General features: G+C 72.0%; 208 protein-coding genes, 2 pseudogenes and 1 riboswitch (2 of these 211 cut by a window edge). Of the genes and pseudogenes, 123 read left to right on the plus strand and 87 right to left on the minus strand.

What is annotated here, in order from left to right; all coding sequences use genetic code 11:
- Positions 1–3: the 3' end of an endonuclease/exonuclease/phosphatase family protein gene (locus DEJ49_RS34180; RefSeq protein ID WP_150187698.1), read on the plus strand. Its footprint begins 882 nt before the window's first position; the window shows 3 of its 885 coding nt (coding positions 883–885); its start codon lies off the left edge, out of view; it ends in the stop codon at positions 1–3.
- A 1-nt stretch (position 4) separates the two neighbouring features.
- Here the strand turns inward: DEJ49_RS34180 and DEJ49_RS34185 are convergent, their stop codons facing one another.
- The 3 genes from DEJ49_RS34185 to DEJ49_RS34195 form a co-directional block, all read right to left on the minus strand.
- Positions 5–478 carry a hypothetical protein gene (locus DEJ49_RS34185; protein ID WP_150187699.1) on the minus strand — a complete coding sequence of 158 codons (474 nt, stop codon included), beginning with the start codon at positions 476–478 and terminating at the stop codon, positions 5–7.
- Complete coding sequence (locus tag DEJ49_RS34190) at positions 475–1,266, minus strand: alpha/beta fold hydrolase (RefSeq protein ID WP_150188666.1); 792 nt, start codon at positions 1,264–1,266, stop codon at positions 475–477. The genes DEJ49_RS34185 and DEJ49_RS34190 overlap by 4 nt, the downstream gene beginning before the upstream one ends.
- 89 nt (positions 1,267–1,355) lie before the next feature.
- The gene (locus DEJ49_RS34195; RefSeq protein WP_411757219.1) at positions 1,356–2,129 is read right to left on the minus strand and encodes an NPP1 family protein; all 774 of its coding nucleotides are present in this window, start codon (positions 2,127–2,129) and stop codon (positions 1,356–1,358) included.
- 179 nt (positions 2,130–2,308) lie between these two features.
- Between DEJ49_RS34195 and DEJ49_RS34200 the strand changes: the two genes are divergently transcribed.
- The 4 genes from DEJ49_RS34200 (at position 2,309) to DEJ49_RS34215 (ending at position 6,616) form a co-directional block, all read left to right on the plus strand.
- Positions 2,309–2,722 (plus strand): hypothetical protein, encoded by a 414-nt coding sequence (locus DEJ49_RS34200; RefSeq protein ID WP_223833111.1) that lies wholly within the window; start codon positions 2,309–2,311, stop codon positions 2,720–2,722.
- Positions 2,723–2,838: 116 nt separating this feature from the next.
- Complete coding sequence (locus DEJ49_RS34205) at positions 2,839–3,033, plus strand: antitoxin (protein WP_150175109.1); 195 nt, start codon at positions 2,839–2,841, stop codon at positions 3,031–3,033.
- 77 nt (positions 3,034–3,110) lie between these two features.
- Positions 3,111–3,725 carry a hypothetical protein gene (locus DEJ49_RS34210; protein ID WP_150187700.1) on the plus strand — a complete coding sequence of 205 codons (615 nt, stop codon included), beginning with the start codon at positions 3,111–3,113 and terminating at the stop codon, positions 3,723–3,725.
- A 155-nt stretch (positions 3,726–3,880) separates the two neighbouring features.
- Complete coding sequence (locus DEJ49_RS34215) at positions 3,881–6,616, plus strand: discoidin domain-containing protein (protein WP_150187701.1); 2,736 nt, start codon at positions 3,881–3,883, stop codon at positions 6,614–6,616.
- Position 6,617: 1 nt separating this feature from the next.
- On the opposite strand, the gene DEJ49_RS34220 is transcribed toward DEJ49_RS34215, so the two are convergent.
- On the minus strand, positions 6,618–7,508 hold the full coding sequence (locus tag DEJ49_RS34220; protein WP_150187702.1) for an alpha/beta fold hydrolase: 891 nt from the start codon (positions 7,506–7,508) through the stop codon (positions 6,618–6,620).
- A gap of 80 nt (positions 7,509–7,588) precedes the next feature.
- On the opposite strand from DEJ49_RS34220, the gene DEJ49_RS34225 reads away from it, so the two are divergent.
- A complete protein-coding gene (locus DEJ49_RS34225; protein ID WP_150187703.1) occupies positions 7,589–8,116 on the plus strand; it encodes a MarR family winged helix-turn-helix transcriptional regulator in 528 nt (175 codons plus the stop codon).
- A gap of 117 nt (positions 8,117–8,233) precedes the next feature.
- Here the strand turns inward: DEJ49_RS34225 and metE are convergent, their stop codons facing one another.
- Entirely contained in the window at positions 8,234–10,558 is a 2,325-nt protein-coding gene (metE, locus tag DEJ49_RS34230; RefSeq protein ID WP_150187704.1) for a 5-methyltetrahydropteroyltriglutamate--homocysteine S-methyltransferase, read from the minus strand.
- A gap of 161 nt (positions 10,559–10,719) precedes the next feature.
- Positions 10,720–10,939: riboswitch (cobalamin riboswitch) on the minus strand.
- Between the two features lie 479 nt (positions 10,940–11,418).
- On the opposite strand from metE, the gene DEJ49_RS34240 reads away from it, so the two are divergent.
- Entirely contained in the window at positions 11,419–12,201 is a 783-nt protein-coding gene (locus DEJ49_RS34240) for a GNAT family N-acetyltransferase (protein WP_150187705.1), read from the plus strand.
- A 37-nt stretch (positions 12,202–12,238) separates the two neighbouring features.
- On the opposite strand, the gene DEJ49_RS34245 is transcribed toward DEJ49_RS34240, so the two are convergent.
- The 4 genes from DEJ49_RS34245 to DEJ49_RS34260 form a co-directional block, all read right to left on the minus strand.
- On the minus strand, positions 12,239–14,401 hold the full coding sequence (locus DEJ49_RS34245; RefSeq protein WP_150187706.1) for a PI-PLC domain-containing protein: 2,163 nt from the start codon (positions 14,399–14,401) through the stop codon (positions 12,239–12,241).
- Between the two features lie 126 nt (positions 14,402–14,527).
- On the minus strand, positions 14,528–15,325 hold the full coding sequence (locus tag DEJ49_RS36180) for a hypothetical protein (RefSeq protein WP_190329543.1): 798 nt from the start codon (positions 15,323–15,325) through the stop codon (positions 14,528–14,530).
- A 173-nt stretch (positions 15,326–15,498) separates the two neighbouring features.
- Positions 15,499–16,710 (minus strand): hypothetical protein, encoded by a 1,212-nt coding sequence (locus DEJ49_RS34255; protein WP_150187707.1) that lies wholly within the window; start codon positions 16,708–16,710, stop codon positions 15,499–15,501.
- 84 nt (positions 16,711–16,794) lie between these two features.
- Positions 16,795–17,337, minus strand: a complete 543-nt coding sequence (locus tag DEJ49_RS34260) for a GNAT family N-acetyltransferase (RefSeq protein ID WP_223833112.1) — start codon at positions 17,335–17,337, stop codon at positions 16,795–16,797.
- Positions 17,338–17,398: 61 nt separating this feature from the next.
- Here DEJ49_RS34260 and DEJ49_RS34265 point away from each other — a divergent pair, with 61 nt between their 5' ends.
- Positions 17,399–18,352, plus strand: a complete 954-nt coding sequence (locus tag DEJ49_RS34265; protein ID WP_150187708.1) for a LysR family transcriptional regulator — start codon at positions 17,399–17,401, stop codon at positions 18,350–18,352.
- 52 nt (positions 18,353–18,404) lie between these two features.
- Here the strand turns inward: DEJ49_RS34265 and DEJ49_RS34270 are convergent, their stop codons facing one another.
- Positions 18,405–19,055 (minus strand): TetR/AcrR family transcriptional regulator, encoded by a 651-nt coding sequence (locus DEJ49_RS34270; RefSeq protein WP_223833113.1) that lies wholly within the window; start codon positions 19,053–19,055, stop codon positions 18,405–18,407.
- On the minus strand, positions 19,052–19,996 hold the full coding sequence (locus tag DEJ49_RS34275) for an alpha/beta fold hydrolase (RefSeq protein ID WP_150187709.1): 945 nt from the start codon (positions 19,994–19,996) through the stop codon (positions 19,052–19,054). Before DEJ49_RS34275 ends, DEJ49_RS34270 begins: the two co-directional genes overlap by 4 nt.
- 119 nt (positions 19,997–20,115) lie before the next feature.
- On the opposite strand from DEJ49_RS34275, the gene DEJ49_RS34280 reads away from it, so the two are divergent.
- The 5 genes and pseudogenes from DEJ49_RS34280 to DEJ49_RS36635 all read left to right on the plus strand — a co-directional run.
- Positions 20,116–20,868 (plus strand): HAD family hydrolase, encoded by a 753-nt coding sequence (locus tag DEJ49_RS34280; RefSeq protein WP_223833114.1) that lies wholly within the window; start codon positions 20,116–20,118, stop codon positions 20,866–20,868.
- Positions 20,856–22,076, plus strand: coding sequence for an acyl-CoA dehydrogenase family protein (locus tag DEJ49_RS34285; RefSeq protein WP_150187710.1), 1,221 nt, complete (start codon positions 20,856–20,858; stop codon positions 22,074–22,076). Before DEJ49_RS34280 ends, DEJ49_RS34285 begins: the two co-directional genes overlap by 13 nt.
- Positions 22,073–22,843 carry an SDR family oxidoreductase gene (locus DEJ49_RS34290; protein ID WP_223833115.1) on the plus strand — a complete coding sequence of 257 codons (771 nt, stop codon included), beginning with the start codon at positions 22,073–22,075 and terminating at the stop codon, positions 22,841–22,843. The genes DEJ49_RS34285 and DEJ49_RS34290 overlap by 4 nt, the downstream gene beginning before the upstream one ends.
- Positions 22,844–22,994: 151 nt before the next feature.
- On the plus strand, positions 22,995–24,152 hold the full coding sequence (gene pstS, locus DEJ49_RS34295) for a phosphate ABC transporter substrate-binding protein PstS (protein ID WP_190329544.1): 1,158 nt from the start codon (positions 22,995–22,997) through the stop codon (positions 24,150–24,152).
- A gap of 93 nt (positions 24,153–24,245) precedes the next feature.
- Positions 24,246–24,538: pseudogene (locus tag DEJ49_RS36635) on the plus strand (DNA-binding transcriptional regulator); the annotation flags it as partial.
- A gap of 48 nt (positions 24,539–24,586) precedes the next feature.
- Here DEJ49_RS36635 and DEJ49_RS34305 read toward each other — a convergent pair.
- Positions 24,587–25,825, minus strand: coding sequence for a cytochrome P450 (locus tag DEJ49_RS34305; RefSeq protein WP_150188674.1), 1,239 nt, complete (start codon positions 25,823–25,825; stop codon positions 24,587–24,589).
- Between the two features lie 240 nt (positions 25,826–26,065).
- Here DEJ49_RS34305 and DEJ49_RS34310 point away from each other — a divergent pair, with 240 nt between their 5' ends.
- Positions 26,066–26,404, plus strand: a complete 339-nt coding sequence (locus tag DEJ49_RS34310; protein ID WP_411757220.1) for an SCO0607 family lipoprotein — start codon at positions 26,066–26,068, stop codon at positions 26,402–26,404.
- Between the two features lie 84 nt (positions 26,405–26,488).
- Here DEJ49_RS34310 and DEJ49_RS34315 read toward each other — a convergent pair whose 3' ends face one another.
- Positions 26,489–28,144 carry a hypothetical protein gene (locus tag DEJ49_RS34315; protein ID WP_150187711.1) on the minus strand — a complete coding sequence of 552 codons (1,656 nt, stop codon included), beginning with the start codon at positions 28,142–28,144 and terminating at the stop codon, positions 26,489–26,491.
- A 541-nt stretch (positions 28,145–28,685) separates the two neighbouring features.
- Positions 28,686–29,642 (minus strand): hypothetical protein, encoded by a 957-nt coding sequence (locus DEJ49_RS34320; protein WP_150187712.1) that lies wholly within the window; start codon positions 29,640–29,642, stop codon positions 28,686–28,688.
- A gap of 241 nt (positions 29,643–29,883) precedes the next feature.
- Here DEJ49_RS34320 and DEJ49_RS34325 point away from each other — a divergent pair, with 241 nt between their 5' ends.
- The 9 genes from DEJ49_RS34325 (at position 29,884) to DEJ49_RS34365 (ending at position 39,096) form a co-directional block, all read left to right on the plus strand.
- The gene (locus tag DEJ49_RS34325; RefSeq protein ID WP_150187713.1) at positions 29,884–30,267 is read left to right on the plus strand and encodes a ferredoxin; all 384 of its coding nucleotides are present in this window, start codon (positions 29,884–29,886) and stop codon (positions 30,265–30,267) included.
- Positions 30,268–30,399: 132 nt separating this feature from the next.
- Positions 30,400–31,149, plus strand: a complete 750-nt coding sequence (locus DEJ49_RS34330; RefSeq protein ID WP_150187714.1) for a class I SAM-dependent methyltransferase — start codon at positions 30,400–30,402, stop codon at positions 31,147–31,149.
- Complete coding sequence (locus DEJ49_RS34335) at positions 31,146–32,270, plus strand: FecCD family ABC transporter permease (protein ID WP_150187715.1); 1,125 nt, start codon at positions 31,146–31,148, stop codon at positions 32,268–32,270. Before DEJ49_RS34330 ends, DEJ49_RS34335 begins: the two co-directional genes overlap by 4 nt.
- The gene (locus DEJ49_RS34340; RefSeq protein WP_150187716.1) at positions 32,271–33,110 is read left to right on the plus strand and encodes an ABC transporter ATP-binding protein; all 840 of its coding nucleotides are present in this window, start codon (positions 32,271–32,273) and stop codon (positions 33,108–33,110) included. It begins immediately after the preceding gene.
- Positions 33,107–34,135, plus strand: a complete 1,029-nt coding sequence (locus DEJ49_RS34345) for an ABC transporter substrate-binding protein (protein ID WP_150187717.1) — start codon at positions 33,107–33,109, stop codon at positions 34,133–34,135. The genes DEJ49_RS34340 and DEJ49_RS34345 overlap by 4 nt, the downstream gene beginning before the upstream one ends.
- Positions 34,132–35,298: a pyridoxal-phosphate dependent enzyme gene (locus tag DEJ49_RS34350; protein WP_150187718.1), complete on the plus strand. Its 1,167-nt coding sequence runs from the start codon at positions 34,132–34,134 to the stop codon at positions 35,296–35,298. Before DEJ49_RS34345 ends, DEJ49_RS34350 begins: the two co-directional genes overlap by 4 nt.
- Positions 35,295–36,551 (plus strand): ATP-grasp domain-containing protein, encoded by a 1,257-nt coding sequence (locus DEJ49_RS34355; RefSeq protein ID WP_150187719.1) that lies wholly within the window; start codon positions 35,295–35,297, stop codon positions 36,549–36,551. The genes DEJ49_RS34350 and DEJ49_RS34355 overlap by 4 nt, the downstream gene beginning before the upstream one ends.
- Positions 36,548–37,882, plus strand: coding sequence for an MFS transporter (locus tag DEJ49_RS34360; protein ID WP_150187720.1), 1,335 nt, complete (start codon positions 36,548–36,550; stop codon positions 37,880–37,882). The genes DEJ49_RS34355 and DEJ49_RS34360 overlap by 4 nt, the downstream gene beginning before the upstream one ends.
- A 14-nt stretch (positions 37,883–37,896) precedes the next feature.
- Positions 37,897–39,096: an acyl-CoA dehydrogenase family protein gene (locus DEJ49_RS34365; protein ID WP_150187721.1), complete on the plus strand. Its 1,200-nt coding sequence runs from the start codon at positions 37,897–37,899 to the stop codon at positions 39,094–39,096.
- Positions 39,097–39,104: 8 nt separating this feature from the next.
- Here DEJ49_RS34365 and DEJ49_RS34370 read toward each other — a convergent pair whose 3' ends face one another.
- Positions 39,105–40,304 carry an alpha/beta hydrolase gene (locus tag DEJ49_RS34370; RefSeq protein WP_190329546.1) on the minus strand — a complete coding sequence of 400 codons (1,200 nt, stop codon included), beginning with the start codon at positions 40,302–40,304 and terminating at the stop codon, positions 39,105–39,107.
- Positions 40,305–40,326: 22 nt separating this feature from the next.
- Positions 40,327–41,253: an alpha/beta hydrolase gene (locus DEJ49_RS34375; RefSeq protein ID WP_223833117.1), complete on the minus strand. Its 927-nt coding sequence runs from the start codon at positions 41,251–41,253 to the stop codon at positions 40,327–40,329.
- Between the two features lie 145 nt (positions 41,254–41,398).
- Here DEJ49_RS34375 and DEJ49_RS34380 point away from each other — a divergent pair, with 145 nt between their 5' ends.
- The 7 genes from DEJ49_RS34380 (at position 41,399) to DEJ49_RS34410 (ending at position 49,313) form a co-directional block, all read left to right on the plus strand.
- A complete protein-coding gene (locus DEJ49_RS34380; RefSeq protein ID WP_190329547.1) occupies positions 41,399–42,010 on the plus strand; it encodes a SigE family RNA polymerase sigma factor in 612 nt (203 codons plus the stop codon).
- The gene (locus DEJ49_RS34385; RefSeq protein ID WP_150187722.1) at positions 42,007–42,321 is read left to right on the plus strand and encodes a hypothetical protein; all 315 of its coding nucleotides are present in this window, start codon (positions 42,007–42,009) and stop codon (positions 42,319–42,321) included. Before DEJ49_RS34380 ends, DEJ49_RS34385 begins: the two co-directional genes overlap by 4 nt.
- A 236-nt stretch (positions 42,322–42,557) precedes the next feature.
- On the plus strand, positions 42,558–43,472 hold the full coding sequence (locus DEJ49_RS34390; protein ID WP_150187723.1) for a LacI family DNA-binding transcriptional regulator: 915 nt from the start codon (positions 42,558–42,560) through the stop codon (positions 43,470–43,472).
- A 54-nt stretch (positions 43,473–43,526) separates the two neighbouring features.
- Positions 43,527–44,525, plus strand: coding sequence for an oxygenase MpaB family protein (locus DEJ49_RS34395; protein ID WP_150187724.1), 999 nt, complete (start codon positions 43,527–43,529; stop codon positions 44,523–44,525).
- A complete protein-coding gene (locus DEJ49_RS34400) occupies positions 44,507–46,744 on the plus strand; it encodes a serine/threonine-protein kinase (RefSeq protein ID WP_150187725.1) in 2,238 nt (745 codons plus the stop codon). Before DEJ49_RS34395 ends, DEJ49_RS34400 begins: the two co-directional genes overlap by 19 nt.
- 71 nt (positions 46,745–46,815) lie before the next feature.
- Positions 46,816–47,469, plus strand: a complete 654-nt coding sequence (locus tag DEJ49_RS34405) for a VOC family protein (protein ID WP_223833118.1) — start codon at positions 46,816–46,818, stop codon at positions 47,467–47,469.
- 272 nt (positions 47,470–47,741) lie between these two features.
- Positions 47,742–49,313 (plus strand): phytoene desaturase family protein, encoded by a 1,572-nt coding sequence (locus DEJ49_RS34410; RefSeq protein WP_223833119.1) that lies wholly within the window; start codon positions 47,742–47,744, stop codon positions 49,311–49,313.
- Here the strand turns inward: DEJ49_RS34410 and DEJ49_RS34415 are convergent.
- Together DEJ49_RS34415 and DEJ49_RS34420 are read right to left on the minus strand one after the other, a co-directional pair.
- Positions 49,304–50,044: a DUF4239 domain-containing protein gene (locus DEJ49_RS34415; protein WP_150187727.1), complete on the minus strand. Its 741-nt coding sequence runs from the start codon at positions 50,042–50,044 to the stop codon at positions 49,304–49,306. The genes DEJ49_RS34410 and DEJ49_RS34415 overlap by 10 nt on opposite strands.
- Positions 50,045–50,071: 27 nt before the next feature.
- Positions 50,072–51,433 (minus strand): hypothetical protein, encoded by a 1,362-nt coding sequence (locus DEJ49_RS34420; protein ID WP_150187728.1) that lies wholly within the window; start codon positions 51,431–51,433, stop codon positions 50,072–50,074.
- A 146-nt stretch (positions 51,434–51,579) separates the two neighbouring features.
- Here DEJ49_RS34420 and DEJ49_RS34425 point away from each other — a divergent pair, with 146 nt between their 5' ends.
- Both DEJ49_RS34425 and DEJ49_RS36190 read left to right on the plus strand, forming a co-directional pair.
- Positions 51,580–53,007: a lipase family protein gene (locus tag DEJ49_RS34425; RefSeq protein ID WP_150187729.1), complete on the plus strand. Its 1,428-nt coding sequence runs from the start codon at positions 51,580–51,582 to the stop codon at positions 53,005–53,007.
- Positions 53,008–53,043: 36 nt separating this feature from the next.
- The gene (locus tag DEJ49_RS36190; protein ID WP_190329548.1) at positions 53,044–54,510 is read left to right on the plus strand and encodes a hypothetical protein; all 1,467 of its coding nucleotides are present in this window, start codon (positions 53,044–53,046) and stop codon (positions 54,508–54,510) included.
- A 35-nt stretch (positions 54,511–54,545) separates the two neighbouring features.
- Here DEJ49_RS36190 and DEJ49_RS34430 read toward each other — a convergent pair whose 3' ends face one another.
- On the minus strand, positions 54,546–55,310 hold the full coding sequence (locus DEJ49_RS34430; protein WP_150187730.1) for a 1-acyl-sn-glycerol-3-phosphate acyltransferase: 765 nt from the start codon (positions 55,308–55,310) through the stop codon (positions 54,546–54,548).
- Positions 55,311–55,419: 109 nt separating this feature from the next.
- Here DEJ49_RS34430 and DEJ49_RS36195 point away from each other — a divergent pair, with 109 nt between their 5' ends.
- Both DEJ49_RS36195 and DEJ49_RS34440 read left to right on the plus strand, forming a co-directional pair.
- Positions 55,420–55,713: an acyl carrier protein gene (locus DEJ49_RS36195; RefSeq protein WP_190329549.1), complete on the plus strand. Its 294-nt coding sequence runs from the start codon at positions 55,420–55,422 to the stop codon at positions 55,711–55,713.
- Entirely contained in the window at positions 55,710–56,927 is a 1,218-nt protein-coding gene (locus DEJ49_RS34440) for a beta-ketoacyl-[acyl-carrier-protein] synthase family protein (RefSeq protein WP_150187732.1), read from the plus strand. The genes DEJ49_RS36195 and DEJ49_RS34440 overlap by 4 nt, the downstream gene beginning before the upstream one ends.
- A 43-nt stretch (positions 56,928–56,970) precedes the next feature.
- Here the strand turns inward: DEJ49_RS34440 and DEJ49_RS34445 are convergent, their stop codons facing one another.
- Entirely contained in the window at positions 56,971–57,309 is a 339-nt protein-coding gene (locus DEJ49_RS34445; RefSeq protein WP_150187733.1) for a VOC family protein, read from the minus strand.
- A gap of 165 nt (positions 57,310–57,474) precedes the next feature.
- Between DEJ49_RS34445 and DEJ49_RS34450 the strand changes: the two genes are divergently transcribed.
- A complete protein-coding gene (locus DEJ49_RS34450) occupies positions 57,475–58,587 on the plus strand; it encodes a nitronate monooxygenase (protein WP_150187734.1) in 1,113 nt (370 codons plus the stop codon).
- Complete coding sequence (locus DEJ49_RS34455) at positions 58,584–60,170, plus strand: acyl-CoA synthetase (protein WP_150187735.1); 1,587 nt, start codon at positions 58,584–58,586, stop codon at positions 60,168–60,170. Before DEJ49_RS34450 ends, DEJ49_RS34455 begins: the two co-directional genes overlap by 4 nt.
- An 8-nt stretch (positions 60,171–60,178) precedes the next feature.
- Here DEJ49_RS34455 and DEJ49_RS34460 read toward each other — a convergent pair whose 3' ends face one another.
- The gene (locus DEJ49_RS34460; RefSeq protein WP_150187736.1) at positions 60,179–62,602 is read right to left on the minus strand and encodes a penicillin acylase family protein; all 2,424 of its coding nucleotides are present in this window, start codon (positions 62,600–62,602) and stop codon (positions 60,179–60,181) included.
- A gap of 118 nt (positions 62,603–62,720) precedes the next feature.
- Between DEJ49_RS34460 and DEJ49_RS34465 the strand changes: the two genes are divergently transcribed.
- Positions 62,721–64,232, plus strand: a complete 1,512-nt coding sequence (locus DEJ49_RS34465) for an acyl-CoA synthetase (RefSeq protein ID WP_150187737.1) — start codon at positions 62,721–62,723, stop codon at positions 64,230–64,232.
- 17 nt (positions 64,233–64,249) lie between these two features.
- Here the strand turns inward: DEJ49_RS34465 and DEJ49_RS34470 are convergent, their stop codons facing one another.
- Positions 64,250–64,618, minus strand: a complete 369-nt coding sequence (locus tag DEJ49_RS34470; protein WP_150187738.1) for a helix-turn-helix transcriptional regulator — start codon at positions 64,616–64,618, stop codon at positions 64,250–64,252.
- Positions 64,619–64,745: 127 nt separating this feature from the next.
- Between DEJ49_RS34470 and DEJ49_RS34475 the strand changes: the two genes are divergently transcribed.
- The gene (locus DEJ49_RS34475) at positions 64,746–65,606 is read left to right on the plus strand and encodes an ANTAR domain-containing protein (RefSeq protein ID WP_150187739.1); all 861 of its coding nucleotides are present in this window, start codon (positions 64,746–64,748) and stop codon (positions 65,604–65,606) included.
- Between the two features lie 21 nt (positions 65,607–65,627).
- Here the strand turns inward: DEJ49_RS34475 and paaK are convergent, their stop codons facing one another.
- A complete protein-coding gene (gene paaK, locus DEJ49_RS34480) occupies positions 65,628–66,911 on the minus strand; it encodes a phenylacetate--CoA ligase PaaK (RefSeq protein ID WP_150188679.1) in 1,284 nt (427 codons plus the stop codon).
- Positions 66,912–67,132: 221 nt separating this feature from the next.
- Here paaK and DEJ49_RS34485 point away from each other — a divergent pair, with 221 nt between their 5' ends.
- Entirely contained in the window at positions 67,133–67,978 is an 846-nt protein-coding gene (locus tag DEJ49_RS34485) for an alpha/beta fold hydrolase (protein ID WP_150187740.1), read from the plus strand.
- Positions 67,979–68,028: 50 nt separating this feature from the next.
- Complete coding sequence (locus tag DEJ49_RS34490) at positions 68,029–68,676, plus strand: chorismate mutase (RefSeq protein ID WP_411757221.1); 648 nt, start codon at positions 68,029–68,031, stop codon at positions 68,674–68,676.
- 45 nt (positions 68,677–68,721) lie between these two features.
- On the opposite strand, the gene DEJ49_RS34495 is transcribed toward DEJ49_RS34490, so the two are convergent.
- The 5 genes from DEJ49_RS34495 to DEJ49_RS34515 form a co-directional block, all read right to left on the minus strand.
- A complete protein-coding gene (locus DEJ49_RS34495) occupies positions 68,722–69,060 on the minus strand; it encodes an STAS domain-containing protein (RefSeq protein ID WP_150187741.1) in 339 nt (112 codons plus the stop codon).
- Complete coding sequence (locus DEJ49_RS34500; RefSeq protein ID WP_150187742.1) at positions 69,057–70,361, minus strand: PP2C family protein-serine/threonine phosphatase; 1,305 nt, start codon at positions 70,359–70,361, stop codon at positions 69,057–69,059. The genes DEJ49_RS34495 and DEJ49_RS34500 overlap by 4 nt, the downstream gene beginning before the upstream one ends.
- Positions 70,361–71,164: an alpha/beta fold hydrolase gene (locus DEJ49_RS34505; protein WP_150187743.1), complete on the minus strand. Its 804-nt coding sequence runs from the start codon at positions 71,162–71,164 to the stop codon at positions 70,361–70,363. Before DEJ49_RS34505 ends, DEJ49_RS34500 begins: the two co-directional genes overlap by 1 nt.
- Before the next feature lie 78 nt (positions 71,165–71,242).
- On the minus strand, positions 71,243–71,416 hold the full coding sequence (locus tag DEJ49_RS34510) for a CsbD family protein (RefSeq protein WP_150187744.1): 174 nt from the start codon (positions 71,414–71,416) through the stop codon (positions 71,243–71,245).
- A 131-nt stretch (positions 71,417–71,547) separates the two neighbouring features.
- Positions 71,548–71,913: an STAS domain-containing protein gene (locus DEJ49_RS34515; RefSeq protein ID WP_150187745.1), complete on the minus strand. Its 366-nt coding sequence runs from the start codon at positions 71,911–71,913 to the stop codon at positions 71,548–71,550.
- Positions 71,914–72,142: 229 nt separating this feature from the next.
- On the opposite strand from DEJ49_RS34515, the gene DEJ49_RS34520 reads away from it, so the two are divergent.
- The 3 genes from DEJ49_RS34520 to DEJ49_RS34530 all read left to right on the plus strand — a co-directional run bounded on the left by DEJ49_RS34520 (position 72,143) and on the right by DEJ49_RS34530 (position 74,588).
- Positions 72,143–72,589, plus strand: a complete 447-nt coding sequence (locus tag DEJ49_RS34520; RefSeq protein ID WP_150187746.1) for an ATP-binding protein — start codon at positions 72,143–72,145, stop codon at positions 72,587–72,589.
- Positions 72,590–72,639: 50 nt separating this feature from the next.
- The gene (locus DEJ49_RS34525) at positions 72,640–73,506 is read left to right on the plus strand and encodes a SigB/SigF/SigG family RNA polymerase sigma factor (RefSeq protein ID WP_150187747.1); all 867 of its coding nucleotides are present in this window, start codon (positions 72,640–72,642) and stop codon (positions 73,504–73,506) included.
- Positions 73,507–73,629: 123 nt separating this feature from the next.
- Positions 73,630–74,588 (plus strand): IS5 family transposase gene (locus tag DEJ49_RS34530; RefSeq protein WP_411757222.1). Its coding sequence is split into 2 segments (ribosomal slippage): positions 73,630–74,055 and positions 74,058–74,588, totalling 957 coding nucleotides; the frame shifts between segments, so codons are not numbered across the junction.
- Between the two features lie 15 nt (positions 74,589–74,603).
- Here DEJ49_RS34530 and DEJ49_RS34535 read toward each other — a convergent pair.
- Entirely contained in the window at positions 74,604–76,217 is a 1,614-nt protein-coding gene (locus tag DEJ49_RS34535; protein ID WP_150187749.1) for an acyl-CoA synthetase, read from the minus strand.
- 210 nt (positions 76,218–76,427) lie between these two features.
- Here DEJ49_RS34535 and DEJ49_RS34540 point away from each other — a divergent pair, with 210 nt between their 5' ends.
- The 7 genes from DEJ49_RS34540 to DEJ49_RS34570 all read left to right on the plus strand — a co-directional run bounded on the left by DEJ49_RS34540 (position 76,428) and on the right by DEJ49_RS34570 (position 83,075).
- Positions 76,428–77,252: a crotonase/enoyl-CoA hydratase family protein gene (locus DEJ49_RS34540; RefSeq protein WP_150187750.1), complete on the plus strand. Its 825-nt coding sequence runs from the start codon at positions 76,428–76,430 to the stop codon at positions 77,250–77,252.
- Positions 77,253–77,354: 102 nt separating this feature from the next.
- The gene (locus DEJ49_RS34545; RefSeq protein ID WP_150187751.1) at positions 77,355–78,317 is read left to right on the plus strand and encodes a Zn-ribbon domain-containing OB-fold protein; all 963 of its coding nucleotides are present in this window, start codon (positions 77,355–77,357) and stop codon (positions 78,315–78,317) included.
- Positions 78,318–79,382, plus strand: a complete 1,065-nt coding sequence (locus DEJ49_RS34550; RefSeq protein WP_150187752.1) for a thiolase domain-containing protein — start codon at positions 78,318–78,320, stop codon at positions 79,380–79,382.
- Between the two features lie 4 nt (positions 79,383–79,386).
- Complete coding sequence (locus DEJ49_RS34555) at positions 79,387–80,553, plus strand: thiolase domain-containing protein (RefSeq protein WP_150188681.1); 1,167 nt, start codon at positions 79,387–79,389, stop codon at positions 80,551–80,553.
- A gap of 111 nt (positions 80,554–80,664) precedes the next feature.
- Complete coding sequence (locus DEJ49_RS34560) at positions 80,665–80,907, plus strand: DUF397 domain-containing protein (RefSeq protein WP_150187753.1); 243 nt, start codon at positions 80,665–80,667, stop codon at positions 80,905–80,907.
- 105 nt (positions 80,908–81,012) lie between these two features.
- Entirely contained in the window at positions 81,013–81,963 is a 951-nt protein-coding gene (locus DEJ49_RS34565; protein WP_150187754.1) for a universal stress protein, read from the plus strand.
- A 611-nt stretch (positions 81,964–82,574) separates the two neighbouring features.
- Positions 82,575–83,075: a hypothetical protein gene (locus DEJ49_RS34570; protein ID WP_150187755.1), complete on the plus strand. Its 501-nt coding sequence runs from the start codon at positions 82,575–82,577 to the stop codon at positions 83,073–83,075.
- A gap of 121 nt (positions 83,076–83,196) precedes the next feature.
- On the opposite strand, the gene DEJ49_RS34575 is transcribed toward DEJ49_RS34570, so the two are convergent.
- Complete coding sequence (locus tag DEJ49_RS34575; protein ID WP_150187756.1) at positions 83,197–84,213, minus strand: GlxA family transcriptional regulator; 1,017 nt, start codon at positions 84,211–84,213, stop codon at positions 83,197–83,199.
- 102 nt (positions 84,214–84,315) lie between these two features.
- On the opposite strand from DEJ49_RS34575, the gene DEJ49_RS34580 reads away from it, so the two are divergent.
- Positions 84,316–84,954, plus strand: coding sequence for an HD domain-containing protein (locus DEJ49_RS34580; RefSeq protein ID WP_150187757.1), 639 nt, complete (start codon positions 84,316–84,318; stop codon positions 84,952–84,954).
- Between the two features lie 42 nt (positions 84,955–84,996).
- Here DEJ49_RS34580 and DEJ49_RS34585 read toward each other — a convergent pair whose 3' ends face one another.
- From DEJ49_RS34585 to DEJ49_RS34605, 5 genes are all read right to left on the minus strand, one after another.
- The gene (locus tag DEJ49_RS34585) at positions 84,997–86,103 is read right to left on the minus strand and encodes a hypothetical protein (protein WP_150187758.1); all 1,107 of its coding nucleotides are present in this window, start codon (positions 86,101–86,103) and stop codon (positions 84,997–84,999) included.
- Positions 86,104–86,244: 141 nt separating this feature from the next.
- Positions 86,245–86,979 (minus strand): endonuclease/exonuclease/phosphatase family protein, encoded by a 735-nt coding sequence (locus DEJ49_RS34590; protein WP_150187759.1) that lies wholly within the window; start codon positions 86,977–86,979, stop codon positions 86,245–86,247.
- A gap of 120 nt (positions 86,980–87,099) precedes the next feature.
- Positions 87,100–87,345 (minus strand): hypothetical protein, encoded by a 246-nt coding sequence (locus DEJ49_RS34595; RefSeq protein ID WP_150187760.1) that lies wholly within the window; start codon positions 87,343–87,345, stop codon positions 87,100–87,102.
- Positions 87,342–88,709, minus strand: a complete 1,368-nt coding sequence (locus DEJ49_RS34600) for a nitrate/sulfonate/bicarbonate ABC transporter ATP-binding protein (protein ID WP_223833120.1) — start codon at positions 88,707–88,709, stop codon at positions 87,342–87,344. The genes DEJ49_RS34595 and DEJ49_RS34600 overlap by 4 nt, the downstream gene beginning before the upstream one ends.
- A gap of 101 nt (positions 88,710–88,810) precedes the next feature.
- The gene (locus tag DEJ49_RS34605; RefSeq protein ID WP_223833121.1) at positions 88,811–90,328 is read right to left on the minus strand and encodes an ABC transporter permease; all 1,518 of its coding nucleotides are present in this window, start codon (positions 90,326–90,328) and stop codon (positions 88,811–88,813) included.
- Between the two features lie 411 nt (positions 90,329–90,739).
- Between DEJ49_RS34605 and DEJ49_RS34610 the strand changes: the two genes are divergently transcribed.
- The 4 genes from DEJ49_RS34610 (at position 90,740) to DEJ49_RS34630 (ending at position 95,588) form a co-directional block, all read left to right on the plus strand.
- A complete protein-coding gene (locus DEJ49_RS34610) occupies positions 90,740–91,417 on the plus strand; it encodes a response regulator transcription factor (protein WP_150187762.1) in 678 nt (225 codons plus the stop codon).
- Positions 91,407–92,873: a sensor histidine kinase gene (locus DEJ49_RS34620; protein WP_190329550.1), complete on the plus strand. Its 1,467-nt coding sequence runs from the start codon at positions 91,407–91,409 to the stop codon at positions 92,871–92,873. The genes DEJ49_RS34610 and DEJ49_RS34620 overlap by 11 nt, the downstream gene beginning before the upstream one ends.
- A gap of 82 nt (positions 92,874–92,955) precedes the next feature.
- Complete coding sequence (locus DEJ49_RS34625; RefSeq protein WP_150187764.1) at positions 92,956–94,137, plus strand: LCP family protein; 1,182 nt, start codon at positions 92,956–92,958, stop codon at positions 94,135–94,137.
- The gene (locus DEJ49_RS34630; RefSeq protein ID WP_223833122.1) at positions 94,125–95,588 is read left to right on the plus strand and encodes an FtsW/RodA/SpoVE family cell cycle protein; all 1,464 of its coding nucleotides are present in this window, start codon (positions 94,125–94,127) and stop codon (positions 95,586–95,588) included. Before DEJ49_RS34625 ends, DEJ49_RS34630 begins: the two co-directional genes overlap by 13 nt.
- Here the strand turns inward: DEJ49_RS34630 and DEJ49_RS34635 are convergent.
- From DEJ49_RS34635 to DEJ49_RS34650, 3 genes are all read right to left on the minus strand, one after another.
- The gene (locus DEJ49_RS34635; RefSeq protein ID WP_223833123.1) at positions 95,493–95,936 is read right to left on the minus strand and encodes an NUDIX hydrolase; all 444 of its coding nucleotides are present in this window, start codon (positions 95,934–95,936) and stop codon (positions 95,493–95,495) included. The two genes, DEJ49_RS34630 and DEJ49_RS34635, sit on opposite strands and share 96 nt — an antisense overlap.
- Positions 95,937–96,042: 106 nt before the next feature.
- On the minus strand, positions 96,043–98,034 hold the full coding sequence (locus tag DEJ49_RS34640) for an N-acetylmuramoyl-L-alanine amidase (protein WP_150187765.1): 1,992 nt from the start codon (positions 98,032–98,034) through the stop codon (positions 96,043–96,045).
- A 326-nt stretch (positions 98,035–98,360) separates the two neighbouring features.
- Complete coding sequence (locus DEJ49_RS34650; RefSeq protein ID WP_150187766.1) at positions 98,361–98,633, minus strand: hypothetical protein; 273 nt, start codon at positions 98,631–98,633, stop codon at positions 98,361–98,363.
- Positions 98,634–98,737: 104 nt separating this feature from the next.
- On the opposite strand from DEJ49_RS34650, the gene DEJ49_RS34655 reads away from it, so the two are divergent.
- The 3 genes from DEJ49_RS34655 to DEJ49_RS34665 are packed head-to-tail and all read left to right on the plus strand — an operon-like array spanning position 98,738 to position 100,548.
- Positions 98,738–99,418 carry a class I SAM-dependent methyltransferase gene (locus DEJ49_RS34655; RefSeq protein WP_150187767.1) on the plus strand — a complete coding sequence of 227 codons (681 nt, stop codon included), beginning with the start codon at positions 98,738–98,740 and terminating at the stop codon, positions 99,416–99,418.
- A gap of 7 nt (positions 99,419–99,425) precedes the next feature.
- On the plus strand, positions 99,426–99,881 hold the full coding sequence (locus DEJ49_RS34660) for a DinB family protein (protein ID WP_150187768.1): 456 nt from the start codon (positions 99,426–99,428) through the stop codon (positions 99,879–99,881).
- Positions 99,882–99,933: 52 nt separating this feature from the next.
- The gene (locus DEJ49_RS34665) at positions 99,934–100,548 is read left to right on the plus strand and encodes a putative immunity protein (RefSeq protein WP_150187769.1); all 615 of its coding nucleotides are present in this window, start codon (positions 99,934–99,936) and stop codon (positions 100,546–100,548) included.
- A gap of 75 nt (positions 100,549–100,623) precedes the next feature.
- Here DEJ49_RS34665 and DEJ49_RS34670 read toward each other — a convergent pair whose 3' ends face one another.
- Both DEJ49_RS34670 and DEJ49_RS34675 read right to left on the minus strand, forming a co-directional pair.
- The gene (locus DEJ49_RS34670) at positions 100,624–101,457 is read right to left on the minus strand and encodes an alpha/beta hydrolase (protein ID WP_150187770.1); all 834 of its coding nucleotides are present in this window, start codon (positions 101,455–101,457) and stop codon (positions 100,624–100,626) included.
- Positions 101,458–101,590: 133 nt separating this feature from the next.
- Positions 101,591–102,787, minus strand: coding sequence for an ROK family transcriptional regulator (locus DEJ49_RS34675; RefSeq protein ID WP_150187771.1), 1,197 nt, complete (start codon positions 102,785–102,787; stop codon positions 101,591–101,593).
- A gap of 199 nt (positions 102,788–102,986) precedes the next feature.
- Here DEJ49_RS34675 and DEJ49_RS34680 point away from each other — a divergent pair, with 199 nt between their 5' ends.
- From DEJ49_RS34680 to DEJ49_RS34705, 6 genes are all read left to right on the plus strand, one after another.
- On the plus strand, positions 102,987–104,546 hold the full coding sequence (locus DEJ49_RS34680; RefSeq protein WP_150188685.1) for a sugar ABC transporter ATP-binding protein: 1,560 nt from the start codon (positions 102,987–102,989) through the stop codon (positions 104,544–104,546).
- Complete coding sequence (locus DEJ49_RS34685) at positions 104,543–105,547, plus strand: ABC transporter permease (RefSeq protein ID WP_223833124.1); 1,005 nt, start codon at positions 104,543–104,545, stop codon at positions 105,545–105,547. The genes DEJ49_RS34680 and DEJ49_RS34685 overlap by 4 nt, the downstream gene beginning before the upstream one ends.
- Positions 105,544–106,554, plus strand: a complete 1,011-nt coding sequence (locus DEJ49_RS34690; protein WP_150187772.1) for an ABC transporter permease — start codon at positions 105,544–105,546, stop codon at positions 106,552–106,554. Before DEJ49_RS34685 ends, DEJ49_RS34690 begins: the two co-directional genes overlap by 4 nt.
- Positions 106,551–107,765: an ABC transporter substrate-binding protein gene (locus DEJ49_RS34695; protein WP_150187773.1), complete on the plus strand. Its 1,215-nt coding sequence runs from the start codon at positions 106,551–106,553 to the stop codon at positions 107,763–107,765. The genes DEJ49_RS34690 and DEJ49_RS34695 overlap by 4 nt, the downstream gene beginning before the upstream one ends.
- Positions 107,766–107,839: 74 nt before the next feature.
- On the plus strand, positions 107,840–108,658 hold the full coding sequence (locus DEJ49_RS34700) for a sugar phosphate isomerase/epimerase family protein (RefSeq protein ID WP_223833125.1): 819 nt from the start codon (positions 107,840–107,842) through the stop codon (positions 108,656–108,658).
- 59 nt (positions 108,659–108,717) lie between these two features.
- Complete coding sequence (locus tag DEJ49_RS34705) at positions 108,718–111,858, plus strand: ThuA domain-containing protein (protein ID WP_150187775.1); 3,141 nt, start codon at positions 108,718–108,720, stop codon at positions 111,856–111,858.
- Positions 111,859–111,928: 70 nt separating this feature from the next.
- On the opposite strand, the gene DEJ49_RS34710 is transcribed toward DEJ49_RS34705, so the two are convergent.
- Positions 111,929–113,116, minus strand: coding sequence for an aminoglycoside phosphotransferase family protein (locus DEJ49_RS34710; protein WP_150187776.1), 1,188 nt, complete (start codon positions 113,114–113,116; stop codon positions 111,929–111,931).
- Between the two features lie 234 nt (positions 113,117–113,350).
- Here DEJ49_RS34710 and DEJ49_RS34715 point away from each other — a divergent pair, with 234 nt between their 5' ends.
- Positions 113,351–114,844, plus strand: coding sequence for a hypothetical protein (locus tag DEJ49_RS34715; protein ID WP_150187777.1), 1,494 nt, complete (start codon positions 113,351–113,353; stop codon positions 114,842–114,844).
- 42 nt (positions 114,845–114,886) lie between these two features.
- On the opposite strand, the gene DEJ49_RS34720 is transcribed toward DEJ49_RS34715, so the two are convergent.
- From DEJ49_RS34720 to DEJ49_RS34730, 3 genes are all read right to left on the minus strand, one after another.
- Complete coding sequence (locus tag DEJ49_RS34720; protein WP_150187778.1) at positions 114,887–116,323, minus strand: PP2C family protein-serine/threonine phosphatase; 1,437 nt, start codon at positions 116,321–116,323, stop codon at positions 114,887–114,889.
- A 414-nt stretch (positions 116,324–116,737) separates the two neighbouring features.
- Positions 116,738–117,382, minus strand: coding sequence for a response regulator transcription factor (locus DEJ49_RS34725; RefSeq protein ID WP_150187779.1), 645 nt, complete (start codon positions 117,380–117,382; stop codon positions 116,738–116,740).
- Positions 117,383–117,460: 78 nt separating this feature from the next.
- Positions 117,461–118,807, minus strand: a complete 1,347-nt coding sequence (locus tag DEJ49_RS34730) for a sensor histidine kinase (RefSeq protein ID WP_223833126.1) — start codon at positions 118,805–118,807, stop codon at positions 117,461–117,463.
- 100 nt (positions 118,808–118,907) lie between these two features.
- Here DEJ49_RS34730 and DEJ49_RS34735 point away from each other — a divergent pair, with 100 nt between their 5' ends.
- The 3 genes and pseudogenes from DEJ49_RS34735 to DEJ49_RS37050 form a co-directional block, all read left to right on the plus strand.
- Positions 118,908–119,393, plus strand: a complete 486-nt coding sequence (locus tag DEJ49_RS34735) for a hypothetical protein (RefSeq protein ID WP_150187781.1) — start codon at positions 118,908–118,910, stop codon at positions 119,391–119,393.
- Between the two features lie 356 nt (positions 119,394–119,749).
- A complete protein-coding gene (locus DEJ49_RS34740) occupies positions 119,750–120,208 on the plus strand; it encodes a hypothetical protein (protein WP_150187782.1) in 459 nt (152 codons plus the stop codon).
- Positions 120,209–120,805: 597 nt separating this feature from the next.
- A pseudogene (locus tag DEJ49_RS37050) lies at positions 120,806–121,624 on the plus strand (GAF domain-containing sensor histidine kinase); the annotation flags it as partial.
- Here the strand turns inward: DEJ49_RS37050 and DEJ49_RS34750 are convergent.
- Positions 121,606–122,313 carry a response regulator gene (locus DEJ49_RS34750; protein WP_411757260.1) on the minus strand — a complete coding sequence of 236 codons (708 nt, stop codon included), beginning with the start codon at positions 122,311–122,313 and terminating at the stop codon, positions 121,606–121,608. The pseudogene DEJ49_RS37050 and the gene DEJ49_RS34750 overlap by 19 nt on opposite strands.
- A 180-nt stretch (positions 122,314–122,493) precedes the next feature.
- Entirely contained in the window at positions 122,494–122,958 is a 465-nt protein-coding gene (locus DEJ49_RS34755; protein WP_150187783.1) for a Crp/Fnr family transcriptional regulator, read from the minus strand.
- Positions 122,959–123,158: 200 nt separating this feature from the next.
- Here DEJ49_RS34755 and DEJ49_RS34760 point away from each other — a divergent pair, with 200 nt between their 5' ends.
- Positions 123,159–123,671, plus strand: coding sequence for a flavodoxin domain-containing protein (locus DEJ49_RS34760; RefSeq protein WP_150187784.1), 513 nt, complete (start codon positions 123,159–123,161; stop codon positions 123,669–123,671).
- A gap of 19 nt (positions 123,672–123,690) precedes the next feature.
- On the opposite strand, the gene DEJ49_RS34765 is transcribed toward DEJ49_RS34760, so the two are convergent.
- Positions 123,691–124,899: a cytochrome P450 family protein gene (locus DEJ49_RS34765; RefSeq protein ID WP_150188687.1), complete on the minus strand. Its 1,209-nt coding sequence runs from the start codon at positions 124,897–124,899 to the stop codon at positions 123,691–123,693.
- Positions 124,900–125,136: 237 nt separating this feature from the next.
- Positions 125,137–125,850, minus strand: coding sequence for a TetR/AcrR family transcriptional regulator (locus DEJ49_RS34770; RefSeq protein ID WP_150187785.1), 714 nt, complete (start codon positions 125,848–125,850; stop codon positions 125,137–125,139).
- Between the two features lie 129 nt (positions 125,851–125,979).
- Here DEJ49_RS34770 and DEJ49_RS34775 point away from each other — a divergent pair, with 129 nt between their 5' ends.
- The gene (locus DEJ49_RS34775) at positions 125,980–126,933 is read left to right on the plus strand and encodes an NAD-dependent epimerase/dehydratase family protein (protein WP_150187786.1); all 954 of its coding nucleotides are present in this window, start codon (positions 125,980–125,982) and stop codon (positions 126,931–126,933) included.
- Between the two features lie 77 nt (positions 126,934–127,010).
- Here the strand turns inward: DEJ49_RS34775 and DEJ49_RS34780 are convergent, their stop codons facing one another.
- The gene (locus DEJ49_RS34780) at positions 127,011–128,252 is read right to left on the minus strand and encodes a PucR family transcriptional regulator (RefSeq protein ID WP_150187787.1); all 1,242 of its coding nucleotides are present in this window, start codon (positions 128,250–128,252) and stop codon (positions 127,011–127,013) included.
- A 471-nt stretch (positions 128,253–128,723) separates the two neighbouring features.
- Here DEJ49_RS34780 and DEJ49_RS34785 point away from each other — a divergent pair, with 471 nt between their 5' ends.
- From DEJ49_RS34785 to DEJ49_RS34855, 15 genes are all read left to right on the plus strand, one after another.
- The gene (locus DEJ49_RS34785) at positions 128,724–130,199 is read left to right on the plus strand and encodes a DUF6801 domain-containing protein (RefSeq protein WP_150187788.1); all 1,476 of its coding nucleotides are present in this window, start codon (positions 128,724–128,726) and stop codon (positions 130,197–130,199) included.
- Positions 130,200–130,231: 32 nt separating this feature from the next.
- On the plus strand, positions 130,232–131,260 hold the full coding sequence (locus DEJ49_RS34790; RefSeq protein WP_150187789.1) for an ABC transporter ATP-binding protein: 1,029 nt from the start codon (positions 130,232–130,234) through the stop codon (positions 131,258–131,260).
- Positions 131,257–132,054: an MlaE family ABC transporter permease gene (locus DEJ49_RS34795; protein ID WP_150187790.1), complete on the plus strand. Its 798-nt coding sequence runs from the start codon at positions 131,257–131,259 to the stop codon at positions 132,052–132,054. The genes DEJ49_RS34790 and DEJ49_RS34795 overlap by 4 nt, the downstream gene beginning before the upstream one ends.
- Positions 132,055–132,057: 3 nt before the next feature.
- Positions 132,058–132,888: an MlaE family ABC transporter permease gene (locus DEJ49_RS34800; protein ID WP_150187791.1), complete on the plus strand. Its 831-nt coding sequence runs from the start codon at positions 132,058–132,060 to the stop codon at positions 132,886–132,888.
- Positions 132,885–134,213, plus strand: coding sequence for an MCE family protein (locus DEJ49_RS34805; protein ID WP_150187792.1), 1,329 nt, complete (start codon positions 132,885–132,887; stop codon positions 134,211–134,213). Before DEJ49_RS34800 ends, DEJ49_RS34805 begins: the two co-directional genes overlap by 4 nt.
- Positions 134,210–135,244, plus strand: coding sequence for an MCE family protein (locus DEJ49_RS34810; RefSeq protein ID WP_223833127.1), 1,035 nt, complete (start codon positions 134,210–134,212; stop codon positions 135,242–135,244). Before DEJ49_RS34805 ends, DEJ49_RS34810 begins: the two co-directional genes overlap by 4 nt.
- Before the next feature lie 35 nt (positions 135,245–135,279).
- Entirely contained in the window at positions 135,280–136,317 is a 1,038-nt protein-coding gene (locus tag DEJ49_RS34815) for an MCE family protein (RefSeq protein WP_150187794.1), read from the plus strand.
- On the plus strand, positions 136,317–137,408 hold the full coding sequence (locus tag DEJ49_RS34820; RefSeq protein WP_223833128.1) for an MCE family protein: 1,092 nt from the start codon (positions 136,317–136,319) through the stop codon (positions 137,406–137,408). The genes DEJ49_RS34815 and DEJ49_RS34820 overlap by 1 nt, the downstream gene beginning before the upstream one ends.
- 23 nt (positions 137,409–137,431) lie before the next feature.
- Positions 137,432–138,556: an MlaD family protein gene (locus DEJ49_RS34825; protein WP_150188688.1), complete on the plus strand. Its 1,125-nt coding sequence runs from the start codon at positions 137,432–137,434 to the stop codon at positions 138,554–138,556.
- A complete protein-coding gene (locus DEJ49_RS34830) occupies positions 138,556–139,767 on the plus strand; it encodes an MCE family protein (RefSeq protein ID WP_150187796.1) in 1,212 nt (403 codons plus the stop codon). The genes DEJ49_RS34825 and DEJ49_RS34830 overlap by 1 nt, the downstream gene beginning before the upstream one ends.
- On the plus strand, positions 139,764–140,276 hold the full coding sequence (locus DEJ49_RS34835) for a hypothetical protein (protein ID WP_150187797.1): 513 nt from the start codon (positions 139,764–139,766) through the stop codon (positions 140,274–140,276). The genes DEJ49_RS34830 and DEJ49_RS34835 overlap by 4 nt, the downstream gene beginning before the upstream one ends.
- Complete coding sequence (locus tag DEJ49_RS34840) at positions 140,273–140,791, plus strand: hypothetical protein (protein WP_150187798.1); 519 nt, start codon at positions 140,273–140,275, stop codon at positions 140,789–140,791. Before DEJ49_RS34835 ends, DEJ49_RS34840 begins: the two co-directional genes overlap by 4 nt.
- Before the next feature lie 11 nt (positions 140,792–140,802).
- Positions 140,803–141,336, plus strand: a complete 534-nt coding sequence (locus DEJ49_RS34845; RefSeq protein WP_150187799.1) for a hypothetical protein — start codon at positions 140,803–140,805, stop codon at positions 141,334–141,336.
- A 171-nt stretch (positions 141,337–141,507) separates the two neighbouring features.
- Positions 141,508–142,011 (plus strand): hypothetical protein, encoded by a 504-nt coding sequence (locus tag DEJ49_RS34850; protein WP_317850478.1) that lies wholly within the window; start codon positions 141,508–141,510, stop codon positions 142,009–142,011.
- 10 nt (positions 142,012–142,021) lie between these two features.
- Positions 142,022–142,603 (plus strand): hypothetical protein, encoded by a 582-nt coding sequence (locus tag DEJ49_RS34855; protein WP_150187801.1) that lies wholly within the window; start codon positions 142,022–142,024, stop codon positions 142,601–142,603.
- A gap of 23 nt (positions 142,604–142,626) precedes the next feature.
- Here the strand turns inward: DEJ49_RS34855 and DEJ49_RS34860 are convergent, their stop codons facing one another.
- Entirely contained in the window at positions 142,627–143,751 is a 1,125-nt protein-coding gene (locus tag DEJ49_RS34860; protein ID WP_150187802.1) for a DUF6801 domain-containing protein, read from the minus strand.
- A gap of 96 nt (positions 143,752–143,847) precedes the next feature.
- Complete coding sequence (locus tag DEJ49_RS36200; RefSeq protein WP_190329551.1) at positions 143,848–145,059, minus strand: DUF6801 domain-containing protein; 1,212 nt, start codon at positions 145,057–145,059, stop codon at positions 143,848–143,850.
- 571 nt (positions 145,060–145,630) lie between these two features.
- On the opposite strand from DEJ49_RS36200, the gene DEJ49_RS34870 reads away from it, so the two are divergent.
- Positions 145,631–146,608 (plus strand): DUF6801 domain-containing protein, encoded by a 978-nt coding sequence (locus DEJ49_RS34870; RefSeq protein WP_190329697.1) that lies wholly within the window; start codon positions 145,631–145,633, stop codon positions 146,606–146,608.
- A 42-nt stretch (positions 146,609–146,650) separates the two neighbouring features.
- Here the strand turns inward: DEJ49_RS34870 and DEJ49_RS34875 are convergent, their stop codons facing one another.
- On the minus strand, positions 146,651–147,664 hold the full coding sequence (locus DEJ49_RS34875) for a WxL protein peptidoglycan domain-containing protein (protein WP_150187804.1): 1,014 nt from the start codon (positions 147,662–147,664) through the stop codon (positions 146,651–146,653).
- A 73-nt stretch (positions 147,665–147,737) separates the two neighbouring features.
- The gene (locus DEJ49_RS36205) at positions 147,738–148,844 is read right to left on the minus strand and encodes a DUF6801 domain-containing protein (RefSeq protein ID WP_190329552.1); all 1,107 of its coding nucleotides are present in this window, start codon (positions 148,842–148,844) and stop codon (positions 147,738–147,740) included.
- Positions 148,845–149,273: 429 nt separating this feature from the next.
- On the opposite strand from DEJ49_RS36205, the gene DEJ49_RS34885 reads away from it, so the two are divergent.
- The 10 genes from DEJ49_RS34885 (at position 149,274) to DEJ49_RS34930 (ending at position 170,415) form a co-directional block, all read left to right on the plus strand.
- A complete protein-coding gene (locus DEJ49_RS34885) occupies positions 149,274–156,941 on the plus strand; it encodes a type I polyketide synthase (protein WP_150187805.1) in 7,668 nt (2,555 codons plus the stop codon).
- 26 nt (positions 156,942–156,967) lie between these two features.
- Positions 156,968–161,941, plus strand: a complete 4,974-nt coding sequence (locus DEJ49_RS34890; RefSeq protein WP_150187806.1) for a type I polyketide synthase — start codon at positions 156,968–156,970, stop codon at positions 161,939–161,941.
- Entirely contained in the window at positions 161,938–162,246 is a 309-nt protein-coding gene (locus tag DEJ49_RS34895) for an acyl carrier protein (protein ID WP_150187807.1), read from the plus strand. Before DEJ49_RS34890 ends, DEJ49_RS34895 begins: the two co-directional genes overlap by 4 nt.
- A 92-nt stretch (positions 162,247–162,338) precedes the next feature.
- Positions 162,339–163,115, plus strand: coding sequence for an alpha/beta fold hydrolase (locus DEJ49_RS34900; protein WP_190329553.1), 777 nt, complete (start codon positions 162,339–162,341; stop codon positions 163,113–163,115).
- Entirely contained in the window at positions 163,112–164,317 is a 1,206-nt protein-coding gene (locus DEJ49_RS34905; protein ID WP_150187809.1) for a glycosyltransferase, read from the plus strand. Before DEJ49_RS34900 ends, DEJ49_RS34905 begins: the two co-directional genes overlap by 4 nt.
- Complete coding sequence (locus tag DEJ49_RS34910) at positions 164,296–165,384, plus strand: class I SAM-dependent methyltransferase (RefSeq protein WP_223833129.1); 1,089 nt, start codon at positions 164,296–164,298, stop codon at positions 165,382–165,384. The genes DEJ49_RS34905 and DEJ49_RS34910 overlap by 22 nt, the downstream gene beginning before the upstream one ends.
- 1 nt (position 165,385) lies before the next feature.
- The gene (locus tag DEJ49_RS34915; protein ID WP_150187810.1) at positions 165,386–166,678 is read left to right on the plus strand and encodes a lipase family protein; all 1,293 of its coding nucleotides are present in this window, start codon (positions 165,386–165,388) and stop codon (positions 166,676–166,678) included.
- A gap of 23 nt (positions 166,679–166,701) precedes the next feature.
- On the plus strand, positions 166,702–167,964 hold the full coding sequence (locus DEJ49_RS34920) for a lytic murein transglycosylase (protein WP_150187811.1): 1,263 nt from the start codon (positions 166,702–166,704) through the stop codon (positions 167,962–167,964).
- Positions 167,939–168,766: a mycofactocin-coupled SDR family oxidoreductase gene (locus DEJ49_RS34925; protein ID WP_150187812.1), complete on the plus strand. Its 828-nt coding sequence runs from the start codon at positions 167,939–167,941 to the stop codon at positions 168,764–168,766. The genes DEJ49_RS34920 and DEJ49_RS34925 overlap by 26 nt, the downstream gene beginning before the upstream one ends.
- 17 nt (positions 168,767–168,783) lie before the next feature.
- Entirely contained in the window at positions 168,784–170,415 is a 1,632-nt protein-coding gene (locus DEJ49_RS34930; RefSeq protein ID WP_150187813.1) for an amidohydrolase, read from the plus strand.
- 16 nt (positions 170,416–170,431) lie between these two features.
- Here the strand turns inward: DEJ49_RS34930 and DEJ49_RS34935 are convergent, their stop codons facing one another.
- The 5 genes from DEJ49_RS34935 to DEJ49_RS34955 all read right to left on the minus strand — a co-directional run bounded on the left by DEJ49_RS34935 (position 170,432) and on the right by DEJ49_RS34955 (position 175,063).
- The gene (locus DEJ49_RS34935) at positions 170,432–170,641 is read right to left on the minus strand and encodes a hypothetical protein (protein WP_150187814.1); all 210 of its coding nucleotides are present in this window, start codon (positions 170,639–170,641) and stop codon (positions 170,432–170,434) included.
- Positions 170,642–170,670: 29 nt separating this feature from the next.
- Positions 170,671–172,569 carry an ATP-binding protein gene (locus DEJ49_RS34940; RefSeq protein WP_190329554.1) on the minus strand — a complete coding sequence of 633 codons (1,899 nt, stop codon included), beginning with the start codon at positions 172,567–172,569 and terminating at the stop codon, positions 170,671–170,673.
- 363 nt (positions 172,570–172,932) lie between these two features.
- Positions 172,933–173,391, minus strand: coding sequence for a hypothetical protein (locus DEJ49_RS34945; protein ID WP_150187816.1), 459 nt, complete (start codon positions 173,389–173,391; stop codon positions 172,933–172,935).
- 91 nt (positions 173,392–173,482) lie between these two features.
- A complete protein-coding gene (locus tag DEJ49_RS34950; RefSeq protein ID WP_150187817.1) occupies positions 173,483–174,391 on the minus strand; it encodes a PDR/VanB family oxidoreductase in 909 nt (302 codons plus the stop codon).
- A gap of 21 nt (positions 174,392–174,412) precedes the next feature.
- A complete protein-coding gene (locus tag DEJ49_RS34955; protein WP_190329555.1) occupies positions 174,413–175,063 on the minus strand; it encodes an MSMEG_1061 family FMN-dependent PPOX-type flavoprotein in 651 nt (216 codons plus the stop codon).
- A gap of 66 nt (positions 175,064–175,129) precedes the next feature.
- Here DEJ49_RS34955 and DEJ49_RS34960 point away from each other — a divergent pair, with 66 nt between their 5' ends.
- Positions 175,130–175,777, plus strand: a complete 648-nt coding sequence (locus DEJ49_RS34960) for a TetR/AcrR family transcriptional regulator (RefSeq protein WP_150187818.1) — start codon at positions 175,130–175,132, stop codon at positions 175,775–175,777.
- A gap of 18 nt (positions 175,778–175,795) precedes the next feature.
- Here the strand turns inward: DEJ49_RS34960 and DEJ49_RS34965 are convergent, their stop codons facing one another.
- On the minus strand, positions 175,796–176,566 hold the full coding sequence (locus tag DEJ49_RS34965; RefSeq protein WP_190329556.1) for a response regulator: 771 nt from the start codon (positions 176,564–176,566) through the stop codon (positions 175,796–175,798).
- Positions 176,567–176,674: 108 nt separating this feature from the next.
- On the opposite strand from DEJ49_RS34965, the gene DEJ49_RS34970 reads away from it, so the two are divergent.
- Together DEJ49_RS34970 and DEJ49_RS34975 are read left to right on the plus strand one after the other, a co-directional pair.
- Positions 176,675–178,282, plus strand: a complete 1,608-nt coding sequence (locus DEJ49_RS34970; RefSeq protein WP_150187819.1) for a sensor histidine kinase — start codon at positions 176,675–176,677, stop codon at positions 178,280–178,282.
- Positions 178,279–179,478, plus strand: coding sequence for a PP2C family protein-serine/threonine phosphatase (locus tag DEJ49_RS34975; protein WP_150187820.1), 1,200 nt, complete (start codon positions 178,279–178,281; stop codon positions 179,476–179,478). Before DEJ49_RS34970 ends, DEJ49_RS34975 begins: the two co-directional genes overlap by 4 nt.
- Positions 179,479–179,484: 6 nt before the next feature.
- On the opposite strand, the gene DEJ49_RS34980 is transcribed toward DEJ49_RS34975, so the two are convergent.
- Complete coding sequence (locus DEJ49_RS34980; RefSeq protein ID WP_150188692.1) at positions 179,485–179,916, minus strand: ATP-binding protein; 432 nt, start codon at positions 179,914–179,916, stop codon at positions 179,485–179,487.
- A 193-nt stretch (positions 179,917–180,109) separates the two neighbouring features.
- Here DEJ49_RS34980 and DEJ49_RS34985 point away from each other — a divergent pair, with 193 nt between their 5' ends.
- On the plus strand, positions 180,110–181,450 hold the full coding sequence (locus tag DEJ49_RS34985; RefSeq protein ID WP_150187821.1) for an APC family permease: 1,341 nt from the start codon (positions 180,110–180,112) through the stop codon (positions 181,448–181,450).
- 28 nt (positions 181,451–181,478) lie between these two features.
- Here the strand turns inward: DEJ49_RS34985 and DEJ49_RS34990 are convergent, their stop codons facing one another.
- The gene (locus DEJ49_RS34990) at positions 181,479–181,925 is read right to left on the minus strand and encodes a DUF2000 domain-containing protein (protein WP_150187822.1); all 447 of its coding nucleotides are present in this window, start codon (positions 181,923–181,925) and stop codon (positions 181,479–181,481) included.
- Positions 181,926–181,975: 50 nt separating this feature from the next.
- On the opposite strand from DEJ49_RS34990, the gene DEJ49_RS34995 reads away from it, so the two are divergent.
- Positions 181,976–182,827 (plus strand): helix-turn-helix domain-containing protein, encoded by an 852-nt coding sequence (locus DEJ49_RS34995; RefSeq protein WP_150187823.1) that lies wholly within the window; start codon positions 181,976–181,978, stop codon positions 182,825–182,827.
- Here DEJ49_RS34995 and DEJ49_RS35000 read toward each other — a convergent pair.
- Entirely contained in the window at positions 182,752–183,540 is a 789-nt protein-coding gene (locus DEJ49_RS35000) for a VOC family protein (RefSeq protein WP_150187824.1), read from the minus strand. The two genes, DEJ49_RS34995 and DEJ49_RS35000, sit on opposite strands and share 76 nt — an antisense overlap.
- Before the next feature lie 88 nt (positions 183,541–183,628).
- Positions 183,629–183,886: a DUF6199 family natural product biosynthesis protein gene (locus tag DEJ49_RS35005; RefSeq protein WP_150187825.1), complete on the minus strand. Its 258-nt coding sequence runs from the start codon at positions 183,884–183,886 to the stop codon at positions 183,629–183,631.
- 209 nt (positions 183,887–184,095) lie between these two features.
- Here DEJ49_RS35005 and DEJ49_RS35010 point away from each other — a divergent pair, with 209 nt between their 5' ends.
- From DEJ49_RS35010 to DEJ49_RS35020, 3 genes are all read left to right on the plus strand, one after another.
- Entirely contained in the window at positions 184,096–184,695 is a 600-nt protein-coding gene (locus DEJ49_RS35010) for a flavodoxin family protein (RefSeq protein ID WP_150188693.1), read from the plus strand.
- 4 nt (positions 184,696–184,699) lie between these two features.
- On the plus strand, positions 184,700–185,683 hold the full coding sequence (locus DEJ49_RS35015) for an SDR family NAD(P)-dependent oxidoreductase (RefSeq protein WP_150187826.1): 984 nt from the start codon (positions 184,700–184,702) through the stop codon (positions 185,681–185,683).
- 168 nt (positions 185,684–185,851) lie between these two features.
- Entirely contained in the window at positions 185,852–186,829 is a 978-nt protein-coding gene (locus DEJ49_RS35020) for a phospholipase (RefSeq protein WP_223833131.1), read from the plus strand.
- 12 nt (positions 186,830–186,841) lie between these two features.
- Here the strand turns inward: DEJ49_RS35020 and DEJ49_RS35025 are convergent, their stop codons facing one another.
- On the minus strand, positions 186,842–187,231 hold the full coding sequence (locus DEJ49_RS35025; RefSeq protein WP_150187827.1) for a VOC family protein: 390 nt from the start codon (positions 187,229–187,231) through the stop codon (positions 186,842–186,844).
- Positions 187,232–187,356: 125 nt separating this feature from the next.
- Between DEJ49_RS35025 and DEJ49_RS35030 the strand changes: the two genes are divergently transcribed.
- From DEJ49_RS35030 to ligD, 6 genes are all read left to right on the plus strand, one after another.
- Complete coding sequence (locus DEJ49_RS35030) at positions 187,357–188,229, plus strand: LysR family transcriptional regulator (protein WP_150187828.1); 873 nt, start codon at positions 187,357–187,359, stop codon at positions 188,227–188,229.
- A 131-nt stretch (positions 188,230–188,360) separates the two neighbouring features.
- Positions 188,361–188,543: a hypothetical protein gene (locus tag DEJ49_RS35035; RefSeq protein WP_150187829.1), complete on the plus strand. Its 183-nt coding sequence runs from the start codon at positions 188,361–188,363 to the stop codon at positions 188,541–188,543.
- Positions 188,540–189,313 carry a hypothetical protein gene (locus DEJ49_RS35040; protein ID WP_150187830.1) on the plus strand — a complete coding sequence of 258 codons (774 nt, stop codon included), beginning with the start codon at positions 188,540–188,542 and terminating at the stop codon, positions 189,311–189,313. Before DEJ49_RS35035 ends, DEJ49_RS35040 begins: the two co-directional genes overlap by 4 nt.
- Positions 189,310–190,236, plus strand: a complete 927-nt coding sequence (locus tag DEJ49_RS35045) for a DUF6895 family protein (protein WP_150187831.1) — start codon at positions 189,310–189,312, stop codon at positions 190,234–190,236. Before DEJ49_RS35040 ends, DEJ49_RS35045 begins: the two co-directional genes overlap by 4 nt.
- Positions 190,237–190,283: 47 nt before the next feature.
- On the plus strand, positions 190,284–191,324 hold the full coding sequence (locus tag DEJ49_RS35050; protein WP_223833132.1) for a serine hydrolase domain-containing protein: 1,041 nt from the start codon (positions 190,284–190,286) through the stop codon (positions 191,322–191,324).
- A 5-nt stretch (positions 191,325–191,329) separates the two neighbouring features.
- Entirely contained in the window at positions 191,330–192,283 is a 954-nt protein-coding gene (ligD, locus tag DEJ49_RS35055) for a non-homologous end-joining DNA ligase (RefSeq protein WP_150188696.1), read from the plus strand.
- Positions 192,284–192,315: 32 nt separating this feature from the next.
- Here the strand turns inward: ligD and DEJ49_RS35060 are convergent, their stop codons facing one another.
- Positions 192,316–192,891, minus strand: a complete 576-nt coding sequence (locus DEJ49_RS35060; RefSeq protein WP_150187832.1) for a hypothetical protein — start codon at positions 192,889–192,891, stop codon at positions 192,316–192,318.
- 170 nt (positions 192,892–193,061) lie between these two features.
- On the opposite strand from DEJ49_RS35060, the gene DEJ49_RS35065 reads away from it, so the two are divergent.
- Together DEJ49_RS35065 and DEJ49_RS35070 are read left to right on the plus strand one after the other, a co-directional pair.
- On the plus strand, positions 193,062–193,910 hold the full coding sequence (locus tag DEJ49_RS35065) for a hypothetical protein (RefSeq protein ID WP_150187833.1): 849 nt from the start codon (positions 193,062–193,064) through the stop codon (positions 193,908–193,910).
- Positions 193,911–194,071: 161 nt separating this feature from the next.
- Complete coding sequence (locus tag DEJ49_RS35070; RefSeq protein WP_150187834.1) at positions 194,072–195,124, plus strand: Ku protein; 1,053 nt, start codon at positions 194,072–194,074, stop codon at positions 195,122–195,124.
- Between the two features lie 6 nt (positions 195,125–195,130).
- On the opposite strand, the gene DEJ49_RS35075 is transcribed toward DEJ49_RS35070, so the two are convergent.
- Positions 195,131–196,318: an epoxide hydrolase family protein gene (locus DEJ49_RS35075; protein ID WP_150187835.1), complete on the minus strand. Its 1,188-nt coding sequence runs from the start codon at positions 196,316–196,318 to the stop codon at positions 195,131–195,133.
- 105 nt (positions 196,319–196,423) lie between these two features.
- Between DEJ49_RS35075 and DEJ49_RS35080 the strand changes: the two genes are divergently transcribed.
- On the plus strand, positions 196,424–197,008 hold the full coding sequence (locus DEJ49_RS35080) for a CGNR zinc finger domain-containing protein (protein WP_150187836.1): 585 nt from the start codon (positions 196,424–196,426) through the stop codon (positions 197,006–197,008).
- Between the two features lie 25 nt (positions 197,009–197,033).
- Here the strand turns inward: DEJ49_RS35080 and DEJ49_RS35085 are convergent, their stop codons facing one another.
- The 6 genes from DEJ49_RS35085 to hemC all read right to left on the minus strand — a co-directional run bounded on the left by DEJ49_RS35085 (position 197,034) and on the right by hemC (position 203,058).
- Positions 197,034–197,588 (minus strand): GerMN domain-containing protein, encoded by a 555-nt coding sequence (locus tag DEJ49_RS35085; protein ID WP_150187837.1) that lies wholly within the window; start codon positions 197,586–197,588, stop codon positions 197,034–197,036.
- Positions 197,585–199,102 (minus strand): sensor histidine kinase, encoded by a 1,518-nt coding sequence (locus DEJ49_RS35090; RefSeq protein ID WP_150187838.1) that lies wholly within the window; start codon positions 199,100–199,102, stop codon positions 197,585–197,587. Before DEJ49_RS35090 ends, DEJ49_RS35085 begins: the two co-directional genes overlap by 4 nt.
- Complete coding sequence (locus DEJ49_RS35095; protein ID WP_150187839.1) at positions 199,099–199,863, minus strand: response regulator transcription factor; 765 nt, start codon at positions 199,861–199,863, stop codon at positions 199,099–199,101. Before DEJ49_RS35095 ends, DEJ49_RS35090 begins: the two co-directional genes overlap by 4 nt.
- Positions 199,864–199,936: 73 nt before the next feature.
- Positions 199,937–201,172: an acyltransferase family protein gene (locus DEJ49_RS35100; protein WP_150187840.1), complete on the minus strand. Its 1,236-nt coding sequence runs from the start codon at positions 201,170–201,172 to the stop codon at positions 199,937–199,939.
- 32 nt (positions 201,173–201,204) lie between these two features.
- Positions 201,205–202,020 (minus strand): SGNH/GDSL hydrolase family protein, encoded by an 816-nt coding sequence (locus tag DEJ49_RS35105; RefSeq protein WP_150187841.1) that lies wholly within the window; start codon positions 202,018–202,020, stop codon positions 201,205–201,207.
- A gap of 102 nt (positions 202,021–202,122) precedes the next feature.
- Complete coding sequence (hemC, locus tag DEJ49_RS35110) at positions 202,123–203,058, minus strand: hydroxymethylbilane synthase (protein WP_150187842.1); 936 nt, start codon at positions 203,056–203,058, stop codon at positions 202,123–202,125.
- Between the two features lie 263 nt (positions 203,059–203,321).
- On the opposite strand from hemC, the gene DEJ49_RS35115 reads away from it, so the two are divergent.
- Positions 203,322–203,795, plus strand: a complete 474-nt coding sequence (locus tag DEJ49_RS35115; RefSeq protein WP_150187843.1) for a GNAT family N-acetyltransferase — start codon at positions 203,322–203,324, stop codon at positions 203,793–203,795.
- Positions 203,796–203,839: 44 nt separating this feature from the next.
- Here the strand turns inward: DEJ49_RS35115 and DEJ49_RS35120 are convergent, their stop codons facing one another.
- From DEJ49_RS35120 to DEJ49_RS35135, 4 genes are all read right to left on the minus strand, one after another.
- Positions 203,840–205,372 (minus strand): MFS transporter, encoded by a 1,533-nt coding sequence (locus DEJ49_RS35120; RefSeq protein ID WP_150187844.1) that lies wholly within the window; start codon positions 205,370–205,372, stop codon positions 203,840–203,842.
- A gap of 12 nt (positions 205,373–205,384) precedes the next feature.
- Positions 205,385–206,917 carry an MFS transporter gene (locus tag DEJ49_RS35125; protein WP_150187845.1) on the minus strand — a complete coding sequence of 511 codons (1,533 nt, stop codon included), beginning with the start codon at positions 206,915–206,917 and terminating at the stop codon, positions 205,385–205,387.
- A 100-nt stretch (positions 206,918–207,017) separates the two neighbouring features.
- Positions 207,018–207,611 carry a sigma-70 family RNA polymerase sigma factor gene (locus DEJ49_RS35130; RefSeq protein ID WP_150187846.1) on the minus strand — a complete coding sequence of 198 codons (594 nt, stop codon included), beginning with the start codon at positions 207,609–207,611 and terminating at the stop codon, positions 207,018–207,020.
- A 98-nt stretch (positions 207,612–207,709) separates the two neighbouring features.
- The gene (locus DEJ49_RS35135) at positions 207,710–208,438 is read right to left on the minus strand and encodes a hypothetical protein (protein WP_150187847.1); all 729 of its coding nucleotides are present in this window, start codon (positions 208,436–208,438) and stop codon (positions 207,710–207,712) included.
- Positions 208,439–208,668: 230 nt separating this feature from the next.
- Between DEJ49_RS35135 and DEJ49_RS35140 the strand changes: the two genes are divergently transcribed.
- Complete coding sequence (locus DEJ49_RS35140; protein WP_150187848.1) at positions 208,669–209,520, plus strand: alpha/beta fold hydrolase; 852 nt, start codon at positions 208,669–208,671, stop codon at positions 209,518–209,520.
- Positions 209,521–209,601: 81 nt separating this feature from the next.
- On the opposite strand, the gene DEJ49_RS35145 is transcribed toward DEJ49_RS35140, so the two are convergent.
- From DEJ49_RS35145 to DEJ49_RS35155, 3 genes are all read right to left on the minus strand, one after another.
- Positions 209,602–210,855: a cation:proton antiporter gene (locus tag DEJ49_RS35145; RefSeq protein WP_150187849.1), complete on the minus strand. Its 1,254-nt coding sequence runs from the start codon at positions 210,853–210,855 to the stop codon at positions 209,602–209,604.
- 4 nt (positions 210,856–210,859) lie between these two features.
- A complete protein-coding gene (locus DEJ49_RS35150; protein ID WP_150175229.1) occupies positions 210,860–211,345 on the minus strand; it encodes a cation:proton antiporter regulatory subunit in 486 nt (161 codons plus the stop codon).
- A gap of 87 nt (positions 211,346–211,432) precedes the next feature.
- Positions 211,433–212,977, minus strand: a complete 1,545-nt coding sequence (locus DEJ49_RS35155; RefSeq protein WP_150188697.1) for an ATP-dependent DNA ligase — start codon at positions 212,975–212,977, stop codon at positions 211,433–211,435.
- Between the two features lie 240 nt (positions 212,978–213,217).
- Between DEJ49_RS35155 and DEJ49_RS35160 the strand changes: the two genes are divergently transcribed.
- Positions 213,218–213,631 (plus strand): SsgA family sporulation/cell division regulator, encoded by a 414-nt coding sequence (locus DEJ49_RS35160; protein ID WP_150175230.1) that lies wholly within the window; start codon positions 213,218–213,220, stop codon positions 213,629–213,631.
- Positions 213,632–213,652: 21 nt separating this feature from the next.
- Here DEJ49_RS35160 and DEJ49_RS35165 read toward each other — a convergent pair whose 3' ends face one another.
- From DEJ49_RS35165 to DEJ49_RS35175, 3 genes are all read right to left on the minus strand, one after another.
- Positions 213,653–214,666, minus strand: coding sequence for a Gfo/Idh/MocA family protein (locus tag DEJ49_RS35165; RefSeq protein WP_150187850.1), 1,014 nt, complete (start codon positions 214,664–214,666; stop codon positions 213,653–213,655).
- A 17-nt stretch (positions 214,667–214,683) separates the two neighbouring features.
- Positions 214,684–215,883: a D-alanyl-D-alanine carboxypeptidase family protein gene (locus tag DEJ49_RS35170; RefSeq protein ID WP_150187851.1), complete on the minus strand. Its 1,200-nt coding sequence runs from the start codon at positions 215,881–215,883 to the stop codon at positions 214,684–214,686.
- 91 nt (positions 215,884–215,974) lie between these two features.
- Positions 215,975–216,466, minus strand: a complete 492-nt coding sequence (locus DEJ49_RS35175) for a glutathione peroxidase (protein WP_150187852.1) — start codon at positions 216,464–216,466, stop codon at positions 215,975–215,977.
- A gap of 97 nt (positions 216,467–216,563) precedes the next feature.
- On the opposite strand from DEJ49_RS35175, the gene DEJ49_RS36210 reads away from it, so the two are divergent.
- Positions 216,564–216,719, plus strand: a complete 156-nt coding sequence (locus DEJ49_RS36210; protein ID WP_190329557.1) for a hypothetical protein — start codon at positions 216,564–216,566, stop codon at positions 216,717–216,719.
- A gap of 27 nt (positions 216,720–216,746) precedes the next feature.
- On the opposite strand, the gene DEJ49_RS35180 is transcribed toward DEJ49_RS36210, so the two are convergent.
- Positions 216,747–217,592: an ABC transporter permease gene (locus tag DEJ49_RS35180; protein ID WP_150187853.1), complete on the minus strand. Its 846-nt coding sequence runs from the start codon at positions 217,590–217,592 to the stop codon at positions 216,747–216,749.
- A 145-nt stretch (positions 217,593–217,737) separates the two neighbouring features.
- On the opposite strand from DEJ49_RS35180, the gene DEJ49_RS35185 reads away from it, so the two are divergent.
- The 3 genes from DEJ49_RS35185 (at position 217,738) to DEJ49_RS35195 (ending at position 220,323) form a co-directional block, all read left to right on the plus strand.
- Positions 217,738–218,823, plus strand: coding sequence for an S-(hydroxymethyl)mycothiol dehydrogenase (locus DEJ49_RS35185; protein ID WP_150187854.1), 1,086 nt, complete (start codon positions 217,738–217,740; stop codon positions 218,821–218,823).
- Positions 218,823–219,479, plus strand: coding sequence for an MBL fold metallo-hydrolase (locus tag DEJ49_RS35190; RefSeq protein WP_150187855.1), 657 nt, complete (start codon positions 218,823–218,825; stop codon positions 219,477–219,479). Before DEJ49_RS35185 ends, DEJ49_RS35190 begins: the two co-directional genes overlap by 1 nt.
- 130 nt (positions 219,480–219,609) lie before the next feature.
- Entirely contained in the window at positions 219,610–220,323 is a 714-nt protein-coding gene (locus DEJ49_RS35195; protein ID WP_150187856.1) for a DUF2470 domain-containing protein, read from the plus strand.
- On the opposite strand, the gene DEJ49_RS35200 is transcribed toward DEJ49_RS35195, so the two are convergent.
- Positions 220,288–220,575, minus strand: coding sequence for a YkvA family protein (locus DEJ49_RS35200; protein WP_150187857.1), 288 nt, complete (start codon positions 220,573–220,575; stop codon positions 220,288–220,290). The two genes, DEJ49_RS35195 and DEJ49_RS35200, sit on opposite strands and share 36 nt — an antisense overlap.
- A 54-nt stretch (positions 220,576–220,629) precedes the next feature.
- Here DEJ49_RS35200 and DEJ49_RS35205 point away from each other — a divergent pair, with 54 nt between their 5' ends.
- Positions 220,630–221,244: an isochorismatase family protein gene (locus DEJ49_RS35205; RefSeq protein WP_150187858.1), complete on the plus strand. Its 615-nt coding sequence runs from the start codon at positions 220,630–220,632 to the stop codon at positions 221,242–221,244.
- On the opposite strand, the gene DEJ49_RS35210 is transcribed toward DEJ49_RS35205, so the two are convergent.
- The gene (locus DEJ49_RS35210; protein WP_223833133.1) at positions 221,231–222,604 is read right to left on the minus strand and encodes a HEAT repeat domain-containing protein; all 1,374 of its coding nucleotides are present in this window, start codon (positions 222,602–222,604) and stop codon (positions 221,231–221,233) included. The genes DEJ49_RS35205 and DEJ49_RS35210 overlap by 14 nt on opposite strands.
- An 85-nt stretch (positions 222,605–222,689) precedes the next feature.
- Positions 222,690–223,271 carry a snapalysin family zinc-dependent metalloprotease gene (locus tag DEJ49_RS35215; RefSeq protein ID WP_150187859.1) on the minus strand — a complete coding sequence of 194 codons (582 nt, stop codon included), beginning with the start codon at positions 223,269–223,271 and terminating at the stop codon, positions 222,690–222,692.
- 232 nt (positions 223,272–223,503) lie between these two features.
- Between DEJ49_RS35215 and DEJ49_RS35220 the strand changes: the two genes are divergently transcribed.
- Positions 223,504–224,277, plus strand: a complete 774-nt coding sequence (locus DEJ49_RS35220; protein ID WP_223833134.1) for an SDR family NAD(P)-dependent oxidoreductase — start codon at positions 223,504–223,506, stop codon at positions 224,275–224,277.
- Positions 224,278–224,305: 28 nt separating this feature from the next.
- Here the strand turns inward: DEJ49_RS35220 and DEJ49_RS35225 are convergent, their stop codons facing one another.
- Positions 224,306–225,547 carry a lactonase family protein gene (locus tag DEJ49_RS35225; RefSeq protein ID WP_150187860.1) on the minus strand — a complete coding sequence of 414 codons (1,242 nt, stop codon included), beginning with the start codon at positions 225,545–225,547 and terminating at the stop codon, positions 224,306–224,308.
- Between the two features lie 294 nt (positions 225,548–225,841).
- Here DEJ49_RS35225 and DEJ49_RS35230 point away from each other — a divergent pair, with 294 nt between their 5' ends.
- Positions 225,842–225,849: the beginning of a TNT domain-containing protein gene (locus tag DEJ49_RS35230; RefSeq protein ID WP_150188700.1), read on the plus strand. 676 nt of this gene lie beyond the right edge of the window; only the first 8 of its 684 coding nucleotides appear in the window; it begins with the start codon at positions 225,842–225,844; its stop codon lies beyond the right edge, outside the window.

The following is a 225,849-nucleotide window of genomic DNA, read 5'->3' on the forward strand; positions in this document are numbered from 1 at the left end:
TAGCCTAGTCCTCCTCGTCCGCCTCGTTCACGTCGTTCTTGGACGCGCGGCGCCCCCTCGTGACGGCGAGGACGCTGCCCGCGACGGCGATCACCGCGATGGCCAGGGCGATGCTGATCCCGCCCTGCGTGTCCCAGTACACGTCCTCCAGGCTGATCAGCAGCGCCGCCTCGTCGACGACGAGCGCGAGCCCCACTCCGTAGGCGAGCCCTATCCAGGCGCGCGCCCGCGCGGAGCGTTCGGCGAGGCCCGCCGCGCCCACTCCCGCGAGCAACAGGATTCCCCACACGTAGTGGTGGATGTGCACCCCGCCGGCCTGCATGTCGCCGATCCCGGCCGCGTCGATGTGGATGAGCCAGGTGAGCAGCCGCATCCCGCCGAAGGTCAGGGCGAACCCCCACCAGGCGAGGATGAAACCGCGGCGCTTCGGCGAGATGCCGGGCAGCAGACGCAGCCAGGGAGAACGGTGGGACGTCATCCGGGCTCTCCTGCCGTGGACTGCTCGCTCGTGAACCCCTCGCTCGTGTACTGCTCGCTCGTGAACTTCTCGATCAGCGCGGCGAGGGCGTCCGGCGCGCCGTAGTGGGCCGCGTGGGCGGCGCCCGGGATGTCCCGCGCGTACCCGTCGGCGACGAGATCCGCCACGCGCCGCGTCCATGCGACGGAGGCGATGGTGTCACCCGCCCCCCGTACGGCGAGGGTGGGCGCGCGGACCCGCGACAGGTTCACCTCGAATGCCGCGGCCGCGTCCCGCAGCGCGTGCCGGAAGGAGGCCGCGCAGCGCAGCGGACCCGTGACGAGGTAATCGAACCCGGCCAGCGCGAGCAGGCCGAGGGGCTCTCTGGGGGCGTCGGCGACGAGCCGCACGCATTGCCGGGCACCGGAGGCGCCCGGGTCGAGCGCGGGTCCGACCAGCACGAGGTGGCTCACCAGGCGGGGGTGGCGGGCGGCCAGGGCGGCGACCACCTGGCAGCCGACCGAGTTCGCCACGAGGACGACGGGCCCCGGCGGCAGGGCACGCTCCAGGCCGTGCGCCAGAGCGTCCGCGAGCCGTCCGACGTCGGGCGCGCGGCGTACGACGGACCGCGAGCGCCCGTTGCCCGGCAGGTCGGGCACGAGGACGCTCGCGCCGCCCGCGGCCAGCCGGCGCGCGAGCGGCACGAAGTAGCGGCCCGAGAGCCCGAGTCCGTGGACGAGCACGAAGGCCGGGCGGCCCTCGCGCGGAGGAGGCCCGTACCTGCGGGCGTAGAAGCCGACGTCAGTCATGTGATCCACATGCCCACGATCGCTTCTCGTATCGCCCAAAAGGGATGACACGCCTAAAACCTTCGAGGGGCGGTCGGCCTCCCGGTGTCTCAGGCGTTGACGTCGAAAGGCACGCCCGACGGCAGGGCCGCGGCCAGGTGACCGGGGAAGCTCGCGTCCTTGAGCCCGAAGGTGGCGCTGCCGAAGTCGTGGGCGCTCAGCTTGTCCCGGAGACCCGCCGGGTAGCCGTTCCAGCCGACCAGGGCGGGGAACTGCCAGGCGCCGCGGTGGTTCTCGGGCGGCTCGTCGCCCGCGGTCGCGGCGCGGAAGCAGTGGGTCCCGATGCCGTCCTTGTGGTAGACGACCTTCGGATGCGTGCCGTCCCAGCGGATCTGGTCGCGCGAGTGGACGCGGAACTTGCCGTGGGCCGAGGTGGCGACGTACTCGGCGCGGCCGTCCTTCACCCACACCACGACGTGCTCCCAGTCGTGCCGGTGGCCGCCGAGGCCGCTGCCGGCCACGGCCTGGTCCTTCTCGAAGTAGAGGCCGTACATGACGGCGCACCAGCCGTTGTTGCACTTGGTGCGGGAGTAGCCGTTGGTGTTGGCGAGGTCGCTCGCGTCACGGCACTGGCCGTTGACGGCACCGCTCGGCTTGAGCCCGCCGTTCACCGTTCCGTCGGGTCCGATGGCGGGCGTCGGATAACAGCCGTCGCCGTCGTAGTCGTACGCGGGCTGGAACGTCTGCTCGGTGCCGTCGGCGTTCGCGGGCAGGGCCTGTGGCGGCGCGGCGAGAGCTGGTCCGGCGAAGGCCACGACCAGGGTGAGGGCGCCGCCGACGGACAGGGAGGCGCGGCGGATCGCTCTGCTCGACTTCAGCTTCATGGGGGGTCTCCTCGGGCGCTGCGGGACGGCCGTGGGTGGCTCGGGCAGCCTTGTCATGCCCGCAACATCTCCCGGTCACGCGTACGAGGAGTTACGCGTATCCGTACGGGAGTTGACGCATGGGCATGGGGGCCGGGAGTCTCGCGCGGGGGACACGTCGGCCTTCGAGGGGGAATCAGGTGGTCTACGCACAACCGATGGCGCGGGCGGTCGTGGAACCGGCCCTGCGCGAACTGATGCAGCAGTGCGCCGACGGCCGCGAGCACTCCGCGACGGTCACGCTCGGCGGGGACGGCTTCGACATGCACGCCCACGTCCGCGTGCGTGCGACCGCTCCCGGCCGGTTCGAGGTCGCGCTCGCCTGCTGGGTCGCGAACAAGGACACGGCTCGGTACTTCGGCGACAGCCCGCCGAGCCGTGACGAGGCCCGGCTGCCTCCGGAGGGCACGGCCACACCGGACGGGTCGCTCACCGCCCGGGTGATCGGCCACCTGGCCACCCGCCTGGAGGCCGTCGACGCCCCTCGCCCGGACCGCGACGGCCACCTGGCCATCACCGTCCCCGAGGCCGCCCCTCGCGGGGGCACGGACTGAGGAAAAGGTTCACGTGTTCGAATCGCGTTGGCTCCACAGGATGCGGATCCGGCCTCGCGCCCTGAATCTGGAGGAGCAGGGGAGGAAAGCGAAGAGTCGAGAGGCAGGTACAGCCCATGTCGGTCATGGACAAGCTCAAGCAGATGCTCAAGGGGCACGAGGACAAGGCCGGGCAGGGAATCGACAAGGCAGGGGACTTCGTCGACGACAGGACCCAGGGCAAGTACTCCAGCCAGGTCGACACCGCCCAGGACAAGCTCCGGGACCAGTTCGGCTCGGACCGGTCCCAGCAGGACCCGCCGCAGAGCTAGGCGGGCGGCGCATTCGAACACGGTGCGGGCCCCCGGTCCGCCGCGTCCTTCGTGGGGCACGGCGGACCGGGGGCCGCGTGCGCTTCGACGGGTGGATCGCGGGACTCGGCACCAGTTCCGGCGTGCGGCTCGTCGTCGGTCACTGGCCGGTGTCCCCGCTGGGGCCCTTTGCCGACGTCATGGTGGAGCACGCCGACGGCCGCCGCGTGCTGCTCGCGCCGTCGCTGCGGGTCGCGGAGTTCGTCGCCGCCACCTACCGCTTCGACGACATCGCCATCTGGCCCGTGACCGTCGACGCCGGGCAGGGGCGGGAAGAGTGGACCGTGACCGCGGGGCCGCTGCGGCTCGCCTTCGAACCCGGGTCCTCCACGGCGCTCGGGCACCTGCTGCGCCTGGTCCCGGGCCGTCTCGCGCGGAGCCCCGGCTGGGCCGCCCTGTGCGACGTGCCGGCCCGTCTGCTGATGCCGGGCGTACGGACGCGCGGCAGCGCGGGCGGAGGGCGCCGCGAGTGGTACGCCGCCAGGGACCTGCGCACCCTCACCTCGGCGCGCGCGTCATGGGACGGGCAGGACCTGGGCGCACTCACCGCCGTGGACCCCCCGGTCCGCTTCGGCTTCGGGTCCGTGCCCCGCAAGCCCTCCCTGACCCGCGTCGTCACCACGGTGGAACTCCCGGACACCCAGCACCCGTGACGGACCGAATGAGCGCTCACGCGTGACCGCGCACGCCCTCACACGTTCTCCATGTCTTCGAGACTTGACCGAGAACACGCATCTATTGACGTGACTCGTTCAGGAAATTTATGGTCCCTGGACCCTCGCAAGGCGAACCAGAGTGACGGAGAACAATGACGTACTCCCTTGGTGCGCGGCCCCGCGCCGCCCGAATGACCGCGGTGCTGCTGGCCGGAACCCTCGTCGCCTCGGTGCCGTCGGTCGCCGCGAGGACGGCCGCGGACGGTGACACGACATCCGCCGCACAGTGCCGCACGGGCGACGGCTGGACCCTCGGCACCACCACCCGCGCCGATGCCAAGGACACCCACCACGCCTTCGTCGGCAACGGCTACCTGGGGCAACGCGTACCGCCCAACGGCGCCGGATACACCGACAGCGAGGCCAAGACGGGGTGGCCGTTGTTCACCCCGCGCTACGACGGATCCTTCGTGTCCGGGCTCTACGCGCACAACAAGAAGACCGCCGAGAACCGTCAGGCGGTCGCCGCCCTGCCCAACTGGACCGCCCTCACGGTCAGCACGGGCGGAGCACACGGCGATACCTTCAACTCTTCTACGCCGTCCGGCCGCATCTCCGACTACAGCCAGTCGCTCCTCCTGCACTGCGGTGTCGTCCGTACGTCACTGACCTGGACGGCCGTCGACGGGCGCCGCACCGACCTCGTCTACGAAGTGCTCGCCGACCGCACCAACCCACACGTCGGGGCCGTCCGGATGAGGATGACCCCGCACTGGAGCGGCAAGGCCACCGTCACCGACATGCTGGACGGCCGCGGCGCCCGGCGGATCCGGCAGACCGGCGGCGGCGACCGGACCGGCGGACACCGCCACGGTTCCCGGACCACGCCGAGCATGGACGTCGCCTTCCGCACGGACGGCACGAAGGTCGACGGAGCCGTCGCCTCCACGCTCCGCGCCGACCAAGGGGTCCGCGGTGCCAAGGCGCAACTGGCAAAGCGCGCAGCGAATCTGACGTCGCGCCAGGGCATCGCCCTGCCGGTCCGGCGCGGACAGTCGTACGACTTCACCAAGTACGTCGGGATCGACACGGGCCTGACCTCCCGCGCACCCCGCAAGGATGCCACCGCCGCCTCGCAGCGAGCCGCCGGCCGCGGTTGGCAGACCATGCTGCGCTCCCACACCGCCGCCTGGGCCGAGCTGTGGCGCGGCGACATCGAGGTGCGCGGGCAGCGCGAGATGCAGTCATGGGTGCGGTCCGCGCAGTACGGACTGCTCGCCAACACCCGCGAAGGCGCCGCAAACAGCATCGCGCCCGCGGGTCTGACCAGCGACAACTACGCCGGCCTCGTCTTCTGGGACGCCGAGACCTGGATGTACCCGGGCCTGCTCGCCACCCGCCCCGAACTCGCCAGGTCCGTGGTCGACTACCGCTACCGCACTCGCGCGGGAGCCCGCGAGAACGCCCGCAAGTTCGGCTACGAAGGGCTCTTCTACCCCTGGAACAGCGGCAGTTCGGGCAACCTCGCCGAGGAGTGCCACAGTGTCGCCCCGCCGCACTGCCGCACCCAGATCCACCTCCAGTCCGACATCTCCCTCGCCACCTGGCAGTACTACCTCGCCACCAAGGACACACACTGGCTGCGCGAGCGCGGCTACCCGGTCATGAAGGGCATCGCCGAGTTCTGGGCGGGCCGCGTCAGCCGCAACGAGGACGGCAGCTACTCGATCAAGGACACGGCAGGGCCCGACGAGTACAGCAACGGCGTCGACGACGCGGTCTTCACCAACGCGGGCGCCGTCACCGCCCTGCGCCACGCCACCCGCGCCGCCGAACTCGCGGGCGAGCGGCCCCCGGCCCAGTGGCGGACCATCGCCGACCGCATCCGCATCCCGTACGACGAGGGACGCAAGGTCTTCCAGCAGTACGACGGCTACAAGGGCAGCACCATCAAGCAGGCCGACACCGTCCTCCTGATGTACCCGCTGGAGTGGAAGATGCCCGAGGGCGCGGCGGCCGCCACCCTCGACTACTACGCGCAGCGCACCGACCCGGACGGCCCGGCCATGACCGACTCGGTGCACGCCATCGACGCCGCCGGGATCGGTGAGCCGGGCTGCTCCACGTACACCTACCTGGAGCGCTCCATCAAGCCGTTCGTCCGCGGCCCGTTCGCGCAGTTCTCGGAGGCCCGCGGCGACAAGGCGGGGGCCTCGGACCCCCTGTCGGGCTCGCCCGCGCACGACTTCCTCACCGGCAAGGGCGGTTTCCTGCAGACCTTCACCAACGGCCTGACCGGCATGCGGATGCGCGAGAACAGCCTCCACCTCGACCCGATGCTGCCCCCGCAGCTCGACCGCGGCGTCACCCTGCGCGGCCTCGCCTGGCAGGGGCGCACGTACGACATCGAGATCGGCGCCCGCCGCACGACCGTCCGCCTCACCGACGGCGCGCCGATGACGCTTGACACCCCGCAGGGCAAGCGGGCCCTCGGCATGGGCAGCCCGGTCGTCCTGGAGACCCGCCGCCCGGACCTGACACCCACCACCAACGCGGCCCGCTGCACCACCGCCACGGCCTCCTCCGAGCAGCCCGGCATGTACGCGGGCGCCGCCTTCGACGGCAACTCCGCGACCGCCTGGGTCCCGGACGGCGCGAATGGCCGCCTCACCACGGACCTCGGCGAGCCGGTGCGCGTCAAGAAGGCCACGCCCACCTGGAGCGACACGAAGCCTGCCGCCCATGGCGTCGAGGTCTCCCTCGACGGGCGGAACTGGCACCGGGTGGAGGCGGACGACCCGCGGCTCGCACGGTACGTGCGGGTGACGGTACGCGGCGAGGAGGGCGCGAAGAAGCACCCGGGAGTCGCGGAGCTGACGGTCAATTAGCTCAGGCTCGTGTCGGTTCCGGAGCGGACCTGCTCCAGAACTCGACCAGGGCGGCGGCGAGTTGCTCGGGGGCCTCCTCCGCGATGTGGTGGCCGGACTCCACGGGGCCCCCGGTCGGCGGTGCTTCCGCCCAGTCGCGCCAGACGTCCAGTACGTCGCCGTAGAGATCGACCATGTCGTCGCGGGTGGCCCACAGCACCTGCAGAGGGCACGCGATGCGCCGGCCGGCCCGCCGGTCGGCGTCGTCGTGTTCCCGGTCGACACCGAGCCCCGCCCGGTAGTCCTCGCACATGGCGTGCACGGTGGCCGGGTCGTGGATCGCGCGCCGGTAGTCCTCGTACGCCTCGTCGCCCATGTGCTCGGACGTGGCCTTGTACCAGGCGTCGGGGTCGGCGTTGATGACGCGTTCGGCGGGCTTGTCGGTCTGCCCGAGGAAGAACCAGTGCCACCAGCTCGCGGCGAACCTCGCGTCGCAGCGCCCCAGCGCCTCGCCGATGGGGACGGCGTCGAGGACGCTCAGAGCGGACACGGCCTCGGGGTGATCCAGGGTGAGGCGCGTCGCCACGTAGGCGCCCCGGTCGTGCCCCACCACGGCGAACCGTTCGTGCCCGAGTCCGCGCATCACCGCGAGGCAGTCACGCGCCATGGCGCGCTTGGAGTACGGGCCGTGCCGCTCGTCGGTCGGCGGCTTCTCGGAGCCTCCGTAGCCCCGCAGGTCCGGGCAGACGACCGTGTACCCGGCCGCGACCAGCAGTGGGGCGACGCGGTGCCAGGTCGCGTGGGTGCGGGGATGGCCGTGCAGGAGCAGCACCGCGGGCCCGGCGCCGCCGTGCCTGACCCGCAGTCGCACGCCGTCGCCCTCGCGCCGCGTCAGCTCGAAGTCGTCGAACACATGACCTCCTGTGTCTCAACCGGTGCCTCGAACACCGTAGGGGCGGACGAGTACCCACCAGGGGAGGGTAGAAAGGACTCATGGTCGAACCCGGGAAGTGTCCTGAGGACGCGGACGACGTCGACGCGGTGACGCGGGCGGTCCTGACGGCGTCGAGACTGCTGATCGCCGTGTCGGCGCGGTCCCTCGCGCAGGTCGAGGAGCGGGTGACGCTCCCTCAGTTCCGTATGCTCGTCGTACTTTCGACGCGCGGGGCCACGAAACTGGTCACGCTCGCCGAGCACTTGCGGGTGGCGCCGTCGACCGCCATGCGGATGGTGGACCGGCTCATCGCGATGGGCCTGGCCGACCGGCAGGTCAATCCCCGCAACCGCCGTGAGACGTTGCTCCGGGTCACCGAGGAGGGGCGGCGGACCGTCGAGACCGTCACCGCCCGGCGCAGGGAAGAGGTCACGGCGATCGTCGAGCGGCTCGCACCGGAGCAACGCGGGGCTCTGGTCGCGGCGTTGACCGCGTTCAACGAGGCCGGCGGCGAGCCGCCGGTCGCGGACACGGACGGCAGGGAATCGCATCCGCTCGGCTGGGCGGAGGCGACGACCGGGGCCTGAGAGCCCGTGTCATCAGCGCGGACAGGTCAGCGCCGGTGGCCCAGCGGGCGATGAGCGAGCGATACGAGCCATGGGGGTGTGCGGCGCTCCGGTTCGAGCCGGAGCGCCGCACACGCGTCAGGACGCGCTCGTCCCGATCTCCGCGCGGACCGTCCTGGCCGCCGCGACCAGGTTCTCCAGCGACGCGCGGGTCTCGGGCCAGCCACGCGTCTTCAGGCCGCAGTCCGGGTTGACCCAGAGCCGTTCGGCGGGGATGGCGTCGAGCCCCTTGCGCAGCAGCGCGGCCGCCTCATCGGCGCCGGGGACGCGCGGGGAGTGGATGTCGTACACGCCGGGGCCCGCCTCGCGCGGATAGCCGTGGGCGGCGAGTTCGCGCGCCACCTGCATGTGCGAGCGGGCCGCCTCCAGGCTGATGACATCGGCGTCGAGGTCGTCGATGGCCTGGACGACATCGCCGAACTCCGCGTAGCACATGTGCGTGTGGATCTGCGTGTCCGGCCGTACGCCGCTGGTGGTGAGGCGGAAGGACTCGGTGGCCCAGGCCAGGTAGGCGGGGTGGTCGGCGGCGCGCAGGGGCAGCGTCTCGCGCAGCGCGGGCTCGTCGACCTGGATGACGGAGGTGCCGGCGGCCTCCAGGTCGTCGACCTCGTCGCGCAGGGCGAGGGCGACCTGGCGCGCGGTGTCGCCGAGCGGCTGGTCGTCGCGGACGAACGACCAGGCGAGCATGGTGACGGGACCCGTGAGCATGCCCTTGACGGGCCGGTCGGTGAGGGAGTTGGCGTACGTCGTCCAGCGCACCGTCATCGCCTCGGGGCGCGAGATGTCACCGGCGAGGATCGGCGGGCGCACATAGCGGGTGCCGTACGACTGGACCCACCCGTGCTGCGTCGCGAGATAGCCGGTGAGCTGTTCGGCGAAGTACTGCACCATGTCGTTGCGTTCGGGCTCGCCGTGCACCAGGACGTCGATGCCGGTCTTCTCCTGGAACGCGATCACCTCCTGGATCTCGGCCTTGATGCGCTCCTCGTACTCGGCGCCGTCGATCCGCCCGGCCCGCAGGTCGGCGCGGGCCGCGCGCAGTTCGCCGGTCTGCGGGAACGAGCCGATGGTCGTCGTCGGCAGCAGCGGCAGGCCGAGTGCCGCGCGCTGGGCGGCGGCCCGCTCCGCGTACGGCTGGGAGCGCCGTGCGTCGGCGTCCGTGACGGCGCCGGCGCGGGCGCGGACGGCCGGGTCGCGGGTGATGGGGGAGCCGGCCCGCGACGCCAGGTCGGCGCGGTTCGCGGCGAGTTGGGTGGAGATCGTGTGGGTGCCGCGGGCCAGGCCGCGGGCGAGCGTCACGATCTCGGTGGTCTTCTGCCGGGCGAACGCCAGCCAGCGCAGGATCTGTGGCTCGATGTCCCGTTCGAGGCCTGTGTCGAGGGGGACGTGCAGGAGGGAGCAGGACGCGGCCACGTCGACCCGCTCGGCGAGGCCGAGCAGGGTGCCGAGGGTGGACAGGGACTTCTCCAGGTCGTTGACCCAGATGTTGCGCCCGTTGACGACACCGGCGACCAGGCGCTTGCCGGGCAGCCCGCCGACGGAGGCCAGCGCTTCGAGGTTGGCGGCGGCCGCCTCCGTGAAGTCGAGGGCGAGCCCGTCGACGGGAGCCTTCGCGAGGACGGGGAGGGCGTCGCCGAGCCGGTCGAAGTACGACGCGACGAGGAGCTTGGGGCGGTCGGTCAGGGCGCCGAGGTCACGGTAGGCGCGCTCGGCCGCGTTGAGATCGGCGGGCGTGCGGTCCTGGACGAGGGCGGGTTCGTCCAGCTGGACCCATTCGGCGCCCGCCGCGCGCAGGTCGGCGAGCACCTCCGCGTACACCGGGAGCAGCCGGTCGAGCAGCGTCAGCGGGTCGAAGTCGGCGGGGACCCCGGGCGCGGGCTTGGCCAGCAGCAGATACGTGACCGGCCCCACGAGCACGGGCCGCGCCGTCAGCCCCAGCGCACGGGCCTCCTCGAACTCGGCCACCTGCTTGGAGGAGTCGGCGGTGAACACGGTTCCGGGCCCCAACTCGGGCACGAGATAGTGGTAGTTGGTGTCGAACCACTTCGTCATCTCGAGGGGCGCCACGTCCTGCGTGCCGCGCGCCATCGCGAAGTAGCCGTCGAGGGCGTCCGCGTCGACGGCGGCGCGGTGCCGCTCCGGGACGGCGCCCACCATCACGGTGGTGTCCAGAACGTGGTCGTAGTACGAGAAGTCGCCGGTCGGGACTTCGCCGATGCCGGCGTCGGCGAGCTCACGCCAGTTGGCGCGGCGGAGGTCGGCGGAGGCGGTTCGGAGCGCGTCGGCGGTGACGCGGCCCTTCCAGTAGCCCTCGACGGCCTTCTTCAGTTCGCGGTTCGGGCCCTGGCGGGGGTAGCCGTACACGGTGGCCCGTGCTGCCGCGGCTGCGGTCCTGGTGGTCACGGAGATCTCCTTCGCGAGATGAATCCCTGAGATCCCGGGGACGGGACGAGAGCGCGAAGGGTGACGCACCCGACGGGTCCGGGAACGCGCGGGGCGCGGCCGTCCGTCAGATGTGTTCGCCGACCCGCCCTCGAGGTCACCGGGATATCCGCGCACGAATGGTTCGGGCACGGACAGCGGGCAGGTCTTCGGACTCGCGGGCACGTCCTCCGGGGAGGACACCTACTGGCCGTCGCTTCCCAGGACCGTTCGTCGGTCCCAGTGCATGTGACGGCGGTCGTTCCCGCTCACCGCTGCGGGGCAGTCCCGGATTTCCACCGGGTTCCCTCTTGCGACGCTCCCGTCTGGCGGACGGGGCGAACCAGCTGCACTGATCACCTTACGGCGCCGTCCGCGGGCGGACCGGGTCGCGGCCGGCATTCGGAAGGTGAGGTGGAACACGTGCGCGACAGGCTTCGGTCACGGTGCGGGCGGGAAGGCGGCGAGCCGCCGGCGGACGGCCCGAATCGACCGACGGGCCGGGCCGGGGCACGGCAAGCTACGGGGATATGAACCACCACCACGACGAGGACGCTCCCCCCGACGGACCGGCCACCCGGAACGACCGCGCCGCCCGGGGCGACCGCGCCGCCCGGGGCGACCGCGCCGCCCGGGGCGACCGCGCCGCTCGGGGCGACCGCGCCGCTCGGGGCGACCGCGCCGACCAGCCCGGCCGCGCCGACCAGCCCGGCCGCGCCGCCCAGCCCGGCCGCGCCGACCAGCCCGGCCGCGCCGCCCAGCCCGGCCCCGCCGACCAGCCCGACCGCGCCGACAACTCCGTCCTCCTCGACCTCTCCGACCCCTCCAACCTCCTCGACCGGATGGAGAGGAACCTCGCCGAGCACGCCTGCCACCTGCACCGGGACATGCCCGGCGCCACCGTCGTGGAGACCGACGACCTCCTGATCGCCGACAGCGGCCTGAACGACGACACGTTCAACGTCGTCGCCCGCGCCCGTTTCACCGCCGACACCGCCCCCGCACGCGTCGCCGTCACCGCACGGGCGCTCGCCGCGACGGGCCGCCCCTTCTCCTGGTGGGTCGGCCCGACCTCGACACCGCCGGACCTGTCCGCCCGCCTGACGGCCGCCGGCCTTCCCGCCGCGGAACAGGAGACGGCGATGTGGGCACCCCTGGACGAGCTGCCGCCGCCGTCCGCCCCACCCGGCCTGGACATCCAGCACGTGACGACACCCCGTCAACTCGACGACTACGCCACGGTCCTCGCCGCGAACTGGACCCCGCCCGCCGAGACCGTGCGCCGCTTCCACAGCCGCGCCGCCGCGCGGGCACTCGCCCCGGACTGCCCGGCCCGCTTCCTCGTCGGCTACGCGGCGGGCCGACCGGTCTGCTCCGCCGAGGTGTTCGCGTACGCGGACGTCGCCGGGCTCTACAACATCAGTACCCTCACCGCACACCGAGAACGCGGCTATGGCGGGGCGATCACCCTCGCCGCGCTCCACACCGCCCGCGACCGCGGCCACACCGTCGCCGTGCTCCAGGCCTCGCCCGACGGTGAGCCCGTCTATCGCCGCCTGAACTTCCGCGCCTGCGGCGGCTTCACCGAACACGCCCTGCTCCCCGAAGCCCACCGCCCACAATGACCCCCCGCCCCCGGCTCCTCACCAAGCTCGAACGCCCCTAGTCGTCGCGTGCGTGCAGGCGTTCTCTGTTGAGGTGGTCGACCGCGCCCAGTGCGTCGCCGATCGTCGCGAAGTCGACGGCGACGAAGTTGACCGGGCGGCCGCGCTCCTTCTGGCAGCGGTGGGCCCGCTCCAGGATGAAGTCGCGTTTGTTGACGACGGCGGCGTCGAGGCGGCTGCCGCCCATGTCGGTGATGAAGTGGTTCAGCAGGAACAGCCGCTTGCCGGTGCCGCCGCGGTGCGGGACGCAGTTCATCTGTTCCGGTGCGGTGTACGCGAACGGGGTCTCCATGCCGTACCGGTAGAAGTTCCGGTACCAGGGTGCCGGTCCGTCGGCCTGTTCGGCGAAGACCACCAGGCGGCGCCCCGAGTCGATCATCTCGCCCAGGGTGGGCCACGGACGGTCCGGGTCGGCGTCCGGGGTGAACAGCAGCCGGTCCAGTCCCGCCCGGCGGAACGCCTCCCGCGTCTGTTCGCCGTCGATCGCGTCCTGGACGATCAGGGTGACCACTTCACCGGGGTGCTCGTCCAGCCAGGTGCCGATCTCGCGCAGCGTGTCCACGAGGGGGATCGCGCCGGCCCGGCACACCGCGTGGCACAGCCACATGCCGGGGCGCGGCGGGTTGGCGCGCTCGGCCAGGCGGGTGATCTGCTCCTTCATGTCGGGCGGGAAGTCCGCCTCCCGGAGCCGTTCGGACACCTCCTCGGGGGTCTCCCACGTCTGGGTGTCGATCAGGAGGCCGCGGGCCCCCGCGTCCAACTGCGCGACGATGTCGGGGTCCTGGAGCGGGCCGATGAACCGGTCGGCGGTCGTCGACATGGCGTTGTGCGTGGCCAGGAAGGCGACCTGGTCGTACGGCCTGTCGCAGAGCGACTCCGAGCCGAGGCACAGCTCGCGGGCGTCCTTGCCCGCCGCCAGCGGGGCGAGCACCGCGCCCACCACCGCGACGGCCACGAGGGCGCCGCCCGCCGTGCCGAGGACCGCGCTCCGCCGCCGCCCGGTCAGCCGTGCCCCGCGCCGCGCCACGACCTTCTCGTACGCCCACGGCGCCCCGGCCAGGACAAGACCCGCGACCAGCGGGAGCGCCGACGTGATCAGACCCACCGAGAGGAGTGCGTCGGCGGCACCGTGCTGCACGTCGTCCAGGAGCCGGCCCACGGAAGGCGGCCAGCTCGACGGCGGGCGCGCCATCAGCTCCCCGACCTGCCACCGCGCCACGGCGAGGACCACGGCCGACAGCGCACCGCCCGCGGCCAGCGCCGTGCCGACACGGCGCACCCGTACCGCCCAGGACGCCGAGCCGGTGAAGACCAGCACGCAGCCCGCTCCGAGGGCGAGCACGCCCGCGATGCCCTGGACCCATCCCAGCGCCAGCCTGGTGAAGTACCGGGCCTGCTCGGCCGCGCCCAGGTCGACGCCCGCCGCCTTCAGGTCCGGTACGACGTTCCAGCGGCCGTCGTCCGTGAGGGCCGACAGGTCCGACGCGGCGCCGGGCACCCGGTCGCCCAGCGCGTACGGCCCCACCGCGGCCAGCGCCGAGGCCACGTCTCCGGAGCCGAGCGACGCCTCCACCTGAGGGCGCAGGGCCGCGCGCCGGTCCTCCGGGACGGCTCCCATGAGCCACTCCGCCGCCTGCCGCGCCGCGGCGGGTTCGAGGCGCAGCTCGGGGAGGTTGTCGGGGCGGTGGCCGCGGGAGATGTCGTCCAGAGCGGCCGTCAGCTCCCGCGTGAACGCGGCGAAGTCGGGCGATTCGCGCCCCTGCGCGGAGGCGACCAGGTCCCCGAGGTAGATCTCGGCGAAGCTGCCGATGTTCGTCAGGACGGGCCGCAGGTCGACGGAGAGACGCAGTCGCGGCTCCTGCCCGCGCAGATACGCCACGGCGTGACCGATCTGTTCGTCCACCAGGGTGCGCAGGGTCGCGGGCGGCAGCACGTTCTTCAGGTTCGCCGTCACCTGCGCCTCGGGCACGGGCAGCCGGCCGAGCAGATCGCGGGTGACGCGTGCCGTCGCGGGGTCGACGAGCACCTCGTCGTACAGCCGGTCGTACGCGCCCTGCTCGTCCAGCACGGCCTGGTAGAAGACCCGGTTCAACACCGTCGCGCGGGCACTTCCGGCGAGGACGAGGACGACGGTGGACAGGGCCAGCACACCCCAGGCCACGGGCCGCAGCCCGGACCGCCATCTTCTCCACCACGGTCCGGCGGCGGTATTGTCCCTGCTCTCCGCGTCGCTGCCACTCACGAAACGATCATCCTCCGGCCCGGGACGCGGCGCCACACCGACCCTTCAGTCCAGGCACTCCCTCGCCCGGCGGCCCGCTCCACTGAGCAGATCGACGCGCTGGCCGTCCCCTTCCTTGAGGACGTAGAGCGTGCCGTTCTCGGGCGTCCAGTCGCGCGGCACGAGGAAGACGCGGTCCCCGGAGACGTGGAACAGGCGCAGCCCGCCGTACTCGTACGCGTACTGGCTCCCCTTGTCGGTGACGCGCCGGAAACAGCTGCCGCCGCCGCGGATCATCAAGTCCTTCTCGCTGAAGACGACGACGGCGGGGAACTCGCCGCGCAGCGTCCGCTCGGTCAGCTCGGCGCGGCCCCGGCCCGCGATCGCCGCGTACGACGACACGGCCCAGAACAGCGAAAGCACGCAGATGAAGAGGGTGAGCCCCCACAGGCGCAGGTCCCGGCGTTCGCGTGTGCGGGCGTACGCGTTGAGCGCGAAGCCGCCGATCGCCGTGAGCGGGAGCAGCAGGTCGAACAGCCAGGGACTGAGCGGATACAGCGGTACGAGGGCGAGCGGGACGGCCCAGGCGAACCGCAGCACGCGGGTCGCGCGGGCCAGCCGTTCCGGTTCGCCCGCGGTCCAGCGGAGCAGCCCGAGCGTGCCGAGCGCGATACCGGCCGCGAGCCAGGCCGGGAGGTACAGGGCGCCGACGCTGCGCAACAGGTAGTCGCTGGTGGAGAGGTGGAAGACGGTGTCGCGCAGTCCGAGCGCCTTGGTCTCGGCGTCCGTGCTCGCCCAGCCGAAGTAGAAGAGGACGGCGGTGAGCAACGTGACGAGGGATCCGACGGCACCGAGAATTTCCACCCAGCCGATGTGGGGGGCGGAGGGGGTTGGGAGTGGGCCCGGGGCGGGTTCCGGGTCAGGGTCGGGGGTTGGGTTCGGGTCGGGGGGTGGGCCCGGGTCGGGGGTGGGGCTCGGCGCGGGGGAGGGGTCGGGATCAGGGACGGGTTCCGGGTTCGGCGTGGGGGCGGGGTCGGTCATGGGGCGGGTGTGGGTGTGGCGGTGGGGACGGGGGACCTGGACGAGAGGGGAGGTGCCGGAGGCTGCGGGATTCCGGCCCACGTGATCGTGAACGCCGCCCGGCGGGTCACCCTCGCCCCGTTCTTCGTCACGAGCGTCACGTCGATCACCGTCGGGCGGCGGCCACCGAACCCGTCCGGGCCCGGCAGGTCGACGGTGACCGTACCGTCCTTGCAGCACTTCTCCCTGGCGTTCTCGTCCCCGTAGGGCGTCAGGACCAGGGGTTCCCGGAGCTCGGCGGCGCGCAGTTCCACGGTCCTGGGCACATCGGGCCACGTGCCGTAGAGGCCGACCGACTCGCCGGGCGCGACACTGCGCTCCGTGGCCGCGATCTTGTTGCCGCAGGCCGCGGTCCCCGCCGGAGCGGACCGGAGCGCCACCTGCTCGGCGGGATGCCGCCGGTAGTACGCGACGAAGCGCCGCAGGACAGCGAAGGCGTCACCGTCCTTGCAGAGGTACTCGCTGGTCCCGGGCCGGTAGCCCGCCGCGCGCAGCCCCGCTTCGGCGCGGATGGCGATGGCCAGGCCGGTCCGCTCGCCGTGCGCGGCCTTGCAGATGCCGGCGAGCCCTTCGATGACCTTCCAGGCCTGCGGGGTCGCCGAGTTGTCGGGCCGTTTCTCGGGGTCGGTGGCGCTGTCGTACGGCAGTTGGCACTCGCCCCGCTGAAGCAGGTCGTACATGCTGTCCGGCTCCGGCGCGTCGTCCGTGTTCGGTGACTTGGGGCCCCACGGCAGCCAGCCGGGAGGTGTCCCGCCCCCACGATTGCCGCCCCCGCCCCCGCCATCGCCTCCGCCGCCCGCTCCGGCGGCCCCGCCGTCGCCCCCGTCCGAGCCGCCGGTCTGCCAGGAGCCGCTGGACGACCCGCCGGTGCCCCCCGTACCCCCGTCCGTACCACCGCCCGACGTCCCGCCCGCCGTGTCGCCCCCGCCCGAACCGCCGCTCCCGCTGCCGCCCGACGTGTCGGCACCACCGCCACCGGTGCTCGTCCCCGTACTCGTGTCCGAACTGATGCCACCGTCGGGGGAGCCGCCACCGCCTCCCCGCGCCCCGCCGCCGGGCGATGCGACACCCCGTATCCCGAAGAACAGCCCCACCACCAGGACGAATCCGACGACGGCGAAGGCCCAGGGCGGTACGCGGTCGGCACCTGAACCGAAGCGAACAGCCATGACGGCACCCCCGTTTCGCTTCCTTTCATGATGCTGCGGAGGGGGGCAGTCCGGAGTGTTTTCGGGCGACCGGGCCCGCGCGGCTCAGCGGTGTGCCGGGCGCCAGTACAGCGCGGGGTCGGGGTGGTCGACGAAACCCAGGTTCCGGTACAGCGGCTCGCCTTGGGCGGACGCGTACAGGTCGACGCGGGAGGCACCCCGCGTACCGAACCAGTCGAGCAGCGCCCGCATGATGGCCCGGCTGTGCCCACGCCGCCGGTACGCGGGGTCCGTGACCACGCCGATCACGTGGCCGACCCGGCCGGTGACGCTGTGCGGGCCGGGAAACCACTGCTCGACGGTGCCGATGCCGCACGCCGCGAGTCCGTCCGCGCCGTCCGCGCCGTCCGCGCCGTCAACGACGACGATGCGCGCGGCGTCGGCCGTCAGCTGCTGCTGCAGCACCGAGGCGAGGTTGCGGCGCCAGTCGCCCTCGACCGGCGTGGTCCGGAAGTACTCCTCGTCGCGGGTCGCGAAGAGCAGCGACCGCAGACGTACGAGTTCGGGAATGTCCGCCTCCACGGCGCGGCGTACGCCGGTGAGGCCGGTGCCGGGCATGGTGAGTTGTTGTCCAGTGGGCTGGTTCATGACCACCAGCGTTCAGTAAGGGTCTTAGCCACCACAACCCTTACGTTCTATGCTCCCGGTCATGGGACATAGAAACGCCGATACCGATGCCGATACCGGCGCCGGCGCCGAGGTCACCCCCTCCCTCGACCTGAACCAGCTCCGCACCTTCCTCGCCGTCTACCGCTCCGGGTCCTTCACCGCGGCCGCCCGCCTCCTTGGCCTGTCGCAGCCCACGGTCACCGCGCAGATCCGGTCCCTGGAGCGCAGGCTCGACCGGGAACTGTTCGAGCGGCTTCCGCGCGGCGCGGCGCCCGCGCCCTTCGCGGACGAGCTGGCGGCCCGCATCGTCGACCCGCTGGACGCGCTCGCCGAGGTCGCGGGCCACGCCGACGACAGCTCCGCGGAACCCGTGCACCTGGCGGGACCGGCGGAGCTCCTCTCCCACTGCGTACTGCCGCGGATCGCGCCCCTGGTGGAGAAGGGCGTGGTGCTGCGCGTCGCGACCGGCCTGACGGACGACCTCCTGGAGGAACTGCGCGCGGGCCGGCACGACCTGCTGATCGCCACGGCCCGCCCCCGCGGCCGGACGTTGGCTTCCGTGCCTCTCGCCGACGAGGAGTTCGTCCTGGTCACCTCCGCGGTCTGGGCGGAGCGGATCGGCGGGGCGGCGCGGTTCGCCGTCGACGGCCCCGCGGTGCTGCACGGCGTCCCTCTCGTGGCGTACGCCGATGACCTGCCCATCGTCCGCCGGTACTGGCGGCACGTCTTCGGCAGGCGCCTGGTCTGCAAGCCCGCCGTCACCATGCCGGACCTGCGCGCGGTCAAGGCGGCCGTCGTGGGCGGCGCGGGCTTCAGCGTGCTGCCCCGCTACCTGTGCGCCGACGAACTGGCGTCCGGCGCACTGGTCCTGCTCAACGACCCGGACGACCCGCCCATCAACACGGGGTACCTCGTCCAGCGCCCCGGCTCCTCGGACAACCCGCACGTGGCGCTGGTCAGGGACCACCTGCTGGAGTCCGCGCGCGGCTGGTAGCCACGGGTGCCCGAAGAGGTCCTCCACGCATCACCGGGGTACGCGGCCGCGATCAGTCTTCGGCGTCCCGCAGTTGCAGCCCGTTCTCCCAGATCGTGTTGAGCGTCGTGACGAGTCGCTCGTACGGGATGCGCTGCCCGAGCACGAACACCATGTACGCCATGCGGCTCACCATGACGGACAGGGCGTGCGCGGTGACGAGCGGGTCCAGGGACGTGTCGGCCCGGCCGCTCTCCTGAAGGGTGCGGATGAGCTTGGCGTTGCGCCGGGCGAACGCGTTGCCCCGCTCGATGCGCAGCGCCATGAACTGCTCGTCCACCTGGGCGACCTGCTCGAACAGTGCCATGAGGCGGGCGTTCTTCTTGTACGCCCGCAGGTATTCGCGGTTCGACGCGTCGATGAGCTTCCGGGGGTCGGTGATGCCGGTGCGCTCGCGCAGGTGCGGGTGGAGCATCTCCTCCTGCACCTGCTCGACCAGCGCCTGGAAGATCTCTTCCTTGCTGTTGAAATACGTGTAGAACGACCCGGAGGCGACGTGGGCCGCTTTGGAGATGTCCGTGATGCGGGCGTCCAGGTACCCGTCGCGCTCGAACACCTCGCGCGCGGCGGCGATCAGTGCGGTGCGCGTCCTGACGCCACGGGCGCTGCGGGGCGTGATCGGTTGCTTCTGGCCGCCGTCCGCGGCCGGGGCCTGGGCCGTCACTTCTCGACCTGGGAGAGGAAGTCGAGGAGCGCGGCGTTGACCTCGTCGGGCCGCTGCTGCTGGATCCAGTGGCCGCCGTCCTCAAGCACGACGTGGGCGCGCTGATCGGTCAGCATGTGGCCGTGGTCCTTCGCCGGCATGAACTGGCCGACGGGATCCTTGGAGCCGGTGAGGAACAGCGAGGGCTGGGTGACGCGGCGGTCGGCCAGGTGCTCGGTGAGCTCCCAGTTGCGGTCGAGGTTGCGGTAGTAGTTGAGGCCGCCGGTGAAGCCGGTGCGCTCGAACGACTCGACGTAGTAGGCGAGTTCCTCCTCGCTGAGCCACGGCGGGGGCGACGACGGCTCGTCGTGCCGCTCGGCCCACCGGGCGGAGTAGATCTCCTTCGCGACGAGCGTCCTGCGCACGTTGCGGCCGAGGGCCGCGTCCGCCGCGCCGGGCTCCTGGAACCAGACCATGTAGAAGTCGTCGCCGAGCCGCCTGCGCAGGATCGGGATCGGGGGCGCCGGGGCGCGCCGCGTCAGGGGCACGCTCATCCCGGCCACCGCGCGCACCCGCTCCGGGTGGGCCAGGGCCATCTGCCACACCACCATGGCGCCCCAGTCGTGCCCCACGAAGACGGCGTCGTCCGCGCCCGCGTCGTCGAGGACCGCCGACAAGTCGCCGCAGAGCGTCAGGATGTCGTACGCGTCGACGTCGGCGGGCCGCGAGCTCCCACCGTATCCCCGCATGTCGGGGACGAGGACGCGGTATCCCGCGCTCGCCAGCGCGAAGACCTGGTGCCGCCAGGAGAACGCCAGCTCGGGGAAGCCGTGGCACAGGACCACCGGGGGCCTGCCCGGCCGCCCCTCGCCGTGGTCGAAGACGCGCAGCGTGATGTCGCCCGACGTGACCTCGCGCGTCGCGACGCGCTCCCACTCGGCGAGGGTGACGTGTGTCGGCATGGGCAGAACCTCCGTGGTCCGCGCTTCGAACTTGACGTTGAGTTCAATGTACAAGGCGGGGCCGCCCTTGCGGGGCGGGGCTTTCCGCACTCTTGAACCTGAACCCGGATTCAATTACGTTGACGGAACCGGAGGCGAGCGAAGGCGCGGTGGCGATGACGGCGGGTGGAGTGGACGTACGGGTGCGCACTGCGGTCCTGTTCGACTTCGGCGGGGTGCTGACCACCAGCGTGGTCACCGCGTTCGAGGAGATCGGCACCGAACTGGCCGACGATCCGCGGCTGTTGCTCCGGCTCTTCTCGAAGGACGAGGAGAGCGGCGCCCTGCTCGTGGCGCACGAGGAGGGCCGCATCGGAGAGCCGGAGTTCGAGAACGGCCTCGCGGCCCGGCTGCGGGACCACGGTGTAGCCGTCGAAGGCCCCGGCCTGGTGCGCCGCATACAGACCCGGCTGCGTCCCGACCCCGGCACGATCGCCCTCGTGGCGGCGTTGCGGACCGAGGGGCGACGCGTCGGCCTGCTCTCCAACTCCCTCGGGGACCACTGCTACGACGGCTTCGACCTGCCCGCGATGTTCGACGCCGTCACGGTGTCCGGGGACATCGGCGTACGCAAGCCGTCCCGCCGTGCCTACGCCATCGCGTGCGAGCGTCTCGGCGTACGGCCCGAGGACACCGTGATGGTCGACGACCTGCCGCAGAACATCGTGGCGGCGGAACGGCTCGGCATCGCCGGGGTCGTCCACCGCGACGCGCCCACGACCGCGGCGCAGCTTGCCCGGCTCCTCGCGCCGGCGCCCGGCGCCGGTGCTGACGTCGCTGCACCAGGATTGCCAGACACACGACCGCTGGAGGACGACCCGTGTTCGACGTGACCGACAGGGCCAAGGAGTACCAGGAGCGGCTGCTCGCCTTCATGGACGAGCACGTCTACCCCGCGGAGGCGGTGTACGAGGCCCAGATGGCGGAGTCGGGCGACCCCCACTTCCACCCGCCGGTCCTCGAACAGCTCAAGGCCGAGGCGCGGAAGCAGGGCCTGTGGAACCTCTTCCACCCGCACCCCGAGTGGGGCCCGGGCCTCACCAACCTGGAGTACGCGACGCTGGCCGAGATCATGGGCCGCAGCGCGCACCTCGCCCCCGAGGCCACCAACTGCAACGCGCCGGACACCGGCAACATGGAGGTCCTCACGCTCTTCGGCACCGAGGAGCACAAGGAGAAGTGGCTGAAGCCGCTGCTCGCCGGCGAGATCGCTTCCGCGTTCGCCATGACCGAGCCCGCCGTCGCCAGCTCCGACGCCCGCAACATCGAGATGCGGATGGTCCGCGACGGCGACGACTACGTCCTCAACGGCCGCAAGTGGTGGACCTCCAACGCCCTGCACAAGAACTGCCGGGTGCTCATCGTCATGGGCAAGACCGACCCGGACGGGCCGAGCCACCGCCGGCAGAGCATGATGGTCGTCCCGCTCGACACCCCCGGCGTCACCGTCCTGCGCAACCTCCCCGTTTTCGGCTACCAGGACCGCGAGGGCCACGCGGAGGTGCTCTTCGAGGACGTACGCGTTCCCGCCACGGCGCTCCTCGCGGGCGAGGGCGACGGCTTCATGATCAGCCAGGCGCGGCTCGGCCCCGGACGCATCCACCACTGCATGCGCACGATCGGCATGGCGGAGCGCGCGCTGGACCTGATGATCGACCGCGCCCAGTCGCGTACGACGTTCGGGGCGCCGCTCGCCGACCGGGCGAACATCCAGGACTGGATCGCCGAGTCCCGCGTCGAGATCGACATGGCGCGGCTGCTGACCCTCAGGGCCGCACACCTGATGGACACCGTCGGCAACAAGGAGGCGCGGACGGAGATCGCCGCCATCAAGGTCGCCGCTCCCGAGGTCGCGCTCAAGGTCGTCGACCGGGCCATCCAGGTGCACGGCGGTGGCGGCGTCAGCGACGACTTCCCGCTCGCCAGCATGTACGCCCACCTGCGCACCCTGCGGCTCGCGGACGGTCCCGACGAGGTGCACAAGCGGGCCATCGCCCTGCGCGAACTGCGCCGCCGCGAGAACGAGCGGAGCGGCCGGTGAGCGCGCCGCGTGCCGGGCAGGGGTCCCTGGCCGGGAAAGTCGCCGTCGTCACCGGCGCCTCGCGGGGCATCGGACTCGCGGCGGCCGCCGCGCTGCGCGACCGCGGCGCGCGGGTCGTGGTCACCTCGCGCAGCGAGGAGCGCGACAAGGAGGCGGCGTCACGACTCGGCGACGGGGTGGCCGGATTCGGGGCCCACGCCACCGACGAGGAGGCCGCGCGTGCCTGTGTCGAGCACACCGTCGCGACGTACGGCAGCCTCGACATCCTCGTCAACAACGCCGGTACGAACCCCGCGTACGGTCCGGTCGTCGATCAGGACCACGGGCGCTTCGCCAAGACGATGGACGTCAACCTCTGGGCGCCGATCCTGTGGACGTCGCTCGCGGTGAAGGCATGGATGGGCGAGCATGGCGGCTCCGTCGTCAACACCGCATCCATCGGTGGCCTCACGGTCGCCCAGGACGTCGGCATCTACCACGTCTCCAAGGCGGCACTCATCCACCTCACCAAGCAACTCGCCTTGGAACTGGCCCCCAAGGTCCGCGTCAACGCCATCGCACCCGGAGTGGTCCGCACCAGGCTCGCCGAGGCGTTGTGGGAGGAGAACGAAGCGAAGGTCGCCGCGGCCACGCCCCTCGGACGCATCGGCGAACCCGAGGACCTGGGCGAGGCCGTGGCCTTCCTCGCCGGGGAGGGCGCCCGCTGGATCACGGGGGAGACCCTCGTGGTGGACGGCGGCCAGCTCCTCGGCGGCGGCCCGTTGTAACGCGCCGCTGTGACGTTCCGGCTACCGCTCGCCCTCCGTACCGCTTGACGTCGCCCGATGTTCGCCCCCGCGTCACCCGCCCGCGCGGTGGCGGGTGCGAGCATCTGGGGTCAGGCCGAGATCCATTCCGCGGTACCCCGAGGGGACAACGTTGCAACGCCCACGTCCAGGACGTACGTACCACCACGGAGGGAGAGCGCGCGCCGCGGTCTCCCTCACCGCTCTGCTGTCGCTGTCCCTGACGGGATGCGGTGTCGCGGGGCTCGGGGGCGACGGTGACGACGGAGGTGGTGACGCGGGCGCCGGTGCCGCGGCCGTCGCGGGGATCGACTGCGCCGCCGCGGGCAAGGTCCAGGGGACCGGCTCGAGCGCGCAGCAGAACGCGATGAAGTACTGGATCAAGCACTATCAGCGCGCGTGCCCGAAGGTGCGGATCGCGTACAACCCGATCGGGTCGGGCGCGGGCGGCGCGCAGTTCCTGCGGGGCGCGACCGCGTTCGGCGGCTCCGACAGCGTACTCAAGCCCGATGAGGTCGAGCGCTCCAGGGACGTCTGCCGGGGCGGGCGCGCCATCGACCTGCCCATGGCCGGCGGCCCCATCGCGATCGGCTACGACGTCCCCGGCGTCGACGGCCTGGTGCTCGACGCCCTCACCCTCGCCAAGATCTTCGACCGGAAGATCACCGTGTGGGACGACCCGCTGATCCGGCGGCTCAACCCGGGCACCGACCTCCCTTCGATGCCCATCCGACCCGTGCACCGGTCGGACGACTCCGGCACGACGCAGAACTTCCAGGCCTACCTCGCGGGCGCGGCCCCCACGGCGTGGCCCCACCTGGTGGCCAAGTCCTGGCAGGGGAGGGGCGGCGCGTCCGCGAGCGGGTCGAGCGGGGTCGCATCGGAGGTGACCTCCGGCGTCGGAGCGATCGGGTACTTCGAGCTGTCCTTCGCGCGCGCCCGCCAGATCAAGACGGTGAGCATCGACACGGGCGCGCCCGCCCCGGTCGCGCCGACGCCCGCGACGGCGTCGAAGGGCATCGCGGCCGCGGAGGTCGCCGGCCGGGGCAAGGACATGAAGCTGAAGTTCCGCTACGGCGCGTCGACGCCGGACGCGTACCCGATCGTCCAGGTGACGTACGAGATCGTCTGCGACAAGGGAAACCAGCGGGCGACCCTGCCCGCGCTCAAGTCCTTCCTCACCTACACGGCGAGCAGGGTGGGCCAGAAGGACCTGTCACGCCTGAACTACGCACCGCTGCCGGAGTCGGTCGCGGGCCAGGTGCGGGACGTGGTGGACACGCTCTCCTGACGCGCGCCGGGCGTCGGGGCGCGGGCCGGCGCGATGCGGCCTCGGCCGCCGCAGCTGAGACCGCCCGCCCCGCCACCCGCACTCTCAGGCGACCGCCGTCCCCTGCGCGACATGGAGGCGCTCTCCGCGGCCGGTGTCCCCGTCTATGCCGAGCGCGGCCGGAACGGCGGGTTCGCGTTGCTGCCCGACTTTCGGGCGGCCCTCACCGGACTGAACCCTCGGCTCGGCGCTCGCATCGGCCATGCACAAAGTGTTCGACACGGTGGACCCGATCGGCCTGGTCACCGTGCGCGGCCAGGGTTACCTGTCGGCCGTGCGTGGCGGCGCCGACCGCACGTACCCGCTGTCCCGGGTGCGGGTTCGCCGAGGCGCTCGACGAACCCGCGCCCGGAGTGGCAGCGCACCTCCCTGCGCGACCGCGCCGCCGCCGCGCTCTACGCGCCGTCCGCCTCACCCCACGTCACAGGGAGTTCGTGAACGCCGTAGATGTTCATGCCCTCCCGCAGGGGCACGTCCTCCGGTGCCGCGGCGAGGCGCAGGGTCGGGAAGCGGGTGAGCAGGGACGGGAAGGCGACGCGCATCTCGACGCGGGCCAGTTGCTGGCCCAGGCACTGGTGGATGCCGTGGCCGAAGCCGAGGTGACCGGTCGCCTTGCGGTGCAGGTCGAGCCTGTCGGGGTCGGGGAACCTCGCCGGGTCCCGGTTCGCCGCCTCCATCGACAGGGTGACGGACTCGCCCTTTCTGATGAGTCGCCCCTCGACCTCCACGTCCTCCAGCGCCGCGCGGAGTCCGGTCTGGGCGATGGTGGCGTACCGCATCAGTTCCTCGACGGCCTGATCGACGAGGCCCGGATCCGCGCGCAGGGCGGCCAGTTGGTCCGGGTTGGACAGCAGGGCGAACGTGCCGAACGCGATCATGTTGGCCGTGGTGTCGAGCCCCGCGCCGAGCAGGAACCCGCCGATGCCGGTGAGTTCGTCGTCCGTGAGGTCGCTTGAGGTCAGGTCGCTGAGGAGGTCGTCGGTCGGCGCGGCGCGCTTCTCCAGGACCAGCTTCCGCATGTACTCGTCCATCGCGACCATGGCCGCCGCGCGCTCCTCCTCCGTGGAGCTCAGTGTCATGGACGTCGCGACGTGTCGCTGAAACATGTCCTGGTCGGCGTGGGGCACGCCGAGCAGTTCGCAGATCATGAGCGCGGGAATGGGCCGCGCGTACGCCTCCATGAGGTCGACGACCGGCCCCCGGCGCTCCATCGCGTCCAGATGCTCGACGGTGATCTGCTCCACGCGTTCCGTGAGCAGCCGCATGCGGCGCACGGTGAACTTGCCGGCAAGCAGCCGTCGGTAGCGCGTGTGTTCGGGGGCATCGAGCCCGGTCATGTCTCCCGTGGGTGCGGGCGGCAGCTCACCGGTGAAGCCCGTGGCGAAGGGCATGTGCAGCAGTTCGTAGCGCGAGCTGAAACGTGTGTCTCCCAGGATCGCGCGGACGGCGGCGTGACCGGTGGCCAGCCAGCCCACGTGTCCGTCGGGGTATCGCAGGCGCGTGAGCGGCCGCTCCTCGCGCAGGCGCGTCAGCTCGGCGGGCGGATCGAACGGGCAGCTCTTGGTGCGGGTCGTGGGGAAGGCGGCCACGGGGGCATCCGGGGTTTCGGGGCCGGTCGACGGGTCGTTCTGCATGGTGCTGTTCTGCATGGTGCGTCCCCTCCAGTGCGTACGGCAGTGCAGTGGCGCCAGCATGACACAGGAGTGGCGCTATGTGGCGCCAGTATGAGCCAAAGTGACTCGGTGTGGCGCAGAGGGGTGGGGTGCAGGGTTGATCGAGTACGACGGGCGCGGCGGCTGAGTACTCGTACTCATGATTCGTCCCCCTTCGCCCGCGCACCCTGGACACGCAACCCCGATGAGAGGAAGACGACTGTGCACAGCAGCATTCGCGTTCGCCCGGCCTCCCGCGCGTCCGGCAGGCGGTCGGCGCGGTCCCTCGTGGTGCTCGCGCTGACGGGCGCGGCGGCCGCAGCGGTGCTGACCGGCTGTTCCATGGAGGACGCGGTCTGCGGCGGCGGCGAGTATCCGGTCCTGCACGTGGGCAGCGGCGGTTCCGCGTGCCAGCCCGACGGGGAGGATCCGCCGAAGGGCTACGCCCGCTACCCGGAGGGCAAGGTCCCGGAGCATGTCGGGGACAAGTGGGACGAGTACTGGAACGACCACACGCTCGACGAGAACGGAAAGATCGTCAAGTTGAAGGACGGCCAGTGAGCGTCCGCCGGACACGGTGCTCGCCCCGACCGCGAGGCACCGCGGTCGGGGCGAGTCGTGTGACGCCTCAGGTGGCGACCGCGCTCACGATTCCGCTGAGATGAACTGACTGTCGGGAGTCTCGGGAATGTCGTCGGAGGCGGGCGCAGTGGTGGCGCCCGTGACCCCTATGGCCTCGGTGGCGTCCTCCCGCACGCTCTCGGGGGACGAAGCAGGCGACGCGCCCTGTCCGGCAGTGACGGCACCGTCGCCGCCGCCCGCGGACTCCAGCCACGGGATGGCGTACACGTTGGTGCGAGCGGGTTGCCGGGCGGCCGCCAGCGCCAGCTGTTCGGCCCGGGCCGACGGGGGGCCGTCGGTCGGTGGCGAGTACGGCACCAGACTGCTCAGCCAGGCGACGATCTGCATGCCCGGGACCGTGAGTGTCGTGCCGTCGAAGGACGACGCGAACCGGCGGGTCGACGAACTGTTCTGGTAACTGCCGGACAGTGAGAAAGGACCGATGCCGACGCTGCTGCGAATCGACGTGGCCTGCGTGGCCCGCTGAAGGTCCGTGGTTCCCCAGTCCGCGCTTATCTTGATGTCCCTGGCCACGATGAAGGCGGTGGGCAGCAGGGAGAAGATTCCCTCGTTCTTGTCGCTGATCTCGCCGGTCGAGTAATCCCCCGGCCTGCGGCCCGCCGTGCTCCAGCCGCGCAAGGACGTCAGGGAAGTGTCGAGCCAGCGGCGGCGAATTTCTATGCGCCCGAAACGGAAGGAGATGTTCATGTTCGACGTCTCGGTGTGCAGGCTGTACTGCGTCCTTTCCGTTGTGCCCGCTGCGCCCACGCGCCACAGACCGAGATTGATTCCGCCGCCCGCGCCATAGCGGGAGAAACGTGATTCTTCGTTGATGCGGAGCCTGTTGGACGTCAGCGTCAATGCGGTGAAGTTCGTGGCGCCGGATTCGGCGAACCAGTTGCCCGGGAACGCCTCGCACAGATGCCAGAAGATGTTGGCGTCCACGAGGCTGCCCCGCCTGGTCTGCAGGTACGTCTGCCGCGCCCGCGAGAAGATCCCGGCGAGGCTCGACTGCTGGAACTGCCCCAGGGTGGCGAGGGCGCTCTCCACCACGCCGGGACTCGCTGCCTGAAGGTCCTGGTAGGCGAGGTCCACGGGTGCCTTGAGCACCGGCGCGAGGATGGCCCACTTGCGCTGGTCCTCGGGCTTGCTCAGGTCGTACTGGAGGAAGTTCGTCGTGTAGCTGAGCAGTGCGGCGTTGTACAGCTGGAACTTGTTCTTGTAGTTGCGGTACAGCGGGGAGTCGACTTTCACCGTGACGGGAAGGCCGTCCTGGTCGAAGTCCTGGCCGTCCACGAAGAGCAGGTTGAACGCCCTGTCGTACGCCCGCTGGCCTTCGGGGTCCGCGGGCGGCGGATTCACGTTCGCGCGGACGATCTCGCCGTAGACGTTGTCGGTGCTGACGCCGCCGACCGCGTAGGCCGGTGTCAGCAGGGGGACGGGATCCACCAGGGTCGCGAAGTTCTCGCTCGCCGCGACGGAACCGGTCGGATTGTTCGGGGACCACGGGTTCGCGAACTGCGCCGGGTCAACGGGATTTCCGGGAAGTTGCAGCGACATATAGGTCTGTGCGCGCCGCAGAATGGGCTGTCCGCCACCAATGCCGGAAGGAGTGGTGGTGAGTGCGTCGAAGATCGCGTCGTAAATTCCTTGGAGCAACTGTTTCTGATCGATGGTCATGGGCTGCCCCCCTATATTGACCACCGCCGGATGGGCCCGGGATGTTAGTGATGTCCTACTCCCGCCGCACAACAGCGTCAATGAGCCAAGGAGCGCGCGGGAAGGACGTTCCGCATTCGACTGGATTGTGGCCAGAAAGGTTTTGCAAGGACGGTTCAGGACGGGTTCCCAGGGGCCCTGCGGCCTGTCGGGGGTCCGTGTGTGCGAGTGAGGCCGTGCGGGCGCCGCGCGGGGAGTGGGTGCGTGGGCGGGAACTTGCCACGCGTGGAGGCGAGGAGCCGGTGACGGCTCGTCCTGGCGGCTTGCCGCGAGCCGGTCGGCCGCGGCCGCGGCCGCGGAAATAGGTTCGACGCGTGGGTGTGAGGGTCCCGTCAGCGGGCACTCGATGGGTGGGCCCCGCCGTGTCTCCCCCGTCGCGGCGGGGCCTGCCGAGTCTCCGGGGGTTCCGCGTCGGGGCCGTGGGTGGTGGGCATGAGTGGTGCCCGCCCCCGGGGGATGTCGGGGCGGGCACCGGTCTCCGGGCCGCTTGCGCGGCGTCGCGTCAGCCGAACTTCACCGAGCTGATCCTGTTGTCGAAGCCGATGGTGGCCAGGTCGGCCACGTCACCGTTGATGACCTTGGACGCTCCGGTGCAGCCCGGACCCGACCAGATCTTCGCCGAGCCGTCGAGCGAGATCGACGAGGTCACCTTGGGTCGTGCGACGTTCTGGCAGCCCTTGCCCGCGATGCCCTGGGCCGGGCCGTTGTCCGAGAAGTTCGCGTCGTCGAAGAGGATGGCGCTGGTGGCGGGCGCCTGCCGCGTGTCGTCGGTGTCCGTCGGGTCCTCCTGGCCCGCGGGCCGACCGGACTTCGAGCCGTCGGGCTGTACGCCGAACCATGTGCCGCCGACGCCCTGCCCGTTGGTGTCGCCCGGCTTGGTGTCCTTGCTGAAGCGGTAGACCGGCCAGCCGCCGATGGTGACCTGGTGGGTGCCGTCGTCACGGGTGATGACGCCCACCTGCGACCGTGCCACACCCTGGACGAAGATCTTGCCGCCAGGGTCCACGAGGACGGGCGGCCACGTGGTGGCGCAGGCGCCGTTGCAGTTCGACCGGGAAGGCGACGCGGTGTCCTTGTCGAAGCGGTAGAGGGTCAGGCCGGACCCGTTGACGACCACCGGGTCGAGGGCGCCCGCCCGGCCCGCCGAGAGCTGGACCCACTTGCGCTGCACGGGTTTGGTCGCGGGCTTTCCGGGCGGGTTGGCCCAGTCCCCGGTGTTCTCGGGAGCCCGGTTCTGCCGCGCGGTACCGGACTTGAGGGCGAGTTCCATGGAGTCGGACGTGTCGCGCGCCGCCTCCGTGCCCGCGCTCCTGGCGCCCGGTCCGCCGTCGTCGCCCCCGCCGCACGCGGACAGGAGCAGGGCTCCCGCCGCGGCGAAGGACGCCAGCAGCACGGCCTTCCGGCGGTGCGTGCCGCTCGCCGTGTCGCTGCTCGCACGGGTTCCGGTCGTGTCGTTCATCGCATCTCCTCGGTCGGGTCCTTGAGCGGGTGTCGCTGACCCGCTCGGCCTTTCGAGACGTGAGTACGGGGCCCGGGCGCGCCCCCGTTCAGCCCGGACGGGACCGAGACCAAACCGAGACATTGTCTAAAGTGTGATCTCTTCCGGTAGTTGACCAGCTCTGTGAAGCGAGGGGCCGGTAGCGCGGGGTTTCGTTCGCCGCTCGACGGCTACTCGTCCGGGACTGAAGGGAGGGGTCCCCGTGACAGTCACGACAGCCCCGCCACATGTCCAGGAGCAGTTCAGCCACGAGGACCTCGTCCGCTACCTCGAGGACCGCTTCGCCTGCGCCCAGGCCTGCGACGACTGCGCACGCGTGTGCCTCGTGCGCGAGGGCCCGGCCGAGCCGGGCGGGGCGCCCCGCCTCAACACCGCCTGCGCGGACGTGTGCGAGGCGACGTCCCGTGTCCTCGCCGAACAGAGCGACCAGGACGAGCAACGCGTCCGCATGCAGGTGGAGTGGTGCCGAGCGATCTGCCTCCAGTGCGCATCGCTCTGCGACCTGCACCCCGCGTCGGCCGCCGCCGCGGAAGCCTGCCGCCGCTGCGCGAAGGCATGTGACGCCTTCCTGACCACACTGGGCTGAGCCCCCCCCGGGCAGAGCCGCCCCCAACCGGTCGGTGTGGGCCGGGAACCAGAAGCGGTTCCGGCCCGACCACTGTTCCAGAGTCCCCGCGCGGCCGCGCGTACCCACGCTCTGGAACGAGGTAGCAGCCCCATGAACTGGTACGAGGACGACGATTTCTGGTCGGACTTCGCCGAGACCATGTTCTCCGAGCGCAGGCGCGCGGAGGTCGAGGCCCTCGTCGGCGGATCCCCGCTGCTCCGCTTCCCGGCCGGGAGCCGGGTCCTCGACCTCTGCTGCGGTCCCGGTCTGTACCTCGTGCCCCTGGCCCGCGCCGGGAGCACCGTCACCGGGGTCGACCTCAGCCCCGGCATGCTCAAGCGCGCCGACGCCGCGTGCGAGGCGGCGGGCGTCGATGTCCGCCTGGTACGAGGGGACATGCTGACGCACGTCGAGCCGGAGACGTACGACGTGGTGCTGAACCTCTTCACCTCGTTCGGCTACTTCGACGACCCGCGGGACAACGAGCGCGTGCTGCGCAACGCCCACGACTCGCTCGTGCCGGGCGGGCGGCTGCTCATCGACGTGATGGGCAAGGAGGTCCTCGCGGGCTGGATCGGCCGGCCCCAGGTCGTCGACCTCGACGGCGGCGCGTACGTGCTGCAGCGCGACACCGTCCTCGACAGCTGGACCCGGCTGCGCACCGACTGGACGCTGGTCCGGGACGGGGAGGCGCGCGCCGCGTCGATCACCTCCTTCCTCTACAGCGGGGCCGAGCTGAGCGCCCTCTTCGAGGCGGCCGGCTTCACCGACGTGCGCTGTTACGGCGACTTCGACGGCGGCCCGTACGACAACCACTCGAAGCGGCTGATCGTGACCGGCACCCGCCCTGAACTCTCATGACCGAGGCGACATCCGCGGCACCGCCCGCGGGCCGCGCCGCCCGCTCGCCGGGCACATCACGTCAGAACCACGACCAGCAACCCCCGGGCCGCGGGCGGCTGTTGACCACACTGACCGCACTCTCCGTGACACTGGTGGTCTCCGTCCTGGCCGGTATCGCGCTGGGACCGACCGTCGTACCGCTCGGTGACGTCGTGCACTTCCTCACCGCCGCCCTCACGGGAGGCACCATCGACGCGGACGACGCGTCGGGGTACGCCATCGTCTGGCACGTGCGCACGCCCCGGGTCCTGCTGGCCGCGGTCGTGGGAGCCGGACTGTCCGTCGTGGGCGTCGCCATCCAGGCGCTGGTGCGCAACGCCCTCGCGGACCCGTTCGTGCTCGGCATCTCGTCCGGCGCCTCGGTGGGCGCCACCGCCGTCGTCGTGTTCGGGATCTTCGCGGGACTCGGGGTGTACGCCCTCTCCGCCGCCGCCTTCCTCGGCGCTCTCGGCGCGACCGTACTGGTGTATCTGGCCGCGCGCGGACCGCTCGGCCTCACGCCGCTGCGGCTGGTGCTGACCGGCGTGGCGCTGGCGTACGGCTTCCAGGCGCTCATGAGCGTGCTGGTGTTCCTCGCACCGAACGGGCAGGCCGCGCGGACCGTGCTGTTCTGGCTGCTCGGCAGCCTCGGCTCCGCGACCTGGGAGTCCCTGCCGCTCGTGACGGCGGCGGTCCTCGTCGCGGTCGTCGTACTGCTTCGGCACAGCCGGTCGCTCGACGTCCTGTCGCTCGGCGACGAGACCGCGGCCAGCCTCGGCGTGGACGCGGACGCGCTGCGCCGCGGCCTGTTCGTGCTCACCGCGGCCGTCACCGGGCTCATCGTCGCGGTCAGCGGCGCGATCGGCTTCGTCGGTCTCGTCCTGCCGCACGTGGTGCGGATCTGGGTCGGCTCCACGCACCGGCGCGTCCTCGCCGTCGCGCCACTGGCCGGCGCCTGCTTCATGGTGTGGGTCGATCTCGTGGCCCGCACCGCCTTCGCCCCCGAGGAGCTGCCGCTCGGGGTGATCACCGCGCTGATCGGCGTACCGGTGTTCGTCGTCCTGATGCGCCGCCGCGGCTATCTCTTCGGAGGCCGGTAGATGGTCCTCTCCCTCCGCGACCTGACCGTCGAGGCGGCCGGACGCGCCCTCGTCGACCGGCTCAGCCTCGATGTGCCCGCCGGTTCGATCGTCGGACTCGTCGGCCCCAACGGCAGCGGCAAGTCCACCGCACTGCGGTGCGTCTACCGCGCGCTGAAGCCGACATCCGGGGTCGTGCTGCTCGACGGCACCGACCTGACGTCGCTGAAACTGCGCGACAGTGCCCGGTCCGTCGCCGCGCTGACCCAGGAGAGCCACACCGAACTCGACTTCACCGTCGAGGAAGTGGTCGCCCTCGGCCGAGCCCCGCACGCACAGGGCAACCACCCCCTGACCGCCCGCGAACGGGAGCTGTGCGGCGAGGCGATGGACCGGCTCGACGTCGCCCACCTCGCCGACCGCAGCGTCCTGAGCCTCTCCGGCGGCGAGCGCCAGCGCGTCCTCGTGGCGCGCGCCCTCGCGCAGGAGCCCCGCCTCCTGGTCCTCGACGAGCCCACCAACCACCTCGACGTACGCCACCAGGTAGAACTCCTGTCCTTCCTGCGCGGCTCCGCGCTGACCGTGTTGACGGCCCTGCACGACCTGAACCTCGCGGCGCAGGTCTGCGACCGGATCGCCGTGCTCGGCGCGGGATGCCTGGTCGCCGCCGGTGACCCGGCCGAGGTGCTCACCCCGGAGCTGGTGCGCAAGGTGTTCGGCGTGGACGCGGTCGTCGTACCGCATCCGCGCACGGGCCTCCCGCAACTCCTCTACGACCTCGCACCGCCCCCGCCGCTCCCCGGCATCCCCGCAGACATCCCCGCACCGGCTTCCCCGTCCCCGGAAGGACCCCACTCGTGACCCGACCCCCGTTCCCCCGAGCCCTCGCCGCCGGGCTCCTGGCCACCGGGCTCCTGCTGACCGGCTGCGGCGCCGAGGTCGAATCGGCGGCGGGCGGCAAGCCCGGCACCGGCTCCGGCAAGGGCGCCGACACCGTCACCGTCTCCAACTGCGGCAAAAACGTCACGTACATCCGCCCGGAGCGCGCGATCGCCTACGACGTGAGCGGCGCGGAGAAGATGTTCGCCCTCGGCCTCGCGGACCGCATGCGCGGCTACGTCATGAACAAGCTCGGCGACCCCTCCATCAAGGGCTCGCCCTGGCGGGAGAAGTACGCCGAGGTCGACCGCCTCGGCAACGAACGCATCACCCGCGAGATCGTCGTCGACGCGAAGGCCGACTGGGTCCTCGCCGGCTGGAACTCCGGCTTCAGCGAGGAACGCGGCATCACCCCCGCCCTCCTTGACAAGGTCGGCGTCGCCAGCTACCTGCACACCGAGACCTGCTGGGACTACGGAAACAAGAGCGTCGACACCTCGCCCCTCCAGGCGCTCTACACGGACCTGGACAACCTCGGGAAGATCTTCGGCGTCGAGAAGCGCGCCGACAAGCTCGTCGACGAACTCAAGGAGCGGGTCGCCGCGCTGAAGAAGACGTGGCCCGCCAAGGGCGACCCGGCCAAGGTGTTCGTCTACGACTCCGGCACCGACCAGCCGTTCACGGCCGGCCGGCACGCCGCACCCGACGACATCATCACCGCCGCCGGCGGCACCAACGTCTTCGGGGACCTCGACAAGGGGTGGACGACGGTGGGCTGGGAGCCGGTCATCAAGGCGAAACCCGACGTCATCGTGATCGTCGACTACGCCGACCAGCCCGCGAAGGACAAGATCGCCTACCTCAAGAAGCTGCCGAGCCTGAAGTCCGTTCCGGCGGTGCGGAACAACCGCTTCCACGTCATGTCGTACGGCGATGTCGTCAGCGGCCCCCGCAACGTCGCGGGCGCCGAGGACCTGGGCCGCTACCTGCGTTCGGTCGGGCGGTGACGGCGACAGTGACCCCCACGCACACCGTCACCGCCCCGGTCCACGACCACATCACCGACGCGATAAAGGCCCCGGACCTGCTGCGCCTGTCCGACAACGTCGTCCTCGCCCGCTTCGAGACCCTCAAGGTGTACGCCGCCCTCGGCGCCGTCCGCACGCTGCTCGAACGCGGAACCGTCACACCGGGACAGACCCTCGTCGACAGCTCCAGCGGCATCTACGCGCTCGCCCTGGCCATGGCCTGCCACCGCTACGGCCTGCACTGCCACATCGTCGCCTCCACCACGGTCGACGCCACGATGCGCGCCCAGCTGGAGGTGCTCGGCGCCACCGTGGACCAGATGCCGCCCTCGGAGGACCTGCGGCTCGACCAGGAGGGCAGGGTCCGGCGCGTCCGCCGGCTGCTGGCCGAGCGGCCCGGCATGCACTGGATGCGGCAGTACCACGACGCCGTCCACTACACCGGCTACCGGGAGTTCGCCGCGCTCGTCGACCGCGCGCTGCCCGGCGTACCGCTGACCGTCGTCGGGGCCGTGGGCACGGGATCGTCGAGCGGCGGCCTCGTCGAGGCGCTGCGCGGACGCGACCGTGACGTACGCCTGCTGGGCGTGCAGCCCTTCGGCAGCGTCACGTTCGGCAGCGAGCGGTTCAGCGACCCCGAGGCGATCATCGCCGGGATCGGCAGCTCCATCCCCTTCGACAACGTCCACCACGACCTGTACGACACCCTCCACTGGCTCGACTTCCGGCACGCCATGGCGGGTGCGGTGGGACTGCTGCGCGACCATGCGGTGTTCGCCGGTCTCTCGACGGGTGCGGGGCACCTGGTCGCGGGCTGGGAGGCCGCGCGCGACCCCGAGCGCACCCACCTCGTCATCGGCGCCGACACCGGACACCGCTACACCGACCGCGTCTTCGCCCGCCACCGCGAGGCACTCGACCCGCGCACGCTGAAACCGCACCAGATCACCGACCTCGCGGACCTCACTCCGCCCTGGTCGGCGATGGAGTGGAACCGGCGCCGGTACGAGGTACGGGGTGGCGACGGCGGGGGAGGCGTACCCGCGCCGACCAAGGCGCAGCTCGTACGGGAGACACATCCGCTCATGCTCGCGGGCGACGGCCCGCTCGGGGCAACGCACCAGGAGGACCAGGCACGATGACCATCGCCGCACTCGAAGCTCTCACCTTCGGCCTGGGCCGCCTCGTCGAGGCCGCGGACGCCGCCGGGCACCGCCTGTGCCTGCTCACCGGCGACCGCGACGTCTACCGTCACGAACTCGCCCACCTCGCCCCCGGGGCACTCGACATCGTCGACGTCGACACCGACGACGCCGGAGCCTGCGCGGCCGCCCTGTCGGCCATGCCCGACCTGAGCGGGCTCATCAACTCGACCGACACCTGGAGCGTGCCCGGCGCCGACCTCGCCGCCAAGTTCGGCCTGCCCGGGCCCGACCCGAGCGCGGTCCGGCTCCTGCGCGACAAGAGCCGGGTGCGCGCGCTCCTCCACGAGCGGGGCCTGAGCGGCAGCCGCGCCGTGGCCGTCCCGGCGCCGACCTCCTCGGCCACCGCCACGGCGGCCGCCGCCGAGATCCTCCGCGAAGTCGGCCTGCCCGCCGTCCTGAAGGACTCCGCGGGCACGTCCTCCCGCAACGTATGGCCGGTGCGGGACGAGCGGCAGTTGCACGCCGCGCTCAGCGAAGCCGCCCAACGCCCCTTCAACGGGCGGCTGTTCGCCGAGCGTTTCTTCTCCGGGCCGGTCTACAGCGCGGAGACCCTCGGCTGGGAGGGCGAGACGAAGCTGCTCGGAGTCCTGAGCCGCCAGATGTCACCCGAGCCGTCCGTCCGCGAGGAGGCGGCGGCGTTCCCCGTGGCCTTCCCGCTGCCCGAACTCGCCCGCATCGAGGAGTGGGTAGGACGCGTGCTGGCCGCCGCGGGCCACGACAGCGGCTTCGCGCACGTGGAGTTCGTCCTCACCGCGGACGGCCCGGAGCTGGTGGAGATCAACCGCCGCATCGGCGGCGCCCTCGTCGGCGAGGCCCTGTGCCGCGCCCTGGGCACCAACGTGTACGAGGCCCTGGTCGACACGGCGCTCGGCCGCCGCCCCGCGCTCCTCGACGCGGTGTCGACCGGGTACGCCCCGGAACGGGCCACGGCCTTCGTGCTCGTCTACCCCGACCGCCCCGGCACCCTCACCGGCTGGACCGGCCTCGACGGTCTGGCGGCGTTCCCCGGTTCGCCCGAGTGGTACCCGACGGCGGTCCCGGGGCGGCGTGTGGAGCACCTGAGCGACCAGCGCGGATGCACGGGAATCGTGCTGGCCGAGGCCGAAACCGCGGAACTCGCCCTGCACAGGGCGCTCAGCGCGGCCGGCAGCATACGGCCGACCGTCGTGGGCGACGACAACCGAGGATGAACCCGTCACCCCACCAGCCGACACCGACACCGACACCGAAACCGAGGCCGAGGCCGAGGCCGACGCCGACGGGCCTGGCACAGTTCACCCACTTCACCGCTCCCCAGTACTTCCTCCTCGTCGGCTCGTTCCTCATCCCCTTGGGCAGCTTCGCCGTGCTGCCCTTCACGTCCGTCCTGCTGCACGAACGGCTGGGCATGGGGCTCGGCACCGTCGGCGTGGTGCTGGCCGTCGCCTCGTTCGTGCAGTTCTCGGGCGGTGTCGTCGGTGGGGCCCTGGCCGAACGCATCGGCCTGCAGCCCACCATGCTGCTGGCCCTGGTGATCCGCACGGCGGGCTTCGCCGTGTTCCTGCCGGGGCTGAGCCGACCCGCGTGGGCGGTCGCCGCGCTGTTCCTCGTCTCCGTCGGGGCCGCGCTCTACCTGCCCGCCAACAAGGCGTACCTGGTCACGGGGGTGGGGGAGGAGCGGCGCGCGCCGCTCCTGTCCGCGAGCAGCTCGGCGCTCAACGCGGGTATCGCACTGGGCCCTCTCGCGGCCGCGCCCTTCGTCCTGACGGCGTCGGCGGGGCTCTTCACGGCGGTCGCCGTGCTGTTCGGCCTGATCACGGCGGGGCACGCGCTGCTCCCGCAGGCGACAGCGCGAGCGACCCCGGAGGCAGCACCCTCCGAGGACGACCAGGATGAGCGTGAGCGGCCGACGGAAGGGCCGACCCTCCTCCCCTTCGCGATCACCGTGCTGAGCGTGTACGTCTTCATGTTCTTCCAGCACTACCTCGCGCTGTACGCGGTGGGCAGGACATCGACGCTCTTCTACGGCCTCGTCCTGGCCCTCTACGCCCTCCTCCTCGTGGTCGCCCAGCCCCTCCTCTCGGACTGGATGGCCCACCTGCCCTACCTGCGCGCCCTACGCATCGGTTTCACCGCGCTGGCCGCGGGCATGGCGGCGCTGGCGCTCGGCCACCCCGCCGCGATCCTCGGCGGGGCGCTGCTCATCTGCGTCGGCGAGGTCGTCCTGTTCCTGAAGAACGACCTGGAAGCCCTCGCGCGGTCCACCCGCTCGCCCGCGGTCGTCTTCGGCCGGCAGCGCCTGGCGGCGGGGATCGGCGCGTTCGCCAGCGGGATCGCCGGGGGAGAGGGGTACGCGTGGGCCGAACGCGCCGACCGCGCGGGCCTGTTCTGGCTGGCGGTGGCGGCGCAGTGCGTGCTGCTGCCACCGCTGTTGCTGCGTGCCCTGCGCGGACCCATTCCCTATTTCTGCAACGGGTTCTACTCTGTGCGCCGTCGGGTCCGGGACCGAGCGAGCCGAGCCGGCCGAGCGTCGAGCCAGTAGAGCCTGGAGGGGCAGTGCACCTCGAATACACGCCTGAACAGCAGCAGTTGCGCACGGAGCTGCGTGCGTATTTCGCCGAGCTGGTGCCGGACGACTCCTCTGCGCGGTACCGCGAACCGGCCGCCCAGAAACGGTTCTACCGGGAGACCGTCCGCCGCCTGGGTTCGGACGGCTGGCTGGGGGTCGGCTGGCCCGAGGAGTACGGCGGGCGCGGGCTCTCGCCCATGGAGCAGTTCATCTTCTTCGACGAGGCGGCGCAGGCGGGCGTACCGCTGCCGTTGATGGCGCTGAACACCGTGGGGCCGACGATCATGCAGTTCGGCACGGACGAGCAGAAGGCGTACTTCCTGCCGCGGATCCTCTCCGGTGAACTCGACTTCGCCATCGGCTACAGCGAACCCGACGCCGGCACGGACCTCGCCTCGCTGAAGACGAAGGCGGTGCGGGAGGGCGACGAGCAGACCGGCCACTACACGGTCAACGGACAGAAGATCTGGACGACCAACGGCGACACGGCGGACTGGGTCTGGCTGGCGGTCCGCACGGCCACCCCGGAGGAGGGCGTCCCGCTGCACAAGGGCATCACCATGCTCCTGGTCCCCAGGAGCGACCCGGGCTACTCCTGCACCCTGATCAACACCCTCGCCTCGCACGACACGACCGCCAGCTACTACGAGAACGTCCGCGTCCCCGTCTCCCGCCGCGTCGGCGAGGAGAACAAGGGCTGGCGCCTCATCACGAACCAGCTCAACCACGAACGCGTCACGCTCGCCGCGCACGGCACGATGGCGATCCGCGCCCTCCACGACGTCCAGCGCTGGGCGATGGACACCAAGCTGGCCGACGGCCGCCGCGTCATCGACCTCAACTGGGTCCGCGGACGCCTCGCGAAGACCCACGCGAGGCTCGACGCGATGAAACTCCTCAACTGGCAGATGGTGAACGCGGTCCAGGAAGGCACCCTCACCCCCCAGGACGCCTCCGCGGTGAAGGTCTACGGCTCGGAGGCACGCCGCGACGCGTACGCCTGGCTGATGGAGGTCGTCGCCTCGGCCGGCGCCCTGAAGGAGGGCTCGTCGGGCGCGGTCCTCCACGGCGAACTCGAACGCGGCTACCGCTCAGCGGTGATCTTCACCTTCGGCGGCGGCAACAACGAGATCCAGAGGGAGATCATCTCCTGGATCGGGTTGGGGATGCCGCGGGTGCGCCGCTGAGACGATGATCAGGTGTCGCCGAGGAGGTGGCGGCGGAAGAACGCGCTGAGGTGCGTGGCGGCGATCCGGCGCTGCTCCGGCTCGGTCAGCTGCCTGGCCGGCGCCCCGCCCTCACGACCCGTGCACTGCCCGGGGTGTCCCTTCACCGGCGTGGCGTCGTCGAAGGCCGCGACCTGGCGGCTCTGAGGCGACCACTGCGTGTTGAAGTAGTTGTGGTTCGCGCCGGGGACCGCGTAGCGGTGGAAGCCGTGCCGGTTCCCCTTGGCCGCGTCGGCCGCGAACGAGAGCGCCTCTTCGCCGACCTGTCCGTCGCAGGTTCCCCGGAAGACGGCGAAGGGAGTCTTGGTGATCGTGTAGGCGGACATGTCCTCCGTCATCACGTTGTAGGCGGGCGCCAGCGCTGCCACCGCCTTGACCTCGACGCCCTTCGGCCACTGCTTCCGGTGGCTGTCGGCCGCCTGCCAGGTGGCCCCGGCTCCCGCCCTGGAGTGCCCCATGACCCCCACGTTGCCCATGTCCACGTGGTGGGCGAAGCCGACGCGGCGGGCGGCTCCGGTCGCCGGGTCGGTGAACTTCCCGGCGAGCTCACCCGTGCCCTCGGAGCTGAGCCGCTGCCACATGCGCAGATGCCGGTTGATGAGATCCGCCCGCGCGGCGGCGTTGTCGTCCCCCGTCACGGAGGAGGCGTTGATGCCGTTGCCGCCGGCCGAGACCACGACGAACCCTTGAGCGGCCAGCTTGCGGCCCAGGTAGTCGTATCCGCGCATGCTGGGCAGGGCGGGCGTTCCCTTCGCACAGGGCCAGGCGGTCAGTTTGGCGTTGGCGGCTTCGTACGCGGCATCGTCGCCCCTGGCTTCGGCGGCGGTGCGTGCCGCCTCGGCCTTTCGGTCGGCGCAGGTGTCGTGCAGGCCGTGGAGCAGCACGATCAGTGGGTGCCGCCCCGTGCCGAGGTCGGCGGGGTAGTGCACCACTCCCGTCAGTTCGGCTGGTTCGCCCGTCCGTGGCAGGTGCCAGGCCTTGTCACCCAGGTCGTAGCGGACCGTTCCGGTGCCTCCGGACGAAGGTGCCGCATCGGGTTTCCTCACCTCGTTCGGGGCCGCGGCACCGGTTGCGGCCGTGTATGTGAAGGTTGCCGCCGCGGCGGACAGGACCGCCGCCGACAGGCCCAGCAGACGGGCCGAAGTTCTCTTGCGCTTGTGTCGCTGCACTGTTTCTCCCTGGTTGCTTCCGTCAGCGGGCGGCGGCGTAGGAATCCACCACGAACGTGATGACCCGGTCCTGCAACGCGGCCCCGGAGGCGCCTTCCCGCTTGATCATGTCCGTTCCGTGCCGCTCGCCCTTACGGATGACCAGCTCCTTCTCGCGGGCGGCGGAGGCCGCGTAGACCTCACGGACCTGCTTCTCGACGTTGCCTTGCATGTCACCGGGCGACGCCACGAGCAGCGTCGGGACGTCCAGCCTCTTCACGGCCGCCACGGCGTCCACCCCGGGGCCGCACCGGGCGGGCGAGGACATCATCAACAGGCCCACCACCCGCAACGGCGTATCCGCCCCGGCGACCGCCGCCGTCGTCCCGCCGCACGACGCCCCCGCCAGGAACACCTTCTTCGCACCGAGGCGCCGCAGTTCCGCGAGACCGGCGCGGGCGTCCCGGTCGATGTGCTCGTTCCCGGCACGCTTCTCGGACGCACCGTGATTGCGGTACTCGGGGATCACCACGTGGTAGCCGCGCTCGGCGAGCTGCCGCCCGATGTCGACGAACGAGCAGATGCTGTAACCCTGCTCGTGATCCAGGAGAACGCCGTCGGGCCCGTCCCCCAGGACCAGTGCCGACAGATGCGCCCCGTCGACGGTCGTCAGCGTGGTGGCTCTGTTCCGCAGGTCCTTGGGCACGCACGCGTTGACGCGATGTCCGCGGGCCGTGCGCACCGTGGTGTCGGGCCAGCTCGGCTCGTACGAGACGGGCTCGTGGTCCGGCGGCGCGGCGGGAGCGCTGCTCCGCGCCCCGGAGAGCGGCGGAGGGGTTGATGCCGGGCCTCCCGCCTCCGGGCGGTCGGGCCCGGACCCGCCGGCCGGGCCCGCACAGCCCGACAGCAGTCCCAGACACGCCAGCGTGGCGGCAGCGGCAGCTCTGAATTTCAGTACGGTCTTCCTCACGCCTTGACAGACGTGCGGCCCCGCCCGGGGTTGCAGGCCGTGGCGAGTGATGTTGCACCGTGCGGTGAACTGCAACCTGTCGGCGCTCCATACGTCCTCTCTTTGTAGAGGACACTTTTGGAACTCCTGGAACTCGAGGGCGCTGATGGCTGCCGTATCCGCCTGTGAAGGTGCTTTCCCGCGCGGCCGGTGGCGATGGCTGCTGGCCCGGCTCTCCCAGGACCGCGACAGACCGGACGTCAGGGGCCGGGACCGGCTGTCCGGCACGGCATCGGAAGAGGTCGACAGGCTCTACCGCGACCGCAGGCTCGACCTCGTGCGCCTGGCCGTCCTCCTGGTCGACGACGTCCCCACGGCCGAGGACGTCGTCCAGGAAGCCTTCGCGGCCCTGTACCGGCGCCACGGCACATCGCTCGACGACATCGCCGATCCCGAGGCCTACATACGGCGCAGCGTGGTCAACACCTCCAGGGACGTGCTGCGCAGGAGGCGCACCGTGCGCGCCTACATCCCGCCGCGGATCCTCCCCGCACCACCACCGGAAGACGAGGTCCTCCTCAAGGAGGAACACCAGGAAGTGCTGCGAGCACTGAGACTGCTCACCGTGCGCCAGCGGGAGGTCCTCGTCCTCAGGTACTGGTCGAACATGTCCGAGGCGGACATCGCGGCAACCCTGGGTCTGTCTCGGGGCGCGGTGAAGTCGACAGCGAGCCGGGCACTCACGGCCCTGGCCAGAAGACTGGAGGAGACGCCATGACGGCCATCGAGGACCGCCTTCGCGCCGCACTGCATGCCAGGACCGACCAAGTCACCACCCTCCGCCCGGACCTCTCGCCACTGGCCCGCCCACACGCACGGACGGTCACCCACCCCCGCCTGCGCAAGGCCGCGGTGGTCCTGCTGGCCGCAGCAGTGACGGTCGTCCTCCTCATGCTGCCGCGACTCCTCTCACAGGACGCCCCGTCAGCCCCCGCCGACACTCCGCCACCCGCCGCCCCGAGCATCAGCACGTCGCCGACACCCGCCCCCTCCCCACCGGACGAGTCACCTGGACCTGCCGCACCGTAGGGCGCTGGAACACCGACGTACGGCTGCGGCGCATGACGGCGGACGGGCGCACGCTCGGCAAGGCGGTCGTCCCCGTACGGGCTCCCGGGCGGGAGGTCGTCTGCGCGGACGTCCCGGACGACCTCGCTGCCCGGGGAGAGCGTGACGATCGGCGTACGCGGATGGGATGCCGTGGGTCCCCGTGGCGGACCGGATGTCGCCGCCGTCAGGGCGGCCCTGTTCGCGGTGGAGCCCGCATGAGTGAGCAGCGGCTGACCATCCGGGACGTGGCGGCGCGGGCCGGGGTCTCGCGCGCCGCGGTGTCCCTGGCCTTCAACAACAAGCCGGGGGTGTCGGAGGCGACCCGGGCCCGGATCATCGAGGTCGCCCGCGCGATGGGCTGGGAGCCCAACCGCTCGGCACGCGCGCTCAACAAGCAGGGGACGGGCACGATCGGGCTCGCCATCAGCAGACCCGCACGCCAACTCGGCCTCGAACCCTTCTACATGGAGTTCATCTCCGGCCTGGAGAGCGTGGTGTCCGATCACTCGGGCGGGCTGCTCCTGCGCCTGGTGAAGAGCCTCGACGAGGAGATCGAGCTGCAGCGCCACTGGTGGCGGTCGGGCCAGATCGCCGGTTCCGTCCTGGTCGACTTCCGTGAGCACGACCCGCGTGTGCCCGTGCTGTCGCAGCTCGGGCTGCCCGCGGTCGCCGTCGCCCACCCCTCGCTGATGGGCCCGTTCACCTCCCTCTGGACCGATGACACCACCGCCGTCACCGAAGCGGTGCGCTACCTCGCCGCGCTGGGGCACCGCTCCATCGCCCGGGTCGGCGGCACGGCCGAGCTCGGGCACAGCGTCATCCGCGGGGCCGCTTTCGGCGCGGCCGTGGCGGATCTGGGGCTGCCGGAGGGGCGCCAGCTGGCCACGGACTTCTCCGGGGACGCCGGGGCCCGGGCGACACGCTCGCTGCTGGCCTGGGACGATTCGCAGCTGTGCAAGCTGACCCACCCGACGCTCTCCGCGATGAGCCACGACATCCACGCCTTCGGTGCGGACGTCGCCCGGAGCCTGTACGAGGTCCTGGCGGGCGGCCGGGTGGCCGCGCACCAGGTGCCGACGCCGGCCCTCACGCCGAGGGGGTCGACGGGGCCGCCGCCCGGGCGAGAATGAGGGAACCGGTCACGTGCAGGGCCGGGCCGTCAGCCGTCAGGAGTTGGTCGCACCATGCCGGAGCGCGCACACCCGCGTACGTCCATATCCGCGCCCGCCCCCTCACCCGCCCCGTCACCCGGCTCCTCACCCGACCGTGACCCCGGGCTGTTCGGCCCGTCCTCCGTGACCTGGCAGGCGCACGCCGACCCGATGATGTGGGTCGCCGGGATCAGGGCCCTCTACCTCCAGGCCCTGCATCCCCGCGCGGTCCGCGGCGTCATGGAGAACTCCGACTTCCGCAAGGACGCGTGGGGCCGCCTCATGCGGACCGCCAACTTCGTGGGCACGACCACCTACGGGACGAGCGCGGTGGCCGAGAAGGCGGGCGCCCGGGTCCGGAAGATCCACACCATGCTCGGGGCGACGGATCCCGAGACGGGGGAGCGGTACGGCGTCGACGAGCCCGAGCTGCTGCTCTGGGTGCACTGCGCCGAGATCGACTCCTACCTCCACGTCGTACGCCGCTCGGGGTTCCGCCTCACCGACGCGCTGGCCGACCGGTACGTCGACGAACACCGGCAGAGCGCCCGCCTCGTGGGCCTCGACCCCGCGGACGTACCGGCGTCGACGGGGGAACTCGCCGCGTACTTCGAGGACATACGGCCACGGCTCGCCGCCGGGCCCGACGCGCGCGCCGTCGACGACTTCCTGCAGCGCCCGCCGACCCACGCCCTGCTCATTCCGGCGCGCGAACTGCTGTGGAGGCGTGTGGCGAACCTGGCGTACGCCTCCCTGCCGCCGTACGCCCACGAGCTGTACGGCAGGGCGGCCCCGCCACCCGCCGCGGTGACCCGCAGGCTCGTCCTCACCGGCACCGTCCTGCGCGCCGTCCCCAACCGTGTGCGCTGGCAACTCCCGCCCAAACACATCCTGCGCGCCATGGCGCGACTCGGCCCCGGCAGCCGCCCGGCCCCGTACAAACTCCACAGACGGGACGCCATACTGGGCGGGGCGGGGAGGGCGCGGCGAGGCGACGGGGGCGACAACACGAGATGGCGGACACCAGGCTGATCCAGGGCCGCTACCGGCTCCTGGATCTGATCGGGCGCGGCGGCATGGGCGAGGTCTGGCGGGCCCGCGACGAGTCGCTGGGCCGCCAGGTCGCGGTCAAATGCCTCAAGCCGGTGGGGCCCCAGCACGACCAGGCGTTCACGCGCGTGCTGCGTGAGCGCTTCCGGCGCGAGGCGCGCGTCGCGGCCGCGCTCCAGCACCGGGGCGTCACCGTCGTCCACGACTTCGGCGAGCACGACGGCGTCCTGTACCTGGTGATGGAACTCCTCGACGGCCGCAACCTCAGCCAGCTCATGGAGGACAACAAACAGCACCCCCTGCCCGTCGAGGACGTCGTCGAGATCGCCGACCAGGTCGCGGGCGCCCTCGCGTACACCCACGAACAGGGCATCGTCCACCGCGACCTGAAGCCCGCGAACATCATGCGGCTCGCCGACGGCACGGTGAAGATCTGCGACTTCGGCATAGCCCACCTCGGTGCCGACATCGGCTTCACCTCCCGGCTGACCGGCACGGGCATCGCGATGGGCACCCCGCACTACATGTCGCCCGAGCAGATCAGCGGCGACCCCGTCGACCAGCGCAGCGACCTCTACTCCTTCGGGTGCGTGCTGTACGAGATCGCCACGGGCGCCCCGCCCTTCGACATGGAGGACGCCTGGGCCGTCCTCGTCGGCCACCGCGACACCACACCCGCGCCGCCCCGCAGACACCGCGACGAACTGCCCGCGTACTTCGACCGCATCGTCCTCGACCTGCTCGCCAAGGAGCCCACGAGCAGGCCGCACGACGCGCGGGAGCTGGGCCGCCGCATCGCCGCGGGACGCACGTCGATCACGTACGTCCCGACCGTCGCGACGCCACCCGTCCGCCGCGCCGACCCCCTGGTCCCGCACGAGCCGCGCCTGCCCTCCTGGACCCGGGGCATGACCACAGGACACAAGGCCGGCGGCGCGTCCGTGCTGCGCACCACCCCGCCCGACGCGGCCGCAGGCCTCACGGGCGAGTGGATCCCCCGACGTGACGCGCGTCGCACCGCGGCCCCCCGCCCCACCGAACGCCCCACACCCGCGCCCGAACTGGTGGCCACCCTCACCAACCGCCACAACGCCGGACTGAGCCTTGGCCGGCTCGGCCGCTGGGCGGAGGCGGGCGAGGTGCACCGCTCCGTCGCCGCCGAACGCGAGCACGCGCTCGGCCCCGACCACCCCGACACGCTCGCCAGCCGGTACGAGGTCGGCTTCACGCTCAGCCGCACCGGCCGCGCCTCCGACGCCCTGCGCGAGTACACCCGCGTCGCACAGGGCCGGGAGCGCACGCTCGGCCCCGAGCACCCGGACACGCTCGCCGCACGCCAGGAGATGGCGTACGTGCTCGGCCAGCTCGGACGGCACTTCGAGGCCCACCAGACGTACACCGCGGTGCTCGCCGTCCGCGAGCGCACGGCGGGCCCCGACCATCCGGACACGCTGCGCTGCCGCCACAACCTCGCGTACAACCTGAGCCGCCTCGGCCGCCTCGAGGACTCCTACCGACTCGCGGAGGAAGTGGCGGAGGCCCGCGTGCGAGTCCTTGGCCAGACCCACCCCGACACACTGGTCACGCGTTACGAAGTGGCTTACGCACTGGGCCAGTTGGGCCGCTGGCAGGAAGCCCTGGCAACCTACCGGGAGGTCGCCGACGCGCGCGAGCACGCCCTCGGCCCCGACCACCCCGACACGCTCACCGCCCGCTACGAAGTCGGCATCAGCCTCGGCCGGCTCGGCCGCAGCGGCGAGGCTCTCGACCTCTACCGCCACCTCATCGACGACCGCACCCGCGTCAACGGCCCCGCCGACCCCGAAACGCTCCGGGCCCGCCACGGCCTCGGCGTCAACCTCGGCCGCCTCGGCCGCTGGGAGGAGGCCCTCGCGGAAGCCCGCGACGTGTGCGCCATCCGCGAACGAGTCCTGGGCCCCGACCACCCCGACACCCTCGTCAGCCGCCGCGAGGTAGCCGTCGGCCTCGGCTGGCTCGGCCGCTGGACCGACGCCCTCACGGAGTACCGCAGAGTGGCCACATCCCGCGAACACGTCCTGGGCCCCGACCACCCCGACACCCTGGCCAGCCACAACGACGAGGCCCACTGCCTGGAACAGCTGGGACGGGGCGCGGAGGCGGTGGAGGTGTACCGGAGGGTGGCTGTGGTGCGGCAGAGGGGGGCGGGTGGGGGGCGGTGACCGCCCCGGAGCGGGGCTGCGAGGATGCGGTCGTGGAGCGGATAGTGAGTCGACTGGAAGCATCTGAGGCCGTGAGCAGTCACGGGTGGCGCTACGTGCTGGGCACCCTGCAAGCCTCCGTGCCTGTGGGGACGTTGGTCGACGCGATCAGTCTGGCGGCGGATGCTGCCGCCGCGTGCGGCGACGATGCCGATCGCCATCTCCGTGTTGATGTCCGCGCCGACATGGCGTTCCTCACCCTTCAGTCACTGGACCACGCGGCGGTGACCACCCGGGACGTCGAACTCGCACGTCGCATCTCTTCCGCCGCCGACCGGGCGGGGTTCCCGCTCGGGCCCGGCATCGGCACGGAGGCACCCCGCTCGGTCCAGGTCGTGGAGATCGCGATCGACGCCCTGAGCATCTCCGGGATCCGGCCGTTCTGGAAGGCGGTGTTGGCCTACGCCGACGAGGCCGGCGCGGACGGTCCGGAGGATCCGCTGGTCGACCCGCTCCGACAGGGCCCCGCCCTCTGGTTTCAGCAGATGGACCGCGCACGTCCGCAGCGCAATCGCCTCCACCTGGACGTCAGCGTCCCGCACGACGAGGCACCACGCCGCGTCGAGGCCGCGCTGGCGGCGGGCGGCCGACTCGTGTCCGCGAGCCGCGCCCCGGCCTTCTGGGTCCTCGCTGACCAGGAGGGCAACGAGGCATGTGTCACCACGTGGCAGGGGCGGGACGGCTGACGCGACGTGATGACATCACGCTGTCGGCCGGTCGGCAGCATGATCATCGCGAACGGGGAGGCGCCGTCGCCGCGCGCCGACGTCATCAGTCCGATGCCGTCGAGGCCGGGCAGCATCACGTCGAGGATCCCTCCGAGCCGAGCCCGGCTCAGCCGACACCGTCCGACCCTGCATCACCGGTCCCGCGGTCCGGCCGCAGCCGTGTATCAGCCAACACTCAACCCACCCGGAACGTCAGCCCACCCCGTGCCACGAAGATGCTAGGAAGAGCCATGCCCGATCGTGATGCGTACGACGCCGTCATCGTCGGTGGTGGCCACAACGGTCTTGTCGCCGCCGCCTATCTCGCCCGCGCCGGACGATCCGTGCTGCTCCTGGAGCGGCTCTCCGGAACCGGGGGCGCCGCCGTCTCCAGCCGGCCCTTCCCCGGGGTCGACGCGCGGCTCTCCCGCTACTCGTATCTCGTCAGCCTGCTGCCCAAGAAGATCGTCCGGGATCTCGACCTCAACTTCAGGGTCCGCACCCGCACCGTGTCCTCCTACACCCCGACCGAGCGCGGCGGCCGTCCCACCGGGCTCCTCGTCGGCGGTGGCGACGCCCGCACCCGGCAGGCCTTCGCGCGGCTCACCGGCGGACAGCGCGAGTACGACGCCTGGCGGGAGTTCTACGCCATGACCGGCGAGGTCGCCCGCCGCGTCTTCCCCACGCTCACCGAACCCCTGCCGAGCCGCGCCGAACTGCGCGCCCGTGTCGACGACGACACCGCCTGGCGCACCCTCTTCGAAGAGCCCATCGGCACCGCGATCGAAGAGCGCTTCGCCGACGACCTGGTGCGCGGCGTCGTCCTCACCGACGCCCTCATCGGCACGTTCGCCGACGCCCACGACCCGTCCCTGCGACAGAACCGCTGCTTCCTGTACCACGTCATCGGCGGCGGCACCGGCGACTGGAACGTGCCCGTCGGCGGCATGGGCGCCCTCACCTCCGCCATCGCCGACTCGGCGCGGATGTCGGGCGCGCGGCTGCGCACGGGGTGCGAGGTCACCCGGATCGACACGGACGGGCGGCGCGCCGAGGTGACGTACCGGACGGAGGGCGTCGAACACAGCGCCTCCGCACGCCACGTCCTGGTCAATGCTTCGCCTGAAGCCCTCGCGGGGTTCCTCGGCGACGAGGCGCCCGAGCCCGCCGAAGGCGCCCAGTTCAAGGTCAACATGCTGCTCGAACGGTTGCCGCGGCTCCGCGACACCTCCGTCGACCCGCGCGAGGCCTTCGCCGGGACCTTCCACATCGCCGAGGGGTACGAGGAGTTGGGGGCCGCGTATGCCCAGGCCGCCGGCGGTACGCTGCCCGCCGCGCCGCCCTCCGAGATCTACTGCCATTCGCTCACCGACCCCACCATCCTCGGGCCCGACCTCGTCGAACGCGGCTGCCAGACCCTCACCCTCTTCGGTCTGCACACACCCGCACGGCTCTTCGCCGGCGACAACGACACCGCGCGCGCCGAACTCCTGAAGTCCACCCTCGCCCAGCTCGACGCGCACCTCGCCGAGCCGATCGCCGACTGCCTGGCCCTGGACGCGCAGGGCCGCCCCTGCATCGAGGCGAAGACCCCGCTGGACCTCGAACGGGACCTCCGGCTGCCCGGCGGCAACATCTTCCACCGCGACCTGGCCTTCCCCTACGCCCAGGAGGGCACGGGACGCTGGGGCGTGGAGACCCGGCACGCCAACGTCCTGCTGTGCGGCGCGGGCGCGGTGCGCGGCGGCGGTGTCAGCGGCGTCCCCGGACACAACGCCGCGATGGCGGTGCTGGAGGCGCAGCCGGAGGCCGGTCAGAAGTAGCGCGTGAACGGGGTCGCGTCCACGGCGAACAGGCCGTCGAAGGGGCTGTCCAGCTGGTAGATGAGCAGGACGGTGAAGGTGATCAGGCCGGACAGGCCCATCACCATCACGACATGCGTGAAGCTGCGCTGCACGCCGAACATGAACATGAAGGCGATGGTGAGGACGCCGCCGACGATGAGGCCGAACCAGAGCACGGGTGACAGCTGTTCCTCCGCGTCGGCCTCACGTCCGCGGCGTGCCTCGTCCAGGGTGCTCAGCTGCGCCAGCGTCTCCTGTCCCGTGGCCTGTTGGGCCGGCGTGGCATCGGCCGGCACCTGGCCCGTTGCGCGCACCTGGTCGAGCAACCGCCAGCCCGTCGTGCCGATCGGGGCGCCCTCGGCCATGGCGGGCCACTCCGTGTCGGTGACGTGCCGGATGTACGACTCGATCTGGCCGCGCATCCGGTCGGCCTGCCCGGCGGGCAGACCCGCCGCGAGCAGATGGATCTGGTGCGCGGCGCTGGCCTCGGTGGCGGTGTGGTCCTCGGCGCCGGAGCGGGCGTCCCACACCGACACCAGGGAGAGGCCGAGGACGAGGGCGTACAGGACGCCGACCATCATCGAGATGTACTCGGCGACGTCCTCGCGGGGTTCGTCGTCGGGTCCGGGCGGCCAGAACCGGTGTTTGAGCAGGACGACCGCCGCGGCGAGCAGGGCGACGCCCAGGACGATGGCGAAACTCAGGATCATCGGCAGTCCCGATTCGTTGCGGCACGGTCAGAGTCTGCGCGAGCCGAACACGGCGGCCGCGATGGCTGCGGGGAGCAGGATGAGGAACAGCGCGCTCAGCATGCCGAGCCCCGTGGGGGTGCGGTCTCTCCGCATGAAGCGGCCGGCCAGGGAGCGCCGGGGTTCGGCAGGGCGCTGGGTACGTCGTGGGGGGCGTGACGTGTTCTTCTTCGGCGGCTGAGCCTGCTGCCGGGCCACGCCCGGTGGCACCGCCACGGCCCCCGGTGGCAATCCACCCGGCGGCACGGCCGCGGCCCCTGGTGGGACGGCCCCTGGCGGCACGGCGCCCGGTGGCACCGCGCCAGGCGGCAGCCCCGCCCCGGGCGGCGGCGCGGGGCCCACGGGACCGGGCACCGTCGCCGCGATGCCCGGCGGAGGCGGTGGCAGAGGGAAGAGCGCGATGAGGGGAGGCCCGGGGAGGGGTGGGGCGGCGGGTGGTCGCTCCGGGGGCAGCCCGACGGGCGGGCGCCGCGGTGGCGCGGGCACGGGCCGGGGAGGCCGCGGCACGTGAGCGGCGGGCGGGGGCGGCGCGCGGAGCGTGAACCGCGCCGAGGAACGAGCCGTGAGCCGCGGTGGCGCCACGGCACCGCCGCGCACGTCGAGCGTACGGATCAGGTCGCTGCCGTCGGCCTGCCCCCGGCTCTCGTACGTACCGGGCGCGCGCCGCACCGAAGCGACACACGTGGCCCGCGCGCCGGGGGCGAGGTGGGCGACGACCGGCTGCGGGGAGCCTCCGCAGCCGATCCGTTCCGCGGGCAGCGCCGGATCCGAGACCCGTACGCCGTGGACGGGCCTGTTGCCGTGGTTGGCCACGACATAGCGGACCTCCGCCCGGTCGGGTCCCGTCACGCGCGCCGTCTCCGTCAGGCCGAGGGCCGCGCCGACCCCGGCGTACCCCGAGCGTGCGGTCGCCTGCACCATCGCGCGCAGGTAGGGCTGCTGTCCGACCGCCCGTACGTCGCCGACCCAGGCCCCGGGCCGCGCGGGCGCGGTCGCCGTGCAGTACGCCACGCGCAGTCCCGCCAGCATCGGCACGCGGTCGAGTCCGCCGGGGCAGCGGATCGCGGCGCCGGGCATGGCCGGGTCGTGCACCCGTACGTCGTGCAGGTCGGCACCGCCGCGGTTGGTCAGGCGGTACGACTTCACGACCGCGGCACCGGTCCGGATACCGGGTTCGAGAGCGCCCAGGCCGGGGCGGGTGTTGACCGTGACCTCCAGGGCGAGCCCGTTGGCCGTGGGGCCGTCGGCGGCGGAGGGCCCGGCGGCCGACCAGCAGCTCCCGGTCAGGAGAAGGCCGGTCAGCAGCCATCGCGTCCGCGTCGCTCCCGCACCCTCTCTTCCGATGATCACACCGGGATGCTGGTACGGGACGTCCCGGCCGTCGACCCCGGCACGCGCGCACGCTCGGTGATTCACCTGAGCGGCGGCAGCGGCCCTGCCGACCGGCACGCGGGCAGGTCTACTGCTGGGAGTGGCCCTCAGAGAAGGTGGCGGGGATGACAACCGAGGCAGTCGACGCGATGGCCGAACGGGGAGAACCCGTACAAGAGCAGCACCCCGTACCGCAGGCCCAGTCGGAGCAGACCGATCCCGAACTGCTCATCGCCGCATCGGTCCTCCTCGCGGACGCCGCACTCGCCGCCCGCAGGACCGGCGCCGATCTCACCGCCGCCGGGGCGAGCTGGCGGGTCGGGCTGCAGGCGCTGCGGCGCCCGGCGTGGGCCGTCGGCAGCGCGCTGTCCGCGGCCCGCGCGATGACGAACCCCTCGGGGCTCGGGCTCGCCGCCAACGGCGGTCTGGTCGGCGAGACCGTGCGGTCCCTGGGCGCGGTGGCGCGCCGGCGGCCCGCCTGCGTCGCCATGGCCGTGGACGCCTTCGCGATGCGCATCGAGGCCGCCGCCCGTGAACACCCGAGCCTCGCGGCGCCGCTCGCCAAGCGGTTCACCGAAGCCGTCGTCGCGGGCCGCAGGATCGAAGCGCTGCGCGCCGCCCGCGACCTGGTGGAACTCCTCGGCGTCACCCGCACCCTGACCACCATCAGTCCCGTGGTCATGGAACTGCTCGCGCTGGCCGGACTGCTCGACGAGAACCCGACCAACGACAGCTTCGCCTGGGTCACCCTCTCCGGCGGAGTCCCCACCACCGACCCGCTGCTCGGCCTGCCCTCCGTACTGATCAGGCACCTCAACCCGGGCCCGGGGCGCGCCGAACGCTGTGACGCCGACGCGATGCTGGCCCGCGTCCTGGCCCGGTCCGGCAACGACATCGTCCGCTACATCGACGACATCTCCGCCCTCGGCAACCACGGACTCGCCCTGCTGCGGCGGATCGCCTGCACGGACGGCGCCACGCGGTACGTACTGCTGCTGCCCGGCACCAGCTTCGGACGGCTGAGCAACAGCACCCCGCAGGATCTCGTCGGGGCCTTCGACGCGCTGCTGCGCACCGACACCACGTACAGCCGCTCCGCGCGGCAGATCCTCGTGCGCGCGGGCGTGCCCGAGGGCGCCGAGCTGATGATCGTCGGGCACAGCCTGGGCGGCATCACCGCCATGAACCTGGCCTGCGACCTCGACTTCGTGTCCACGTACCGGCTCACCCACGTGGTCACCGTCGGCTCGCCCATCGACACCAAGCGACCCGTCGACCCCACCACGCAGGTCGTCAGCCTCGTCAACGAACACGACGTGATCCCCGGCCTCGACGGGCGCGGCCCCGCCTCCGCCAACGACACCCCGGCCAGCTGGGTCGAGTGCAGCTGGCTGGACGAGACGTACGACTATCCGCTCTCGCACGCCCCGCAGGCGTACGCCGACACCCTGCGCAGGGGCGAGGTGCCGCACCGCGACCGCGTCAACGAACTCATCACCCGCTACGACGGCGAGATCGTCGGCAGCCAGCCCTACCTGGTGCGCGACAAGTGACGCCGCGGGCCAGCAGACCCCCGAGGGAGACCGGCGATGAACGCCAGTGACACCACGACCGATTCCCGCCGCCCGCCGAAGGCCTGGCCCCTGGAGAGCGCGCTGATCAGCGCCGCGCTGGCAGCCCAGCGCGTGTCCTGGATCGACGCACCGGCCCGCGCCCTCGGACTCAGGCCCTTCACCCGGCAGCACCTGACCCGGCAGGTCCTGACGCAGTTGCGGCGCACCGCGGGCGGACGGCCGACCCGGCTGCGCACCGCGTTCGGCACCTTCCTGATGCCGCTGAACGCCGACGACGCCAGGGGCCTGATCGACCGGGCCGAAGAAGCCGGCGCCCGGGGCACGGTCACCGCCCTCACCGCGGAGGGGCGCCGCCTGCGGGTGACGCCGCACGCGGCGCTGCCCGTCACCCTCACCGCGGTGCGCGTCCAGGTGCGGGAGGCCGTCGCCCAGGAGGCCGCCGAGATCTTCGCGGCGCGCCGCACGGACGGCGGCGTGGCACGCGACGACTGGTGTGCGCTCACCGCGCGCCTCGCGCGGCGGATCGTCCTCGGGGACTCCGCCGCCGACGACAGCCTCATCAGCGCCATCCTTGACGCCGTGGCCCAGGCGGCGGACGGCACCGAGTACGCCGCCCGTGCGGCCGCGCTGCGCCGGCGTCTCGACGCGTACGTCCATGCCGTGCAGTCGGGCGGACTCACGGGGGCGGTCCGCGACGACGGCGGCGAGGACGCCACGGACGACAGCCGGGACGCCGTCGTCGAGCACGTCCTCGAAACCCTCACCCGGGCCCTCGCCGACACCGTGCCGCAGGCCCTCGCGCTGCTGACCGTGCAGCCGCCGACGCCCGCCACCGACCGCACCGAGCGGGCCGTCGGCGAGGCCCTGCGCCGCTATCCGCCGCTGGCCGCCAGCCTGCACGAGATCCGCGCCCCCTTCACCTGGCACGGCATGGCGATCGACGCGGGCACCGAGATCCTGTGCGCCACCGCATGGCTGCGCGACCTGGACGAGGCGCAGGGACACGGCAGCCACGACCCGTCTACCTCCCTGTGCGCGGCGCCGGGACCGTGCGCCGCCGCCGAACTCGCCGTCCTCACCGCCACCGAACTCGTCCGCGCCCTCACCCGGCACGCCGAACCCGTCGTCCTCGCGCCGCACCTGACCCCCGACGCGCTCCCGGCCGACCTGCCCGCCGCCTCCCTGCGCCTCGCCCTCGCGGACGACGCGGAAGCGGCAGCCGACCTGGCGGCACGCCCCGTGGTCGACGGGTACGTGGCGCCCGCGGCCGGGCAGAGCCCCGCCCACTACGCCGCGGTCACCGAGGCGGGCGCCTGCAGCCTGGAGGAGCACGCCAGGAAACTCACCGACTGCGCGCGCCAGTCCGGCTGGAACCACGACGCGTTCGGTGAACAGTGCCGGATGACGCTCCTCGCCCACGCCGAGCGCTGCACCCAGGCGGCCGCCGACGCCCGTAGGGCCGCCGAGTGGCTGGCGAGCTGACCTTTGATCTCTGACGGCTGACGGCGGTCTGACCTCTACCGGAACGGCGTCGTCCTGCGCCGCCGGTCCCGGTCCACCATGCCCTGGACCGTGAACCACACCTCGTCGCACAGCTGTCGCGCGGCCGCCGCACGGGCGGCGAAGGACGCGGCGCCCGCCGGGGCGGGGACGGGTTCGCCGATGCTGATCCGCCACTTGAAGGGCAGCGGCAGCGGTGTGGTGACGGGGAAGTACGGCAGGCCGAAACGGCGGGCCAGCGACCGGATCTCACCGAGTTTCGGCAGTGTCTCCTCGGCGCCCACGATCGACACGGGCACCACCGGTACGCCGGTCCGCACCGCGGTCACCGCGAAAGCGGGGCTGAAGGGTCGCAGCCGGTAGCGCTGCGAGAAGGACTTGCCGACCCCGTCGAGCCCCTCCGGGAACAGCGCGACGAGGTGACCCGCCGCCAACCGGTCCCGGCCCAGCGTCGGATCGTCGGTGAAGACGCCGTGCCTGCGGGCGTACGCGGCCACGGCCGGCAGCCGGAACACCACGGGGGAGGCGTACACGTGCACCGGCCTGCGCAGCTCCCGGTACAGGAGCTTGTGCAGGACGAACGCGTCCAGACCCCAGGCGCCCGAGTGGTTGGCGACGATGAGCGCGGGTCCCGAGCGCGGGATGTGCTCCAGGCCCGACATCTCGACGCGGAGGTAGTCGTCGGCGAGCCACCCCAGCACGCCGTCCAGCAGGTCGATGCCGACGTCGTCCAGCAGGCCGGTCGGGGCGTCGGTCCGCGATCCCGCATGCGCTTCGGTCACAAGATCCCACTTTCAGCTGAAAATGGGTCACCGCAAGACTAAAGGTGCCATTGAGGTGGTCTCTCTTCCTAGCGCCCGATTTCCGGGCGCCGTTCCGGAAAGGCCCGCCATGAGTACCTCTGCGTCACCCGCGACCGCGGATCTGATCACCGGCCTGCTCATCGACAGGTTCGACGTCGACCCGGCCGCCGTGCGCCCCGACGCGCGGATGACCGAGCTGCTCGTCGACTCGCTGATGGTCGTCGAGATGGCCATCGCGCTCAAGGACGAACTGCGTGTCGAAGCCACCGAGGACGAGCTGCGGGAGCTCACCTTCGCCGAGTTCGCCGCTCGCGTCGACGAACGCCGCATCGATGAACGTCGCGTCGACGAACGCCGCCTCGACGAGCGCTGCGCCGGATGACGCGGGACGCGGCCGTCGCCGTGACCGGTCTCGGCCTGGTCACCGCGGCAGGGCACGACACGGACAGCACCTGGGCCGCTGTCCGGGCCGGGCGGGCGACCGCCGGGCCCGACCCGGAACTGCGGGACCTGCCGGTCTCCCTGAGCTGCCGCGTCGACGGCATGGACGCGCTGCGCCCCCGGCAGCCCGGTACCGCGCACCTCGACCCCGGGGCCCGGATGGGGCTCGCGGCCGCCGCCCAGGCACTGGACGCCGCCAAGCTCGACCCCACGGAGTGGGACGCGACCCGCGTCGCCGTCGTCACCGGCTGCGGCCTCGGCGGGATGCACACCCAGCGGACCGCCACGTCCCGCCTCGCGTCGGACGGCCCGGAGCGCGTCTCCCCGTACTTCCTGACGGGCTACCTGCCCAACATGGTGTGCGCCGCCATCGCCCTGCACCTCGGCGTCACCGGGCCGACCCTGAACGTCGCGACCGCGTGCGCCTCGGGGGCCACCGCCCTCGGCACGGCCCGCGACCTGCTCGCCTCGGACCAGTGCGACATCGCCGTGGTCGTCGGCGCCGACGCGGCCGTCACCCCTCTCGTCGTGACCGGCTTCTCCCAGCTCCGCGCGCTGTCCGACGCGCGCTCGCGCCCGTTCGACCGGGCCCGCGACGGCTTCGTCATCGCCGAGGGCGCGGGCGCCCTGATCCTGGAGCGCCCCGAGCACGCGGCCGCCCGCTCCGCGCCCCGGCTCGCCCGCCTCATCGGATACGGGGCGAGCAGCGACGCCCACCACCTCGTGGCTCCGCACCCCGACGGGCACCACGCCGAGCGGGCCCTGCGCGCCGCGCTCGCCGAGGCGGGCGTCGCCCCCGACGACGTCGGCCACGTCAACGCACACGGCACCTCGACACCGCGCGGCGACGCGATGGAGGCGACGCTCCTGGCCCGGGCCCTGCCGCACCGGCCGCCCGTGACCTCCGCCAAGGGCAGCCTCGGTCACACGCTCGGCGCCGCCGGAGCCATCGAGGCCGCGCTGACGGTCCTCGCACTCCGCGAGGACCTCGTCCCGCCCACGGCCGGGCTCACCGACCAGGACCCGGCACTCGACATCGACGTGGTCGCAGGCCGTGCGCGGCCTCTGTCCGCGTCCTCGTCCTCGGACATCGCGGTGAGCAACTCGTTCGGCTTCGGCGGGCACAACGCGGTCGTGGTCCTGGCAAGGGAGTGAGCGCCTGTCCGTGAACTCTGCGCCTGCCCGTGAACGTGAACGCCTACGGCGCGCCGCCGAGACCGATCTCGTTCCCGTCGGGATCGCGGTACGTCGCCTTGCGGACGCCGTTCGCGTACGTCTCCCGGCGGGTCGGAGCGAGGCCGCGGCCCGCGATCTGCGCGACGCGCTCGTCGAAGTCGCCGACGAAGACGGTCAGCCGGGCGTGGCCCGCGTGGTCGGGGAGGTGCTCGATGTACAGGTAGCGGTGTTCCGCGAGCTCCCAGACGGCTTCGACGTCGTTCGGCACGAACGCGGGAGGGCCGCCCAGCACGCGTTCGTACCATGTCAGGGCCGACGCGAAGTCGCTGACCGGAATGCCGGAGAACAGATCGAGGGACATGCGGCCATCGTAGGAAGAGCCGGTCCCGGCCGCGTCGCGGCGCGCGGGGTCGGGGGATCGACGGGTGTCGGGGAAAAATCCCGGGAAACCCGGTGGATCCCATCGATCTGACACTGCATCAGAAAATCTCTTCCCTCGTCCGGATCGCTGCGGCATCCTGCGCCCATGCAGACGGAGTTGAGCAGGAGACTGGGAGTCGAGTACGCCATCTTCGGTTTCACGCCGTTCCCCGCGGTGGCCGCCGCCATCAGCAGGGCGGGCGGGTTCGGGGTGCTCGGCGCGGTCCGCTACACGGCACCCGATGAGCTGGCCAGGGACCTCGACTGGGTGGAAGAGCACGTCGACGGGAGGCCCTATGGACTCGACGTCGTCATGCCGGCCAAGAAGGTCGAGGGCGTCACGGAGGCCGACGTAGAGGCGATGATCCCGGAGGGGCACCGCCAGTTCGTGCGGGACACCCTCGCCAAGCACGGCGTGCCCGAGCTCGCCGAGGGCGAGGCGTCGGGCTGGCGCATCACCGGCTGGATGGAGCAGGTCGCACGCAACCAGCTCGACGTCGCCTTCGACTACCCGATCAAACTCCTCGCCAACGCGCTCGGTTCACCCCCGGCCGACGTCATCCGCCGCGCGCACGACCACGACGTCCTCGTCGCGGCGCTCGCGGGAAGCGCCCGGCACGCCCGCAAGCACGCGGACGCGGGCATCGACATCGTGGTCGCCCAGGGGTACGAAGCGGGCGGCCACACCGGTGAGATCGCCTCCATGGTGCTCACCCCCGAGGCCGTCGACGCCGTCGCGCCGCTGCCCGTGCTCGCCGCCGGGGGCATCGGCAGCGGACAGCAGATCGCGGCCGCGCTCGCGCTCGGCGCGCAGGGCGTGTGGCTCGGGTCGCTGTGGCTCACCACCACGGAGGCCGACCTGCACTCGCGCGCGCTGACCCGGAAGCTCCTCGCGGCCGGTTCCGGCGACACGGTCCGCTCGCGCGCCCTCACCGGCAAGCCCGCACGCCAGTTGCGCACGGAGTGGACCGACGCCTGGGACGACCCGCAGGGCCCGGGGACGCTGCCGATGCCGCTGCAGGGGCTGCTGGTCGCCGAGGCCGTCTCGCGCATCCAGAAGTACGAGGTGCGGGAGCTGCTCGGCACCCCGGTCGGGCAGATCGTCGGCCGGATGAACAGCGAACGCAGCGTCCAGGCCGTCTTCGACGATCTGACGCGCGGCTTCGAGCGGGCCGTCGACCGTGTCATCCGTATCGCGGGAAGGGAAGGCCAGTCGTGAGCACACCTTCGACAGGGAGCACACCTTCGACGGGGAGCACGCCCCCGAACGGCTTCTGGGCCCAGGCGTCGGCCGCTCCCGGCCGCACCGTCCTCGTGGCGCCCGACGGCGAGGAGTGGACGGCGGGTCGGCTGCACGGCGCCGCCAACCGGCTGGTGCACGGCCTGCGGGCCGCGGGCCTCGAGCGCGGGGACGCCTTCGCCGTCGTGCTGCCCAACGGCGTGGAGTTTCTCACCGCGTACCTGGCCGCGTCCCAGGCGGGCTTCTACCTCGTCCCCGTCAACCATCACCTGGTCGGCCCCGAGATCGCCTGGATCGTCGCCGACTCCGGCGCCAAGGTGCTCATCGCCCACGAGAGGTTCGCGGACGCCGCGGTGGCGGCGGCCGACGAGGCGGGTCTCCCCGCGACCCACCGCCACGCCGTCGGCGACGTGCCCGGCTTCCGCCCCTACGGCCAACTCCTGGACGGACAACCCGAGTCCGCGCCGAAGGACCGCACGCTCGGCTGGGTCATGAACTACACCTCGGGCACGACCGGCCGCCCGCGCGGCATCCGCCGCCCCCTGTCCGGCAAGCTCCCCGAGGAGTCCTACCTCGGCGGTTTCCTCGGCATCTTCGGCATCAAGCCCTTCGACGGCAACGTCCACCTGGTCTGCTCGCCGCTCTACCACACGGCCGTCCTCCAGTTCGCGGGCGCCGCCCTGCACATCGGCCATCCGCTGGTCCTCATGGACAAGTGGACACCCGAGGAGATGCTCCGCCTCATCGGCGTGCACAAGTGCACGCACACGCACATGGTGCCGACCCAGTTCCACCGCCTGCTCGCGCTGCCGGAGGCGACACGCGCCGCGTACGACGTGTCGTCGATGCGGCACGCCATCCACGGCGCCGCGCCCTGCCCCGACCACGTGAAACGGGCGATGATCGACTGGTGGGGCGAGTGCGTCGAGGAGTACTACGCGGCGAGCGAGGGCGGCGGGGCCTTCGCCACCGCGCAGGACTGGCTGAAGAAGCCGGGGACGGTCGGAAAGGCATGGCCCATCAGCGAGTTGGCGGTCTTCGACGACGACGGCAACCGCCTCGGCCCCGGCGAGCTCGGCACCGTCTACATGAAGATGTCCACCGGCGGATTCTCGTACCACAAGGACGAGTCGAAGACGAAGAAGAACCGCATCGGCGACTTCTTCACCGTCGGCGACCTCGGCCTCCTCGACGAGGACGGCTATCTCTTCCTGCGCGACCGGAAGATCGACATGATCATCTCGGGTGGGGTCAACATCTACCCCGCCGAGATCGAGTCGGCGCTCCTCACCCACCCCGCCGTCGCGGACGCCGCCGCCTTCGGCATCCCGCACGACGACTGGGGCGAGGAGGTCAAGGCCGTCGTGGAGGTCACCGAGGACCGGACCGGCGACGACGCCCTGGCCGCCGAGATCCTCGCCCACTGCGAGCACCACCTCGCCGGCTACAAGCGCCCCAGGAGCGTCGACTTCATCGAGACGATGCCCCGCGACCCCAACGGCAAGCTGTACAAGCGACGGCTGCGCGAGCCGTACTGGGAGGGGCGGGAGCGCGCCGTGTAGCCGAAAGCTCAGCGGCGCTCGCGCACCCGCACCACCTCCAGCTCCGGATCGCGGAGGATGTCCTTCTCGCAGAAGCGCGACGTCACCCAGCGCTCCTTTCCGTACAGGCGCGTCTGGTCGCTGTAGTGCGGCGAGGTGGGGTCGGAGGACTGGGAGTACGACAGGAGGGTGCGGGCCTCGGGGCAGCCGCCGGAGTTCCAGCCGACCGCCTGGATGTGGCTCGACCCGTGGGCGACCTCCGTGTAACCCGCCTTCTTGTCCCAGTTCGCCTCGATCTTGTTCCAGACGCCGAGGGACTCGGTGCCGCCGGAGACCGGGATGCGCTCGCCGCTCCGCACGACGTACTGGTTCGCGCCGAGCGGGGCGGCCACGTCGGCGCCCGCCGCGGTCAGCTCGGTCACCGCGTCGGCGAGCGCGGTGCGGAAGCCGGGCAGCGACGTGTCGAGGGTGTTCGGGGTGCGCACGGGGTCGGCCGCCGAGAACGGCACCTTCCACAGCTGCGCATTGGGCACGGTCGCCGTCAGCTTGCGCCAGAACCGGTCGAAGAGAAGGGCGCCGCGGCTGTCGGTGTCCATGCGGCGGTCCCAGCGGGCCAGGGCCTCGCAGGCCTTGCGTACGTCAACCGCCGTGCCGTCGCTGCCCGTTGCCGTGCCGCCGGGCAGAGCCGCGCACGCCTTCGCCGTGTCGTCCACCGCGAGATCGGCGGCCGGGACGCGGTTCGCGAACTGCTGGCGCTGGAGGTCCCGGACGGTCAGGTCCCCCTTCTCCGCCATCGCCGCCACGTCTTCGACGGCGCCGCGGGTGCGCATCGAGCGCTGGGTGCCGATGGTGCCGAAGATCCGCTCGTAACCGGTGATCGGCTGGTCGGCGTTGGTCAGCCAGGCGCTGTCGTTGGAGTTCTCCGCGTACGGGGCGTCCTTGAGGGTCGGCATCCGGGACGGGCCGAAGATGCCGGGCTGCACCGCGTCCTTGTCCGAGCCGAGCGCGCACGCGCCGCGCGATCCGTCGAGGACGGCGACACCCGAGGCCGGGTAGGTGACCTTGCCGAGCGGCGTGCTGCACCGTTCCGCGAGGTCGTCGGTGATGCGGGGAAGCACCTGCGACTGGCTGAGCAGCGAGTGGCCGTGCCGGTCGGCGGCGACGGTGTTCACCCAGGGCAGCCCCTGCGTCTCGCGCAGGGACTTGAGGATGCCCGCGGTGGAGCGTGCCTTCCCGAAGCCGAGGTCGGTGTCGCTGCCGCGCAGGTTGACGGCGTTGGGGTCGTTGAGCGCGTACGCCGTGGTCGAGGACCAGGGCAGCGGGAGCTGGGCGCCGAGGCCCGTGACGACCGGGCCGTAGCGGGTCCAGTACTGGGTGCGGGTCACCGGGACGCCGTCCTTGACGGGCACCGTGACCGTGCGCTTGGTCATCTTCCTGCGCTTGCCGTCCACCAGATAGACGGTCGGGTCGGACGGGTCAAGCGTCAGCTGGTGCAGGTTCAGGGTGACGCCGGTCGCGACCGTGTGGCTCCACGCCACGTCGCCGTTGAAGCCGATGTTGACCACGCTCGTGCCGAGCAACGAGCCGCCGGAGACGTTCAGTTCGCCGGGTATGGTCTGCTGCGACTGCCAGAAGCGGCGGCCGCCCTGCCAGGGGTAGTGCGGGTTGCCGAGCAGCAGCCCCCTCCCATGTGCGGTGGTCTTTCCGCTGAACGCGACGGCGTTGGAACCCATGTCGGCGTCCTGCGAGGAGAACAGCTCGCGGGCCGCCTCCGCGGTGCGCCGCGGGTCGGGGGCGGCCTTCTGGGCGGGTGTTCCCGGTTGCGTGGCGGTCGGCGGTGCGGCGGCCGTGATGCCGTCGATCCCGCGGCCCTGCCCGCCGAGCACCTGCACGGCGAAGCCCTGCCGCGCCACGTCGAGCGCGCTGATCGGGCGCACCCAGTCGGCCTTCGCGCAGGCCGGGTCGGTGACGCGGTTCTGCTTCAGCCAGGCGTTGTAGCCCGCGGCGAACCCACGCATCAGCTCCTTCGTGCGCCGGCTCGGCCCGGCGGGTGCGGGCTGCGCGAGGAGCTTCTCCACGGTCCCCGCCTCCCGCACACCGCGGAAGTACAGGTCGCTGCCGAGGTTCGTGGACGCCGACGACAACGCGGAACCGGGGGAGGCGTCGGGCCCGAAGTGCCGCGAGCGTTCGCCGCGTATGGTCACATAGCCGTCCGCGAGCGTGCACACCTGGTCGGCGGCCTGCGCCCAGCCGGTGCCGAAACCGAGGTTCGCGTAGTCCTCGGCGAGGATGTGCGGGATGCCGTACTCGGTGTAGCGGATGGTGGCGTGCAGGCCGCCGCCCGAGGGGCGGGCGTCCTTCGGCGCGGCGCCCGCGCCGGACGACGGGAGCAGGGCCAGTGCCGTCAGCAGGGTGATTCCCACGGCCGTCGTGCGTCTCGTGCGGATGCGCATCGTGCCTCCCAACAGGGGTTCGGGAAGGGGCGGTTGAGCGTACCAAGCGGTCGGTCACTTTCCCCTGCCGCGGAACGGATCTCTTGACCCGGCCGGTGCGGGGGCCGAGGATCACGCCATGACGGGTGTACGCGACAGTACGGTCGACGGAGTCCTCGGGCGCAGCGCGCGCCGCACACCACGGCGCACGGCGCTGCGCTACGGCGAGCGGTCGTGGACGTACGAGGAACTCGACGCGGCCGTGTCGCGCGCCGCCGGTGTCCTGCGCGACAGCGGCCTGGCGCGCGGGGACCGCGTCGGCGCCTACGCCCACAACTCCGACGCGTACCTGATCGGCTTCCTCGCGTGCGCGCGGGCCGGTCTGGTCCACGTGCCGATGAACCAGAACCTGACCGGCGACGACCTCGCGTACCTCGTCCGGCAGTCCGGCTGCTCCCTCGTCCTCGCCGACCCGGACCTCGCGGGCCGCCTGCCGTCCGGCGTACCGGTTCTGCCGCTGCGGGACGCGGACGACTCACTGCTCACGCGGCTCACGCACGCGTCGGCGTATGCCTCGTACGAAGATGACGGGCCCCGGGCCGACGACCTGGCGCAGCTGCTCTACACGTCGGGCACGACGGCCCTCCCCAAGGGCGCGATGCTCTCGCACCGGGCGCTCGTCCACGAGTACGTCAGCGCGATCACCGCCCTGGACCTCAAGGAGACCGACAGGCCCGTCCACTCGCTGCCGCTCTACCACTCGGCGCAGATGCACGTCTTCCTCATGCCGTACCTGGCCGTCGGGGCGGAGAGCACCATCCTCGACGGGCCCGACGCCGAGCGGATCTTCGACCTCGTCGAGGCCGGCCGCGCCGACAGCCTCTTCGCGCCGCCCACGGTGTGGATCGGCCTCTCGCGGCACCCGGGTTTCGCGGACCGTGACCTCCGGGCGTTGCGCAAGGCCTACTACGGCGCGTCGATCATGCCGGTGCCGGTCCTGGAGCGGCTGCGCGCCAGGCTGCCCGAGCTCGCCTTCTACAACTGCTTCGGGCAGAGCGAGATCGGCCCGCTCGCCACCGTCCTCGGGCCCGACGAGCACGCGGGACGGATGGACTCGTGCGGGCGGCCCGTGCTCTTCGTCGAGGCACGGGTCGTCGACGAGGACGGCCACGAGGTGCCCGACGGCACCCAGGGCGAAGTCGTCTACCGGTCACCGCAGTTGTGCGAGGGCTACTGGGACAAGCCGGAGGAGACCGCGGAGGCGTTCCGCGACGGCTGGTTCCACTCGGGGGACCTCGCGGTGCGGGACACCGAGGGGTACTTCACCGTCGTCGACCGCGTGAAGGACGTCATCAATTCGGGCGGAGTCCTCGTCGCGTCCCGACAGGTCGAGGACGCGCTCTACGAGCACGCGGGGGTCGCGGAGGCGGCGGTGATCGGGCTGCCGGACGAGCGCTGGATCGAGGCGGTCACCGCCGTCGTCGTACGGGGCGACGGGGGCGTCACGGAGGACGAACTCATCACCCACGCACGGGAGAAGCTCGCCCACTTCAAGGCGCCCAAGAGGGTCCTCTTCGTGGACGAGCTGCCGCGCAACGCCAGCGGGAAGATCCTCAAGCGGGAACTGAGGGACCGTTTCGCCGCGGGGTGAGCCGTGACCTCGTCAGATCACGCGCTCGCGTGGTGCCGGCCGTCGTCCTGCCCGGAGGGAGCGGCCTGCGCCGAGTCGGTCCGGTCCGCCTCGTCGTGCACGAGCAGGGAGAGCAGGGAGGCCACGGCCAGCCCCGACTCCGCCGGGTGGCGCAGCACTTTGCCGGGATCGATCTGGTACGTGTTGGTTCGTCCCTCACGGGTGTGGGACAGGTAACCGTCCTGCTCCAGGTCCGCGATGATCTTCTGGACGGCCCGGTCGGTGAGTCGGCAGTGGGCGGCGATGTCACGGATGCGGGCGTTGTGATTGTCGGCGATGGCCGCCAGCACGCGCGCGTGGTTGGTGAGAAACGTCCATCCGGTATGAGGCTCGGGCACTCCATCCATGGCTCAACCCTAGTGCCTCGCATTCATGCTTACAAAAACACGTACTCGATTTCATGTATTAGTTGACGTACGTGTCCCCGGGCGTGCAGCCTGGGAGCAGCGGAAGGCAGCGAGGTGAGGAGAGGCCATGCCGGAGCCCGCGTCCACTCGGCGGCCCTTCGGGAACGAGGATGGCGAGCACGTTCAGGGCAGCCGCATCCCGACGGCCTCGTCGCCACGGGACGGCAGTGACGTGAGCGGCAGAAGGAGTCTCGTGGTGCGCGGGGAGCTGGACCTCGACACCGGTCAACGGCTCCGGACGGATCTGTACCGCGCGCTCGCCGACACCGCCGCCGGACTCGACCTGGACCTGCGCGGCGTGGACTTCTGCGACTGCTCCGGCCTGAATCTCCTGCTCGGCCTGCGTCAGCACGCGGTCCACCAGGGCAAGACCGTGGTCATCCGCCACAGCAGTCCCGTCGTGGACCGACTCCTCGAACTGACCGGCACCCGCAGCCTGTTCACGCCCCCCGAGCCGGAACCGGAGCCCGAGCCGGAGTCGCGGCCCGAGTCGGAGCCAAGGCCCGAGCCCGTGGCGACGCCCCGCCCGGTCGTGCACGAGGCGAACCGGCCCGAGGGCTCCGACCAGGAGCTGCAGATCGTCGTGGCCCAGCTGCGCCGGGCCATGCGGACCCGGCCCACCATCGACCTGGCCAGGGGCATCCTGATGTCCACGTTCAACCTGAGCGCCGAGGCCGCCTGGGACGCGCTGGTCACGGCCTCGCAGAACACCAACACCAAGCTGCACGTGCTGGCCGGGGACGTGGTCGGCACCGTCAAGGGGGCCGCCCTGCCCGACACCGTGCGCAAGCAGCTCGACGCCGCGATCACCAAGGCGAGCCGGGCGCACGCCGCCCGCCCCGCGCACACGGCGCCGCGGGCCGAGTCGCTGCCCGATCTCGCCGTGTCCGCGGTCGACCCCAGCCCTCCCGCCGACGGCGTGCCATGACTGGCCGTACGGCCGAAGGCGTCAGTCCCGCAGATCCACGATCCGCTTGAACTTGCCCACCGACCGTTCCAGCGTCTCCGGTTCGACGATCTCGACACCGACCGAGACGCCGATCCCGTCCTTCACCGCCGCCGCGATCTCGCGGGCCGCGGCCTCGCGCCGCTCCGCAGGTGTGTCCGCGCGTGCCTCGGCCCGCACGGTCAGGGCGTCCATGCGGCTCTCGCGCGTCAGCCGTAGCTGGAAGTGCGGGGCGATGCCCGCCGTGCGCAGCACGATCTCCTCGATCTGGGTGGGGAAGAGGTTGACCCCCCGCAGGATCACCATGTCGTCGCTGCGGCCCGTCACCTTCTCCATGCGCCGGAAGATCCGCGCCGTACCGGGCAGCAGCCGCGTCAGGTCCCGTGTCCGGTAGCGGATGACGGGCATGGCCTCCTTGGTGAGCGAGGTGAACACCAGCTCGCCGCGCTCACCGTCCGGCAGCACCTCGCCCGTGATCGGATCGACGACCTCCGGGTAGAAGTGGTCCTCCCAGATGTGCAGCCCGTCCTTGGTCTCCACGCACTCCTGCGCGACGCCGGGACCGATCACCTCCGAGAGCCCGTATATGTCCACGGCGTCGATGGCGAAGCGCTCCTCGATCTCGCGCCGCATCTCCTCCGTCCACGGCTCCGCACCGAAGATGCCGACTCGCAGGGAGGTCGTCCGGGGATCGACGCCCTGCCGCTCGAACTCCTCCAGAAGCGTGAGCATGTACGAGGGCGTCACCATGATGATCTCGGGGCGGAAGTCCTGGATCAGCCGGACCTGGCGCGCCGTCATGCCGCCCGACGCGGGGATCACCGTGCAGCCCAGCCGCTCCGCTCCGTAGTGCGCGCCCAGACCGCCCGTGAACAGGCCGTACCCGTACGCCACATGCACCTTGTCCCCGGGGCGGCCGCCCGCGGCGCGTATCGAACGCGCCACCACGTCCGCCCACATGGACAAGTCCTGCTCCGTGTACCCGACGACCGTCGGCAGGCCCGTGGTGCCGCTCGACGCGTGCAGGCGGCGCACCTCGGACTGCTCCACCGCGAACATCCCGAAGGGGTAGTTGGCCCGCAGGTCGTCCTTGGTGGTGAACGGGAACCGCGCGAGGTCGGCGAGCGAGCGGCAGTCGTCGGGACGCAGCCCCGCCTTGTCGAACGCCGCCCGGTAGAACGGGACGTTCTCGTACGCATGCAACAAGGTGTCCTGGAGGCGCTCCAGCTGCAGGGCTGCGAGCTCGCGCGGGCCGAGCCGTTCGGCCGCGTCCAGCAGTAGCGGCATACGCGTCATAGGGAATGCTCCCGTCCTGAACGGGCGACCGATCATTCGGTCGTCGATCTTCTGTGGAGCTCAGTAATCCAGGCCGGGAGGTGGGCGTCAAGGGATCTCGCAGACCGGCTTGAGCTGCGGCGCGAGGCCGCGGGCGGCGGCATGGGCCACCGTCATGGGCCACGGCGCGACAGCGTTGCCCGGGCGGCACACGAGATGTGATGATCACCTCCATGCCGACATTCAGCGCGTACGACGGGACGGAGCTCGCCTACCACGAGAAGGGGGACGGCGAGCCCCTGCTGTGCCTGCCGGGCGGCCCCATGCGCGCCTCCGCCTACCTCGGCGACCTCGGCGGACTCACCGCGCACCGGCGCCTGATCCTGCTCGACCTGCGCGGCACGGGCGACTCCGCGGAGCCGGACGACCCGGCGACGTACCGCTGCGACCGGCTCGTCGACGACGTCGAGGCGCTCCGCGAACACCTCGGGCTCGACCGGGTCGACCTGCTCGGGCACTCCGCGTCCGGCAACATCGCCACGCTGTACGCGGCCCGCCACCCGAAGCGGGTCCGCACCCTCGTCCTGGTCGCCCCGGCCACGCACTCCCTGGGCCTCACCGTCACCGACCGGGACCACCGCGCGGCGGCGGCGCTGCGCGCGGACGAGCCCTGGTACCCGGCCGCCGAGGCCGCGCTCGACAAGCTCGCTGCCGGCGGCAGCGTCGCCGAGGTGGCGGACGCCCTCGCGCCCCTCGCCTACGGACGCTGGGACGCGGCGGCGCGGGCGCACCGCGCGGCGAGCGCGTCGGAGAAGAACGCCGAGGCGGCGGCCGCCTTCTACGGCGACGGCGCGTTCGACCCGGCCGCCACCCGCGCGGCCCTGACGGAGCTGGCCGCGCCGGTGCTCGTGCTCGCGGGGGAGTGGGACGGGGGCCCGAACCCCGCACACGCCGAGGAGCTCGCGGGCTTCTTCCCGCACGGCGTACGCCAAGTGCAGCCCCGTGGAGGGCACTTCCCGTGGCTGGACGACCCGGAGTGGTTCGTGCGGCGCGTCGCGGGGTTCCTCGCACAGGACTGACGCACAGGACTGATGCGACCGGCTGGACCATGACCCCCAGGGGAGACGACGTGCGAAACGCCACATCCGTCCGCCGCGCACCGGCCACCGGTGTGCTGACCGCCGCACTGCTCACGGGTCTGCTCGCGGGTCCGCTCATGGGCGGTGGCACGGCTGCCGCGGCGCCCGCGCAGCCCTCGGCTGCGACGCCTGCCGCCCGCGCCTCCGCTGCCCCGTACGCCCAACTGCGCCCCCTCGCCGACCTGTCCGCGCGTCGCCTCGCCACCGCCGACCTCGTCGCCGCCGCCAAGTACGGCACGGACAGCCCCATCGACGACCCGGCCCGCGAGCGGCAGGTCCTGGACGCCGTGGCCGCGCAGGCGGCGGAGGCGGGCGCCGACCCGGAGGCGACCGTCCGCATCTTCCGGGACCAGATCGAGGCCAACAAGGCCGTCCAGCGAGGGCTGTTCCGCCGCTGGGACGCCGACCCGTCGCAGGCGCCCACCGAACGCCCCGACCTCGCCGAGGTCCGCGAGGAGATCAACCGCGTCAACGGCGAGCTGGTACGGTCCGTCGCCACATCCCCGGCCGCGCGCTCGGCGCCGTACTGCAAGGGAGTGCTGACCGCCGCGGCCGCGCACGTGCGGCACGAGAGGCGACTCGACGCGCTGCACTCCGTCGCCCTGGGACGCGCGCTGCCGTCGGTCTGCGCCGGCTGACCGGACGGCGTGCGGCGCGTGCCATCCGGTCAGCCGGCCCGGGCCCTAGAGGCGTGTGGCGGAGGCGACGTCCTCGTGGAGCGCGAAGATCTGGTCGAGACCGACGATGCGCAGGATCCGCAGGGTGTTGGCGGGGACGGCCGCGAGGGCGATGTCCGCGCCCGCCGCCTGGGCGTGGTTGCGGGCGGCCAGCAGGGCGGTGATGCCGCTGGAGTCGCAGAAGTGCATCGCGGCGAGGTCGAGGACGAGGCGGCCGCCGGGGCGCAGGCCGACCGTGGGGAGCGCGTCGCGCAGCTCGGGGGCGGTGTGGTGGTCGAGGTCGCCGATGATCGCCAGGACAGGACCCGTCGCGGAGTCACCGGTGATGATCTTCAGTGGGCTCATGGTGTGATCTTCGTCGTCGCGCTTTCCGTCGTTGAGGTCGGTGCGGATGCTCCCAGTGCGAGCAGGGCCGTGTCGTCGTCCAGGCCTGCGCCGAGGCCCGTCAGCAGATCGGTGAGCGCGCCGACGACGTCTCCCGCGGAGGTGCCGGCGTGCTCGGTGGTGAAGGCGCGCAGTGCCTCGTCCCCGAAGAGGTCCGTGCGGTCGGCGCCGGTGCGGGCCTCGGTGACGCCGTCGGTGTAGAGGAGCAGCGTGTCGCCGGGCGCGAGGGTGGTCTTCGCGGCCGTGAAGCGCGGGTCGGGCAGCGCGCCGACGAGGAGGCCGCCCGGTGTCGGGAGATAGTCCGCCGTGCCGCCGCCGCGCAGGACGAGGGCCGGCGGGTGGCCCCCGGACGCCAGCTCCACGGAGACGTACCCGGAGACGGGGTCCGGGTCGAGGACACCGAAGATGACGGTGCAGAAGCGCGGGTCGTCGCCCGAGTACCGGTCGTGGAGGACCTGGTTGAGCGTGGTCAGCGCGGCCACGGGGTCGGGGTCGTGCAGAGCCGCGGCGCGCAGCGTGTACCGGGTCAGCGAGGTGACCGCGGCCGCCTGGGGGCCCTTGCCGCACACGTCGCCGAGGAAGAAGCCGAAGCGTTTGCCGTCCAGTGGGAAGACGTCGTAGAAGTCGCCGCCGAGCTGGTCGGGGGACGCGGTGTGGTAATACGTGGCCGTCTCGACGCCGGGAATCGGCGGCAGGGACGACGGGAGCAGCGACTCCTGGAGCACGGCGAGCGCCTGCTGCAGCCGGGCCCGGTCGGCGCGAGCCTGCCGCGCGGACTCCTCGGCGGCCCTGCGGCTGCGCAGCAGCTCCGTCTCGTAGGCGCGGCGGTCGGTGGCGTCGAAGACGGTGATGCGGGTCAGCAGCGGCGTGCCGGTGCTGCCGTACTTGACGACGGCGGAGACGAGGACCGGCCTGCGGCTGCCGTCGGCCTGCTTGACCTCCAGGGCGACTCCGCTGATCTCGCCCCGCAGGCGCAGCAGCGGCGCGAAGTGCGTCTCGTGGTACAGCCTGCCGCCCACCGGCAGCAGGTCCGTGAACCGCAGCCGGCCCACCACCGCTTCCCGGTCGAGCCCCAGCCAGTCGAGCAACGTGCCGTTGATCTTGACGATGGTGCCGTCCATCAGCGTGGACAGGTACCCGCACGGCGCGTTCTCGTACAGTTCCTCGGCGCTGTCCTCCAGGAGGGCGGCGAACGCCGAGTCCGAGGTGGTACCGCCGTCGGCTGCGTCGGCGTCCTCGGGGCCGGTTCCCGTGCGGCACATCATCCGAGGCCTGCCAGGAACGCGGTGATCGCCGCGTTGGTCGCCTCGGGCGAGGACAGGTGCGGGCAGTGCCCGGTCGCGTCGAGGGTGACCAGCTTCGACGAGGGGACCGCACGGTGTACGTAGGCACCGACCTCGCGCGGCGCGATCGCGTCCTGCGAGCACTCCAGGACGAGCGTCGGGACGCGGACGCTCGACAGCTCGTTCCTGGCGTCCGAGAGGAACGTGGTCCGGGCGAAGACCAGGGCCATCTCGGGATCGGTGGCGCAGAAGCTGTTCTTGAGCTCCTCGCCCAGCTCGGGCCGCTCCGGGTTGCCCATGATGAGCGGGGCCATCGCCGCGGACCAGCCCAGGTAGTTCGCCTCCAGGGACTCCAGGAGCTCGTCGATGTCCTCCTCGCTGAAGCCGCCGCGGTAGCCCTCCTCGTCGATGTACCGAGGGGACGGGGCGACCATGACGAGGGCCTTGATGCGCTCGGGGGCCTGCCTGGCGGCCAGGACACCGATCATGGAGCTCACCGAGTGGCCGACGAACACGGCGTCGCGCAGGTCGAGCCGCTCGCACACCTCCACCACGTCCTGGGCGTAACCGTCCAGCGAGCCGTACCGCTCCGCGGAGAACGCGGAGCGGTCCGACCGGCCCGCGCCCACATAGTCGAACAGGACCACCCGGTAATGCGGCTCCAGGGCGGGCACCGTCAGGCGCCACATGTTCTGGTCACAGCCGAAACCGTGGGCCAGCACCACCGTCGGCCCTTGCGGGTTGCCCGTGACGGTGACGTTGTTCCTATGGATGATGTCCATGACTTCCATGATCTCAGACACCCGGAAGGGGCGGCCCCTTCAGCGGGGCCGCCCCAACGGCGTCGAACGGTGCTGCGGTCAGTGCTTGCCGATGTCCTTGGTCTTCTCCTTGGCCTGGCGCGCGTCGCCCTTCATCTGGTCGGCGCGGCCCGACGCGGTGAGACGCTCGTTCCCGACAGCACGGCCGGCCGCTTCCTTCGCGGCACCCTTGGCCTGCTCGGTCTTGGCCTTGGCCTTCTCGTCGGCGGTCATGATCGCTCACGCTCCTTGGCATCGACATCATGTGCTGAAGATCCGCATGGCCGCTCAGCGCCGCGTCAAACATCGACGACGCACATTCGTTCAGCGTCAGTCGTCAGTCGTCAGTCGTCAGTCATCGTCCGTCATCCGTCGAGGAGCTTGTTCAGCTGCCGCAGACCGTCCTCGTGCGTGTCGGCGAGAACCAGGATGTCGATGACACCCGTGATCTCGAACAGGCGCTGAATGGCGCTGTGCAAGGGGCCGCAGAGGACGAAGGGGCGCTGCGCCTGCTCGTGCTCGGCGCGCGCCAGCAGGATCAGGTTGAGCAGGGCGCTGTCGGCGAAGGTCAGCTCGGCGAGGTCGAGCAGGGTGGCCTCGGTGCCGCTCTCGGTCCGGGCGCGCTGGAAGGCGGCGGTGACCTCGCTCCCGTTCTCGAGGTCGATGTCGTGGCGCAACGTGACGACCGCCACCCGATCCTGTCTGGCGAGTTCGATGCTGTTGAGGGACATGCCCCGACCTTGTCATATGCCGTAGCCGGGTGAGAATGGAGCGGTCCTTTCACCGGGTACGCCAGGCCGCGGGCGGAGGGGACCGGCAGGACGCCGTTTCACTGTTGTGAACGTGTTTTCCCCTTGTCGGATATAGGGGGTGTGCGGGCAGTGGGGTCGGGCATGCGAACACAAGGAACGGTGCGATGCGGTCGCGTTTGCACGTGTGCAGGGAAAGGATCAAGGCTTCATGAGCGCTCCCGAGATGCCCGACACAGTGCGGACGACCTGCGCTCAGGCTCGCGCGGAGGTGGACGCGGCGCTGCGGACGGTGAGTCAGGGGATGCCGGGCGCGCAGGCTCGGCGGGTGAACGAGGACGCGCTGCTGGTGGTCAGTGAGTTGACGGCCAACGCGATGCGGCACGGCGGAGGCCTCAGGGGTTTCGCGGTCCGCGTGCGGGGGACCGCTCTGCTGATCTGCGTGAGCGACCGCAGTGAGGAGGTGCCGGTGCACGTGCCCCACGATCCGGCCAGGCCCGGCGGCTTCGGCTGGCTGATGGTCCAGCGCCTCAGCTCGAGCGTCACGGTCGAGAGGGGGGACGGAGGCAAGACCATCGTCGCCGCTCTGGACCTGTCTCCGGAGCCGGGCCCGAATTCTTCGAAAAACTGTACGCGTGAGACGCGATCGACGGGGTAACCGTGCCGCTGCGGGGGTAAACAGCCGAGCTGAACAAGGAGCGGAACGCCATGATTACCGTGACGCAGGGGCAGACGCAGGACACGGCCACCCGTGCCGGGGAGGACCTCGTCGAGCGCGCGTACACGGACCCCTCCTCCATCGCGCCGAGGGATGCGCGTGAAGTCGGCAAGCGGTTCTTCGACCGCCTGACGCAGCTCGAGGAGGGCACGCACGAGTACCAGTACGTGCGCAACGCGCTGATCGAGATGAACCTCTCGCTGGTGCAGTACGCGGCATCGCGCTTCAAGCACCGCGGCCAGCAGGAGATGGAAGACATCATTCAGGTCGGCACCATCGGTCTGATCAAGGCGATCGACCGGTTCGAGCTCACCCGTGAGGTCGAGTTCACTTCCTTCGCCGTTCCGTACATCACAGGGGAGATCAAGCGGTTCTTCCGCGACACCTCGTGGGCCGTGCACGTGCCGCGCCGGCTCCAGGAAGCACGTATCGAGCTGTCCAAGGCCACGGAGGAGCTGCGCACCCGGCTCGGCCGCATGCCGTCCACGGCCGAGCTCGCGGAGCTGATGCAGCTGGAGCCCTCGGAGGTCGCCGAGGCGCAGAAGGCGTCCAACGGCTACAGCGCGGTCTCCCTGAACGCCGCGGTCAACGGCCAGGACGACGAGTCCGACACGATGCTGGCCGACTTCATCGGCATCGACGAGGAGTCCTTCGAACTCGTCGAGAACTTCCACTCCCTCGCCCCGCTCATCGCGGACCTCGACGAACGGGACCGCACGCTCATCCACCTCCGCTTCGTGGAGGAGCAGACCCAGCAGCAGATCGCGGACACCCTGGGCTGCTCGCAGATGCACGTGTCCCGGCTGCTCTCCCGCGTCGTGAGCAAGCTCCGCGCGGGCCTGCTGACCACGGACTGATCCGCAGACCGCTCCGCGGCTCACCCCCCCCCCGCCACGACGATGGCCCTCACCCGACCGCAGCGGTCGGGTGAGGGCCATCGTCGTGTGCTAGGCGCTGTTTCTCGGATCTGCTGACGTGACATGGGTGTTGGGGCCAGGCTGGGTGTATGGGCCGTGGGGATTTTAACGAATGCGGAGTGGGATCGTCTGGAGTCACTCCTGCCTCGTGGTGGTACGCGTGGAGGCCGGTGGAGTGACCACCGGCGGGTGATCAACGGCGTCCTGTACCGGGTGAGGACGGGCGTGCAGTGGCGAGACCTGCCCGAACGGTTCGGGCCGTGGGAGACCGTCTACAAACGTCATCGTCGCTGGTCGGCGGACGGAACTTGGAAGATGCTGCTGTCTCGCGTCCAGGCCGCTGAGGATGCCGGGGGCCGGATCGACTGGGACGTCTCGGTGGACTCCACCGTGGTGCGGGCACACCAGCATGCTGCCGGCGCGAGGAAAGCCCCGCCGGCCCCGCCCCCTCAAAAGGGGGCGGGCCAGGGTACGAATCAGGGCGATCCGGTGCTGCGGAAACTGGCCGTCCGGCTGACGGACGTGGTCCGCTCGGCGAATGCCTGGGACGCTCCCGCGGCGGCTTCACCACCAAAATCCATCTCGCCGCCGACGGACGATGCCGCCCCCTCACGGTCGTCCTGACACCCGGACACTACGGAGACGGCCCTCAGCTCGAGCGGGTGCTGGGGCAGATTTCCGTGCCCCGCAGCGGTGTTGGGCGGCCCCGCAGCCGGCCCGATCACGTGCTGGCCGACAAGGCCTACACCTCCCGGAAGAACCGCCGCTACCTGCGACGACGCGGAATCCGGCACACCATTCCCGAACGTCTCGACCAGCAAAGACACCGCCAGAACCGGGGCTCCCGCGGCGGGCGGCCCACCGGATTCGACAGCGAGCGCTACAAGAAACGCAACACCGTCGAACGCGCCATCAACCGCCTCAAGGGCTTCCGCGCCGTCGCCACCCGCTACGAGAAACGCGCCTATATCTACCTCGGCACCATCACCCTCGCGGCCCTCACCATCTGGCTCCGCACATGATCCGAGAAACAGTGCCTAGCCCTCGGCGGCCACCGCCTTGGCCCAGCGGTAGTCCGCCTTGCCGCTGGGGGAGCGCTGGATGTGGTCCGTGAAGACCACGGAACGCGGGATCTTGTAGCCGGCGAGCAGGGCGCGGCAGTGGGTCTGCACCGCCTCAAGGTCCAGCGGGGCCGCTCCGTCCCTGAGCTGGACGACGGCGGCCACATGGCTGCCCCACCGCTCGTCGGGGACGCCCGCGACGAGCGCGTCGTACACGTCGGGGTGCGACTTGAGCGCCTGCTCGACCTCCTCCGGATACACCTTCTCGCCGCCAGTGTTGATGCACTGCGAGCCGCGGCCGAGCACGGTGACGATGCCGTCCTCGTCGACCGTCGCCATGTCGCCGAGCAGCACCCAGCGCTCCCCGTCCCTCTGGAAGAACGTCTCCGCTGTCTTCCTCGGGTCGTTGTAGTAGCCGAGCGGCACGTGGCCGCGCTGGGCCAGACGCCCCGGCTCGCCCACCGGCACCGGCTCGTGCGTGACCAGGTCCACCACCTGCGTGCGCTCGTTGACCTCGAGCCGGAAGCCCTTCTCCGGGCCCGAGTCGTCGGTCGCCTTGCCGTTGGAGCCCGACTCGGAGGACCCGAAGTTGTTCAGGAGCAGCACGTCCGGCGCGAGCTCCTGGAACTGGGCGCGGACGGTCTCCGACATGATCGCCCCGGACGAGGAGACGCTGAACAGGGAGGACAGGTCGGTGCCCTTGAGCGGGCCGCGCAGCGCGTCGATGAGCGGCCTGAGCATCGCGTCGCCGACCAGGGAGACGCTGGACACCCGCTCCTTTTCGATGGTGCGGAGCAATTCCTCGGGGACGTACTTGCGGTGCAGGGCGACGCGCTGCCCGTAGTTGAAGGCGATGAACGACGTCAGCGTCGACGTGCCGTGCATCAGCGGGGGCGCGGGGAAGAACGTGATGCCGGGCCCGCCCGCCGCGACCCGCTCGGCGAGCTCCTCGGGCCGCTTCACCGGCTCGCCCGCGGGCTCCCCGCCGAAGAGCCCGGCGAAGAACAGGTCCTCCTGGCGCCACATGACGCCCTTGGGCATGCCCGTCGTGCCGCCCGTGTAGATGATGAAGAGGTCGTCGGCGGAGCGGGGCCCGAACCCGCGCTCCGGCGACCCCGCCGCCTCCGCGTCGGCGAACGCCACCACGTCGAGCGCGGGGGCGTCGGCGGGCGGTTCGCCGACCCGCACCAGGTGCCGCAGCTTCTCCGTGCGCGGCAGCGCCGCCGCGACCCGCTCGGTGAACTCGGCGTCGAAGACGAGCGCCGCGAGGTCCGCGTCGCGGTAGAGGTAGACCAGTTCCTCCTCCACGTACCGGTAGTTCACGTTGACCGGTACGAGGCGTGCCTTCAGGCAGGCGAGGACCGTCTGCAGGTACTCGACGCCGTTGTACAGGTGCAGGCCCAGGTGCTCGCCGGGGCGCAGACCGCTGTCGACGAGGTGGTGGGCGACGCGGTTGGCGGCCGCGTCCAGCTCGGCGTAGGTGAGGCGGCGTTCCGCTCCCGTGCCGGGGTGGTCGATGTAGACGAGCGCCTCGCGGTCGGGGACCACGTCGACGACCGACTCGAACAGGTCGGCAAGGTTGTACTCCACCGCACTCCTCCTGACCCCGGCGTCCACTCTGACGTCTCGCTTGGCGGTCATCAGAGCAGAGGGGCCCACAAGTGGGAAGGGTCCCCGCGGAAGAAAACTGACTGAGTGTCAGAAAACTATTGAACTGGCTCCCCGGCTACTGCAACCTGTTCCGGGTCTGCAGCCGACAGGCCGGCCGCGCGGGCGGCCGTCGACGGAGGGAGCACGGCCATGGGTGGGACGGAACGCGGTACGGAACGTGGGACGGAACATCTCTCCGTGCGGCGCGAGGGCGCCACACTGATACTCACGCTGAACAGGCCCGAGGCGAAGAACGCGCTGTCGATCGCGATGCTCGTCGGCCTGTACGACGGCTGGGTCGAGGCCGACGAGGACGACGGGATCCGCTCCATCGTGCTCACCGGCGCCGGCGGCTCCTTCTGCGCGGGCATGGACCTCAAGGCCCTCGCCGGCAAAGGCATGGAGGGCGAGCGGCACAGGGACCGGCTCAAAGCCGACCCCGATCTGCACTGGAAGGCGATGCTCCGCCACCACCGCCCCCGCAAACCCGTCATCGCCGCCGTGGAGGGGTACTGCGTGGCGGGCGGCACGGAGATCCTGCAAGGGACCGACATCCGGGTGGCGGGGGAGTCGGCGACGTTCGGTCTCTTCGAGGTGAAGCGCGGCCTCTTCCCCATCGGCGGCTCGACCGTACGGCTGCCGCGGCAGATCCCTCGTACCCACGCCCTGGAGATGCTGCTCACCGGGCGGCCCTACGCGGCGGCGGAGGCCGCGGCGATCGGCCTCATCGGGCACGTCGTGCCGGACGGCACGGCCCTGGACAAGGCCCTCGTCATCGCCGAGCAGATCAACGCGTGCGGGCCGCTCGCCGTGGAGGCGGTGAAGGCGTCCGTGTACGAAACCGCCGAGATGACCGAGGCGGACGGCCTCGCGGCCGAGCTCAAGCGGGGGTGGCCGGTCTTCGACACGGCCGATGCGAGGGAAGGTGCTCGCGCTTTTGCGGAGAAGCGGGTGCCTGTTTTTCGGCGTGCGTAGGTCGTTCTTCTTCTGCGGGTCCGCTGTGGCTGGTCGCGCAGTTCCCCGCGCCCCTTTCAGGGGCGCCCCTTCCCCTCGTCACCCGGAAACGGAGTCCCCGTCATGACATCCGTCCCCTCACCAGAAGTGCTGCGTGCTCCCCTCGTCGTCGAGTTTCCCTTCACGCGCTCGCTCGGGCCCGTGCAGAGCGCGTTCCTCACCGGGCTGCGCGAGCGCACCGTGCTCGGCGTGCGGACCGGCGACGGCCGCACCCTCGTCCCGCCCGTCGAGTACGACCCCGTGACCGCCGAGGAGATCCGCGACCTCGTCGAGGTCGCCGCCACCGGCACCGTCACCACCTGGGCCTGGAACCACGAGCCGCGCCGCGGCCAGCCCCTGGACACCCCGTTCGCCTGGGTCCTCGTCCGGCTCGACGGCGCCGACACCGCCCTGCTCCACGCACTGGACGCGCCCGGCCCCGACGCCGTCCGTAGCGGCATGCGGGTCCGGGTCCGCTGGGCCGCGGAACGCGTCGGCGCCATCACGGACATCGCCTGCTTCGAGCCGTACGAGGGAGAGGCGGCGCAGGCCGGGACCGCACCGCACACCGGCGCGTTCGACGACCCCGTCACCGGCATCGTCGCGGCCGCCCGGCTCGACTACACCTACGCGCCGGGCCGCGCCCAGTCGGCGTACATCCACGCCCTCTCCGACCGGCGGACCGTCGGCGAGCGGTGCCCGTCCTGCCGCAAGGTGTACGTTCCGCCGCGCGGCGCCTGCCCCACGTGCGGGGTCGCCACGGCGGAGCGCGTGGAGGTCGGGCCGCGCGGCACCGTCACGACGTACTGCATCGTCAACATCAAGGCGAAGAACCTCGACATCGAAGTCCCCTACGTCTACGCGCACATCGCCCTCGACGGCGCCGACCTGGCCCTGCACGCCCGTATCGCGGGCATCCCCTACGACGAGGTCCGCATGGGGCTGCGCGTCGAACCCGTCTGGACCGAGGGCGGCCGCTACCCCGACCACTACCGGCCCACCGGCGAACCCGACGCCGACTACGACACGTACAAGGAGCTGGTCTAGATGGCGCCCCACGAACGGCGGCAGGTCGCCGTCGTCGCCTTCGGGCAGAGCGACCACCTGCGCACCACCGACGAGCTCTCCGAGGTCGAGATGCTCATGCCGGTGCTGCACGAAGTCCTCGCCGCGACCGGCCTGAAGACGAGCGACATCGGCTTCACCTGCTCCGGCTCGTCGGACTACCTCGCGGGACGCGCCTTCTCCTTCACGATGGCGCTCGACGGGGTGGGCGCCTGGCCTCCGATCTCCGAGTCGCACGTCGAGATGGACGGCGCCTGGGCCCTGTACGAGGCCTGGGTGAAACTGCAGACCGGCGAGGCCGACACCGCGCTCGTCTACTCCTACGGCAAGTCCTCGCCCGGCTCCGTGCGCGACGTGCTCACCCGGCAGCTCGACCCGTACTACGTCGCCCCGCTCTGGCCCGACTCCGTGGCCCTCGCCGCGCTGCAGGCCCAGGCGCTCATCGACGCGGGCGAGACCGACGAGCCCGCACTCGCCGGGGTCGCGAGCCGGAGCCGTACGGCCGCCGCCGCCAACCCGCACGCACAGCTGAAGGGTCCGGTCGCGCAGGGCGAGTACGCCGTACGCCCCCTGCGCACCGGCGACTGCCCGCCGGTCGGCGACGGCGCGGCCGCCGTGATCCTCGCCGCGGGGGAGCGGGCCCGGGAGCTCTGCGAGCGGCCCGCGTGGATCCGCGGCATCGACCACCGCATCGAGGCGCACGGACTCGGCGTGCGCGATCTCACCGACTCGCCGTCGACCCGCCTGGCCGCCGAACGCGCCGGAGTCTTCGAACGGCCCGTCGACACGGCCGAGTTGCACGCCCCCTTCACCTCGCAGGAAGTCGTCCTGCGCAAGGCCCTGAGCCTGGCGGACGACGTCGCCGTCAACCCGTCCGGCGGCGCCCTCGCCGCCAACCCCATGATGGCCGCCGGACTCATCCGGATCGGCGAAGCCGCCGCACGCATCCACCGGGGCGACTCGGACCGGGCCGTCGCCCACGCCACGTCAGGACCCTGCCTCCAGCAGAACCTGGTCGCCGTCCTGGAAGGAGAGACCCGTGTCTGAGGCCGTGTCCAAGGAACCCGTGGCGGTCGTCGGGGTCGGCCAGACCAAACACGTGGCCGCACGCCGTGACGTGTCGATCGCGGGCCTGGTCCGCGAAGCCGCGCAAAGCGCCTTGCGGGACGCCGAGTTGACCTGGGCGGACATCGACGCCGTCGTCATCGGCAAAGCGCCCGACTTCTTCGAGGGCGTCATGATGCCGGAGCTGTACCTCGCCGACGCGCTCGGCGCCGTCGGCAAACCCATGCTCCGCGTCCACACGGCGGGCTCCGTCGGCGGCTCCACGGCGCTCGTCGCCGCGAACCTCGTCGCCGCGCGCGTCCACGGCACCGTCCTCACCCTCGCCTTCGAAAAGCAGTCGGAATCCAACGCGATGTGGGGCCTCTCGCTGCCCGTGCCGTTCCAACAGCCGCTGCTCGCGGGCGCGGGCGGCTTCTTCGCCCCGCACGTGCGCGCGTACATGCGGCGCACCGGCGCCCCCGACACGGTCGGCTCCCTCGTCGCGTACAAGGACCGCCGCAACGCCCTGAAGAACCCGTACGCCCACCTCCACGAGCACGACATCACCCTGGAGAAGGTCCAGGCGTCGCCCATGCTCTGGGACCCCATCCGCTACTCGGAGACCTGCCCGTCGTCCGACGGCGCCTGCGCGATGATCCTCACCGACCGTGCGGGCGCGGCCCGTTCGCCCCGGCCGCCCGCCTGGATGCACGGCGGTGCCATGCGCAGCGAGCCGACGCTCTTCGCGGGCAAGGACTTCGTGTCGCCGCAGGCGGGCAAGGACTGCGCGGCCGACGTCTACCGGCAGGCCGGCATCGCGGACCCGCGCAGGGAGATCGACGCCGTCGAGATGTACGTGCCGTTCTCCTGGTACGAGCCGATGTGGCTGGAGAACCTGGGTTTCGCCGAGGAGGGCGAGGGCTGGAAGCTCACCGAATCCGGCGTCACGGAGCTGGACGGCGACCTGCCGGTCAACATGTCGGGCGGCGTCCTGTCCACCAATCCCATCGGCGCCTCCGGCATGATCCGCTTCGCCGAGGCGGCACTTCAGGTGCGCGGCCAGGCGGGCGAACACCAAGTGGAAGGCGCCCGCAAGGCACTTGGGCACGCCTACGGAGGCGGCTCGCAGTTCTTCGCCATGTGGCTCGTCGGAGCCGAACCGCCCACCGGCTGACGGCACCCGCCGGCGCCGGACGGACCGAGGACCTGCCGCCGCGGCCTGTCCGGCGCCCGGAGCGAAAGCTAGGCTGACGGCCGGACCGACGCATTCGGGAGGAGCACGGACGTGGCCGACAGCACCACTCAGCAGCATCCGCTCGCGGGCTGGGACAAGCCGGAGCTCGACCTCAGCACGGCGGACTGGCGATCGAGCAGCGAGGGGCGCGGAGACGTCGAGATCGCCTTCGTCGAGGGCTTCATCGCCATGCGCAACAGCGACCGCCCGGAGAGCCCTTCCCTGATCTTCACCCCGGCGGAGTGGGGAGCCTTCGTCCATGGCGCCCGGGAGGGCGAGTTCGACCTGACGTAGCACGCGGACACCGACACGGCACGCGGCCGCGACGGCCTTTGGTCCCTGTCGATCACGTGACCTTCGACTCTCGCCGCGCGCCCCGGACTGCACAAGGCTGAAGCCATGAGCAGCGAACCGGTCGGCAGCGTGAGCAGTGGGTCCGTGAGCGGCATCGAGCCGGACGGCGGTGGGCCCGTCGTCGTGGCCGTGGACGGTTCGCGCGGCAGCGGCCGCGCCCTGGAGTGGGCGCTGGCCGCCGCCGCGCTGCGCCACGTGCCGCTGCGGATCGCGCACGTACGGGGATACGACGTGCCGCTGGTCGACGGCCCCTTCGCCGCCATCGTCGAGCGCGGTGAGAGCGACCCGGTGGTGGACTGGGCCCGCGAGTCCGTCGTGGGCCGGGCCGGTCTGCCCGAGCTGGAGTTCGTCACGGTGGACGGCAGCCCCGGACGCGAGCTGCCGAGGCTCGGCGCCGGGGCGGACCTGCTGGTCCTCGGCTCCCGCGGCAGGGGCGGCTTCGCCAGCCTGCTGCTCGGCTCGAACGGCCTGGCGTGCGCGCGCGAGGCGCCCTGCCCGGTGGTGGTCGTGCCGCGCCCCGCGGAGCACGCGGCGCCGGACGCCGGAGCGCGTGTGGTCCTCGGCCTGTCGGCGCCCGCGCCGGACGAGCACTCCGTCGCGTTCGCCTTCGCGGAGGCCGGGCGGCGCGGGGCGAGGCTGCAGGTCGTCGCCGCGTATCCGTGGCCGGTGCTCAGCGCCACGCCAGCCGGAGAGTTCGTGATGAAGGCCGTCGCGGACGAGGAGACGGAACGGGACTACACGGACCTCACGGGCGAGGTGCTCACCCCGTACCGCGAACGCCACCCCGACGTCCCGGTGGACGTGTCCATCGCCCCGGGCGACGCGGCCCGCCACCTCGTGGACGCCTCACACGCCGCCGACCTCGTGGTGGTAGGCCGCCACCGCCGCCGACTCGCCCCCGGCCGCATCCTCGGCTCGGTCACCCATGCGGTACTGCTGCACGCGGCGTGCCCGGTGGCGGTGGTACCGCCGGAGACTCCGGGGGAGAACGGCTAGCTCGTGGTCGGGGGCCCGGGCGCGGGTCCGCTGTGGCAGCGTGCTCAAGGGCACCATCATCTCTCCGCCCGAGGTCGACCGGAACTCGTCGGTCAGGAGCCGCGCGAGCCGCTTCTGGGCGCCCGCGTCCGGCCGCGAGGAGCCGGGGGCTGTCCGCGAGGAGCCCGCCGATCACCTCGCGACGTCGCCAGGCACGAAGAAGCGCTGGAGCTCGGTCAAGCAGGGCGACGAAGCCGTCACCCACGGTGGCACGGAACGGCACGGAACCCGGACCACGCGTCGGACGCCTGGCTTACAGCGGCTACGACAGCGTGGCGCGGCTCGGCGTACAACGGCTGGCCCCGCCAGGCGGTCAACCCGGGTGGCTCAGCCGGGAGTTCGACAGGGCCGACCAGCAGGCAACGCGTCGAGGCCACCGCGCCCGTGGCCGGTACGGAACCCTCGGTCACCGGGGCTCCACCTTTCGAGGGGCCCCCGAGCCGTGCCCGGGTCACGTTCCGCGCGCCGGAGCCGGCCGGCGTCGCTCCGTCGCTGGTCGGACAGTCCGCCGCCGTCCCCGGACGCGGCCGCCCCCGCGCCGGAACGCCCCGTAGGCCACGTACCATGGGCGCATGTCCTTCCTCCGCCGCCGCAGCTCCGCCACTCCCGCGGGCCCGGACTTCGATGTCCTGGCCATGGACCCCGGTGACTGGCCCGGCAACCTCGGCGCGGGCCTCCTGCCCGCCCCCGACGGCAGCTGCCAGGGCGTCTTCCTGCGCTACGACCTGTTCGGCGGCCGCGGCCCCGCGATGATCATCGGTAACCTCCCCGAGGGGTCGCCCGCGCGCGAGACCGCGGAGGGCGAGGTCCCCTTCGAGGTGGCCCAGCTGCTGCTCGCCCTGGAGAACGACGAGGACGTCACGGTCGTGTCCAGCGAGGACGTGCCGGTGATGCAGGGCGACAACCTCCTCATCGTGCGCCGCCTCAAGCTCTCCGAGAGCCGGATCTCCTGCGTGCAGTTCGACCGCAGCGACAACGTCCTGGTGACCATCGCCGCCTGGGACCGGCCGATCACCGACGACCTGTACGCACTCCTGAAGCCGCTGCCCGCCGAGCTCTTCCAGCAGGGCTGACAGCGCCGGGTACGCCGCCGACTGGGACCCCTCGGCGACCGGCTCGCCGTACGAGGCGAACTCGCCGACAACGGGCTGAGGTTCGAGGCCCAGCTCCGCTGAAGGTGCGTGCGGGGGAGCGTTACGTCTTCGGTGCCTGATCCGGGATCTCCTGTGCGGGCGAGGCTTCGTGTCCGTGCGCGGTGGTGAAGCGGCTGCGGTACTCGCTCGGGGTCGTGCCGAGGTGGCGGGCGAAGGCGCGGCGGAGCGTCTCGTCGCTGCCGAGGCCGCTGCGCCGGGCGGCCGCCGTGACGCTGTGGCCGTCCAGGAGGAGCTGCTGGGCGTGGTCGAGGCGGACCTGTTCGACCCAGCGGGCCGGTGTGGTGTCGAACTCGGTCTTGAACAGCCGGGCGAGGTGCCGGGTGCTGACGGCGGCGGACGCGGCCATGGCGGGCAGGGTGTGCTCGCCCGCCGGGTCGGCGAGGACGGACGCGGTCAGCGAGCGGAGCACGTCGTTGCGCGCGGGCGGGGTCGCGAGGGCCGTGGAGAACTGTGACTGCCCGCCGGGGCGCTGCATGAAGACGACCAGCTCGCGCGCGATCGCGCGGGCGGCGTCCGCTCCGTGGTCGTCCTCGACGAGGCCGAGGGCCAGGTCGATGCCCGCGCTGATGCCGGCGGAGGTGACGTACCGGCCGTCGCGGATGTGCAGGGCGTCCGGCTCCACCGTGACCTGCGGGTGGCGGCGGGCGAGTGTCGCCGCGTGCCGCCAGTGCGTCGTGGCGCGGCGCCCGTCGAGCAGGCCGAGCGCGGCGAGGACGAAGGCGCCGCTGCACACCGAGGCGACCCGCGCCGCCTGCCCGGCGAGGCTTTCGGCGGCTGTCAGTATGTCGTCGTCGAGGGGCTGGAGCGCGAGCCGGTCCGCACCCGCGATCACGACGGTGTCCGGTGGGCCGACCTGCGCGGAGCCGACCTCGTCCGCCGCGATCGACCCGGCCAGCGAGAGCCCCGAGGACGTCGTGACGTCGCCGCCGCGCGGCGACACCAGCACCGTCTCGTAGGGAAGGCCGAGCCGTTCTGCCTGGTGGAGCACCTCGACGGGACCGCTGACGTCGAGCAGCGTCACGCCGTCGAAGACCAGGAAGGCCACGCGGTGCGTCATGTCTGAATCTGTGGGGCGGGTGGCTGTATGGACATGGCTACACGGTAGGGCATCGGGCGAAGGTGGAGTCATCCACCGAGCAGGCAAGGGAAGGCGCATCTCATGACCGAGACGATCGCGGGCATCCGGATCCCCGACAGCACCCTGGCGAAGGAGGCGACGGAGCTGGTGCGCGACGCGGCAGCGCCGCTGCTGTTCGACCACTCCCGGCGCGTCTTCCTGTGGGGGTCGCTGCGGGGCCGGGAACAAGGGCTGGCCTTCGACCCGGAGCTGCTCTACGTGGGAGCGATGTTCCACGACCTGGGACTGACCGAGCGCTTCCGCCGCACCGACCAGCGCTTCGAGATCGACGGCGCGGACGAGGCCCGCCGCTTCCTGCACGGGCACGGCATCACGGACGAGCGGGCGGACCGCGTCTGGACGGCGATCGCCCTGCACACCACCCCCGAGATCCCGCTGCACATGGCCCCCGAGGTGGCCCTGGTGACCCGAGGCGTGGAACTGGACGTCCTGGGGATCGGGTACGACGCCGTCACCGACGAGGAGCGCGCGGGCGTGGTCGCGGCGCACCCGCGCCCGGACTTCAAGAACCGCATCCTCGCCGCGTTCGCCGACGGCATCAAGGACCGCCCGCGGACCACCTTCGGCAACGTCAAGGCGGACGTGCTGGCCCACTGCGTGCCCGGTTTCGAGCGCGGCGACTTCGTGGAGGTCATCAAGGGCTCCGCCTGGCCGGAGTGACGGACGGCGGGCCTCCGTGCGGAGCCCGGCGGGCGTGGTGGGTCAGGCCGCGCCGTCGACGGGCAGCCCGCTCCGCCGCACGCCGTCGGTCATGCGATGCGTCGGTCCCGCGCAGCCCGTCGCGGCGGGCTGCGCGGCGGTCCGTACCAGTTCCGCGTACGCGCAGCGCAGCGCGACCAGTGACTCCTGGGCGTCGCGGTAGGCGTCCGCGTCCGCCCCGCGCCGGTGCGCGAGGGTGCGCACGGCGGCGCTGCGGCGGTCCAGGGTCGACAGCCACGCGCGGTGCCGGGCGGCGAGATGCCGGCGCTGCTGGCACCGGCTGCCGGCCCCCATGCGGCCGCCCATGCCGAGGACGGCGTCGGCGGCGAGCAGCACCGGCGGCTCCAACGCCTCTTGCGCGGCCAGCGAGGAGAGCACCGCGCACTGCTGCCCGGACGCGGGTGCCAGGCCCAACTTCAGTGCGCTGGAACGCAGTTGTCCATGCAGGGTGTGCTGGATGCGGGTCATGCGGCGCAGCGCGACGGAGACGGAATGGTCTCCGGGAGAGCGGCCCGCAAGTGTCTCCGCGAGCCGGAACAGCCAGATCCCGTGGGCCTCCAGACGCACCGTGGCCAGCATGAGCCGGTCCAGGCGGGACAGCGGCCGGTCCGCCGCCGACCAGCGCACGATCGGCACGAGGGATTCGGTGCGGGCCAGTTGGTCGACCGGCAGGGCCCGGCCCGGCTTGCGCAGCGGCGCCCAGTTGAAGAGCGCCAGGGTGGGCAGCCCGACGAGCCGGGAGAAGTCGCTGCGGTGGGCCAGGGACGTCCACAGGGCGAGGAACTGGTCGTTCGCCACACGTGTGGCCCCGGTGGACGCCGGGTCGAGCTCGGTCCACCCGCAGGCCGCCACGATCACCGCAAGACGCGCCGCCGCCGCTCTGGCCCGGTGCTCCGACAGCCGTGCGACGCGGAGACGCAGCGCGGGCAACTCGGTCGTCCGGCAGGCCTCTTCGACGAGAAGGCGGGCCTCCTCCCGGCACGGAGCGGCGCCGGCCGCGTGGGCCAGCGCGTCCAGAGCCGTCCAGCCTCCGGCCAGGTGGGACGCGGGGAGCCGGTGCGGCAGGAAGCCGTGGACAAGCGGGTTGTCCGTGTCCGAGAGGGAGGTCATCGGGGCACCCTTTCTCACGGTGACGGATGATCTTCGGCTACACCTTGATCGTCACAGTCCGGAGCGCTCGATCGCCGCGCCAAAAGTCCTCAAGGCGGGGGCCTTTGGCCCTCTGGCTCCTCCGGACGGCTTCGTGGACGCTCACCGGACGGACCGCAGTCCGGTGAGGACCGGCCGGTGGTCGCTGCCCAGGTCCGGGAGGACCGTCGCCCCCGTCGGCGCGAGGCCGCGCACGAGGACGTGGTCGAGCCGGACGACGGGGAACGCGGCGGGCCAGGTGAAGCCCTGGCCGTGGCCCGACCCGCCGCCGCCCGCCGGGCGCAGTCCGCGGGTCAGCGGGGCGAGCCCCCGGTCCCGCAGGCTGCCGTTGAGGTCGTCGAGGACCACCACGTGTCGCGTACGGTCCCGTGCCACCCGCTCGGCCGGCCGGGCGGCGCTCGCGTCACGCCGCCGCACGGTGAAGCCGTCGCGGAAGGTGACGCGTACGGACGGCACCCGCACCGCGTACACCGCCGTGTCGCCGACGGGCGTGCGGGCGACGGCCCGGATGGCGTGCGGCCAGGCACCGCCCAGGTCGAGCCTCTCGACTCCGCGCAGCGGATACCGGGACCACAGGCCGAGCGTGTTGCCCGCCGCGTGGTGCGGATAGGCGCCGTGCAGCTCCCGCTCGTACGTCTTCAGGGCGCCGTGGTTCGGCCTCGGCGTTCCGCTCCTGCTGGCGTGGGCGGCGGTGCGCCGTTCCCGCAGCCGTTCCCGCAGCCGTCCCCGCAAGGGGGTCGACGTCGGCGGCGACCGCACCGCGCCACGCGACGTCGCCCGCGACATCCTCGCCGCCGACGCCGATGTGGTGGCTCTGCAGAAGGTGCCGACCAACACAGCGCGGTCTCCACCAGACTCCCCAGGTGCCCCGGCGTGTTGGGCACCACGCCAGGGAAGACCAGGAGCACGGTGAGGAGCAGGGCGGCGAGGGCGTTGCGCGTCGTCGGTGCCGCCCTCTCAGAAGTCGCCGCTGCCGGCGCGCCGACCCACCACGCTCCGACAGACCGGGCTCCGACGGACTACGCCCCGCCCGACCGCGCCCCAGCCCGCCAGAGCGAACGCCACCGCCGTGACCGACGCCCCGAGCAGCACGCCGCAGAGCAGCTGCGCCGTCCCGGGCACCGGCGCGGTCACCGCGGCCAGCAGGACGGCGGAGACCGCGACGAGGGCGACGGCGACCCGCAGGGACTCGCGCGACGTCATCGCTTGTCCCCTGCCGCTTGTCCTGCCGCTTGTCCTGCCGCGTGTCCCGCCGCGTGGTCCTCGCGCGGCAGCAGCAGGACGCGGTCACGGGCGTCGTACTCGAAGAGCTCGGCGTAACGCCCCCACGTGATCGCGGTGTTGAGCTGCTGCCGCGAGGCCCGCTCCGAGGAGCTCGCGCACAGCCGTTCCGTGACGTGGTGCTCGCGCAGCCGCCCGCTGCCGGACGCGATGAGGAGCGTACGCATGGTGGCGATGAGCGGGACGTTGGCCAGCACCGCCGCGGCGAAGAGGCGCTTGCGGGTGAGGATGTCGGCGCGGGCGAAGCCGCTGCCGGTGGTGGTGAGCCGCAGCTCGCCCGCCCTGATCCGGGCGTAGGCGAGCGTCTCCGCCGCCTCCACCAGCGGCATCAGGTCGTCGACCGCGTAGTTCAGCGCGTCCGCGAGCGAGGGGAGGTCCACCGAGCCGCCCCGGCCGTCGAGCTCTTCCAGGAGTCCGGTGAGCTGCTCCACGTCGGCGTGCGGCAGGGGCGCGGCGGCCCGGAGCGGGTCGTGCGTGCCGAGGGTGGGCGGGAGTTCGGCCCGTTCGCCGGTCAGGGATTCGTACGCGTCCTCGATGAGCGCTTCGAAGCCGCGGGTACGGCGGTTGCGGGGGCGCGGGAGGTCCACCCGCAGCTCGACCTCGATGGTGCCGGGGTCGGTGCCGAGGATCAGGATGCGGTCGGCGAGCTGGACGGCCTCCTCGATGGAGTGGGTGACCAGGAGAGCGGTACGGGTGGCGCTGCCGGGGCGGGTGAGCAGTCCGGTGAGCTCGTGCCGGAGGGTCTGCGCGGTCAGTACGTCGAGGGCGGAGAACGGCTCGTCCATCAGCAGCACGTCCGGCTCGACGACCAGGGCGCGGGCGAAGCCGACCCGCTGGCGCATGCCGCCGGAGAGCTCCTTCGGGTAGGCGTTCTCGAAGCCGTCGAGGCCGACCATGTCGATGCCCGCGAGGGCCCGTTCCCGGCGCGCGATCGGGTCGACGCCCTGCGCCTGGAGGCCGAGTTCGACGTTCTGCTGCACCGTGAGCCACGGCATGAGGGCGAACGACTGGAACAGCATGGCCGTGCCCGGGTTGGGGCCGTTCACCGGCGTGCCGCGGTAGTGGACCGTGCCTGCGGACGGGGCGCGGAGACCCGCGATGTGGCGCAGCAGCGTCGACTTGCCGGAACCGGATGTGCCGAGGAGCGCGACGATCTCGCCCTCGCGCACGGTCAGGTCGATGTCCTGGAGGACCGGCAGCACGCCGCCGTCGGGGGAGGTGAAGTGCTTGTGCAGTCCGCGGACGGTGATGACCGCGGGGTCGGTGACGGCTGAGGTGGTGTGCACGGAATCGCTCCTCGGCGACGGGGTGAGGGAGTGGTGGAGGCGGCAGTGGCGCCGCATGCGCAGCCGGTGCGCTCGGGCCCGGTACGGGTGGCGGCGCGCCGTCACAGCGCGCACCGCTGCTGCGCGAACCGGTAGAGGCGGCGCCACAGCAGCCGGTTGATGACGACGACGTAGACGCTCATCAGGACGGCGCCCAGGAAGTTGCGGGCGAAGTCGCCCGAGTCCGTGGCCTGCGTGATGTAGGTGCCGATGCCGACGGCGGTCAGCGTCGTCGTGCCGTAACTGACGAGTTCGCCGGGGATCGACGCGTTCCAGGCGCCGCCGGACGCGGCAAGCGCACCCGTCGTGTACGACGGGAAGACCGCGGGCAGGATGAACTTCCTCCAGCGCAGCCACCCGCGCAGCCCCAGGTCGTCCGAGGCCTCGCGCAGATCACCGGGGATGGAGCTCGCGCCGGCGATCACGTTGAACAGGACGTACCACTGGGCACCGAGCGCCATCAGCGCGATGGCACCCCAGTTCAGCGAGATGCCCGAGGCGCCGAGCACCACGACGGCGAGCGGGAACAGGAAGTTGGACGGGAAGGAGGCGAGCACCTGGACGATCGGCTGGGCGATCCGGTTGACCCTCGGGTTCATGCCGATCCAGGCGCCGACCGGCACCCAGACGAGCGTGGAGAACACCACGAGGATCATCACGCGGCCGTACGTGACCAGCGCGAGCCAGGCCGCGTGCCCGATCTCGCCGACCGGGACGTTGTCCAGGATGTACGTGCAGGCCTGCCACAGGACGGCCGCGACCGCGACGCCGTACAGCACATGGAAGACGGTGTCGGCGCGCTTGCGGCGCACCGGGTCGTGGTGCAGCCGCCCGGGGCTCGTGCCGAGGACACGCATGGCACGGTCGAGCCGCTCACCGGCCGGCCGCGCCATGCGGCCGAGCAGCGAAGGAACCGTGGAGCGGCGCAGCAGGGCGAGGAACCGGCTGCGGGGCTGTTCGGCGAGCTCGCAGTCCTCCGTGCGGAACCGCTCCGCCCAGGCGGTCACCGGCCGCCAGAAGAAGAAGTTCACGGACACGACCATCACGACCATGACGACGACGGCGAGCGCGACCCGCGTGCCTTCGCCGTTGTCCAGGGCCTGCGCGACGTAGGAGCCCACGCCCGGCAGCCCGTTGTCGCGGCCGTTGACGCTGATCGTCTCGGAGGCGGACAGCGCGAACCAGGCGGCCCCGAAGCTGATCATGCCGTTCCAGACCTGGGCGATCATGCCGCTGGGCACGTCCACCTTCCAGAACCGCTGCCAGCGGGTGAGGCGCATCAGCCGGGCCGCCTCGTCCAGCTCCGTGGACTGGGTGATGAGGGACTGGTAGAAGGCCATCGTCATGTTCCACACCAGCGCGGTGAACACGGCGAAGACCGAGGCGAGTTCGAGGCCCAGGGCGGAGCCGGGGAACAGCGCGATGAAACCGGTGACGGTGATGCTGAGGAAGGTCAGGACCGGCACCGACTGCAGGATGTCGATGACCGGCACGATCACCTTCGCCACACGCCGCGAGCGGGCCGCCCACGTGCCGAAGACGAACGTGAACAGCACGGCGGGCACGAGCCCGGCGAACATCCGCAGCGACGCGCACGGCGCCGCGGGAGGGGAACTGACGGAACTTGGACATGGGAAACCCGAATGCTCTGCGGGCACGACGGCGCTACGGCGTGGGCGGCTCGGCGGCACGGCGCGGAGGACACCGCGCGCGGAAGGGCCCGGGGGGAAGGAAGGGAAGCCCGCCGCGACGGTGTACGAGTACGTCAGACGGCGGTCCGCCGCTGCTGTCCGGCGGTGACGACACGCAGGGAGCAGCGGGACACGCGACTGGGAGGGTCGCCGTAGAGCACAACGACCACCTCCTCACATCCTCGGGCAGCGCGTTTCTCGCACCGGCCCCCAAAGGATCGCGCCATGACGCTGAAGACAACCTGAGCGACCTGAACGCCTCTTCAGCTCCGGGGCCGGTGGATATGTGATATTTGCACCGTGAAGATCCTGGTCATCGAAGACGAGCACGCACTCGCCGACACCCTGCGCCGTGCCATCTCCTCGGACGGCCACTGGGTGGACGTGGCCCACGACGGACACACCGGCCTCGACCTCGCGCTGACCGGTGGCTACGACGTGATCGTGCTGGATCTGATGCTGCCGGGGCTCAGCGGCCTGGAGGTCTGCCGCAGGCTGCGCGTCCACGACGAGCACGCCCTCGTCCTGATCCTCACCGCCAAGGACAGCGAGTACGACGAGGCCGACGGGCTCGACGCGGGCGCGGACGACTACCTCACCAAGCCGTTCTCCCTCGTCGTGCTCCTCGCCAGGCTGCGCGCCCTCGGCCGCCGCGCCGGGCGCGAGCGCCCCGCGACCCTCCAGGTCGGCGACCTGACCCTCGACGTCGTCGCCCGGCTCTGCAGGCGCGGTGAGCAGACGGTCGAGCTGACCGCCAGGGAGGTCGAGGTGCTGGGCTGTCTGCTGGCGGCGGACGGTGGCACGGTCTCCAAGCAGGACATCCTCGACGAGGTGTGGGACTCGCCGGCCGACCTCGACCCCAACATCGTCGAGGTGTACGTCAGCTCGCTGCGCAAGAAGGTCGACGCGCCCTTCGGCCGGCACACCATCCGCACGGTGCGGGGCATCGGCTACCGGCTGGCTCCCGATGTCCCCTGACGGCACCCGTGCGGCCGGTGCCGCCCGCGGGCTCCGCGGCCCCCGCCGCATCCGCGGCCTCCGCCCCCGCATCCCCCGCACCCTGCGCGGCCGGGCCACCGCCGCCGCCGTCCTCATCATGGTCGTGGCCCTCTCCATCGGTGGCGGCTGGCTGTACGTCACCCTGCGCGGCAACCTGATCGACAACGCGGGCGCCCGCACCGAACTCGCCGCCCGCCAGGCCGCCGCGGACATCGCGGCCGGGCAGGGACGCCCGCACGGCGACCTGCCGGAGCCCGACGGCGGCGTGGACGCCGTGCTCGTCCTCGACGACCGGGGGCGTCCGCTCGCCAGCACCGCCCCGCACCCGGCCGCCCGCGCCGCCGTCCTCGCGGCGTTCCGCCCCGGCCGCGGCGAGGACTCGGCCGTACGGGATTTCGCCGCCGCCCCCGCGCTGGCCAGCCACACCAGCGTCGTCGCGGTCGTCCGCACCCCCTCGCCGGGCGGTGACGGCGACCTCTACGTCTACGCGCTGACCGTCCTCGACGCCGTCGCCGACGCCGAACGGGCCCTCGGCGTCACCGTCCTCGTCGGCGGCCCGCTGGTCGCCCTGCTCACCGGACTCATCGCCTGGACGGTGACCGGCGCCGCGCTGCGGCCCGTCGAGTCCATGCGCGAAGAGCTCGTCGCCGTCTCCGCGGACCGGCTCAGCCGCCGCGTCCCCACGCCGGGCGGCCAGGACGAGATCACCCGGCTCGCCGAGACCGTCAACGACACCCTGGAACGCCTCGAGCACTCCGTCACCCGGCAGCGCCAGTTCGTCGCCGACGCCTCGCACGAGCTCCGCAACCCCATCGCCGCCGCCCGCGCCGAACTCGAACTCGCCCTCCTCAACAAGCCCGACCCCGCCACGGCGGCCTCCCTCGCCCAGGCACTCGACTCGACCGTACGACTGGAGCACATCGCCGCCGACCTCCTGCTCCTCGCCCGCCTCGACGCACAGCAGCCGCCGAACACGGAGCTCGTCGACCTGTCGCTGCTCGCGGCCGAGCTGATCGCCCGGCGCCGTTCGGCACGGGTTCCGCTGCTCCTCGTACCCGCCGACGACCCGGTCCTCGTACGCGCCGATCCCGGACAGCTGAAGCGGCTGCTCGCGAACCTCCTGGACAACGCCCAGCGGTTCGCCGACTCCGAGGTACGCGTCGGCACGGCGAAGGACCCGGCCACCGGCACAGCCCTCCTCGACGTGACCGACGACGGGCCAGGCATCCCGCCGGAGGCGACGGAGGAGGTCTTCAACCGGTTCACGCGGCTGGAGGCGGACCGCAACCGGGCCAGCGGCGGCACGGGCCTCGGCCTCGCCATCGCCCGCGAGATCGCCCGCGCCCACGGCGGGAGCCTGCGGGTGGAGCCGAGCGGGCGCGGCGCGCGCCTGGTCCTGCGCCTGCCGACGGCGGACACCGCGCCGCGACCGTGAGGCCGTTCCTGAAGCCGCCTTCCTGAAGGCCTCTTCCGTCTCCTCAGGATCCGTTCAGGAACGGGCGTTCAGGATCGTCCCCATGCCCCAGCACCGAGCCGCAGGACCCCGCACCCGACGCCGTCGCGCGCGCCGCCTCTCTCGCCGGGCCAGGCTCGGCCGCACGCTGCTGGTCCTCACCGGTGTCCTGGTGCTGTGCGGCGGCGCCGCAGCCTGGTACCTGTACCGCGAGATCGACAGCATCGGCTCCTCGTCCGCCCTCGGCGCCGACGCACCCAAGTCGAAGGACGGCTCGACGAACATCCTGCTGATGGGCCTCGACACGCGGAAGGACCAGAACGGGGACGACCTCCCCAAGGATGTGCTGAGGAAACTGCACGCCGGGAACTCCGACATCGGCGGCTACAACGCCAACACGCTGATCCTCCTGCACGTCCCGGCCGACGGCGGCAAGGCCAAGGGCTTCTCCATCCCGCGCGACGACCTCGTCGACATACCGGGGTACGGCAAGGACAAGATCAAGAAGGCGTACGGGCTCGCGAAGGCGGCCAAGGAGGACGAGCTGCGCGGCGAGGGCGTCACGGACGCGCACGAGCTGGAGCACGCGGGCCGTGAGGCGGGCCGGCAGTCCCAGATCCGCACCGTGCGCGACTTCCTGGGCGTCCCCATCGACCACTTCGCCGAGGTCAGCCTCTCCGGTTTCTACCGCCTGGCCGACGCGCTCGACGGCGTCGAGGTCTGCCTCAACCACCCGGTGAAGGACCGCTACTCTGGCGCCGACTTCCCCGCGGGCAGACAGGAACTCGACGGGCAGCAGGCACTCGCCTTCGTACGCCAGCGGCACGGCCTGCAGCGGGGCGACCTGGACCGCACCCGCCGCCAGCAGGCGTTCCTCGCCTCCGCCCTGCACCAGGTGAACAGCGTCGGCACCCTCACCAACCCGGCACGCCTGCTCGACCTGAAGAACGTCGCCAAGGACAACGTCGTCCTCGACGAGGGCTGGGGCGTCTTCTCCTTCGTCCGGCAGGCCAAGAACCTCACCGGCGGCAAGGTGGAGTTCACGACCCTGCCGGTGGAGAGCTTCGCCAGGCACAACGGCGAGGACGTGAACATCGTCGACCGCGACCTGGTGCGCGAGAGGGTGCGGCAGGCCACGAAGGAGACCGGCGACAAGGGCGCCAAGAACTCCGGCGACCAGGGCGAGAAGAAGTCCGATGACCGTTCCCCGAAGGTCGCGGGGGGCGGTGTGCCGTGCGTGGACTGAACGCCCCCGGCGCCGGTCCGCACGCCCTCGACGCCCGCCGCACCGAGGCGCTGCTGCTCGCCTTCGCCCTCGCCGTCGTCGTCTACGGCTACGCGTCCGCGGGCCTCGCCATGACGGGCACCCCGCCCGCCCGGCTCCTCCACTTCGCCGTCTCCCAGCTCTGCCTGGCCGCCGCCGCCCATCTGGCCGTCCGCAGATTCGCCCCCCACGCCGACCCGCTGATCCTGCCGCTCGCGTTCCTCCTCACCGGCCTCGGCCTTGTCCTGATCCAACGCCTGGACCCCGCCTACGCCGCGCGTTTCGACTCGGCGCCCGCGAGCGGCGGGCAGCTCGTGTGGACCGTCCTCGCGGTGGCCGCCACGATCGCCGTGCTGTGGGCGCTGCGGGACTACCGGCAGCTGCAGCGCTATCCCTACGTCACCATGGCGGCCTCCATGGCCCTGCTGATGGCGCCCGCGTTCTTCCCGGGGGACACCTACGGTGCCAAACGATGGGTGTACCTCGGCCCGCTCTCGTTCCAGCCCGGCGAGTTCGCGAAGGTCAGCATCGTGGTGTTCTTCGCGGGCTTCCTGGTCCTCAACCGCGACGCCCTGTCCTGCACAGGACGCCGCATGCTCGGCATGACGCTGCCGTACGGCCGGCAGATCGGGCCGATCGCCGCGGTGTGGCTCCTGAGCCTGCTGGTGCTGGTCTTCGAACGCGACCTGGGTACGTCATTGCTGTTCTTCGGCGTGTTCGTCGCCATGCTCTACATCGCGACCGAACGCACCAACTGGGTAGCGTGCGGGATCGCCATGACCCTGGTGGGCGCCGTCGCCGTCGGCGCCACCGAACCGCACGTCAAGGGCCGGGTGATGGCCTGGCTGCACCCCTTCGACATCTACCTGCCCGCCGATCGGCGCCCGCCGGGCCTGATCTCGGACCAGGCCGCGCAGGCGCTGTTCAGCTTCGGCAGCGGCGGCGTCACGGGCAGCGGCCTGGGGCAGGGGCACCCGGAACTCATCGGCTTCGCAGGGCGCAGCGACTTCATCCTCACCACCGTCGGCGAAGAGCTCGGCCTCGCCGGAGTGATGGCGGTGCTGCTGCTCTACACCCTGCTCGTCGCGCGCGGCTTCCGTACCGCCCTCACCTGCGGCAACCCGTTCGGGAAACTGCTCGCGGCGGGCCTGTCCCTGGTGATCGCGTTCCAGGTGTTCATCATCGTGGCGGGAGTGACCGGCCTGATGCCGTTCACCGGCAAGGCGCTGCCGTTCCTCGCCCAGGGCGGCTCGTCGATGGTCGCCAACTGGCTGATCGTCGCGCTGCTCCTGGCCATCAGCAACCAGGCCCGCAGGGACCTGTACGAGTCGTCCCCGTCAGATGTGGGCGCCGATCATGCCGAGCCCGTCGACCGCGGCCGGGGACAGCACCGACTCGTCCAGACCGGACAGCGGCAGCCAGGCGACGTCTGACGTGGCGCCGTCGGCCTCGGCGACCTGGACGGGACCCGGCGCCAGTTCGACCACGTAGAAGAGCCCCACCAGATGCCAGCTCACCCCGAGCCTGCGCGCCGAGTACGTCCGGGCGTCCACGAGCCGCGCGCCGACGAGTTCCAGCCCCGTCTCCTCGCGCAGTTCGCGCGCGAGCGCCTCCTCCGGCTGCTCGCCCGGGTCGACGCCGCCGCCGGGCAGATGCCACAGACCGGGTTCGAACACGGGGGACGCGGCCGAGAGCCGGGTCAGCAGGAGCTCGTCCCGCTCGGCCGCGACGGCGTACGCCGAGACACGTGAACGCACCTGATTGCTCGCCTGCTTGCCCACCCGTGCACCTCCGGAGTTCCCGCCCGCGCCATGTGACCGCTCCAGATCGTACGTCGGGTCCGGAACCGCCCCCACGCGGCCCCGGACCCGACGGTGTGCGGCGCGGTTACTTGCCCGACCGTGCCACCTGGACGTCGGCCGCCCGCACGTAGCCGACCCGGTGCCCGTACTGGATCACGTAGTACATGTCCTTGCCGCGGACCACCTTGTGCGGCGCGGTGTCGAACGTGGGGGAGTAGAAGTACTCGCCCGGCACCTTGTCACCGACCACGTACTTCTGACCCGCGAGGATCTTGTACGGCAGCGGCGAGACGCTCTGCACCGGCACACCGGCCGGGTAGGCCTCCTTCTCGGGGTACGCGCGCCCGTACACCGGCACTTCGCTCGCCCCCGCCTTCGGCGTCACCACGAGGCCCTTCGCGTCGACCGCCGTGGGCTGCTTCTTCGGGTTCTTGAACCAGGCCTTCTGGCCGAGGTACCAGACGGCCGTCCAGTCGCCCTCGCGCCCGGCGACCGCGTACTGCTGGCCGGTGGAGAGCCGCGCCCCCGTGTCGTTCACGTCGATCGTGGAGGCCTGGCCGCCGGGACGCTTGCCGATGTCCTTGATCAGCGGCGCGTCGTCACGGGGCTCGGTGTGGACGCGCACCGCCGCCGAACCGTGCGGCACGCACTTCTCGCCGGGCTTGACGCATCCCGTGTACTCGGGCTGGTTCTTGGAGTACTGGGGCGCCACCGTCACCACTCCTCCCTCCGGCCCCGCGGTGCGGTGGAACGGCTTGCCGAGCAGCGTGAAGTAGTGCTGCCAGTCCCAGTACGGGCCCGGGTCCGTGTGCATGCCCGGGATCGACGACGTCACGGTGCCCTGGACGTTGTCGTGGCCGAGGATGTGCTGCCGGTCCAGCGGGATGTCGTACTTCTTCGCGAGGTACTTCACCAGCCGCGCCGACGAGCGGTACATCGCCTCCGTGTACCAGGTGTCGGGGGCGGTGAGGAAACCTTCGTGCTCCAGACCGATCGACTTGGCGTTCACGTACCAGTTGCCCGCGTGCCAGGCGACGTCCTTGGCCTTCACGTGCTGGGCGATGTGTCCGTCGGTGGAGCGCAGGGTGTACTGCCACGACACGTAGGTCGGGTCCTGCACCATCTTCAGGACGCCCTCCCACCTGCCCTCGGTGTCATGGATGACGATCGTGTCGATGCTCTGGCTCTTCGGCCGGTCCGACAGGTCGTGGTTGCCGTAGTCCGGGTTGCCGTTGGGGTCCTTGAACTCCTCGTACGGCGCCGGGATCCACTCGCACGACACGGTCTTCGGGCACTCCGTCTCGCCCTTGGGCGCCTTGCGCAGACCCGCGCGCTCCAGCTGCGCCGCGTCGGGCCGCAGCCCCGGCTCCGGCGCAAGGGTCACTCGCTGGCCCGCGTCCGTGGTCCGCTGCTCGCCGTCGCGGATCACCGCGAACACGTCGTTGGCGTACGTGGCCGCGGTGGCCTCGTCGTCCGCGCCGGAGAAGCGGGCCACGGCGCCGTACCAGTCGGCGGGATCACTGCTCAGCGGCTTGCCGAGCTTGCGCTGCGCGGCCGCGAGCAGGGCGGCGCCGCCCTCGACGTTCGCCGCCGGGTCGGTGCGCAGGTCGGCGGCGGACCGGCCGCTCAGCTCGGCGGCGCGCGGCAGCGTCTTGAGGCGGGCGGGGAGTTCGGACTCCTCGGGGATCTCGGCCTTCGGCGGGGGAGCCGGGCGCGAGGTGTCGCCGCGTGGGTCCTCCGTGCCCTCGCTGTGGTGCGGGGCCGAGGCCAGGGCGGTGCGGGCGTCGGTGAGGTGCATGGGGCCGTAGCCCCCGGTGACGCTGGCCGCGCCGCCGTGGGCGTCCCACCGGGACTGCAGGTAGGAGACGCCGAGCAGCACGCTCTGGGGCACGTGGTACTCGTCGGCGGCCGCGGCGAACGCTCCCTGCAGCCGGTCCGGAGCGGCCTGTTGGGGTGCGCCCGGTGACGGGGCCGCGCCGAGCAGCGGAACCAGCAGGCCGGCCGACGCGAGGGCGCCCGCCGTCCTGACGGTGCGTCTGCGCGCGGACGGCGTACGGGCGGTGTCGGATCCTCGCAATGCAGCCTCCTGGGACTTCTGGGCCGGTGAAGCGTGACGGGGCGTGCGGGGCCGGGCGTGCGTCAGTGGTACCGGCTCTCCGACGATCCGTCAATCATGCCCAGGGGCCGGAATTACGCATGTCAGCGCTGGTCCTGATGGGTCAAGGGCGAGGTACGGACAAGTTTTCGCATGCGGCGGCCCCACCGCCTGCGGTGCGTCAGTGGCGTGGACCAATGATCTCCCGACGCGGCCAGTCCGCGAGGTCCCGCGGCAGTTGCCGGTCGTGCGTCGCGACCACGACCGCGGCGCTCGTGACGCGGAGCGCATCCGTGATACCCCCGGACTCATCTGATGTCCCCGGCCCACTCGAACCGGGCCCGGCCGTCAGGACCCGGGCGGTACGTCGACCGGCCGCCGGCACCGAATTGCCCCAGCTCGGTCGGCAGAGCGACGCCCGCGGTGACCTCCTCGCGCGTCCAGCCGGTGATGTCGAGCAGCAGCCCGTCCAACGGGCCGCCCACCAGCTCCGCATAGGACTTGCCCGGGCGCGGGCCCGGTCGCTCGTGATCCTGGCCGTAGACCCGGCCGCGCAGCAGCTGTTCGTCGTCGCTGTCCATGCGGACCACCCTCCCAGCCGCCACTGACAGCGGCCCCCGTCGGCCATTTCGCAGATCCGCAATTTTTCTTGCCGGAGCGAAACGGTGCTGCGGAAGCTGGCGACATGGACGCCACCGAGAACACGACCGACAACACCGCCGACAGCGCTCACGAGTTCTGGGAGCGGCACTACCGCACCCACCAGGACTGGGGCACCCGCGTCAACCCGTTGCTCGCCGAGACCGCCGCGCCGCTCCTACCCGGCACCGCCCTGGACCTGGGGTGCGGTGCCGGAGGCGACGCCCTCTGGCTGGCGCGGCAGGGCTGGCACGTCACCGCCGTGGACATCTCCGGCACGGCCGTGGAGCGGCTGCGCGAACGCGCGCGCCATGCCGGTGTCGCCGAGCGGATCACCGCGCAGCGGCACGATCTCGCCGGAGGGTTCCCGACGGGCCGCTTCGACCTCGTCTCCGCCCAGTACTTCCACACCCCGTTCCCGCTGCTCCGCACCCACGTCCTGCGTGCCGCCGCGCTCGCCCTGCGCCCCGGCGGGCTCCTCCTGATCGTCGACCACGGCTCCACGGCGCCCTGGTCCTGGAACCAGGACCCCGACGCCCACCACCCGGCCCCGGAAGAGGTGGCCGCCGATCTGGGCCTCGACCCGACGCGCTGGCCGGTGCTGCGGGCGGAGGCGTCCCGGCGCCGGGCCACGGGCCCCGCGGGCGAGACCGCGACAGTCGTCGACCACGTCCTCCTCATCCAGTCCACCGCCGGACTCCTCCGGCCCGCCACGGAATCGGAGTGACGACTCCATGCCGACGGACGACGACGAGAAGACGATCCTCCGGAACGTCCTCGACCAGCTGCGGAACTCGATCGCGGACAAGGTCGACGGCGTGCCGGAACCACAGGTCCGCACGGGCGGAGTCCCGTCGGGCACGAGCCTGCTCGGACTGCTGAAGCACCTGGCGTCCGTCGAACGGTTCTACTTCCTCGGCGAAGAGCCCGCCGACTGGCAGGCGACCATGAGGCCGTCCGCGGAGGACACGGTCGAGAGCTTGCGGGCCGAGTACCGGAAGACCGTCGAGCGGGCGAACGTGATCATCGACGCCTGCCCGGACCTGAAGCTGCCTGCTCCCCGTGCCCGCCGCCGGGGCCCCGTCCCGTCGATGCGGTGGGTCCTCGTCCACATGATCGAGGAGACCGGCCGCCACGCGGGCCACGCGGACATCCTGCGCGAGCGGATCGACGGAACCACCGGCCGCTGAGAGGCGGGTGAAGGCGGATGAAGGCGGGTTGCGGGCAGGTGAAGATGGACGCATGGCAGGGGAGAGCGGAAAGAGCGGAACAGCAGCCAGGGACGGCGCGAGTGCGACGGAGGTCGACCTCGGCACACAGGACCTCCGCGAGGTCACCGCGTTCGCCGCGGCGTGTGCGGCGGAGGTGCTCGCGGTCTTCGAGGCCGACCGGCCGGACGACGCGCGCCCGCGGGACGCGATCGACGCGGCGAGGGAGTTCGCCGGGGGAGGCGAGCGCGGAAAGCGCCTCCGCGACACCGCCTGGGCGGCGCTGAAGGCGGCCAAGGAAGCGGAGGCCGGGCCCGCGCAGGAGGCGGCGCGTGCGGCGATGGCCGCGGCCGGAGCCGCCTATCTGCACCCGCTGGCCAAGGCCACCCAGGTCAAACACATCCTGGGAGCGTCGGCCCATGCGGCGCGTGCGGCCGAGCTCGCGGCCGGGGACGACAGGACCGTCGGAGCCGAGCGTGTCGAGCGGGCGGCGCGCCGGGCGACACCGGCCGTCGTCGACGTACTCGCACGCTATCCGGCGGCACCGGCCGGCGGGGGACGGGTGGGCGAGCTGATCCGCGAACTGGACGCGCACCTGCGCCCTGGGTGTGGCGGCGGAGGGGGCGGTGTCCCCGGGCCTCATCTGTAGCCCCTGGGGAAGATCGTTCTGGTCTCCCCCGTCCAGTCGGGGCTCTTTCGTGCCCGAGGCCGCGCCCCGAACCCGTCAGACGAAACGCCGTACGAACGCGAGCGCCACGTCCGCGACCTCACGCCACCTGCTGTCGAGCGTCAGCGCATGGTCCCTTCCGTGCAGCTCGACGATCTCCGTGACGCCCGGATTGCGCTTCTGCCGCTTGTACGCGCCGCTGGCGAGCGCCCACGGAATCGCGTTGTCCTTGCCGCCCGAGATGACGAGCAGCGGGCCGCGCTGCGGATTGCGGCAGTCCACCTTCACCTCCGTGCGGGGGTTGAAGTTGGCGAGGGCCGCCTGCATGGGCGGGGCGCACGGCGCGGGCACGGCGTACCGCTCGTAGATGGAGCGGGCCTCCTCCTCGCTGACTGCGTTGGCGTAGGCGTAGCGGAACTGCTGGTACGTCAGAGGCTTCGCGCGCTTGCGGTCGGCGGGGTTCGCGATCATCGGGATCAGCGAACGCACCGTCGTCAGGGGCATCGCGAGGACGCCGCGGAACGGCGCCGGGTCGATGGCCACCGACGCCGCCGAGAGGCCCCGGCCCGCGAGGATCTGCGTGAGCAGCCCGCCGACGGAGTGCCCGATCACCACGGGCTTGCGCTCCAACGTGCCGATGAGGCCCGCCAGATGGTCGGCGACCTGCCCGACCGTGCGGCCCGCGATGGTCTCGGGGTACTGCCTGGCCTCGGTCGTCGTCGCCGCTTCGCCGGGCCACGTCAGGGCGACCGGGGCGAACCCCGCGGCCTCGAAGTGCGGCAGCCAGTGGTCCCAGCTGCTCGCCAGCATCCACAGGCCGTGCACGAAGACGGCCGGTGTGCGGTCGGAGGAATTGGCCCGGTCGATCTGCTCTGCGTCGGTTGCGGACATACCCAGACGCTACGGTCACCGGCGCCGTGCGGTCAGGGGGATTCGACGGTGTTGGCCGATACTGCCGCCCGCCCTGCCGGATCGCACCGTCACGGGTGGGACGCGTGTGTCCGCGGAGGGACCCCTACGGGTGTCAGCGCGCCGCGCCCGACAGGACGCGGTCCACCTGCCGCGGCGAGAGCGCGTGCTCGACCGCGAGGATCCCCGCACCGATCGCCGCCGCGTTCTCCCCGGTACGGCTCGGCTCGATGCGCAGCACATGCGTGGCCAGCGGATGCGAGCGGCGGTAGACGGCCTCCCGGACGCCCGCGAGGAGCTGGTCGTGGACGGCGGCGAGCGCCCCGCCGACGACCACCGTGTCCGGGTTGAAGAAGTTCACCAGGCCGGCGAGCACCTCGCCGACCGCACGGCCCGCCTCACGGACCATGCGCACGGCGTCACGGTTGCCCGACTTGACCAGACGTACGACATCGCTGCCCGACGTGGCATCCAGGCCGAGCGCCGACAACCTGCGGGCGAGCGCGGCGCCACCCGCGACCGCCTCCAGGCAGCCCGTGTTGCCGCACCGGCAGGGATCCTCCACATCACCGACCCGGATGTGCCCGATGTCGCCCGCACTGCCCTGCGCCCCTCGGTGCAGCCTCCCGTCGGCGACGATGCCGCAGCCGATGCCCGTGCCCACCTTGATGTACAGGAGGTAGCGGGTGTCCGGAAAGGCGCGGCGCTGCTCGGCCAGCGCCATCACGTTCACGTCGTTGTCGACCAGGGCCCGCGGGCCGAACCGGTCGGCGAAGAACTCGGGGATGGGGAACTGGTGCCACCCCGGCATGATCGGCGGATCCACCGGCCGGCCCGTGGAGAACTCGACGGGCCCGGGCACGCCGACACCGATCGACTTGAGGCCCCCCGCGTCCCGCCCCGACTCCTTGAGCAGGGTGCGCAGCGTCCGCTCCACGTGGCCGAGAACGGCCTGCGGCCCGTCCGCGATGGACAGCGGGTCCTCGCGCAGCGCCAGCGTCTCGCCGCCGATGTCCATGAGCGCCACCCGGCAGTGCGACGCGCCCAGGTCCACGCCCGCCACCGCGTGCTCGCGGGTCCGCAGCCGGAGCCTGCGCGGCGGCCGCCCGCCCGTCGAGCCGCCGTCGGCCTCCTCCGCGAGGAAGCCGTGCGCGATGAGCGCGTCCACGCGCTGCGAGACCGTCGACCGCGCGAGACCGGTCAACCGGGCGATGTCCGCACGCGTCTCCGCCGCACCGGTGCGCAGCAGGGCGAGCACCTCACCGGGCGAGGACGGCACGGCTGCGGGCAGATGATCCGGCGCTCCAGACATGCCGCAACCTTAGGGACGACTTTCGCTGCTCACAAGGCCGATGCTGTTCGATCGCCGACCTAAGTACCCGTCAATTGCCGCACACAGAAACGCGCTTGAGCCCTTGACAGGTCAAAGCGCGCTCATCACATTGCTCTGCAGACCGCTGCCGAAGGAGCCGAGGGTGCAGGCGATACAGGCAAGCCAGGTGAACCGCACGATGCTGACGATGCGCGGAGTGTCCAAGAGCTTTCTCGGGGTGCGCGTGCTGCACGGGGTCTCACTCGATCTGGCCGCGGGCGAGGTGCACGCCCTCGTCGGCGAGAACGGCGCGGGAAAGTCGACCCTGATGAAGATCCTCGCCGGCGAACACATACCGGACGAGGGCACGATCACGCTCGACGGCACGGAGCACGCCTTCACGCATCCCGCGCAGGCGCAGGCCGCCGGAATCGGCATCATCCACCAGGAGTTCGCGCTCCTCGCCCACCGCACCGTCGCCGAGAACGTCTTCCTCGGCCGCGAGCCCACCCGCCGCGGCCTCGTCGACCGCCGCACGATGGAGACACGAACGGCCGCCCTGCTCGACGAGGTCGGCGTACCGGGCATCACGCCGCGCACGTACGTCCGTGACCTGTCCGTCGCCCGCCAACAGACCGTCGAGATCGTCAAGGCGCTCGCCTCCGACGTGCGCGTGCTGGTCATGGACGAGCCGACCGCTCCCCTCGCCGACCACGAAGCGGGCCTCCTGCACGCGCTCGTACGCCGCCTCGCGGACCGGGGACTCGGCATCCTGTACATCTCGCACCGCCTGCGCGAGGTCTTCGACCTGTCGCAGCGCATCACGGTCCTCAAGGACGGCCGCCACGTGACGACCGTGCCCACCGCGCGGACCGACACCGACCAGGTCGTACGCGCCATGGTCGGCCGCGAACTGAGCGCCTACTACCCGCCCCGCGCCCGCCCCGAAGACATCGGCGACGTCCGCCTGAGCGTCCGCGGCGGCGGCAACGGCCGCCTGTCCGGCATCGACCTCACCCTGCGCGCGGGTGAGGTCACCGGCGTCGCGGGACTCCAGGGCTCCGGCCGCACTTCCCTGGCCCGCGCCCTCTTCGGCGCGGCGCCCTTCACCGAGGGCACCATGACCGTCGACGGCACCGCCCTGCGCCCCACGTCACCGCGCCGGGCCATCCGCGCGGGCATCGCCCTGGTCACCGAGGACCGCAAGGCCGAAGGCCTCGCCCTGCGCCAGTCCGTACGCGACAACGCCCTCCTCGTCACCCGCGCCGTCCCCGACCGGAACAGGCCGCCCGCCGCCCGCGAGCCGACCGCACTCCTCGAACGCGTCCGCCTGCACGCACGCGGCCAGGACCAGCAGACCCAGTACCTCTCCGGCGGCAATCAGCAGAAGGTCGTCATCGCCAAATGGCTCGCCGCGCGGCCCCGCGTCCTGCTCTTCGACGAGCCGACCCGCGGCGTCGACGTCGGCGCCAAGGCCGCCATCCACACCCTCGTCCGCGACCTCGCCCGCGAAGGCCTCGCCGTCCTCATCGTCTCCTCCGAACTGCCCGAACTCATCGGCATGAGCGACCGGATCCTCGTCATGGCCGACGGCCGCATCGCAGGTGAACTCCCGCCGGGCGCCGCCGAGGAGGACGTCATGCGCCTCGCCACCGGACACCCCGAGGCACCCCCGGCACCCGGCGCGCCCCCACCGGCCCGTGGCCCCACCCCGCCCCCGCCCGCGCCCGGCAGATCCGCACAGGAAGGAGCCGCATGACCGGCACCGCCGTCGCGCCGCCCCCCACCGTGAAACCGAGCGTCCGGCACCACCGGAGCCGGCTCGCCGACCCGGCCGTCGGCATCTGGCTCGCGGCCGCCGCCGTCACCGCACTCGGCTGGATCGTCGTCGCCGCCCGCGGCGGAGACTTCCTCACCCTCGCCAACATCGTCGGCATCCTGCAGAACTGCGTCGCCCTCGGCCTCGTCGCCGTCGGCCAGACCGCCGTCATCCTCACCGGCTCCCTCGACCTGTCGGTGGCCTACCTCATCAGCCTCGGCACGCTCGTCGCCGCCACCACCATGGAGGACGGCGGCGTCGTCACCGCGGTCCTCGCCGTCCTCGCCCTCTCGGCGGCCGTCGGCCTCGCCAACGGCCTCATCGTCACCGGACTCAAGGTCAACGCCTTCATCGCCACCCTCGGCACCGCCTTCATCCTGCGCGGCTGGATCGAGGACAACTACACAGGCCCCGCGGGCAAGGTCACCGTCTCCTTCCAGCACCTCGGCTACGACCGCATCGGTCCCTTCCCCGTCTCCCTCTTCCTGCTCCTCGCGGTCGCCGCCGCACTCTGGCTGATCACGCGCCGCACCCGCTTCGGCCACCACCTCTACGCCACCGGCGGCGACGAGCACGCGGCACGCCTCTCCGGCGTCCGCACCCGCCGCACCGTCGTCGCCGCGCACGTCCTGTGCTCGCTGTGCGTGGGCGCCGCCGCGCTGTTCCTCGCCGCACGCCTCGGCTCCGGCGCCCCCTGGGCCGGCACGGAGGCCCGCTACGACCTGGAGTCGATCGCCGCCGTCGTCCTCGGCGGCACGGCGCTCGCGGGCGGCCGCGGGGGAGTGGTCGGCACCCTGGGCGGCGTCCTCGTCCTCGCCGTCCTGGACTCCGTCTTCAACCAGCTCGGCGTCGATCCGTTCTTCAAGAACGTCGTCCGCGGCGTCGTCATCATCGCCGCCGTCGCCCTCTACGCCCGGCGCGGCAGCAGGAGGCCCACATGACCACGGCCACGGCGACCGGCGCGACGTACCAGCGCGTGGTCCGCTCCCTCGGCACCGGCGCTCCGGTCTACGCGCTCCTCGCGGTGCTGCTCGTCCTCCTCGCGGTCACCGACATCGGCTTCTACGAACCCGACCGCTTCCTCGCCTTCGTCAAACGGGCGGCGCCCCTGGTGATCCTCGCGGCGGGCCAGTACCTGGTCATCGTCTGCGGCGAGTTCGATCTGTCCGTGGGGGCGATCGTGACCGCCGGGGTCGTCGCGGCCGCCGAGGTCTACGGCTCGTTCCCCGGCGCGCCCTGGTTGCTCATCACCGCCGGACTGCTGCTCGCGGGAGCGCTCGCCGGGCTGCTGAACGGCCTGATCACCACCTGGCTGCGCGTCCCGTCGTTCATCACCACGCTCGGCATGATGCTGATCCTCGAAGGAGCCGTCTTCTACTGGACGGGCGGCTCGCCGCACGGCCAACTCCCGCAGGACTTCCGGCAGCTGGGCCGCGGCACCGCGCTGGGTTGGCTGCCCTGGGCCGTCGTCGCCTGCCTCGCCGCGGGCGCCCTCGCGGTCCTCCTCATGCGCTCCGACTTCGGCCGGACGCTCGTCGCGACCGGCGACAGCGAACGCACCGCGGCCCTGTCGGGCGTACGCGTGCACCGGGCCCGCGTCATCGCCTTCGTCCTCTCCGGGGTGGCCGCCGCGCTCGCCGCCGTCCTCGTCGGTGGCTTCTCCGGCGTCTCCGCGCAGGCAGGGCGAGGGTACGAGTTCGAGGCGATCACCGCCGTGGTCCTCGGCGGCGTCGTGCTCGGCGGCGGCCGCGGCAGCGTCGTCGCCGCGATGGCCGGCGCCTTCTCCCTGCAGGCCCTGTTCACCCTGCTCAATCTGCGGGGCGTGTCTGGCGCCCTGGAGTCCACCGTCCAGGGCGTCATCGTCATCGCCGCCGTCGGCATCGGTGCCGCCGACTGGTCCCGGCTGCGCCGTCGTCGTACCCACTCCTCGGGAGGGACACCCACATGAACCCCCGCACGGTCCGCAGACGCATGCTCGCCCCGGCCGCCGTCCTGCTGTCGGGCGCCCTGCTCGCCGCGTGCTCCAGCGACACCCCGCTCGACGCGCCCGCCGCCGCGAGCGGAAGCACGGACACCGATGGCGACAAGCCGTCCGAGTTCTTCGAACGGTCCGAATACAAACGGCAGATGGCGCTCGCCCGCGAGACCCCTCGGGGCCCGGCGGGCAAACCCTGGGAGCAGATGCTCGAACCACAGATGACCAGCACCGCCCAGTACGAGAAGAAGGGTTCGGGCGGCGTGCACCTCTGCTTCTCCAATGCGGGGGTCTTCAACCCCTGGCGGCAGGTCGGCCTCAAGACCATGAAGGCCGAGGTGAAGCTGCACGAGAACATCTCCGACTTCACCGTCCTCGACGCGCAGGGCAAGGACGACAAGCAGATCTCCGACATCCAGGAACTCGCCGGGAACAAGGACTGCGACGCCCTCATCGTCTCCCCGAACACCACCGCCACTCTCACCCCCGCCGTGAAGGAGGCCTGCGGCAAGCTGCCCGTCATCGTCTTCGACCGCGGCGTCGAGACGGACTGCGCGGTCACCTTCGTCAACCCGATCGGCGGGTACGGCTACGGCGCGGTCGCCGCCGACTTCCTCGTCGACGAGGTCGAGCCGAAGGGGAAGATCCTCGCCCTGCGGATCTCACCGGGAGTCGACGTCCTCGAAACCCGCTGGTCCGCGGCGAAGCTCGCCTTCGACAGGAGCCGACTCGACGTCGCCGACGTGAAGTTCACCGACGGCGACCCCGCCAAGACCAAGTCCATCGTCGCCGACGCCATCTCCCGGCACGGCTCCATCGACGGCGTGTGGATGGACTCCGGCGCCACCGCGGTCGCCGCCGTCGAGGCCTTCGAGGACGCGGGCGTCGACGTACCGCCCATCACCGGCGAGGACCAGCAGGACTTCCTGGAGGCCTGGAAGGAGAAGAAGCTCACCGCCATCGCCCCCACCTATCCGACCTTCCAGTGGCGTACGCCCGTCATCGCCGCCCTCCGCGTCCTGGACGGCAAGCCGGTCCCCAAGGAGTGGAAGCTGCCGCAGCCCACCGTCACGCAGGCCAACCTCGACGAGTACCTCCGCGACGACATGCCGCCGCTGCACTACGCCATGTGCGGCTGCCGGAAGCTGCCCGGCTACCCCGAGGACTGGGGAGGGAAGAAGTGACGCCGACGGACGGGCCTCAACCGCGCTCCACAGTCTGGAAGTTGGGCGCCAACCCCTGGATCTGGCACTCACCCGTGACCACCGACGCACTCGCCGAGACCCTTCCCCGCCTCGCCGACTGGGGCTTCGACTGCGCGGAACTCCCGCTGGAGAACCCCGACGACTGGAACCCCGCCGCCGTCGCCAAGGTCCTGGACGCCACCGGCATCTCCCCGGCCGCCGTCGTCGCGGTCATGTCCGACGGCCGCAACCTCGTCCGCGCCGACCCGGTCACCGCCCGCACCACGCAGGACTACCTCCGCCGCTGCGTCGACGCGGCGCACGCGGTCGGCGCCCCCGTGGTGGCCGGACCCGTCTACGCGCCGGTCGGCCGCACCTGGCGCATGGACCGCACCGTGCGCGCGGCGGCCTACGAGGAGTGGCGGGCCAACATCGCCCCCGTCGTCGCTTACGCGGCCCGCGCCGGGGTCCGCATCGCCGTCGAGCCCCTCAACCGGTACGAGACGAGTCTGCTCAACACCGTCGCCCAGACCCTCGACGCCCTCGAAGGCCTCCCCGGTGACGCCATCGGCATCGCCCTGGACACGTACCACCAGAACATCGAGGAGCACTCCCTGCCCGAGGCCGTGGCCGTCGCGGCGGGGCGCATCGTCCACGTCCAGGTGTGCGCCAACGACCGCGGCGCGCCGGGCGCCGACCACCTCGACTGGCCCGGCTTCCTGGCCGCGCTGCGGGCGGCCGAGTACCGGGGCGCCCTGTGCATCGAGTCGTTCACCGCCCACAACGACGCCATCGCGGTCGCCGCCTCCGTCTGGCGGCCCCTGGCCCGCGGTCAGGACGAGCTCGCCACGGACGGCCTGCGCTTCCTGCGCCGCACCCTCGCGGCCCTCTGAACACTCCGCGTCTTCCGGCATCCGGCACACCCGTTCCGACCACACAGAGAGGACCACTCATGAGCTGTCATGCTCGTGACACACAAGGTCTCAGGGGTCCACGAAGAGCGGTCGTCGCCCTGGCCGCCGCCCTGCTCCTCACCGTGGCCTTCCTGCCCGGCGCCGGAGCCACGGCCGCCGACAGGGCCCCCGCCTTCCGCGCCCTGCTCTTCACCAAGGCCGTCGGATACGTCCACGACTCCATCCCCGCCGGCGTCCAGATGGTGCAGGAGCAGGCGGCGACGGAGAACTTCGAGGTCGTCCGGACCGACGACGCCACCGTCTTCGACGACGCCAAGCTCAAGGACTTCGACGTCATCATCATGCTGCAGAACTCCGGCATGGTCTGGGACACCGAGGCGCAGCGCGACGCCATGAAGAAGTACGTGAAGAGCGGCAAGGGCGTCGTCGCCCTGCACAACACGCTCGACATGGGCGTCGAGGACTCCTTCCCCTGGTGGGACGAGCTCATCAACGCGGGCGCCCACATGCCCGCCCACTCCCCGGGCGTCCTCAAGGGCACCGCCAAGGTCGCCGACCGCGCCCACCCCTCCACCAAGGGCCTGCCGGAGCGCTGGGAGCGCCCGGAGGAGTGGTACAACTTCGACAAGAACCCCCGAGGCGACGTCCACGTCCTGGTGACCGCGGACGAGACGACGTACGACCCGGGCGGCTCCGCGATGGGCGCCGACCATCCCATCTCCTGGTGCCGCAACGCCGAGGGCGGCAAGGTGTGGGCCACCGCCATGGGCCACGACAAGGCCTCCTACAGCGAGCCCGCCTTCCGCGAACACGTGCTCGGCGGCATCAAGTGGGCCGCGGGCAACGCTCCCGGCGACTGCGGCGGCACCGTCTGGTCCGGCTACGAGAAGACCGCCCTGGACGACAACACCGCCGACCCCATGGAGCTCGACGTCGCCAAGGACGGCAAGGTCTTCTACGTCCAGCGCAGCGGCGAGGTGAAGATCTTCGACCCGAAGACCCACGCCACCACCACCGCGGGCAAGCTCGACGTGTACACGGGCGGCGAGGACGGCCTGGTCGGCATGGAGCTCGACCCCAAGTTCGCCACCAACCGCTGGATCTACCTCTACTACGCGCCCGCCAAGGCCACCGACGACGTCAACCGACTCTCCCGCTTCACGGTCAGGAAGAACAACACCCTCGACCTCACCAGCGAGAAGAAACTCCTCGACGTCCCCGCCTACCGCGACCGCACCTTCCCCGAGCCGGGACACACCGGCGGCGCCGTCGAGTTCGGCCCCGACCGCACCCTCTACCTCGGCGTCGGCGACGACACCCCGCCCAACCTCGACCCCGCCTGGCAGGGCTACGCCCCCCTCGACTGGCGCCCCGGCAAACAGATGCTGGACGCCGCCCGCACCGCGGGCAACACCAACGACCTGCGCGGCAAGATCCTGCGCATCAAACCCAAGGACAAGGGCGGCTACACCATCCCCAAGGGCAACCTCTTCCAGCAGGGCACGCCCAAGACCCGCCCCGAGATCTACGCCATGGGCTTCCGCAACCCGTTCCGCTTCACCGTCGACCCCCGGACGGGGTACGTGCACGCCTCCGACTACGGCCCCGACCGCGGCGGCCCCACCACGGAACGCGGCCCCGAGGGCCTGGTCGAGTACAACGTCATCAAGAAGGCCGGCAACTTCGGCTGGCCCTTCTGCCACGGCAACAACCAGGCCTACGCGCCCTACGACCCCGACACCCAGAAGGCGGGCCCCAAGTTCGACTGCGCCAAGCCCGTCAACCCGTCACCCAACAACACGGGCCTGAAGGACCTGCCGCCCCTGGAGCAGCCCGAGATCTGGTACGGCTACGGCACCTCCCAAGAGTTCCCCGAAATGGGCTCCGGCGGCTCCGCACCCATGAGCGGACCCGTCTACCACTACGACGCGAAGAACCCCTCCACGACGAAGTTCCCCGCCTACTTCGACGGCGCGAACTTCTTCTACGAGTGGGCACGCGACTCCGTGAAGGAGATCCGCTTCGACCAGGACGGCAAGCTGCTCAAGATCAACGACTTCCTCAAATCGGCGAAGTTCGCCAAGCCCATGGACATGACCTTCGGCCCCGACGGATCGCTGTACGTCCTGGAGTGGGGCAGCGAGTTCGGCGGCGGCAACAACGACTCCGGGCTCTACCGCGTCGACTACGCACAAGGCCAGCGCATCCCGCTCGCCAAGGCCAAGGCGTCCGCCACCGACGGACCCATCCCGCTGAAGGTCGACTTCTCCAGCACGGGCAGCACCGACCCCGACGGCGACGCCCTCGGCTACGCCTGGGACTTCGACGGCGACGGCACCTACGACTCGACGGAACCCAACCCCTCCCACATCTACACGACCAAGGGCGACTACAACGCCCAGCTCAAGGTCACCGACTCCACGGGCAAGTCCGGCTACGCCAACGTCCCCGTCACCGCAGGCAACACCGCGCCCAAGGTGACGATCGAGACGCCCGTCCACGGCAAGCTCATCGACTTCGGCGACAAGATCCCGTACAAGGTCACCGTGACCGACCCGGAGGACGGCACCGTCGACTGCTCGAAGGTGACGGTCAACCCGGCACTCGGCCACGACGACCACGAGCACCCCACCACCGACCTCCCCGGCTGCGAGGGGACCGTCGACACCGGTGACCTCGGCGGACACCCCGAGGGCGCCGACCTCACGTACGTCCTCAACGCCAAGTACACCGACAAGGGCGGCGACGGAGTCAGCGCCCTGACCGGGTACGGCCGATCCGTGCTGCAGCCCAAGCACAAGCAGGCCGAGTACCGCGACGACCAGTCGGGGACGCGCGTCGTCCCGCAGGAAGGGGCCGAGAACGGCAAGCGCGTCGGCGACATCAGCAACGGCGACTGGATCGCCTTCGACCCGATGAGCGTGGAGGGCATCGGCAAGGTCGCGTACCAGCTGTCCTCGCCGTACGGCGTCGGCTCCATCGAGCTGCGCGCCGACGCACCCGACGGCAAGCTGCTCGCCACGACCCCCGTCCCCGACACCGGGGGCTGGGACACCTACCGGTCGACACCCGCCGTCCCGGTCGAGGCCCTGACCGGAACCCACAAGCTGTACCTGGTGTTCACGTCGCCCCAGGACAACTCGTTCGACGTCGACGCGGTGCGGTTCTCGGCGCCCTAGTCGTCCCGGCCACAAACGAAGGGTCCGCGGTGCGCCCCTGTCCAAAGCGCACCGCGGACCTGTTTCCCCGTCAGCGAGTGCCGACCGCCGCACGCACGGCCCGGCGGGCCAGCTGGCAGTCGTCGTGCAGCCGCCTCAGCAGCAGCCGCTGTTCCTCGCCGGACGGCGCAGCACCGGGATGGGCCGGGCCCGGTGCCGCCGGGGCCGCGTCGTGCATCGAACGCTGCACGGCCGTTTCGTACGTACGGATCTCCCTGGTCAGGACCAGCATCAGGTTGACCAGGAACGCGTCACGCGCCGCCGGGCCCGCCGCCTGCGCCAGCTGACTGATCTCGCGCCGCGCCACCGGGGCGTCCCCGAGCACCGACCACAGGGTCGCCAGGTCGTACCCCGGCAGGTACCAGCCGGCGTGCTCCCAGTCGACGAGGACGGGCCCCGGAGGCGAGAGCAGGATGTTCGACAGCAGGGCGTCGCCGTGGCAGAACTGCCACATCGCCTGGTGACCCTGGCCCTGATGCGCGACGGAGTGCGCGATGCCGTGCAGCAGCTTCTGCAGGTCGCCCATGTCGCGGTCCGTCAGCAGGCCCAGCTCGTGGAAGCGGGTGATGCGCTTGCCGTAGTCCATCGGCTTGCCGAACATCTCGGCCGGCGGCCGCCACTGGTTGAGGCGGCAGATGGAGCTCAGCGCCGCCCGGATGTCCGGACGCGGCGGGGACTCGATGGGATGCCGGTGCAGCGCCGCCACCCGTCCGGGCATTCGCTCGATCACCAGTGTGCAGTCGTCCGGATCGGCCGCGATGAGCCGCGGCGCACGGACCGGCGGGCGGTGCCGGACGAATGAACGGTATACCGCTATTTCGTGCCTGATCCGCTCCGCCCAGCCGGGCGAGTGGTCCAGCAGACACTTGGCGACGGCGGTGCTGCGCCCGGTCGTGCCGACGAGCAGCACGGTGCGACCACTTCTGCGGAGCACCTGCACCGGATTGAACTCGGGGCAGATGCGGTGCACCGAGGCGATCGCGGTGCGCAGTTGCGCCCCCTGGGGGCCGGACAAGTCGAGTCTCCCGCTGAGCGTTTGCGTGCCGGCGCCCGGCATGCGGGGCGTGCGGCCGACGCCCAGCGGCGCGCCCGCGGGGCGCACCGGCTCCAGATAGGGACCGTTCCCCGACGACGGGGTCACCTCGCGGCTCCGGTGGACCGGGGGACGCGGGTGCAGCGGCCGGGGCGGGGCGGACACGGAGGACGATGCTGCGTACATGGGCGATACAGATCCCTTCGTGTGCCTGTGAATTGCGTGCGCCTCCCGGCCCGATCGCTTCGGGTGCACCCTGGGGAGTGCCTTGCGGCGACCGGGTCGGGGTGGCGCACTCCTACCTGACACCCGCCGTCCCCTGGCACACCATGTGGCGCACCCTGGCGAACCCTGGCGAATAGTCGCTCAGCAACTGACAGAGGGTTACTGTCAACTCAGCCGAGAACCTGGGGGCTTGACGTGAACGGACAACCCAACACCCGCCTTTGCGACCTGTTCGGCCTGGCCGGCTGGTCGAAGGGGGAGCTCGCGAGACTGGTGAACCGGCAGGCGGCGGCCATGGGCCACCCCCAGCTGGCCACCGACACCTCGCGGGTGCGGCGGTGGATCGACATGGGAGAGATCCCGCGCGATCCGGTGCCGCGGGTGCTGGCTGTTCTGTTCACCGAGCGTCTCGGCCGTGTCGTGACCACTGAGGATCTGGGTCTGGTCCGGCACGGGCGCGCAGGGAAGCGGCGTGGCGACGGGAGTGTGGAGCACCCCGACGGCGTGCCGTGGGCGCCCGAGCGGACGGCCGCGGTCCTCACCGAATTCACGGGAATGGACCTCATGCTCAACCGACGCGGCTTGGTGGGCGCGGGCGCTGCGCTTGCCGCAGGCTCCGCACTCAGCAGCGCCATGCACGACTGGCTGCACACCGATCCGGCCCTCAAGGCCGACGCCCCCCGTATCGAAGACCCCTTGCACGTCGACCCCGCGGGGCTCGACCGCTACGAGGCCGCTCCCATCGGGTCCCAGGAGATCGAGGAACTGGAGCGCTCCGTCGAAGTGTTCCGCGCCTGGGACGCGGCCCGCGGCGGCGGGCTGCAGCGCAAGGCCGTGGTGGGCCAGCTCAACGAAGTGGGCGGCATGCTCGCCTACCGGCACCCCGACCACCTCCAGCGGCGCCTGTGGGGCGTCGCCGCCAACCTCGCCGTGCTCGCCGGATGGATGTCGCACGACGTCGGCCTGGAGCCCACGGCGCAGAAGTACTTCGTCATCGCCGCGCACGCCGCCCGCGAGGGCGGCGACCGCCCGCGCGCCGGCGAGGCACTGTCGCGTGCCGCGCGCCAGATGGTGCACCTCGGCAAACCGGACGACGCCCTGGACCTGATGAAGCTCGCCAAGTCGGGCGCGGGCGAGGAGGCCCTGCCCCGCACCCGGGCGATGCTCTACACCATCGACGCCTGGGCCCACGCGTCGATGGGGCGCGGTCAGGCGATGCGACGCGCCCTCGGTCTCGCCGAGGACCTCTTCGTGTCCGACAAGGGGGACGTACCGCCGCCGAGCTGGATGCAGATGTTCGACGAGGCGGATCTGCACGGCATGCAGGCCCTGGCCTACCGCACCCTCGCCGACCATGAGGCGTCCGCGGCGAGCGCGGCGCAGCGGCACGCGAAGGAGGCGATCGAGCTGCGGGCCGCGAACCGCGACCGGTCGCAGATCTTCGACTACATCTCGCTCGCGTCGGCCTGCTTCATCGCCGACGACCCCGAACAGGCCGACCGGTACGCACGCTTGGCGCTGGTGTCGATGCGGGCGAACTCCTCGCACCGCACCTGGGACCGGCTGCGCGAGATGTACCGGCTGACCGCGCAATACGCGGGCTACCCGAAGATCCAGGACCTGCGCGAGGAGATCAAGTTCGCCCTGCCGAAGGCGAAGGGCACCAGGGGGAGGACGGCGAGGGCGTAACGCACCGGAGCACGCACATGTGACATCGCGCGGTCGGACGCTTCAGACCCGCGCGACCAACAGGCAGGCGTCGTCCTCACGAGGTGCCTCGCCGAATTCCTCGACGACGGTCCGCACGCAGTCCTGTGTCGTACGCGCCTCGGCGAAACGGGACGCGAGGGAGAGCAGCAGACCCGTCGCCGTGTCCCTGTCGCGCCGCGGCACCAGGCCGTCGGTGTGCAGCAGCAACAGGTCTCCGGGCCGCAGTTGCTCATCGGCCTGCTCGTACGCCGCGCCGGAGGTCGCGCCCAGGAGCACGCCGTGCGGTGGCGTGAGCGCGCGCCCCGTCCCGTCGCGGAACAGCAACGGGGCGGGGTGTCCTGCCTGCGCCCAGGTGAGTAAGTGCGTGGCGGGGTCGAAGCGGCAGCAGACGGCGCTGCCGAGGGCGGGCTGGGCCGTGGCATCCAGCAACTGGTTCAGCCAGCCCATGATCCGGCCGGGTTCCGCGAGGTGACCGGGTCGCGCTCCGGCGACCGCCATGCCGCGCAGCGCGCCGAGCAGCATCGCCATGCCGGAGGTGACGGCGACGCCGTGCCCGGTGAGGTCGCCGACGCTCAACAGGGCGTCGCCGCCGGGCAGTTCCATCGCGTCGTACCAGTCGCCGCCGATGAGTGCGCTGGTCGCGGAAGGGAGGTAGTGCGCGGCGAGGTCGAGCCGTCCGGGGCCGCCGTGCGGCAGTCGCAGGGAGCCGCGCCACGGCGGCAGGACCGCCTCCTGCAGGGCGACGGCGAGACGGTGCTCGGTCTGTGCGATGTCGTGGTGGCGCTGGAGCGAGTCGCGGCTCTCGCGCACGGCGCGCTGGCTGCGGCGCAGTTCGCTGACGTCCCGCAGGACCGCCCACATGGAGGCGGTGGAGCCGTCGCCGGCGAGCACGGGTTCGCCCATCATGTGCACCTGGCGTTCGCGGCCGTCCGTGCGCAGGATGCGGAACTCGCCGTCGATGGGTTTTCCGTCGATGAGGCAGTCCGTGACCATCGCCGTCAGCTGAGGCTGGTCGTCGGGGTGCACCAGGGACGGGAACTCGTCGAGGGAGAGCGGGGGTGCGGCGGGGTCGCGGCCGAGGATGTCGTAGAGCTCGCCGGACCAGGTCGCCTCGTCGGTGAGGAGGTTCCACTCGGCGCTGCCCACGCGGCTCAGGAGGGAGCCCCGGCCCGGCTCGGCGGACTCCGGGGCGGCGGGTGGGGCGGGCTCGCCGCCCGTCCGCGGCGGGCCGTCCCGCAGCTGCGCCAGATGGTCGTCGAGGTCGTTGAGCTGGTGGACCGCCAGGTCGCACAGGGCCCGCTGCCAGCGTCCCTCGGCGTCCCCGCGGTCCGCCGCGGCGTCGCGCCGCACGGCGTCGACGTCGACGCGGAGCCGGCGCGTCTGCGAGATCAGCGCATCGACCGTGCCGCGCTCGGGCGGCTGGGCGGCTGCGTGGTCCGCAAAGACATGGGACGGCATGAGGTGCTCCGTTGAGGTGCGGTGCGACTCCGTTGAAGGTGGTGCGATGCGACCAGCTTGACGGGTGGTGGACCGCTAATGACTTTCGCACAGCAGGGGGTGGGCCGTAAGGGATTTGGCAACACACGATGCGGTGGTGCTTCTGGCATATGCCTATGTCCTGCGGATACGCGTACCAGGGTGCGGAAGTCCAGAGGGAGTACGTGAAGACGGTGTAGAGGTACGACGTGGAATGTGGGACTCCGGTGGGGGAGGTGGGGGTGAGCCTGGGCGAGGGGTGCGTGCACGGGCCGTCGCGGCTCCGGGGCACCGACCGGACGTCGTTCCTGGGTCCCTCGCGAGGCGAACTCCCGTACGAGAGGGGTGTGTTGAACGTACAAGAACGGCGAGAATTGACCCCTCTCGCCGAGGCGGTCAGGACCGCAGATGGCGGATGACCGCGAGCACCCGGCGGTTGTGGTCGTGCGAGGCGGGCAGCCCGAGCTTGTCGAAGACGGCGGCCACGTGCTTCTCCACCGTGCCCGCGGAGACGTAGAGGGCCTGGGCGATGGCGGCGTTGGAACGCCCCTCCGCCATCAACGAAAGCACCTCGCGTTCGCGCGGCGTGAGCGGGGCCAGTTCCGCCCTGCGGCTGCCCGCGCCGGCGAGCTGCGTGACGACCTCCGGGTCGAGCGCGGTGCCGCCCGCCGCCACCCGCTCCAGCGCGTCCGTGAACTCCGCGACGTTCGCCACCCGGTCCTTGAGCAGATAGCCGACGCCTGCGGAACCGGCTGCGAGGAGCCGTGTGGCGTACTTCGTCTCCACGTACTGGGAGAAGAGCAGCACACCCGTGCCGGGGTGTTCCGCGCGGATGTCGATGGCGGCACGCAGGCCCTCGTCGGTGTGGGTCGGCGGCATCCGGATGTCGACCACGGTGACGTCGGGTCGGTGTGCGGCGACCGCCTCGCGCAGGGCGTCCGCGTCGCCCACGGCGGCACAGATCTCGTGGCCACGCTCGGTGAGCATCTGGGCCAGCAACTCACGCAGTACGGCGGCGTCCTCGGCGATCACGACACGCATGACGGGCATGCTCTCACGCACGCGGACCTCGCACGTTCCCGTACCGCACGCCGTCACGCCCTCAAGCCCGTAACGCCGTCACGCCCGCAGGGGGAGCTCGACGGTCACGGTCGTCGGGCCACCCTCGGGGCTGCGGATGTCGATGCGCCCGTCGACGGTGCGAACCCGCTGGGCGAGCCCGGCGAGGCCGCTGCCGCCACCCGTCTCCAGCGCGGCGCCGCCCCGCCCGTCGTCGGTGACCCGCAGTCGCAGCAGCCCGTCCTGCTGCGTCACGCCGATCGCGGCCTGCCGCGCCCCGCTGTGCTTGATGACGTTCGTCAGGAGCTCGGCGGCGCAGAAGTACGCGATGGTCTCGATCGCCGGAGTGGGACGCACCGGCACGTCCGCCGACAGCCGTACCGGCACCGTGCTGCGGGCGGCGAGCGTGGCGAGGGCGTCCGGCAGGCCGTCGTCCAAGGCGGGCGGGTGGATGCCGCGGGCCAGGTCACGCAGCTCGGTGAGCGCCTCCGTGGCGTTCCGGTGCGCGCCGTCGACGAGCTTGCGCAGGCGAGGGACATCCGGCTGCCGCCCCTCGACGAGCCCCTCCTTGATCATGTCGAGCCCCATCGCCACCGCCACGAGGCGCACCTGCGCCCCGTCGTGCAGATCGCGCTCGACCCGCCGTAGCAGCGCCACCGAGTCGTCGACGGCGAGCGCCCGCGTCTCCTCCAGATCGCGTACGCGGTCGGCCAGCCGCCCCGGTCCGAGGAGCGCCCCGATCAGCCACCGGTCACCCGCGACCACGAGCCGGGTCACCCACGGAGCACACAGCAGCGCCGCCACACCGACCAGGACCGCACCCCAGGTCCCCGCGAACGTGTCGACTTCCGGTCCGCCGAAGGGGACCGGGGTGAGCAGCGGCATCCCGTCGGGGTCGCCCGGCCCGGGCCGCTGCCCGAAGACCGCCCACCGCAGCGGGGCGGTGAGGTTCACGAGCCCCGTGACCCACCACAGCACGGCGTACGCCCCGAGCGCGCCGACGGGCAGCTTCGCGAGTACGTAACCCGCCGACCGCCACCCCGCCCCGTCCCGCAGCCGCGCGTCGAGACGCGCCACGAAGCCACCGCCGGGCCGGAACGGGGGCGGCGCGGGCGTCCGTACGCCGAGCAGTCCCACGGCGAGCCCGCGATGGACGCCGCCCAGCGCGCGGGCGAGCCGCAACCCGCCGATGAGCAGCAGCGCGCCCACCACGGCGAGCACCAGCGAGAGGGTGAACCCGGCACCGAGCGTGAGCACGACGGCGAGCACCGTCCCGCCCGCGAGCCCCAGCGGAAACCCGATGAGACAGTACGCGGCCTCGGCCCACGCGCGCCTGGCGAAGGGAGCGCGGAGGCCGGTCACGAGGAGGGGCCGGAGGCGGTCGCCGGATCGGGGAAGGACCTGCACGTGCGGAACTCCTGGTTCGGATGTGCTCTTCTCGTGGGATGTCGAGGTCCGTAGTCTTCTATGTCGACCGTCTGAGTCTCTCTGCATAGACGGGGGATACGTGGACACTGCGGGTTTACTGCTGCTCGGCGCGGCAGGCGGAGCGGTACGTGGCGTCGTGCACGCATACGACTGCATGTCCGAATGGCTCCTGAGACGGCAGGAGTTCCGGCTCTCCGAGCAGCCCGAGGCCCAGGGGCCGCCTCCCTCTTTCAGTGCGTTCTACGACGTCGCGGGCGAGAGCATCGCGGCCGCGGTTCACATCATGATGGGCGCCGGGGTGGCGGCACTCATGGCGGCCTCGGGGCAGGTCGACGGAGGCTTCGCGACCTTCACGGTCGGAGCGTCGGCGCCGCTGATCCTCGTGCAACTGCAGCACACCAGGCTGGCGGAGGCCGTCGTGGGCCACCCCAACGCAGTGCAGGGTCCCCCGCCACAGGAAGCGGAGCCACCGACGGCCGGGCCGCAGACCGGACCACCGAACGGACCGTCGACCGGACGGCCCGCCTCTCGACGGTCGGCCGCGGACCCGAGGGGTGCCGAATGACGCGGCCGACCCTGCTCCGTCGTGCCGCCGCGGCCACGTTCGGAATGGACCGCCGAGCAAACCGAGTCCCCGTCCAACTCCCCGCGCAGCAGCTCACGTTGACGCGTAGAGCCGCGGCCGCGGTCATCGGTGTCCGTACACGCCGCCCGCAGACAGCAGTGAACGAACAGCGACCGGTACAGGACGCGGCCGTGCCGCGTCCTGCTGCCGGTCCTCCTTCCGAGCGGCTCCCGTTGGTGACGTTCGCCCCGGTGGCTCTCGGCCTGCCCGAGGGGCGCCGGGACAGGCAGGCGGCCGGGCCACGCATACCGCGCTACGGACTGGTCCTGATCACGGCCGCCGCTGTAGGTGCCATCGTGTCCGGGGCATACCTCTACTTCGAGAGCACCCACGTGCACGGAGAGGGCCCCGCGAACCGGGCACCCCAGGCGACAGCGACGATCACGTCGACGGGCGTCATACCGAGCGAGTATCTCGGCACCTGGGAGGGAGCTCTCGAGAACGCCGAGGGCCGTCACACCCGGAAGATGGTGATCCGCCAGGGCTACGTGGACGAGACGGTCATGACGCTGACGGCGACCGGTCCGGCGGCGAACGGGGACGTCTACCGCTGTGTCTTCAAGGCGGAGCTCGACTCGGTCACGCGCAACGCCGTCCGGCTGAGCGCTTCGACGCGGATCGCGGCGAAGCCGGCCTCGGCCTGCACGGCCGGCAAGCCCTCGAAACTGACCTTGCTGAGCAAGGACAGGCTGCGGCGGGCCGGCGGCGATGAGGGCGACAGGATGACGTACTACCGCTCCGGTCGGAGGAAGTGATGAGCGGCGAGGATCGGGGAGGCTCCGGTCAGCAGTTGCCGAAGTTGCGGTTGGATGAGCTGCAGGTGCGGATCGATGCCGCCCGGGGGACGCAGGGCCGGATCCACAGCCTGCTGGAGGCGGTTCTTTCGGTGGGGCGGGAGCTGGATCTTCCGCAGGTGTTGCGTCGTATCGTCGAGGCCGCCGTGGTGCTGGTCGACGCCGAGTACGGGGCCCTGGGGGTGATCGCGGGCGATCGGCGGCTGTCCGAGTTCCTGACCGTCGGCATCGACGAGGAGAGACGGCGGAAGATCGGTGCGCTTCCCCCTCGGCGTTCCCATCCGGGTGCGCGACACGGTGTTCGGGAACCTCTACCTCACGGAGAAGCGCGGGGCGGACGAGTTCGACGCGGAGGACGAGGCGGTGCTCTCCACGCTCGCCGTGGCCGCCGGCGTGGCGATCGAGAACGCGCGGCTCTACGAGGAGGCCAGACTCCGGGAACGCTGGCTGCGGGCCAGCTCCGAGGTGACCAACACCCTGATGCCCGGGGCGCCGAGCGCCGACGTGCTGGGGCTGATCGTCGAGCAGGCGCGTGTGATCGCCGCCGCGGACGTGGGGATGATCGCGGAGTACGTGGCCGGGGCGGCCGCGCTGCAGCCGACGTGCGCGGTCGGCGTGGACGCGGAGCAGCGGAGCGGGCTCGTGCTGTCCGCGCAGGACGACTTCGTCGGCGCCGCGCTCTCCGCCGCGGAACCCGTGGTGAGTGCGGACATCGCGAACGACGTCCGTATCGGAGCGGGGGAGCAGCCCTGGACGGGGCTGGGGCCGGTGGTCGCCGTGCCGCTCGGGTCGGGCGGCAAGAGCCATGGCGTGCTCCTGCTGGGGCGTCTGGCGGGCCGTGCCGGGTTCGTCGACGCCGACACCGGGCCCCTGCTCGGCTTCGCCGGTCAGGCCGCGCTGGCGCTGGAGCTCGCCGAACGGCGCCGCGACGCCGAACAGATCGCCCTGCTGCGGGACCGGGACCGCATCGCCCGCTACCTGCACGACCTGGCGATCCAGCGACTGTTCGCCGCCGGGATGACCCTGCAGAGCACTCAGCGCTTCGTCGACCATCCGGAAGCGGTCGCACGTTTGTCGCGGACCGTCGACGACCTCGACGACACCATCAAGATCATCAGGTCGACCATCTTCGGCCTCCGGTCGCAAGCCGCCGGGGCCACGGGTGCCCGTGGGCTGCGCGAGCGGGTCTCGAGCGCCGTGCAGGCCTCGGTGAACGTGCTCGGTTTCGCTCCTGCCCTGCGTATCGAAGGCCTCGTCGAGACCGAGGTCGACCATGAGGTCGCCGACCACGCCCTCGCCGTGGTGGGCGAAGCGCTCAGCAACGCGGCTCGGCACTCCGGGGCCCGCTCCGTGAGCGTTCATCTGCGGTGCGAGGGAGGGGAGTTGGAGGTCACCGTGACGGATGACGGGCGCGGTCTGCCTCGCGGGGACGCGCGGAGCGGGCTCAGGAATCTGGAGGAGCGCGCTTTGTCGCTCGGCGGCACGCTCACCCTCGGGGAACGGCTCTTGCCGGTCTCCCGGTTGGTGAGCCCCTCGCCGATCAGCGTGAGGATCTCCCGCTCCCGCGGCGTCAGACGCGCCAGCTCCGGAGGCGCCGACGGTGAGTCGGCGGGGTCCGCGCGCAGGGTGCGCATGAGCCGGGCCGTCGTCTCCGGGTCGAGCATGGACTGGCCGGAGGCGACGGTCCGGACGGCCGAGACCAGGTCGGCTACTTTGATCTGCTTGAGTACATACCCGCTGGCGCCGGCCATGATCGCGTCGAACAGGGCGTCCTCGTCGTCGAAGGACGTCAGCATGAGCACCGCGAGGCCCGGCATCCGGCTGCGCAGCTCCCGGCAGACCCTGATGCCGTCGCCGTCCGGGAGGCGTACGTCGAGCACGGCGACGTGCGGTCGCAGGGCGGGGCCGCGGACGAGTGCGTTCTCGACGTTCTCGGCGTCGCCGACCACCGAGATGTCCGGCTCCGCGTCCAGCAGGTCGGACAGGCCGCGCCGGACGACCTCGTGATCGTCGAGCAGGAAGATACGAATCGGCTCCTGCTCCGTGAAGGTGCGTCCCTCACTCACCGGCCACCCCTCACTCACCGGCCATCCCTCGTTCACGGCGATCCCTCGTTCACGGCGATTCCTCGATTCCTCTGGCGGTCGCGCTACGGGCTGTCCCGCGCCGCCAACGATCGTCACTCGTCGGGGACGTGCGCACCAGGGCCGACCGGGCCACTCTCCGGGGCTCCGCTCGGGGTACGCTCAGCGCGTGCTGCCGCTGCCGTAGGGGGCGTACAAGTCGAGTAGCCGGGTGCGGGCCGAGCGCAGACGGTGGGCCACGATGTCGCCGACCCAGCGGGTGACCGTCACGTTCAGTTCCGGATCGTCCCGGCACGCCGCCAGGACCGTGGCGGCATCGAACTCGTACGCCCGTACCGGTGTCAGCGCCTCGGCACCCAGATGCCAGGAGTGCGGGGTGAACAGCCATGACCAGCCGAGGAGTTGGTTGTGGCCGAGCGTTTCGATGACGGCCGCCTTGCGGCCTGGCACGTGCATGTCGAGAGCGATCGAGCCGGTGCGGATGATCCAGAACCGGTCGGCGTGCCCGCCTTCCTCGAAGAGGCGTGCTCCCTGCGGGATCGACACCTCGGCGGCGAACCGCATCAGGCGCTGCCGGTGTTCGGGCGGCAGCGCCCGCGGCATGCTGTGCGAGGGGGGCGCGCTCATGAGGTACCTCCAATGCGTGGGCGTGTGGCCATTTGCAGCGTGCTCCCGCGGGCCCCGCGGGGCCAGGGGCCACCCGGCCCCGCAGCCACTCCACTTGGCCCCTGTGGGGGACCCTTCGGCCCCTGCCCGACCGGCCCCCCGGCCAAGAGGCTGGTACGGCCCCCCGCCCCGGGAGGCCGAGGCGGAAGGAGACAGCCGTCATGCTCAACAACGTGCTGGTCGCCTACGGGACGACCAATGGATCGACCGCGCAGATAGCCGAGGCCATCGCCGACGTGCTGCGCCGGAACGGCCTCAGGGCCGAGGCGGTCCCGGCCGGGACCGTGGCCGACGTGGACTCCTACGACGCCGTGGTCCTGGGAGGCGCGCTCTACGCCGACCGCTGGCACAAGGACGCCCGGCGGTTCGCCCGTCGGCACCGCCGCGCGCTGGCCAAACGGCCGCTGTGGCTCTTCAGCAGCGGTCCTCTCGACGTCGCGGCGTCCCAACGCGAGATCCCGCCCGTGCGGGGAGCGAAGGCGGTGTTGTTCCGGTTCGACGCGGAGGAGCACCGCACCTTCGGCGGATGCCTGGAAGAAGGTGCCAAGGGGTTCATCGCGCGAAAGATCGTGGCCGCCGGGAAGGGCGGGGACTTCCGCGACTTCGAACAGATCGAGGAGTGGGCGCAGCACATCGCCGACGCGTCGTCCGGACGACCCTCGCGCACGCGCTGAGCCGAGTCGACCGGTGGACTCAGCCGTGCAGCCGTACGGGCAGTCGCCGCACGCTGTTGCCCACGAATGACGCGTGGCGCGGCAGGTCCGCGTCCGGTACGGCGAGGTCAAGGCGGGGGAAGCGGGCGAAGAGTTGTTCGAGGGCGACGGTGGCCTCGAGGCGGGCCAGCGGGGCGCCCAGGCAGTAGTGCGCGCCGTGGCCGAGCGAGAGGTGGCGGGCCGGGCCGGTGCGGGTGAGGGCGAAGCGGTCGGCGTCGGGGCCGTGGGCCTTCGGGTCGCGGCCCGCGGCGGAGTACCCGGCGAGCACGGGGGTGCCCTTGGGGATGACGGTGCCGGCGAGGGGCAGGTCCCGGGTCGGGTAGCGGAACGGGAAGTAGCTGACGGGGCTGTCCCAGCGCAGTGTCTCCTCGACCACGTCCGCCCAGCTCGCCCGGCCCGCCGTGACCAGGTCGAGCTGGTCGCGGTGCGTGCACAGGGCGCGTACCGCGTTCGTGATCAGGTTCAGCGTCGTCTCGTGCCCGGCGATGATCATCAGCATGAGGGTGCCGAGCAGTTCGAGCGGGCCGAGCCGGTCGCCGTTCTTCTCGCGGGCGGCGATCAGGGCGGATGTGAGGTCGTCGCGGGGCTCCGCGGTGCGGACGGCCACGATGTCGCTCAGTACGTCCATCATTTGCCGGTTGGCGGCCCGGGACTGTTCGGGGCCGATGTCCGTGGCGACGATCTGGTCGGAGAGGTGGTGCAGACGGTCGTGGTGCGCGGCGTCCACGCCGAGCAGTTCGCAGATGACGCCCATCGGCAGGGGCAGCGCGAAGTGCGTGCGCAGGTCCACGACTCCGTCCTCCTCGGCGGCCGCCGTCCGGTCCATGTCGTCGAGCAGGCTGGACGACAACTCGGCTATGCGCGGGGCGAGATCCTCCACGCGGCGCGCCGTGAACGCCCGGCTCACCAGTGACCGCAGCCGCCGGTGGTCGGCGCCGTCCGCCGTGGTCATCCCCTGCACCGTGGCGAAGGTCTTGAGCGGCCAGCCGTCCGGTATCCCGCCCGACTGCAACGCCGTGAAGTGCAGCGCGTTCTTGGCGACATCGGGGTGGGCGAGGAACTCCCGGAGCGCGTCGTGCCCGAGCACCGCCATCCCCTCCACCCCACCGGGCAGGACCACGGGGGCGACCGCGCCACGGGCCAGCAGCCGGGCGTTGTCCGCGTGCGGGCACCCGCCGGACGGGTCCATGCGGTGCGCGGGCGGGGGCGGTTTCGGGTCGTCGGCGTTGCTCGGCGGTGGCGTGGTGTCCAACGGGGCTCTCCAAGAGGGGAGGGGGCCCGAGGGGGCCCGGAGTCAACCCTGAGGCCCTTTCCGAAGCCGGTCAAGACGCCGTGAGGAGCCGGTCGGGACGCGGACGAGGGATACGTAGAACCCGGTGCCGCGCACGGCGGAGGGCAGCGGAGGACGGGTGGGGGATACGGGGTTCTACGCCAGCTGGAACGCGTCGGCCAGCATGTCGACCTGTGCGGCGAGCAGCGTCGCCGGCCGGTGCCCCATGCCGGCGAACTGACCGGCCGCCTCCAGGCCGACCGTGCCGTGCAGTTGGGACCAGGCGGTGATGGCGCCGGTCAACGCGACGGCCGCCGCGGGCTCTTCGGGTGACAGCCCGGTGCGCTGCTCGACCCACGCCGCCACGGCCGTGTCGTCCCGCAGCCAGCGGGCGAACTCGTCCACGAGCGGCTCGACGGAGCCCGACGGGCGGCCCTCGGCGAAGACGATGAGGAACGGGCCGAGGACTTCGCGGGCATGCGCCACGGTCTCGTCCGGTGCGCGGAAACCCGGGACCGGGGTGCCCTGGATGAGCAGGTAGAGGTGCGGCTGCGCCACGGCCCAGTCGCGGAGGGCCGTTGCCAGGGCGTGCAGTGCCGTCCGCCCGCCGCCCGAGATGTCGACGGCGCGGATGTCGGCCGCGACCGCCTGGTAGGCGTCGACGACCAGTTCGGTGAGCAGGTCGTCCCGGCTGGCGAAGTACCGGTAGAGAGCCGGTCCGGACATGCCGATCTCCTTGGCGATACGCAGCAGCGCCACGCCTTCCACGCCGCCGACGGCGAGCTGGCTCACGGCGATCTGCTTGATCTCCGCGCGCGTCTGGTCGCGGTACCGCTCCCGTGGGGTGCGGGTCCGATGTGTCGATGTCATGCGGTCCACCTCCGACAGCGCATGTTACAGCCCGTCGCGTTCGTGACGCGTTATTGCACTACCCCATCGCGAAAGTTATGGTGTGTAACACAACGGCCCTGAAGCTACTCCCCGAAAAGGATGTGGATCATGTCTGCCACCTCATCTGACCTGCACATAGTCCTCGGCGCCGGCCCCGCGGGTTCGACGCTGGCCGGCGAGCTGGCCCGCCGAGGGCACGAGGTCCGCCTCGTCGACCGCTCCGGCGGCGGGCTCGCTCCCGAGGGCGTCACCCGGGTCAGGGGCGACGTGGGCACCGCCGACGGTGCCCGGGCCGCGATCAAGGGCGCCGCCGTCGTCTACCACTGCGTCAATGTGGCCTACCACCTCCAGGTCGACGTCATGCCCGGCATCCAGGACGCGGTGCTCGGTGCCGTGGAGGCCGAGGGCGCCCGCCTGGTCGTGCTCGACACTCTCTATCCGTACGGTGAGACCCACGGACAGGTGATGACCGAGGACACCGCGTGGCGGGCGACCGGCACGAAGGGCAGGATGCGCGCGGCGCTGGACGAGAAGTACCTGACCGCGCATCAGGAGGGTCGCGCCCGCGTCGTCCTGGGCCGCTCGGCCGACTTCGTCGGCCCCCACGTCCTCAACTCGACCCTCGGTGGCGCCGTCTTCCCCGGCGCCCTCACGGGCGCCGAGGTCTACGGCCTCGGCGACATCGACCTGCCGCACAGCTACACCGACATCCGCAACGTGGCCGTCGGCCTCGCCACCCTCGGCGAGCACCCGGACGGCGATGGCCGCGTCTGGCACCTGCCCACCGCGCCGGCCCTCACCACCCGGGAGGTCTTCCGGCTGATCGAGGAGAAGGTCGGGCAGCCGCTGAACACGGTGATCAAGCAGAAGCCCGTGCCCTTCGGCCCGTTCGACCAGGTCTTCATGGACTCCTACGCCGAGCTGTTCTACCAGCACACCGAACCGCAGGTCATGGACTCGTCGGCGATCCAGGAAGCGTTCGGTCTGAAGCCCGTCGCCCTCGACACCACGCTCGACGACACCATCGCCTGGTACCGCGACTTCCTCGCCGCGCAGCGCTGACCGGCGCGGGGCCGCCGCCGGATGTCGTGGCGGAAGAGGCCACCGAAGCCGACGGGGGCGTCGCCCTTCGGAGACGGTCAGCCCGTGACGGCCGACAGGCCGGGGCGGCGCGCCGTTCCCGTTCCTCGGGCACGTAACTCCAGCGCGCGCAGCACGAGTTCCGTGGCGAAGCGGTGGTCCGGGGAGGAGAGGAGGTCGCCGAAGGCCTTCTCCAGGTTGCGCAGGCGGTAGCGGACCGTCTGCGGGTGCAGGTGGAGGAGTTCGGCCATCTGGACGACGTTGCCGCGGGTGTCGAGCCACGCGCGCAGGGTGTGGATGAGGCGGTCGCGCTGGTTGGCGGTGAGGCCCGCGAGGGGGGCCAGCTGCTGCTCGGCGAGCGCCGTGATCAGGCCGGGGTCCGCGAAGAGGGAGAGGGTCACGAGGTGGTCCTCGCAGTGGATGTACGCGTCGCCCTCCAGGACACCCGCCTCGGCGAGGCTCAGCGCTCTTCGGGCCCAGCGCAGGGACTCCGCCGCGTCCGCAAGCGGCACGGTGAGGCCGACGGCCGCGCGGGTGGTGTGCGGCGCCGCCCGCATGAAGGCGCGGCGGTGCTCGTCGACGGGGCCGGGGATCAGGGCACGCGGATGCGGCGAGGCGAGGTCGACCAGGACGTCCTCGGAGATCGCGCCCCGTTCCGGTTTCGCGTCCGCGCTGAAAGCGATGGGCGTGACCTCGTCGGGCAGCTGCCACTTGGCGCGCTCGGCGAGTTCGACGAGGGTGGCCCGGGGAGTGGCCACGTCGGACAGTAGGTGCTCCAGGAGCCGTCGGCGCTGGATGTCCTGGCCCTGCTCCATCTCCGCCCGGGCCTGCTGATACCCCTCGCGGGAGACCTCGATCAGCTTGTCCACGTAGGCGAGCAGGGCGTCGGCGAAGGAGAGCATCAGACCGGCCGGCAGGTTGAGCCGCCGCAGCACCCGCTTGGCGCGGTGCAGGGCGAGCCGGGCGCCGAGCCGGAAGATCGCCTGCATGGTGTCCAGGCTGCGGCCCTCGTACGCCTCGAAGCGCCCGAACATGCGGCACACTTTGTCGCGTTGCACGGTGGAGGCGTCCGGGGCGGCGACCTGGTCGACGAAGTTCGTCAGATTGTGCTCGACGATGAGATGCACGGCACGGGAATACGGGCCGTCGAGGACTTCCGCGTACTCGGGATAGGAGCGGCGGATCTCGTCGATGACTTCCTGGATGAGTCCGGGAAGTTCGGGCCGCAGCACCGCGGCGAACTCGCGGGGGAGAACGGACACCGGATGCCCCGCGTCCACCGCCTTGACTGTCGCTGCCATGGAACTCCCCTTACTCCGCCCGTGATCGAAGGTCATAATTGATCTTGGCGCCATGGAACCCCTGGCACGGTAGAGCATGGGCAGCCCGTGTGCACCCTGCTCAGCACCCTCATTCGGTCAACCTCGCTCCACTGGTGACGAGTTCAGGGCGCCCTGCTCGCGTGCGGCCCGTCAAGAGGCCGTCGGCGGAATACTCACTTGTGCACGAAACCGCCGCCGGAATTACTGCCCCCGGGATGAGGAATGGGCAGGTGGACTCGGCTCGGAGCGCATTTCGAATTCGGCCGTTGCGTCGCTCAGTTACTCGTGCGTAAGGTCCGAATCATCGGCTGAACAAGAAGCGGCTCGCCTGCGCGAATCCCCCTTCGCGCACATGGCCCCGGATCCCCCCGGGCCATGTGGAGAGCCCCTCCCTCGGACCCTGCGGCGGCCCCCCTGCCGCGGGGTCCGCCCTTTGATCGGAGAGCAGCGATGACTCGTGCCCTGAGCGGCGGGCGCACCGCACGACTGGCCGTGGTCGCCGTCGTGGCGTGCCTGGCCGGTCTGCTGCCCGGGTCGGGTTCCGCCGCGCGCGATCAGCGGCGGGCGAGCCTCACAGTCGAGTACGACTGCGGGCTGCCCTCCGGCACCCGACAGGTCGATGTCGCCTTCGACGCCACGTTTCCCGCCCGTGGTGTTGTCGGGAAGCCGATCAGGCCGGTAGCCGTGCGGGTGCGGGTGAGTCTGCCGCGGACCGTCGTGGAGGAGCTGCTGCCCGAGGGGGCGAGGTCGGTCGGAGGGACGGCCGCGGTCGCCACGACCGTCGCCCAGCGGCGGGAGCGGGCACGGGCCGAGTGGGCGGAGCTGGCCTCGCCCGAGGTGCGGCTGCCCGCGCGCGGCGCCGTCGAGGTCGGCTTCGGCGGCGACGTACCGGACGTGACGGTCGGCGCCGAAGGTGACGTCACGTTCACGGTCGGGCGGCTTGGCCTCGCCCTTGACCCCGATTCCAGCGGTACGGCCGCCGATCCCGCCCCGGCCGCTCGGCTGACCTGCACCCCGGCGCGCGGCGCCGACACCCTCCTCGCCACCGTCCCCGTCGCAGAGGACCCCACGGAGACGTCGCCGGCACCGGATACCGGCTCCGCAACCCCGGACGACGGCGCCTCCACCGGCACCCCGGACGACCCCCGGAACGACCCTCCGAAAGGCATCGACGCGGGCCCCCGGCTCCGGGCCACCACCGACAAGTGCCCCCTCGATCCGCCCAGGGGCGAACTCGACCCGAAGCGGCTCCCGTCGCCGCCGCCCGGTGCGGAGGTCAGCACGCTGGAGCCGACCTCGATGTGTGCCGTGCCGGTCGGCTTCGCCACCCTGCGCAAGCTGAAGAGCTCGGCCGTCGTCAACGACCCCCGCGGCAGCGGAAGCGGAAGCAGTAGTCGAGGCCGGCCCGGACTCATGCACCTCGCCATGCGCATGCGCGAGGTGCGGGCCCCCGACTATGTCGAGTACGACCACCTCGGCCTCATGCAGCTGCCCGACGCCGAGGGTACGTTCCTCACCTTCGGGTTCCAGCCGACCACCGCCAAGGTCCGCTTCGAACCCGAACCGGCGACCATCGTCAACATCATCCGGCCGGGCAGGCCGCCGGTGACCAGGGTGGGCTACCGCCAGCACCTGCGCCTGTACGACGTACGCGTCAACGGCGTGCCCCTCGACGTGGGACCACGCTGCCGCACCTCACGGCCCGTCGACACGGTCCTCACCGGCAACTACCCCGTGAGCGAGGGCGGACCGCTTCAGGGTGAGCTCGACATCCCGGCACTCACGGGCTGCGGCGCCGACGGCGAAGACCTGGACGTACTGCTCTCGGGCGCGGTCGCCGGGCCCGGCAACCCGCTCAAGATCCGCCAGGGGCGGGTCTGCGGCGCCGGGTCCCCCTGCAACGTCCCGGAGCTGCCCGCCCTTTGACCGGTGAACCGACATACGAGCAAGGAGGTGCGATGGGAGTCGAAGTGGTCGTCGAAGGGCTGACCAAGTCGTTCGGAAAGCAGAACATCTGGCAGAACGTGACGCTCACCCTGCCGCGCGGCGAGGTCAGCGTGATGCTCGGCCCGTCCGGCACCGGCAAGACGGTCTTCCTGAAGTCGATCGTGGGCCTGGTCCGCCCCGAACGGGGGCACGTCCGCATCGACGGCGTCGACATGGTCAACAGCCGTGAGCGGGACGTGTACGAGGCCCGCAAGCTGTTCGGCCTGATGTTCCAGGACGGCGCGCTCTTCGGCTCGCTCAGCCTCTTCGACAACGTCGCGTTCCCGCTGCGCGAGCACACCCGCAAGAAGGAGACGGAGATCCGCCGCATCGTCATGGAGCGGCTCGACCTGGTCGGCCTCGCGGGCGCCGAGAAGAAGCTGCCCGGCGAGATATCGGGCGGCATGCGCAAGCGCGTGGGCCTGGCCAGGGCGCTCGTGCTCGACCCGCAGATCATCCTCTGCGACGAGCCGGACTCGGGTCTCGACCCGGTGCGCACCTCGTACCTCTCGCAGCTCCTCATCGACATCAACGCGGAGATCGACGCGACGATGCTCATCGTCACCCACAACCTGGACATCGCGGCGACCGTCCCGGACAACATGGGGATGCTGTTCCGCCGCAACCTCGTGACCTTCGGGCCCCGCGAAGTGCTCCTCACCAGCGAGGAACCGGTGGTCGAGCAGTTCCTCAACGCCCGCAGGGCCGGTCCCATCGGGATGTCCGAGGAGAAGGACCAGGCCACCCTGGATCTGGAGGCCGCCCACGGCATCGTCGCCGGACCGCCGACGGAGCGGGTCATCGTGCCGCAGCTGGCGCCCACGCCGGGGCTGCCGGAGCGGCGGGCCGTGCGCCGCCGCCAGGAGCGGGTCAAGGGCATGCTGCACGAACTGCCGCCAGCGGCCCGCCGCGCCATCGAGGCGAGCCTGCGGGGTGGCGTCGCGCCCACGCCGGTCGCGCCCCGCGCGAGCGTCCGGGTCAGCAGAGGAGCGGGCGCATGACCGCCCCTCCCGCCGCGCGTCCGCCCCTGCCCGGCCTCGGTGTGCTGCGCGAGGTCGGCCACATGTTCGCGCTCGCCGTGAGCGTGGTCCGTCTGACCTTCAAACGGCCCTTCCAATGGCGGGAGTTCGTCGAGCAGTTCTGGTTCATCGCGAGCGTCACCATCCTGCCCGCGATCCTCGTGACGATCCCGTTCGGCGCGGTGATCGCCCTCCAAGTCGGCTCGCTCATCGAGCAGTTCGGAGCCCAGTCGTTCACCGGAGGCGCCAGCGTCCTCGTCATCATCCAGCAGGCGAGCCCGCTGATCGTGTCGCTGCTCATCTCCGGCGTCGCCGGATCCGCGATCTGCGCGGACCTCGCCTCGCGCACCATCCGCGAGGAGCTGGACGCCATGCGCGTCATGGGCGTCTCACCCGTCCAGCGCCTCATCGTCCCCCGCGTCCTGGCCGTGACCCTGGTGGGGCTGCTGCTCAACGGACTCGTCTCCGTGGTCGGCACCCTCGGCGGCTATTTCTTCAACGTCGTCATGCAGAACGGCACCCCGGGCGCGTACGTCGCCAGCTTCTCCGCGCTCGCCCAGCTGCCCGACCTCTACATCAGCGAGCTCAAGGCGCTGATCTTCGGCTTCATCGCCGGTGTCGTCGCCGCGTACCGCGGACTCCACCCGAAGGGCGGACCGAAGGGCGTGGGCGACGTGGTGAACCAGTCCGTCGTCTTCACCTTCCTCATCCTCTTCTTCGTCAACATGGTCCTGACGGGCATCTATCTGCAGCTCGTCCCCTCGAAGGGGCTGTGACCCATGGCCCTGACCGCCCGCGGCGGCAAGAGCCGCGCCTTCGCCTGGCTGGACCGTCCGGGCGACGAACTCCTCTTCTACGTCCGTGCGCTGATCTGGATCCCGCGCGCCGTGCGCCGCTACCCGAAGGAGATCCAGCGGCTCCTCGCCGAGGTCGCCTTCGGCAGCGGCGGGCTCGGCGTGATCGGCGGAACCGTCGGCGTGATGATCGGCATCACCGTCTTCACCGGCACGGTCGTCGGCCTCCAGGGGTACGCGGCCCTCAGCCAGATCGGCACCGACGCATTCACCGGATTCGTCTCCGCCTACTTCAACACCCGCGAGATCGGCCCGCTCGTCGCCGCCCTCTCCCTCTCCACGACGGTCGGCGCGGGCTTCACCGCGCAGCTCGGCGCGATGCGCATCAACGAAGAGGTCGACGCCCTGGAGAGCATGGGCGTGCGCTCCACACCCTTCCTCGTCAGCACCCGCATCGTGGCCGGCGTGCTCGCCATCATCCCGCTGTACGGCATCGGGCTGCTCGGCTCCTACCTGGCCTCACGGGCGACGACCGTGCTGTTCAACGCCCAGTCCACGGGCACGTACGACCACTACTTCCACCTCTTCCTCGTACCAGCGGACGTCCTCCTCTCCTTCCTCAAAGTGATCATCTTCAGCGTGCTCGTGATCCTCGCGCACTGCTACTACGGCTTCCGAGCCTCCGGCGGACCCGCCGGGGTCGGGGTCGCCGTCGGCCGCTCCGTACGGACCGCGATCGTCCTCATCAGCGTCACCGACTTCTTCCTCAGCCTGGCGCTCTGGGGCGCCACGACCACGGTGAAGGTGGCCGGATGAGCGCCCCGCCGGACACACGGAGGACCCCGGCCGGACCGACGGCACCGGCGCCGCGCACCCGCCCCACGGAAAGCGCCGTCGCCCGCCGCAGACGCCTCGCCGGAGTGGTGTACCTGGTGGTGCCCGCCCTGCTGGTCTGGCTGTCGATCGCGGTGTACGAGAAGAAGTTCGTGAACTCCGCGTCCGTCGTCGTCGAGACGGGGCGGGCCGGCAGCGAGATGCGCCCGAGCGCCGAGGTCAAACTCCGCGGCGTCGTCGTCGGCGAGGTCGCGAGGATCGACACCGACGGCCGCACCGCACGCCTCACCCTCGCCCTGCGACCGGACAAGATCGGCCGCGTCCCGTCCGATGTCCGCGCCCAGCTGCTGCCGACCACCCTCTTCGGACAGCGGTACGTCGCCCTCGTACCCCCCGAGCGCCCCTCCGCGCACCCGCTGACCGCGGGCAGCGTCATCCCGCAGGACCGCAGCCGCAGCGCCGTCGAGCTGGACCAGGTGCTCGACAACCTGCTGCCGCTGCTGACCGCCGTACAGCCGCAGAAGCTGTCGGCCACGCTGTCGGCGCTCGCCCGGGCACTGGACGGCAGGGGTGAGAAGATCGGCGCGTCGATGGTGGCCCTGGACGGCTATCTGAAGGACTTCAACCCCCACCTGCCGTCCCTGAACCAGGACATCAAGGAGCTCGTCGAGCTGAGTGACACCTACGCCGACGCGGCCCCCGACCTCGTCGACGCGCTGCACGACGCCACGACCACGAGCGCCACCATCGCGGAGCAGCGGGCCGGGCTCTCCTCGCTGTACGCCTCCGTCACCAGCGGCTCCCAGGAGCTCGGCAGCTGGCTGCGGAGCAACCGGGCCAACCTCATCCGGCTGACCGCGACCAGCCGCCCGACGCTGCGGATCCTCGCGGAGTACGCGCCCGCCTTCCCCTGCACCCTGAGCACGGTCGCCGACTTCGTGCCGGTGATGGACGCGGCCCTCGGCAAGGGCACGGACCGGCCGGGACTGAGTGTCGACGTGCACGTCGTCCCCTCGCGCGGCGCGTACGTGCCGGGCCGGGACACGCCCCGCTTCGACGCCGGCGGCGGACCGCGCTGCTATCCCGTCCCCTACACCGGCGGCTCGTACAGCGCCCGGAAGGCGAGCACGGCCACCGCGCCGAGCGGGGTGACCGGCGGGCTCGGGGTGGCCAACTCGCCCCAGGAGAACAGCCTCGTCACCGAACTCCTCACCGCGCGGGACCGGACGCGGCGCGGCCCGCTGCCCGACTGGTCGAGCGTGCTCGTGGGACCGGCGTTCCGCGGGACGGAGGTGAGGCTGAAGTGAGCGGCCAGCGCAGCCTGACCGGGCCCGCCGTCAAGTCCCTGATCTTCATCGTGGTGACCGTCCTGGCCACCACCGTGCTCGCCGTCAGCGTCGCGGGCACCGATGTCGGCCGTACCCGCACCTACAAGGCCTGGTTCACCGATGCCACCGGCCTGAACGAGGGCGACTCGGTGCGGATCGCCGGGGTGAAGGTGGGCCAGGTGTCGTCCATCGAGATCGTGCAACGCCGTTACGCGGAGGTCGAGTTCGCCCTCGACGAGGACCGTCGGATGCCGGCGTCCGCGACGGCCTCCATCAAGTACCTGAACATGATCGGGCAGCGCTTCGTCGATCTGCGACGGGGCGCAGGGCCGGTCGGTCGTGCCCTGGAGCCCGGACAGACGATCCCGCTGAGCCGCACCACCCCGGCGCTCGACCTGACCCAGCTCTTCAACGGATTCCAGCCGCTGATGCAGGGCCTCTCCCCGAAGGACACCAACGAGCTGGCCGCGTCCCTCGTGCAGGTGCTGCAGGGCGAGGGCGGCACGGTCGAGAGCCTGCTGCGGACCATCGGCTCGCTGACCACGACGGTCGCCGCCAAGGACCGGGTGATCGGGGAGGTCATCGGCAACCTCAACCGGGTCCTCAAGTCGGTCAACACCCGGCAGAAGGGCTTCACCGAGCTCATCGGCACGGTGGAGAAGCTGGTCTCAGGGTTCGCGGACGACCGCAGGACCGTCGGCCGGTCCGTCGACTCGCTCGCCAAGCTCAGCGTGAGCACGGCGGACCTGTTCGGGCGGAGCAGGGCGCCCCTGAAGGACGGCATCCGGGACCTCGGGCGGTTGTCGAAGACCCTCGACGACCATGCGCCGCTGGTCGAGAACTTCCTGGAGAAGACGCCACGGAAGATGACGGCCGTCTCCCGCATCGCGTCGTACGGCTCCTGGCTGAACCTGTACCTCTGCGAGGCGAGGCTCAGCGGGGTCTCCACCTACGACGGCAGTCCGCCACCGACCGGACTCGCCATCAAGGACACGAGGTGCCGGGCATGAAACGACTCCGACGCCCCCGACGGCTCCGGGGACCTATGCGGCTCAAACCCATCAGCGAGCGCAACCCGGTGGCCGTCGCCCTGGCCGGGCTGCTGGCCATGGCCCTCGTCGGGCTCCTCGCCTACAACGCCGAATCGCTGCCCGTCATCGGCGGCGGCACGCGCTACACCGCCGACTTCAAGGACTCGGTCGGGCTCAAGGCCGGCGACGAGGTGCGGATCGCCGGAGTACGGGTCGGCAAGGTGGCGGACGTCGCCCTCGACGGCCCGAAGGTGAAGGTGACCTTCGAGGTCGAGGACGCCTGGATCGGCGACCGCAGCACCGTCGGCATCGCCATCAAGACGCTGCTCGGCGCCAAGTACCTGGCCGTGGATCCGCTCGGCAGCCGCAAGCAGGACCCCGGCAAGCGCATCCCGGTGGCCCGCACCACCTCCCCGTACGACGTGATGGAGGCGTTCAACGGCCTGAGCCGCACCAGCGGCGCGCTCGACGAGGACCGGCTCGCGAAGAGCTTCGAGGCGATTTCCGGCGCCTTCAAGAACACCCCGCCACACGTCAGGAAGGCCATGAAGGGACTCTCCAAGCTCTCCCGGACCGTCTCCACGCGCAACGACGAACTGTCCGAACTCCTCGAAGGATCGGCCGACTTCACCACGTCCCTGAACAGTACGAAGACGGAGTTCGAGCGGCTGCTCGACAACGGCAACCTGCTGCTCGAAGAGGTACGGCACCGCAGGAAGGCCATCCACGGACTGCTCACCGGTGCCCGTGACCTCGGCACCGAGATCAGCGGTCTCGTCGACGACAACGAACGGCGGCTCGGGCCCACGCTCGCCGCCCTCGACCGGGTCACCGACACCCTCAGCAAGAACAAGAAGAACCTCGACAAGGCCCTCGCCGCCGCCGGTCCCTACTACCGGCTCGTCGGCAACACGCTGGGCAACGGGCGGTGGATGGACGGCTACCTGTGCGGGCTCGTGCCCGACGACTACCTGCCGACGGGGACGGCGGCGAGTGCGGGCACGGGTGCGGACGGCGGATGCATGCCGCCGAGACCAGGAGGTGGCCGCTGATGGCCCGCACACCCCGCGTCCGAGGGCGACTCGTGGCCGTCCTCGTCGCCCTCGCCCTGCTCGCCGCCGTCGGGATCGTCGGCGTGACGGCGCTCGCCCGCGCCGGGAACGGTACGCACATCACCGCCTACTTCGACCGGGCCGTCGCCGTGCACGAAGGGTCCGACCTCCGCGTGCTCGGCGTCCGCGTCGGCAGTGTCGACGAGATCCGGCCCGAGGCCAGACAGGTACGGGTGCGGCTCACCGTCGACGAAGGGGTGAAGGTGCCCGCGCAGGTCCGGGCCGTCGTGGTCGCCCCCAGCGTGGTGTCGGGGCGGTTCGTTCAGCTCGCCCCCGCCTACAGCGGCGGCCCGCGGATCCGTGACGGTGCCGTGATCGGCGCGGAGCGCACGGCGACACCCGTCGAAGTCGACGAACTCCTCAAGAGCGTCACCGAGTTGAGCGACGCCCTCGGGCCCGACGGTGCGAACAAGGACGGCGCACTCGCCGGGCTCGTCGAGGCCGGGGCGGAGAACCTCGACGGTAACGGCAAGGCCATCGGCGACACCATCCACCAGCTCGGCGGCGCGTCCGCCGTCCTCAACGGGAACAGCGGCGATGTCGTACGGACCGTCGAGCAGCTGCAGGAGTTCATCACCCTGCTCAAGCGCAAGGACGGGCAGGTGCGGCGCGCCGAGACCCAGCTGGCCGAGGTCGCGGGCTTCCTCGCCGAGGACAAGGACGACCTCGCCGCCGCGCTCAAGGACCTCGGCACGGCGCTCGGCCAGGTCAAGGGCTTCATCAGTGACAACCGGGGCCGCCTGAAGTCGAACGTCGACAAGCTCGCCGGCCTCACCCGGACCGTCGTCGACCAGCGGGCCTCGGTGGCCGAGGCACTGGACGCGCTGCCGCTGGCCGCCGCCAACCTGGAACGGGCGTACAACCCCCGTACCCGCACGATCGACGGGCGCGCCGACATCAACGAACTGGCGGGAACACAGGGCGACAGGAGCAGGACCCGACCCCTGGCATCTCCCCGGCCCGTCCTGCCGCTGCCGCCGGTCGGTGCCGTGTACGGCACGCCGACCCACGCCGGGGGAGGACGGCCGTGAAGCGCCGCACCGCCCGCATCGCGATGGGCCTCTGCCTCACGGTGACCCTCGTGGGCCTCGCCCTCGGCGCCGGAGGGCTCCCGGACTTCGACGGTCTGGAGGACCTGCCGCTGCCCGGCGGGGCCGACCTCGGCGACCATCCGTACGAGGTGACCGCCGAGTTCCGGGACGTCGTCAGCCTCTTCCCGCACTCCGCGGTGAAGGTCGACGACGTCGAGGTCGGCCGCGTGACCCGGATAGCCCTGGCCCGCGACGGCTGGGCAGCCCGGGTCACCCTCAAGGTCAACGGCGACGTACGCCTGCCGGCCAACGCGTACGCCAACCTCGAACAGTCCAGCGTCCTCGGCGAGAAGTACGTCCAGCTCGTCGCCCCCGACGACATGCGCGCCCGCCCCGACCTCCAGGACACCGGAACCGGTACCGAGGCCTCGTACGCGCACGACCGGGGCCGGCTGCGCGACGGCGCGGTCATCCCCGTCGCCCGCACCAACCGCAACCCCGAGATCGAAGAGGTCTTCGGCGCCCTGTCCATGGTGCTCAGCGGCGGCGGCGTCCAGCAGATCCGCACCATCACCGGCGAACTCAACAAGGCACTCGGCGGCAAGGAAGGCGACGTCCGCTCCCTGCTACGACGGATCGACACCACCGCGAAGAGCCTCGACAAGAACAAGAAGCACATCACGGCCGCACTCGACGGCATGAACCGGCTCTCCACCACCCTCGCCACCCGCGACCGCAAGATCGGCGAGATCCTGCGGGACCTGCCGCCCGGCCTGAAGGTCCTCGGCGAACAGCGCACGTCCCTCGTCACCATGCTGCGCGCCCTGGACTCGCTCTCCGCGGTCGCCGTCGACACCGTCGACCGCACGAAGAACGACCTCGTGGCCGACCTCAAGGCCCTCGCCCCCATCCTGAAGAACCTCGCCGACGCGGGCGCCGACCTGCCCGAATCGCTGCAGGCCATGTTCACCTATCCCTTCACGGACGAGGTGCTCACCGGAGTGAAGGGCGACTACCTCAACGTCTATCTGAAGATCGCCGCGGCCCCCGGCACCGAGATCGTGCCACCGGTCCGCGGGAACGGCGCCGCCACCCGCTCCTCCCTGCCGCTGCCCGCGGTCACCGGAACATCAGGAGGCGACTCCTAGTGCTCACCCTCTCCACCCACCTGAAGAACATCGCCTTCCTCGTCCTCGGCGCGTTCGTCCTCGTCCACATCGCGACGACGTACGCGGATCTCGGCCGGTACGTGGGAGCCCGCGACTACTACACGGTCAGGGTCCAACTCGCTGAGACCGGAGGCCTGTTCACGCACGGCAACGTCACCTATCGGGGCGTCGATGTCGGCCGCGTGGAAGCCGTCGAGCTGACCTCCGACGGCGTCGAGGCCCGCGTCCGCATCAAGGAATCGGCGCCGAGGATCCCCAGCGACCTGGAGGCGAAGGTCGCGAACCTCTCGGCGGTCGGCGAGCAGTACCTCGACCTGAGCCCGCGCACCGACGACGGCCCCTATCTCACCGACGGTTCCGTGGTCCCCCGGGGAGCCACGCGGACTCCGGCACCGGTCACCGACGTACTCACCAGCGTCGACCGGCTCGCCTCCTCCGTGGACACCGCCGCGCTGCGCACCGTCGTCGACGAGCTCGGCAAGAGCTTCGAAGGGCGCGGACAGGACCTGCAGATCCTCATCGACACCGGCAGCGAGTTCGTCCGGGCCGCCGACAAGGCGCTGCCCGCGACCACACGGCTCCTCGTCGACGCCAAGACGGTCCTGCGCACCCAGAACGAACAGTCCGACGCCCTCAAGTCCTTCGCGAGCGGGGCCGCAGCCCTGGCCGACCGGCTCAAGACGTCCGACCCCGACCTGCGCCGCCTCATCGCCATGACACCGGACGCCGCGACCCAGTTCACCGGACTGCTGCGGGACACCGACCCGGCGTTCGGCGTGCTGCTCGCCAACCTCGTCACCACCTCCGAGCTCCTGGTCACCCGCCAGCGCGGCACCCGCGAACTGATGGTGCGCCTGCCGCGGGTCGCCGCCACCGGAGCCACCGCCATCGGCCCCGACGGGGTCCGCTTCGGCATGATCACCAGCTTCTTCAAGCCGCTGCCCTGCACGGACGGGTACGGCGGCACGCGGTACCGCAACGGCCTCGACACGTCACCGGCCCCCACCAACACCGACGCGTCCTGTACCGCGAGCCCACGCAGCGGCCAGAACGTACGCGGCTCCGCCCACGCGCCGCGCGGCGGCGTGCCGACCCCCGCCCGGCCCGGAGCGCCGGTCCTCGGGCGGAGCGGGCCGCCGTCCCACAGCCCGACCGACCTGGGCGGCCTGCTCGGGATGGGGGCGTCATGAGACGACGGACGATGACATGGTCGGTCGCGCTGGTTCTGGGCGCACTGTTCTGCGGCTTCTCGGGATGGACGTACGCACAGACGCGTGCCGACGCCGATCTGACGTACGCCCGCGACCGTGACGCTGCGCTGGACGCCGCCCGCAGACACATCGCCGTACTCAACACGATGGACGGCAAGGACGTGCGGGCCTCGCTGCGGGCCTGGGCACGGGCGGCGGACGGCACGCTCGCCGACGAGCTGCGGCGCACCGGTGACGACAGCGCCAAGGTTCTCGAACAGGAGGGCACCACGACCCGCGCCACGGTCACCGACGCGGCGGTCGTCGCCCTCGACACGCGGGCGGGCACGGCCGAGGTCATCGCCACGGTCCGCGTCGAGATCACCGAACGCTCCGGCAGGTCGACCACCGACCGCAAACGCTTCGAGGCGGGCCTCGACCGCAAGGAGTCGGGCTGGAAACTCGGCTCGCTGACGGCGATACCGGTCGGGACGGTCGTGGCGGAATGAGGATCGGACCAAGGTCACTGAGCCCCGCCCGGACCGCCCTCGCCCTCCTCCTCGCGGCCCTCCTCCTGACCGGCGGCACGTTCCTCGTCCTCACCGCCCGGGCCACGGACACGTCGGCCGCCGACAACCACGCGCTGACCGACGGCGAGCGGACCCGCCGCGTCGTCGCGGACGTCAGCGACGCACTCGCCGGCATCTTCACCTACGCCTCCGACGACCTGGCCGCCACCGAGCGGCGCGCGCACGACGTGCTGCGAGGAAAGGCGGCCGACGACTACCGGGCCCTGTTCGACAGGCTCCGCCGACAGGTCGGAAAGCAGGAGCTGTCGCTCACGAGCCAGGTGGTACGGGCCGGAGCCGTCGAACTCACCGACGACCGCGCGCGGCTCCTGGTCTTCCTCGACCAGCGGGCCCAGCGCAAGAGCGACAAGGCGACCACCGCACCCGCCCAGCTGGCGGTGACCGCACGCCTGGACGGCCGCCGTTGGACGATCACCGACATCAAGGCCCGATAGGGGAGAGGGACATGGCACGTACGACAACGCTCTCGCTCGTCTGCGCGACGGCGGCCGTCGCACTCGGCTTCGCCGGCTGGACGGGCTCGTCCTGGTACGCGGCGGCCCACGACGACTCCGCTCGGTTCGCCGAGGCCCGTGACGACGTCCTCGCGGCCGGAGAGCAGGCCGCCCTGAACCTGAACACCCTCGACCACCGCGACCTGGAACACGGCCTCGACGCCTGGGAGAAGTCCGCCACCGGCGACCTCCTCGACGAACTGCGCGAGGGGAGACCCGAGTTCGAGAAGCAGGTACGCACCGCGCGCACGGTCACCACGGCCGAGGTGCTGTCCGGGGCCGTCACGGAACTGGACGAGCGCGAGGGGCGGGCCGGGGTCCTGATCGCTATACGGATCACGGTCGACCCGCCGAAGAAGAAGCCGAGCACGAAGGAGAGCCGCCTGCTCGGCGAGCTGACCCGTACTCCGGAGGGCTGGAAGCTCAGCGGGCTCGGCCAGGCCCCCGCGGGCGAGGCGGCACCCGCCGACGAGCCGACCGACTGAGGGGGCCGAACCATGCCGACGACACGTCATATGGTCAACAGGCAGCGGCGGTTGACCGCGGCCGAGAGCCGGAGAGTGACTGCGCGGCCGCCCGTGCCGTCGCGAGTCCCGCGCCCGAAACCCCGGAAGCGTACTGCCCGCGCGGCCGCGCGCAGGAGCGTTCCCCGGCCCTTGCTGCTCGCCTCGCTCTCCCTGCTCGCCGTACTGGCCGCGGGCTTCGCGGGCTACGCGCACACCCGGACCGAAGACCTGCGCGACATGCCTGCCGCGCGCAACGCGGCGCTCACCGACACGGCCCGCACCAGCGAGGTCAAGGGCACGGTCGGCCAGGCCGTCGACGCGGTCTTCTCCTACGACCACACGGACCCGCGCCGGACCGACAACGCCGCGGACACGTACCTGACCGGGAAGGCGGTCGGCCAGCACCGGGAGATGCTCGCACGCGTCCGCGCCCAGGGAGAACGCCAGAAGCTCGTCCTCACCACCACCGTCACGCAGAGCGGGGTCGAGGTCATCGACGGCGACAGGGCACGGGTCCTCGTCTTCGCCGACCAGAGCAACACCAGTACCGCCAAGGGGGGTTCGGCCACCCAGGCGGCAGCGATGTTCGCGGTCGACGCGGTCCAGCGGGGCGGGAGCTGGCGGATCGCGAACATCGACACGTTCAACAGATGAGGAGGCAGTCATGCGGAGCTCGAACAACATCAGCACCGGCGTGAGACGGCCGCGGCACACCGCCGCGCTGCTCGCCGCGTCCCTCGGGGTCGTGGGGGCAGTGCTGCTGTCCGGGTGCAGTTCACGTGCCGACGACGACCCGCAGGTCGACTGGGCCTCGGGTGTCTGCGACAGCGTGCAGGACGTGGGATCGGAGCTGCCGCTCCCCGCATCGGACCACAAGGACGCCAAGAAGTACCACGCCGAGGTCGTCACCTTCATGGACGCGCTCGGCCGACGACTCGGCGCGCTGGACAAGAAGATGCGGCACGAGGGCGCACCGCCCGTCGACGGCGGCGACGCCGCGTACGAGAAGGCCCTGGGCAACCTCCGGACCGCCCGCACCAGCCTCGCCGGCGCCACCGCCCGGCTCAAGAAGGCCGATGTCACCGACGAGAAGTCCCTCGAGGCGGCGTTGAAGCGGGCGGGGGAGGGGCTGCGCAAGGCGAGCGCGTACCAGGGCCCCGCGCACGACTTCCGTGCCGACCCCGCGCTCGGGAAGGCCTTCGACAAGGCACCGGAGTGCGCGAACCTGCCGGGCGCGGGTTCCTGACGCCGAGGCGTGTGCCGGCACTGCTACTTCCTGTACGTCAGGTCCATGTCCATGGTGTTGCCGGGGCCCGCGGTGAAGGCGCTGATCATGTCGTTGAGGCCGCCGCAGTCCTTGAGGCCGGGCAGGGTGTACGTGCCCTTGAGCCTGCCGCCCTTGTAGGGCTCGAAGCGGCCCTCGCCGACCAGGTCGACGGCCGCGGGCTGCACCGTCCTGCAGTGCGGTCCGCCGCCGATGGGCAGACCGAACGTACTGACACCGGTGAGCTTCACGTACATCTCGGAGTGCGCCTTGAGGCGGCCCGCCGTGTCGAGCGTTCCCGTCGTTCTGGCGGTCTGCTCGAAGGCGATGTCCGCGGTCGCGGGCAGGAAGCCGAACAGGGTGAGGCGCCCGGTGGTCGGGTCGAGTCTCAGGTCGGCGTCGAAGGTTCCCTTGTCAGGGTCGTAGCGGGTGTCGATGCCGCCGAGCAGCGGCGCGCTGCCGTTGCCCGCCTTGATGAAGGAGCTGCCCTTGATGCCGAAGCTCAGCGGCACCGGCTCCGCCGAACCCGGCTCCACCTGGATGGTGTGGAGCGTCTTGTTCTGGTCCGCGGGGTCGAGCGTGCATTCCGTCTCGAACGTGTCGAGGCCCGTCCTGGCGCCGGCCGCGTCCCGCGGGGTCATCGTCAGGAGCAGGCTGTTGACGTCGATCTTCACGCTGCCGGGCTGCCGGAACGTCAGCGTCGGGGCCTGGCCGGTCGCCGTCACCTCGAAGTCGGCGGGCGGGTCCGGCAGGGGCGTCTTCGGGATGGTGTTGTCGAGGCCGATGTCCAGTGGGCCCTCCGGCGTCCGGACGGTGATGTCGGCCGTGGCGGTCCCTTCGAGGGTGGCGCCGCCGACCGTCCGCAACGCGGTGGCGGCCGCCTTGCTCACCTTGGACACCGAGACGCCCCGGAACGCCGGTATGCGCTCGCCGACCTTCACCTTGGCCGGCAGGTCCGCGGTGATCTCGACCGTGAGCGGATCCTCCTCCATGAGCGGGAACACGCACGTATACGTCTGCTTCAGTGCTACCGGGGCCGCGGCGGCCGGCGGGCCGGAGGTGAGGCCGGTCAGCACGGCGAGCAGTGCCCCGGCAGGAGCGATACGCCGCCGCAGGGCGCGCAATCTCAACACTGCGTCTCCAAGTCTCCAGGTCTTCGAATGGTGCGGGGAACGGTCCGGCCCCCCGCCGGGAAGGGCGAGGGGCCGGGTCGGTTGCGTGCGGCGCTACTGCTTGTAGGTGAGGTCCATGTCGATCGTGTTGCCGGGCCCCGCGGTGAAGGCGCTGATCATGTCGTTGAGCCCGCCGCAGCCCTTGAGCGCGGGCAGGGTGTACGTGCCCTTGAGCTTGCCGCCCTTGTAGGGCTGGAAGCGGCCCTCGCTGGCCAGGTCGATCTTGGCGGGCGTGCCGGTCCTGCACTCCGGGCCGCCGCCGATCGGTATGCCGAAGACGTTGACGCTTCCGAGCTTGACGTACATCTCGGACTGTGACTTGAGGGCGCCGGCCGTGTCCAGCGTCCCGGTGGTCTTGCCGGTCTGCTCGAAGGCGATGTCCGCGGTCGTGGGCAGGAAGCCCATGATGGTGAACTGGCCCTTGGTCGGGTTCAGCTTCAGGTCGGCGTCGAAAGTGCCCTTGCTCAGGTCGTAGCGGGTGTCGATGCCGCCGGTGAGCGGGGTGCTGCCGTTGGCGGCCTTGATGACCGACGTGCCCTTGATGTCGAAGTTGAGCTTCACCGGGTCATTGCCGGGCGGGTCGGTGGGCGGGTCCGTCGGAGGGTCCGTGGGCGGGTCGGTCGGGGGATCGGTGGGCGGATCGGTCGGCGGGTCCGTGGGATCGGTGCCGCCGCTGCCGATGGTCATCGTGTGGAGCGTGGTGGGCTGGCCCGCGTCCATGGTGCAGTCGGCGGTGAACTCGTCGCCGTTGGGCGGCAGTTGTACGGGCTTGCCGTCCGCGTCCCGGGCGATCATGTTGTGCAGCTTGAGGCCCTTCACATCGAACTTGGCCGTGCCCTCCTTCTCCCACGTCAGGAGGCCGCCGGGCGACTTGCCGCTGGCGATGACGTTGAACGCCGCCGCCGGGTTGGGGATGTTCGCCTTGGCGACCGTGTTGACGACCTTGATGGGCAGGTTGCCGGTGCCGCCGGGCAGGGTCACGTTCACATCGGCGGTGGCCTTGCCCTCCAACGTGACCGCCCCGAGCACGCCGAGACCTTGGGCGGCGCGCTGACTCACCTTGGTGACGGCCTTGATGTCGTACTCGGGGACCGTCTCGCCGACCTTCATGGTGGCGGGCATGTCGGCGCTGATCTCGACTTCGATCGGATCGTTGTTGATGATCGGGAACTTGCAGGTGTACTTCTGCGTGAGCTTCACCGGGTCGGCGGAGGCGGTACCGCCTCCCAGACTCACCAGACCGGTGACGAGGCCGGCGGCCGCCACCGCGCTCAGGGCAGTGCGTGCCCTGACGTGTCTCTTGTGCGCTCCCATGAGCTACCTCTCGGGCTACGTGAATGGGCACGGACGAACGTCGGTGCCTTCTCTCGGTGCCATCTGTCGGTGTGTCACCTCCGCGATTCCGGACTCGCCGGCCCAGCCGTCCGGGATGAGCGAAGAGGGGAAATCCGCCGCCGTGAATGTGAGGGAGTGTGCCTGCCGAATTGCTTCAGGCGATACGGCGGTGTTTCGGCTACGCAAACTACTGATGGGTAGCTGGGCGGTCAAGGTCTCCTCCCGCCTGATTCCCGCCCGGCTCGGAAGGGGGTCTGCTGCCCGGAACTTTTGTGGCGGTGGTGAGTACGCGATGGTGCGCGGATGACAAATTGCGGGCGACGTGCCCCCGTACCGCACCGATCTGCGCCGATCAGGTTGACGGTCCCCCTACCTGTCAGTAGTCATTGCTCGATTGTGCCGAATCTCAGAATGGGGGCCACGTATGGGAGAGCGCATGCGAGATCGGATACGAGACCGCGCGGGAGACGGAGAGCCGCCGGGGAACGCGACTTCACGACTGGTGTGGGGGTCCGCCCTTGCCGGGGCCTCCGCGGCACTGCTCGCGCTGACCGCCGGCGGCGGCAGCGCGTCGGCGGATCCCGTGTCGCTCACGCAGAAGTACACCTGCAAGTTCCCGATCATCAACAACGATCCGATCGAGGCCGCGATCACCACGGACATGCCCGCCACCATGAAGGTCGGCGAGACGGTCCCCGAGTACGACATCAAGGCGGTCACGAAGGTCAGCGCGCGGGCCGCGCAGGGCCTCGGGGTGCTCGGGGCGGTCACGCTGGAGGGCAAGGCGACCGCGGACGTGGTGGTGACCCAGCCCGGCGGCGACGGCAACCTGCCCATCAAGGTCGTCAACACGGTCGCCAAGGCGAACATCCCCAACCCCGCGGCGCCGTTCGAGGTGACGGCGACGGGCAAGTCGCCCGGCGGTCTGCTGACGTGGGGCAAGGCGGGCGAGGCGGCCTTCGACGTGAAGGGCCTCAAACTGCACAACATGATCGCCCGCGACGCGGACGGCAAGCCGGTCCAGCTCCCGCCCAACGGCGACGAGTTCACGGCGGACTGCACCCTCGACGCCGGTCAGAAGACGCTTCTGCACAAGATGACGATCACGGGCGGCGGCGGCCAGGACCCGACGGACCCGCCCACGGACCCCCCGACCGACCCGCCCACCGACCCTCCGACCGATCCGCCCACGGACCCGCCGACCGACCCCTCCGACCCGGGCGACCCCACGGACCCGACCGATCCGGCCGGCTCCGGCGGCATCCCCGCGAGCGATGGCGGGACCACGACCGGTGGCTCCGGTTCCTCGGGCTCCGACGTGAACACCCAGCTGACGAGCGGCTCGGGCGGTCTCGCCGCGACCGGCACGTCCGGCATCGGCCTGATGCTGGCGGCGGCGGGCGGACTCGGCGCCGCGGGCATAGCGGCCTTCCACTACCTGCCGCAGCGCATCAGGAGGGGCGGGCAGGCGGCCTCCTGACGGGCGGACCGCCCGAACCTGGCCGTCCTGCTTCCTGTCGCGTCAATCCGGTGCGGTGGTGCGGGCCCTGCGGCGCCGCACCACCACGCCGACGACGAGGAAGGCCACCACCAGGACGAGCGCCACGAGCACGCTCCAGTTCACCGTGCGGTACCCCGTGCTGCCGCTCGCCACCAGCTCACCGGCCTTGTCGCTCGCGGTCAGCTCGACGCTGCCCCAGTCCAGCGGAGGCGGCCCGGCCCACTTCTGTGTGATCCGCACGCGTTGGCCCGGCATCAGCTCGGCAGGCAGCTTGTTGCCCGCGCTGTCGAAGGACGTCCGGCCGAAGAGCCCCTTGGCCTTGAGGTCGACCCTCGGTTCGAGCAGCACGTTGCCGCTGTTCACGAGCGTGTAGGTGACGGTGGCGTCCTTGCCGAGACCGGGCAGCGGCGGCACCTCGTAGTCGAACCGTACGTCCCGCACGCTCAGGCCCGGCGCCCGCTCGCCCCTCACCCGCAGATAGACCCGCGCGCCGACCGCCTGCCGGATGCCGACGCCCGTGCCCTCGGCGCGGGCGACGCGCTTGTCCAGAGCGATGATGGCACCGGGATGGTCACCGGGCGGTGCGGTGCGGGGCAGCGCGATGGTGAAGGGCACGGTCGCCTTGCCGCGGGCGGGGACGGTGACCTCCGACCGCGTGAGCCGCGCCCAGGCCCCGACGGACCGCTGCTTCTCGCTCCGCTCGCGCACCGCGAAGCCGCCGTCGCGTGGGGTGTTGTAGGCGTCCGCCGCGTACAGCACGAACGTCACCGGCTCCGCGGCGAGATTGGAGACGGTGACCTTGTCGCGCAGGGTGCGCCCCGGATCGGCCTTCATCCGGAAGTACGCGCGGTGGTCGCCGCCTTTGCGGGCGGCGGGGAAGACGGACCACCGGCCGTTGTCCGCGGCGTACGCGTCCGGTGGCCGGCCCGCGGTGAGCAGGCCGAGCGCCAGGACGAGCACGGCGAGGAGCGCGGCGGCGCGTCTGCGGCGCTGGGGGTGTGTGGGGTGCGTGGACTGCGTACGGACGGCATTCATGCGGCCCCCTGAGAGAGAAGAGAGGTGGACCGGCCGTCGCACAACGGCCGGTCCACGGGGTGAAGCGGGTGGGTCAGGTCAGCGTCAGCGTGAGCACGGACGCGTACTCACCTGCCGCCGCGGTCGCCGGTACGTCGAGCGCGAGACCCGCGCCGACCGTGAACTCGCCGCCGGTCCGCGCCGCGTCGGGCGCGCTCGCCAGCGTGGCGCCCGCCGTGCCGACCGGCCCCTTCGAGCCCGGCACGCACGTGCTCGCCGATCCGGCCGCCGTCGCACAGGACGGCGTCCAGCCGAGCTTGTCCGCGCCGATGGTGCCGGCGCTGCCCGTGAAGTCGGTGACCTTCCCGGTGAGCGACCAGCCGGTGGCGCCGTTGCGGGCGTCCTTGACGGTCACCTTCTGCAGGTCGCCGGTCGAGCTGCCGCCCGCGCCCTCCTCGACCGGTGACAGCGCGACGGTGTCGCCCGCCTGAGTCATGGTGAGCTGACCGCCGCCCTGCTTGGGCGTGACCTTGGTGTTCACGTTCTGCTTGCCGGTCGTGGGGCCGGGGCCGGGATCGGTGCCGCCGCCCTTGATCTCCATGGTGTGCAGGAGCGTGCCCTGGCCCGCGTCGAGCGTGCAGGTGGCCTCGAACTCGTCGCCGAACGGCGGGAGCTGGACCGGCGCGCCGGACGCGTCCCGGGCGATCATGTTGTGCAGTTTGAGGCCCTTGACGTCGAACTTGGCGGTGCCGGGCTTGGCCCAGGTCAGCAGGGAGCCGGGCGACTTGCCGGTCGCGTTGACCTCGAACGCCGCGGCCGGGTTGGGGATGTTGGCCTTGGCGACGTTGTTGACCACCTTGATCGGCAGGGTGCCGTCGCCGCCGGGCAGCGTGACGACCACGTCCGCCGTGGCCTTGCCCTCCAGAGTGACCGCGCCCATGACGCCGAGGCCTTGGGCGGCCCGCGCGCTGACCTTGGTGACGGCCTTGATGTCGTACTCGGGGACCGTCTCGCCCACGTTCATGGTGGCGGGCATGTCCGAGGAGATGTGAATCTCGATCGGGTCGTTGTTGATGATCGGGAACTTGCACGTGTACTTCTGGTCCAGCTGCACCGGGGCGGCGGTGGCGACGCCGGGCGTGAGGGTGACCAGACCGGCGACGAGTCCCGCGGTCGCGACGGTACACAGGGCGCCGCGCACCCCGTTTCTTTTTCGATGAGCTCTCATGAGCTGCCTCTCGTACTGCGTGAAGGAGCAGAACGGGTGAAGGAAGAATGGCCGTACATGTCGTTATCTTCGCCAGATACGGCTCTGTTTCGGATCGGTAAACTACTGACGGGTAGTTGGACGGTCAAGATGTGGATTACCCGCAGAATTCAGTTGCCGGGATTCGAGGGCGCCTTCATCCGCGGATGAGTAATTGAGCTCCCGGACTTGTGCGCCGGTGCGTAATTCTCCGAGGTGCGTCCTCGTGACAACTGGGCCCGGATCCTTGCTCACCGCCCAACAGATCTCCGGTGCGCGGCGAAACAGCTCTTGACCTGTTTCTCGCGGCGCCACTAGCTTCCGCACTCGGCTCGATCGTCAATTCAACGCAATTGCCTGTGTCGCCGAGCGGTCGGAGTGCGCATGCTGTCTTCTGAGGAAAACCTGGACGCGGTCCTCGGGGTGAGCCCTTTCGGTCGCCCGGACGCCCGTCTGGTGAGCGCGGTGTGCCGGGCGGGCGGCCTCGGCATCCTCGACCTCGGGACGGGCGACCGGCACGCACGCGAGGAACTCGCCCGACTCTGCCGCTGGGAACCCGAACGCTTCGGCGTGCGGGTGGGCGCCCGCTGCGGACTGCGCCCCGCGGACCTGGACACCCTGCCGCCGGGCCGCCCGCACACGGTGCTGCTGGGCCTGGGCTCGGCCTGGCCGACCGGCGAACTCAGCGGCTACTACTGGGTCCTGGTCGAGGTCGCCGACCACGAGGAGGCGGTCCGGGCGGTGGCGGACGGGGCGGATGGTCTCGTCGTGTGCGGGAGCGAGGGCGGCGCGCGGGGTGCGGGTGGGGCGGGGGCCGTCGGGGGTGTGAGAGGCGAAGGTGCGGGTGCCCGGGACCTGAGCGGCGGGGGCCTGAGTACCTTCGTTCTTCTGCAGCGGATCCTCGCGGACCCCGACCTGCCGGTGCCCGTCTGGGCGTGCGGCGGCATCGGCCCCCGCACCGCCGCGGCCGCCGTGCTGGGCGGCGCGGCCGGTGTCGTCCTCGACACGCAACTCGCTCTCCTCGCCGAATCCGGCCTGCCCGAACGCGATCGGGCCGTGCTCGCGGCGATGGACGGCGGCGGGACGGCCGCCGGTGGCGGCGGACGGCTCCCGCGTCGCGGACAGGCTGCTCCGGAGCGGGAGCTGCCCGTCGGCGAGGACGGATTTCTCGCCGCCCGGTTCGCCGCCCGCTGGGGTACGGCGGCGGAGACGGTACGTGGGATACGTACCGCCATCGCGCAGGCAGCGGCACCTCCAGCACCTGTCTCCCGCCCCGCGGGCACCGGACTGCCCGTCGCACAGGGTCCGATGACCAGGGTCAGCGACTGCCCGGAGTTCGCCGCGGCAGTCGCCGACGAGGGCGGACTGCCGTTCCTGGCGCTGGCTCTCGCGGACGGCGACCAGACCCGCGCCCTCCTCGCCGCCACCCGCGCCGAACTGCGCGACCGTCCCTGGGGCGTCGGCATACTCGGCTTCGCCGACGAGGGAATCCGCGCGGCCCAGCTCGCGGCGGTACGGGAGGCCCGGCCCACCCACGCCGTCATCGCGGGCGGCAGACCCGGACAGGCCGCCGAACTGGAGGCCGCCGGTATACGGACCTTCCTGCACGTCCCGTCGCCGGTGCTGCTGCGGCAGTATCTGGCCGCCGGGGCCCGCAGGTTCGTGTTCGAGGGCTCCGAGTGCGGCGGGCACGTGGGGCCGCTCGCCTCCTTCCCGCTGTGGGAGGCGCAGTTGGCCGTGCTGGAGGAGTACGCGGACGGCGACCCCGAGGTGCTCGCGCAGGTCCAGGTGATGTTCGCCGGAGGCATCCACGACGCGCGGTCCTCCGCGATGGTCACGGCCCTTGCCGCACCGCTCGCCGCCCGCGGCATGGCCGTCGGCGTGCTCATGGGCACCGCGTACCTCTTCACCCGGGAGGCGGTCGCCCTCGGCGCCGTACAGCCGGGCTTCCAGCGCCAGGTCGCCGCGGCGGACGCGTCGGCACTCCTGCGTACCGCGCCCGGACACGCCACCCGCTGCGTGCCGAGCCCCTTCACCGCGGCGTTCGCCGCGGAGGAGGAACGGCTGCGGGAGCAAGGCGTGGCGCCGGAGCGGAGGTGGGCACAGCTGGAACGTCTGAACCTGGGCCGGCTGCGTATCGCCAGCAAAGGCGTCGAGCGCCGCGACGGCGAGCTGCTCCCCGCCGATGAGCGGCGCCAGCTGGCCGCCGGAATGTTCATGGCGGGACAGGTGTCCGTGCTGCGTAGGCGACCGACCACGATCCGCGCACTGCACGCCGAAGTGGTGGCGGGGGCCGAGGAGTTCCTGGCCGAGCGGAGGACGGCCCTGCGCCTGCGTTTCCCGCTTCCGGCGCCGCCGCCCACCACGGAGACCGCGGCCCCCGAGCCGCTTGACGTCGCCATCGTCGGCATGGCCTGCATGTTCCCGCAGGCGGACGGCCTCGACGCCTACTGGGCGCAGATCCTCGAAGGGACCGACGCCGTCACCGAAGTCCCCGCCGACCGCTGGGACCCGGCGGTCCACCACGGCACCGACGACGACCGCACGCCCTCGCGCTGGGGCGGCTTCCTGCCGCGGATCCCCTTCGACCCGCTGGCCCACGGCATTCCGCCCGCCTCGCTCGGCGCCATCGAACCCGTCCAGCTCCTCACCCTCGAAGCGGCTCGGCGTGCGCTTGAGGACGCGGGATATGCGGGTCACGCGGGCCATGCGGGCCGCCCGGGACACGCAGGCCGCGCGGGCCGGGCCTTCGACCGCTCCCGTCCCTTCGACCGCTCCCGCCCCTTCGACCGTTCCCGCGCCTCGGTCATCTTCGGCGCGGAGGCGGGCAGCGACCTCGCCCACGCCACCACCCTGCGCACGGTCCTCCCCTCCTACCTCGACTCCGTGCCCGAAGCCCTGGCCGAACAGTTGCCCCGCCTCACCGAGGACTCGTTCCCCGGGATGCTCGCCAACGTCATCTCCGGCCGCATCGCCAACCGACTCGACCTCGGCGGCGCCAACTACACGGTCGACGCGGCCTGCGCGTCCTCGCTGGCCGCCGTCGACGCCGCCTGCAAGGAACTCGTCCACGGCACCAGCGACCTGGTGCTCTGCGGCGGCGCAGACCTGCACAACGGGATCAACGACTACCTGCTCTTCGCCTCCGTGGGCGCGATGTCGCCGACCGGCCGCTGCCGTACGTTCGACGCGGACGCCGACGGCATCGCGCTCGGAGAGGGCGTGGCCTGCGTGGTGCTCAAGCGGCTCGCCGACGCCGAACGCGACGGCGACCGTGTCTACGCCGTGATCAGGGGGGTGGGCCGCTCCAGCGACGGGCGCTCGCTCGGCCTCACCGCGCCCGGCCCGGCGGGGCAGCGCGCCGCACTGGAACGCGCCTACGCCCAGGCCCGCGTCTCGCCGGCCGAGGTCGGACTGATCGAGGCGCACGGGACCGGCACGGTCGTCGGTGACCGCACCGAACTGACGGTGCTGACCGAGGTGTTCGCGGAAGCGGGCGCGGAGACGGGCAGGTGTGCGCTCGGCTCCGTCAAGTCCCAGATCGGGCACACGAAGTGCGCGGCGGGTCTGGCGGGTCTGATCAAGACCGCGCTGGCCCTGCACACGGGTGTCCTGCCGCCGACGCGCCAGCTGACCCGCCCCAACCCGGCCTGGGACCGGCACACGAGCCCCTTCGTCTTCCATGCGGAGGCCCGCCCGTGGGCGACGGAACCCGCCGAACGCCGCGCCGGGGTCAGCGCGTTCGGCTTCGGCGGCACGAATTTCCATGTGGTCCTGCGCGCCCACGAAGGCGGGGCGCCCCCGCCGCACGGGCACGCGCACTGGCCCGCTGAGTTGTTCACCTTCCGCGGTGACGACGAGGACGCGGCGGCCCGCGAAGTCCGGTGGCTGCTCGACCTGATCGAAGACCGCCCGGTCACGCCACGCCTGCGGGACCTGGCGGCCACGACTGCCCGGCGTGCCGCGCGACGCCCAGGTCCGGTACGTATCGCTGTCGTCGCGCGAGAAGTGGACGACCTGCCGGGGTTGCTGCGGAGAGCGATGGCGGGGGAGGACGATCCGGCGGCGGGGATCTTCGTCGCGGGGATGCGGGGGAGCGGCGGTGGGGTCGGAGGCGGTGTCGACGGCGGTGGTGGAGGTGGAGTTGGTGGAGGTGGAGGTGGAGGCCGTGTCGCCTTCCTCTTCCCCGGCCAGGGCAGCCAACGCCCCGGTATGAGCGGGGAACTCCTCATCGCCTTCCCCGAGACACAGCAGCACCTGCGCCTCGGCTCCGCCTGCGCTGCCGCGCTCTACCCGCCCGCCGGCTTCACCCCCGACGCGGACGAACGCCGGCGCGCCGGGCTCACGGACACCCGCAATGCCCAACCGGCCCTGGGCATTGCGGGCCTCGCCACCGCAGACCTGCTCGCCCGCGCGGGAGTGCGCCCGGACCTGGCCGCGGGCCACTCCTACGGCGAACTGGTCGCCCTGTGCGCGGCGGGCGCCTTCACACCGGAGGCACTGGCCACGCTGAGCACCCGCCGCGCCGAGGCGATCCTCGATGCGACGGGCGAGGACGCGGGCGCCATGGCGGCGGTGGGTACGGACGCGACCACGACCTCGGCGGTGCTGCGGGGAGTGGGACTCGGGCTGGACGGCGGGGCCGGTCGCGTCGTGTTGGCCAATCTCAACGCGCCGGACCAGTGCGTCGTCTCTGGCCCGGCCGACGCCGTACGGGCCGCGGTGACTGCCCTCGGCGATGCCGGGCACGGCGCCAAGTTGCTGCCCGTCGCCTGCGCCTTCCACAGCCCGCTCGTCGCGAACGCGGGCCCCGTCTTCGGCGAGGCCCTCGCGGAAGTGACCGTGCGGGAACCGGAGTTCCCGGTGTGGGCGAACGCCACCGCCGCCCCCTACCCGTACTCACCCGAAGCCATCAAGGCCGGGCTCGCCGCGCAGATCGCCTCGCCCGTCCGGTTCGCCGAGCAGATCGAGGCGATGTACGAGGCCGGGGCGAGGATCTTCGTCGAGGTGGGGCCCGGGCGCGTACTGAGCACCCTGGTCCGCCGGATCCTCGGCGACGACCGCCCGTACCGGACGATTCCCACCGAACCGCACGCTGGTGCCGGACTGCCCGGCTTTCTTGCCGCCCTCGCCCGACTCGCGGTCGAAGGCGTGCCCGTGGACACGGGGTGGCTGTTCCAGGGCCGCGCCACGACCGACCTGGAGGAGTCCGTACCGGAGGCACCGGCGGGCTGGACCGTCGACGGTCACCTGGTCCGGGACGCCTCGGGCGAGCCGTTGCCGGGCGGGTTGCGGCCGGCCCGACGTATCTCTCTGGAGGCGGATGTGTCCGAGGCGGCGCGAGGGGACCGGGACGAGCTGCTGACCGAGTTCCTGCGGGGGACGCGGGAGATGGTGGCGGCTCAGCGTGAGGTGCTGCTGGCCTACTTCGGGGCGTTCCCGTCCCCTGAGGCGGGGGTGGCGGAGGGGGCCCCACGAGATCCGGCGCCCGTACGCGTGTCCAGGCCCGAACCAGAGGCCACGCCCACGCCCGTACCCGTACCCATGCCTGCGCCGCCGGAGCCCGCGGGCGGTACCGACCTGCTCGACGCCGTCCTGCGGATCATCAGCGGCCGCACGGGCTACCCGGCGGACATGATCGAGCCCGACCTCGACCTGGAGGCCGACCTCGGCATCGACTCCATCAAGCGCACCGAGATCGCCGGGGAACTGGCGGGGCTGGTGGGTGGGGGAGCGGACGCGGTGGACCTCGGCGACCACGCACTCGAAGCGCTGTCCCGGGCGCGTACGGCGGAGGCGATCACGCGGTGGCTGGAGGCGAGGCGGGAGGCGCCGCAGGGTGCGGGTGGGTTGGCGGCGCGCCCGGAGGAGGCGCAGGGCGACGGCCTGCTCGGGACGGCGCCCAAGCGGTACGTGATGGGTCGGGTGCCGCTGGGACCGCCACCGCTCGGAGCGGCGAACCTGGACCTGACCGGCAAGCGGTTCGCGGTGGTGGGCGGCGCGGCGAGCGGGGGGCGGGCTGACGCAGGGACTGAAGCGGGCAGCATGGCGCACTCGGTGGCGGCCGAGCTTCGGCGACGAGGGGCGGAGGTCGTCCTCCTCGCCGGGGACTGTGAGCTGCCCGAGGCCATACGCGGATCGGGTGACGGCACGAGCGGCACGGAGCCGGACCAGGCGGGGGTGGACGGCCTCATCCACGTCGGCGCCCTGACCGAAGACGCCCGACCCGCACTCCCGTCCGCATTCCCCGCCTACGCCGCCGCGCTGGCCCGGCGACCGGCCTGGCTGGTCGGCGTCTGCCCGGCCACCGGTGCCGCGGGGGCCGGGCTGCCCGGCCTGTTCCGCACCGCGGCGCGTGAGCACCCCGCCACCAACATCCGCCTGGTACGCCTGACCGAATGGCCCGCGGGGCCCGCAGGGCCCGATGGGCCTGCTGGACCTGATGGACCCGCAGGTCCGGCGGAACCGGCGGAATCCGTAGCACCCGCTGGACCCGCTGAACCCGCAGGACGCGCAGAGCCCAATGGGCTTGCTGGACCCGCAGGACGCGCAGAGCCCAATGGACTTGCTGGACCCGCAGGGCCCGCAGGGCCGGCGGAGCCCGCGGAATTCATAGCACCCGCAGGACCGGCAGGATCGGCGGAGCCCGCTGGACCCGCTGAACCCGCAGGACGCGCAGAGCCCAATGGGCTTGCTGGACCCGCAGGGCCCGCAGGACGCGCAGGGCCCAATGGACTTGCTGGACCCGATAGCCCCGCAGGGCCGGTGGAGCCCGTAGCTCGCGCTGGGCTCGCAGGACCGGCGGAACCCATATCACCCGCAGGACTCGCAGGTCCGGCGGAACCCGTATCACCCGCAGGACTCGCAGGTCCGGCGGAACCCGTATCGCCCGCAGGATCCGCTGGACCCGCAGCACCCGCAGGGTCCACGGCACCCGCAGGGCCCACGGCACCCACCGGGCCCACGGCACCCCCAGAGCCCGCAACACCCCCGCCATCCCCACCACCCTCACTCACCGAACTCGCCCGCGCCCTGGTAACCGAGCTGGCCGACCCCCGCCCCGAACCCGTCGTCGATCACACCCCCGAAGGTCGTTTCGCGCCGCGTGCCGAGCCGGCGCCCCTGGGGCCTTCCGCGCACCGCGGCGCGGGCCCCGGGGGAGGCGACGGCCGTGCCGAGGCGCTGGCCTGTGGGCTCACGCCCGAGTCGGTCGTGGTCCTCGCCGGAGGAGGCCGCGGTATCACCGCCCGCTTTGCCCTGGCCCTGGCCACCGCCGCCCGCTGCCGCGTCGAACTCCTCGGCCGTACCCCGCTCCCCGACGTCCCCGAAGACAAGGCCACGGCCGCCGCCCGGGACCGCGCCGCGCTGCGGGCGGCCCTCGCCGCGCAGGGCGGCCGGACCCCGGCCGAGGTCGACCGAGCCGCCGGAATCGTCCTCGCCCAGCGCGAAGTCGGAGCCACCCTCCGCGAGTTGGGGCGGCTCGGCAGTCCCGCCCGCTACCACGTCACCGATCTGCGCGACCCGGACGCCGTCGACCGCGCCCTGAAGGAGGTCATGGCCGAGTACGGGCGGATCGACGGGATCGTCGGCGGCGCGGGCGTCATCGAGGACCGGCTGATGGCCGACAAGGACGCCGCGTCGTTCGACCGTGTGTACGGCACCAAGGTGGACGGAGCCCGCCACCTCCTCGACGCGACCGCCGCCGCCCTCGTCGGCGACCAACGCCCGTTGTTCGCCGTGCTGTTCGGCAGCGTCTCCGCAGTCCTCGGCAACCGCGGCCAGTGCGACTACGCCGCCGCCAACGACGCCCTGGAAAGCCTCGGTGCGGCTTGGTCCGCCCGTACGGGCAACCGCGCGCTCACCGTCCACTGGGGCCCCTGGGCTCCGACGGGCAGCCACGCCGGAATGGTCACCCCGGAGCTCGGCCGCGACTACGCCCGCCGCGGCGTCGGCCTCATCGACCCGGACGAAGGAGTCCTCGCCCTGCTCCGCGAGCTCGCCTGGGGCGACCCCGCCGCGACGTCCGTCGTCCTCACCGCGTCGGCCCTGTGAGGACGGCAGCGGTGGGGACGGTAGCGATGAAGACCCGGAGCGGCGCGACGGACACGCCGGCGGCGCCGGAAGGGCCGAGCACGGCCATCGCCATCATCGGCATGGCCGTCCTGCTCCCCGGCGCCCCCGACCTGGACACGTACTGGCGGAACCTCGTCACCGGCACCGACGCCATCACCCAAGTCCCCGCGCACCGCTGGGACGCCTCCCTCTATCCGGACCGCATCTACTGCAGACGCGGCGGCTTCGTCGACGACATCGCATCCGTGGACGCCGCCGGATTCGGCGTCATGCCGGACTCCGTCCCCGGCACCGAACCCGACCAGCTCATCGCCCTCCAGGTCGCCGCCCGCGCGATCGCCGACGCGGGCGGCGAGGCGAGCCTGCCCCAGCGCGACCGCATCGGCGTGGTCCTCGGCCGAGGCGGCTACCTCACCCCGGCCCAGGCCCGCAACGACCAGCGCGTACGTACCGCACGCCAGCTCGTCCACACCCTCGCCGAGGTCCTCCCGGAACTCGACGCGCCCCGCCTCGCCCGCATCGAGGACGCCTTCGCGCGGCAACTCGGCCCCGACCGGCCCGAGTCGGCCATCGGACTCGTCCCCAACCTGGCCGCGTCGCGTATCGCCAACCGGCTCGACCTGCGCGGCCCCGCGTACACCACGGACGCGGCCTGCGCCTCCTCGCTCATCGCCGTCGACCAGGCGGTCGCCGAACTCACCACCGGGCGGTGCGACATGATGCTCGCGGGCGGCGTCCACCACTGTCACGACGTCACGCTGTGGAGCGTCTTCAGCCGCCTCGGCGCACTGTCGCCGTCCGAGCGCAGCCGCCCCTTCCACGCGAGGGCCGACGGCATCCTCATCGGCGAGGGCACCGGAATCGTCGTCCTCAAGCGGCTCGCCGACGCGACGCGCGACGGCGACCGCGTCTACGCCGTCATCCGGGGAACGGGCGTCGCCGCCGACGGACGCGCCGCGAGCCTGGTCAGCCCCGACCCCGGCGGCCAGGCCCGCGCCGTCCGCCAGGCCTGGCAGGCGGCGGGCCTCGACCCGCGCGAACCCGGCGCCGTCGGCCTCCTCGAAGCGCACGGCACCGGGACTCCGGCCGGTGACGCCGCCGAACTCGCCACGCTGACCGAGGTGTTCGGGCCACCCCACGGTTACACACGGGACGCCTCCCGGCCCGGCGTCATCGGCTCGGTGAAGTCGATGATCGGACACACCATGCCGGCCGCCGGAGTCGCGGGCCTGGTGAAGGTGGCGCTCGCCCTGCACCACGCGACGCTGCCGCCGACCCTGCACTGCGAGGACCCGCACCCCGCCCTCGCGGCCACCCGCTTCCAACCACTCGGCACCGCCCAGCCGTGGGACGTCGACGGACCCGGCGGCCGCGACGCCCCCGACGTCCGCAGAGCCGCCGTGAACGCCTTCGGCTTCGGCGGCATCAACGCCCACGTCGTCCTCGAAGAGGCCCCACGCGCCACTGGCACACGAAGCCGAACAGCGTCCACCACCCCCGCCATCCCGACCGCACCCACCAACCCCACCGTCGTCCACGAGCCGGAACCCGTCCTCCGCCTCACCGCCGACAGTCCGGAGCTGCTCGCCGACCGCCTCGACGCCCCCGACGCCGCGCTCCGAGCCCACGCGGACGCGGAACCGCCCTCGGGTGGCCGGATGCGCCTCGCGATCGTGGCCCCCGACGCCCGGCGCCTCGCCCTCGCCCGCCGCGCGGTGGCCAAGGGGTCTGCCTGGCGCGGCAGAGGCGACGTCTGGTTCTCCCCCGAACCGCTGCTCGCGCCCGGGGCCGCACCCGGGGCCGGGTCCGGGACCGGAATCGGGGGCAAGCTCGCCTTCGTCTTCCCCGGCCTGGAGGCCGAGTTCGCTCCCCAAGTGGGGGAGGTGGCGCGGCACTTCGGCATACCGCTGCCACCGCCGCTGTCGATGTCGATGTCGATGTCGACGGGAGCCGACGCGGTCGTCGGCGACGTCGGCCGCCACGGCGTCGGCGTGCTCGCAGTCGGCCGCGTACTGGACGGCGCCCTGCGCGCCCTCGGCGTCGAACCCGACGCCGTGGCCGGCCACAGCATCGGCGAGTGGTCCGCGATGCTCGCGGGCGGCCTGTACGACACCGCCACGGCCGACGCGCTGCTCGCCGACTTCGACCCCGACGCCCTCCGCGTGCCCGGCGTCGCGTTCGCCGCGATCGGCGCGTCCGCGGAGCAGGTCTCGTACGTCCTCGGCCCCCGCACCGACGTGGTGCTCTCCCACGACAACGCCCCGACGCAGTCGATGATCTGCGGCCCGAAGGACGCGGTCGACGCACTCGTCGAGGAGTTCCGCGCGCGGCGGACCGTCGCGCAGCTCCTGCCGTTCCGCTCCGGCTTCCACACCCCGATGCTGGCTCCCTACCTGCGCCCGCTGACGGCAGGCGTCCACCGTGCGCCGGTCCGCGCGGCTCGCGTTCCCGTCTGGTCGGGCACCACGGCGGCCCCCTTCCCCGCGGCCGCGGACGACGTGCGGGACCTCTTCGTACGCCACCTGCTCGAACCCGTGCGCTTCCGACCGCTCATCGACGCGATGTACGCCGCCGGGTTCCGGGCCTTCGCACAGGTGGGCACCGGTCGTCTGAGCTCCCTCATCGAGGCGACCCTGGCGGGCCGCGAAGGCCTGACCGTCGCCGCGGACACGGCCCGTTGCGGCGGCCTCGCCCAGCTGCGTCGCGTCGTGGCCGCGCTGTGGACGGCGGGCAGCGACCGAGCGACGTTCACCCCGCTGTCCCGCCGGACCGCCGCGCGTCGCCGGCCGGTACGTCTCGACCTGGGCGCGGCGTCGGTGTCGCTACCGCCCGACGTACGCGCCGAGATCCGCGCGGACCTGCTCTCCGCCCTCCACCCGACCCCCACCCCACGCCCCACCCGCCCCGACCGCCTGGACGCCCTCGCGACGCTCTTCCCCGCGGCGGCGGAACTGCGGTCCGCGCTGACGGAGACGGTGGACGCGGCGCTGACGGTGTTCACCGGGGCGGCGACCCGGCACCGCCCCGAGGCCGCCTCTGGTTCACGACCACCGGCAGCGGGCGAGATGCCGGAGCAGGTGACTTCCGACGCGGTGGAGTGCGGGGCAACGGCCCCGGCCCCGCGCCCGACCGCGGCAAGTCCGTTCACCACCGCCGCACCTGCGGGTGCCGAGGCGACCCCTCGGCCGCAGCGTCACCCACACCCGCAGCCGCCGACGGCAAGGCCCGTACCCGTAGCCGCAGGTGCACCGACCGGTGCCGACCCGGCCGCACGGGCGACAGCCGCAGAGCAGACGTCCGTCGGCGCACCGAACCGCCCCGAACCGCCCCCCGAGGCTCCTCGCGCAGCCCAGCCCCCTGCCCCCCAGAACCCCCGACCTGCGTCCGCCCACGGCGCCGAACCCGCCCCCCTGACCACCGCCACCACCCCCCTGACCATCGACACCACCTCCATGCCCCACCTCCTCGACCACTGCTTCATTCCGCAGCGTCCCGGCTGGCCCGACCTCTCCGATCGGCACCCCGTCGTCCCCGCGACCGCCGTCGTCCATCACATGTCGCAGGCCGTCGAGCGGGCCCGCCCCGGGCAGCGGGTCGTCGCCGTGCACGACGTTCGGCTGGAGCAGTGGCTCGTGGCCGAACCTGCCACCCGGGTCGAGGTCGTCGTGACGTCCGAGCCCGATGAGCGGCTCGTGCGCGTGGCGTTCGGGCCGTACGCGCGAGCCGTGCTCGAGGTCGCCGACAATTACCCAAGTCGGCCTCCGGCCCGCTGGCGCCGGGAAGCCGACGAACGGCCCTGCCCGCTCACCGCGGAGGCTCTCTACCGGGACCGGTGGATGTTCCACGGGCCCGCGTATCAAGGGCTCACCGAGCTCACCGGGATCGGCGACCGCCACGTCCGCGGGATCATCACCGCCCCCGCCGCCCCCGGCGCCCTCCTCGACAACGTCGGCCAGTTGCTCGGGCACTGGATCCTCGCCACGCACACCGACCGCAACGTCGTCTTTCCCGTACGCATGCACGCCTTCCGTTTCTTCGGTCCGCACCCCGCCCCGGGCACCCCCGTCGAGTGCCACGTCGGAGTGACCTCCCTGACCGGTACCGCGCTCACCGCCGACGTACAACTGACCGTCGCGGGCACCGTCTGGGCCGAGATCACCGGCTGGCAGGACCGCCGCTTCGACGTACCCGGCGCCGACCGCCCCGGCGGCTACCCCGAGCACCGCACCCTGTCCGAGATCAGGCCCGGCGGCTGGACGCTGCTCACCGACTCCTGGCCCGACCCGGCCTCGCGCGACCTCGTCATGCGCACCCAGCTCGGCGCCGCCGAGCGAGCCGTCCACCGGACCCATCCGCCGCGCGGCCGCCGCCAGTGGCTGCTCGGGCGGATCGCCGCGAAGGACGCGGTCCGGCACCGGCTCTGGCAGCAGTCCCCGGGAGAAGCCGTCTACCCCGCCGAGATCGCCATCCGCAACGACAGCGCGGGCCGGCCGTACGCCGTCGGCGTGCACGGCCGCGAGCTGCCCGCCCTCGATCTGTCGCTGGCCCACCGCGCGGAGACCGCCGTCGCCCTCGTACGGCCCCGTGCGGAACGGGAGCATCCCGAGAGCGGCGTCGGCATCGACATCGAGGTCGTCGCCGAACGCTCCGAGGCCACCTACCGGGCCGCCCTCGACGAAGGGGAACGCGCCCTGCTCGCCGGGCTCGGCGCGGCCGGCGGCGGTGAACGCGACGCCGTGTGGTTCACACGGTTCTGGGCGGCCAAGGAAGCCGCCGCCAAGGCCGAGGGTTCCGGTCTGCGCGGCCGGCCCCGAGGCTTCGCCGTCCGTGCGGTACGCCCGCACGGGCTGATCGTCGAGACGGAGCGCCAGCGCCACCACGTGCGCTGCGAACACCTGGCGAGCACGCCCGCCCCCACCCCCGCCGCACCGGTCAAGGACCACATCGTGGCCTGGACAGTGAAGGAGAACGACCTGTGAAGACGACCGTCGCACCGGACGAGAGCCGGGTGCTCCGGGAGATCGCGGAGATGATCACCACCGTGCTCGGCGACTACGCCCCGGACGCCGCCGACATCGGCATGGACGCCCGCTTCGGCGACGACCTGGAGATGGAGAGCATCGACCTCGTCACCCTCGCCGGACTGCTCACCGACTGGTACGGCCCCGACGCCAACTTCGCCGCCTACCTGGCGAGTCTGGAACTCGACGAGATCATCGCCCTCACCGTGGGCGACCTCGTCGCGTACGTGTGCCGCGCCCTGCGGCCCGGCGCGGGAGGCTGACCGTGGCCATGGTGCGGGCCAACGGCCTCCTCCACCACGTACAGCGACTTCCGCACGCTCCCGCCGTCGCCCCACACCCTCGCCCTCCGACCGTGGTCTTCCTCCACGGCGCCTTCATCGACAGCCTCGCCAGCTTCTACTTCACCCTCGGCCCGCACTTCGCGGACGCCGGCTTCGACGTCCTCATGTACGACCTGCGCGGGCACGGCCGCAGCCAAAGGCCGCCCACCGGCTACACCCTGGAGGACTTCACCGACGACCTCGCCGCCCTGCTCGACACCCTGGACGTCGGCGAGCCCGTGCACCTGCTCGGCAACTCCTTCGGCGGCACCGTGGCCCTGGACTTCGCCGTGCACCATCCGGAACGCACGGCCTGTGTCACCGTCGTCGAGTCGGGCCCCGCTACGCGCGGCTGGGCGGCCACCATGGCGGGGGCCCTGCACCAGGCCACCGGGTCGCGCAGCGAGGAGGAAGCGCTCGCCTGGTTCGTCGCCGAGTACGGATCGCTCGCCTCCACCCGGCAGGGCGACGAGCTGCACGACGCGCACATCGCACGCCTCGGCCGCGCCGCCGGACGGCTGATCGCCACGACCTCCATCGCCCGGGACATCCCGGACGGCCGCACCCTCACCGACGACCAACTGCGCGCCCTCGACCGGCCGGTGCTCCTGATCAACGGCCAGGGCGGTCTCGTGGCCGAGGAGACCGCACGCCTGACGGACCTCCTGCCGCGCTGTGACGTCGTCGTCGTGCCGGGACAGAAGCACTCGGTCCTCGTCGAGGACGCCGAACGCGTCGGCACCATCGCCCTGGACTGGGCGAAGGGGCAGCTGCCGCTCGCGGGAGACCGCGCGGGAGGTGTCGCATGAGCCGCTTCCTCTTCGTCGTGCCGCCGCTCGCCGGTCACGTCAACCCGGCCGCGGCCGTCGCCGCCGAACTCGGCGGCCGCGGACACGACGTGGCCTGGGCGGGACAGCCCGCCGTCCTGGCGGGCCGCGTCGCCCCCGACGCGCCCGTCTTCCCCTGCGCGGGCGCCCCCGAGCTCGACGCCAGGCCCCGCGACCTGCGCGGCGTGGCCGCCCTGAAGTTCCTGTGGGACGACTTCTTCGCGCCGCTCGCGTACGCCATGGCGCCCGGGGTGACCACCGCCGTCATGGAGTTCGGGCCCGACCTGCTCGTCGTCGACCAGCAGACGGTCGCGGGCGCACTCGTCGCGGAGCGGCTCGGCGTCCCCTACGTCACCTCCTCGACCACCTCCGCCGAACTCTCGGGCAGCCTCATCGGCATCCCGAAGGTCGATTCATGGCTCACCGACCTCCTGGACGGGCTGCGGCTGCGCCTCGGCGATCCCTCGGCCCGCTACGATCCGCGTTTCTCGCCCCGGCTCACCCTCGTCTTCTCGACCAGCGAGCTCGCCGGGCCGGTGGCGCACGGCCGCGGCCCGCTCCGCTTCGTCGGCCCCGCGCTCGGCTCGCGCGCCGAGATCACCGACTTCCCCTGGGACTGGGTCGAACGGGACGACGACAGCCGGTCGCTGGTCCTCGTCTCCCTCGGTACCGCCAACACCACCGTCGGCGCCCGCTTCCTCGCCCGGTGCGTCGACGCCGTACGCGCCCGCTCCCGTGCCGTGCGCGCGGTGGTCGTCGACCCCGGCGGCCTCCTCGGACCGCCGCGCGGCGACGACGACGTCCTGATCCGTCCCGTCGTCCCGCAACTCGCCCTGCTCGCCCGCACGGACGCCGTCGTCTGCCACGCGGGCCACAACACCGTCACCGAAGCCCTGTGGCACGGCGTCCCCCTGGTGGTCGCCCCCATCCGCGACGACCAGCCCGTGGTCGCCGCCCAGGTCACCGACGCGGGCGCGGGCGTGCGCGTGCGGTTCGGCAGGGCTGACGCCAGAGCCGTCGGATCCGCCCTGGACGACGTGCTCGGGCGGCCCCGTTTCGCCGCCGCCGCCCGCCGCATCGGCCACTCCTTCCGCGCCGCGGGCGGGGCGCCCGCAGCGGCCGTACACCTCGAAGAGCTCGCCGACGAAGAGCAGGAGAACCCGTGGCACGGACTGCAGATATAGCCGAGCGCAGACCCCACTACCGGCGGCTGCTGGCCGGGGGAGTGGACCGGTTCTTCCAACCCCGGCGCACCACCTGCCCCTGGTGCACGTCCGAACGGCTCCGCCACCGGCTCCGCAGCAGGGACCACGTCCAGAACAAGCCCGGCGGCTTCGTCCTCGACGAGTGCCGGGACTGCGGCCACATCTTCCAGAACCCGCAACTGACCGCCGAGGGACTCGACTTCTACTACGGGGACTTCTACGACGGCCTGGGTGAGGAGACCACGGCCAAGATGTTCGCGGGACGCGGCAGCACGAAACGCTTCCGGCACAGCGCGCGCGCCCTGCGCACCCACGCGCGGCCCCGGCGCTGGCTGGACGTCGGCACCTCGCACGGCCACTTCTGCGCCACGGCCAAGGAGGAGCTCCCCGACACGGAATTCGACGGCCTCGACATGGGCGAGAGCGTCGAACTCGCCGTGCAGGAAGGGCGGATAGCCACCGCCTATCGCGGGCAACTCATCGAGCTCGCACAGGAGTTGGCCGGTCGTTACGACACCGTCAGCATGTTCCACTACCTGGAGCACACGGTGATGCCGCGCAGCGAGCTCGCCGCCGCCCGCACCGCGCTCCGGCCCGGCGGACACCTCCTCATCGAGGTACCCAACCCCGAGTCACCCCTCGGCAGGCTCTTCCGCGGCCGCTGGATGCCCTGGTTCCAACCCCAGCACCTGCACTTCGTCCCGATCGGCAACCTCTGCCGCGAACTGGAACGCATCGGCTTCACCATCGTGTCCGCACACCGGGGCGGCAACCAGCACATCCCGGTCGACCTCGCCTGCGCCACCTGGTTCTGGGTGGCCCGCGCCCTGCCCAAGGAGGACGCGCCCTGGCTCGCCCGGCGCCCCGGAAAGGCCGCCGTCGCCGCCCGCTGGGCCGTGGCGCTCACCGCGCTGCCGCTGGTCCTCGCCGCGTACGGCCTCGACCTGCTGCTCGCACCCGTCGTCCGCAGGACCCCGCTGAGCAACGCCTACCGGGTGATCGCCCGCCTCGGCCCGACCAACGCAGCCGACCTACAGGGGAACTGAGATGCCAACACGCACCACCCGCCGGGCAGGGCGGCTCACCGTCGCCCTCGCCCTGACCCTCGCTGCCTGCACGCTCTCCGCGGCCCCGGCGGACGGCGGCCCCCGCCCCCACACCGCGAACGCCGCCGCGGCCCTGCCGCCCGACGACTTCTACGTACCGCCAGCCTCCCTCCCCGAAGGCAGACCCGGCGACGTCATCCGCTCCCGCAAGGTCGACCCCGGCACGCCGACACCGCGCGCCCTCGCCGACACCTGGCAGGTGATGTACCGGTCCACCGACGCCCTCGGCAGGCCGCACGCGGTCACCGCCACCGTCCTGGTGCCCAAGGGCGGCACCCCCGCGACACGGCCCATCGTCGGCTGGGGACCCGGCACCCAGGGCCCCGCCTTCCGCTGCGCCCCCTCCCGGATGATCGCCAAGGGCGCCCTGTACGAGCAGTGGGTCATCAACGCCATGCTCAAAGAGGGGTACGCGGTCGCCGTCCCCGACTACGAGGGCTACCGCCCCGGACCGAGGACTACGTACATGGTCGGCAAGTCCCTCGGCCCCGCCCTGATCGACGCGGTCCGCGCGGCGCAGCGACTGCCCGCCGCCGGGCTCTCCGCCGACGCGCCCGTCGCCTTCCGCGGCTACTCCCAGGGCGGCGGCGCCGCGCTGTGGGCGGGGGAGTTCCAGGCCGACTACGCACCCGAACTCGACCTCAAGGGCATCGTCGCGGGCGGCGTCCCCGGCAACCTCATGGAGGTCGCCCTGCCCCTCAACGGCCGTCCCGGCTCCGGCTTCCTCTTCTACGCCCTGATCGGCCTCGACCACGCCTACCCCGAGCTCAAGTTCCGCGACGTCCTGAACGACGCGGGGCGCGCCATGGTCGCCGACCTCGAAACGGGCGGCTGCGCCCTCGAAATGATCAACAAGTACGGCAACAAGCCGCTCTCCGCGTACGTCACCCGCAGCCCGCTCGTCGACGCGCCCTGGGTCGCCCGCTACACGGAGAACACCCTCGGCACCGAGAAGACCCCCGGCACGGAGACCACCCCCGGCACCACACCGAAGATCAAGGTGCCGGTGTTCCAGTACCACGCGACGCAGGACGCCCTCGTCGAACCGAACCAGGCCGACGCCCTGCACAAGGCCTACTGCGCGCAGGGCGTGCCGCTCACCTGGAAGACGTACGACACCACGGGCCGCCCACCGATCAGCGACCACCTCCGGCCGATCCAGGCGGCGAACGCCGAGGCCATGACGTATCTCGCCGACCGTTTCGCCAACCGGCCCGCCGCCCCCGACTGCTGAGCGCCGACCCCCAGAGGTGAGTGATGGCAACGAGCAACAGGCACCGCAAGAAGGGCGGTCGCCGCATCCGCCGCGGCATGTCGGGCACGGTCGTCGCGGCCGTCGCGATGGCCGGGCTGACCGCGTCGGCCGCGCCCGGCAGCCCCCTGGCACCGGCCCGCCACGGCCATGCCCCCGACGGCGGACCGCGGGAGGCCAGAGGCTGGCTCCCGCCCGCCGGGCCCTCGGCCGACGTCTACCACACCGAACTCCCGCCCCTGCGCGCCCGGAAGGGGGAACCTGGCAGCGGTGGCGGCCAGGGTGCCGCCGTGCGGACACAGTCCGGCATCCCCTCCACCGTCCTCACCGCCTACCGCCGCGCCGAAGCGGCCCTCGCCACCACCGACCCCGGCTGCCGGCTGCCCTGGCAACTCCTCGCCGCCATCGGAAAGGTGGAGTCGGGGCACGCGCGCGGCGGCCGCGTCGATGCGGCCGGCACGACCCGTACGCCCATCCTGGGCCCCGTCCTCAACGGCAGCGGCTTCGCCCGGATCGCGGACACGGACGCGGGGGCGTACGACGGCGACGCGACCTACGACCGGGCCGTGGGTCCCATGCAGTTCATCCCTTCCACCTGGGCGAGCTGGGGCGCGGACGGCAACGACGACGGGCGCGCCGACCCGGACAACATCCACGACGCCGCGCTCGCCGCGGGCCGCTACCTGTGCGCGGGCGACCGTGACCTCGCCACGAGGACGGGCCTGGACCGGGCCGTCCTCAGCTACAACCACTCCACGGCCTACCTGCGCACGGTCCTCGCCTGGCTGGACTTCTACCGGCGCGGCGTCCACGCGGTTCCGGACGGCCGCGGCGCGCTGCCGGCCAGCCCCGGGCCGGGCGGGAAGACCCCGGCGGACCGGCCGGTCGGCGGCGGCGTGGTCATCGGCCCGCAGCCGTCCCACCCGCCCCGCCCACGCCCCGGCGACTCCGACTCGCCGCGGCCTCCCCGTCCCGGCCCGCACCCCTCCGCCCCCGGCCCGAGCCCCCGCCCCTCCGACCCGGGCCCCTCCCGCCCCGGCCCGTCACACCCCGGCCCCACCCGACCGGGCTGCCCCTCCCCGTCGCCCTCCGAAACCCCGGCCCCCTCCGGAACCCCGTCCCCCTCCGAGCCCCCGTCACCCTCCCCCTCCTCGCCGACGGGCTCGCCGTCGCCCACTCCGTCCGATCCTGGACCCCCGTGCCCCCCTGGCCAGGCCGACGGCCGCGCGGTACACCACGAACATGACCCACGGAACGGGGCGTCTTGAGGGCAAGGTGGCCTTCGTGACCGGCGCGGCCGGCGGCCTGGGCCGCAGCTACGTCCAGCGGATGGCGGAGGAGGGCGCCGACCTGGTCATCGTGGACATCTGCCGGTCGGTCGACACCGTGCCCTACCCACTGTCCACACCGGAAGAGCTGTCCGAAGCGGTCGAGGAGGTCGAGTCGCTGGGCCGTCGCGTCGTCGCCCGGCAGGCCGACGTGCGCGACCGGGACGCCCTCCAGGAGGCGTACGACGCCGGGCTCGCCGAGTTCGGGCAGATCGACGTCGTCGTCGCCAACGCCGGAATCGCGCCACTCCTGGTCGACGATCGGGTACAGGCGTGGCACGACGCCATCGACATCAACCTCACCGGCACCTTCCACACCATCGAGGTGGCCGTTCCCTCGATGATCGACGCGGACCGGGGCGGCTCGATCGTCGTCGTCAGCTCCACCGCCGGCCTCGTCGGCATCGGCGGGGCCAGCAACGGCGGCCTCGGCTACGCCGCGTCCAAGCACGGTGTGGTCGGGCTGATGCGGACGTACGCCAACAACCTCGCCCCGCACAGCATCAGGGTGAACTCCGTGCACCCCACCGGCGTCGCCACCCGCATGGTCGCCGACCCGGCCATGGTCGAGTTCGTCGCCCAGGACCCGATCCTGTCCGAGGGCTCCCCGAACGCCCTGCCCGTCGACACCGTCGAGCCGGACGACGTGGCCAACGCGGTCCTGTGGCTCGCCTCGGACGAAGCCCGCTACGTCACCGGCGTCACGCTGCCCGTGGACGCCGGATTCCTCAACCGCCGCTGAGCCGGAGATGGGGCGCCATGAGTGAGCAGTACGCGGACCTGATTCTCGTCGGCGGGAACGTGAAGACGCCGTCGGGCTGGGCCGAAGGGCTCGCCGTGCGTGCTGGGATCATCGACACGGTCGGCTCCCGCGCCGACGTGCTGCGCCGACGCGGCCCCGAGACGCGGGTGCGGGACCTGGCCGGGGACACCGTGCTGCCCGGCCTGCACGACCTGCACGTGCACCCGATCTACGCCGGGGTCCGCGAACGGCGCTGCAAGATCCCGCAGGGCTCCGACCTCGCCACCACGCTCCGCATCGTGGCCGAGCACGTCTCCGCCGCCGCCCCCGGCACGTGGGTCCTGGGCGGCCAGTGGGACGCGTACGCGCTGGGCGGCACCCCGGACCGGACGATGCTCGACTCCGTCGCACCCGACCACCCCGTCCTCCTGGAGGACACCAGCGGCCACAGCTCGTGGGCGAACAGCGCGGCGCTGCGGCTCGCTGGCATCGGCCCCGGCACACCCGACCCGGCGGGCGGCATCTTCGAGCGGGACGCGGCGGGCCGTCCGAGCGGCATCCAGCGCGAGGCGGCCGTCGACCTGCTCGTCGCCGCCGCCCCCAAACCGGACGACGACGAGGTCGAGGCGGCTCTGGAGTGGGCGCTCGGGGAGATGCTCTCGTACGGGATCACGTCGTTCACCGAAGCGGCGGTCGGCTTCACCGCGGGGCCGCGGGCCGAACTGCGCGCCTATACGCGTCTCGCCGCGCGGGGCGCCGTCCGGCAGCGCGTACGCCTCAGTCTCGTGTGGTCGCCGTACGACCCGACGTGCGAGGACGTGATCGCGCACCGCAACCTCTACGCGAGCGCGCACCTCACGCCCGACTGCGTGAAGATCTTCCTCGACGGCGTACCGACCGACAGCCACACGGCCGCCATGCTCGAACCGTACGCGGACACCGTGGCGGGGCGGGGCGACGAGGCGGGCCGGCACGGCATGCTCGTGGTCGCGCCGGCCGTCCTCGACCAGGCGGTGACCCGGTTCGACCGGATGGGCATCACGGTCAAGTTCCACGCGGCAGGCGACGCGGCGGCCAGGGCGGCACTCGACGCCATCGAGGCCGCCCGCACGGCCAACGGCCACAGCCCCTGCATGCACAACGTGGGTCACTGCTCGTTCGTGTCGAAGCCGGACATCGAGCGTGCGGCACGGATCGGCGCGACCTTCGAGGTCTCGCCCTACCTGTGGCGGCCCTCGCCGATCTGCTCCGACATCGCGGCGGCCGTCGGCCGGGAAGCGGTCGAACGCGCCTGGCCGGTGCGCGAGATGCTCGACGCCCGCGCACTGGTCGTGGCGGGCTCGGACTGGTGCGTCGTGCCGTCGGTGAACCCGTGGGCGGCCATGGAGACGCTCGTGACCCGGCAGGAACCGGGGGGAAGCAGCGACCGCTTCGGCGCGTCCCAGGGCATCGGTCTCGAGGAGGCCTTCGACCTGTTCACGGTCAACTCCGCCCGCCAGGAAGGCATGGCGCACCGCGTCGGACGCATCGAACCCGGCATGCTCGCCGACGTCATCGTCGTCGACCGGAACCCCTTCGAAGTGCCGATCACGCAGGTCCACGCCACCGAGGTGAGGATGACGTTCATCGAAGGGGAACAGGTCGCCTAGGAGATGCCGACAGCGGCTACATCCCGCGGTGCAGCATGTCGTGGACCTGCTGGTGGACGGCGGGAGCGACGCTGTCGTTGTAGACCTCGACCACTTCCTTCGTCACATGGCCCACCGGCAGCGGGTTCTGCTGGGCGGGTGCCTGGGCCTGGGCCGCACCGGAGAAGGACAAGGCGGCGGCGCCGGTGAGGGCGGCAGCGGCCAGTACACGCGTCGTATTGTTCATGATTTGCCAACGATCGTCCGGTTCGTGGGTCACGCGAGGAGGTAGGGCCGCCGCAGTTGCACCGGGACTTCGGCCGTCGACGTGTCCAGAGTGAAGCCGGCCCGGTGGTGGCGCTCGTACGCCGCCGGGGGCAACGCGTCGCGGGTCCGCCGCTCACACGTCCTGCGCCGCTCGACCATGTCGGGGGCGCCCAGCTGCGGCACGCCGACCCTCCGCCACACCTGATCCCCCAGCCCCAGCAGCCACGCCGCCCACTCCGCCTGCCCGTCGTCGACGGCCGCCAGGGCGAGTGTGTCGAGGGTTATGCCGATGCCGTACGCGTCGTTGAGGAGCCACTTCGCCGCAAGGGCCGTGCGCAGGGCGGGGATCGCGCGGCCGGGCTCTCCGCGGACCGTGTCGAGGGTGCCGATCACGTAGTGGCCGAAGGAGCGGGCCCAGATGTCCTCCGTCGGCGCGGCGCGGGCGATGACCCGCTCGGCGAGAGCCCGGGCCCGGTCGTGTTCGCCGAGGGCCACGAGCAGGTAGCTGTGGGAGGCCATGCAGAGCAGCGCGGCGATCTCTTCCCCCGCGGTCTCGGCGAGCGGGAGGGCGAGTGCGAACCGTTCCAGGGCGGGGTCGGTGTCCCCTTGGAGGGTGAGCGCCAGCCCCTGCGCGTAGGTGGCCCAGGCCTGGGCGGCGGCGTCGTCGGTGCGCGTGGCCAACTCCAGTGCCTCGGTGGCGCGTTCCAGTGCGACCTGGTGCTCGCCCTGGCAGGAGGAGACGACGGCGCACACCCACAGGGCCCGGGCCCGTCCCGGTTCGTGCCGCGGGTCGAGCGCCAGGGCGGCGTCGAGGAAGTGGCGTCCTTCGCGGAGGTTGCCGCACGCGATCCAGAAGTAGAAGAGGTCGGCCGCCATGTGCAGTGCGGCCGACGTGTCGGTGCGCAGGCAGTGCCGCAGGGCCGCGCGCAGGTTGGCGTGCTCGGCGGCGGCCTGCCGGTACACCTCGGGCTGCCCCGGGCCGAGCCAGCTCTCGCCACCGGTCAGGGCCAGGTGGCGGTAGAAGTCCCGGTGCCGCAGCCGCAGTTCGTCCTGTCCGCCGCAGCGTTCGAGCCACTCGGCGCCGTACTCACGGACCGTGTCGAGCATGCGGTAGCGCCGGGCTCCCGGCGGTCCTTCGCGCAGCACGACGGACTTGTTCACCAAGGAGGCGAGGGTATCGGTCAGGTCGTACCCGAAGAGCGGCTTGATCGTGCAGACGAACTCCATCGCCGTCATCGTGAAGCTGCCGGGGAACACCGAGAGGCGGGCCCACAGCAGCCGTTCGTTCGGGGTGCACCATTCGTGGCTCCAGCCGATGCTGGTGCGCAGTCCCGCGTGCCGCGGCCGCACGGCCGTGAGGTCGGTGTCGGACGGGGTGTCCGGCGACAGGAGGTCGAGACGCTCGGCGAGTTGCCGGTTCAGCTGCCGGGCGGAGACCGACCGCAGGAGCGGGGCGGCCAGTTCGATGGCGAGGGGAATGCCCTCCAACGCGTCGCAGAGACGCACGAGTTCGTCCGGCTCGTCCTGCGCGGGCACCCGGTTCGGCGAAGGCTCCCCGGCGGCATTCCCCGCCTGTTCCACCCGTGCCGTCAGCAGGGCGAGCGCGTCGCCGTCGGGGCCGGTCGACATGGGCCCGACCGGCACGACGCTCTCCTCGCGCACCCCCAGTGAAGTACGGCTGGTGGCCAGGATCCGCAGTCCGGGCAGTGCCGACAGGAGCGCACCGGCCAGGGCCGCGCACTCGTCCGCCAGGTGCTCACAGGTGTCGAGTACGAGGAGCACGTCCTGCTCGGCGAGACACTCCGTCAGGACCGCCACCGAGGAACGGCCGGTCTGGTCCTGCAGCCCGAGCGCGGTGATGACCGCCTGCCCGACGAGCGGCCCTTCGCACACCGACGCCAGATCCACCCACCGGCTCCCGTGCGCCCGTCCCGCCCGCGCCGCGACGCGCCGTGCGATACGTGTCTTGCCGACCCCGCCGGGACCTCGCAGGGTGACCATTCGGCGGGACGCCAACTGCGCACGCACGGCCTCCACTTCGCGCGCCCGCCCCACGAACCCCGAAGGCTCCGCCGGCAACGACCCGCCCGTGTCCAGCCCCTGCACGTCTCGCATCGGTGGCGGAACCCCTCCCGTCCTTCGTCACTCGTCACGGGCGGCGTCGCCCGTGACGAGGATGCCCCATGACGGCGATCAAGACTCGGAAAGCGCGTGGAGACATCCGTTGGTGGGAGCGTTCAAGCCAGAACGGCCACCCGCGGAGGTGCTGCGTCACGGGTGCGCCTCATGACCGTAGGGCCCGCGGACGGCGTCGGCGGAGCTGCCGCCGCTTTGCGGCTCGAGAAGCGAGGCCAGATGGGCCGCGTTGAGGTAGTGCCGCGGCCGCCAGTGCGCATGGTCCGGGTGCGCCCGCCACTGCTGGGCGACCCAGACCAGCAGGTTGAAGTCGTGCCCGATGTCGTGTCGCAGGGTCTGCAGCAGCCCCGGCTCCTCCCCGCGCCCCTCGGCGAGGGCGCGGCGCCAGGTCGAGATCTCCTCGGTGAGCCGCATGGCCGTGGACAGCATGGCGTTGGTCAGCGCGCGGGCGGCGAAGCGCTCGTCGCTGCCGATCGGCCATCGGCCCTCCAGCTCCGCCAGCCGGGCGCGCAGGAATTCCCGCAGCGGCAGGACGTCGGCCTCGACGAGGTCGTCGGAGTACGGGGGCGGTGGCCTCGGCATGCGTTCGGACACGTTCCCGACCCCCTCCCCGGCCCTCCTGGGCAACGTACGCCTGTGCGACCGCATCGGCCAGGCCCGCGTGCCCTGTTCTCAGAGCCTGTGTTCAGAGGTCGAGGACGAGGCGGGGCGACACTGCGCGGGACACGCAGGCGAACATGCGGCCCTCGGGCGCGCCGATGTCGTCACGGTGCTCGGGCGTGCCCTCCAGGACGGTGACTTCGCAGCTGCCGCAGATGCCTTCGCGGCAGCCCGCGGGCAGGGGGCGGCCCGCGTGGGCGAGGGCGTCGAGCAGCGACTCGTCGGCCGGTACGGCGACGGTGCCCCCGGACCGTGCGCAGACCGCCTCGAACGCCGTGTCGGGCCCGAAGGTCCGCGCCACCGGCTGGAAGCGTTCGGCGTGCAGCCGCTCCGCGGGGAACGCCGCTTCGGCCGCCGCCAGCATGGTCGCGGGCCCGCAGCAATAGACCAGCGTGTCGGGAGGCAGCGTGGCCGCGAGGGCGTGGAGGTCCGGCCTGCCGTGCCGCCCGGTCTCCACGATCCGCACGAGGTCCCCGTAGGTGCGCAGGAGTTCGTCGGCGAAGGGCATGCTGTCCCGCGCGGGGCCGACGTACATCAGGGTCGCGGGGATTCCGGCGGCCGCTGCCGCGCGCAGCATGGGGAGCAGCGGCGTGATGCCTATGCCGCCGGCGAGGAAGAGGTAGCGCGGGGCGGGGACGAGCGGGAAGTGGTTGCGGGGGAGTGACACCCCGAGGGCGCGGCCCCGGCGCAGGAAGCGGTGGACGTACTCCGAGCCGCCCCGGCTGAGCGGGTCGTACCGGACGGCGACGCGGTAGGCGTCCCGCTCGGCGGGGTCCCCGCACAACGAGTACTGCCGGTCGAGCCAGTTGGGCAGGGACAGGTCGATGTGGGCGCCGGGGTCCCAGGGGGCGAGGTCGCCCGTGGTGGCGCGCAGGGTGAGGGCGACGACGTCTTCGGTGACCCGGTCCATGTGCTCGACGACGGTCTGCTGCATCGGTGGTTCCTCGGTTCGTGGTCAGTAGAGCTTGCGGTAGGCGTCCTCCAGGGACGCCTCGAGGAGCTTCGGGTCGACGTCGACATTGAACTGCGCGGCTGCCATCTCCCCGATCGACGGCAGGCCCTCGGCGAGCGCCTGGCTCGCCGGGTCCCACAGCCGGGAACGCACCAGCGCCCGCCCGCAGTGGAAGAACACCTCGGCCACCTCGACGACGATCGCCAGGTCCGGCCGCTTGGCCTCGATGCGCATCCGGGCCAGCACGTCGGGTTCGTCGGTGACGTAGCCGCTGCCGTTGACGCGCAGCACCTCGCGCACGCCGGGGACGAAGAAGCACAGCCCGACGCCGTCGTTCTCCGCGAGGTTGCGGAAGGAGTCGGCGATCTTGTTGCCGGGGCGATCGGGGAGGGCGAGGGTGCGCTCGTCGAGGACCTTCACGAAGCCGGGGTAGTCGCCGCGCGGTGAGCAGTCGGTACGTCCGGCCGCGTCCGCCGTGGCCATCGTCAGGAACGGCGAGTGGGCGATGAAGTGCCGTACGTAGTCGTCGACACGGTCCTTGATCTTCTCCTTGATCATGGCATCGGGCTGCCCGAGCCGTGCGATCACCTCTTCGGGAGAGACCCTTCGGGGGCGGGGGACGGCAGGCGGCACGGTGACTTCGGGGCAGGTCATGCCAGTATTGTGAGCAATTACTCAGGTCCCGCGCTACTCGCATTCACGGGCCTCGCCGGAGGTGTGATGTCGTCCGACCGACGTGGACTGCAGCCACGTAAACAGCCCCGTCAGATCCGGGCGGAGCTGACCCGGCAGCGCATCCTCGACGCCGCTGCTCACGTTTTCGCCGAGTACGGGTACGCGGCGGGGACCACCAACCGGATCGCGGAGCGGGCCCGGGTCTCCATCGGATCGCTGTACCAGTACTACCCGAACAAGGACGCGATCCTGGTCGAGCTGCTGATCCGGCATCTCGACGCGGGGATGGCCGCCATCGAGGCGGCCCAGCCGGACCGGGACGGGCTGCGGACCCGGTCCGTCGAGAGCATCCTGCGCTCCTACGTCGGGAGCGTCGTCGACAGCCACCGCGACGACCCGCAGCTGCTGCGCGTGATGATGGAACAGGGGCCACGCGCCCCCGAATTGCTGGAGCGCGTGGCGCAGAACGAGAAGCGCAGCATCGCCTACGCCCAGCGGCTGCTGCGGAACCACCCGGAGGTGCGGGTCGCGGACGTCGGCGTCGCCGCCCGGCTGGTCGTCTCCACGGTGGAGATGGTGGTGCACAAGGTGATGGCGGGGCCGGACGACGTCGACCGGGCGCGGTTCGAGGACGAGCTGGTCACGATGCTCGTCCGCTATTTGACGGGCGGCCCGGCCGCGTCGGGGCCGTGATCGTTCGGAGGCGGTCGGTCAGGGGCGGGGCCGGGTGGCGGTGTCGAGGTAGAACGCGTCGATGCTCTGCACGGCCGTCTCGAACTCCTCGAGGTTGACGGGCTTCGTCACGTAGGCGTTGGCGTGGCTGCTGTACGCGCCGGTCACGTCCTCCGGGGCGGTGGACGTGGTGAGGACGACCACGGGGATGGTCTGCAGGTCCTCGTCCGCCTTGAGGACCTTCAGGAGGTCCCGGCCGTTCATGCGCGGCATGTTCAGGTCCAGGACGATGAGGTCGGGCCGCGGGGTGCCCGGGGTGCGCAGGTGCTCCAGGGCGGCGACGCCGTCGGTGACCTGAACCAGGTTGCGGGCCCCGCGCTCGGAGAGTGCCTCCTCGATGAGCATCGCGTCGGCGATGTCGTCTTCGACGAGCAGGACGTCGAAGGGGCGGGCGGGGGTCGTCATCATTGAACGCTCCGTGCGTTTCTCGGGGGAGTGGTGAAAGAGCCCCGGCCAGCGACGCCGTGCGCCCTGGCGGGTCATGCCGCACGCGGCGCCGATCTGCGGATAGCCGGCGCCCGCTTCGGCCGCGGCCCCCGCGGCCTCCCGCTGGAGCCGCTCGGTGGCCTGCTGGAGCTGGTCCAGCACGTGGAGCAGGAGCAGTGCCCGCGCCGGGTCGTCCGATGCCGGGTGCTCGGGTCCGTCCAGGAGTTGCCAGGCGAGGCGTTGCGCGACGGCACCGACCGCCGAGTCGGCGATGGCGGCCGTCTCCTGCGGAGTGGCTCGCAACTCGAAGTTCATGCCTGGCATGCCAGGCACTCTAGGTCCCCGCGGCCGCTGGCGACAACAAGTGTTGTCAGCCTCTAGAGTATGCAGGCCGCACCCTCAACGCGGCTGTCGCAACAAGGAGTCCACAGGATGACCGGCGTAGAAGGGCGGCCGCGCGTGGGAGCGCTCTCCACGTGGACGACACGGAGATGGCTCCGTGTCGGGGTGGCCTTGTCCCTGGCGATCCTGGCGCTGCTCGGGGCCACGGGAGCCTGGGTCCTTTCGCGTACCGCCACCATCAGCAAAGAATTGGTCGATGTCCGTTCGCCCGCGCTGACCACCGCGATCCGCCTGGAGACGGCCATCCTCGACCAGGAGACCGGGATCCGGGGGTACGGACTCACCGGCACGTCGGAGTTCATCGCCCCCTACCGGCGCGGCCTCGACGAGCAGAAGGCGAACGCGTCCCACCTCGCCGACCTGCTGGAGGACGACTCCGATGGCAGGAAGGACCTGTCGGCCGTGCAGGAGGCCGTCGAGCGCTGGCAGGAGAGGTTCGCCCGGCCGGTCGCCGCGGAGCCGCCCGGCGCGCCCTCGACCCTGGCCACCGAGAGGGCGGCGGAGGGCAAGAAGGCCTTCGACCGGGTGCGGGAAGCGCTGCACGACCAGCAGGAGCGGCTGCGTGCCGAGCGAACCCGGGCGAGGGACGACCTGATGACCACGAGCACCCTGCGGAACTGGGTGTTCGTCTCCATCGGGGCGCTCATCGTCCTGCTCGCCGCTCTCATCTTCGAGGGGTTGCGCCGCGGCATCAACCGGCCGCTCGAGCAGCTCGGAGCCGAGGCGCGGACCATCGCCGGAGGCGATTTCGACCACGCCATCAACCCGACGGGCCCCGCCGACCTGCGCCGGCTCAGCGGCGAGATCGACTTCATGCGCCGTCGTCTCGTACGGGAACTCGCCTTCAGCGAGGAGGCGCGCCTGCGCCTCGACGCGCAGGCCGCGGAGCTGCAGCGCTCCAACGCGGAACTGGAGCAGTTCGCGTACGTGGCCTCCCACGACCTCCAGGAGCCGCTGCGCAAGGTCTCCAGCTTCACGCAGCTCCTCCAGCGGCGGTACGCGGGAAAGCTCGACGCACGAGCGGACCAGTACATCGACTTCGCGGTCGACGGGGCGAACCGCATGCAGGTCCTCATCAACGACCTGCTCGACTTCTCCCGGGTGGGGCGGCTGCACAACGCCCAGCAGAGCGTCGACCTCGACACGGTGTTCTCCCGCACCCTGTCCACGCTGAGCGTCGCCATCGAGGAGTCCGGCGCGACGATCACCCACGATCCGCTGCCGACGCTGATCGCCGACCCCACCCAGATGGGCATGCTCTGGCAGAACCTCATCGGCAACGCCGTCAAGTTCCGGCGGCCGGGGACACCGCCCGAGATCCGCGTGACGGCGGAGCGCGAGGACGACCTGTGGCGCTTCACGGTCACGGACAACGGCATCGGCATCGAACCGGACTACGCCGAGAAGGTCTTCGTCATCTTCCAGCGGCTGCACACCAAGGACGCCTACAGCGGCAGCGGCATCGGCCTCGCGATGTGCAAGAAGATCGTCGAGTTCCACGGCGGCACCATCGCCGTGGACCCCGAGTACACCGAAGGTGCCCGTCTCACCTTCACTCTGGCACCCGAGCCCCCGGAAGCCATCGGCCCATCCACCCTGCCGGAAGCCACCCGCGCCGGCGCGGAGTACGCACCATGACCTCAATCGTCGCAGCCGTCCCTGACGAGCAGATGTACCGCATCCTGCTGATCGAGGACGACCAGGGCGACGCCCTGCTCGTCGAGGAGCTGCTCCACGACTCGGGACTGCGGTTCGAGCTGACCACGCGTACGACCCTGGCCGAGGCCCGCGCCGAGCTGGCCGGCGGTCCCATCGACTGCGTCCTGCTCGACCTGCACCTGCCCGACGTCTCGGGCATCGACGCCGTCACCGGGGTCCGGCGCCTGGCACCGCACACCGCGGTGATCGTCCTGACCGGCCTCTCCGAAGCCCAGGCGGGCGCGAACGCGATGGCCGCGGGAGCCCAGGACTACCTGGTCAAGGGAAAGGTCGACGGGGAGCTGCTGCACCGGACGGTGCGCTACGCCGTCTACCGCAGCAAGACCGAACGTACGAACGCCGAAGCCCAGGCCGCCCGGCTGCGGGCGGAGGAGAACGCGCGCCTGGAGCGCGGCCTGCTGCCCCAGCCCATCCTCGACACCTCGACGGTCAGGGTCACCACGCGCTATCTGCCCGGTGCCGCGTGGGCGCTGCTCGGCGGGGACTTCCTCGACGTCGTGGAGGGGGACGACGGGCTGCTGCACGCCGTCGTGGGCGACGTCAGCGGACACGGCCCCGACGCCGCCGCGCTGGGTGTCTTCCTGCGCATCGCCTGGCGCTCCCTCGTGCTCGGCGGGCACCGCGGCAACGACCTGCTGCACCTGATGGAGCGCATTCTGATCGCCGAGCGCGGCAGCCAGCACCTGTTCGCGACGTGCACGCTCCTGACCCTCGACCAGAGCGCCGCCACCGCCACACTCCACTTGGCGGGACACCACGAACCCCTGCTCACCACGGCGACGGGCACCCAGGAACTGGCGGCCGCGCACGGCATCGCCCTCGGCGTCGTCCCCGGACTGCGCAGGTGGCCCTCCACGGTCGTCCCGCTCCCGGCCTCCGGCGCCCTGACCCTCTACACCGACGGACTCACCGAGGGGCACAACGGCGCCACGGGTGAACGGCTCGGCGTCGACGGGCTGCTCGACCTCATCGGGGACCTGCCGACCACGGACCCGGCCGAGCACGTCGACCGCCTGATCGAGCAGACACACGCACTGAACGCCGGGCGGCACTCCGACGACCTCGCGGTGCTGCGTCTCGACTGGGGGAGTCCGAGCGCACCCGGCACGGAGTAGGGCCCCTCAGAGCGGGGAGTCCTCCAGCTCGATCACCACGGTGATCCGCTTGCCCACCGGCTCGCGGTGGACGGCGAAGCTCTGGCAGAGGGCCATGACGATCTCCAGACCGTGCTGGCCGATGCGGCTCGGGTCCGGCGGCAGGACCGCGGGCAGCGCGGTGCTGCTGTCCCACACGCTGATCTCGACGGCGCCGGACCGCACGTCCAGGCTCATCAGGGACGGACCGGGCGCGTACTTGCGGGCGTTGGTCACCAGCTCGCTGACCACCAGCTGCACCGTGCCCATCACCCCGGCGGAGACGTGCAGCCCGTGCACGGCCTGCACGTCCGTCAGAAAACTGCGGGCCAGATCACGGGCGGCGCCGATCTCCCCGCTCTCCTCGAAGGCCGCGGACACCGAGAGGAACTCGCCCACCGACGATCGTCGGTCGCCCATCCCCGCCGTCCGGCCGCGGTCCGCCTCGCCCACCAAACACTCCTGTTTCACAACGCCCGTCTACCCAGAAAAACCCGGAGCATCAGCCTCGATGCGACCGGATTTCGGCGGGCCCCCGCGCCCGCGGGCCCCCGGCGCGGCCGAATGGCGGCACCGTGGATGTTTCCCCTGTTCAGCGGGCACACGTTGCGCCATGAACGACATGCCAGACACTTCGACGGAGCCCGGCACCCCGCTCCGGCGGACGCTCACCACCACGCTCCTGTACTTCTTCATCCTCGGCGACGTCCTGGGCGCCGGGGTCTACGTGCTGGTGGGGCAGGTGGCCGCGGAGTCCGGCCCCGCGGTGTGGCTGCCGCTCGCCGTGGCCCTGGGGCTCGCCCTGCTGACGGCCGCGTCCTACGCGGAGCTGGCCACCCGCTTCCCGCGGGCCGGCGGGGCCTCCCACTACGCCACCCTCGCCTACGGACCCTTCGTCGGGTTCCTCGCCGGTTTCTGCATGCTCGCCGCCGGCGTGGTCTCGGTGGGGGCCCTGGCGCGCGGGTTCGCCGGGGACTATCTGGCCGAGTTCGTCACCCTGCCCGTCGCGCTGGTCGCGGTCGTGTTCCTGGGCGCCCTCGCGCTGCTCAATCTGCGCGGCATCAGCGAATCCACCCGGGCCAACGCCGTCGCCACCGTCATCGAGGTCGGCGGGCTCGTCCTCGTCATCGGGCTCGGCGTGTGGGTGCTGCTCCGCGGCGACGGGGACGTCGGCCGTCTCACCGACGTCGGTACGGAGAGCAGCGGGCCCGCCGCCGCCGTGCTGAGCGGCGCCGTCCTCGCCTACTACTCCTTCGTCGGCTTCGAGACGTCCGTCAACGTGGCGGAGGAGACCCGCGACCCGCGCCGCTCCTACCCCCGCGCCCTGTTCGGCGCGCTGATCACCGCCGGACTGGTGTACGTCCTGGTCGGCTGCGTCGCCGCGGCGGCCGTGCCCACGCAGACCCTCGTGGACAGCAGCGGACCGCTCCTCGAAGTCGTCAAGGAGGCCGGCGGCGTACCGCCGCGCGTGTTCAGCGTCGTGGCCCTGGTAGCGGTGGCCAACGGCGCGCTGCTCACCGGCATCATGACCTCCCGCCTCACCTTCGGCATGGCACGCGACGGCCTGCTGCCCCGCCCCCTGACCCGCGTCCTGCCCGGCCGCCGCACCCCGTGGGCCGCGATCGCCGCCACGACGGCGCTCTCCCTGCTGCTCGCCCTGACCGGCAACGTCGCCACGCTCGCCTCCACGTTGGTGCTCCTGCTCCTGGTCGTCTTCTTCATCGTGAACACGGCCGCACTGGTCCTGCGCCGCAAGCACCCCGCAGGCGAAGGGTCCGACCGCGATCACTTCCGGGCCCCCGCCGTCGTGCCCGCGCTCGGCGCCCTGTCCTGCGTGGTCCTCGCGACCCAGGTCGAGGCGGAGGTGTGGCTGCGGGGGCTGATCGTGCTCGCTGTCGGATGCGTCCTCGGTGCGTGCGTGACGCTGCGCCGCCGGGCGGCCGAGCAGGCGTAGGGCGCGGCGCCGGGCGCAGGACGCGGACTCAGCCGTGCATGCGGGCGCCCTTCAGCACCTTGTCGACCGCGTTGCGTGGGCCGTACACCGCCATGCCCACCAGGTCCAGCCCGTCCGCGTGCACGGCCCGCACCGCCGCACGGTTGTCCCGGTCGTTGCCGGTGGTGAAGAGGTCGGAGGTGAAGATCGAACGGGGCAGGTCACGGCTCAGGGCGCGGCGGTGCGCTGCCGTCACCACCTCCTTCGTCGCCTCGAAGACCATGACCGGCTGGCGGAACATCGGCAGGTACGGGGTGCCGTCGGCGTCCTCGTACGGCTCGCCGACCACCTCCGGGTTCCGGGTGCCGAGGCCGCTGACCAGGAACGCGGTGACGTTCAGCCGCTGCCAGGTCGCAAGGTCCTCGCGCAGCACGACGGCGATCTTGGTGTCGAAGCGGACGGGGGCGTGTCGGTTCTGCGTGATGTCGGTCGTCATGCGCACCAGGCTCCCGACAGCGCCGCCCGCACGTCTTGTACGTTCTTTGCGTGCCGTCGTCGCAGCAGGTCTCCGCGTGGCGCCCGCAGGTCCCGGGCGTCGTGGAGGTCTTCCACGCCCACTTCACCGAGCACGCGTACCCGATGCACGTCCACGACGTATGGACGCTGCTGATCGTCGACGACGGCGCGGTCCGCTACGACCTGAACCGGCGCGAACGCGGCACCCCGGGTGACACCGTGTCCTTGCTGCCCCCGCAGGTGCCGCACAACGGTTCCCCCGCCACGGCGCACGGCTTCCGCAAGCGCGTCGTGTACCTGGAGGCGCCCGTGCTCGACGAGAGCCTCATCGGCCCCGCGGTGGACGACCCCGACATCACCGATCCGCTGCTGCGCCGCCGTATCGGCCAGTTGCACGAGGCCCTGGGACGGCGCGGCGACGAGCTGGAGGCGGAGAGCCGGCTGGCTTTCGTCGGCGAGCGGCTCCGCGGGCACCTGCGGCCCCGGGCCCGTGTCTCAGGCCCGGAGCCGGGCCGGGGAGTGGCGCACAGCCTGCGCGAACTGCTCGACGCGCGCGTGCCGGACGGCGTGACGCTGGAGGAGGCCGCACGGGAAGTGCGGGCCCACCCCACCCACCTGGTGCGCGCGTTCAGCGCGGCCTTCGGCATCGCCCCGCACCAGTACCTGATGGCCCGCAGGGTCGAGCGGGCCCGGCGGCTCCTCCTCGACGGCAGCCCGCCCGCCGCGGTGGCCACCGAGGTCGGCTTCTACGACCAGGCCCACCTGAACCGGCACTTCAAACGGATCGTGGGCATTCCGCCCGGCCGCTACGCCTCGGCGACGACGAAGCGCGCCCCGTCGGGATCACTGAGAACGGCCTCCGCCGACCCCGCTCCGCCCTGAAGAACCATCCCGCCGTGCGCCTGCGCCGCCTCGGCGCACGCCCCCACGTCCGCGACCGTGAAGTGGACCTGCCAGTGCGGCCGGATCGCGGGATCGGGCGCGGACTCCACGGCGCCCGAGTGAATGCGGGCCACCACGTCGCCCTGGTTGCGCAGCACGACCTTCTCGTCCTCGTAGTGCACCTCGCAGCAGCCCGCCTCCGACGCCCAGTCGAGGACTTCCGCGTAGAAGATGGCCGCGTCGAACGCGTTGCGGGTGTAGAGCTCCACGAAGACCGGGGCCGCGCGGCGCCACTGCTCCCAGTTGTTGATGAGCTGGCCCTCCCAGACGCCGAAGGCCGCCCCGTCGCGGTCGGCCAGGAGCGCCGCCCGTCCCGGTGGGAACGAGATGGGCCCGACGGCGGTGGTCCCGCCCCGCTCCTGGCTGCGGGCCACCGTCTCGTTGGCGTCGGCCGTCGCGAAGAAGGGTGTCCACGCCACCGCCGCGTGCCCCATGGCCTCCACGACGGAGACGCCCGCCACCGGGAGCCCGTCCACGCTCGCGAACCTGTACTGATCGCCCAGCTTGCCGATGCGCCAGTCCCACCCCAGCACGGCGTGGTAGAACTCCTGCGCGGCGAGCAGGTCGCGGGTGGTCAGGCTGACCCAGCAGGGCGCGCCGGCCACCGTGCCGCTGGCGACACGCTCGTCGGCAGGTGTCTCATAGCTGTTCATCTTTGTACCGTTCTGAGGTCGACCGGGCTGGTATGTCCCTTCGGCTTCATCATCCCCACGGTCGGGCCCCGCGTCGCGCTGTGCCGGGTCAGACCTGCGTGACCAGCATCCACACGACGCCCGCCAAGAAGATCACCCCGATCGCCCGTTCCATCGCGTACCCCTTGGCGGTGGGTTCGGTCGCGTCGGGATCCTTCACCCAGCCCCGCTGGAGGTTCCTGTTGACCTTCCATAAGAGCTGCGGGCGTACCACCTGCACCAATCCCATGATCAAGAAGAGGCACAGCAGCGGGACGACGGCCGGATGTGCATCAGAAGCGGCTTGAACTACCCCATCGTGATTCATGGACTCCGGCTGCCCTGACATCGACACGGAAAACGGCGCGGCCGGGCGTGGCGGGTGTGTGACGGCGAAAGGCCCGGGGTACCCGGGGAAACCGCCGCCCCCGTGGCGGTCCCGTGGCGGTACGCACGACAGTGTGCGCAGCCTGGGAGAGAACACGTGCTCGATGTCCACCATTTTTCGTGGTGGACCACCTCGTAGAAAGAATCGCGATGCGCGCCTTGTCGTTGGTCTGCACCCTGAACTCGTCCCCCACGCCCTCCAGCAGCCAGTTGCTCTCGGACCAGGTGATGCGCGAGCTCGAAAAGCTCGACGTGACGACCGAGACGGTCCGTGTGGCCGACCACAATGTGCTCCCCGGCATGGGCATCGACCTGGGGGAGGGCGACGACTGGCCGACCCTGCGGGAGAAGGTCCTCCAGGCCGACATCCTGCTGATCGCCACCCCCATCTGGCTGGGGCACCCCTCCAGCGTCTGCCAGCGCGTCCTCGAACGGCTCAACATGGAATCGTCGGAAACCGACGACCAGGGCCGCCCGCTCGTCTACGGCAAGGTCGCCGCGGTGGCCGTCGTCGGCAACGAGGACGGCGCCCACAAGGTCAGCGCCGACGTGTTCCAGGGCCTGAACGACATCGGCTTCTCCCTGGCGCCCAACGCCGTCACCTACTGGGTCGGGGAAGCCCAGCACGGCACCGACTACAAGGACCTGGACGAGACCCCCGAAGAGGTCTCGGACACCACGCACAGCCTCGCCGTCAACGCCGTGCACCTCGCCAAGCTGCTCAACGACAGCCCCTACCCGGCCGGCTGACGGCATGCCCACCCTCCTCTCCGCCAAGGAGCCGGCCGGACTCACCGCGTGCGTCACGGGCGGCTCGCGCGGCCTGGGACTGCTGATCGCCGACCAGTTCGCCGCACGCGGCTGCGCCGTCACCCTCGCGGCACGCGACCGCGAGGAACTGGAACAGGCCCGGAGCAAGCTGCTCCGGCGCCATCCGCGGGCCGTCGTCGACATCGTGGTCTGCGACGTCAGGGACCAGGACGAGGTGCGGTCCCTGATGCGCGGCACGTACGAGCGGCGGGGCGGACTCGATGTCGTCATCGCCAACGCGGGCATCATCCAGGTCGCCCCCGTGGAGTCGATCGGCGCCGAGGAGTTCCAGAGCGCCATGGACACCATGTTCAAGGGAACCCTGCACGCTGCCCTGGAGGCTCTCCCGTATCTGCGGAAGAGCCCCCACGGCGGGCGGCTCGGCATCATCTCGTCCGTGGGCGGCCTGCTGGGCGTGCCCCATCTGCTGCCGTACGCCTGCGCCAAGGCGGCGGCGGGCGTCCTCGCCGAGGGGCTGCATGCCGAGGCGGCCGCGGACGGCGTGAGCGTGACGGCGGTCTACCCCGGCCTCATGAGGACGGGCTCGCATCTGCACGCGCAGTTCGGCGGCGACCGCACCGCCGAGTACTCCTGGTTCTCCGCGCTCGCCGGGGCACCGGTCGTCTCCATGAACGCGCAGCGCGCGGCCGCCCGGATCACCCGTGCCGTGCTGCGGCGACGGGTCAGGCTGGTGCTGACCCCCATGGCGCGGGCCGCGGACCTCGCGCACGGGGTGGCGCCGGGTCTGACCACGCGCGTCAGCTCGCTGGCGGCCAGGGCGCTGCCCAGCGGCACCGGCCGGCGCGAACCGCTGGCGGAGGGGAAGGACACCGCGCCGACGGCCCACCCCGTCGCGGCCCGGGTGCGGGCCTGGGGCAGTGCCATGAACGACAAGGTCACGCACTCCTACAACCAGCGTCACGGCTGAGCAACTCTCCGACCAGCGCAAATGTTTCACATGTGACGGTGTGGGCAGGTGCGGCAGCTGAGGCCGGACGCGGACGCACGCGTCCGGCACGCTCGTTCCGCGGTGCCGTCACCCTCCCGTGCCGCGCCCGGACGGAGCGCAGCACAGGAACGGACGGAGAGAACAACCGTGATACGTGGAGCCCGTACCCGCTCGACCGCCCGGGCGGCGACGCTCACCGCCGCGAGCGGCGCCTTGGTCATGGGCCTGGCCGCCCCGCAGGCAAGCGCCGCCTCCGACCCCACGGACAAGCGGCCGGTCTGGGCGATCGCGCACCGGGTGCTGACCGTCGACGGCGTCGACAAGGCACTCGACCACGGCGCCAACGCGATGGAGATCGACGCCACCGCCTGGAAGAAGGGCTGGTGGGCGGATCACGACGGGCTCCCCACGAGCTCCGGCGACACCATGTCGGACATGTTCGACCGAATCGCGCAGCAGCGCCGCACGGGCAAGAACATCGGGTTCGTCTGGCTGGACATCAAGAACCCCGACCACTGCGACAGCGGCGACACGAAGTGGCGGCACTGCTCGGTCGCCGCCCTGCGCGACCTGGCCCGCACCAAGCTGGAGAGCGCCGGGGTGCGCGTCCTGTACGGCTTCTACGGCACCGCGGGCGGGACCGGCTGGAAGGACGTCAGCCGCGGCCTCACCGACCTCGAAGGCGTGGACATCAGCGGCGACTCCGAGGACGTCCGGGGACAGTACGACGAGTTCGGCGGAGCGATCGCACACAACCAACGGGTCATGGACAAGGGCCTGTTCAACCTGAACCTGCCGACCGTCCTCGGAAAGGTGACCGAACAGGTCCGCCTCGGCTCGCAGGCGCGCGACCGCGGCGAACTCGCGCGCGTCTTCGGCTGGACAACGGCTGCCGCCGACGGGGCGGCCGCCAACCGCCTTCTGGAAGAGTCCGGCGGCAACGCCGACGGCCTGATCTACGGCCACCGGGCCTCCTGCTATCCCGACGGCGTCTCCGGCACCCGCGGCTGCGGCAAGGACGAGTCCGACGCGAAGCAGGCCCTCGCCCACATCCAGGAGTTCGTCCGGTCCCACGGCGAGACCCGCCGCATGGCCTCTACGGACGACGTCCCCTTCGGGAACTGAGGACGAGCACCTTCAGGAGTCCTGCGGGTACCAGCGCAGCTCCACCGTGTTGCCGTCGGGGTCCTTGACGTAGAGGGAGAGCGCGGTGCCCCGGGCGCCGAAGCGCTTGCCGGGACCGTCCACCACGGTGAACTGCCCGGAGTCGATGACCTCCTGCCAGTCGAGGGGCTCGACGACCAGGCAGATGTGGTCGACGTTGGAGCCCGCCGGTTCGCCGTCGGGCCCCTCGATGAGGTCGATGATCGTGGTGGGGCTCACCCGCACGGAGGGGAAGGGGACCTCGCCGGCCCGCCACTCGTCCACGCGTACCGGGTCGAGCCCCAGCGGGCCGGTGTAGAAGGCGAGGGAGCGCTCGATGTCGGCGACGTTCAGGACGAGGTGGTCGAAGGCGATGACGCGCATGGTTTTCTCCGTGGGCCGAGAGGGTTTCCGGACTGTCTTCCGGGCTGACTTCAGGATGTCCGACCGGTGATCCATCGGTCCAACGCATGTTTGTCATTCGATCCATCGTGAATCACGATGGATCGATGGACCTTCAGCAGATGCGGTACGTCGTCGCCGTGGCGGAGACCGCGAGCTTCACCCGCGCGGCGGAGAGATGCCACGTCGTCCAGTCCGCGCTCAGCCACCAGGTGGCGAAGCTGGAGAAGGAACTGGGCACCCGGCTGTTCGAGCGGACCAGCCGCAAGGTGTGGCTGACCAGGGCGGGCGAGGCGTTCCTGCCCGCCGCACGCCAGGCCCTGGAGGCGGCCGAGCGGGCCCGCGCCGAGGTGGCCGCGGCAACCGGTGAGGTCCGGGGCAAGCTGACCGTGGGGTCGATCCCCACCGTGGCGGCGGTCGATCTCCCCGCGGTGCTGCGGGACTACCGGGTGCGCTACCCGCAGGTGCGGATAACGCTGCGGGCGGGCTCCAGCGAGCGGCTCGTGGAGCAGGTGCGCGAGGGCGTCGTCGACGCGGCGTTCCTCGGCGTACAGCCAGGTTTCCGGCCCCAGGGGGTCCGCGACCGCGAACTGGCCCATGGGCAGCACGTCGCCGTGGTCGCGCCGGGCCACCCCCTGGCCGCGGAGGAGGAGGTCGACCTCCGCCGTCTCGCCGACGAGACGTTCGTCGACTTCGCCGAGGGCAGCGCCGCGCGCTCCCAGTCGGACGACGCGTTCGCGGCCGCCGGGGTGCCGCGCGAGGTCGCCTTCGAGGTGTCCGGCGTCGAGCTCATGTCCCGGATGGTCCGCCATGGCCTGGGCATCGCCCTGCTGCCCGCGCCGTTCGCGGCGGAACTGCACGGGGTGCGGTGCGTACCGATCACCGATGGGCCGGTGCGGGTGGAGCGCCTCGTGTGGAGCCGCTTCGCGCCGTCACCTCCGGCCGCCGCTTTTCTGGCTCTGCTGGATGAACTCCCCTGAAGTGCGGGCGAGTTGACCCCTTCGGCGAACCCGTCGACCCACAAAACAGACATATAGGACTAATGGCCTTAGACTGGTCCGAGGGTGGGCGTCACCGGACTTGGTGACGACGTATCTATGAGGAGGCACTGATGCTTGCTCAGCACACACCGCTTCTTTTCGCTCCGACGGACACCGAGGCGCTCAGCACCGCCATGGTGGAGCCAGAGGCGATTCTGAGCGACGCACCCATCTACTCGCCGCGAGCGGAAGGCGCCCTCATCCTGCTGGTGCTCCTTTCGCCGAAGCAGCCGAAGGAGCCGAAAGGCAAGTGAGTCCCGATCAGTCGCAGACCGCGTACGCCGCGTCAGCGGCTGACCTGGCTCTCCGTGCTCTCGACGCCCTGCGCGGCGTCGGGGGCACCGCCGTGCTCGCGGAGCACGTCGAACGCGCGGAGGACCCCAAGGCGGCACTGGCCGCCCTCCGTGTCGTCGGAGCCGACGCCTTCGCCCCGTACCTGCTGCACGACGCGGCCTTCCACCCCCAGGACGCCGCCGCCATCACCCAGTCCTTCGCGGTGTTCCCACCCGCGGTGAGCACTCCCGCCCCGCCGCCCGAAGGCCCCGTCGAACCGTGGCTCGTGGCGTGGCGGGACTGGGCCACGGCGGCCCTGCTCGCCCGATTCGCCGAAGGGGCCGACGGGCCGGACGGTGGACCGCTCGCGCCGCAGCCCGCGGGCGCCCCAATCCTCGACGACCATCCGTCCGACGGGCCCACCGACACCGACTGGCAGCGCTGGTCCGTCCGCATGGGTCAGCTCTCACCGCTCGCCCTCCCCGGCCTCGACAGTCCCGTCCACTCCGCGGCCCGCACCGGAGCCGCACCGCTCGCACTCGCCCGCGGCGCCACCCGCGCCATGCTCCGCCGCGACTTCCCCACCGCCGCCCGCATCGTGCGCTGGCTTGCCCTGCTGCACGCCGAGGGTGTGCCCCTGCCCCTCGACCCGGTGCCCCTCGTCGAACACCTCGGCCTGTACGGCGCGGGCCCGCGGCTCGCCCTCGACGTCGCGATCGCCCGGCGGCTGCTCGGACTGGAGGACGTATGACCACGCCCGTGACCCGCACCGCCCACGAGGTGGGTGCGCGGGCCCTCGCCTGGCTCCACGCACACCGCGAGCGCGGCGGCCTCCCCTCCGACACCACCGCCGACCTCGGCGACCCCAACAGCGTCTACAAACCCCTGGCCGAGAGCGCCGCAGCCGCCTCCCTCGTGCTGCGCGAGTCGGTCGCGGGGAGCACCGAGCAGCGCATGGCGGGCGAGCTCCTCGGCTTCTGCTGGGAACAGTTCGGCAAGGGCGACATGCTGTACGAACGGCTGCTGCGCTACCCGACGATGACCGACCCGCTGGAGACGTACTCGCCGTTCGCGCGCGGCGGCCTGCGCCACGAACCCCTGGAACGGCTGCTCGGCCACACCAGCGCGCTGCGCTCCGTCCGCAGCTCCGAACTCCTCCCCAACCGCCGGCTCGCGGTGGCGAACGCGGCCCGCGTCGTCGGCCTGGACCGCGGGGGGCGCGCCTACGACTGGGGCACGTTGACCCGCGCCACCTGGCTCGGCGCGACACCGGAGCCCTGGCTCATCGACTGGATGACCGCGTACTGCCTCACCCACACGGTCTTCCACCTCACCGACTGGGGCGGCACGCCCTCCGGCCTGCCCGCCGACCTCGCCGCGTACGTGACCACCTGGCTGCCGGTCTGGATCGACATCTGGGCCGAGATCGAGCAGTGGGACCTGATGGGCGAGCTGCTGATCGTGGGCTGCTGCCTGGAGGAGCCGTACTGCCGCCCCGCGGACTGGGAACGGTTCGCCGCGGTCCAGCACCCGGACGGGCTGATGCCGCGCGACGGGGAGCCCGTCGACGACGACCCCGAGCAGCGCTTCATCGACCACCAGCACACCGCCGTCGTCGCCGCTGTCGCGGGGACACTCGCCGTGTCACGGACGCTGGGCGGGGCGACGGGGTGACGCGTGCGACGGGGCCGGTGACGCATGCGAGAGGGCCGGAGGCAGACGTGGCGGACACGTCCGCCTGGGCGGCACGCATGCTCGACGCCGTGCGCGCCACCGCCCCCGGCGCGAGCGCGGTGGCCCTGGCCGTGCGACGGAGCCCGGACCGCGCCCTGCTCACCACCGGCACCACCTCGCGCGACGGCGGAGTGCCCGCCGACCCCGACACCCGCTTCGAGATCGGCTCGCTCAGCAAGACGTTCACCGCGCTCCTCCTGGCCGAGATGGTGGCGCGCGGCGAGGTCGCGTACGACGACCCGATCACCCGCTTCCTGCCGCGTTCCGCCGCGCCCCGCCCGCGCGGCGCCCCCATCACCCTCCTCCACCTGGCCACCCACACCTCCGGCCTGCCCCGGCTGCCCCCCGGCTTCCTGCGCACGGCCGCACCGGCCTGGTACAGCAACCCGTACGAGGGCTACGACGCCGCGTCCCTGCAGCGCGCCCTGTCCCGCACCCGGCCCCGGGCCGCCCCCGGCACCCGCGTGCGCTACTCCAACTTCGGCGTCGGCCTTCTCGGCGACCTGCTCACCCGCGCCGCCGGAGCGGGCGACTTCGCCCCGCTGCTCGCCGACCGCGTCCTGCGCCCGCTCGGCCTCACGCACACCAGCTGCACCACCGACCAGCCGCAGGCCGCCGGCTACTGGCACGGCAGAGCCCGTCCCGCCTGGCAGATGGCCGCCCTGCCCGCCGCGGGAATGGTCCGGTCGACCGCACGCGACCTCCTGACCACGCTCGACGCCCTCCGGGACCCGACCACGGCGCCCGCCACCGTCCCCCGCACGCTGCGCACCGCCCTCGCCGACGTCACCCGGCCCCGCATCGCCCTGCCCCGCACCGACCGGCGCATCGCCCTCGTCTGGAACATCAGGCCCCGCCCCGACCGCGACCTCTACCACCACTCCGGCGGCACCCGCGGCTTCACCGCCTTCGCGGGCTTCAGCCCGCAGGCGGACGTGGCCCTGGTGGCCCTGGCCAACACCGGTCCCACACTGTCCGGTGCGTTCATCCAGCGCGCCTACCTCGAGCTGTGGGCCCTCGCCCAATGACCGCAATGACCGCCCTGCCGCGCATCGCTCCCATGCTCGCCACCCCGGGAGCCCTGCCGTCCCCGGCCGACGAGCACCTGTGGAGCACGGAGACCAAGCACGACGGGCAGCGGGCGCTGGTGTACCTGCCCGGTGACCGCACCATGGTCATCCGCTCCCGTTCGGGCGCGGACATCACCGCCGCGTACCCGGAACTCCGGGCTCTGGCAACGGCGTTGGGCGATGTGTCGGCGGTGCTGGACGGGGAGATCGTCGTACTCGACGAGGCGGGACGTTCCAGCTTCGAACGGCTCCAGCCTCGGATGGGCCTCGCGGCCTCCCCGGCGAAGGCGGCCCGCCTCGCCGCACAGGCCCCCGCACACCTGATCCTCTTCGACGTCCTCCACCTGGACGGCCGAACGCTGACCGAACTGCCGTACACCGGGCGGCGCGACACCCTGAAGGGGCTCGTCCAAGGCGGCCCGGACTGGTCGGTCCCGACGGCGGTGACGGGACACTGCCGTCAGGCGCTGGAGCTCGCCCGGTCGCAGGGCCTGGAGGGGCTCGTGCTGAAGCGCCTCGACTCCGTGTACGAACCCGGCAGGCGCTCCCCGGCCTGGATCAAGGTCAGGAACGTGCACACCGCAGATGTCGTCGTCGGCGGCTGGATGCCGGGGCAGGGGCGGCTCGGCGGACTGCCGGGGGCGGTGCTCGTGGGCGAGTACGTGGACGGGGTCCTGGTCTACCGGGGGAGCGTGGGCACGGGGTGGAACGAACGCGAACGGGCCGACCTCGCCCGCCTGTTGGACGTCGCCGCCGTCGACGACTGCCCCTTCACGCCCGCGCCCGCCGCGCCCGGCGCCCGGTGGGTGCTGCCGCGCCTGGTCGCCGAGGTGCGGTACACGACCCGCACCCGGGCCGGACTCCTGCGTCACCCGGTGTGGCACCGGCTGCGTCCGGACCTGGCGCCCGGGGCGTGACGTGACGGGGCCGACGCGGCGGTCCTCCCGCCTCAGTCGTCGTCGGACTCGTCGTAGGCGTCGGTCACGCCGGCCGCCTCGTCCGCGCCCGCCAGGGTCTCCGCGACCATGCGGGTGGCGAAGTCGGGGTCGTCGGTGATGCGGTTGATGTGCTCGGCGAGGAGGAAGGCCGTGGCCTCCAGGGGATTCATCTCGGCCTCGGTCCAGTCCCCGTACTGCTGGCGCCAGAGGTTGGGGCTCAGGCCGGTGCCCGCGGCGATGACCAGGCCGGCCATGGTCGGGATCGCCTCGGAGGGAATGCTCTTGGGCATCATCCGCATCGTCGCCACGAGCGTCGGCACCACGTACTCGATGACGTCCTTGCCGTGGTCCTCATGCGCCTTCCGCAGCCACGACATGAACATATAGATGAGCGTGCAGGCGCCGTTCAGCAGGTCGTCGGCTCCTCTCGGGCCCAGGGACGCCGCGAACTGCCGGACCATCTCCTGCTGTTCCGGGTCGACCTCGGTCTTGCCGGCATGAATGGTCTTGAGCCGCGAGTCGATCATCATGAGCGCCGTGCCCACGTCTCCGACGGGAGCGTGTTCGGGGTCGCAGGGTGATGGCACAGGGTTCCTCCTCGGGTCGCCACGGAGGGCAACGGGCCGTGCCCGTACAGTAGTCGGCCGGTGGGGCGACGGTCTGCCACACGGTCACTCCCGTCCCGGGACGAAGGCGTTCGTGGGCGTCGCGCCCGCTCGACGTGCGTGGTGGCCCCGTGCGGGGGACTCTGTAGCTGATGCGGCACAAGGGTGGACGGGACAGCGGCCAGGAACGCGACGTGGAGAGGGTTCTCGACGAGCTCTACGCCACGGCGCCGCCCCAGTTCGTCTCCCGCCGCGAAGAGCTCGCCGCCCGGGCCAGGACGGACGGGCGCGCGGAGGACGCCCGACGCATCCGCGCCGCCCGCCGCCCCACCCTCGCGGCGTGGGCGGCGAACCTGCTGCTGCACGCGCAGCCGACGGAGAGCCGCAGGTTCCTGGCGCTCGGGCGGGAACTGCGCGAGGCGTACCGGACCCTGGACGCCGCGGAGATCAAGGAACTGTCCACGCAGCGCACCAGCGTCGTCTCCGCCCTCACCCGGCAGGCCGCCACGCTCGCCCGGGACGCCGGCCACCGGCTGTCGGACGCCGCACTGCAGGACGTCGCATCCACGCTGCGCGCGGTACTCGCGGACGAGGACGCCGCGGACCAGTGGGCGACCGGCCGCCTGGAGAGCACACTCACCCCGCCCTCGGACTTCCCGTCCGCGTCCGGCACGACCGCGGCACCGAAGGCGCGGGCGGCCCCGGCGGCGCAACGCAAGGACGAGCTCGCCGAACGCCGCCGTCAGAAGCGGGAGAAGCGCGCCCGGGAGGCACGCGAGGCGGCCGAGGCGGCGGACCGGCGGCTCGCGGAGCGGCGCACCGAACAAGAGGACGCCGACGCATCGCTCCGCAGGGCACAGGAGGAACTCCAGCGGGCCCAGCGGGAGCACGACGAAGCCGAGAAGCGGAGCCGGGCGGCGGCGGACGCGACGGCGGAGGCCGAACGGGCGGCGCGGGAGGCCCGGGAGGAGTCGGCACGTCTCCTCGAAGAACTCGAATAGCCGTGGTGTGCCCCGGCCGCGCGCGGTCTCCGCTGGTCGCGGTATGCCTGGGCTGCGCGACGTCTCCGCCGCTCGGCCGCTCCCAGCGCGCGCCCCGCGCCCGGCGGTGCCAGCGTGGTCGGACAGGGACCAGCAGGGCATGACGACGGGAGTGGGCGCACATGGCACGCGCGATCTGGACCGGCGTGATCACCTTCGGGCTGGTCAGCGTGCCGGTGGGCCTGTACACCGCCGTCGAGAACCACACGGTCCACTTCCACCAGCTCCAGCGCGGCACCTCCGACCGGATCCGCAACCGGCGCGTCAACGAACGCACCGGCAAGGAGGTGCAGACCGAGGACATCGTCAAGGGGTACGAGGCGGCCGAGGGCGAGTACGTCGTCATCGAGCCCGACGAGCTGGACGAGGTCGCCCCGGGCCGGTCCCGGACCATCGACATCAGCGACTTCGTCGACCTGGACGAGATCGACCCGGTCTACTTCGACCGCACCTACTACATCGCTCCGCGCGGCAAGGACCACACCAAGGTGTACGGGCTGCTGAGGGAGGCGCTCGCGGAGGTCGGCAAGGCGGGCATCGCGACGTTCGTGATGCGCGGCAAGCAGTATCTGACCGCGCTGCGGGCCGACGAGAAGGTGCTCGTGCTGCAGACCCTGCACTGGGCGGACGAGGTCCGCGACCCGGTCCAGGAGCTCCCCGAGGTGCCCTCGGCCCGGGCCGGCAAGGGCAAGGAGCGTGACATGGCGATCCAGTTGATCGACGCACTGGACGCGCCCTGGGAGCCGGCCAAGTACCACGACACGTACCAGGAGAAGGTGCGGGAGCTGGTGCGCGCGAAGGCGGAGGGTCAGGAGATCACGACCGCCGAGGAGGCACCGGAGGCCACCAACGTCGTCGACCTGATGGAAGTCCTCCAGGGCAGCCTCGACCGCGCTCGCGGCGGCAAAGCCAATAAGGATGGCAAGGGCAGTAAGGGCAGTAAGGGCAGTAAGAGTGGCAAGGACAGCGAGGGTGCCGAGCGCACTCAACGGACCAAGAGCAAGGCCGCGAGCAAGGCCGCGAGCAAGAGCGAGCTGGAAGAGCTGAGTAAGAGCGAGCTCTACCAACGCGCCGCGGACCAGGACATCGAGGGCCGCTCCAAGATGACCAGGGACGAGCTCATCGACGCCCTGTCCCGTGCGGGACGCCGCGGGGGCAAGAAGAGCGCGGCCTGATCCCGTTCACCCGTTCACGGCCAGCACGGCCGCAAGGCCCGCCCGCAGATCCTCGACGAAATACTCCGGCACCTCCATCGACGGGAAGTGACCCCCGCGTTCGGGCGCGTTCCACCGCACGATCTGCCGGTACCGCTCCTGGGCCCAGGGGCGCGGCGTCTTCTCGATGTCGCGGGGATACATCGTGATGGCCGACGGGACATCGACCCGGAGCTCGGGGTCGAGGGAGTTGTGGCTCTCGTAGTAGATGCGGGCCGCCGACGCGCCGGTCCGCGTCAGCCAGTACAGGGTGACGTCGTCGAGGACCCTGTCCAGGGAAAGCGTCTCGAACGGGCTGTCCTCGGTGTCCGTCCACTCGGCGAACTTGTCGAGGATCCAGGCGAGAAGCCCGACGGGCGAGTCGACGAGCGCGTAGCCGATGGTCTGCGGCCGGGTCGCCTGCTGCTTCGCGTACGCCGCGCGGTGACGCCAGAAGTCCCGGGTCTCCTCGGTCCATGCGCGCTCGGCCGCCGTCAGCCCGTCCGTCGTCAGGCCGGGCGGCGCCTCCGCGAACAGCGTGTGGACGCCGATGACATGCGCCGGGAACCTGCCGCCGAGAACCGTGGTGATGTTGCCTCCCCAGTCACCGCCGTGGGCCAGGAACCTGTCGTAGCCGAGCCTGCCCATCAGGTCCACCCAGGCGGCCGCGATCTTCTCGGTGCCCCATCCTGTGGTGGCCGGCTTGTCGCTGTGGCCGAAGCCGGGGAGCGACGGGACCACGACGTGGAACGCGGGCGCGTCCGCGTCGTCCGGATCCGCGAGCGCGTCCACCACGTCGACGAACTCGGCGATGCTGCCCGGCCAGCCGTGCGTCATGAGCAGGGGAGTGGCATCCGCGCGCGGGGACCGGCGGTGCAGGAAGTGGATGCCCAGGCCGTCGATGGTCGTACGGAACTGGCCGATCCGATCGAGGCGTTCCTCGAACGCCCGCCAGTCGTACTCCGTGCGCCAGTAGTCGACGACTTGGACCAGGTCGGCGAGCGGAACGCCCTGGTCCCAGCGGCGCGGGCCGGGCCCGGCGCCATGGACCGTCTCGGCCTCGGGGAGCCGCGCCGCCGCCAGTCGTGCGCGCAGGTCGTCGAGGTCCGTGTCGGTCGCGCGGAACGTGAATGCGTGCACGTCTGCAGGTACGCCGTCGGCGGTGGAACCGGACATGAGACCTCCTGGCCGTCGCGGGGAACCGGCCGCGCTCCATCGCGAACCGGCTAAGCCGGTTCTAGCAGTACTCCGAGCCGTGCCGCAACCCGCTAAGGTGGTTCCATGCGCGCTGAGTTCCCCGCCTTCCGCCTCGGCAAGGTGCTGGCCACCAGCTTCACGGCGACCCTCACGGAGCGTCAGGGCGACCCGGTGGAGCGCATTCCCGTGCCGCGCCGACTCGTCGACTGGCTCGCGGTGAGCGGCCTCGCCGTGGACTCCTGCACCCCTGCCCAGCTCGACCTCGCACGTGAGCTCAGGGAGTCGATTCACGCCGCCGCGACAGCGGCCGCGCTCCGGGACGCTCTCCCCGCGGCCGCCGTTCAGGTCATCAACGACCGCAGCGCACAGGGCCGGGCCGCGGCCGTCCTGACGCCCGAGGGCGAGCGACGCTGGCTGCTCGGCGGCTCGACAGCAGGCGTGGAGGACGCCCTCAGCGTGGTCGCCGCCGACGCGATCAGCGTCATCGCGGGCGAACGCGACGGAAAGCTGGCCCTGTGCGCGTCACCGACCTGCCGGGCCGCCTTCTTCGACACCAGCCAGAGCCGCACCCGCAAGTGGTGCGACATGAACACGTGCGGGAACCGCCAGAAGAAGGCGCGCTTCAACGCGAACGCGAACGCTCGCGAACGCGAACACCGATCGGCGTAAGAACGCCGGCTCGGCGCCGTAGTCGTCACCGGGGCGCGTCCTCCGTGAGCGGGTGGACGTTGCCGTCGGCGTCACACCGTACGGTCCACGGCGCGGGGGAGCGGCCCAGATTCTCGTGGAAGCGGATGTCGACGGCCGTGGGCGGCTTGTCGCCGGGGACCTTGGAGTGGGCGGCGGTGCAGGCCAGCTGGCTGACGGCGGCGATCTGCAGCTCCGCGACGTTCACGGGAAGGTAGATGTCGACGGTGCCCGCAGCCGACGCGGTGGCCGTCAGGCGGCCGTTCATCGGCGGGACTTCGCTGATGAGTCCCCGTTCGCGCTCCGCGTCGGTGGGGCCTTCCAGGAGGAGATCGAGGGCCTGCTGGGGGAGGAGTGGGCGGTCGGTCGGGCGGGTGGTGGCGCGCAGTCCGTAGGGGCCCACGAAGTAGAGGCGCGCGTGGTCGGCGCGGGTGCCGGGGCGCTGGATGCCGGAGGCGGGGGCGCCCGCCTTCTGCGGTGCGGTGGTGCCGACACCGCAGCCGGTCGCCACGACCAGCATGACGAGGATGAACAGCCACCCGCGGGGGAGCCGTGCCCTCATGGCCCTTCCTCCACTTCGGGTACGTCGGGTCGGGGGAGTGCGAGAGGGAGCGTGAGGGTGAACTCCGCGCCGCCCTCGGGGGAGTTGGCGGCGGTGAGGGTGCCGTGGTGCAGGCGGACGTTCTCGGCGGCGATGGCGAGGCCGAGACCGCTTCCCTCGGAGCGGGTACGGGCCGCGTCGGCCTTGTAGAAACGGTCGAAGACGTGCGGCAGTACGTCGTCGGGAATGCCCGCGCCGTGATCGATGACCGTGACGACGAGGTCGTCGCCTCCGGCGTCCCGGGCCTCGGAACCCGGCTCGCGCCGTGCCCTGACGACGACCGGAGGAGCACCGTGCCGCAGTCCGTTGCCGATCAGGTTGGCCAGGACGACGTCGATCCGGCGGGGATCGACGGATACGCGTACGTCGTCGGGCACCTCCACCACGACCCGGCCCGGCGGCGTCTGCCAGCCGCGCAGCTGCACGGTCTTCTCGACGAGCGTGCGCAGGGCGACCTCGTCAAGGTGCAGGGTGGCGGCGCCCGCGTCGAAGCGGGACACCTCCATCAGGTCCTCGACCATGCGGGCGAGCTTGCGGGTCTCGTCACTGATGAGGAGGACGGCATCGGCGGTGTCGGCGGGCAGCGTCCCGCCGCGCGCGTCCTCGTCGAGGACCTCGGTCACCGCCGTCATGGCGGCGAGCGGCGTCCGCAGTTCGTGCGCCACGTCTGCGGCGAAGCGGCGCGCGGTGGCCTCCATGCGGCGCAGCTCCGCGTCGTCCTGCTCCAGGTGCGTCGCCATCGCGTTGAAGGTCCGGGTGAGGTCGGACAGTTCGTCGTGCCCGGTCACGGGCAGCCGGGTGCCGAGGTCGCCCGACGCGAGCTTCTCGGCGCCGTTGCGCAGTCCCCGCACGGGCCGCAGGACGCGGCGCGCCGCGAACAGAGCCGGGCCCAGGGCGATGACGAGCGCGGGGACCGCGCCCGCCTGCGCCGCGGTGACCAGCGCGGCGATGTCGGCCTTGTCGCCGTCCAGGGAGAAGTCGGCATACACCACCAGGCCGGACACGGCGCGCCGCTCGTCGGCACCGTCGGTGCCGTACAGGACGGGCATGCCGATGACGAGCCATGGCGTGCCGTCATGTTCGACCCGCTGACGGACCACCGCGTCCTTCTCCTCCCCGACGGCCGTGCGCAGGGCGGCGGGTACCTCCGTCTTCCGTGTCTCGCCCGGCGCGCTGACCGGCGGCCCGCCCCGGTACGACGCGGCGGTCCGCCAGTCGCGGGACGTGCCGGCCCGGTCCAGCTGGCGGGTGAAGTTGCGCAAGTCCTGCGTGGTGGGCGGGAAGGGCAGGTCGGGGGCGAGGGAATCCACCTGGGCGCGCAGTTCGTGCACGGCGTTGTCCTGCGTCCGGTCGAGGATCGCGGACCGCGCCTGACGGAACGTGAGCGCGGCGGTGATCAGCGCGCTCAGCGCCGAGACGAGCAGGAACGCGATGACGAGGCGGACGCGCAGGCCCCGGGGCGGCCGCAGCCTCACCGCTCGTCCTGACGCGGCCGCTCCCCGCCGTCCGGCCGGGGCACGGGACCGAACCGGTACCCGAAGCCGCGCACCGTCTGGATGTACACCGGATGGCGCGGGTCGTCCTCGACCTTGCCGCGCAGCCGCATGACACAGGCGTCGACCAGTCGGGCGTCACCGTAGAAGCTGTGCTCCCACACCTGTTCCAACAGGTGCTGGCGGCTGAACACCTGACCGGGTGCCGCGGAGAGGAAGAGCAGCAGTTTCAACTCGGAGGGCGCGAGCGCCAGTTCGCGGCCCTCCTTGAACACGAGCAGCGCGCTGCGGTCGAGGGCGAGGTCGCCGTGCTGCTCCGGCCCGTGCGGCCGGGCCTGACCGGCAGGCCCGGCCCGGCCGGGATCGACGTCGGGGTCCTGGGGAACCACGCGGCGGAGGACGGCCTTCATGCGGGCTTCGATGACCTCACCGCTCGCGGGCTTGACGATGTAGTCGTCCGCGCCCGCCTCGAGACCCACGACCAGGTCGATGTCGTCGCCCCGCGCGGACAGGATGATGATCGGCAGCTGCATGGTCTCGCGGATACGGCGGCACACCTCGAGACCGGACATGCCCGGCAGCATCAGGTCGAGCAGCACGAGATCGGGCCGGAACCGCTCCAACGTGAGCAGCCCGGTCTCGCCGCTCGCCGCCACCTCCAGCTCGTGACCGCGGCGGCGCAGCGCCAGAGACACCCCTTTCTGCACCGCGGGATCGTCCTCGATCAGCAGAACTCGTGGCATGGCGCTGTGCTCCCGTCGGTGATCTCTCTGCGATCTTCGCCCATTTAATGGCCCTTTGTCTCCATACGTGGACTCAGCCGTCCGCGGTGAGCTGCGTGATGTCCACGGACCCGGCCCCGGCCCGGGGCACGGGAATGGCCGCCCACAGCCCCACAAGGACGGCGAACGTGGCGACCAGGGCGACCGCGCCCGAGCGGCCGCGCGCCCAGCGGGCCCGGAAGCGCACGGGGTCCTCCACCAGGTACGTGGACAGGACGGCCGCCGCGACGGACACGGCGACGACGATCGCCGTCCGGTCCCAGCCCGTCCTGCCGAGACGCTCCTCGCTCAGCAGGGCGAAGACCGGCCAGTGCCACAGGTAGAGGCTGTACGAGACCGTGCCGAGCCGGCGCAGCGGCGCACTGCCCACCACCCGGCCGACCGCCCCGCCCGGCGCCTGCGCGAGGCAGCCGATGAGCAGGGCGGCGGCCAGGGCGTGCAGGAACAGGCCGCCCCGGAAGAGGTCGGGCGAGTTCTGCCCGTCGGCCATGGCCCAGTACGCCGCGATGCCGCAGGCCAGGACCAGGGCCGCCCACGAGGCGCCCCGGGAGCCGAGCCGCGCCACGAGGCGGGTCGCGGGAGCGGTCGCCATCAGCGCCCCGAGCAGCAGCGAGAACGCGCGGGTGTCCGTGCCCTCGTACACGCGTGTGGTGTCGACGGGGCCCGTGAAGGCGATCATGAGGGCCAGCGAGACCAGCGCCCCGACGGCCGCGACCACCGCGACCCATCCGTCGACCCCGGACCGTGCCCGCCTCCCCGCCCCCCGGCGCGGAACCGGAAACCGGCCCCGGCGCCGACCCGGCCCGAGAGCGACCAGCCACAGCACCGGCGGCCAGACCAGATAGAACTGCTCCTCGACCGCGATGCTCCACAGATGGCTGAACACCCGCGTGTCCGCCGAGTCCCAGTAGCCGACCTGCTCCGCGATGTAGTGCCAGTTGGCGAGGTTGCCCAGCACCCACGGCGTGTCGTCGAGCCCGAGGCGCAGCAGGGTCACCGAGCCGAAGGCCCACACCAGGAGCAGCGTCCCCGCCACGGTCACCGCCAGGGCGGGCAGCAGGCGCCGGGCGCGGCGGCCCCAGAAGGCGAGCAGGTCGACGCGGCCGTGCCGGGCGACCTCCGCCAGGAGCAGGCCGGTGATCAGGAACCCGGACAGCACGAAGAAGAGGTCGACGCCGAGGAAGCCGCCGTCGAACCGGCCCGCATGGAAGAGCAGCACCCCCAGGACGGCGAGCCCCCGCAGCCCGTCGAGCGGAGCGATGTGGCGCATGGCCGGCGGATGTGGGGCAGCGGGCGCGGGCGTCACTTGCAGCCCAAGGAGCCGTACACCTTCGAGCCGGTCCACGAGCCGGTCGCCCACTGGTCCGCCGGGGCGGGGGTGAACGAGTACAGACGGCCCAGCTCCTTCGTCAGCCACTGCGCGAACGCGGCCGAACCCTGCTGGCAGGAGTGGACGCCGTCCTTGCTGCGCTGCGCCTTGGGGGCCGTGCCGTCGGTGCCCCACAGGGCGGCGGCGTCGAGGAAGTGGACCTTCTTCTTGTGCCGGTCGGCCACGGCCGCGGCGGACTTCGGGGCGGTCTTGATCTCGGCCGCGTGCGGCTTGTAGAACGTGTCGATCTTGAAGGGGGGCGCGGTGACGAGAACGAGGTCGGCGCCCGCGTCACCGACGGTCTTGGCCAGCTTGTCGTAGGCGGCGCGCTGTGCGTCCGGCGTGCCCCAGTCGTAGGTGGTGATCTGGTACGCGACGACGTCCGGCTTGAAGGACGCGAGCTCCTTCGGCAGCTCGTCCCAGGTGGGCCCGGCCACGTCGCCGACGACGCCACCGCCGCCGTCGGCCGCCATCGACTTGAAGGGGACGGCGCCGGCCTTCAGCGCCGCGCCGAGCGCCGGGGCCTCGGCACCGGCGATGGAGTCGCCCATCCAGAGGACACGCGGCGCGTCCGTGTTCGTGTGCGCGTCGGCGTTCTTGCTCCCGCCGCCCGCGCCGCCGTCACCGTCGGACGTGCCCGACGTGCCGCCGCCGCAGGCGGCAAGGACGGTGACGCTCACCGCGGCGGTCAGCGCAAGGGCGGCGGAGCGCCGCAGCGGGTTCTTGGAGGCAGTGTTCTCGTGGTTCATGCCGTCCAGCGAAACCCGTGGAACCGCAGCTCAGGGACGCTGTCATCGTTTCATCACACAGCGGGAGAGCTCCCGTCATACGCAACGAGGGACGCGGTCACATCAGTGGGCGATGCCGTCGATCAGCTCGCGCGCCCCCTGCCGCAGCAGCGCCACGGCGACCGACGTGCCGAGCGTCGCGGGGTCGAGCGGACCCGCCCACTCGTGGGCGTTCAGCACCGTCTTGCCGTCGGGCGTGAACACGCAGGCGCGCAGCGACAGATCGCCGCCCCCCTCCGAACGGGCGTACCCGGCGATCGGCGAATTGCAGTGCCCCTGCAGGACGTGCAGGAACATGCGCTCCGCGGTCGCCTCCCGCCAGGCGTCCTTGTCGCCCAGGTCCGACACGGCGTCGATGGTCGCGGTGTCGTCCTCGCGGCACTGCAGGGCGAGGATGCCCGCACCGATCGGCGGGCACATCGTCTCCACTGACAGGATCTCGCTGGCCAGCTCGGGGCGGCCGATGCGGTCGAGGCCCGACTGGGCGAGCAGCAGCGCGTCCGCGTCGCCCGCCGCGAGCTTCGCCAGGCGGCGGCCCGCGTTCCCGCGCATCGGCACACACTCCAACTCCGGGTGCGAGGCGGCGAGTTGCGCCACACGGCGTACCGACGACGTGCCGATGCGGGTACCGGCGGGCAGCTCGTCGAGGGTGAGGCCGTCCGGGTGGATGAGCGCGTCCCTGATGTCGTCCCGCTTGAGGAACGCGGCGAACGTGGTGCCTGCGGGGAGGGGCCGGTCCGCGGGTACGTCCTTGACACAGTGCACCGCGAGGTCCGCCTCACCGGCGAGCAGCGCCGCGTCGACCTCCTTGGTGAACGCTCCCTTGCCGCCGAGCGCCGCGAGATCGCCCATCCAGCGGTCCCCCGAGGTGGTGACCGGCACGACCTCGGTACGGATGCCGGGGTGCAGTGCGGCGAGTTCGGTGCGGACACGCTCCACCTGGGCGAGGGCCATGGGGGAGGAGCGGGAGACGATGCGGATGAGCTCAGGAACGGACATGCCGTCCACGATAAGGGCTCCGAAGGGGTGCCTCGGACACACGTCCAACTGATCAAAGGCTCGTAGGAGCGGGGGAGTTGGCGCACGAGGGGCGGGGTGAGCACCCGACCGGCGCGCCGGGGTCGGCGTTTCGTTCGCCGTCCGCGGGACGGTCCCGGGCGCGGGCCCGTGCGGTCGCCCGGCGTGCGTGAGTCCCCGCCGCCTCATAGCGTGAGGTGGCACGCAGCCGCGGCCCCGGCGCCGCACCGCCCCTGGGAGGCCCCATGACCAGCCCCGCCGCGCCGGAGCGCCGGACGGAGATCGTCCTCGAACCGATGCGGGCCACCCATCTGGCCGACGTGCTCGCGCTGGGCCGCCGCGTCTACGACACGTCGGTGAAGCCGTACACGTCCTGGTCCCTCTCCGCGATCGCCCGCCATGCGGACGGCGAGGCGTCCGCGTGCTGGGTCGCGCTCGCCGGGGACCGTCTCGCCGGCTACGTCCTCGGCTCGATGGGCTTCGACCAGCGCACGGACTGGGGCAACCTGGAGTGGATCGCGAGCGCCCCCGAGTACCAGGGGCAGGGCATCGCGAGCCGCCTCGTGAAGGCCTGCTGCGCGACGCTCACGGAGGCGGGCGCGAGCGCCGTCGTCACCGACGTCGAGTCCCGCAACACGGCGTCGGCGGCGCTGATGCGGAGCAACGGCTTCGAGGCGAGCGTGTCGGTGACGCTGTTCGTACGCGAGACAGCACGGTGACCGCACCCATCTCGTGACCCGCTTCCTGTCAGAAGCTCGGGCGGTCACTCCCCGGTACGTCCGCCGGGCTCCAGTGGCGGCGCCTCGACCCCGCAGCACGTCCTGCACTGCGGCTCGCTGCCGTGTCCGCCTCGTTCGCCGTCCTCGCCGTGCCAGGCCGCCGTCCGGCCCGGCCGGACGAACACCGCGGCCGCGGCCGCCGCGAGGCCGAACAGCGCCGCGCAGCCCACCGCCGCCTCGCCGAAGGACGCGTTCATCGCGTCCGGATCCGCGTACGCCGTGCCCGACAGGCCGACCGCGAGCGGCAGCCCGGCGACGACGAGCAGCTGCGCGATGCGCGCCGCCGTGTTGTTGACGCCGCTGGCCAGCCCCGCCCGGCTCGCATCGACGGAGGCGAGGACGGTCGCCGTGAGCGGCGCCACGAAGAGGCTCATGCCGAGACCGAGGACGACCACCGCGGGCAGCACCTCGGTGACGTACGCCGCGCCGGGCCGCACCCGCAGCATCAGCAGAACCCCCGCGGCGGCCACCAGCGGTCCCGCGACGAGCGGCAGCCGCGGGCCGAGGCGCCGTGCCAGGTCGCCCGCGGACGCGGACAGGAGCAGCATCAGGACGGTGATCGGCAGCGTCGCCGTGCCCGCCCGCAACGCGTCGTAGCCGAGCGTCGTCTGCAACTGCACCGGCAGCATGAACAGGATGCCGCCGATGGCCGCGTACAGGCACAGCGTCATCACGTTCGCCGCGGTGAACAGGCGCGAGCGGAACAGTTCGAGGGGCAGCATCGGATTCCGTCGGCGGTGTTCGACCAGGACGAAGACCGCGCCGGCCGCGAGCCCCAGCACCCCCGGCACGATCACTCCGGCCGCCGACGTGTCCCCGGACGCGCCGATCAGCGCGAAGCTGACGCCCGCGAGGAACAGCGCGGCGAGGCAGGCGCCGGGCACGTCGAACGGCTGCTGCGCCGCCGTCTCGTCGCGGCTCTCCGGCACGTGCCGGACCGCGAACAGGACCAGCGCGGCCAGCGGCACGTTGATCAGGAAGATCCACCGCCAGCCGGGCCCGTCGATGAGCCAGCCGCCCAGGAACGGCCCGACCGCCCCGGCCACCCCGCCGAGCCCCGACCACGCGCCCACCGCGCGAGCCTGGTCGTCCGGGCGGTAGGAGGCGCGGACCAGCGCGAGCGAACCGGGCGTCAGCAGCGCCCCGCCGACGCCCTGGAGCGCGCGGGCCGCGATGAGCGTCCCGGCGTCCTGCGCGAGCCCGCACAGCGCGGAGGCCGCCGCGAACCACACCACGCCGATGACGAGCGTGCGCCGCCGCCCGATGCGGTCGCCGAGCGCGCCGCCGAGGAGCAGCAGCGCGGAGAGCGTGAGCATGTAGGCGTTGACGACCCACTGCAGGGCCGAGAGGGACGTGCCGAGGTCCCTGCCGAGCGTCGGGAGGGCGACGTTGACGACCGTGCCGTCCAGCAACGCCATGCCCGACGCGAGCACCGCGCACAGCAGCACCCAGCGACCGCGGGCCGACGCGAGGGCGACCCCGCCCGCGGCCTGCTCCGTGCCAGGGCCCGAACCCATCGCGCCTCCGCCCTACATGTGGACCGCGCCGCTGCCCGTCTCCGTCGGTCTCGGCGCGCCTCTGCGGTACAGGATCACCGTAACGACGAGGCCGATCGCGAAGAAGAGGGCCGACCACCAGTACGCGGTCGAGTACGACTGCATCGCCGCCTGCGCCTGCACCTGGGGGCTCGGCTTCCTGCCCACCAGGTAGTTGGAGGCGGCCGTGGTCGCGAGCGTGTTCAGCAGGGCCGTGCCGATCGAACCGCCCACCTGCTGGCTGGTGTTGACCATCGCAGAGGCCACGCCCGCGTCATGGGCGGCGACACCGGCCGTCGCCATGCTCATCGCCGGCGCGAAGATCAGACCCAGACCCAGCCCGGCGACCAGCAGCGGCGGCAGGACGTGCGCGGCGTAACCGCTGGACACGTCCAGGGCGGTGAGCCAGGCCATGCCCGCCGCCGAAAGTCCCATGCCCAGCGGCACGATCGGCTTCGCGCCGACCCGCGGCACCAGGTTGTTGGTGGTCACCACGGAGGCCACCACCATCACGGCCACCATGGGCAGGAAGGCCAGGCCGGTCTTGACGGGCGTGTACTGCAGGATCTGCTGCAAGTAATACGTGAGGAACAGGAACACGCCGAACATGCCGGCACCCGAGATGAACATCGCGAGGAACGACGCCCCGCGGTCCCGGTCGAGGACCACCCGCAGCGGCAGCAGCGGATGCGCGGCCCGTGTCTGCCACCACGCGAACAGCACCAGGAGCACCGCGCCGACGACCAGGAACCCCCAGGTCAACACGTCACTCCAGGCGTGCGTCTCGGCGTTGGAGAAGCCGTACACGATGCAGAAGAGTCCCGCCGACACCAGCAGCGTGCCCGGCACGTCGAGCCTGGGCCGGTCCGGGGGAGCGCCCGCGTGCAGCAGCCGCGCGCCGCCGACCATGGCGACCAGGGCGAACGCGAGGTTCACGTACAGGCACCAGCGCCAGTTCAGATACTCCGTGAGGACGCCGCCGAGCAGCAGCCCCACCGCGCCGCCCGCGCCCGCGATCGCGCCGTAGATGCCGAACGCCTTGGCGCGCTCCCGCGGATCGGTGAACGTCGTCGTGAGCAGCGACAGGGCCGCGGGCGCGAGCAGCGCGCCGAAGACGCCCTGCAGGGCGCGGGCGGCCACCAGCATCGAGAAGCTCGTCGCCGCGCCGCCGATCGCGGACGCCACCGCGAACCCGGCGAGACCGGCGAGGAAGACGACCTTGCGGCCCACCAGGTCGGCGATGCGCCCGCCGAGCAGCAGCAGGGAGCCGAAGGCGAGCGCGTACGCGGTGACGATCCACTGGCGGTTGCCGTCGGAGAAACCCAGGTCCTTCTGGGCCGAGGGCAGCGCGATGTTCACGATCGTCGCGTCGAGCACCACCATGAGCTGGGCGATGCCGACCACCGCGAGGATCAGCCAGCGGTGTTCGTGCCGCCCGCCTCCCGTGTGCGGCACGGACGCTCCGGCCTCACGCGCGGGATCGGACGCCGGAGCGGGTTCCGGCGCCGGTATGGCTTCACGGTCCATGGCGACGACCTCCAGACACCCCCGCACCACGCTAAACGTCCTGCTCGGAGGCCGCGACCGGGGCCTGTCGCGAAGCCCCGGCCGCGGTGGGTGCGTACCGCTACGCGGCGTCGTCCGCCGCGAGCAGCAGCTCGCTCACCCGTTCCCTGGCCCGCGCCACACGCGAACGCACCGTGCCGATCGGACAGCCGACGGCGTCCGCCGCGTCCGCGTACGGCAGCCCGGCGAGCTGCGTCAGGACGAACGCCTCGCGGCGCGGCGCGTCGAGGGTCTCCAGGAGGTCGAGCAGGGCCACGCCCTCGTCGAAGCCCGGCAGGCCGTGCGGCTGGGCCCGTTCCGCGGCCGCCTGCCAGTCGCCGGTGTCGGCGATGCGGGGCCGGGCCGCCGCCGAGCGGAAGCGGTCGGCGACCACGCGGCGCGCGATGGCGAGCAGCCAGGTGCGGGCGCTCGACCGCGCGGCGAAGCCGGGCAGCGCGGTCAGGGCACGGAGGTACGTCTCCTGGGTCAGGTCGTCGGCGCCGTGCAGGTCACCGCTGAGGTGGGCGACGAAGCGCCAGACGTCGCGGCGCGTGGCCCGCACGAACTGCTCGAACGCCTGGGCGTCGCCGTCACGGGCCGCGAGCGCCCACTGCGTGGTCAGCTCGTCGCGGGTCGGGTCGATGCCGGGCCGGGACCGCAAAAGGGCAGGTGTCATCGCAAGAGGTCCTTCGGTGAAGGGAGTTCGGAGAGCGGCGCCCTGCCTCCGTGGCGGGACGCCGAAGACCCGCCCGGCACCGAGGGGTGCGGGCGGTTTCAGGAACTGACCGGAAGGACCGGTGGACCTCTGCGCGATACGACGTGCTGGAGAAGGACCCCGCGCAGCCGCGGCACGGGCACGCGCGTGGCGACGTGCGGCGGCGTCGGCGGGAGGGCCGCGACGACGACCGCGAGGACGAACCGCAGCGGCACGAACACGGCGGCGGCGAGCGCACGTCCCGTACGGAACACGGCGGCCTCGCCGCGCCACAGCCACAGGGCGCAGAGCAGCGCCGCGACGACGTGGGCGAGGAACATGCCGAAGCCGCTGTGCCCGAAGACGGACATGACCCAGTGGGACAGGCCGTCGTCGGGCATGGCGGCGGAGTGCGTCGAAACGGCGGACGAGCCGCCGCCGGAGGAACCCGGCGACGGCGTGCTCATCGGCATCGGATGGTTCATGTGGTTCATGCCGTCGTCGGGGTGACCCCGCGCGCCCACCGGCGCCCCGCCCCCGCCCGACGGACCGGCCATCCGCTGCGCCAGACCGAACAGTTCGTGCAGACACAGCTGCGCCGCGATCGTGGCGCCGATGACCGCGGCCGCCCCGCGCTCGCGCCCCGTCAGCCACCACGCGGCGGCGGCCGTGGCGGCGAACGCGTACCCCACGGCCCACCAGGGCAGCGCGGCGCCGGACATGACCGCGTGACCCAGGGCCGTGGCCACCACGCACACGGCCGCGAACATCGCGGCTCGTGCGAGGCGGAACACCGGCCCAGTGGTCATGGAGAGCATCGTGCCAGGCCGGGGTGGGCTCGTGGGAGGCGAGTCCGTGAACTGCCCGAACTGCCCGTGTGCCGCCCGAGGATCGGAAGGTTTCCTTCCGGGCACGATGAATGTGTACCGGTCGGTAACCCCCTTGACGCGGTGCGCGCGCATCGAAAATGATCACGGCCAGCGGTCGGCATTGTCGAACGCCGTTCGTTACCAGCCCCCCTTCACCGTTGGGAATGCCGATGCACCTGCGTATCGCCGTACGGTCCCTGCTGACCGCCGCGGCCGCCCTCGCCCTCGGAGGCGTGGGCCTCACCGCCCCGGCCCACGCCTCCTCAGCCCCCGCCTCCGCGCCGACCTCGATCCTGGACGTCCCGCCCCGCGGCGCCAACGACTGGTCCTGCAAGCCGGACGCGGCGCACCCGCAGCCCGTCGTCCTGGTCAACGGCACGTTCAAGCTGATGGCGGAGAACTGGGCCACGCTCTCGCCCCGGCTGAAGAGGGCGGGCTACTGCGTCTTCGCGTTCAACTACGGAAAAATGGCGACCGCTTCGGTCCCGCGGTCCGCCGCGGAGCTCAAGGACTTCGTCGAGGCCGTCCGCGCCGCCACGGGGGCGGCGAAGGTCGACCTCGTCGGGCACAGCCAGGGCGGCATGATGCCGCGCTACTACGTGAAGTTCCTCGGCGGCGCGGACAAGGTCGACGACCTGGTCGGCATCGTGCCGTCCAACCACGGCACGTCCAACCCCCTCGCCAAGCCGCTCGGCGACATCGCCTGTCCGGCCTGCCTCGACCAGATGACGGGGTCCGAGCTGCTCGCGAGGCTCAACGAAGGGACCGAGACACCGGCCGGTCCCGACTACACGGTCGTCACCACGCGGTACGACGAGGTCGTCGTCCCCTACACCAGCGCCCTGTTGAACGGTCCCGAGGAGCACGTCACCAACGTCGTCCTCCAGGACCGCTGTCCCCTGGACCCGTTCCTGCACGACCAGGCCACGAAGGACCCCGTCGTCGCGCAGTGGGTGCTGAACGCGCTGGACCGCGAGGGCCCTGCCGACGCGGCCTTCGGGCCCAGATGCATCGGCGGGTAGTCGTCGCACGACTCGGGCGGCACGGGGGAGGGCTGCCTCCCCCGTGCCGCCCGCGGTCACATCAGCGGCCACCGGTAGGCCCTAGGACCGGTCGGCCGCGTCCTGTCCGTCCAGCGCCTCGACCGTGTCCCGCGGTGCGGGCACCTGCACGGACTCGGCGGCCGGGGTGCGACGCCGTGCCAGTACGCCGCCCACGTACGCCGCGATCGGCTGCGTGTAACGGGCGGTCAGCGGTCCGACGATCACGAGGATCAGGACGTACGCCGTGGCCAGCGGCCCGAGCGAGGGCTCGATGCCCGCCGCGACCGCGAGCCCGGCGATGACGATGGAGAACTCGCCGCGCGCCACCAGCGCGCCGCCCGCCCGCCAGCGGCCCTTGACCGAGACGCCCGCGCGGCGGGCCGCCCAGTAGCCGGTCGCGATCTTCGTCAGAGCGGTGACGACGGCGAGCGCGAGCGCGGGCAGCAGCACCGGCGGGATGCTCGACGGGTCGGTGTGCAGCCCGAAGAAGACGAAGAAGACGGCCGCGAAGAGGTCGCGCAGCGGCGCGAGCAGCGAGTGCGCGCCCTCGGCGACCTCGCCGGAGAGCGCGATGCCGACCAGGAACGCGCCGACGGCCGCGGACACCTGGAGCTGCTGTGCGATCCCTGCGACGAGGATGGTCAGACCAAGCACCACCAGGAGCAGCTTCTCGGGGTCGTCGCTGGAGACGAACCGCGAGATGAGCCGGCCGTAGCGCACCGCGATGAAGAGGACGATGCCTGCGGCGCCCAGGGCGATGGCGAGCGTGAGGCTGCCGGCCGCGAGACCGACGCCCGCCAGCAGGGCGGTGATGATGGGCAGGTAGACGGCCATCGCCAGGTCTTCGAGGACCAGGACGCTGAGGATGACGGGTGTCTCGCGGTTGCCGAGCCGGCCGAGGTCGCCGAGGACCTTGGCGATGACGCCGGACGACGAGATCCAGGTGACACCGGCGAGCACCACGGCGGCGACCGGACCCCAGCCCATGAGCAGCGCGGCGATGGCGCCGGGCAGCGCGTTGAGGGTGCAGTCGACCAGACCGGCCGGGTACTGCGTCTTGAGGTTGCTGACGAGATCGTTGGCCGTGTATTCGAGGCCGAGCATCAGCAGCAGAAGGATGACGCCGATCTCGGCGCCGATGGCGACGAACTCCTCGCTGGCGCCCAGCGGCAGCAGCCCGCCCTCGCCGAACGCGAGGCCGGCGAGCAGATACAGCGGGATCGGCGAGAACCGGAAGCGGCCCGCGAACCGGCCGAGCAGACCGAGGGCGAGGATGATCGCGCCGAACTCGATCAGAAAGACAGCGGAATGCATACGGTCACTCCCGCCCGAGTATCGTCGCGGCCGTCTCGACGCCTTCGCGCGTCCCGATGACGATCAGGGTGTCCCCGCCCGCGAGGCGGAAGTCGGGGGCGGGCGACGGAATGGCGTCGGCCCTGCGCAGCACGGCCACGATCGACACACCCGTCTCGGTCCGCATCCGGGTCTCGCCGAGGAGCCGGCCGTTCCAGTGCGAGGTCGCCGAGAGCAGGACACGCTCGGCGACCAGACCCAGGTCCGTGGTGTGCAGGAGGGTCGGGCTGTGGTGCGAGGGCATGAGGGCGTCGATGAGCGCGTCGGCCTCACCGGAGCTCAGCCGCGTCGACAGCGCGCACTCGTCCGGGTCGTCGGACCGGTAGGCGCTCAGCGTCCGTGCTCCGTCCCGGTGCGCGATCACCGAGAGGCGCTGCTGTTCTCGGGTCGTGAGGTCGTACCGGATGCCGATGCCAGGAAGCGGCGTACGGCTGAGGCGTGAGGCGGGCACAGCTTCTCCCCTTGCGTGATGGATGGATCTCCCCCGACCTGTCACCCTATCGGGGCCAAGGATTGGCAAAATCCACCCAATGCTTCGCTATGCTCCGCCGGGCCCGTTCCGCAGTACCGTCTCCACGGTGTCCGCCTCCTCCGGGGACTTGTCCTCGCGGTAGCGGAGGACCCTGGCGAAGCGGAGCGTGACGCCTGCCGGGTAGCGCGTGGACTTCTGGAGTCCGTCGTAGGCGATCTCCACGACGAGTTCGGGGCGCACCTTCACCACGTAGCCGTTCTCCTCGACCGCCAGGCCCCGCAGGTGCTCGGTCTGCCAGGCGAGCATGGCGTCCGTCATGCCCTTGAAGGTCTTGCCCAGCATGGCGAACGAGCCGTCGGGCCGTCGCGCGCCCAGATGCAGGTTGGACAGCTTGCCGGTGCGGCGCCCGTGGCCCCACTCGGCGGCGAGCACCACCAGGTCCAGGGTGTGCACCGGTTTGAGCTTCAGCCAGGACGCGCCCCGGCGCCCCGCGCTGTAAGGGGCGTCGAGCCCCTTCAGTACGACACCCTCGTGGCCGCGCCCCAGCGTCGCCTCGAAGAACTCCTGGGCCTCGCCGCGCTGCCGCTCGTCGTCCGGGTCGGTGACGAGCGTGCGCCGCACCCGCATGGGTTCGGGCACCAGCGCCGCCAGTTCGGCGTGGCGCTCGCTGAACGGCAGGTCGAGAAGGTCCCGCCCCGCCACGGACAGGGCGTCGAAGAAGACGGGGGAGAGTGGCAGCTCCGCCGCCGCTGTCGATACGTCCACGCGAGACCCGACACGACCCGCGATCTCCTGGAACGGCCGGGGCCGCCCGTCCGCGCCCAGCGCGATGACCTCGCCGTCCAGGATGAAGTGCGAGCCGTCCAGACCGAGCGCGGCGGCCGTCAGCTCGGGCAGGCGGTCGGTGATGTCGTCCAGGGTGCGGGTGTAGACGCGTACGTCGTCCCCGTCCCTGTGCACCTGCACGCGGATGCCGTCCAGCTTCTCCTCGACCGCGCACGCCCCCAGCTTGTCGATGCCCTCCGCGACGGAACCGGCGCTGTGCGCGAGCATCGGCAGGATCGGCCGGCCCACGGTCAGCCGGAACTCGTCCAGAGCCTCCGCGCCCTCCGCGAGCAGTGCCTGGGCGACGGGGCTCACGGACCCGGCGAGCATGACCGCGCGCCGTACCGCGTCCGACGGAATCTCCGTGGCCACGGCGAGCCCCTCGACCGCCACCGCGTCCAGTGCGCCCTGGCGGACCTCACCGGTCAGGAGCCCGATCAGGAACCGCTGCTCGTCCTCGGTGGCCGCGCCCATCAGCTCACCGACCAGCCGCTTGCGTTCCCCCTGCGACCCCGCGCCGGCCACCGCTCCGATCGCGGTCAACGCCTCGTCCACCCCGCGCACCGTCAGCGTCGGCGCGTCGGCGGGCGGCACCGCGTGCTTGAGCGTGCTCCACCCGATCCCGAGACGCCCCTGGGGCAGCCGCCCCGAGAGATAGGGAATGGCGATCGGCACGTCGTCAGGCTCCGCGGCCCGGAACAACTCGGCGAGCAGCGCGATCTTCCGGGACCGCGCCGAGGTGGCGGCCACTTCCTTGGACACGTGGGCGAGCCGGGCGAGCAGCATGAGGCCATCCTCCATCGGGGGCGCGTGGGGTGCATGTTTCCCGAGAGCACGCGTGCATTCGCCCGAGGTGGGCACACGGGCGGACGTGACGGTTCCGGGCGAAGCGAGACGGGTGACGCAGGTCACATGCATATCTCGACAGATTGGCGTAATAACACCCCTTCGCAAGGGGTCATAAGGGCACAGGAGTCCCCGCAACCGCACACCGAGCGCAGAAGAACCAGAAGTGGAGCCCCGCTCATGGCCGTCACCCTCGAACAGCCCGCACGTGCCCGTCTCATCACCCCCGAGGGCCGCGAACGCGCTCTGCCCGTCGTCCTGCGCTACTCGGCGGAGGATCCCCTGGCCATCCAGATGGTCTTCCCCTCGCAGGCGTCGCTCGACGGCGCGGAGGTCACCTGGATCTTCGCCCGAGAGCTCCTGGAGGAGGGCATGAGCGCACCCGCGGGCAGCGGTGACGTGCACATCTGGCCGTGCGGGCGGGCCCGGACGGTCCTCGAGTTCCACTCGCACCAGGGGCTGGCCCTCGTACAGTTCGACAAGATCGTGCTGCGCCGGTTCCTCGTGCGGTCGTACGCCGTCGTGCCCGCGGGCGGCGAGGAGGAGAGCCTCGAACTCGACCAGGGGCTCTCGCGCCTGCTCGGCGGTGTCTGAGACGGAGACGGCGGCGACTCCTCAGCCGTACAACGCCGGCCGCTCGGCCATCACCACGCCCACCCGCGCACCGGTCCGCAGCGCCTCGACCCCCGCCTCCGCGACAGCCGCCGCCGCGTATCCGTCCCAAGCGCTCGGCCCGGTGACCCTGCCCCGCCGGGCGGCGGCCACCCACGCCCGTACCTCCCGGTCGTACGCGTCGGCGAACCGCACCAGATAGTCCTGCGCCACGTCCTCGTGCGCCCGGCCCGGTGTCCGGACGACCATCGTGTGCGCGTCCCCGATCTGCGCGCTGCCCCGCTCACAGACGGCCTCGCACCGCACCTCGTAGCCGAATCCGCTGTTGACGAAGATCTCCACGTCGACGACCGCGCCCCCGGACGTATCGAAGAGCACCAGCTGCGGGTCGAGCAGACCCGGCGGGGCGCCCGCCGACGGCGTCGGCCGCACCACCGTCACCGCGGTGATCTCCTGCCCCAGGAGCCACCGCGTCGCGTCGATCTCGTGGGAGACGGAGCTGCTGATCAGCATCGACGACGTGAAGTGAGCGGGTGACGACACGTTCCGGTGGCGGCAGTGCAGCAGCAGAGGCCGTCCGAGGTCCCCGGAGTCGAGAAGCGCTTTCAGCGCCGCGTACTCGGCGTCGTACCGGCGCATGAACCCCACCTGGATCAGCCTGCGCCCCAGGCGCGCCTCCGCCTCCACGACCCGCAGGGCCGACGCCGTGTCAGGGGTCAGCGGCTTCTCGCAGAGGACCGGAAGGCCGCGTGCGCAGGCCGCGAGCAGGGCCTCCTCGTGCGCCGCCTCCGGCGAGGCCACCAGGACCGCCTCGACGCCGGGAGCGCGCAGCGCGTCCTGCGCCTCCCGGTGGACGGACACCCCCGCACGCCCCGCCACCGCCGCCTCGGCCCGTTCCGTGTCGGGGTCCGCGACCGCCACCACGCGGGCCCCGCCCACCGTCCCGCCGATCCGCCGTACGTGGTCGGCGCCCATGTGGCCCGCCCCGAGCACGGCCACCCCCAGCAGATCACTCACCGGCCGACCTTCCCGAATCACTCGGTGACGCGTCGCGCGTCCCTGCGTCGGGCCACCGTAGCCCTCCGTCGCCGGACGGCCATGACGCAGCCCGCGAGCAGGACGGCGATGCCGGCGCCGACCAGCAGTACCGCGGGCCATTCGGAGTCGTCGGGCTGCACGGCCAGGGCCGCCTGCCCGCCCGCGTGCGCCGGGCTGGGAGCGGGCCTGCTCTCCGCGGGCGGCACGAGCGAACCCACGGGCCGCACCTTCCCGGCCGCCGCGAACCCCCAGTCGAGCAGTGACCGCGCCTCCTCGTACACGGCCCGCCCGCCGCCCGCCTGGGGGTTCATCACCGTCACGACGAGCGTGCGTCCGCCGCGCTGGGCCGCGCTGATGAGGGTGGAGCCCGCATGGCTGGTGTAGCCGTTCTTGACGCCGAGCAGCCCCGGGTACGCTGCCACACCGTCGGCGCCGGTCAGCAGCCGGTTGGTGTTCTGGATCGGATACGACCAGCCGCCCGCGGGGAACTGCGCGACACGCGTCGAGCAGTACCGGGCGAACTCCGGATCCGCGAGCCCCGCCCTGCCGAAGACCGCCAGGTCGTACGCCGACGAGACCTGCCCGGCGGCGTCGTAGCCGTCGGGCGACACCACGTGGGTGTCGCGCGCCCCCAGCTCGCGGGCCTTGGCGCGCATCTCCTGAACGGTCTTCTCCAGACCGCCGTTGAGCCCCGCGAGGACGTGCACGGCGTCGTTCCCCGAGCTGAGGAACACGCCCCGCCACAGATCGGCGACCCGGTAGGCGCGCCCCTCCGCGACCCCCACCATGCTGCTGCCCTCGCCGACCTCGTCGAGCTCGTGCTGCGAGACGACGTGCCGCGTGTCGGCGTCGAGCCGGGGGAGCGTCGCCAGGGCGAAGAGCGACTTGAGCGTCGAGGCGGGCGGCAGCTTGCGGTGCGCGTTCCGCGCGCCGAGCACCTCGCCCGTATGGGCGTCGGCCACCACCCACGCCAGCGCGGACACGGTGCCGGGGACGGCGGGGGCGCCGGGACCGGGCCGGACCTGGGTGCCCGGCCGGTCAAGGAGGGCCGACGAGTACACGGGGACGGGCCGCGGCGGCGCGGGCTCGGCCGGGGCCTCGGTCGCGGCGGCCGGTGAGGACAGGAGGACCAGAGCACCGAGGGCGAGGGCCGCGGTGCGGACGGAGGAGGGGCGCGAAAGGTACCTGATGACCATTCAGCCACCGTATGAGCGCTGCCCGGAGTCCGCAGATCGGCTTGGCCCGGTAGGGGAGACACCACCGAGGCCCCGCCCCGCTCACGGACCGTCAGGCGGGCAGGTGCTTCTCGACGGCGGCGACGAGCTCGGGGGCGTCGGGCTCGGTCTGCGGCGAGAAACGGGCCACGACCTTGCCGGACGGGTCGACGAGGAACTTCTCGAAGTTCCAGCGGATGTCGCCCGTGTGCCCCTCCGCGTCCGCCGTGTCGACGAGCCGCGCGTACAGCGGATGCCGGTTCTCGCCGTTGACGTCGACCTTCTCCGTCATCGGGAAGGTCACGCCGTACGTCGCCGAGCAGAACTCGGCGATCTCCTGTGACGTCCCGGGCTCCTGGCCCATGAACTGGTTGCAGGGCACGCCGAGCACGCTGAAGCCACGCGCCGCGTACTGCTCGTGGAGGCGCTCCAGACCGGCGTACTGCGGAGTGAGCCCGCACTTGGAGGCGACGTTGACGACGAGGACGGCCTTGCCCTCGTACTGGCGCAGGTCGGCGGGGCCGCCCTGGAGGTTCTCGATTTCCACCGCTTCGTAGACAGACATGATCCGGAGCATACGCGTCGGCCTCCGCCCAATCCCCGGCCCCCGGAGCTCCGAATCCCGGGGGAGCACGTATTCGGGTACCGCCTGAGGGGGAGACGTGGCGACCGTCGCGGAACTGGATCTGACGGAGCACGAACGGGAACGGCGCATACGGGACGGCGAGGCGGCCGAAATGCGGCATCTGCTGCACGACGCCGACGCGGACAGCGCGGTCCCGGCCTTCGTGTGCCTGCGGAAGGGGCGTCCCTCGTGATCCGTCGTACGCGCAGGGCGGGGCGGGTCACCGCGGCCGCGGTGAGGTTTCTCTTGAGGGAGCAGAGGGAGCAGAGGGAGCAGCGGAAGCGGCGGGAGGGGTGGTGCGGTGCAGGCGGCCGTGCGCGACCAGTTCCACCGTCAGGGCCACCGCGATCGCCTGGACCGCCATCAGGGCGATGAGGACGAAGAGCTGCACCGCCCCGGCCATCGCGGGGGACGCGCCGCCCAGGAGCATCCCGACGAACGCGCCGGGCAGGGTGACCAGGCCCACCGTGCGGGTCTGGTCGAGGCCGGGCAGCAGCGCGTCCGACGCGGCGGGGCGGATCACCTCGATGCGTGCGTCGTGGTCGGGCAGGCCGAGGGCGATGCCGGCCTCGAACTCGCCGTAGCGCGTGTGCAGTTCGTCGAGGGCGCGGCGGCCCGCGAGGACCGTCGCGGTGAGCGCGCCGCCGATGAGGATGCCGGTCACGGGGATCATCGCGACGCCGCGTACCGGGAGCAGGCCCGCGAGGGTCAGTCCGGCGACGACCGGGACGACGGGGCCCGCGACGGGAAGCGCCGCCCACCACCAGGTGGCGTTCGGCGTGACGCGTCGGCCCGCGGTGCGGGCGGCCACGGCGAACATGAGGAGGAGGAAGGCGTAGAACGCGGCCGTGTGGTGCACGACCCAGGCGATGACGAGGGACGCGGCCGCCAGCTGCGCGGTGGCGCGGACGCCCGCGACCACGATCTCCCGCGCCCGGCCGCGCGAGCCGTCGGGGGCGAGCCGGAAGACGGCCGCCGCCGTCGCTGCGGCCAGGAGCAGCACGAGCAGGGCGACGGCGAGCGCCGTGTTGACCGGCAGCAGGGTCTGAGCGGCGAGGATGCGCACGCGCACACCCTAGATCGCGTGGCCGTCGGTTCATGAAAGGAGCGGAGGGACGGTCTCCGAAAGGAGGGGAGGGAGTGCTGTGCCGACGCGCTCGACCTGTAACGATGTGGGAGGTAAGACGAGCGGACAGAGAAGGGCTGAAGTCATGGCGCAGCAGGTGCAGGGCGTGATCGCACGCGCGAAGGGCGAGCCGGTGAGGATCGAGACGATCGTCGTCCCGGATCCGGGGCCGGGAGAGGCCGTCGTGAAGATCCAGGCGTGCGGGGTCTGCCACACCGACCTGCACTACCGCGAGGGCGGCATCAACGACGACTTCCCGTTCCTGCTCGGACACGAGGCCGCGGGCGTCGTCGAGTCGGTCGGCGAGGGCGTCACCGAGGTCGCGGTCGGCGACTTCGTGATCCTGAACTGGCGCGCGGTGTGCGGGCAGTGCCGTGCGTGTCTGCGCGGCCGCCCCCAGTACTGCTTCGACACGCACAACGCGAAGCAGAAGATGACCCTGACCGACGGCACCGAGCTGTCGCCCGCGCTCGGCATCGGCGCCTTCGCGGAGAAGACCCTCGTCGCCGCCGGGCAGTGCACCAAGGTGGACCCGGAGGCCTCGCCCGCCGCGGCCGGACTTCTCGGCTGCGGCGTGATGGCGGGCATCGGCGCCGCCATCAACACCGGTGAGGTGGGCCGCGGCGACTCGGTCGCGGTCATCGGCTGCGGCGGCGTCGGCAACGCCGCGGTCGTGGGCGCCCGCCTCGCGGGAGCGGCGCGCATCATCGCCGTGGACATCGACGACAAGAAGCTGGAGACGGCGAAGGGCCTCGGCGCCACCCACACCGTCAACTCCCGCTCCGCCGACCCCGTTGAGGCGATCCGCGAGCTGACCGGCGGCAACGGAGCCGACGTCGTCATCGAGGCGGTCGGCCGCCCGGAGACGTACAAGCAGGCGTTCTACGCCCGCGACCTGGCCGGCACGGTCGTCCTCGTGGGCGTCCCGACCCCGGAGATGAAGATCGAGCTGCCGCTGCTCGACGTGTTCGGGCGCGGCGGCGCCCTCAAGTCGAGCTGGTACGGCGACTGTCTGCCGTCCCGCGACTTCCCGATGCTCATCGACCTCTACCGGCAGGGCCGCCTGGACCTGGACGCGTTCGTCACGGAGACCATCGCCCTGGAAGACGTGGAGAAGGCCTTCGAGCGCATGCACCACGGTGACGTCCTCCGTTCGGTGGTGATGTTCTGATGGCGGCCGAGACCGAGCGCGACGCGTCCGGCGTACGCATCGACCACATCGTCACGTCGGGGACGTTCTCCCTGGACGGCGGCACCTGGGACGTCGACAACAACGTGTGGATCGTGGGCGACGACGACGAGTGCGTGGTCATCGACGCCGCGCACGACGCGGACGCCATCGCGGCGGCGGTGGGGGAGCGGCGCCTTGTCGCGATCATCTGCACGCACGCCCACGACGACCACATCGACGCGGCCCCGGCGCTCGCGGCCCGCACGGGCGCGCCGATCCTGCTGCACCCGGCGGACATGGAGCTGTGGAAGCGGAAGCATCCCGACCGTGCTCCGGACGGCGAGCTGTCCGACGGACAGGAACTGGCCGTCGCGGGCGCGGTCCTGAAGGTGCTGCACACGCCGGGCCACTGCCACGGCGCGGTCAGCCTGCACGCGCCCGCGCTCGGCACGGTCTTCACCGGCGACACGCTGTTCGCGGGCGGCCCGGGTGCCACGGGCCGTTCGTTCAGCGACTTCCCGACGATCGTGGAGTCCATCAAGGAGCGGCTCCTGACGCTGCCGCCCGCGACGGTGGTGCGCACCGGGCACGGTGACAGCACCACGGTCGGCGCGGAGGCGCCGCATCTGGAGGAGTGGATCGCCCGGGGCCACTGACGCCCGGGTTGCTCGCTTTTGCGTAGGTCTTTCGGCCCCGCGTGGTTCGCCGCGCGGGGCCGAGACGCGTACTGGCCCTGTTCAGGAATCTTCGCTAGGTTAGGCAAGGCTTACCTAATGGAGGTTCAGGATGGGTGTCCGTCACAGCAGCACGACCGTGCCCACAGCGGCGGCACGCGCGCGTTCCGTGCTCGCCACCGCGTGGTCCTGCGCGGTGACCACGGAGATCGGCAGGGACGAACTCGTGGGCGCGCACACCGTGACCGAGGACGGCAGGATCCTGCTGTCACCGCCCGAGGACAGCGCGCTCGCCGCGGCCGTCATCTGCGCGCCACGCGGCGAACCGTCCACCCTGATCGAGTTCGCCGACGTCTCGCCGGTGCCGCTGAGGGACCGGATCCGGGCGCGGCTCTGGCTCTCCGGGGCGCTCGGGTACGACGGCGAGCGCCTGGTCTTCGAGCCGACGTGCGCCGTGCTGCACGACTCCACCGGGGAGCGTCAGGGCGTGGAGCTCGACGAGTTCGCCCTGACCGTGCCCGACCCGCTCGCCGAGGCGGAGTCGCGCCTGCTCACGCACCTCGCCGACGCCCACCCGGAGGCCGTCGAGCAGCTCACCCGCCTCATCAGCCCGGACAGCCTGCAAGGAGTCGTGCGGGTCCGCCCGCTCGCCCTCGACCGGCACGGGATCTCCCTGCGTCTCGAACGCGCGCGCGGCCAGGCCGACGTACGCCTCCCGTTCCACCAGCTCGTCGAGGACGTCACGCAGGTGACGGAGTGCATGCACGCCCTCCTCATGAAGGCGCGCCTCTCAACCACGCGGCGCGGACGGCCCGTCGGAGGCTGACCGCATCGACCGCAGCGCGAGCAGCAGCACCCCGATGTCGTCGAGATAGACGGGGTCGGGCACCAGGTCGGCCGGCAGCACGAGGTAGGCGATGGCGGCCCAGAACACCCACTGCCGCTCGACGGGCAGACCGGCTCTGCGCAGGGCGCGGCGGGTCCGGACGAGACGCACGAGCAGGGCGACCGCGACGGCGAGCGTCGCGGCGGCCAGAACGGCGGCGACGACGAGGAGAACGGTCAGGTCCGTGCTCATACCCCCGTACGTTAATCAAGTTGAGGTCGTACGTCTCGTAGGGATGATGGCGGTATGACGAACCAGCCGAAGCCCACGCACCCCACTCCGCCCCTCGCCCCCACCGGGGCCGTCGCGCCCGTCCAGGCACTGATCATGGTCGACATGCAGACCGCGTTCGTCGCGGGCGACGGAGCCGTGCCCGACGCGGAACGTCTCCTGGAGCGTGTGCGGGGCCTGTTGGCGCGGGCGCGCGAGAGCGGCGCGGTCGTCGTCCAGCTGCAGAACGACGGGGAGCCCGGCACCTCCGACGAGACGGGCACCCCCGGCTGGGAGATCCACCTGCCCGCCGACACGGACCGCGGCGAGATCGTCCTGCGCAAGACCGTCGACGACGGCTTCGAGGACAGTCCGCTCGAATCGCTGCTGCGGGACGCCGGCGTGAAGGAACTCGCCGTCTGCGGCGTGATGTCGGAGATGTGTGTCAGAGCCACGGCGAGCACCGCGCTGGAGCTCGGCTTCCGTGTCGTCCTGCCGCACGACGCCCACGCGACCTACGACATCCCGGCCGCCGAGGGCATCAGCGACGTGGTGCCCGCGGCGACGGTGTCCCGCGTGGCGGAGTGGACGCTCGGCGACGAAGTGGAGATCGTGCCGCGTGCGGCGGACGTGGTCTTCACGAAGCCGTAGCGGAGGCCTCGGCCTCGGCGTCCTGCCTGCGCCACCGGTAGTGCAGGAGCTCACCGGGCCGGTGGTCGTGCTCGAACCCCGGGCCGAGGGGGCCCACGCGTTCGTACGCCTCCTCGGTGCGCGGATCGTCGCGGCGGGCCAGGCCCCACGCGGCCTCCAGACGGACGAGCTGGTCGTCGGAGTCCAGCATCGCCGTCAGCGCGTCCGCGACGGCCGGTGTGCGGTCCGGGGAAGCGGCCAGGATCTCGGTCGCCCGGCGGCGCACGGCGGGGTCCGGGTCCTCGGTCATGGGGAGCAGCGCCCGGGTGACCTCGGGGCGGAGCGTTTCGTCGCCCCCGCTCACCCAGCAGGCCCTGAGCCGCACTTCCGTGTCCGGGTCGCGGACGAGGGCGAGCAGCGCCTCCCGGCCTGCCGGAGAAGGCGGACCGTCGTTCGTCAGGAACGCGTACGGTACTTCGCGTCGCACGCGCGGATCCGGATGACCGGCGTGGCGCAGCCCCGCGGCCGCCAGACCGTCGTGCTCGTACTCCGTGAACGCGCCCAGCACCTCGGCGAGAACGCCGCTGTCCGTCTCCTCGGCGGACCAGGCCGCGAGGACCTCGGTCTCGCGCTTTCCGTACCGAGGGTGGTCGACGTCGCAGAACGAGCGCGTCCGCAGGTAGTCGGCGACGAACCTGCGGTGCGTCGGGTCCGGGTGGTGACGGTGGGCGACGACGGCCGACCAGGACGCGTCGTCATGGCGCCGGACGAGGAGCCAGCGGACCGCCGACCAGTCGACGTGCTCGTCGTCCGGCTGCCGTACGGCACGGGCGATCAGTTCGTCGACGGGGGCCGGAACGCGGCAGGCCGCTTCGAGGGTGCTCAGGATGGCGCCGTGCCCGGCCCGCACGACGAGTCCGCCGAGCGAGACCTCGTCCACCCAGTCGTAGTCGTCGTCCTCGACCCGGACCGCGGTGACGGGACCCGTCGCACCGGTCCTGCGCCGCAAGACCTCGGCGGCACCTGTCTCGTACCAGTCCGCGGCCAGCGCGATGAGCGCCGCGCCAGGCGATTCCGGCAGCCTCAGCGGGGTCTCCGGGTCGAGCACGGCCTCGAAGACCGCGTGTGAGCCACCGTCGACCGCACGCCACAGAGGCGTCGTCCCGTCGGGCAGCACACGGTCCGGAGCGGCGCCGCCTTCCACGAGGGCGTGGGCGACCGGCGCGTCGTAGGCCGCGATCGCGACGCACAACGCGGGCAGCCCGTCCTCGTCCACGGTGTCCGGATCCGCCCCTTCGCCGAGCATGTCCTGCACCCTCTCGACATCCCCGGCCCGCACCGCCGCGAGAAGCCGCACACCCGGTCCGCCGTTCTCTGCCACCCGTCAGTACTCCGTATCACCCGTCGCAGATGCCCGGCCGAGGGTGTCACGGCCGGGCACCGTCACGCAGGGGATTTTCGGGTGGCTACGGCGCGTCCACCACCAGCCGGCCGGCGGCCGGTACGCGGGTGGCGACGCCGTTGGCGTAGTAGGACTCGACGCGGGCCTGCTCGGCCGCGTTCGGCACGGCGTTCTTGCAGCTGACGCCACCGGTGGAGCCCGACATCAACTGGGAGCACGGGCCCGGCTTGGTGTCGGGAAGCCCCAGGTTGTGGCCGATCTCGTGGGCGGCGATGCGGGTCTTGTCGTACCCCTGGCCGACCGCCTGGCTGCCCAGTTCGACACGGCCGCGGCCGCCCGGCTTGACCGGGCCGATCGTCGCCTGCGGCCAGCCGCTGGTGGCCACGATCTGGATCTCGGCCCGGGTGCCGGGCTGTGCCTTGGTCAGCTTGACGTTGTCCACATTGGTGTTCCACGAGGCGACTCCGGCGGCGATCGCCGTCTCCCAGCCCCTGGCCTGGCTGTCGTCGTACCGGAGTGTCACCACGGCGGATGTGCTCTTGGCCGCGACCGTGTCCGGCGTGGATGCGGCGTTCGCCGCCGGTGCCGCGGTCAGGGCGGCCGCCGTGGTCGCGATGGCTATGACGAGGCGTCTGAAGTGCTGCATCGTTGTCCTCTCGGGTGTGTGGGGGCGTGCTGACGATGCTCGCTCGCGCGTGACAGTACATCGTCAAGTGCGGGCTGTGCTGGCTCTGGCCATGGGTCGGGGAGAGGTCCGCGCCATATCCAGCCACACTTGACGGGGGCTCAGGGTGCACCCTTGACCGACGGGGTCACTGTGGGGCATCTCATGATCTTTGGGGGGTGTGGTCCGCTCCCGTACGGGTTTTACTCGCGGCATGACCGACACGAATGGAATGCTGGCCGGCAAGGCCGTCATGATCACGGGGGCTTCGAGCGGGATCGGCGAGGCCGCCGCACGGCTCTTCGCCGCCGAGGGCGCGGCCGTCCTGCTGATGGCCCGCCGCGAGGACGCACTCGAGCGACTCGCCCAGGAGATCAACGAATCGGGCGGCCGGGCGGCCGTCAGCGTCGGCGACGTCGCGAACGCCGGGGACGTGCGGCGGGCGGTCGACGCGACGCGCGAACACTTCGGCGCCCTGGACGCGGCCTTCAACAACGCGGGCTACGCCGGCTCGCAGATGCTGCCGCTGCACGAGCTCGACCAGGACGTCTTCGAGCGGACGATGGACGTCAACGTACGCGGCACCTGGAACTGCCTGCGCTCACAGATCCCCGTCATGCTGGAAGCGGGCAAGGGTGCGATCGTCAACACCGCCAGCACCGCGGCGATGGTGGCCACCGGAGCACCCGTGCCCTACGTCGCCGCGAAGCACGCGGTGCTCGGCATGACCCGGGCAGCGGCGGCTGAGTACGCCGCGCACGACATCCGCATCAACACCCTCGTCGTCGGCACCACGCGCACCGAGATGATCAGCCACGCGGTCGAGGCGCACCCGGAACTGGAACAGGCCTTCGTCGCCCGGCAGATGCAGAAGCGCATGGCCGATCCGGTCGAGATCGCCCAGGCGGCCCTCTGGCTGTGCAGCGACCGCGCGTCGTTCGCCACGGGGACGGCCCTGGCCGTGGACGGCGGCCTGACGTCCAACTGAGCCGCCGGTGACGCCGGGGCGCCGGACGTCAGAGGGGCAGCGCGCACACCGCGATCGGCGAGGCGAACGGCTTGCCCGTGAGGCGGAGTGCGCCGCTGCCCGCGTCGACCCGGAAGACGGTCACCGAGCCCGACTTCTGGTTCGCGGCGAACAGCAGCCGCTGGGACGGGGAGAACGCCAGCTGACGCGGGAAGTCCCCGCCGACGGGCACCGTGTCGAGCAGCCGCAGCCGCGCGCCGTCTCCTTCGATCGCGTACCGCGTGATGCTGTTGTGTCCGCGGTTGGCGAGGAAGGCGAAGCGGCCCTCGCGCGTCACCACGATCTGGGCCGGATAACTGGTGCCCTCACCCGTGCCGGTCGACTGCGGCTCGCCCGGTGAGAGGCGGCCGGTGGCGGGGTCGTACGCGCAGACGACGACTGTGTTGTCCAGCTCGTCGGCGACGTACGCGAAGCGGCCCGACGGGTGGAAGGTGAGGTGGCGCGGGCCCGCGCCCGGCCGCATGCGCGCGTACGACACGCGGCGGAGCCTGCCCGCCTTCTCGTCGAGGCGGTACGTGTAGACGGTGTCGTTGCCGAGGTCGACGGCCAGGACGTGGCGGCCGTCCGGACTCGTGACGATCTGGTGGGCGTGCGGTCCCTGCTGGCCGGGGCCGGGCGGTGGCGAGGAGTGCGTGACCAGGTCCGTCCGTTCGCCGAGCGCGCCCGACGCCTCGACGGGGTGGACGGCCACGCTGCCCGAGCCGTAGTTCGCGCTGAGCAGCCAGCGGCCGCTCGGATGCACGGAGAGGTGACAGGGGCCGTTGCCGCCGGTGTCGCGTGTGCCGAGGACGTCGTGCTCGCCGTCGGGGGAGAGCGCGACGGCGGTCACGCCGCCCTTCTCCCGCTCGTTGACGGCGTAGAGCGTGCGGCCCGAGGGATGCAGCGCCAGATAGGAGGGGTCGGGGACGCCGTCGAGCGTGCCCGTGCCCTTGATGCGGCCCGTCATGTCGTCGTACGTCGCCAGACCGATGCCCTGGCCGCCGCCTTCCTGCGAGGTGTACGTCCCCAGGAACAACTGTCCCTCGCGGCGCCGCTGGTGCGACGCGGAGGACGCGGTGCTGCGGCGGGTGAGCTCGGCGCGCTCCCGGCTCGCCGGACCGGACGATCCACAGGCGGACGTGGAGGCGAGTGCCCCGGCCGTCGCCGCCCCCACCAGCGCACCGATGAACCGCCGCCGCCCGGGACCGCCCCGCGAACCCGTACCCGTGCCCGGCTCTGCTCCGCTGTTCATACCTGCACCTCGTGCGTCGGTAGTGACGGATGTGGCAGACACACACAGTGCCTGGTGAAGGAGTGAGCGGACAAGAGCCGGGCACGTCGGCGCGGCGACTCGCCGGGCGGAGACCGGTGGAAGGCCGGAGGGAGCCGCCCGGAATCGGCCAACGGGGGCGCACATTCCGGCGAGTTGACCACAGCGGACAACGGAGAGCCACAGCTCCGATACGTTGTGCGAGCGATTGTTGTCGACTGCACACAGATGCCCCGGGAGTTGCGAGTGGACCAGAGCCGCGTGGATCAGAGCCGAGTGATCCG

This window comes from Streptomyces venezuelae, assembly GCF_008642335.1.
GTDB lineage: Bacteria > Actinomycetota > Actinomycetes > Streptomycetales > Streptomycetaceae > Streptomyces > Streptomyces venezuelae_F.

What these genes read in the sequence shown, in the direction of transcription:
- DEJ49_RS34380 (WP_190329547.1), top strand. Translation starts at nt 41,399, where the DNA reads ATGGCTGCCGTATCCGCCTGTGAAGGTGCTTTCCCGCGCGGCCGGTGG.
- DEJ49_RS34305 (WP_150188674.1), bottom strand. Translation starts at nt 25,825, where the DNA reads ATGCAGAACGACCCGTCGACCGGCCCCGAAACCCCGGATGCCCCCGTG.
- DEJ49_RS34260 (WP_223833112.1), bottom strand. Translation starts at nt 17,337, where the DNA reads ATGAACCAGCCCACTGGACAACAACTCACCATGCCCGGCACCGGCCTC.
- DEJ49_RS35155 (WP_150188697.1), bottom strand. Translation starts at nt 212,977, where the DNA reads ATGCTGCTCGCCCGGCTCGCCCACGTGTCCAAGGAAGTGGCCGCCACC.
- DEJ49_RS35145 (WP_150187849.1), bottom strand. Translation starts at nt 210,855, where the DNA reads ATGCATTCCGCTGTCTTTCTGATCGAGTTCGGCGCGATCATCCTCGCC.
- DEJ49_RS34690 (WP_150187772.1), top strand. Translation starts at nt 105,544, where the DNA reads ATGACCACGGCCACGGCGACCGGCGCGACGTACCAGCGCGTGGTCCGC.
- DEJ49_RS34885 (WP_150187805.1), top strand. Translation starts at nt 149,274, where the DNA reads ATGCTGTCTTCTGAGGAAAACCTGGACGCGGTCCTCGGGGTGAGCCCT.
- DEJ49_RS35135 (WP_150187847.1), bottom strand. Translation starts at nt 208,438, where the DNA reads ATGACCACTGGGCCGGTGTTCCGCCTCGCACGAGCCGCGATGTTCGCG.
- DEJ49_RS35045 (WP_150187831.1), top strand. Translation starts at nt 189,310, where the DNA reads ATGACCACGCCCGTGACCCGCACCGCCCACGAGGTGGGTGCGCGGGCC.
- DEJ49_RS34395 (WP_150187724.1), top strand. Translation starts at nt 43,527, where the DNA reads ATGCCGGAGCGCGCACACCCGCGTACGTCCATATCCGCGCCCGCCCCC.
- DEJ49_RS36190 (WP_190329548.1), top strand. Translation starts at nt 53,044, where the DNA reads ATGAACGCCAGTGACACCACGACCGATTCCCGCCGCCCGCCGAAGGCC.
- DEJ49_RS34710 (WP_150187776.1), bottom strand. Translation starts at nt 113,116, where the DNA reads ATGTACGCAGCATCGTCCTCCGTGTCCGCCCCGCCCCGGCCGCTGCAC.
- DEJ49_RS34385 (WP_150187722.1), top strand. Translation starts at nt 42,007, where the DNA reads ATGACGGCCATCGAGGACCGCCTTCGCGCCGCACTGCATGCCAGGACC.
- DEJ49_RS34660 (WP_150187768.1), top strand. Translation starts at nt 99,426, where the DNA reads ATGCCGACGGACGACGACGAGAAGACGATCCTCCGGAACGTCCTCGAC.
- DEJ49_RS34540 (WP_150187750.1), top strand. Translation starts at nt 76,428, where the DNA reads ATGGGTGGGACGGAACGCGGTACGGAACGTGGGACGGAACATCTCTCC.
- DEJ49_RS34680 (WP_150188685.1), top strand. Translation starts at nt 102,987, where the DNA reads ATGCTGACGATGCGCGGAGTGTCCAAGAGCTTTCTCGGGGTGCGCGTG.
- DEJ49_RS34665 (WP_150187769.1), top strand. Translation starts at nt 99,934, where the DNA reads ATGGCAGGGGAGAGCGGAAAGAGCGGAACAGCAGCCAGGGACGGCGCG.
- DEJ49_RS34720 (WP_150187778.1), bottom strand. Translation starts at nt 116,323, where the DNA reads ATGCCGTCCCATGTCTTTGCGGACCACGCAGCCGCCCAGCCGCCCGAG.
- DEJ49_RS34920 (WP_150187811.1), top strand. Translation starts at nt 166,702, where the DNA reads ATGGCAACGAGCAACAGGCACCGCAAGAAGGGCGGTCGCCGCATCCGC.
- DEJ49_RS35190 (WP_150187855.1), top strand. Translation starts at nt 218,823, where the DNA reads ATGGCGGCCGAGACCGAGCGCGACGCGTCCGGCGTACGCATCGACCAC.
- DEJ49_RS34550 (WP_150187752.1), top strand. Translation starts at nt 78,318, where the DNA reads ATGGCGCCCCACGAACGGCGGCAGGTCGCCGTCGTCGCCTTCGGGCAG.
- DEJ49_RS34205 (WP_150175109.1), top strand. Translation starts at nt 2,839, where the DNA reads ATGTCGGTCATGGACAAGCTCAAGCAGATGCTCAAGGGGCACGAGGAC.
- DEJ49_RS35195 (WP_150187856.1), top strand. Translation starts at nt 219,610, where the DNA reads ATGGGTGTCCGTCACAGCAGCACGACCGTGCCCACAGCGGCGGCACGC.
- DEJ49_RS35160 (WP_150175230.1), top strand. Translation starts at nt 213,218, where the DNA reads ATGGCCGTCACCCTCGAACAGCCCGCACGTGCCCGTCTCATCACCCCC.
- DEJ49_RS34505 (WP_150187743.1), bottom strand. Translation starts at nt 71,164, where the DNA reads ATGGACATCATCCATAGGAACAACGTCACCGTCACGGGCAACCCGCAA.
- DEJ49_RS35175 (WP_150187852.1), bottom strand. Translation starts at nt 216,466, where the DNA reads ATGTCTGTCTACGAAGCGGTGGAAATCGAGAACCTCCAGGGCGGCCCC.
- DEJ49_RS34485 (WP_150187740.1), top strand. Translation starts at nt 67,133, where the DNA reads ATGCCGACATTCAGCGCGTACGACGGGACGGAGCTCGCCTACCACGAG.
- DEJ49_RS34825 (WP_150188688.1), top strand. Translation starts at nt 137,432, where the DNA reads ATGGGCCTCTGCCTCACGGTGACCCTCGTGGGCCTCGCCCTCGGCGCC.
- DEJ49_RS34475 (WP_150187739.1), top strand. Translation starts at nt 64,746, where the DNA reads ATGCCGGAGCCCGCGTCCACTCGGCGGCCCTTCGGGAACGAGGATGGC.
- DEJ49_RS34795 (WP_150187790.1), top strand. Translation starts at nt 131,257, where the DNA reads ATGACCGCCCCTCCCGCCGCGCGTCCGCCCCTGCCCGGCCTCGGTGTG.
- DEJ49_RS34695 (WP_150187773.1), top strand. Translation starts at nt 106,551, where the DNA reads ATGAACCCCCGCACGGTCCGCAGACGCATGCTCGCCCCGGCCGCCGTC.
- DEJ49_RS34520 (WP_150187746.1), top strand. Translation starts at nt 72,143, where the DNA reads ATGAGCGCTCCCGAGATGCCCGACACAGTGCGGACGACCTGCGCTCAG.
- DEJ49_RS34605 (WP_223833121.1), bottom strand. Translation starts at nt 90,328, where the DNA reads ATGTTCGCCGGGCTCGTGCCCGCCGTGCTGTTCACGTTCGTCTTCGGC.
- DEJ49_RS34510 (WP_150187744.1), bottom strand. Translation starts at nt 71,416, where the DNA reads ATGACCGCCGACGAGAAGGCCAAGGCCAAGACCGAGCAGGCCAAGGGT.
- DEJ49_RS35105 (WP_150187841.1), bottom strand. Translation starts at nt 202,020, where the DNA reads ATGAACCACGAGAACACTGCCTCCAAGAACCCGCTGCGGCGCTCCGCC.
- DEJ49_RS35140 (WP_150187848.1), top strand. Translation starts at nt 208,669, where the DNA reads ATGCACCTGCGTATCGCCGTACGGTCCCTGCTGACCGCCGCGGCCGCC.
- DEJ49_RS34400 (WP_150187725.1), top strand. Translation starts at nt 44,507, where the DNA reads ATGGCGGACACCAGGCTGATCCAGGGCCGCTACCGGCTCCTGGATCTG.
- DEJ49_RS34770 (WP_150187785.1), bottom strand. Translation starts at nt 125,850, where the DNA reads ATGACATCGACACATCGGACCCGCACCCCACGGGAGCGGTACCGCGAC.
- DEJ49_RS34580 (WP_150187757.1), top strand. Translation starts at nt 84,316, where the DNA reads ATGACCGAGACGATCGCGGGCATCCGGATCCCCGACAGCACCCTGGCG.
- DEJ49_RS34255 (WP_150187707.1), bottom strand. Translation starts at nt 16,710, where the DNA reads ATGGCTGTTCGCTTCGGTTCAGGTGCCGACCGCGTACCGCCCTGGGCC.
- DEJ49_RS35095 (WP_150187839.1), bottom strand. Translation starts at nt 199,863, where the DNA reads ATGCCACGAGTTCTGCTGATCGAGGACGATCCCGCGGTGCAGAAAGGG.
- DEJ49_RS35130 (WP_150187846.1), bottom strand. Translation starts at nt 207,611, where the DNA reads ATGACACCTGCCCTTTTGCGGTCCCGGCCCGGCATCGACCCGACCCGC.
- DEJ49_RS34355 (WP_150187719.1), top strand. Translation starts at nt 35,295, where the DNA reads ATGACCATCGCCGCACTCGAAGCTCTCACCTTCGGCCTGGGCCGCCTC.
- DEJ49_RS34625 (WP_150187764.1), top strand. Translation starts at nt 92,956, where the DNA reads ATGCCCCAGCACCGAGCCGCAGGACCCCGCACCCGACGCCGTCGCGCG.
- DEJ49_RS34780 (WP_150187787.1), bottom strand. Translation starts at nt 128,252, where the DNA reads ATGGCAGCGACAGTCAAGGCGGTGGACGCGGGGCATCCGGTGTCCGTT.
- DEJ49_RS34650 (WP_150187766.1), bottom strand. Translation starts at nt 98,633, where the DNA reads ATGGACAGCGACGACGAACAGCTGCTGCGCGGCCGGGTCTACGGCCAG.
- DEJ49_RS34460 (WP_150187736.1), bottom strand. Translation starts at nt 62,602, where the DNA reads ATGCGCATCCGCACGAGACGCACGACGGCCGTGGGAATCACCCTGCTG.
- DEJ49_RS34800 (WP_150187791.1), top strand. Translation starts at nt 132,058, where the DNA reads ATGGCCCTGACCGCCCGCGGCGGCAAGAGCCGCGCCTTCGCCTGGCTG.
- DEJ49_RS35215 (WP_150187859.1), bottom strand. Translation starts at nt 223,271, where the DNA reads ATGCAGCACTTCAGACGCCTCGTCATAGCCATCGCGACCACGGCGGCC.
- DEJ49_RS34570 (WP_150187755.1), top strand. Translation starts at nt 82,575, where the DNA reads ATGTCCTTCCTCCGCCGCCGCAGCTCCGCCACTCCCGCGGGCCCGGAC.
- DEJ49_RS34990 (WP_150187822.1), bottom strand. Translation starts at nt 181,925, where the DNA reads ATGACGACCGACATCACGCAGAACCGACACGCCCCCGTCCGCTTCGAC.
- DEJ49_RS34980 (WP_150188692.1), bottom strand. Translation starts at nt 179,916, where the DNA reads ATGGGCGACCGACGATCGTCGGTGGGCGAGTTCCTCTCGGTGTCCGCG.
- DEJ49_RS34595 (WP_150187760.1), bottom strand. Translation starts at nt 87,345, where the DNA reads ATGACGTCGCGCGAGTCCCTGCGGGTCGCCGTCGCCCTCGTCGCGGTC.
- DEJ49_RS34340 (WP_150187716.1), top strand. Translation starts at nt 32,271, where the DNA reads ATGGTCCTCTCCCTCCGCGACCTGACCGTCGAGGCGGCCGGACGCGCC.
- DEJ49_RS34410 (WP_223833119.1), top strand. Translation starts at nt 47,742, where the DNA reads ATGCCCGATCGTGATGCGTACGACGCCGTCATCGTCGGTGGTGGCCAC.
- DEJ49_RS34330 (WP_150187714.1), top strand. Translation starts at nt 30,400, where the DNA reads ATGAACTGGTACGAGGACGACGATTTCTGGTCGGACTTCGCCGAGACC.
- DEJ49_RS34890 (WP_150187806.1), top strand. Translation starts at nt 156,968, where the DNA reads ATGAAGACCCGGAGCGGCGCGACGGACACGCCGGCGGCGCCGGAAGGG.
- DEJ49_RS34930 (WP_150187813.1), top strand. Translation starts at nt 168,784, where the DNA reads ATGAGTGAGCAGTACGCGGACCTGATTCTCGTCGGCGGGAACGTGAAG.
- DEJ49_RS34470 (WP_150187738.1), bottom strand. Translation starts at nt 64,618, where the DNA reads ATGGATGGAGTGCCCGAGCCTCATACCGGATGGACGTTTCTCACCAAC.
- DEJ49_RS35080 (WP_150187836.1), top strand. Translation starts at nt 196,424, where the DNA reads ATGCGCGCTGAGTTCCCCGCCTTCCGCCTCGGCAAGGTGCTGGCCACC.
- DEJ49_RS34950 (WP_150187817.1), bottom strand. Translation starts at nt 174,391, where the DNA reads ATGCAGCAGACCGTCGTCGAGCACATGGACCGGGTCACCGAAGACGTC.
- DEJ49_RS35200 (WP_150187857.1), bottom strand. Translation starts at nt 220,575, where the DNA reads ATGAGCACGGACCTGACCGTTCTCCTCGTCGTCGCCGCCGTTCTGGCC.
- DEJ49_RS34515 (WP_150187745.1), bottom strand. Translation starts at nt 71,913, where the DNA reads ATGTCCCTCAACAGCATCGAACTCGCCAGACAGGATCGGGTGGCGGTC.
- DEJ49_RS34360 (WP_150187720.1), top strand. Translation starts at nt 36,548, where the DNA reads ATGAACCCGTCACCCCACCAGCCGACACCGACACCGACACCGAAACCG.
- DEJ49_RS34765 (WP_150188687.1), bottom strand. Translation starts at nt 124,899, where the DNA reads ATGGACCCGTCCGGCGGGTGCCCGCACGCGGACAACGCCCGGCTGCTG.
- DEJ49_RS34185 (WP_150187699.1), bottom strand. Translation starts at nt 478, where the DNA reads ATGACGTCCCACCGTTCTCCCTGGCTGCGTCTGCTGCCCGGCATCTCG.
- DEJ49_RS35030 (WP_150187828.1), top strand. Translation starts at nt 187,357, where the DNA reads ATGGACCTTCAGCAGATGCGGTACGTCGTCGCCGTGGCGGAGACCGCG.
- DEJ49_RS34390 (WP_150187723.1), top strand. Translation starts at nt 42,558, where the DNA reads ATGAGTGAGCAGCGGCTGACCATCCGGGACGTGGCGGCGCGGGCCGGG.
- DEJ49_RS34620 (WP_190329550.1), top strand. Translation starts at nt 91,407, where the DNA reads ATGTCCCCTGACGGCACCCGTGCGGCCGGTGCCGCCCGCGGGCTCCGC.
- DEJ49_RS34820 (WP_223833128.1), top strand. Translation starts at nt 136,317, where the DNA reads ATGGCCCGCACACCCCGCGTCCGAGGGCGACTCGTGGCCGTCCTCGTC.
- DEJ49_RS34265 (WP_150187708.1), top strand. Translation starts at nt 17,399, where the DNA reads ATGGGACATAGAAACGCCGATACCGATGCCGATACCGGCGCCGGCGCC.
- DEJ49_RS35205 (WP_150187858.1), top strand. Translation starts at nt 220,630, where the DNA reads ATGACGAACCAGCCGAAGCCCACGCACCCCACTCCGCCCCTCGCCCCC.
- DEJ49_RS34465 (WP_150187737.1), top strand. Translation starts at nt 62,721, where the DNA reads ATGACGGGTGTACGCGACAGTACGGTCGACGGAGTCCTCGGGCGCAGC.
- DEJ49_RS35185 (WP_150187854.1), top strand. Translation starts at nt 217,738, where the DNA reads ATGGCGCAGCAGGTGCAGGGCGTGATCGCACGCGCGAAGGGCGAGCCG.
- DEJ49_RS34955 (WP_190329555.1), bottom strand. Translation starts at nt 175,063, where the DNA reads ATGACCTGCCCCGAAGTCACCGTGCCGCCTGCCGTCCCCCGCCCCCGA.
- DEJ49_RS34425 (WP_150187729.1), top strand. Translation starts at nt 51,580, where the DNA reads ATGACAACCGAGGCAGTCGACGCGATGGCCGAACGGGGAGAACCCGTA.
- DEJ49_RS35085 (WP_150187837.1), bottom strand. Translation starts at nt 197,588, where the DNA reads ATGAGGGCACGGCTCCCCCGCGGGTGGCTGTTCATCCTCGTCATGCTG.
- ligD (WP_150188696.1), top strand. Translation starts at nt 191,330, where the DNA reads ATGACCGCCCTGCCGCGCATCGCTCCCATGCTCGCCACCCCGGGAGCC.
- DEJ49_RS34905 (WP_150187809.1), top strand. Translation starts at nt 163,112, where the DNA reads ATGAGCCGCTTCCTCTTCGTCGTGCCGCCGCTCGCCGGTCACGTCAAC.
- DEJ49_RS34545 (WP_150187751.1), top strand. Translation starts at nt 77,355, where the DNA reads ATGACATCCGTCCCCTCACCAGAAGTGCTGCGTGCTCCCCTCGTCGTC.
- DEJ49_RS34315 (WP_150187711.1), bottom strand. Translation starts at nt 28,144, where the DNA reads ATGACCATCGATCAGAAACAGTTGCTCCAAGGAATTTACGACGCGATC.
- DEJ49_RS35005 (WP_150187825.1), bottom strand. Translation starts at nt 183,886, where the DNA reads ATGAATCACGATGGGGTAGTTCAAGCCGCTTCTGATGCACATCCGGCC.
- DEJ49_RS35115 (WP_150187843.1), top strand. Translation starts at nt 203,322, where the DNA reads ATGACCAGCCCCGCCGCGCCGGAGCGCCGGACGGAGATCGTCCTCGAA.
- DEJ49_RS34500 (WP_150187742.1), bottom strand. Translation starts at nt 70,361, where the DNA reads ATGTGCCGCACGGGAACCGGCCCCGAGGACGCCGACGCAGCCGACGGC.
- DEJ49_RS34320 (WP_150187712.1), bottom strand. Translation starts at nt 29,642, where the DNA reads ATGAACGACACGACCGGAACCCGTGCGAGCAGCGACACGGCGAGCGGC.
- DEJ49_RS35220 (WP_223833134.1), top strand. Translation starts at nt 223,504, where the DNA reads ATGACCGACACGAATGGAATGCTGGCCGGCAAGGCCGTCATGATCACG.
- DEJ49_RS34495 (WP_150187741.1), bottom strand. Translation starts at nt 69,060, where the DNA reads ATGAGCCCACTGAAGATCATCACCGGTGACTCCGCGACGGGTCCTGTC.
- DEJ49_RS35025 (WP_150187827.1), bottom strand. Translation starts at nt 187,231, where the DNA reads ATGCGCGTCATCGCCTTCGACCACCTCGTCCTGAACGTCGCCGACATC.
- DEJ49_RS34450 (WP_150187734.1), top strand. Translation starts at nt 57,475, where the DNA reads ATGCAGACGGAGTTGAGCAGGAGACTGGGAGTCGAGTACGCCATCTTC.
- DEJ49_RS34275 (WP_150187709.1), bottom strand. Translation starts at nt 19,996, where the DNA reads ATGCCGACACACGTCACCCTCGCCGAGTGGGAGCGCGTCGCGACGCGC.
- DEJ49_RS34775 (WP_150187786.1), top strand. Translation starts at nt 125,980, where the DNA reads ATGTCTGCCACCTCATCTGACCTGCACATAGTCCTCGGCGCCGGCCCC.
- DEJ49_RS34975 (WP_150187820.1), top strand. Translation starts at nt 178,279, where the DNA reads ATGACCTCAATCGTCGCAGCCGTCCCTGACGAGCAGATGTACCGCATC.
- DEJ49_RS34785 (WP_150187788.1), top strand. Translation starts at nt 128,724, where the DNA reads ATGACTCGTGCCCTGAGCGGCGGGCGCACCGCACGACTGGCCGTGGTC.
- DEJ49_RS34655 (WP_150187767.1), top strand. Translation starts at nt 98,738, where the DNA reads ATGGACGCCACCGAGAACACGACCGACAACACCGCCGACAGCGCTCAC.
- DEJ49_RS34965 (WP_190329556.1), bottom strand. Translation starts at nt 176,566, where the DNA reads ATGCCAGGCATGAACTTCGAGTTGCGAGCCACTCCGCAGGAGACGGCC.
- DEJ49_RS34440 (WP_150187732.1), top strand. Translation starts at nt 55,710, where the DNA reads ATGACGCGGGACGCGGCCGTCGCCGTGACCGGTCTCGGCCTGGTCACC.
- DEJ49_RS34960 (WP_150187818.1), top strand. Translation starts at nt 175,130, where the DNA reads ATGTCGTCCGACCGACGTGGACTGCAGCCACGTAAACAGCCCCGTCAG.
- DEJ49_RS34585 (WP_150187758.1), bottom strand. Translation starts at nt 86,103, where the DNA reads ATGACCTCCCTCTCGGACACGGACAACCCGCTTGTCCACGGCTTCCTG.
- DEJ49_RS34875 (WP_150187804.1), bottom strand. Translation starts at nt 147,664, where the DNA reads ATGAATGCCGTCCGTACGCAGTCCACGCACCCCACACACCCCCAGCGC.
- DEJ49_RS34815 (WP_150187794.1), top strand. Translation starts at nt 135,280, where the DNA reads ATGCGGCTCAAACCCATCAGCGAGCGCAACCCGGTGGCCGTCGCCCTG.
- DEJ49_RS35070 (WP_150187834.1), top strand. Translation starts at nt 194,072, where the DNA reads ATGGCACGCGCGATCTGGACCGGCGTGATCACCTTCGGGCTGGTCAGC.
- DEJ49_RS34705 (WP_150187775.1), top strand. Translation starts at nt 108,718, where the DNA reads ATGAGCTGTCATGCTCGTGACACACAAGGTCTCAGGGGTCCACGAAGA.
- DEJ49_RS34840 (WP_150187798.1), top strand. Translation starts at nt 140,273, where the DNA reads ATGAGGATCGGACCAAGGTCACTGAGCCCCGCCCGGACCGCCCTCGCC.
- DEJ49_RS34685 (WP_223833124.1), top strand. Translation starts at nt 104,543, where the DNA reads ATGACCGGCACCGCCGTCGCGCCGCCCCCCACCGTGAAACCGAGCGTC.
- DEJ49_RS35100 (WP_150187840.1), bottom strand. Translation starts at nt 201,172, where the DNA reads ATGCGCCACATCGCTCCGCTCGACGGGCTGCGGGGGCTCGCCGTCCTG.
- DEJ49_RS34415 (WP_150187727.1), bottom strand. Translation starts at nt 50,044, where the DNA reads ATGATCCTGAGTTTCGCCATCGTCCTGGGCGTCGCCCTGCTCGCCGCG.
- DEJ49_RS34805 (WP_150187792.1), top strand. Translation starts at nt 132,885, where the DNA reads ATGAGCGCCCCGCCGGACACACGGAGGACCCCGGCCGGACCGACGGCA.
- DEJ49_RS34565 (WP_150187754.1), top strand. Translation starts at nt 81,013, where the DNA reads ATGAGCAGCGAACCGGTCGGCAGCGTGAGCAGTGGGTCCGTGAGCGGC.
- DEJ49_RS34760 (WP_150187784.1), top strand. Translation starts at nt 123,159, where the DNA reads ATGCTCAACAACGTGCTGGTCGCCTACGGGACGACCAATGGATCGACC.
- DEJ49_RS34725 (WP_150187779.1), bottom strand. Translation starts at nt 117,382, where the DNA reads ATGCGTGTCGTGATCGCCGAGGACGCCGCCGTACTGCGTGAGTTGCTG.
- DEJ49_RS35000 (WP_150187824.1), bottom strand. Translation starts at nt 183,540, where the DNA reads ATGAACAGCTATGAGACACCTGCCGACGAGCGTGTCGCCAGCGGCACG.
- paaK (WP_150188679.1), bottom strand. Translation starts at nt 66,911, where the DNA reads ATGCCGCTACTGCTGGACGCGGCCGAACGGCTCGGCCCGCGCGAGCTC.
- DEJ49_RS34195 (WP_411757219.1), bottom strand. Translation starts at nt 2,129, where the DNA reads ATGAAGCTGAAGTCGAGCAGAGCGATCCGCCGCGCCTCCCTGTCCGTC.
- hemC (WP_150187842.1), bottom strand. Translation starts at nt 203,058, where the DNA reads ATGTCCGTTCCTGAGCTCATCCGCATCGTCTCCCGCTCCTCCCCCATG.
- DEJ49_RS34240 (WP_150187705.1), top strand. Translation starts at nt 11,419, where the DNA reads ATGGAGAGGAACCTCGCCGAGCACGCCTGCCACCTGCACCGGGACATG.
- DEJ49_RS34970 (WP_150187819.1), top strand. Translation starts at nt 176,675, where the DNA reads ATGACCGGCGTAGAAGGGCGGCCGCGCGTGGGAGCGCTCTCCACGTGG.
- DEJ49_RS34915 (WP_150187810.1), top strand. Translation starts at nt 165,386, where the DNA reads ATGCCAACACGCACCACCCGCCGGGCAGGGCGGCTCACCGTCGCCCTC.
- DEJ49_RS34190 (WP_150188666.1), bottom strand. Translation starts at nt 1,266, where the DNA reads ATGACTGACGTCGGCTTCTACGCCCGCAGGTACGGGCCTCCTCCGCGC.
- DEJ49_RS35015 (WP_150187826.1), top strand. Translation starts at nt 184,700, where the DNA reads ATGCCCACCCTCCTCTCCGCCAAGGAGCCGGCCGGACTCACCGCGTGC.
- DEJ49_RS34755 (WP_150187783.1), bottom strand. Translation starts at nt 122,958, where the DNA reads ATGAGCGCGCCCCCCTCGCACAGCATGCCGCGGGCGCTGCCGCCCGAA.
- DEJ49_RS35125 (WP_150187845.1), bottom strand. Translation starts at nt 206,917, where the DNA reads ATGGACCGTGAAGCCATACCGGCGCCGGAACCCGCTCCGGCGTCCGAT.
- DEJ49_RS35065 (WP_150187833.1), top strand. Translation starts at nt 193,062, where the DNA reads ATGCGGCACAAGGGTGGACGGGACAGCGGCCAGGAACGCGACGTGGAG.
- DEJ49_RS34845 (WP_150187799.1), top strand. Translation starts at nt 140,803, where the DNA reads ATGGCACGTACGACAACGCTCTCGCTCGTCTGCGCGACGGCGGCCGTC.
- DEJ49_RS34675 (WP_150187771.1), bottom strand. Translation starts at nt 102,787, where the DNA reads ATGTCTGGAGCGCCGGATCATCTGCCCGCAGCCGTGCCGTCCTCGCCC.
- DEJ49_RS34790 (WP_150187789.1), top strand. Translation starts at nt 130,232, where the DNA reads ATGGGAGTCGAAGTGGTCGTCGAAGGGCTGACCAAGTCGTTCGGAAAG.
- DEJ49_RS34225 (WP_150187703.1), top strand. Translation starts at nt 7,589, where the DNA reads ATGGTCGAACCCGGGAAGTGTCCTGAGGACGCGGACGACGTCGACGCG.
- DEJ49_RS34670 (WP_150187770.1), bottom strand. Translation starts at nt 101,457, where the DNA reads ATGTCCGCAACCGACGCAGAGCAGATCGACCGGGCCAATTCCTCCGAC.
- DEJ49_RS34925 (WP_150187812.1), top strand. Translation starts at nt 167,939, where the DNA reads ATGACCCACGGAACGGGGCGTCTTGAGGGCAAGGTGGCCTTCGTGACC.
- DEJ49_RS36195 (WP_190329549.1), top strand. Translation starts at nt 55,420, where the DNA reads ATGAGTACCTCTGCGTCACCCGCGACCGCGGATCTGATCACCGGCCTG.
- DEJ49_RS35225 (WP_150187860.1), bottom strand. Translation starts at nt 225,547, where the DNA reads ATGAACAGCGGAGCAGAGCCGGGCACGGGTACGGGTTCGCGGGGCGGT.
- DEJ49_RS34215 (WP_150187701.1), top strand. Translation starts at nt 3,881, where the DNA reads ATGACGTACTCCCTTGGTGCGCGGCCCCGCGCCGCCCGAATGACCGCG.
- DEJ49_RS34335 (WP_150187715.1), top strand. Translation starts at nt 31,146, where the DNA reads ATGACCGAGGCGACATCCGCGGCACCGCCCGCGGGCCGCGCCGCCCGC.
- DEJ49_RS34525 (WP_150187747.1), top strand. Translation starts at nt 72,640, where the DNA reads ATGATTACCGTGACGCAGGGGCAGACGCAGGACACGGCCACCCGTGCC.
- DEJ49_RS35170 (WP_150187851.1), bottom strand. Translation starts at nt 215,883, where the DNA reads ATGGTCATCAGGTACCTTTCGCGCCCCTCCTCCGTCCGCACCGCGGCC.
- DEJ49_RS34835 (WP_150187797.1), top strand. Translation starts at nt 139,764, where the DNA reads ATGAGACGACGGACGATGACATGGTCGGTCGCGCTGGTTCTGGGCGCA.
- DEJ49_RS34935 (WP_150187814.1), bottom strand. Translation starts at nt 170,641, where the DNA reads ATGAACAATACGACGCGTGTACTGGCCGCTGCCGCCCTCACCGGCGCC.
- DEJ49_RS34855 (WP_150187801.1), top strand. Translation starts at nt 142,022, where the DNA reads ATGCGGAGCTCGAACAACATCAGCACCGGCGTGAGACGGCCGCGGCAC.
- DEJ49_RS35075 (WP_150187835.1), bottom strand. Translation starts at nt 196,318, where the DNA reads ATGTCCGGTTCCACCGCCGACGGCGTACCTGCAGACGTGCACGCATTC.
- DEJ49_RS34445 (WP_150187733.1), bottom strand. Translation starts at nt 57,309, where the DNA reads ATGTCCCTCGATCTGTTCTCCGGCATTCCGGTCAGCGACTTCGCGTCG.
- DEJ49_RS34985 (WP_150187821.1), top strand. Translation starts at nt 180,110, where the DNA reads ATGAACGACATGCCAGACACTTCGACGGAGCCCGGCACCCCGCTCCGG.
- DEJ49_RS34575 (WP_150187756.1), bottom strand. Translation starts at nt 84,213, where the DNA reads ATGACGCACCGCGTGGCCTTCCTGGTCTTCGACGGCGTGACGCTGCTC.
- DEJ49_RS35035 (WP_150187829.1), top strand. Translation starts at nt 188,361, where the DNA reads ATGCTTGCTCAGCACACACCGCTTCTTTTCGCTCCGACGGACACCGAG.
- DEJ49_RS35120 (WP_150187844.1), bottom strand. Translation starts at nt 205,372, where the DNA reads ATGGGTTCGGGCCCTGGCACGGAGCAGGCCGCGGGCGGGGTCGCCCTC.
- DEJ49_RS35010 (WP_150188693.1), top strand. Translation starts at nt 184,096, where the DNA reads ATGCGCGCCTTGTCGTTGGTCTGCACCCTGAACTCGTCCCCCACGCCC.